Source organism: Tsukamurella sp. 1534 (assembly GCF_000312385.1).
Lineage (GTDB): Bacteria > Actinomycetota > Actinomycetes > Mycobacteriales > Mycobacteriaceae > Tsukamurella.
The window spans coordinates 288,207-480,882 of record NZ_HE997627.1 but is presented as its reverse complement, the minus strand read 5'-3'; the positions used below and the strand labels follow the sequence as shown (position 1 = coordinate 480,882).

Genomic DNA, 192,676 nt, shown 5'->3' with positions numbered 1-192,676 from the left:
AGTCCCGGCCCACCGGCCCCGTCGGTCCCGGAGCCCCCGTCGGCCCCGGAGCGCCCGGCGCACCCGGTGCACCGGTCGGCCCGGGGGGACCGCAGCAGGCTCCGCCGCCGCAGGGACGCCCCGGCCAGGCCCCGCGTCCGGCCGCGCCGGTCCCGATGCAGTCGGGCGGCGCACCGATCGTGCTGCGCTTCGACGACGGTCACTCGCTGGACGTCCGCGGTGACGGCATCATCGGCCGCGAGCCGGTGATCCCGCCGAACCTGGATTCGTCCAAGGTCACCAAGCATGTGCTGGTGGACGACACCGCGTCGGTGTCGAAGACCCACCTGCTGTTCGGCATCACCCGCGGTGAGCTGTGGGTGGAGGACGTCGGCTCGACCAACGGTTCCGCGATCGCCTTCCAGGACTCGTGGACCGAGCTCACCAAGGGAGTCAGGTACGCCGTGGAGAAGGGCAGCGTCGTGCACATGGGTCAGCGGAGCTTCAAGGTGTTCGGCGGATGACGGTCGAATCCCAGGGGGAGGGGTCTGCCCGCTCCGACGTGGTCTACGGCGTGCAGGGCGGCGTCTGGATGAAATGGGTCGCGATCAGCAACCCGGGCCGCGTGCGGACCACCAACGAGGACGGTGCGCTCACCGGCCCCGGCATGTTCCTCCTCGCGGACGGCATGGGCGGCCACGACGCCGGTGAGGTGGCCTCCGCCGCCGCCCTGGAGGCGCTCGCCGAGGTGTTCGGGCCCGAGCCCGAGGACGCCCAGGTGGTCATGGAGCAGGTCGTGGACCGGTTGCGCCAGGCGCACGCCGCGATCGAGGCCATCGACTCGGAGACCGGGAAGCGTGCCGGCACCACCGTGACCGGCGTCCTCCTCACCACCTACGACGGCGTGCCGCACTGGCTCGTGGTCAACATCGGCGACTCCCGCACCTACCGCCTGGCCGAGGGGTACTTCGAGCAACTCACCGTGGACCACTCGCAGGTGCAGGAGCTCATCAACGGCGGCTTCCTGAGCCCCGAGCAGGCCCGCGTCGACCCGCGGCGCAACGTGATCACCCGGGCCCTCGGCGCCGGGATGGAGCCCGACGCCGACTTCTGGATCGTGCCCGCCCAGCCCCACGAACGGCTGCTGGTGTGCTCGGACGGTCTCAACGGCGAGCTCACCGACGACGAGATCTCGGCGATCCTCGACAGCGACGCCGCCATCGACGAGTGCGCGGACCACCTCGTGGAATCCGCGCTCAACGCGGGTGGACGGGACAACGTGACCGTGATCGTGGTCGACGCGACGACGGAGAATTTCGCCGACAACTGGTGAGCGGTTCCACCTGAGTAAGCTCTGCAGATCGTGGCTGACATCGAAGCGCTGCTGAGTCTCGAACAGATCGACCGTGACATCTTCCGGGGCATCCACGCCCCGTCGGTCCTCGCCCGCACGTTCGGCGGGCAGGTCGCGGGACAGGCACTCCGGTCGGCGATCTCGACGGTGCCCGACGAGATGCAGGTGCACTCGCTGCACGGCTACTTCCTGCGCCCCGGCAACCCGGACGCCGACACCGTGTTTCTCGTCGACCGGATCCGGGACGGACGCTCCTTCTGCACCCGCCGCGTCAACGGCGTGCAGGACGGCGAGGCCATCTTCACCATGTCCGCCTCGTTCCAGCTGCCCGGCCAGGAGGGCATCGAGCACGCCGACGAGATGCCCGCCGCTCCCGATCCGGAGTCGGTGCCGAGCCCCCGCGAGGACCCGAACGCGTCCGCCGAGGGCCGGGGCCTCATCCAGGAGTGGAGCAACTGGGACATCCGCATCGTCGACCAGGGGCGGACGAACCCGTACCAGGGCCGCTCGGTGCACCAGCAGGTGTGGTTCAAGCACATCGGCCGGCTGCCCGACGATCAGAACATCCACACCAGCGCCCTCGCGTACATGAGCGATATGACGCTGCTGAGCTCCGCGCGGGTCGCGCACCCCGGAGCGGACACCCAGGTGGCGTCGCTGGACCACGCGATGTGGTTCCTGCGGCCGTTCCGCGCCGACGAGTGGCTGCTCTACGACCAGACGTCGCCGTCCGCGGGCGGCGGGCGCGCCCTCACCGCCGGCCGCATCTACGCGCAGGACGGTGCGCTCGTGGCCGTCGTGATCCAGGAGGGGCTCCACCGCTTCCGCCACTGACGGCGCCCCCTAAGCTGTGCAGACGTGACTGTGCGGATCGGGGTACTGGCTCTCCAGGGTGACGTGCGCGAGCACCGTCGGGCGCTCGAGGCGGTGGGCGCGGACACGGCTCCGGTGCGCACCGGAGCCGATCTCGCCGCGGTGGACGGCATCGTGATCCCCGGCGGCGAGTCCACGACCATGAGTCGGTTGCTCGGCGTCTTCGACCTGTTCGAGCCCCTGCGCGACGCCCTCGCGGCGGGCCTCCCGGCGTACGGATCGTGCGCCGGGATGATCATGCTGGCCTCCGAGGTGCTCGATACCCGGCCAGATGCCCGCTGCCTCGGGACGATCGATATGACGGTGCGCCGCAACGCATTCGGGCGGCAGGTGGACTCCTTCGAGACCGACCTCGAGATGGCCGGGATCGACGGTGCGCCCGTGCGCGCGGTGTTCATCCGCGCGCCCTGGGTGGAGCGGGTCGGCGAGGGGGTGGAAGTGCTGGCCAGGGTCCCCGACGACGCCGGCGAGTCGGCGGGTACGGTTGTTGCCGTGCAGCAGGGTGTGACCTTGGCCACATCCTTCCATCCGGAGGTGACGGGGGATCTGCGGATCCATCGCCGGTTCGTCGAGATGGTGCGGCGCGACATGTGATCGTTGTCCTGATGAAGGGGGAGTGCCGCCGTGAGCTACATGCCGGTGACCGATTCGATGTTCCTCATGGCGGAGTCGCGCGAGCACCCGATGCACGTGGGCGGCCTGCAGCTGTTCACCCCTCCCGACGGTGCCGGGCCCGATCACGTGCGGTCGGTGGTCGAGACGATGCGGGATCACGCCGAGGTCAGTGAGAAGTTCGGGCGACGGCCCGCGGATCCGGTGGGCATCCTCGGCAACACCTGGTGGTCGTCGGTCGATTCGCTCGACCTCGAGTACCACGTGCGGCATTCGGCGCTGCCGCGCCCGGGCCGGATCCGCGAGCTGTTCCAGCAGGTGTCGCTGTGGCACGAGACGCTGCTCGACAGGCACCGCCCCATGTGGGAGGTGCACGTCGTCGAGGGGCTCGAGGACGGCCGCTACGCGGTGTTCTCGAAGGTGCACCACTCCCTGGTCGACGGGGTCTCCGCGTTGCGCTACATGACGCTGGCGCTGTCGAACGACCCGAACGACGAGGGCGGCCGCGTGGTCTGGCAGCCGGGGCTCCGGCGGAAGAAGTCCGCGCCCGCGGCGGAGCCCGCGCCGTCGTCGGGCGGGGGCCTGCTCCCGTTCAACCCGCTCAGCACGGCCAAGCAGATCGGCGGCCTCACGGGTGAGGTGCTGGGCATGCTGCCCGCCTCCCTCAAGGTGGCGGGCACCAGCTTCCGCGACCACGACTACCAGGCGCCGTTCCAGGCGCCGCACACCATCTTCAACGTGCCGATCGGCGGCGCCCGGCGGTTCGTCGCGCAGTCGTACTCCCTGGACCGGATCGACGCGGTGCGCGCGAAGGCCGGTGCCACGGTGAACGACATCGTGCTCGCGATGTGCGGCGGCGCGCTGCGGTCGTACCTCGCCGAGCTGGGGGAGCTGCCGGACCGCTCGCTCACCGCGATGGTGCCGGTGTCCCTGCACAAGGACGGCGAGGAGTCGAACTCGAACGCCGTGGGCGCGGTCATCGCGACCCTGGGCACCGACCTCGTGGACCCGGTGGATCGTGTCGAGGTGATCAGGGGTTCGGTGCGCGCCGCCCGCAAGGTGATGGGGGAGCTGTCGCCGCTGCAGGTGCTGGCGCTGAGCGCCGCGAACATCGCCGGCCTGGCCCCGGGCATGCTGCCCGGGTACACCCCGCTCCGCCGGCCGCCGTTCAACCTGGTGATCTCCAACGTGCCGGGCCCGCGGGAGGCCATGTACTGGAACGGCGCCCACCTCGACGGCATCTACCCGGCGTCGATCGCGTGGGAGGGGCAGGCGGTCAACATCACGATCTGCACGAACAACCGGAACCTGGAGTTCGGGATCGTCGCGTGCCGCACCTCGGTGCCGCACGTGCAGCGCCTCATCCACCACCTCGAAGACGCGCTCACCGAGTTGGAGAAGGCGTTCACGTAAACTCGCAGGGTTGAGACAGCGCACCCGAGGAGAATCGAGGGATCGATGAGCGGCCATTCCAAATGGGCCACCACCAAGCACAAGAAGGCGGCGATCGACGCCAAGCGCGGCAAGCTCTTCGCCAAGCTGATCAAGAACATCGAGGTGGCGGCCCGCACCGGTGGCGGTGACCCCGACGGCAACCCCACGCTGTACGACGCGATCCAGAAGGCCAAGAAGAACTCGGTCCCCAACGACAACATCGAGCGCGCCCGCAAGCGCGGCGGCGGTGAAGAGGGCGGCGGCGCCGACTGGCAGACCATCATGTACGAGGGCTACGGCCCCAACGGGGTGGCCGTGCTCATCGAGTGCCTCACCGACAACCGCAACCGCGCCGCGGGCGAGGTCCGGGTCGCGATGACCCGCAACGGCGGCAACATGGCCGACCCGGGTTCGGTGTCGTACCTGTTCACCCGCAAGGGCATCGTGACGCTCGACAAGAACGGCCAGTCCGAGGACGACGTCCTCATGGCCGTGCTCGACGCGGGCGCCGAGGAAATCTCGGACCTCGGCGAGCAGTTCGAGATCGTCTCGGAGCCCACCGACCTGATCGCGGTCCGCACCTCGCTGCAGGAGGCCGGGATCGACTACGACTCGGCGGAGTCGGGTTTCCGTGCGTCGGTGGAGGTCCCGGTGGACGCCGACGGCGCGCGCAAGGTGTTCAAGCTCATCGACGCGCTCGAGGACAGCGACGACGTGCAGAACGTGTACTCGAACGTGGACGTCTCCGACGAGGTGCTCGCCGAGCTCGACGCGGACTGATCCGCCGGCCCGCGTGCCGGATCCTTAGCGTCCTGGATCGCCCCTGACTGTTCGGTAACGATGCGTCAGGATATTCTCAGGTAGTGATTCGGACTCGAACCTCGCTCCGCCGGGCTCCCGTCCTCGTGTTGGTGGCTGCGCTGCTGCTCGGCGCGGGCGGGGCCGCGGTCTGGGAGTCGGGCCGCGCGGAGACCGTGCACGGCGCCACGACGCTCGGCGTGTCGTTCGGCGCCCTGGGCCGCGACGAGGCGGAGAGCCGGCTCCAGGAGGCCGCGCACCGCGCCGACGCCGCGAAGGTCACCCTCCGCACCGGCAAGGGCAGCGTCGCGCTGTCCCCGGCGCAGCTGGGCCTGAAGCTGGACGTGCCGGGCACCGTCGACCGCGCGATCGCCGAGCGTTCCCCGTGGCGCGACCTCACGGGATACTTCCGCGACCGGCCCGTGCACGGCGCCGCCGAGTTGGACCGGAAGGTGTTCGACGGTTCGCTGGCCAAGGCCGGTGACGCCCTCACCTCCGAGGCGGGCGACGGTGCCGTCGTCTACAAGAACGGCAGGCCGGTGGCGGTGGCGCCGCGGCCTGGCGACAAGATCGACCTGCAGAAGGCCGCCGACGCCGTGCTCGCCGCGTGGCCCGAGTCCACCGACATCACGGTGCCCACCGAGAACGTGACGCCCACCGTCTCGCCCGAGACGGTGCAGCAGGTGCTGGCGGGCCCGGCCGCGCAGGCCGTGTCCTCCGACGTGATCCTCCGTCGCGACGGCGACGCGCAGGCGTCGGCCGGCACCGTCGGGCGGATGTCCGCGACCGATATCGGGCGGGTCCTGTCGTTCCGGCCCGACGGCAAGGGACAGCTGGTGCCGGCCGTCGACCGGAACGTCGCCAAGCAGGTGCTCGAGACGCGCCTCGAGGACGCCGTCGCCGAGCCCAAGGACGCGGGATTCCAGCTGACCGGGGGCACACCCACGATCACCGAGGCCGTGCCGGGCCGCGAGGTGGTCTGGGACCCGACCCTCGATGCGGTGTCCCGCGCCGTCACCGCGGAGGCCGCCGACCGGACGGCCAGGGCGGAGTTCAAGACGGTCCAGCCGAAGGTCACCACCGCACGGGCGAAGGAGCTCGGCGTGAAGGAGGTGGTCAGCGAGTTCACGACCGGCGGCTTCAGCGACGCCTCGGGGGTGAACATCCGGCGGGTGGCCCAGCAGGTGAACGGCGCCGTGGTGCTGCCGGGGGAGACGTTCTCGCTCAACGGCTACACCGGCCCGCGCGGTACCTCGCAGGGCTACGTGGAGTCGGGGATCATCAACAACGGCCGGCCGGACAAGGCTGTGGGCGGCGGCATCTCGCAGTTCGCCACCACCCTCTACAACGCCTCCTACTTCGCGGGCCTGGAGGACGCCGGCCACACCGAGCACAGCTACTACATCTCGCGCTACCCGGAGGCCCGTGAGGCCACGGTGTACGAGGGCGCCATCGACCTGCAGTTCCGCAACGACACCCCGTACGGGATCGTCATCGAGTCGTCGGGGAGCTCGTCGTCGGTGACGGTGCGCATGTGGAGCACCAAGAACCGTGAGGTCCAGTCGATCACGGGTGACCGCTCGTCGCCGACGCAGCCGTCCACGACGCGCCTGCCCAAGGGGCCGCACTGCGTGGCCAGCACCGGCACCCCGGGGTTCACCACGAGCAACACCCGGGTGGTCACGGACGTGAAGTCCGGCTCGGTGGTGTCCCGGCACACCCGCACCGTGAAGTACGACCCGGTTCCGACGGTCATCTGCGAGTAGGGGGCGCGTCGCGTCTCGGTCCCGCGCATCGTGCGGGGTATGCTCTCGAACAAAGGTTTGAGTGTTCGACGGTGCCGGAGGTGTGCGATGCGGGTGATGGGGGTGGACCCCGGTCTCACGCGCTGCGGCCTGTCCGTGGTGGAGACCGGTTCGGGGCGCAGGGTCACCGCGCTCGACGTGGACGTGGTCCGCACCCCGAGCACGATGCCCCTGCCGGAGCGGCTGCTCGCCGTGTGGACCGCCGCGGAGTACTGGATGGACACGCACGAGCCGGACGTGATCGCCGTGGAGCGGGTCTTCGCGCAGCACAACGTGTCCACGGCGATGGGCACCGCGCAGGCGGGTGGCGTGGTCGCGCTCGCGGCGGCGCGGCGGGGGATCGACGTGCACTTCCACACCCCGTCGGAGGTGAAGGCCGCCGTCACCGGGAACGGCAACGCCGGCAAGGCGCAGGTGACCGCGATGATCACCCGGATCCTGGGGCTGCAGAAGGCGCCCGAGCCGGCGGACGCGGCGGACGCGCTGGCGCTCGCGGTGTGCCACAGCTGGCGCGCGCCCATGATCTCGCGCATGGCCGAGGCGGAACGCCGTGCGGCGGAACAGAAGAAGATCTACGAGCAGAAGCTCGCCGCACAGCGGCGGGCGCAGCAGAAGGCAACGGGAGGGGTGCGATGATCGCGTCGCTGCGCGGCGAGGTACGGCACATCGGGCTGGACCACGTGGTGGTCGAGTGCGCGGGCGTCGGCTACCGGGTGCTCGTGGCGCCGGCCACCGCCGGATCGCTCACCCGCGGCACCGAGGCGTCGCTGCTGACGTCGATGGTGGTGCGTGAGGACTCGATGACGCTGTACGGCTTCACCGACGGCGAGGTGCAGGAGCTGTTCCACCTGCTGCAGACGGTGCAGGGCATCGGACCGCGGCTGGCGATGGCGGCGATCGCGGTGCTCGATCCCGGGCAGATGCAGTCGGCGATCGCGAACGGGGACATCAAGACGCTGTGCTTGATCCCGGGGATCGGTAAGCGCGTCGCCGAGCGGATCCACGTGGAGCTCAAGGACAAGGTGTCCGCGGTCTCCTCCGAGGCGGCCGGCGGCGCCACCGCGGCGGCCGCCCCCGCGGGCGGGGTCTCCGGGCAGCTGCTGGAGGCGCTCGAGGGTCTGGGCTTCACGCCCCGGCAGGCGGAGCCCGCGGTGGCGGCCGCGATCGAGGCGGGGCCGGACAAATCCGTCGGCGAGCTTCTCCGCGACGCCCTGAAGTCGTTGGGCCGGAGCTGATCTGATGGACTACGACGACGAGGTGGGCAGCGAGTTCGAGGACGACGTCTCCGGCATCATGGGGCCCTCCGCGCTCGACGGGGACGATTCGGACTCCCTGCGGCCCCGCTCGCTCGACGAGTTCATCGGCCAGCCGAAGGTCCGCGAGCAGCTGCAGCTGGTGCTGCACGGCGCGAAGATGCGCGGCGGCACACCGGATCACATCCTGCTGTCCGGTCCACCCGGCCTGGGCAAGACGAGCCTCGCGATGATCATCGCGGCCGAGCTCGGTTCGGCGCTGCGGGTCACGTCCGGGCCGGCGCTCGAGCGCGCGGGGGACCTGGCCGCGATGCTGTCGAACCTCGTCGAGGGCGACGTGCTGTTCATCGACGAGATCCACCGCATGGCGCGGCCCGCGGAGGAGATGCTCTACCTCGCCATGGAGGACTTCCGCGTGGACGTGGTGGTGGGCAAGGGGCCCGGCGCCACCTCGATCCCGCTCGACGTGGCGCCGTTCACCCTGGTCGGCGCCACCACCCGATCCGGTGCGCTCACCGGCCCGCTGCGCGACCGCTTCGGCTTCACGGCGCACATGGACTTCTACGAGACCGGCGATCTGGTCCAGGTCATCGAGCGCAGCGCGAAGATCCTCGGCATCGAGATCGTGCGCGAGGCCGCCGCGGAGATCGGCAGCCGCTCGCGGGGCACTCCGCGGATCGCGAACCGCCTGCTGCGCCGCGTCCGGGACTTCGCGGACGTGCGCGCCGACGGCGTCGTCACCGTCGACGTGGCCCGCGGCGCGCTCAAGGTGTACGACGTGGACGAGCTCGGCCTCGACCGGCTCGACCGCGCCGTCCTGGGGGCGCTCATCCGCAGCTTCGGCGGCGGGCCCGTCGGCGTCTCCACCCTGGCCGTGGCCGTGGGGGAGGAGCCCGGCACCGTCGAGGAGGTGTGCGAGCCGTTCCTGGTGCGCGCCGGGATGCTGGCGCGCACGCCGCGCGGCCGGGTCGCGACCGTCGCGGCGTGGCACCACCTAGGGCTCACCCCGCCCGCGGGGACGCTGGCCTCCGGCATCGAGGTCCGCGGGGACTTCGAGTCCGGCGACGAGCGCCTGTTCTGACCGTCACGCCTTCGGGGAGGTCAGGTCGTACACGGTCACCCCGTCGACGGTGCGCGCCGTGTACGTCCGCTCCACCCAGGACGTGATCTCCGCGGACGTGCCCGAGCTGCGCCCGAATCCGCCGCCCGATCCCGCCAGGAAGTAGTGCACCTTCCCGTCCTCCACGTACTGCTGGAACCGGGCGAGCGTGGGCGACGGGTCGGTCCCGTTGAAGCCGCCGAGCGGCATCACCGGGCGCATCGTGGCCAGCTGGTAGCCGGACGCGCTGTTCGCGCCGACCGTCGCCGCCACCCAGGTGTACTCGTCGGCGTCCTGCAGCAGCATCGCGGTGAGCTCCGCGCCGGGCTTGCCGCCGTTGAGAAGGCCGGGCCCGCCGCGCATCTCGCGTCCTCCGGAGCCTCCCGGTGCGCCGGGGAAGCCCACACCCGCCGGCATCTCCATCCCGCGCGGCCCGTCGTGCCCGCCAGGGCCGTGGCCGAACCCGTGGCCGCTCGACGGGCCGGCCGACACGATCGAGCCCTGCCGCGGCGAGGCGATGGTCTCCGCCGAGAAGGCGATCGGACCGGCGAGCCCGGCGACGATCGCGGCGAGCGCGATCGTGGCGCCGAGGGCACGGGTCCGGGGTACCGCCGGCACCAGGGTCGCGAGCAGGCCCAGCACGCCCACCGTCGCCGCGGCGGCGATGAGCCAGCGCAGCCAGGGATTCCACGCGGGCGTCTGCGCGAGCACGTACCAGGCGGTCGCGCCCGTCGCGGCCACGGCGAGCGCACCGGTGGCGCGCACCGCCGCGCGGTGACGCTCGGCCCATCCGGAGGCGATCCCCATTGCGACGAGCGCCGCGATCGGTGGCGCGAGCGCCACCGTGTAGTACGAGTGGAAGATCCCGGCCATGAGGCTGAACGTGACGCCCGTGACGAGCAGCCAACCGCCCCAGGCGATCGCGGCGGCCCGCACGGCATCGGTGCGCGGCGCGCGTCCACGGAGCACCAGGACGAGGACGAGCGCGATGAGCGCCGCCGGGAGCAGCCACGCGATCTGCCCGGCCTGCTCGGGCTGGAACATGCGCAGGATGCTCGGATCGCCCCACATGCCGCCGCCCTTACCGCCCGGCATCTCGAATCCGGCAGGCATCTCCATGCCGCCGGGTAGGTACGACGAGGCGTCGCCCCGCCCCGGCACGACGCTGCCGGTCTCGTTGCCGTCGAGGCGCCCGAGGCCGTTGTAACCGAGCGTCAGCTCGAGGATCGAGTTCTCCTGGGAGCCGCCGATCCACGGGCGCGACGAGGCGGGCCACAGTTCCACCGCGAGCAGCCACCATCCCGCGGCCAGCACCATCGCCGCGCCCGCGGCGAACAACTGGCCGATGCGCCTGCCGATCCGCGGCGGCCCGGCGACCAGGTAGGTGAGCGCGAGTCCCGGCACCACGAGCACGACCGCGAGCTGCTTGGTGAGGAACCCGAGGCCCACGAACGCGCCGCCCGCCACCAGCCAGCGCCAGCGGCCGTCCTCCACGGCGCGCAGCATCGCCCAGGTGGCCGCGATCATGAGCAGCACGAGCAGCGCGTCGGGGTTGTTGAACCGGAACATCAGCGCCGCGACCGGCGTGGTGGCCAGCGCGACGCCGGCGAGAAGCCCGGCGAGGGGGCCGAACCGGCGGCGGACCGTCGCGAAGAGCAGCGCCACCGAGGCCACCCCGAGGAGCGCCTGCGGCACGAGCATCGCCCACGCGTTCACCCCGAAGATCCGGGTGGACACCTCCATCACCCACAGCGAGGCCGGTGGCTTGTCCACCGTGATGGAGTTCGCCGCGTCGGAGCTGCCGAAGAACATCGCCTTCCACGACACCGTGCCCGCCTGGACGGCCGCGGAGTAGAACGAGTTGGCCCATTCCGCGCGGCCGAGAGCCCAGATGTACGCGACCGCCGTCCCCGCGAGGAGGAGGGCGAGCGCGATGCGTTCCTGCAGGCGGGTCATCGGGAGCCTCCCGCGTGCCGGAAGATGGCGCGCAGGCCCACGAACCGGGTCACCGTGGCGACGAGGTTCGCGACGACGAGCACCGCGAGCTGCGCGCCGCGCCCGGCGTCCGGCGCCACCCGGGCCAGCACGGTGAGGCTGCCCGCCGTGAGCGACCACGTGAGTAGGAACACGACGAGTCCCTGCAGGTGGTGGCGCGCCGCGCCGGTGCGGCCGCGCACGCCGAACGTGAAGGCCCGGTTGGCGGCGATGTTGCCCACCGCGGTCAGCAGCAGCGCGATGAAGTTCGCGGGCTGCGCGCCGAACACGGGGTGCAGCGCGAGGTACAGCAGGACGTAGGCGACGGTGCTGGCCACGCCGATCGCGCCGAACCGCACCAGCTGGCCCACCATCCCGTGCGGGACGCCGCTGATGGGCGGTTCGTCGCGGCCGAGCGCACGCCGCACGTCGTCGAGGGGGAGCCGGCCGGTGGCCAGCGCCCGGGCCACCCGGGCGACGCCGCGCAGGTCCTTGGCGACGGTGTCGGCGATGTCCACGCGGCTGTCCGGGTCGTCCGTCCAGTCGACGGGCACCTCGTGGATGCGGAGGCCCGCGCGTTCGGCGAGCACCAAGAGCTCGGTGTCGAAGAACCATTCGCCGTCCTCGACCAGGGGCAGCAGCTGGCGCGCGACGTCGGTGCGGATCGCCTTGAAGCCGCACTGGGCGTCGGAGAAGCGCACCCTGAGGGCCGTGTGCAGCAGCAGGTTGTAGCCGCGGGAGATGAACTCCCGCTTGGGTCCCCGCACCACCCGGGCGCCGCGCCCGAGCCGGGTCCCGATCGCCAGGTCGCTGTGGCCCGACAGGAGGGGAGCGACGAGCGGGTACAGCGCGTTGAGGTCGGTGGAGAGGTCCACGTCCATGTAGACGAGGACGGCGGCGTCGGAATCGGCCCACACCCGGCGCAGCGCGCGGCCGCGGCCCTTGGCGTCGAGGTGCACGACCCGGACGCCGGGGAGCGCTCCGGCGAGGGACGCGGCCACGGCATGGGTCTCGTCGGTGCTGGCGTTGTCGGCGATCGTGATCCGCGCGGAGATCCGGAGCGTCTCGGTCAGGTGGTGGCGCAGCGTCTGCACGCAGTACGCGATCGTGTGCGCCTCGTTGTACACGGGGATCACGATGTCGAGGAGGGGTGCAGCGGTTGTCGCCGCGCGTCCCCCCTCGGGAGCGGTCTCAGTTGTCATGGCTGAGAGCCTCATCCGGCTCGCTGCGACCGGACTGCGGTCAGTCTGTGCGGTTTCTGGGAGGCGTGGTCACCGCGCCGCCGCGCGCCACTCGCGCGGCGTCGCACCGAATCGGGACTTGAACCAGCGCGAGAAGTTCGACGGGGTCGAGAACGCGAGGAGCTCCGCGATCTCCGCGAACGAATACCGCCGGCCCGCCACCAGGTGCTGCGCGAGTGCGGCGCGCGCGTCGTCGACGACCCGTGTGAACGTCGTCCCCTCCGCCGCCAGGCGGCGATGCACGGTACGCCGGTCGACCCCGAGGCTGCGGGCCACCTGCTCGGCCGAGCACCTGCCGGTGGGGAGGAGCATGTCGACCAGCTGCCGGATCCGGTCCCCGGCGCGCGGGGCCGCGGACCCGCCGGAGTCGTCGAGGAATCGCCGGGCGTAGGCCCGCAGCTGCGGGTCCGCGGTGGCCGTCTCCCGGTCCAGGTCCTTCTCGTGCAGCCGGATCCCGGTGAATCCGGCGTCGTAGTGCAGTGTGCCGCCGAACATCCGGCGGGCGGTGCCGGGGTGGCGGGGCGGCGGGTGCCCGAATGAGACGGACAGGGGCGCCCAGTCCCGGCCGAGCAACTCGCGCAGCAACGAATGCACCACGCCGACCGCGAGATCGACGGCCTGCGCATCCGGCGCGGGGTGGCCCAGGTCCACCTCCACGCGGACCGTCGCCACCCCGTCGTCGACGGTGAGCCGCGTGTGCAGGGCCTCGTTGTACATGCGCTCGTGCGCGATGAGCATCCGCAGGGCGCTCCGCACATCGGGTTCCTCGCGGAGGGCGAGGCTGAGCGGGCCCAGGTGGGAGAGCCGACGCAGTTCGGCGAGGCGCACACCCAGGTCGTCGCGACCCGTGACCTGTGCGGTGCGCTCCAACAGTGCGTTGACCGCGTCGGCGGGTACCCATCGGTCCTGCACGGTGATCCCGGCGGGGTCGAGTCCGGCCTCGCGGAGGAGGGCCCGGGGGTCCGCGCCGAGCGATCGGGTGAGGTCCGCGTAGTTGGCGAGGGACGCATAGCGCGCGAGCGGCGGCCCGCCCCGCCCCGCTATGACCACCATCACTACTCCGTCCCGATATGAATGGTTTTCCGTCCCGCTCGGAACAGTTTAAGCCGGTACCGGCCCCTACTGTCGTCCGCATCACATTCTCCGAGCCGTTCAGCGAGAGGAACCCACATGGCGAACGCGATCCGCTTCCACGAGACCGGAGGCCCCGACGTACTGCGATGGGAGACCGTGGACGTCGGAGAGCCCGGCGCCGGCGAGGTCCGGGTGCGGCACCACGCCGTAGGGCTCAACTTCGCGGACAACTACTACCGCACCGGCCTGTACCCCGTGCCCCTCCCGAACGGCATGGGCGTGGAGGCCGCGGGTGTGGTGCAGGAGATCGGGCCGGGGGTCGAGGGATTCGTGCCCGGTGACCGCGTCACCTACACCTACACGGGCAGCCCGCTGGGCGCCTACAGCACCGAGTTCGTGCTCCCGGCGCGGCATCTCATCCACCTGCCCGATGCGGTCGGCTTCGAGACCGCCGCCGCGTGCACGATGCGCGGCCTCACCGCCGCCTACCTCATGCGGCGCATCCACGACTACCGCCCGGGCGATACGATCCTGCTGCACGCCGCGGCCGGCGGCGTCGGGCTGATCGTCGCGCAGTGGGCGAAGCTGCTGGGGCTCACCGTGATCGGCACGGTATCCACCGAGGCGAAGGCCGACGCCGCCCGCGCCCACGGCGTCGACCACGTCGTCTTCTACCGGCGCGAGGACGTCGCCGCCCGCGTGCGGGAGATCACCTCCGGCGCCGGTGTTCCCGTGGTGCTCGACAGCATCGGCGCGGCGACCGTCCAGGCCTCTCTCGACTCCCTCGCCCGACGGGGCCTGCTGGTCTGCTTCGGCACGTCGTCCGGCCCGATCCCGCCGATCGACCCGATGCAGCTCGCGATCAAGGGCTCGCTGTTCGTCACGCGCCCGGCTCTCGCCGATTACATCGCCGACCCGCTCGAGCGGGCCGACCTCGCCGGGGAGCTGTTCGGGCACATCGCCGCCGGCCGGATCCGGGTCGATGTCAACCGCACCTATCCGCTCGCCGAGGCGGCGCGAGCCCACACCGACCTCGAGTCCGGAGCCCTCGTCGGCTCCAACATCCTGATCCCGTAGACCCGAAGGCACCGCCATGACCCTCACCGCACGGCGCATCCGCGCCGATCGCCTCACCGCCCACATCGGCGCGGAGCTCACCGGAGTCGACCTCGCCGAGGTCGCCCACGACGACGCCCTGTTCGCCGAGCTCCGCGCGCTGCTTCTCGAGCACAAGGTGTTGTTCGTCCGCGATCAGCCGATCAGTCGCGCCGACCACGTCGCCCTGGCCCGCCGGTTCGGTGACCTCGAGGACCATCCGGTACTCGGCAGTGACCCGGACCATCCGGGCCTGGTGCGCATCTACAAGGATCTCGACAGCGACCGCGAGGCCTACGAGAACGCCTTCCACTGCGACGCCACCTGGCGGGAATGCCCTCCTCTCGGATCCGTGCTGCGTTGCGTCGAGGGGCCCGAGGTGGGCGGTGACACCATCTGGGTCGACATGGGCGCCGCATACGAGGCCCTGCCCGAGGGCGTGAAAGCGCGGATCGAGGGCCTGCGGGCGCGGCACTCCATCGAGGCGAGTTTCGGTGCGCGGCTGCCGATCGAGCAGCGCCACGCGCTCCGCGCGAAGTTCCCGGACGCGGAACACCCGGTCGTGCGCACGCACCCCGAGACCGGCGAGAAGGTCCTGTTCGTCAACGCCTTCGCCACGCACCTGACCAACTTCCACACCGACGCCAACATCCGATTCGGCTTCGACTACGCGCCCGGCGCGGGCGAGCTCCTGCAGTACCTGCAGCGCCAGGCCGCCGTCCCCGAGTTCCAGGTCCGCTGGCGCTGGACGCCCGACAGCTTCGCCATCTGGGACAACCGCTGCACCCAGCACTACGCCGTGCAGGACTACTGGCCGGCCGTCCGCCGGATGGAACGCGCCGGGATCGTCGGCGATCGCCCCTACTGACCCCCGAAACCGACAGCCCCACAACCACTCACGAGGAGAAACCATCATGCATTTCCACGACGACGCCCTGTTCCCCGAGGTGCAGGAGAAGCAGGTCATCACGGTCGCCCCGTACGGTCCCGAATGGGAGCTCGACGACTTCCGCGAGGATCTGCCGCTCACGATGGAGCAGCACGTCCAGCAGGCCGTCGACTGCTACGAGGCCGGCGCCACCGTCCTGCACATCCACGTCCGCGAGGAGGACGGCCATGGCTCCAAGCGGCTCTCCAAGTTCAACGAGCTGCTCTCCGGGCTGCGCGAGGCCGTGCCGGACATGATCCTGCAGGTCGGCGGTTCCATCTCGTTCGCCCCCGAGGGCGACGGCGCCGACGCCAAGTGGCTCTCCGACGACACCCGGCACATGCTGGCCGAGCTCGACCCCAAGCCCGACCAGGTGACCATCGCCATCAACACGAGCCAGATGAACATCATGGAGTTGATGACCGACGACGACATCGCCGGCACCTCCATGCAGCGGCCCGAGCTCTACGACACCTACCGCGAGATGACGGTGCCCGCCGGCCCCGAATGGGTCGAGGAGCACCTGCGCCGCCTGACCGCCAACGGGATCCAGCCCCACTTCCAGCTCTCCTCGATCCCACAGCTCGAGACCGTCGAGCGACTGATCCGGCGCGGTAAGTACATGGGCCCGCTGAACCTGACCTGGGTGGGCATCGGCGGCGGCTTCGACGGCCCCAATCCGTACAACATCATGAACTTCATCAACCGCGTCCCCGACGGCGCGATCCTCACCCTGGAAACGCTCATGCGTTCCGTGCTTCCGGTCAACACCATGGCCATCGCCATGGGCCTGCACACCCGCTGCGGCAACGAGGACACGATCTGGGGCCGGCCGGGCGAGAAGATCACGTCCGTCGATCAGGTCAAGCAGCTGGTGCGGATCAGCAACGAACTCGGCCGGGACATCGCCACCGGCAAGGAGGCCCGGGACATCTACCGCATCGGCGAGCAGTACGGCTCCGTCGACGAGACGCTGGCGAAACTGGGGTACGCGCCCAACCGGCAGGCCGGCCGGCTCGGTTTCACCCAGCACGCGTGACGGGCGGACGACGATGGCTCTCATGACGACCCGGCAGGGGGACGCGGAAGACGCGGGCGAGGCGGCGCCCGCGGCCTCAGCCCGGCCGCGCAGGAAGTTGTACGCGTGGCTGGTGTTCGCGCTCGCCTTCGCGCTCCTGTTGTCCGACTACATGTCCCGACAGGTGCTGGCCGCCGTCTTCGTGCCGCTCGGCCAGGAACTGCACCTCGACAAGGCTCAACAGGGATCCCTGATCTCTGTGGTGGCCCTCATGGTGGGCGTCCTCACGCTGCCGGTCTCGATCCTGGCCGACCGGTGGGGCAGGGTGCGCAGCCTCGTGCTCATGGCGGTGCTGTGGTCTGTCGCCACCCTGGCCTGCGCGTTCGCGCAGAACTACGAGCAACTGCTCGCGGCGCGGTTCGTGGTGGGGGTGGGGGAGGCCGCTTACGGCAGCGTGGGGATAGCCCTGGTGCTCAGCCTGTTCGCGCCGCGGGTGCACGCCGCCCTCTCCGCGTCCTTCATGGCGGGCGGATCGTTCGGGACCATGGTCGGCACCGGGCTCGGTGGCCTCATCGCGGTCCACTTCGGCTGGCGGTGGTCGCTCGGCGCGATGGCCGTGCTCGGCCTGCTGCTGGTCGCGGTGTTCAAGCTCGTCGTCACCGAGGCGCGCGTCGCCCGCAACCAGGTGGACGGACCGGGCGCGGCGCCGTCGTGGGAGCGGGCCGAACCCCGGCGCGCCGCCCGCGCCCCGTTGTCGAGCCTCTTCACCAATCCGCCGGTGCTGTGCGCGTACCTGGGGAGCGGACTGCAGATGTTCATGGCCGCGGTGATGCTCACCTGGCTCCCGACGTACTTCAAGGAGGCCTACCACCTGCCGGTGGACCGGGCCGGCGGTTCGGCCGCGCTGTTCGTGCTCCTGGTGGGATCGGGAATGATCGTGTGCGGCTTCGCCGCCGATCGGTGCAGCATCGGCGACGGCACCCGGAAGTGGACGGCGGGCATCGTGTACTGCGTCGTCGCGTTCGTCGCCCTGATGGTGGCGTTCCGGCTCCCCACCGGCACCGCGCAGCTGGTGCTCATGGGTGTGGGCGCCTTCTTCGCGGCGGGTAGTTCGGGCACCGCCGCGGCGATGGTCGCCTCGCTCACGCACCGCACCGTCCAGGCCTCCGCGATGGGGACGCTCACGTTGGCGAACAACCTGCTCGGCCTCGCGCTGGCGCCCATCCTCATCGGTGCGCTCGCCGACGGTCTCGGCCTCGTCGGGGCCCTCGGCCTCGCGCCCCTCGTGTACGTCCCCGCGGTGCTATTCATGGTCCTCGGCAAACGGCTGCACCCCCACGGCCTGGCCCGCCTGCGGGCACTGACTGAGGGGGCGCGATGATCGCGCCGGTCCCGGTGATCGTGCCGGGCCTGCGCGGGCCGGCACCGTCGCACTGGCAGGAGCTGTACGCAGCTCGGACGGAACGCGCTGCGACGGTGCCCTTCCCGGACGAGGGGAGGTGGCACGACATCGCGGAACGGGTACGGCTGCTCGGACGGACGGTGTCGTCCGTCGACGGCCCGGTGGTCCTGGTGGCGCACAGCGCCGGAGCGCTGGTCGTCGCGCACTGGGCGGGTGTCCTGGCCGACGGTGACCCCGCGCTCGCCCGCGTGACCGGCGCCCTGCTCGCGACGCCGCCCGACTTCGGGGTGAACTGGCCCGCGCCGCATCCGCGTCCGGCGGAACTGGCGGCGGCCGGGTGGGAGCCGATCCCCCGGCGCGCGCTGCCGTTCCCGTCGATCGTCGCCGCGAGCCGCAGCGATCCGCTCGCCCGCTACCGCACCACAGCCGGCCTTGCGGAACGCTGGGGCAGCAGGCTGCTGGATCTCGGGGACGCCGGTCACCTGAATCCCGCTGCGGGATACGGGGAGTGGGACCTCGTCGATCAGGCGGTGGCGGAGCTCGCGCGGCGGGAACGCGAGGGGATCACCTCACCGTGACGACGCCCAATGCGATGAGGAGGGCGACCTTGATCACCTCGAGGCCGATGTAACCGAAGTGCAGGTTGTTCCGCGGCATCTCTTCGCTGACTTCGCCGCCGAGCACGCGGCGGTCCATGATCCGCCGCAGTGCGATGCACCCGAGGAGATCGGCGGCCGCGAGCGCGAACAGCACCACGGCCGCGGTGTCGCGGGCGCCCACCGCGAGGGCGACCGCGATCCCGGCCGCGAGCAGCGCCTCGCAGGCGTTGAGGGCCCGGAACACCAGCCGCCCGATGCCCACACCGAGCGGGATCGTGACGCCCGGAGCGCGGAACTTCACCGGCGCCTCGAGGAACGAGATCGCGAGGATCATCCCGAGCCAGGTGAAGGCGAATGCGGCGGCGACGGCGTTCATGGCGTGATTCTAACCCCGAAATACTACTGGCGGTAGTAGATGATTCCGGGTCGCGGTCGTACGGTTGAGGGGGAGTGCCGAGCCGAGGAGGCGTCGTGACGATATACACGAAGCGGATCTACGAGGAGGCCGCCGCCGAGGACGGCTACCGCGTGCTGGTGGACCGGCTGTGGCCGCGCGGGGTCTCGAAGGAGCGCGCCCACCTCGACCTCTGGGACAAGCAGGTCGCGCCCAGTCCCGGGCTCCGCGAATGGTTCGGCCACGATCCGGCGAAGTTCGACGAGTTCCGCGACCGGTACACGGAGGAGCTCACGCACAATCCGGCGGCGGAGGAGCTCGAGCGGATCGTCGCGCAGAAGGGGGTGGTCACCCTCCTCTACGCGGCCCGCGACCCCGCGTGCCAGCACGCCTCGGTCCTCGCGGACTACCTGCGCGAACACCAGGATGTCAGTGGAAGGCAATAGCCTGTCCGCGAACACCGGAGACCGGCACGGCAGGCGAGGGGGACGGCGATGACGCACACGCTGAACGCGGATCGGACGGAACGGGCCCGGCACGTCATCGAGGCCCTCGCGGGGCCCGGGGCGGCGCTCCGGGAGGACCAGGAGACCGCGGTCGCGGCGCTCCTCGAACCCGCCGCCCGGGTGCTCGTCGTCCAGGCCACCGGGTGGGGCAAATCCGCGGTGTACTGGGTCGCCACGGCGCTCCGCCGCGCGGAGGGGGCCGGGCCGGCGCTGATCGTCTCCCCGCTGCTGTCGCTCATGCGGGACCAGGTCGGTGCCGCCGAGCGGGCCGGCCTGCGCGCCGCGACGCTCAACTCGTCGAACTTCGAGGAGTGGGGCGCCATCGAACAGCGGCTGGCCGCGGGGGAGGTGGACGTGCTGCTCGTGTCGCCGGAGCGGCTGGCGAACCCGTCCTTCGGGCGGCGCGTGCTCTCCGCGCTCGAGGGCTCCCTCGGCCTGCTCGTGATCGACGAGGCGCACGCGGTCTCCGACTGGGGCCACGACTTCCGCCCCGACTACCGCCGCGTGTCGGACGTGCTCACCCGGTTGCATCCGCAGACGCCCGTGCTCGCCACCACGGCCACCGCCAACGCCCGCGTCACCGAGGACGTGGCCGCCCAGCTCGGCAGCGCCACCCTCGTGCTCCGGGGACCGCTGGCGCGCCGGTCCCTGCAGCTCAACGTCCTCCCCGCGCTCGCGCCACTGACCCGGTACGCGTGGGTCGCCCGGCACCTCCCGGACCTGCCGGGCTCCGGCATCGTCTACGCCCTGACGGTGGCCGACGCCGAGCGGCTGGTGGACGGAATCCGCGCGGTGCACGGCGCCGATTACCCGGTGGCCGCCTACACCGGCAAGCTCGACGCGTCCGCCCGGGAGCGACTGGAGGACGCGTTGCGCGCCAACGAGATCAAGGCACTCGTCGCCACCTCGGCGCTCGGGATGGGCTTCGACAAACCGGACCTGGGCTTCGTGGTGCACGTCGGATCGCCGCCGTCGCCCGTCTCCTACTACCAGCAGGTCGGCCGTGCCGGGCGCGCCATCGACCACGCCGTCGTCGCGCTGCTGCCGTCGGAGTCCGACGCCGGCGTCTGGGACTACTTCGCCACGGCGACCATCCCGGATCCGCAACAGATGGAGCGTGTGCTCACGGCGCTCGCGGAGGACGAGACCGGCGCCGGACTCTCGGCCATCGCACTGGAGGCGAGCACCGGGATCCGTCGTACCCGGATCGACCTGATGCTCAAACAACTCGCCGTGGACGGCGCCGTCGAGCGGGTGGAGGGCGGCTACCGGGCGACGGGGGAGTCGTGGCACTACGACGGCGCCCACTACGACGGGATCATCGCCACCCGGCGCCGCGAGGCCGACATCATGCGCGCCTACACCCGCGGCGAACGCTGCCTCATGCAATTGCTCACCGAATCGCTCGACGATCCGGAGGCGGCGCCCTGCGGCAAGTGCTCCGTGTGTCTCGGACACGTCCCGGACGGACTGGGGGACCCCGTGTCGCCGGATACGGCGCGCACCGTGGCAGGGGTGCTGCGCGCGCAGAGCCAGGTCCTCGACCCGCGGAAGATGTGGCCCGGCGGCGTCGCCGGCCGCAAGGGGCGCATCCAGCCGGATCTCGCCGCCGAGCCCGGCCGGGTGCTCGTGTTCGCCGACGCCCCCGAGTGGGCCGGGACCCTCGACGCGGCGCGCACGGGCGACGCGGCGGCCCTCGCCGACCTCGGGGACGCGGCCGTCGCCACCCTGTCGCGGTGGCGGGACACCTGGCGGGCCCGGCCCGAGGTCGTGGCCTCGCTCCAGCTCACCGACAGGCCCCTGCCCGTGGAGCCGGTCGCCGACCGGATCGCAGAGGTGGGCAGGCTCGGCCGCGTCGCGCTGCCGGTTCCGCGGGGCCCGGCGCCGGGCCGGGACGCGTCGGGTGCGCAGGAGGCCGCGCACTGGCTGGACGTCGTCGCGGTCGACGACGCGTCGGCGGACGCCGTCCGCGGCCGTTCCGTGCTCCTCGTCGTGGACTCCACATCCACGGGGTGGGCGGTGACGGTCGCGGCGGCGCGCTTGCGCGAGGCCGGCGCGGCCGTGGTCCTGCCGCTCGTGGTGCACCGTCCGGCCTGATCGGCGCGAGATATGGAACACTGGAACATCGAGTGCTGCTCGCGACCCGGGCGGCTGCCGCTGCGGAGCGTCCGCGGCCCCACCCCGTGAGGAGACACACGATGGAACTCTTGCTGCCCGCGATGCTGGTCATGATGCTGGCCTTCCTCTTCTTCAGCTTCCGTAAGCAGAAGAAGCAGATGAACGAGACCGCGCAGATGCAGGCCGGCCTCGCCGTGGGCACCAAGGTCATGACCAGCACCGGCCTCTACGCCACCGTCGTCGGCGCGGGCGAGGACACCCTCGACCTGGAGATCGCCCCGGGCGTCACCACCACGTGGGTCCGCCGCGCAATCGCCAAGGAGCTCACCCCGGAGGAGCTCGGTGCCCCGTCGATCGAGTCGATCGACGACGAGACCGACGCGGCGGCCGCCGAGGGCGACGCCGACAAGCGTCCCGAGGACCGCTGACCGCCCGTTCTTGAGTAAGGGTCCGGCCGCACCGGCCGGACGTGCCCCCACGCCGAGGAGTCGTTAGTACCAGTGGCAAGGAACTCTCAGAGCATCGACGTGCCCGCGTCGCGGATGCTCATCGCCTTCGGCGTGCTCTTGGCCGTCGTCGCCGGCCTGGTGTTCTTCACCGGCGACAGGAAGCCCGAACCGAAACTGGGCATCGACCTGCAGGGCGGGACCTCCGTCACCCTGCAGGCCGTCACGCCCGACGGTAAGGAGCCGGACAAGGAGAAGATGGAGCAGGCGCGCGACATCATCAACGAGCGCGTCAACGGCCTCGGCGTCTCCGGCTCCGAGGTGCAGATCAACGGCAGCAACCTGATCATCACCGTGCCGGGCACGGACGGCGATCAGGCCCGCACCCTCGGCCAGACGGCCCAGCTCAAGGTTCGCCCGGTACTGGGCGCGATCCCCGCGCCGCAGGTCAACACGCCGGCGCCGGACATGACGGACCCCGAGGCCGCGAAGAAGGCGATCGACGAGGCGAAGGCCACCCGGCAGTCGACCGACCCCGCCGTGCAGAAGAAGGCGGCGGAGAGCCTGAACTGCAACGCCCCGTCGGACCCGATCGCCGGCAACGACGACGCCGACCGCCCGCTGGTTACCTGCGACCGGCCGGACTCCAGCACCGCGGCGCAGGGCCAGCGCATGGTCTACACACTGGGCCCCGCGATCATCGACGGCCAGTCGATCAAGAACGCGTCCTCGGGTATCCCGCAGAACCAGGCGCAGTACGTGGTGACCCTGGAGTTCACCGGCGAGGCCTCCAAGACGTGGGCCGACTTCACCACGAACAACCGCGGCAAGCAGGCCGCGTTCGTGCTCGACTCCCGCGTGATCACCGCGCCGAACATCAACGAGCCGATCACCGGCGGGCAGACGCAGATCTCGGGCAGCTTCGATTCGAACTCGGCGGGCGAGCTCGCCAGCGTGCTCAAGTACGGCTCGCTGCCGCTGTCCTTCAAGCCCGGCACCGCGCAGACCGTCAGTGCGACGCTCGGCTTCGAATCGCTCAAGGCGGGCCTCATCGCCGGCGCGATCGGCCTGGCCCTGGTACTGCTCTACGCCCTCGCGTACTACCGCGCCCTCGGCGTGCTCGTCGCCCTGTCGCTGGGCCTGTCGGTCCTGCTGCTGGTGGGGCTGCTGGTGCTGCTCGGCCGGTGGATCGGCTACTCGCTGGACCTGTCCGGCATCGCGGGCATCATCATCGGCATCGGGATGACGGCGGACTCCTTCGTCGTGTACTTCGAGCGCATCAAGGACGAGATACGCGAGGGCCGAAGTTTCCGGTCCGCCGTGCCCCGCGGCTGGGCCAGCGCCCGCCGCACCATCTGGACCGGTAACGCGGTCTCGCTGCTCTCGGCCGGCGTGCTCTACTTCCTGGCCGTGGGCGACGTGAAGGGCTTCGCCTTCACCCTGGGCCTGTCGACGATCCTCGACGTGGTGATCGTGTTCATGGTCACCCACCCGCTGGTGGATCTCGCGTCCCGGACGCAGTTCTTCGCCAAGCCGTCGATGAACGGCCTCGGCGCCGTGGCCGCGATCGGCCGCGAGCGCCGCCGGGCCACCGCTACCACCGGGGAGGCGTGAGCATGACCGACACGGTCACCGAGAACGAGAAGAAGGCCGGCTTCTTCACCAAGCTCTACACCGGCACCGGCGCGTTCGACATCGTCGGGCAGCGGAACAAGTACTACATCGCGACCGGCGTCATCATCGTCATCGCGATCCTGGGCATCCTCATCCCCGGGTTCAAGTTCAGCATCGACTTCGAGGGCGGCACCCAGGTGTCGTTCCCGGTCGGCGCAGCGCAGGCGGACACCGCGAAGGCCCGCGACACCGTGCGCACGGCGACGGGCGTCGAGCCGTCGGCGGTGCAGACCGCCGGCTCGGGAGGCGCTGCCACGTACCAGATCGCGACGTCCGAGCTGGACGATCAGCAGATCACCAAGGCACGTGCAGCGCTGTTCGAGGAGTTCCAGCCGCCGGGGCGCGACGGGCAGCCGTCGGCGAACAGCATCAGCTTCTCCGCGGTGAGCTCCACCTGGGGCGCGCAGATCACCCAGCGCGGCCTCCTCGCGCTCGTGGTGTTCCTGGTGCTCGTCACCGTCTACATCGCGGCCCGGTTCCGGGAATGGGACATGGCGCTCGCCGCGCTCGCGTCGCTCTTCTTCGACGTGATCGTCACTGCGGGCTTCTACGCCTGGTCCGGGTTCGAGGTGAGCCCCGCGACGGTGATCGGCCTGCTCACGATCCTCGGCTTCTCGCTGTACGACACCGTGGTGGTGTTCGACAAGGTGGACGAGAACGTCCGCGGCGTCCTGCACACCACGCGCCGCACGTACGGCGAACAGGCGAACCTCGCGATCAACCAGACACTGATGCGCTCGATCAACACCACCGTGATCTCGGCGCTGCCGATCATCTCGCTCATGGTGGTGGCCGCGTGGATGCTCGGCGTCGGCACGCTGATGGACCTGGGCCTGATCCAGCTCGTCGGCGTCGTGGTCGGTACCTACTCGTCGGTCTTCTTCGCCGCGCCGCTGCTGGTGACGCTCAAGGAGCGCCGTCCGCAGTACCGGGACCACACCGCCAAGGTGCTCAAGCGCCGCGCCCGCGCCCTCGCCGAGGAGGCGGGCACCGTCGAGGCGCCGGCCGCGGCGGAGACGCAGCCCCGGCTGTCCCGGCCGCAGACCAAGCGGTCGCGCCGGCGTGACTGACGCGGGCACCGCGGTCGAGGCGGCGCGCGCCGCCGTCGCCGCGCACACTCGCCACGTCCCCGACTTCCCGCAGCCAGGCGTCGTCTTCGCGGACCTCACGCCGGTGTTCGCCGACGGTGCCGGCCTCGCCGCCGTCATCGAGGGCCTCGCGGAGGCCGGACGGGACGCCGCCGGCGCTCCCGCCGTCGACCTCGTCGCGGGGATCGACGCCCGCGGTTTCCTCCTGGGGTCCGGGGTCGCGCTCGCGCTGGGCGTCGGCACCCTGGCGGTGCGCAAGGCGGGGAAGCTGCCGCCGCCCGTACTCCGCGAGGAGTACACGCTGGAGTACGGCACCGCGGCCCTGGAGATCCCCGCCGAGGGGATCGCGCTCGCGGGCCGGCGGGTACTGATCGTGGACGACGTGCTGGCCACCGGCGGCACCGTCTCGGGGGCCGCCGCCCTGCTGCGCAGCGCGGGCGCCGAGGTGCACCGCGTGTCCGTGGTACTCGAGCTCGAGGCCCTGGGCGGACGCCCGCGTCTCGCGGATTTGGCCGGGGGCCCCGTCGCGGTGTCGACTATCTCGGTAGGCTGAATCTCTACTCCAGCCACGTAGACAGCACGGGGAGGCATCATGTCGCTGCAGTCACCGGGCCCCGACTCGGCGCGCACCCCCACCGCCCAGGCCGCGCCGCCCTCGCCGTCCACGCCGCCCGGGGAGGTGACCGGCTCCACCACGCGGCGCGTGCGGGCCCGCCTGGCCCGGCGGATGACCGGCACCCGCAACCACGTGCGGCCGGTGCTCGAGCCGCTCGTCGCCCTGCACCGCGAGGTGTACCCCAAGGCCGACGTGGCGCTCATCGAGCGCGCCTACGACGTCGCCGAGCTGCGGCACGCCGACCAGATGCGCAAGTCGGGCGATCCCTACATCACGCACCCGCTGGCCGTCGCGACGATCCTCGCCGAGCTCGGCATGGACACCACGACGCTGGTGGCGGCGCTGTTGCACGACACGGTCGAGGACACCGGCTACAGCCTGGAGCAGCTCACCGCCGAATTCGGCTCCGAGGTCGCCCACCTCGTGGACGGCGTCACCAAGCTGGACAAGGTGGCGCTCGGCAGCGCCGCCGAGGCCGAGACCATCCGCAAGATGATCATCGCCATGGCCCGCGATCCGCGCGTGCTGGTGATCAAGGTGGCCGACCGGCTGCACAACATGCGCACCATGCGGTTCCTGCCGCCGGAGAAGCAGGCCCGCAAGGCCCGCGAGACCCTCGAGGTGATCGCCCCGCTCGCGCACCGCCTGGGCATGGCGACGGTGAAGTGGGAGCTCGAGGACCTCGCGTTCGCGATCCTCCACCCCAAGAAGTACGACGAGATCGTGCGCCTGGTGGCCGACCGCGCACCGTCGCGCGACACCTACCTGGCCAGCGTGCGCGCCCAGATCAACGAGGCCCTCACGGCGTCCCGGATCGTCGCCGACGTGCAGGGCCGGCCCAAGCACTACTGGTCGATCTACCAGAAGATGATCGTCAAGGGCCGCGACTTCGACGACATCCACGACCTGGTCGGCGTCCGCATCCTCTGCGACGAGGTGCGCGACTGCTACGCCGCCGTCGGCGTCGTGCACTCGCTGTGGCAGCCCATGGCGGGCCGCTTCAAGGACTACATCGCGCAGCCCCGCTACGGCGTCTACCAGTCGCTGCACACCACGGTCATCGGGCCGGAGGGCAAGCCGCTGGAGGTGCAGATCCGCACCCGCGACATGCACCGCACCGCCGAGTTCGGCATCGCCGCGCACTGGCGGTACAAGGAGACCAAGGGGCGCAACGGCAAGGGCGGGAACGACTCCGCCGAAGTCGACGACATGGCGTGGATGCGCCAGCTGCTCGACTGGCAGCGGGAGGCCGCGGACCCCGGGGAGTTCCTCGAGTCCCTCCGCTACGACCTGGCGGTCAAGGAGATCTTCGTCTTCACCCCCAAGGGCGACGTGATCACCCTCCCGGCCGGTTCCACACCGGTGGACTTCGCCTACGCCGTCCACACCGAGGTGGGGCACCGCTGCATCGGCGCCCGCGTCAACGGCCGGCTCGTGGCGCTCGAACGCAAGCTGGAGAACGGCGAGGTCGTGGAGGTCTTCACCTCCAAGGCCGAGAACGCCGGACCGTCGCGGGATTGGCAGACCTTCGTGGTCTCGCCGCGCGCCAAGGCCAAGATCCGGCAGTGGTTCGCCAAGGAGCGCCGCGAGGAGGCACTGGAGTCCGGCCGCGACGCCATCGCCAAGGAGGTCCGCCGGTCGGGGCTGCCGCTGCAGCGGCTCACCAACGCGGAGTCGATGGCCGGCATCGCCAAGGAGCTGCGCTACGCCGACGTCTCCGCGTTGTACACCGCCGTCGGCGAGCACCAGGTGTCCGCCCACACCGTGGTCCAGCGGATGCTCGAACAGCTCGGCGGCATCGAGGAGGCCACGGAGGAGCTCGCCGAGCGCAGCACCCCGTCCACGATCTCCGGCCCGACGGCCCCGTCGACCGACGTGGGCGTGCTGGTCACCGGCCAGCCGGGTGTGCTCGCGAAGCTCGCCAAGTGCTGCACCCCGGTCCCCGGCGACGAGATCGTGGGCTTCGTGACCCGCGGCGGAGGCGTCAGCGTGCACCGCGAGGACTGCACCAACGTGGCCGAGCTCCGCAAGGAGCCCGAGCGCTTCCTCGACGTGAAGTGGGCTCCGTCCCCGTCGTCGGTGTTCCTCGTCGCGATCCAGGTGGAGGCGCTCGACCGGCACCGGTTGCTGTCCGATGTGACCAAGGTGCTCGCGGACGAGAAGGTGAACATCCTGTCGGCGTCGGTGACCACCTCGCGGGACCGGGTTGCGGTGTCCCGCTTCACCTTCGAGATGGGCGACCCCAAGCACCTCGGGCACGTGCTCAACGTGGTGCGCAACGTGGAGGGCGTCTACGACGTGTACCGCGTGACCTCCGCGCAGTAGCGCGCGGGACGACACTCGACCGCGACACCCGACCGCGACACCACGGACACGAGAAGGGCCCCGCCGGAGCGGGGCCCTTCGTCGTGGGGTGAGCAGCTACGCCAGCGTCATCGACGTGATGTTCACCGGCTGCGTCGGCTTACCGTCCTCCGCCGGCTGGCCCGGCTTGGGCTTCGTGGCGTTGGGGTTGGGCACCCAGGTGATGCCCTTCTTGGCGATCTCCTGAACCACCTTGGTGCCGGCGTCGTCCATCTTCCCGATCACCGAGAAGTTCGCCGGCAGGGTGGTGTCCTGGTAGACGAGGAAGAACTGGCTACCGCCGGTGTTGAAGCGGCCCGGCTGGCCCGACTGCGGGTTCGGCTGCTGGTTCGAGTTCGCCACGGCGATCGTGCCGGCGGGGTAGATCACCGACGGGGTCTGGCCGGGCTGCGTGGGCGCGTCGTCGCCCTTGAGGAAGGTGGGCGTCTCGTCCGGCGACTGCCAGCCCGGCCCGCCGACGCCCGTGCCGGTGGGATCGCCGCACTGCAGCACGTAGAGCCCCTTGGACGTCTTGCCGTCGCCCTTGTTCGCGGTCTCGCGGTGGCACGGGGTGTTGTCGAAGTACTTGGCCTGGATCAGCGTCTCGAAGGTCTCGACGTTGCAGGGCGCCTTGGACCGGTCGAGCTCGTAGCCGATCGAGCCCTGGTTCGTGGTGATCGTCCCGGACATCGTGCCGGTGGTCGGCAGGTCCTTGCCGTCCGGCTTACCGACGGTCTTGTTGAGCGCCTCCAGCTTGTCGATCTCGGGACGCTTCTGTGCCAGAAGCGCGGCGGCCTTCTCGGCCTCGTCCAACTGCTCGTTGGCCGCCGTGATCTGGTCCTTCATCGCCTCCTTCTGGTCCGGAGGCAGGGCGGCGATGCGGTCCTCGATCTGCTTGCGGTTGTCCGCGATCGTCTTCGGCTGGCTGTCGATGCTCTTGCGGGCATCCGCCACCGGGTTGGCGTCCGCGTAGTCGCACGTCGTGTGCGTCTCCTTGAAGCGGTCCTCCGCGCCGACGCGCAGCGGCCCGCGCGGCCCCTGGGGCAGCCAGATGTAGCAACCGGCGGCGACCAGCGCGATCACGACGGCGCCGGCGATGGCGCCCGCCTTGATCTTGCGCCTGCGCGCATCGGACTCCCGCCGCTCGTTCTGCTTCGCGAGTTTCTCGCGAGCGGCTTGGCGACGCTCCTCATTGCTCGGCACGGTGTGACGACCTCCTCAATACCGACATCCGGCGGGCACGACTCGCCGCAAGTCTGCCAGCTAAACCTGATAGACGCCGTCACCGGGTCTGGTGACACAATGGTCCGATGCTCATCACCGGATTCCCAGCAGGCGTCTTCCAGACCAACTGCTACGTCCTCGCCGACGGCCCCGGGGCCGACGCCGTGGTCGTCGACCCCGGTCAGGACGCCGTCGAACCGCTCAAGGCGCTGCTCGCCGAGCACCGCCTCAACCCCGTCGCGGTGCTGCTCACGCACGGCCACCTCGATCACACCTGGACCGCGCAGCCGATCGCCGACGAGTTCGGCATCCCGGTGCACATCCACCCCGACGACCGCCCGATGCTGGCGGACCCGGCCGTGGGCATCGGCGCCGCGCTGGGCGCGATGATCGGCGACCAGGTGTTCGTGGAACCGCAGAAGGTCGTCGAGCTCGCCGACGGTGAACCCGTGACCCTCGCCGGGATCACCTTCGGCGTGGAGCTCACCCCCGGGCACACGCGGGGCTCGGTCGTGTTCACGACCGAGGTCGCGCAGGCCGACGACGCCGGCGAGCCGGTGGACGCCGAGCCGGTGCTCGTGGCGCTCGGCGGTGACGTGCTGTTCCAGGGCTCGATCGGGCGCACCGATCTGCCCGGCGGCAGCCACGATCAGTTGCTCGATTCGATCGCGGAGAAGTTGCTGCCGCTCCCGGACGACACCGTCGTCCTCCCGGGCCACGGCCCGGCCACCACCATCGGCAGGGAGCGGGCGACGAACCCGTTCCTGCAGGGGCTCACGGGTACCGACACACCCGCGGAGCGGAAAGGACGATACGGACTGTGAGCGCCGGTAGCTTCCAGGCTCCCAAGGGCATCCCGGATTACATCCCGGTCCCGTCGGGGGAGAAGAACAGCTCCGCCGATTTCCTCGCGGTGCGCTCCGCGCTGCTGCGCGCGACCGCCGAGGCCGGGTACGGCTACGTCGAGTTGCCGATCTTCGAGGACACCGCGCTGTTCGCACGCGGCGTCGGCGAGTCGACCGACGTCGTGGCCAAGGAGATGTACACCTTCGCCGACCGCGGCGACCGCTCGGTCACGCTGCGCCCCGAGGGCACGGCGGGGGTCGTGCGCGCCGTGCTGCAGCACGGACTCGATCGCGGCCAGCTGCCGGTGAAGGCCGCGTACGCCGGGCCGTTCTTCCGCTACGAGCGTCCCCAGGAGGGCCGCTACCGCCAGTTGCAGCAGGTGGGGATCGAGGCGATCGGCGTGGACGACCCGGCGCTCGACGCCGAGGTGATCGCCGTCGCGGACCGGGCGTACCGCAGTGTCGGCCTCGACGGCTTCAGGCTCGAGGTGTCCAGCCTGGGCGACGAGAGCTGCCGCCCGCAGTACCGGGAGAAGCTGCAGCAGTTCCTCTTCGGGCTCGACCTGGACGAGGAGACCCGCCGCCGTGCGGAGATCAACCCGCTGCGGGTGCTCGACGACAAGCGCCCCGAGGTGCGCGCCATGACGGCCGACGCGCCGTTGATGATCGACAACCTCACCCCGGAGCCGAAGGAGCACTTCGAGAAGGTTCTCGCCCACCTCGACGCGCTCGGCGTGCCGTACGTCGTGAACCCGCGGCTGGTGCGCGGCCTCGACTACTACACCAAGACCTGCTTCGAGTTCGTCCACGACGGTCTCGGCGCGCAGTCCGGCATCGGCGGCGGCGGCCGCTACGACGGCCTCGTCGAACAGCTGGGCGGCCGCGAGGGCGTCACGGGCGTCGGCTTCGGGCTGGGCGTGGACCGCACCCTGCTGGCGCTGGCCGCCGAGGGCAAGCGCGCGCCGTCGGCGCCCCGGGTCGTCGCCTACGGCGTCCCGCTGGGCGACGCGGCGCGCGACACGATGGTCCCGCTTCTCGGGCGGCTGCGCGCCGCGGGCGTACCGTCGGACATGGCCTACGGGTATCGCGCGATGAAAGGCGCGATGAAGGGCGCCGACCGTTCCGGCGCCCGGTTCGCCCTCATTCTGGGTGAATCGGAGCTGGAACAGGGCGTCGTCATGGTGAAGGATCTGGCGAAGGGCGAGCAGCGGGCGGTGTCGATCGATACGGTGGCCGACGTGATCGCCGCAGAGTACGACGGAGCGCGGAGCGCCGTCGTGGGAAGCGCGGGGTAAAGGTTTGTCGTCCAGTCCTGCCGAGCCCGGCGCCCGCGATCCGCGGGAGCTGAGCGCGGAGGACGCCGTCGACATCGACCTCATCCCGCCGGGCATGACCCTGCCCAAGGTGCGGCGCGCTCTGCTCGCCGGACTGGTCGTGAGCATCATGGTCGCGGTGGCCGTCGCCGTCGTCGCCGGTCCCGTGTGGGGCACGGTCCTCCTGCTGGCCGGCGCGGCCCCCGGTGTCGGCGGGTACCTCGGGGTGGCGCGGCGCAGCGTGATCCTCGACCACCGCGTGGTCACCCGGCGCACCCTGCGCACGCAGCGTGTGAATCTCATGGATGCCGACGAGGTGGACCTCGTGGCCGAGGTGGCCCGGCTCGCCCAGGTCTCGCTGCGCATCGTCCACGGCAGGACGACGGTGCGCGTCCCGGTCGCGCTGTACGGCGCGCCGCAGCGCGGCCGCGTCCGCGGCCGGGAACTGCCGATCCTGGCCATGCGGCGGCTCGCCGAGGCGCTGGACAAGAACCCGCTGCCCGAGGTGCGCGACATCGGCCGGGTCATGTCGGAACAGTCGCGCGCCCAGGCCACGTCGATGCCCAAGCGGGATCGGCCGCTGTACCGGGCGGCGGGTATCGCGCGCGAGGTGGGCGGCCGCGAGGAGCTGGTGTTCACGGAGGACGAGGTGGACGAGATCAGCCGCCCGCTCTGGTAGGCGCGCCGTTCGAACGCTTGACTGAAGTCGAACAAAGTGTTCGACTGGTGTCGTGCGATGGGATGGTCAGCTTCTGAACGACGGTGCGCCGGTGTCGACTTCCGGCGTCCGGGCGCTGCCGGGCATGGAAGGTGTCGGCCGAGCGGTCACGACCCCGGAGTTCGAGGGGATCACCTTCCACGAGGTGCTGTGCAAGAGCGCGCTGAACAGGCTGCCGGAGTCCTCGGCGATGCCGTTCTCGTGGACGATCAACCCCTACCGGGGCTGCACCCACGCGTGCACCTACTGCTTCGCCCGGTCCAGTCACGAGTACCTCGAATTCGACGCCGGGGGAGACTTCGACACCCAGATCGTGGTGAAGACGAACCTGGTCTCGGTGCTGAAGAAGGAGCTGCGGCGCGCGTCGTGGCGCGGGGACCCCGTCGCGCTGGGAACGAACACGGACCCGTATCAGCGGGCCGAGGGGCGCTACCGCCTCATGCCGGGCGTGATCGGGGCGCTCGCGGGGGCGGGCTCACCCATCTCGATCCTCACCAAGGGCACCCTGCTGCGCCGCGACCTGCCGCTGCTCGCGACCGCGGCCACCACTGTCCCCGTGCAGCTCTCGGTGTCGCTGGCCCTGCTCGACACCGACCTCCAGGCGTCCCTCGAGCCGGGGGCGCCGAAACCGTCGGCACGGTTGGAACTGATCCGGTCGATCGCGGAGGCGGGATTCGACTGCCACGTCATGGTGGCGCCCGTGGTGCCCTATCTGACCGACGATGCGGCGTCCCTGCGGGGTCTGTTCGCGGCGATCGCCGAGGCGGGTGCGGCCACGGCGTCGGTGCAGGCGCTCAACCTCACCGGACGGTACCGCGGCTGGTACCTGTCCTGGCTGGCCGAGCACCATCCGGCGCTGGTGCGCCGGTACCGGCAGCTCTACGGCAGCACGGGGCGGGTGTCGGCGGAGTACCGGAACCACCTGCGGTCCCGCGTCGCACCGCTGCTCGAGGAGCACGGGCTCACGCGGCTGGAGGACCCGTACGCGGAGCCCCCGCCGCGCCCCGCCCGGCGCGTCGACGGGGCCGTGGCACCGGATCTCCAGGCCGCCCTGTTCTGACGGAGCCCCGGCCCGACGCTCCCCAGCATATCAGTAATGGTTACCATTATCGTTATGACTGCAGCCGCACCTCTCCCCGTCACCGTCCTCTCCGGCTTCCTCGGCGCCGGAAAGACGACGCTCCTCAACCACCTGCTGACCAACCGCGAAGGCCTGCGGGTGGCGGTGATCGTCAACGACATGAGCGAGGTCAACGTCGACGCCGCACTCGTCGACCTGGGCGGGTTCGACCGCACCGAGGAGAAGCTCGTCGAGCTCAGCAACGGCTGCATCTGCTGCACGCTCCGCGAGGACCTCGTGGACGCCGTCGGCGCCATCGCTCGCCGGAGCACGCCCGATGGGCGGCCCCGGTTCGACCACCTCGTGATCGAGTCCACGGGCATCTCGGAGCCCATGCCCGTGGCCGCCGCGTTCGACTGGCGGTTCGAGGACGGTACGCGCCTCGGTGATCTGGCGGCGTTGGACACCATGGTCACCGTGGTGGACGCGAGCACCTTCCTCGGCGAGGTCGCCCGCGGGAACACCCTCGCGCAGCGCGGGCTCGGCGCCGCCGAGGGGGACGCCCGGTCCGTGGCCGACCTGCTCGTGGATCAGGTGGAGTTCGCCGACGTGGTCCTGCTGAGCAAGCTCGACCTGGTCTCCGCGGCCGCGGGCGGCGCGGTGGAGGCTGCCGTGCGCCGGCTCAACCCGCGGGCCCGCGTGACGCCGATGTCCCACGGCCGGGTGCCGCTCGCGGAGGTGGTCGGCACGGGCCTGTTCGACCACGAGGCCGCGACCTCGGTCGCGGGCTGGGACGACGAGGTGATCGGCGGCCACACGCCCGAGACGGAGGAGTACGGCATCTCGTCGTTCCCGTACCGCGCGGACCGGCCGTTCCATCCGCAGCGGCTGCTCGAGGCGCTCGACGAGGTTCGGGCGATCCTGCGCAGCAAGGGATTCTGCTGGATCGCCAGCCGACCCGAGTTCGTCGCGGTGTGGTCGCAGGCCGGCCCGAACCTCACCATCGAACCCGCGGCCTACTGGGCGCAGGTGCAGGGCGAGCCGCAGCAGGAGCTGGTGTTCATCGGCGTGCGGCTGGACGCGGACCGCCTGCGCGCGCTGCTCGACGGTGCGCTACTGACCGACCACGAGGTGGCCGAGGGGCCGGCGGCGTGGCGCGGGTACCCGGACCGGTTGCCCGCCTGGAACGTTCCGGACCACACCCACTGAGTGCGGCGACCGCCTCAGTCGGCGGCGAACGCGGCCTCCGCGGCGGGCCGGGCGGCGTCCCCGACCGGCGGGACGAGGGCCAGCCGGGTGCGGCGCTCCAGCAGGTCCTCTGCGTCGACGGCGCCTTCGGCGAGCGCCCCGAACACCAGCTCGGCGCCCGTGACCTCCGTCCCGTCGGCCACAGGAACGGCGAGTTCCGGGTTCCGGCGGGCGATCTCGGCGATGACGGCGGCCTCGGTGCCGTAGGCGCGTACCAGCCGCGCCGGGGCGGGCACGGTGCGCAGCGTCGCCGGATCGGCCGCGCCCACGAGCCGCACCGTCCGGGTCACGGACGGGCCGGTGAGCAGGCTCGAGGCCTTCGCGGCGGCGTCGACGGCGTCCTCGGCCATCCTCCGGTACGTGGTGAGCTTGCCGCCCACCACCGTGACCAGGCCGTCTTCGCGGGTCAGCACGGCGTGCTTGCGTGAGACGTCCGCGGTGGTGCCCCCGCCGGAATCCAGCAGGGGCCGGAGCCCGGCGAACGATCCCGCGATGTCGGCGCGGGTGAGGGGGGCGTCCAGGGCCAGGTTCACGGTGTCGAGCAGGAAGTCGATCTCCTGTTCCGACGGGGTGGGCACGTCGGGGATCTCGCCGCCGGCCTCCTCGTCGGTGAGCCCCACGTACACGCGCCCGTCGGGCTGGGGGAGCGCGAAGACGTAGCGGCCGAAGGTGTCCGGCACGGGCACCGTGAGCCCGGCGGTGAGCCCGTGGAAACTCTCCTGCCGGAACACCAGGTGGGTGCCCCGGCTGGGGCGCAGTGTCACGGCGGGGTCGACGGTGCCCGACCAGACGCCGGTCGCGTTGACGACGGCCTTGGCGCGCACGGTGATCGAATGCCCGGTCAGTTCGTCGGTGAGGGTGGCGGCGGTACCCGTCACCTGCGACGCGGAGCACCGGGTGAGGATCGTGGCGCCGTGCGCGGCCGCCGTCCGGGCGATGCCCACGGTGAGGCGGGCGTCGTCGGTGAGCTGGCCGTCCCAGTTCAGCAGGCCCCCGCGAAGGCCGTCTCGGCGGACCGTGGGCGCCATGGCGATCGTGTCGGCCGCGGAGATGCGGCCGGAGCGCCGCAGTACCGACGACGGTGTCCCCGCGGCCCGGCGCAACGCGTCGCCCGCGAGGAACCCGGCGCGGGTGAGGGCGGCGTCCCGTCGGGACACGCCGGACGTGAGGGGCACCACCTGGGCGAGCGGACGCGTCAGGTGCGGCGCGATGACCCGCAGGAGCGCGTTCCGCTCCACGGCGCTCTCGTAGGCGATGCCGACGGCGCCGGACGCGAGGTAGCGGAGGCCGCCGTGCACCAGCTTCGACGACCACCGGCTGGTGCCGAACGCCAGGTCGTGCTTCTCCGCGAGCAGCACCGTCAGGCCGCGGGTCGCGGTGTCGAGCGCCACGCCCGCACCGGTGACGCCCCCGCCGATCACCAGGACGTCCACCGACGGATCCGCGCCGAGCGCCTCCAGGTCGGCCGAGCGGCGTGCGGCGCTCAGTCGTGAAGCGGCGGAGACGGATTCGAGGGCGTCGGAAACGGGGGTCACGGGCGCAGGTACCTCTCCAGGAGATCGAACAGCTGGGTGTCGAGCAGGTCGGGGGATTCGGAGAACACCGGGCCGGTCAGGGCGGAGGACCACGCCGCCTGCAGGACCACTGCGGCGAGCTCGCGCGGTGCGCCGTCGCGCACACTGCCGTCCTCCTGGCCGGTGCGGATCCCGGCCTCGATCGCGTCCAACTGGGCGCGGGAGGTGCGTCCCGTGCGATGCAGGAGGTAGGGCATCAGGAATTCGGGATCGAGCTCGACGATGCGGCGCAGCAGAGGGTGCGACCGGGCGGCGGAGGTCATGTGGACGACGGTGCGCGCCAGGGACTCCCGGACGGTATCGCCGTCGACGGTCCGCACACTGCCGAGCGCGTCGGCGAACTCGCGGGTGGTGACGGCCGCGGCGAGGGCCTGCACGTTGGGGTAGCGGCGGTACAGCGTGGCGCGCGAGACCTGGGCCGTGCGCGCCACATCGGCCATCGTCGTGCGGCGGATGCCGATGGTGGCCATGAGATCGCGCGCGGCGTCGAGGATGCGGTCGTCGTCGATGGCGTTGGCCGGGACGCGGGCACCGAGCGCACTGTTGAGATCCTGCGACACCATGTGTACAAATGTATCATGACTTCGTCTGAGGTGGAGATTCCCGTCGTGGCCTTCGAGCCCGGGCGCTGGGGCGACCCGGCCGCGCCGATGCACCTGTCCGATTCGGTCCGCGGGGCGCTCACCATGCTCGGTATCGACGGTACCGAGCCCCCTCGGGCCGCACCGTCGATCGCGCCGGGCCGCGCGGACGCGGACGCGCTCGCAGCGCTGCGAGCGACGGGCGCCGGCGTCGCGGACGACGACGAGGCCCGGCGCCGGCACCTGCGCGGGTACTCGACGCCCGATCTGCTCAAGTTCCGGGCGGGCGACGGCACGGACGCGCCCGACGTGGTCGTCACGCCGGACGCCGCGGACCAGGTGGCGGCCGTACTCGCCGTGTGCGTGGAGCGGGGCCTCACGCTGAGCCCCTTCGCGGGGGGCACCTCCGTGACCGGCGGGCTCGCGCCCGAGCGGGCCCGGCCCGTCGTCGCGCTCGACCTGCGCGGCCTGACCGGCCTGCTCGACCTCGACGAGACCTCGCAGGTGGCGACCTTCGCCGCCGGCACCCGGCTTCCCGAGGCCGAGCGGCTGTTGGGGGAGCGCGGTTTCGAGCTCGGCCACTTCCCCCAGTCCTACGAGGGCGCGACCATCGGCGGCTGCGCGGTCACCCGGTCCGCCGGGCAGTCCTCGATCGGCTACGGCCGGTTCGACGAGATGGTGGTCGGGCTGTCGATCGCCACCCCGCTGGGGGCCGCCGAGATCGGTACGGCCCCCAAGTCGGCGGCGGGCCCCGACCTGCGCCAGCTGTTCCTCGGCTCCGAGGGTGCCCTGGGCGTGGTCACGGCGGTCCGCGTCCGCGTGCATCCGGTGCCCGCCGTGCGCCGGTTCTACGGCTGGCGGTTCCCGGACTTCGCCGCCGGCGCGGCCGCGATGCGGGTGCTCGCGCAGGGGTCGGTGCGCCCCACGGTGCTGCGGCTGTCCGACGAGGCCGAGACCGGCCTCAACCTGGCGAATCCCGGCGCCGCCGGGCAGGCCGCCGTGGGCGGGTGCCTGATGATCGCCGGGTTCGAGGGCGACGAGGTGGACGTGGACTGCCGCGACGGCTACGTTTCGGCCCGGCTGGTGGAGCTCGGCGGGGCCTTCCTCGGTGAGGAGCCCGGCGAGGCGTGGCGCGCCGGCCGGTTCCGCGGTCCGTACCTGCGCGACCCGTTGTTGGACGTGGGCGCTCTCGTCGAGACCCTCGAGACCGTCACCTTCTGGTCCAACCTCGAGCGCCTCAAGGCCGATGTCACCGCCGCGATCACCGGTGCCCTCGGCGATCAGGGGACGCCCGCGGTCGTGATGTGCCACATCTCGCACGTGTACCCGACCGGGGCGTCGCTGTACTTCACCGTGATCTCCAAGGCGCTGGACGACCCGCTGGCCCAGTGGGGACGCGCCAAGGAGGCCGCGAACGCCGCGATCCGGGCCGCGGGCGCGTCGATCACGCACCACCACGCCGTCGGGACCGATCACCGGTCGACCTATCTCCAGGAGATCGGTGACGTCCAGCTCACCGCCCTGCGCGCCGTGAAGGACGCCCTCGACCCGCAGGGCGTGCTCAATCCCGGGATCCTGCTCCCGTGACGGCCCGCCCGGACGTGGTGGCCGTCCTCAACCCGATCTCGGGCGGCGGCGTCGCGCGCACGCAATGGGACGCCGTGGCCGCCGAGCTCGCGCGGTTCGACGTGGCGAGCGAGGCCGTGGAGTCCGGCTCCGCCGCCGACGCATCGCGCCTCGCAGCCGACGCGGCCGCCTCGGGAGCGCTCACCGTGGCGGTCGGCGGCGACGGGCAGATCCGGGACGTGGCAGCCGGTGTGCTCACGGTGCCGGGCGCCCCGCTCGGCATCGCGGCCGCAGGGCGCGGCAACGATTTCGTGCGGCACCTCGGCATCCCCACCGACGCGGCCGCCATCGCGGCGATGCTCGCCGACGGGCGGCGGCGCGATGTGGACGTCCTCACCGTCGGCGACCGGATCGCCGTCGGCAACGTGTACGTGGGGCTCGACTCCGTGGCCACCGAGCTGATCAACCGGCTCCGGTGGATGGGCCCGCTCGCGTACCGCGTGGCCCCCGTGCTCGCCGCCCTGCGGTGGAAGCCGGCCGAATTCACCATCACCGTGGACGGCTCCGCCATCACCATGCCCGCGCACATCGTGGTTGTCGCGAACTCGGGCGACTACGGCAGCGGACTGAACATGGTGCCCTCCGCGTCGGTCGACAGCGGCCGTATCGACGTGCTCGCGGTGGACGGCGGTGGTTCGATGCTCAAGCTGGTCTCGGCGATGGGGGAGGCGAAGACCGGCAGCCACGTGTCCCGTCCCGAGGTCGTCACCTTCTCCGGTCGCGAGGTCACACTCAGCGCCGACCGCGCCATCCCGGTGCACGCCGACGGCGACTACGTCCAGGAATTGCCCGTGACCGTCGGGATCAGGCGGGCCGTGCTCCCCGTCGTGGTCCCGCACTAGAAGGGCGGCGGTTCGGGTTCGGTGTTCGGGACGAACTCGACGCCCTGCTCCTCGGCCTCCTTACGTTGCCGTTCCAGCTCTTTCCGGAGTCGTTCCTCGGCGCGCTTCGTGGCTTTCTCGAGTCGGATGCGGCGGTTGCGGGTGCGTTCGTCGCGGCGGGCCTGGGCGCGGTGTTCGGCGTGGGTGTCGAAGGTCTGCGGCTGTTCGGGTTCCCCGTTCGGGGTGCGGGCGGGGGTGTCCCAGATGAGTTTCCCGAGCCCGGGGAGGAGCTCCTGGGCGGCGCCGGGTGGGGTGAGCCAGATACCGCCGGCAGGGTGGTGCCATTCGACGGTGCCGTCGTCGAGGATGTCGGAGAGCCATCCGGTTTCGGTTTTGATGCGGTGGTGGAATCCGCAGAGCGGTACCAGGTTCCCGGGGCCGTGTTTCCCGGCGACCGTTGTGGGTCCGCCGCGGGCTGGATTCTTGTGGTCGTATTCGGCGACGTGGTCGGCTTGGCAGCGGGTCGACGGCACACTGCAGCCGGGGAACACGCACGTCGGGTAGGTCAGCCGCATGATCAGCAGTTGGTACTGCGTCGGCGTGTACCCGGACGCCCCGGCGAGATGAACTTCACCGGTCTCCGGATTCCGTTTGCCGAGGGCCCGGATGGTGGTGTCGCAGTCGGCGGTCAGATCGTTCGCCTGCTCCGCGGTGACCGGCCCGGAGATCCCGAGTTCGTCGCACACCACGTACGCCCCACCCGACGAGTCCGAGGATGCCGGCTCAGGAGGCAGACCGGGGCCGGTCGATCCGCGAGATTCATGCACCGCGGGAGAGTCGGAAGGAGATGTCGCGGGAGATGCACCCGAGTCGCCGGAGACGATGCCCCCGGGTGTTTCGGATACGTCGCCCTCGCTGTCTGCGTTGTCCGCGTCGTTCGTGACTTCCGCATCGCTCGTGGTGTCTTCGGCGGCGGGTGGTTCGTCGAACAGGGTGATCACGTCGTCGACCGCAGCGGTGGCGGTGGCGGGCTGGGGTTCGGCTGCGGCGGGTTCCGGTGGGCGGAGGTCGGATTCGTTGAGGACGATCAACGCCAGCGCCCTCATCTCGGGGGCGATCGCCGCCACACGAGGTTTGCGGTCCTTGAACCGGCAGGCATCGTCGGAACACTGGCAGCCGAGAGTCTCGTAGCCCTCGATCAACGCCGCATGCGCGGCGACCTGCCGCTCACCCAGCGTGCGCGGATCCTTCCGGCAGGTGGTCTTGAGCATGTCCGCGAGCAGGGCGGCGAAGCGGATCCCGTCGGCCTTCGGGATGACGGCTTCGACATCGACGGTCCCGTCCGCCCGCGCATGCATGTCGATCCCGAACCGCGGCTTCTTCTCCGGAACCTGCGGCACGGCATCGATGTCGATCCGCACCAGAACCTGCTTCGCCGCCTCCTCCACCGCCGACGCGGTCACCGCGACATCGGGGTCCGCGAGGATTCCCGACAACCACAACGCCATCCGCACATCGAATTCGTGGAGCACGCGATCGTCGATGATCGCCGACGCGTACCGCAGCACGGCGTACAGCTGCTGGTTCGTCACGATCCCGGTGGCGCAGACCGCGAACACACGGGGCAACCGCTCCCGCAGATCCAGACCGCGATGCACGGCCGCGGACGCGCCACCCCGCCCGACCTGCAACACCGCGCCGACCTCGGCGACCAGTTCGTCCCAGTCCCCGACGAACCGGCGGTCGGACTCGGCCCGGCACTGTCGGGCATCGTCACGGACCGCGAACAATTGGGAGAGCACTGCGTTCTTCCTCGCGTCCAACCGGTTCGCCTCCACGAGCACCGAGCGCAGGTCGGCCAGCAGGGCGGCCGCATCCAGGCCGGCGACGTCCTCGAACTCGGGCGGCAGCGGTCGGCGGACCGCTCTCCTGTGTTCGAATGCATCGTCTGCCTGGCTCATACTTTCGAGTCTACTCCGATTGCGGCGGTATTGCTACCTCAAACGCGACCCCGAATTTCCCTCCCCTCCACTACGTTCCGTCCCCCATGGAACGTTCAGAGCCGGTCCGGTCCGCGGCTCAGGATGCGGCGTCGCGGCGGGAGGGCTCCTCCGGCGGCCGCACGAGCACCAGGGCGATCACCGACAGCACCGCGAGGGCGGTGACGTACACCGCGAACGCGTCGTCGCCGAGGTGCACGTGGAACCACGCGCGGAGATACGGGGCGGTGCCGCCGAGGACGGCCGCCACGATCGAGTAGGTGACGCCGATCGCCGTCGTGCGGGACCCGGGCGGCACCAGCCGCGCGATGTACACGGGCTCCACGGAGAGGATCGCGCCGATCGGTATGAGCATCGCGGCCATGCAGAGATACAGGTTCACCGGACCGCCGCTGAGTGCCCTGCTCACCGGCAGGCTGCCGACCGCGACGACGATCGCCCCCGCGAGCATCACCCTGCGGTGTCCCACCCGGTCGGCGACCTCGCCCCACAGCGGGATCAACACCGCCCCGGTCGCGTACGCGGCCACCGCCGCCCACAACGCCTCGGATCGGGACATGCCACCGAACGTGATCGCGAACGCCGACGCGGAGTTGCCCCACGCGTAGATCGCGACCGTCGACCCGGCCACCAGTGCCGAGATCGCGAGCAGCGCCCGACGGTGCGCCACGAGCGCGCGCAGGTGGTCCCGGAGTGGCAGCGGCCGTGCGGGCTCCGCCGCCGCGGGCTCGCGCAGGTACGCGCGCAGCCCGACCGCGGCGAGCCCGAGGAGCCCGCCGAGGAGGAACGGGACGCGCCAGCCCCAGGACCGGAGATCGTCCGGGGGGAGCAGCGTGGCCATCGCGGCCCCGAGCGTCATGCCGCCGATCACCCCGGCGTTGCCCGACGTGTAGATCAGGCTCGACCACCGGCCCAGATGCCGCGGCGGCGCGTTCTCCGCGATGTACACCTGCAGGCTCGGCAGCTCGCCGCCCTGGCCGAAGCCCTGGACCACGCGCAACGCCAACAGCAGAACTCCTGCCAGGTGGCCCACCTGCTCGTGCCCCGGGAGGAACGCCACGCCCAGGCAGCCGCCCGCCACGCAGGCGATCGTCAGCGCCAGCGCGATGGTCCGCCCGCGACGGTCCGCGATCATCCCGAACACGAGCCCGCCCAGCGGCCGCGCGATGTACCCGGCCGCGAACACCGCGAGCCCCGCGAGCAGGGAATCCGCTCCGGCGCCGCCGAACACGTACGTCGCGAAGAAGGGCAGCATGGCGCTGTAGACGCCCCAGTCGAACCACTCCAGGGCGTTGCCGGCGCCGAGCGCGGCGACCCGCCGCCACCCGGTGAGCGTGGGGCCCCGACGGTCCGCCGCGGGAAACCCGGCTTCGACGGTCACGCGACACCGCCCAGGTGCGCGCGCAGCGTGCGGCCCGCGTAGTCCGTGCGGAACCGCCCCGCGGCGCGCAACAGCGGGAGCACCCGCTCGTACACGGCGTCCACGGAACCGCCTGCCCCGATGACGAAGCCGTCGGCGGCGCCCGCGTCCGCCCAGTCCAGCAGCGTCGCCGCGATGGCTTCGGCGCTGCCGGTGAGTGTGAGGAACCCGGATCCGGCACCGTACACGCGCAGCAGCTCCCGCAGCGTGGTCCCCGGCTCGGCGGCCAGGTCCCACAAGCCCTCGGCGGTGCCGGTGATCGCCGCCGATTGCGTGTCCACCGAGGCGCGCGCGGCGAGGACCGCGGCGGGGAGCGGCGCGTCGGGGTCCAGGCCCGCGAGAGGTACGCCGAGCACCGACGCCAGCCCGGCCCGGAGCCCCGGCGGTTCCACGGAGGACACCTCCTGGTCGACGAACAGCCGCACACCCGGGAGGTAGCGCACCGCGTCCGGGTCCCGGCCCTGTGCGGCGGCCAGGGCGCGTAGCCGATCCCGGGAGCGGATCGCCCCGGCGCGGCTGGGGTTGATGCCGAAGACGGCGTCGGCGTAGCGCGCCGCGAACGTCAGTCCGGACGCGGAGGAACCGGCCTGGAACAGCACGGGGCGGCCCTGCGCGTCGGAGGGCACGTCGAGCCACCCGTCGATCGCCACGTGCCGGCCCGAGAACCGCACGTCGTCGATCGCCGCCGTGTTCACGAATCCCGTACCGGCACCGAGGTAACCGTCCCGCCATGACGACCACAGCGCGAGCACGGCGTCGGTGACCTCGGCCGCCCGTTCGTAGCGCTCGTCCTTGTCCGGGAGGGATTCCAGCCCGTAGTTCCCGGCGCCCTGGATCGACGTGACGATGTTCCACCCGGCTCGGCCCCCGCTGATGTTGTCCAGCGACGCGATCTGCCGCGCGATGCCGTACGGTTCGGCGAACGTGGTCGACGCGGTCGCCACGAGCCCGATCCGCGACGTCCTCGCCGCGATCGCCGAGAGCGCGGTGAGGGGCTCGAACGGGATCAACGGACGGGACCCGAACTGCGCCCGCGGCTTTCCCAGGAAGTCGGCGTAGAACAGCCCGTCCACCCTGGCGTCCTCCGCTCGCTCCGCGAAGTCGAGGAAGTCGCCGATCCCGGCGACGGGCGCCCCGCCGCGCCGGGCGCGGTCGGCGAGTTCCGGGAGCTGCGCTCCGACCGCCTCCACGATGAGGTGCAGGCCGGTCACGGGGCGTCGCCGTCGACGGGGCCGGTGCACAGCCAGGTGCGCACCGGCATCGCGGTGACCCGCCCGGTGGCGTCGAGCCGGCGCTGCGCGGCGGTGGCCACGGCGTCGCGCTGCGCGTCGTGCCCGGGGAACAGCGCCTGGTAGTAGTCACCGAAGGTGGCGTCCACGTAGTCGGCGAACGCTCGGCCGTCCGCGGGCGCCGTGACGGCCTCGTGCGCGGTGGCCGACACGACGTGGAAGCTTCTGCGCAGCAGCGAATCCAGTTCGTCGGCGGGGAGCGTCCGGGCGGACACCCCGACGATGCCCGCGGCGCCGAACGCCGCCGCGGCGCGATCCGCGGGAAGGCCCGCCGCCTCGGCGATCACCGCGTCGGTGCCGCCGAGCCCGGAGGCCTCGGACTCCGGGTGGTACGTCGTGAGCACCGCGACCCCCGCGGGATCGAGCGCCGCGGCGATCCGGGGGACCACCTCAGGTTCGTGCGGGTGCAGCCAGTGCAGTACCGCGGTCATGGTGATCACGTCGGCGCCGTGCGCCTCGGCCGGGAGCGGCTCGCGCAGGTCGTGCACCGCGAAATCCAGGCGCGCACCGTCGGACTCGTCCTGCAGGCCCGCGATGCGGGGCCGCGACGCGTCGAGCCCGAGCACCCGGGCGCGCGGCGCCGCCCGAGCCAGGTGGCGCGCGAGAGTGCCGGTGCCGCAACCGAGATCGACGACGGTGCGCGCCGACGCCAGCCGGTCGCCGAGTAGGTCCGCCACGCGCAGCGCGTCAGGTACCTGCCGGAGCTCGCTGTGTTCCGCGTATCGAGCCATCCGCTCGTCCCGCTCGACCCCGTCGAGCGCGCGCGTCACGGACGCCCCCGAACGGCGGACACCGCGGTGACCCCGAGGGCGAGGGCGCCGCCCGCGATCGCGGCGGCGACGGCGGCGGCCGGCAGCGCGGCGCCGACCACGACCACCCCGATCGCCGTGCCCGCGTGCATGAAGCTCGTGTTCCAGGCGCTGGCCGCCGCCCGCCGGTCGCCCGCGGCGAGCGCGAGCGACGTCTGCTGCTCGGTCACGAAACCACCGCTCCCGACGAACCACACGAACAGCGCGACGAGCGCGGGAACCGCGGATCCGGTGAGCGCGAAGACCACCACGCCGGCCGCGACCACCACGATCCACAGACCGATCCGCGCCGCTGCGGGGAGCCCGGTGCGGGTGAGCCGCCCACCGATCAGCGAACCGGCCACGCTGCCCAGGCCCACCAGGACGCCGACCAGCCCGAGCGTCGCCGTGTCCCAGCCGAGCCGCTCGTGCAGCAGCTGTCCCACGTACGCGTACGTGCCCAGGCTGAAGAATTGGACCACCAGCGTGACCACCAGGATCGGCGCGATCGCGGGGGCGAGGGCCACCCGCAGGCCGTCGCGCACCGACGGCGGGGTCGCGGCCGGTGCGGTCCGGGGCACGGCCCGGGCGAGGACGCCCACGGCGACGGCGGTGCCGGCCGCGAGCGCCACGAAGCTCCACCGCCAGTCGGCGGCCGCCGCGATGCCGGCGCCCACGGGGATGCCGATCACCTGTCCGGACGAGAAGAACGCCATGCCGCGGCCCATGAACCGGCCGATCGATTCCGGGTCGGGCGCGCTGTCCGCGAGGTACGCCCAGATGCTCGGCCCGGCGAGCGCCGCGCCCAGACCTCCGACGGCGCGGGCGGCGATGAGCACGGCGACGTGCGGCGCGGCCGCGCACGCGAGGTTCGCCACCAGGAACAGGGCCGCGCCGGCGAGCAGCGGTGTGCGCCTGCCGATCCGGTCCGACAGCGATCCCAGCAACGGCGACGCAACCGCGTACACCAGCACGTAGGCGGTGGTGGCGTTCGCGGCGGCCGCGACGTTCGTGGACAGGGCGTCGGTGATCGCGGGCAGCAGCGGCGACAGCAGGAAGGTCTCCGCGCCGATGAGGAACAGCAGCAGGAACGCGCCCGCGACCCGCGGCCGCACGGCCGTGGGCGCCGCGGTGGCCGTCACGAGAAGCTCCATTCGCACCCGCGGCCCGCCTCGGACTCGACGAGCTCGAACCGCGCCTCCAGGTTCTGGTGCCGGGCGTTCGCCGTCACCGAGCGGGTGCAGAACTCGCACGGCGCCTTCAGCGTGATCGGGGTGCCCGCGGCCCGGCGCTGCTCGCGGTAGGACCAGATGCCGCACCGGGACACCGAGACCCCGCCGGCGCGGGAGGAGACGTCCGAGTCGTACAGGTCGAGCTGGGCGTGCAGGCGGGCGGGGAACTCCTCGTGCGGCGCGACCATCTCGGTGAGCTTGCGGTGCACGCGTGCGCTGTGCTCGGTCCAGTCCGACATCGTCTCGTAGGACAGGCGCTCGATGACGAACTTCTCCATCAGTGCCTGGGAGGTGAAGAACAGCCGCCGCGCCGCCTCGGGATCCGGATCGCCGCAGAGCTTGTCGATGTCGCGGTCGATGTCCGCGGCGATCGCGAGCCACGTCGCGAGCAGTTTCACGTCGGCGTGCTCGGTGAGGAGTGCCGACAGCCCCAGCTGCCCCTCCAGGACACGGACAAGCCAGAGTCGAGTCGTCGCTCTCCTGTGCATGTTCTGGAAACTAAGTAATCAGCCGGGTCCAGCCCACGGTTGCACGCACCATGATCGATGGTTTGACGGTGCCCGCGTCCTGCGTTATCGCAACAGTGTCACCGCAGGGCCGTGCGCAGCGTGTCCAGCCCCATGCCGCCCAGCGCGAGGGCATCCCGGTGGAAGTCGCGCACCGTCGAACCCGGGTGTCCCGCCAGGTACTCGTCCCGGGCCCGCTCCCACACCCGCTGGCCCACGGAGTACGACGGCGCCTGGCCCGGCCAGCCCAGGTAGCGGTGGTACTCGAAGCGCAGCTGCTCGTCGGACATCGCCACGTGCGAGCGCAGGAACGCCCACCCCTTGTCGTACGTCCAGTCGCCGCCGCCCACCTCCGCCGGCGCCGCGAACCCGCAGTGCACGCCGATGTCGAGGACCACCCGCGCGGCGCGCAGCCGCTGCGAATCGAGCATGCCCATGAGGTCGCCGTCGTCGTCGAGGAAGCCCAGGTCGCGCATGAGCCGCTCGGCGTACAGTGCCCAGCCCTCGCCGTGGCCGGACGTGAACGAGTACAGCTTGCGCCAGCGGTTGAGCGGCGCGATCACCGCCTGCCCGATCTGCAGGTGATGCCCGGGCACGCCCTCGTGATACACCGTGGTCTTCTCCTGCCAGGTGTGGAACTCGGTGACGCCCTGGGGAACCGACCACCACATGGCTCCCGGCCGGCTCAGGTCCGCCGACGGCCCGGTGTAGTAGATCCCGCCGCTGCTACTGGGGGCGATCCGGCAGTCGAGGTGGTGCAGCTGCTCGGGGATGTCGAAGTGTGTGCCCGCGAGCGCCCGCACCGACTCGTCGGAGGTGCGTTGCATCCACTCGCGCAGCGCGTCGGTGCCGTGCAGCACGTACCGCGGCTCGGTGTCGAGCTTCGCGAGGGTCTCCGCCACCGTCGCGCCGGGGTACAGCCGCCCGGCCACCTCCCGCTGCTCGGCGACGATGGACGCGAGGAGCTCCTGCCCCCAGGCGTACGTCTCCTCCAGGTCGACCGCCGAGCCCAGGAACGCGCGGGAGTACACGGGGTACGCCTCGCGGCCCACCCCGAGCCCGCCCGGCGCGCCCACCGGGACCGCGACCGGGGCGACCTCGTTCTCCAGGACCTCGGCGAACCTGGCGAACGCGGCCCGCACGCCGTCGGCCAGGCCCGAGCGCACCGGATCGTCCGCCGACGGTGCGGCCCCCGCCATCCGCTCGACGTTCGCGGCCACCTGATCGCCCGCGAGGCGGGCCTGGGCGAGGCACTCCCGCACCTGCAGCTCCGGGAACGGGTGGCCGCCGTCCGCGAGCCGGGACCGCAGCCCCGAGATCGCCGAGTCAACCGACGTGGGCACCGCGGCGAGGCGGGCCGAGAGCACGGCGTCCGCGTCCGGCGTGCCGGCCGGCATCAGGTCGAACACGTCGCGGATCGCCTGCAGGGGAGAGGCGATCACGTTGAGCTCGCCCACGTCCCGTCCCGCGGCGGCGAGGTCGAGGTGCACCCCGAGGCGCTCCCGCAGCGACGCCGCGGTCACCCGGTCCGCGTCGTTCTCCGCGACGAGCCGGTCGAGCTCGGCCAGGGTCTCGCGGGCCAGCGCGGCCCGCGCCTCCACGCCGCCGGGGGAGAAGTCGGTGAGCCGGTCGTCGAAGTCCGTGATCCCGACCGCCGTGGCCTCCACGGGATCGGTCTCCGCGAGGCGGAGGGCGAACCGGTCGGCCAGTGCGTCGATGGGCGTCCCTGCGGGTGTGGTGTCAGCCATGTGTCGAGGCTATGGCAGGACCGCGCCCGGCACCCCTCAGATGGACCCCGAGAACGTGTCGCACCGGCGGATGTCGCCCGTCTTGTAGCCCGTGGAGAACCACTTGACGCGCTGCGCGGACGTGCCGTGCGAGAACGACTCCGGGTTCACGTTGCGGCCCGCGTTCTTCTGGATCGTGTCGTCGCCGATGGCCTGCGCGGTGGTGATCGCGTCGGAGATCTGCTGCTGGGTCAGCGGCTCCAGCATGGCGTCCTGGCCCTTGTCCGCCTTCGAGGCCCACACGCCGGCGTAGCAGTCGGCCTGCAGCTCCACGCGCACCGAGCCGCCCTGCGCGCCGCTGCCCTGCTGCGACTTGGTGATGTCGCCCAGCAGGTTCTGCACGTGGTGACCCCACTCGTGCGCCACGATGTACTCCTGCGAGAACGGGGCGTTGGTGCCGCCCATCCGCTCGATCACCCGGTCCATGAAGTCGATCTGGAAGACCGCCACCTGGTCCGCGGGGCAGTAGAACGGGCCGGTGTCCGCGCCCGCGACGCCGCAGCGGGTGTTGATCGACGTGGCGCCCACGGGCATGATCTTCGTCCCGCCCCGCGGCGGCTGGTAACCGCGCAGCAGCTGCGGCCACACCTTGTTCAAGGAGTTGGTGGTCGCGACGATCCGGCAGGTGGTGTCCGTGTTCGCCAGCTGGATGGTGCAGCTCTTGATCTTCTTGTCCATCTCCTGATCGGCCTGCGAGATGCCCGCGTTCCCGCCCTGGCCACCCGGGGCCACGGGCTGCTCGGAGCCGCCGCCGGTGAGGTCCACGCCGAAGAACAGGCCGAGGACCACCAGGACGACGGTGCCCAGGCCACCGCCGCCGATCATCACGCCGCGGCCGATGCCGCCGCCACCGCCACCGGCGCTCACACCACTGGTATCGAGCGGTCCGTTATCCCGAAACGTCATGCGCACAGCTTTCCACGACAGCGGTGAGAGGGTGCACCTTCTCGCCCCGTAGCATGTCCATGGCTCATTGAATCACCATCGGAAGGACCATCGAACGTGCTGCGCACCCACCTTGCTGGATCACTGCGGGCGGAGGATGCCGGCACCGTCGTCACCCTCGCGGGCTGGGTCGCGCGCCGGCGTGACCACGGCGGCGTCATCTTCATCGACCTGCGGGACAGCTCGGGAGTGGCCCAGGTGGTGTTCCGCGAATCGGACGTCGCCGAGCAGGCCCACCGTCTGCGCTCCGAGTACTGCGTCCTGGTGACCGGCACCGTCGAGAAGCGGCCCGAGGGCAGCGAGAACCCGAACCTCCCGTCGGGCGACATCGAGGTCAACGTCACCGAGCTGACCGTGCTCAACGAGTCCGCGCCGCTGCCCTTCCAGCTCGACGAGGAGCCGGGCGAGGAGGCGCGCCTGAAGTACCGCTACCTGGACCTGCGCCGCGAGGATCCCGCGGCCGCCATCAGGCTGCGCAGCCAGGCGAACGCCGTGGCGCGCAACGTGCTCGCGCTGCACGACTTCGTCGAGATCGAGACCCCGACGCTCACCCGGTCCACCCCCGAGGGCGCCCGCGACTTCCTGGTGCCCGCGCGCCTGCGCCCCGGGACCTTCTACGCGCTGCCGCAGAGCCCGCAGCTGTTCAAGCAGCTGCTCATGGTGGCAGGCATGGAGCGGTACTACCAGATCGCCCGCTGCTACCGCGACGAGGACTTCCGCGCCGACCGGCAGCCCGAGTTCACCCAGCTCGACATCGAGATGAGCTTCGTGGACCAGGAGGACGTGATCGCCCTCGGCGAGCAGATCGTCAAGGCGCTCTGGTCGCTCATCGGCCACGAGATCCCCACTCCGATCCCGCGCCTGACCTACGCGGAGGCCATGCGCCGCTTCGGTTCCGACAAGCCGGACCTGCGCTTCGGGCTCGAGCTGGTCGAGTGCACCGAGTACTTCAAGGACACGCCGTTCCGGGTGTTCCAGTCGCAGTACGTGGGTGCCGTCGTCATGCCCGGCGGCGCGTCGCAGCCGCGCCGCCAGCTCGACGCCTGGCAGGAGTGGGCCAAGCAGCGCGGCGCCCGCGGCCTCGCCTACGTGCTCATCGGCGAGGACGGCGAGCTGGCCGGCCCCGTCGCCAAGAACCTGTCCGACGACGAGCGCGCCGGGCTCGCCGCCCACGTCGGCGCCCAGCCGGGCGACTGCGTGTTCTTCGCCGCCGGCGCCACCAAGCAGATGCGGGCCCTGCTCGGCGCCGCCCGCGGCGAGATCGCCGACAAGCTGGGCCTCATCAAGGAGGGCGACTGGGCCTTCACCTGGGTCGTCGACGCGCCCCTGTTCGAGCCCGCCGACGATGCGACCGCGTCGGGCGACGTGGCCGTGGGCGACGGCGCCTGGACGGCCGTCCACCACGCCTTCACCAGCCCGAAGCCGGAGTCGATGGACACCTTCGACACGGACCCCGGCGGCGCGCTCGCCTACGCCTACGACATCGTCTGCAACGGCAACGAGATCGGCGGCGGCTCCATCCGCATCCACCGCCAGGACGTGCAGGAGCGGGTCTTCGCCGTCATGGGCATCGACGAGGAGCAGGCCCGGGAGAAGTTCGGGTTCCTCCTGGACGCCTTCTCCTACGGCGCACCGCCGCACGGCGGCATCGCCTTCGGCTGGGACCGCGTCGTCTCGCTGCTCGCCGGCGCGGCCTCGATCCGCGAGGTCATCGCGTTCCCCAAGTCGGGCGGCGGCGTCGACCCGCTGACCGAGGCGCCCGCTCCCATCACGGTCCAGCAGCGCCGCGAGTCCGGCATGGACGCCAAGCCGAAGAAGCCGGAGCCGGAGCAGGCCAAGCCCGCGCAGGCGGCGGAGCAGGCCGGGGCCGGGCAGGCGCCGGAGTAGCGACGGAGCTGTGACGCTCGAAGGTCTCCGCGAGCTCGACGGCGACGCCCTGCGCCGCCTGTCGGGCCGCGTCGACGGACTCATCGACGACGAGGGCATCACCTACAACGCCCTCGACGCGATCCCGCCGCAACACCTCGACCCCGTCGAACCGGGGCCGTGGCGCCTCGATCCGTTGCCGGTGCTGTTCGGCACCGAGGAGTGGGAGGCCCTCGCCAAGGGGGTGGCGCAGCGGTCCCAGCTGCTCGACGCGGTGCTCAAGGATTTCTACGGCGAGCAGCGCATCGTCGGCACCGGCCTGGTGCCGCCCGAGGTTCTGTTCGCGCACCCGGGGTACATCCGCCGCGCGGTGGGTGTCCCGTCGCCCGGCCCGCGGTCGCTGTTCCTGCACGCCGCGGACGTCGGCCGCCCGGCCGGTGCCGGGGCCGACGGCTCGGGGCCGTACGCCGTGTACGCAGACCGCACCCAGGCGCCGTCGGGCGTCGGCTACGCGCTCGCCGACCGCCGCGTCACCTCGCGTGCGCTGCCGAGGGAGTTCCGCGCCGAGATGCCCCGCCCGGTGTCCTCCTTCGCCGCCGCCCTGCGGGTGCAACTCCTCGAATCGGCGCCGCCCGGCGCCCAGGACCCCACCGTGGTGGTGCTCAGCCCCGGCTCGTTCTCCGAGACCGCGTTCGACCAGGCCTACCTCGCTTCCGTGCTCGGCTTCCCGCTGGTCGAGGCGTCCGACCTCACCGTGCGCGACGGGGGCCTGTACATGCGGGCCCTCGGCCGGATGAAGCGGGTCGACGTGGTGCTGCGGCGCGTGGATTCGGAGTTCTCCGACCCGCTCGACCTGCGCACGGACTCCCGCCTCGGCGTGGTCGGGCTCGTCGAGATGATGACCCGCGGGGCAGTCACCGTGGTCAACACCCTCGGCTCCGGCGTCCTCGAGAACCCCGCCCTGCACGCCTACCTCCCCGAGCTCTGCCGTGCCCTGCTCGACGAGGACCTGCTGCTCGACTCGACGCCCACGCTGCACGCCGCGACGCCCGCCGGCCGGGCGGCGCTCGACGGTCCGCTCGACGACGCCCTGGTGATCGATTTCGCGACGGGCGAGCAGGTGGTGGGCGGCCGGCTCACCGCCGCGCAGGCCGAGACGCTGCGGGCGCGCATCGCCGCCGATCCCACGGTGTGGTGCGTCAAGACACTGGTGCCGTTCGCCACCGAGCCCGCCCTGGACCGCGGCGTCGAGGTCGTGGACCGCGGCTTCGGGCTCCGGGTGTTCTCCCTGGGCCAGGAGGCGGGGTACTCGGTGCTCAGCGGCGGCCTGGGGCAGGTGCTGCTGGACGGCGACGAGGGGGCCCGGATGCACTCCTCCCGCGCCCGCGACGTGTGGGTCCCGGCGGGGGAGGAGGCCCGCGCCGTACGGGTCACCACCCAGTCGCCTCGGGTCACCGCGATCGCCGCGAGCGGACCCGTCGCCACCCCGCGCGTGCTGTCCGACCAGTTCTGGATCGGCCGCTACGCCGAACGCGCCGAGGCGATGGTGCGCCTGCTCACGGTGGCGCACGACCGCAACCAGGAGTTCCGGCACCGTCCCTGGCAGCCCGGCGCGGCGGCCCTGCAGCCGCTGCTCGACGCGGTGGTCGAGGTGTCCGTCACCGAGGAGCTGGGGCGGATCGTCGTGGAGGGGGCGGAGCAGTCCGACGTGGTCTCCTGCCTGCGGCGACGCACCCTGGACCCCGACGTGCCCGGCACCGTCGCGCATTCGGGGATCCGGCTGCGGGCCTGCCTGCGAGCGGTGCGCGATCAGATGTCGACCGACACGTGGCTCGTGCTCAGCGGCGCGGAGCGCTCCCTCGGGCGGCTGGCCGCGGTCCGCGGCGACGAGGGCGACCAGCTGGACCAGACGCTCGGCGAGGTGCTGGTGTCGCTGCTGGCGTTCTCCGGCCTCGCGCGCGAGTCCCACGTCGAGGACCCGGGCTGGCTGATGATGGACGCCGGCCGGCGGATCGAGCGGGCGCTGCAGCTGTGCGCGCTGACCGCGTCGGTCGTGGTTCCCGAGGCGGAACCCGAGGTCGAGGCGGGCATGCTCGACGCGTACCTGGTGGCGGGGGAGTCCGCGGTCACCTACCGGCGGCGGCACCGGGCGGTGCTGCGGGTGGGCGCCGCGGTGGACCTGATGTTCTTCGACGCGACCAACCCGCGCTCGCTCACCTTCCAGCTCGACGCCCTGGCGCACGACCTGCAGCGGCAGCCCGACGAGCTGCGCAGCGCCGCCGCCGAGCGGGTGGTCACGGACCTGCAGGCGCGGCTGCGGCGGTTCGACACCGCCGACGCAGAGACCGTGACGGACGGCCGCCGCGCCGAGCTCTCCGGTCTCCTCGACGCCGTGACCGACGGTCTCCGGGAGGTGTCCGACGTGCTCGAACGGACCCGGTTCGCGCTCCCGGCGGAGGCCCGGCCGATCTGGGTGGGGGTGCCGGCATGGGCCTGAGCTTCTCCCGCCGGACCGCCGATTCGGCCACGCGGCGGTACCGGGTGGTGCACGAGACCACCTACGGCTACGACGCGGAGGTCACCTCCAGCTACGGGCGCTGCTACCTCACCCCGCGCGAGCTGCCGGAGCAGCGCGTCGCCGAACACGAGATCGTGATCGGCCCCGAGCCCGGTGACCGCTCCGAGGGCCGCGACGCGTACGGCAACACCGACACGTACTTCCACGTCACCACCCCGCACACGGAGCTCACGGTGCGCGGTGAGTCCCTCGTGGAGGTCGACCCGCTCGCCGCGTCGATCACCGACGAGGGGCCCGCGCTCGCCCCCTGGGAACTGGCCCGGCCCGTCGGCGAGGCGGGGGCGCTGGCCGCCCAGTACCGGCTCGACCAGCGGCCGCCCGAGATCGACGACGCCGTTCGCGCCTACGCGGATGCGATCTTCACCCCGGGGAAGCCGCTGGTGGAGGCCGTGGAGGAGCTCACCACGGGGATCTACACGGACTTCGAGTACAAGTCCGGCGCCACCAACGTGTCCACCCGCGTCGCCACCGTCATGGAACGCCGCGAGGGCGTGTGCCAGGACTTCGCCCGGGTCGCGATCGCGTGCCTGCGGTCCAAGGGGCTCGCGGCGCGCTACGTCTCCGGCTACCTGGCCACCGAACCGCCGCCCGGCCAGGACCGCGTCGTCGGTGCCGGCGCGACGCACGCGTGGGCGGCCGTGTGGCTCCCCGGCGACGTCTGGCTGCCGTTCGACCCCACCAACAACAAGTTCGTCGACGAGCGGCACGTGACCGTCGCCTGGGGGCGCGATTACGAAGACGTCCCACCTCTGCGCGGGGTCATCTACACGGAATCGTCCGGGTCGAAGATCCATGTCTCCGTGGACGTCGCACCCCTGGTCTCCTGAGGTAGGTTGGAAGCGATGGTTGCCGCGCTGGGTTTCGAATCGACGCAGGCGGCCCTCACCGCGGTCGAGGGGCTCCTCGCACGCCGGGTGGGGGCGCCGGTGGACCTCGGCGAACCCGAGGATCTGGGCGGTTCGGGCCGCACGCTCGTGCTGCGGGCGCGGGTCCTGCACAACAACCCGCTGCTGCCGCGGACCGTCGTGATCAAGCAGCTGCGCGCCGCCGATCACATCGACGCCGACCACGCCGAGGCCTTCGCCCGCGAGGGCGCCGCGTACAAGTTCGCGACGGCCCTGCCGGTGGAGTCCCGGCCCGGCCCGCAGCTGCTCGCCTCCGATGCCGAGGCCAAGGTCCTGGTCCTGCAGGACCTGGGCGACGGCGAGACGATGACCGAGCTGCTGGGACGCACCGGCTCGTCGCAGGTGCCCACCGTGTTGTCCGCGTGGGCGCAGGCCCTCGGGCGGATGCACTCGGGCACCTACGGCCGCGAGATCGACCTCTCCACCCTGGCCCGTCGCGAGCACACCGACTCCCGCAACGACCCCGTCGCGGGGGAGTTCGAGCGGGCCGCCACCCTCGTGCCGCAGGCCCTGGGCGGCGTCGACCAGGCGGCCAGGGACGCACTCGACGCCGCGGTCGCGCTGTTCACCGGCGGCGCGTTCCGCGCGTTCAGCCCCTCGGACGTCGGGCCCGAGAACACCCACGTCGTGGGCGGCGCGGTCCGCTTCCTCGACTACGAGTGGGCGGGGTTCCGCGACGGCGCGCTCGACGTGGCGTACGCCCTGCTCACCTACCCGGACTGCACGCCCGACGGGCACTCGCCCGATCTCGACGTCGCCATCGTGGAGGCGTGGCGTTCCGAGGTCGTCCGCCTCTGGCCGCGCCTCGCCGACGACGTGGCGCTGCGCCGGCACCTGTCCACCGCCAAGCTCGCCTGGCTGACCCTCGCCACCTTCTGGGCCCTCGGCCTCGACTCCGCGAGCCGGATCGACCCGGGGCACCTGGAGAACCTGTCCGCGTGGTCCGGGGAGGAGCTCGCCCGGCGCTGGGAACGGCTCGCCGCCGCCGACCCCCGGATCGCCGACTTCGCCGGAACCGCCGCCGCGGAGGTCCGCACGCAGTGACCGACTCCCTGTTCGGCGACGACGGGGACCTCGGCACGCCCGGAACGGCCCGCGATCCGCAGTCCCAGGGGGCGGTGGATTTCGTCCCCACCCACACCGGGACCCCGCTGGCCGTGCGGATGCGGCCGCAGACCCTCGACGAGGTGCTCGGCCAGGAGCACCTGCTGGGTTCCGGAACCCCGCTGCGCCGCCTCATCGACGGTGCCGGGGCCGCCAGCGTGATCCTGTACGGTCCGCCCGGCACGGGCAAGACGACGATCGCGTCGCTCATCTCCGGGGCCACCGAGCGCCGGTTCGAGGCGCTGTCGGCGCTCTCCGCCGGGGTCAAGGACGTGCGCGCGGTGATCGAGATGGCGCGCCGGCGGCTGCTCGTCGGGGAGCAGACGGTGCTGTTCATCGACGAGGTGCACCGCTTCTCCAAGGCCCAGCAGGACGCGCTGCTGGCCGCGGTCGAGAACCGGGTGGTGCTGCTCGTGGCCGCGACCACCGAGAACCCGAGCTTCTCCGTGGTGTCGCCGCTGCTGTCCCGGTCGCTGATCCTGCAGCTGCGGCCGCTGGAACCGGAACACGTCTCCGAACTCATCGACCGCGCCCTCGCGGACCCGCGGGGCTACGACGGTGCGCTCACCATCTCCGACGAGGCCCGGGAGCACGTCGTGCGACTCGCGGGCGGCGACGCGCGGCGTTCCCTCACCGCGCTGGAGGCGGCTGCGGACGTGACCGCCGGGGCGGGGGAGGGCGAGATCACGCTCGAGTCGGTCGAGTCCTCGATCGACACCGCGGCGGTCCGCTACGACCGCGCCGGCGATCAGCACTACGACGTGATCAGCGCCTTCATCAAGTCGATCCGCGGCTCCGATGTGGACGCCGCGCTGCACTACCTGGCGCGGATGATCTCCGCGGGCGAGGATCCGCGGTTCATCGCCCGGCGACTGGTGGTGCACGCCTCGGAGGACATCGGGATGGCCGATCCGCAGGCACTGCTCGTGGCCACCGCGGCGGCCCAGGCGGTGCAGCTCATCGGCATGCCCGAGGCGCGATTGGCGTTGGCGCAGGCCACGATCCACCTCGCCTCGGCCCCCAAATCGGACGGCGTGGTCGCCGCGATCGGGTCGGCGATGGCCGACGTCGCGGCCGGGAAGTCCGGCGCCGTCCCGCCGCACCTGCGCGACGGTCACTACGCGGGGGCCGAGAAGCTCGGCAACGCCCAGGGCTACGTCTACCCGCACGGCGTGCCGGGCGGCGTCGCGGCGCAGCAGTACCCGCCGGACGACCTCGTGGGGGTCGACTACTACGAGCCCACCGACCACGGGTTCGAGCGCGAGATCGGGCCGCGGGTGTCCCGGCTGCGCGGCATCATCCGGCGCGGCCGCGCCTGAGCGCGCACCCGGTGCACGACTGCGACCGAACGCGTTCGCGAGCCGGGGGTACTCCTCGGTAAGGTTGATCAGTCGCCACATAATCGAGGACGCGAAGGATCGCTGTGCAGACCCATGAGATTCGGAAGCGGTTCACGGACCACTTCGTCAACGCCGGACACACCCAGGTGCCGAGCGCTTCGCTGGTCCTGAACGACCCGAATCTGCTGTTCGTGAACGCCGGCATGGTGCCGTTCGTGCCCTTCTTCCTGGGCCAGCAGACGCCGCCGTACGACCGTGCCACCTCGATCCAGAAGTGCGTGCGCACCCTCGACATCGAGGAGGTGGGCATCACCACCCGCCACAACACGTTCTTCCAGATGGCCGGGAACTTCAGCTTCGGCGACTACTTCAAGCGCGACGCGATCCGGTTCGCCTGGAGCCTGCTCACGAACCCCGTCGACGAGGGCGGATTCGGGATGGACCCCGAACGCCTGTGGTCGACGGTCTACCTCGACGACGACGAGGCCCGCGATCTCTGGCTCGAGGTGGGCCAGGTGCCCGAGCGGATCCAGCGCCGCGGGGTCAAGGACAACTACTGGTCCATGGGCGTCCCCGGCCCCGCCGGCCCGTGCTCGGAGATCTTCTACGACCGCGGACCCGAGTTCGGCGTGGAGGGCGGCCCGGAGGCCGACGAGGACCGCTACATCGAGATCTGGAACCTCGTCTTCATGCAGAACCGTCGCGGCGAGGGCGGCGGCAAGGAGGACTACGAGATCCTCGGCGAGCTGCCGAAGAAGAACATCGACACCGGCATGGGCGTCGAGCGCGTCGCGTTCATCCTGCAGGGCGTCGACAACGTGTACGACACGGATCTGCTGCGCCCCGTCATCGACCGCGCGCAGGAGCTCACCGGCCGGAAGTACAACGACGGGGACCCGGAGCACGACCGGTTGTTCCGCGTGATCGCCGACCACACCCGCACCGCGGTCATGCTCATCGAGGACGGCGTGAACCCCGGCAACGACGGCCGCGGCTACGTGCTGCGCCGGCTGCTGCGCCGCATCGTCCGTTCGGCCCGCCTGCTCGGCGCCACCGGCGAGACGATGGGCGCCTTCGTCGACACCGTCATCGCCACGATGACACCGTCGTACCCGTCGCTGGCCGACGACGCGCAGCGCATCCGCACCGTCGCCACCGGCGAGGAGGCCGCGTTCCTCAAGACCCTGGAGCAGGGCACCACCCTGTTCGGCAACGCGGTCGACTCCACGAAATCGGCCGGGAGGACCGTGCTCTCGGGCGATGACGCCTTCACGCTGCACGACACCTACGGCTTCCCGATCGACCTCACGCTGGAGATGGCCTCGGAGGCCGGGCTCACCGTCGACGAGGGCGGCTTCCGCGCACTCATGGCCGAGCAGCGCCAGCGCGCCAAGGAGGACGCCACCGCGAAGAAGTCCGGGCACGCGGACCTCTCGGTGTTCCGTGAGTTCCTCGACCGCGGGCCCACCGAGTTCACCGGATTCGACGAGCTGTCGTCCGATGCGCAGGTCCTCGGCCTCATCCGCGACGGTGTGCGGGTGCCCGCCGCGCAGCAGGGCGACGATGTGGAGATCGTGCTCGACCGCAGCCCGCTGTACGCGGAGGCGGGCGGGCAGCTCGCCGACATCGGCACCATCACCACCGCCGCCGGCGCCCAGATCGTGGTCACCGACGTGCAGCGCGTCGCGAAGACCGTGTGGCGGCACCAGGGCACCGTCGCCGCGGGAGAGGTGAACGAGGGCGACCGGGTGACGGTCGCTGTCGACGCCACCCACCGGCACGGCAGTACCCAGGGCCATTCCGGCACCCACCTGGTGCACGCCGCGCTGCGGCAGGTGTTGGGCCCCAACGCCGTTCAGGCCGGCTCGCTCAACCGGCCCGGCTACCTGCGGTTCGACTTCCGCTGGTCCGGCGGCCTCACCGAGCAGCAGCGCGCCGATATCGAGCAGGTCACCAACGAGGCGGTGCAGGCCGACTACGGCGTGCACACCGAGGTGACCGATCTGGAGTCCGCGAAGAAGCGCGGCGCCATGGCCCTGTTCGGCGAGAACTACGGCGATCGGGTGCGCCTCGTGGAGATCGGCGGGCCGTTCTCGCTGGAGCTGTGCGGCGGCACCCACGTCGCGAGCTCGGGCCTCGTCGGCCCGGTCACGCTGCTCGGGGAGAGCTCCGTCGGTTCCGGCGTGCGCCGCGTGGAGGCCTACGTGGGCCTGGACTCGCAGCAGTACCTGGCCAAGGAGCATGCGCTGGTCTCGGCGCTGTCGTCCTCGCTCAAGGTCCCGTCCGAGGAGGTGCCGGCCCGCGTCGAATCGCTGGTGACTCGCCTCAAGGACGCGGAGAAGGAGCTGGAGAAGCTGCGTGCGCAGGCCGCGCTGTCGGCGCTGTCGGAGCTCGCCTCGTCGCCCGAGCGGGCCGGCGCCGTGCGGCTGGTCGCCGCGCGCGCCCCGGCGGGCGTCACGGCGGGCGAGCTGCGCGGCCTGGTCACCCAGCTCAAGGGCCGCCTCGGCGGCGACGCCGCGGTGATCGCCCTGTTCGCGGTCGACGGTGAGAAGGTGCCGTTCGTGGTGGCCGTCAACGACGCCGCCCAGGACCTCGGGGTCAAGGCGGGCGACGTGGTGAAGGCCGCGGCCCCGGCGATCGGCGGCCGCGGCGGCGGCAAGGGGGACATGGCCCAGGGCGCCGGCTCGGACGCCTCGGGGATCGACGCGGCGCTGGCCGCGGTGCGGTCCGAGGTCGCCCGAGTGGCGGGCGCCTAGTCGATGGCGAGCGGACCCGGCTGGGAACGCGGCCGGCGCCTCGGCCTCGACGTGGGCAAGGCCCGGATCGGAGTCGCGATCTCCGATCCGGACGGTCTGCTCGCGACGCCGGTCGAGACGGTCCGCGCCGCCTCGAACGGCTCCGACCTGCGGCGCATCGCGCAGATCGTGACCGATTACGAGCCGGTCGAGATCGTCGTGGGGATGCCGCGCACGCTGCGGGGCGAGCACGGCGCGTCCGCGCGGATGGCGGAGGAGTTCGCGGCGCGGCTCGCCGGGGTGCTGGATACCACGACCGCAAACCCGCCGCAGGTATCTTTCTCAGATGAGCGCTTCACCACGGTGACCGCGCAGCGCGCGCTTCGGGACAACGGGGTGCGGGCGAAGCAGCAGCGAGCGGTGATCGACCAGGCCGCCGCCGTCGCCATCCTGCAGGGGTGGCTGGACGAGCGGCGACCGAGGATCGATCCCGAGGAGGTCGGTGAGTGAACGACGGGTGGAGAACCGAACGTGCTGAGCCCGTGCCCGTCGGCCGGGCCGGCGGCCGGTCGGAGCGCCGCCGGGCGGCCCGGCAGGCGCGGATCCGTCGGCGCCGCCGCGTGGCGCTGCTGTCGGTGGTGCTGATCTTCCTGGTCGTCGCGGGCGGTGTGCTGTGGTCGGTGCGCGGTTCGCTGTTCGGTAAGGACGCTCCCGAGGACTACCCGTCGGGGCAGGCCGGCCCCGAGGTCGTCGTGCACATCACGGGCCAGAACAACTCGGACTTCGGTCGCAGCCTCGTGGAGGCGGGCGTCGTGAAGTCCACCGGCGCCTTCAATCGGGCGGCGGGGAACGAGCCGATCTCCGCCGGCTACTACGAGCTGCGCAAGCAGCTGTCGGCGAGCGAGGCCGTGGACATGATCGTCGACCCGGCCCGGTCGCACCGCGTCGGCATGCTGGGGGTCGCGCCCGGCGCCCAGCTGGACGACAAGCGCAACCGGGACAACAAGGTCGCGCCCGGCATCCTCAGCGGCCTGTCCGCCGCGACCGCGCACACCGAGGGCGGCGCGAAGAAGAAGATCTCCAAGGAGGAGTTCATCCGCGTCGCGGCCACGGCGAGCCCCACGGAGCTGGGCGTCCCGTCGTGGGCCACCCGCGCGGTGAACGCGCTGCGCGGCGACCACCGGCGCCTCGAGGGCCTGATCGCTCCGGGCGTGTGGGAGGAGGTCGACCCGTTCGGCACTCCGCAGTCGATCCTCAAAGCCCTGATCACGGCGTCCACCGAGCGCTACGAGGCGCAGGGGCTGCTCAACGCCAGCACCACCTCGGCGGCGAAGCTGGACCCGTATCAGGTGCTGGTGTCCTCGTCGATCGTGGAGCGCGAGGTGAACCAGGCCGACGACTACCCGAAGGTCGCGCGGGTCATCCTCAACCGCCTCGCGAAGAACCAGAAACTGGAGATGGACTCCACGGTCAACTACACCGAGGCCATCACGAGCATCGACGTGGCGGGCGAGAAGCTGCTCAAGAAGACCGAGTGGAACACCTACGCCAAGACCGGCCTGCCGGCCACGCCCATCGGCGCCGTCGGGAACCCGGCGCTGCTCGCCACCGAGAACCCGACGCCCGGGCCGTGGCTCTACTTCGTGACCGTCGACGACAAGGGCACCACCCTGTTCACCGACGACTTCGCGCAGCACGAGCGCAACCGGCAGAAGGCGTGCGACGCCAAGTTCCTCTCCGTCGGGTGCGGCGGGTGACGAGCCCCGCCCGACGGGCCGCCGTGCTCGGCAAGCCCATCGACCACTCGCTGTCGCCGGTGCTGCACGGCGCCGCGTTCGCGGCGCTCGGCCTGGACTGGACGTACGACCGGGTCGAGTGCGATGCGGAGTCCCTTCCGGGGTTGGTCGGTGGGTTCGGCCCGGAGTGGGTCGGGGTGTCGGTGACGATGCCGGGCAAGTTCGCGGCCCTCGATTTCGCCGATGAGCGCACCGATCGCGCGGTCCGCGTCGGCTCCGCGAACACGCTGGTGCGCGCCGACGGCGGTTGGCTCGCCGACTGCACCGACGTCGACGGGGCTGCGGGCCTCCTCGACGAGTGCGGTGCGACGGGGGAGTCGGCGGTCGTGGTCGGCGCGGGCGGCACGGCACGTCCGGTGTTCGCCGCGCTGGCGGACCGCGGCTTCCTTCGGGTGACGGTGCTGTCCCGCTCGGAGGAGCGCGCCCGGGGCGCGCTGGAGTGTGCCGAGTCGTTCGGGCTGGCCGCCTCGTGGGCGGCGCTCGCGGCGGCCGGGGTGCCCGAGGCGGGCGTCGTCGTCTCCACGCTGCCGGGGTCGGCGCAGCCCGAGGACTTCCCGCTCATGGACGCGCTGAGCTCCGCGGCACCGGCCGTCGCCGACGTGGCCTACGACCCGTGGCCCACGCTCCTGGTCGCGGCCGCCGAATCCAAGGGCGCCCGCACCGCGGGCGGCCTGACGATGCTGCTGCACCAGGCCTTCCGGCAGGCCGAGCTGTTCACCGGGCGGCCCGCCCCGCGCGCCGCGATGGCGGAGGCACTCGACGCGGCGCGGGCGGCGCGATGACCGACTTCCGCTACCGGTTCCGGCCGCGCTACTACGAAATCGACCGCCAGGGCGTCATGTTCAACATGTGGTACCTGGGCTACGTGGACACGGCGGTGACGGAGTTCTACGCCGACCGCGGGATGAGCTACGAGGGGTGGCTCGCCGCCGGCTTCGATTCGCAGGTGGTGCACGTGGAGTTGGACTACGCCGCGGGCCTCACCGACGCGGAGGACGCCGAGCTGGTGATCACCCCGGGCCGGATCGGCACCAAGAGCTACACCCTGGAATTCGCGTTCCTCGTCGGGCTGGGCGAGGCGGAGCCGACACGGGCGGTGGCGGGCCGCATCGTGTACGCGGTGATCGCGGCCGACGGTTCCGGCTCCATCCCGGTGCCGGATCGCCTGAGAGCGGTGCTCGAGGCCTGATCCGCTTCGCGAATCTTCGCCGGAGAGGTGACTCGCGGCCATAGTGGCCGCGGACGCCCTCTGCCGTGCATTTTCGCGGGGTTCCGCTGCGCGGACCCCCGCCTCCGGGGAATGCTGACCGGGTGGAGTGGGGGCTCTTCGGGGGATTCCTGGCGTGGTGCGCCGCGCTGTGCTGGTTCGACGTGCGACAGCGGCGCCTGCCGAACGTGCTCACCCTGCCCGGGGCTGCGGTCGCGCTCCTGGCCTGCTGCCTGTTCGCCGCCGACGGTGACTGGTCCGCTCCGGGCGGCGCGGCGGTCTGGACCGCGATCAACGCGCTCGGCTTCCTGGGCCGCGGGATGGGGGCGGGCGATGTGAAGCTCGCGCCCACGCTCGGCGCCGCGGTCGGATGGTCCTGCGGCGCGGCGGCCGTCCTGCCCGCGGTGCTCGGAGCCCAGGTGATCACCCTGGCGTGGGCCGCCGTCGCCCGAGACCGCACCGTGCCACACGGCCCCGCGATGTGCCTCGCCGCGGTCCTCGTCGCGACGCTCGGGTGATCTACGGCAGAGGGCGGTCCGACGGCACCACCAGGTAGCTGGGCCTCGTCGGGTCGATCAGCACGTGCTGCGGTTTGTACTGGCTCAGCGCGGCGACCGGCCCGAGCGGCGCGGCCTTGGTCAGGTTCAGGGCGAACACGTCCACGCGCAGCCGGTGCCCCGGCCTGAGGATCGCCGATGTGGCGTGCGACGCGATGTCGAGCTCCACGACCTGCCCCGGCTTCACCGTCTGCCGCTTCGCGATGTCCATGGCGTAGGTCGGGGCGGCGTAGTCGCCGGCCGCCGTCTTGATGCTCCGCGCCTCGTCGATCTGCCGGACCGAGGTGGTGAGCTGGCCGGAGCTGATCACCTCGGAGCGGCCGTCGGGCGAGACGTCGGTGATCATGATGTTCCAGTACGCGTCCTGCGCGTCCTGGGTCGTGGTGAGGTGCAGGTTGATCGGGCCCGAGACCACGGTGTTCTTCGCGACCGGCTTCGACGAGAAGGTCAGGCCGTTCATCTCCGCGACCCGGTTGTCCGCGGTGCAGCCCTGGAACACGAGCGCTCCGATCATCGCCTGGCCCGTGTCGTTGGAACACAGGGTGGACAGGCCGGGGCCCACGGTGCGCCGCGCGGGGATCTTCGGCGGCGCGGTCTGGAGGCTGTTGTCGCTCAACGATCCCGGGGCCGACCCCGAGGTGAGGCCGGAGAGGTACATGCGCTGGTACTGCTGGCCGGGCTCGGGGAACGTGTCGCCCTGCCACCAGCCGCCGCCCTTGCGGTGCAGCGTGACCGGGGCGTAGTTGTCGATGCCGTTGTCGACGTCCTTGAGCCACTTGTCGAACCACGCCTTCTGCAGCACGTCGACGCGGGTCGGCTGGTCCACGCCGCCCATGTCGTGCGAGGCCGTGCCGTGGAAGCCGTCGCTCATGATGAGCTTCTTCTTGCTGGTCGGCAAGCTGCTCAGTTCGGTCGGCAGTCGCCACTCCGAGTTGGTGAAGATGTCGTGCCAGGCGCCGATGGCGAAGGTCGGGGTGGTGACCTTCTCGAGCGGTGTCACCATCGCCCGGCGCAGGTCCGCGCTCGCGGTGAGCAGCTCCTGCGCCTTCGGTGTCGCCTGCTCGGGGTTCGGGACCAGGAGCGCGGACAGGAGGTCGGGGATGTAGGTGATCGGGTTCTGGATGCGGTCCTGCAGCCACCTCCAGTCGAAGGTGCCGTTGAGCAGCGAGCGCAGGTCGGGGATCATCTTGAGCGTGTTGACGGCGGTGAGCCAGGGGAGCGCGAAGCCCAGCGCGACACCGCCGCCCGGGGCCAGCGCGTCGTTCATGATGTCCGCGCCGGGGACCACCGGGAACAGCGCCTGCAGGCCCTTCGGGTTCTTGGACGCGGCCTGCAGCTGGTTGATGCCCGAGTAGGACATGCCGTTCATGCCGATCCGGCCGTTGGTCCACGGCTGCGTGCGCACCCAGTCCAGGGCCTCGATCGTGTCGTCCTGTTCGCGCGGCCCGAAGAGCTGCCACACGCCCTGCGAGTTGCCGGTGCCCCGCACATCGAGGACCACCTGGGTGTAGCCGTTCTGGACGAGCTTGGGGTCCACGCCGAAGGAGTTCGCGACGCCGCTGTTGAGCATGTCGCGCAGGTCGTTGACACCGGCGATGGGGGTCCCGGCGAAATTGAACAGGTTGAGGAACCGGATCATCGCGTCGGTGAGTACCGGGACGTTGAGGGCCAGCATCGCGATCGTGGTGAGGAGCTTCGTGTACGGCGTCACGTTCAGGAGGGTGGGCGTCTTCGCCGTGATCGCGTTCCCGGCGGCGTCGGCCGGCCGGTAGATGTTCGCGCGCAGCACGGTCCCGTCGGACATCGTGATCGGCACGTCCCATTCGGTGCTCATACGCGGGTACTTCGTGGGTGCCTCGTGCGAGGCGATCCACTCGGGGTTGATCATGCCGGCCACCCCGGATCCCGGCTTCCAGGGCTCGGCGCTCGTCTCCGGCGCGCGGAGTGCGGGTGCGGCGGTGGCGATCAGGCACGCCGCGACGAGGACGCCCAGGGGCTTGAGTAGAGCCGACTTCATCCGCGTGGTTCCTCCGGCCTTCCCTCTGTGGGATCGCATACACCGTGGACGGTAGCGTATCGAGTCGCGTAAGAGAACGTTCACTCACTTGATTCCCATTCTGTGGGATTGCACAGTCCGGCCGTAGCGCCGTGGCGGTGTGCGCCTCGCGGTTGGAAGCACGCTGAGCGCAAGGGGTTACACCCGCGGGCCGGCCGCATACCGTCGTTCCCGTGACCGCGTCGACCACTCGTCCTGTCCTCGGGATCGCCCTGGAGCCCTTCGGCTGGCATCCCGCAGCGTTCGCCGAAGTGGGAGCGGATCCACTGGAGGCCACCTCCGCGGAGCATTGGGTTGGGCTGGCCCGCTCCGCGGAGGCGGCCGCCGCCGACTTCGCGACCTTCGAGGACTCGTTCACCCTCACCGCCCGCGACCGGCTCACCGGACGCTTCGACGCCACCCTCCTCGCCGCGCGCGTGGCACCGTCGACCGCCCGGATCGGCCTGGTTCCCACCGTGACCGCCACGCATACCGAGCCTTTTCACGCCTCGAAGGCCGTGGCCACCCTCGACCACGTGAGCGGCGGCCGGGCCGGCGTCCTGCCCGCCACCACGGGGCGCGGCGAGGACGCGGCGCTGTTCGGCCGCAAGGAGCCGCAGGATCGCCGCAGCCGGAACCGCGAGGCGCACGAGTACATCACCGTGCTCCGCGACCTCTGGGACAGCTGGGAGGACGATGCCGTGATCAAGGACGCCGCCACCGGGCGGTACATCGACCGGGAACGCCTGCACTACATCGACTTCGAGGGGGAGCACTTCTCCGTCAAGGGGCCGTCGATCACCCCGCGGCCGCCGCAGGGGCGGCCCGTGATCGTGGTGCGCGTCGCCGACGCCGAGAGCGAAACCCTCGCGCACGCCGCCGATGTCGCGATCCTGGCCTCGGGAACCGACGAGGAGTTGGGTGCGACCGCCGTGCGGCTCCGCGCGGCGGGTGTTCCGCGGGTACTCGCCGACGTCACCGTCCACCTCGCCGATTCGGAGCGAACGGCCCTGCGGCGCATCGACAAGCTCGATCGACGAGAACCGTACGTCGACGACGCGCGGGTCTATGCGGGCACGGGGGAGGGGCTCGTGGACCTGATCGCCGGCTGGCGGTCGGTCGGGCTCGACGGTGCGCGGCTGCGTCCCGGCGTCAACGCCGTGGACCTTCCGCGGCTGCGCGACGCGTTCGCGCCACTGCTCCCGGGGGCCGCCGGCACGGGCACGTTCCGCGAGATCCTCGGCCTGGAGCGGCCGGTCAGCCGATTCGCCGTGAAGGGCGCGTGATGACGCGGCTGGACATCCTCGACCTCGCCCCGATCCCCGAGGGCGGCACGCCCGCGGAGGCGCTGCGCAACACGCTCGACCTGGCGCGCCGCGCCGAGGACTGGGGCTATCACCGCTACTGGGTCGCGGAGCACCACTTCGCGCACGTCGCGAGCGCGGCCCCGGCCGTGCTCATCGCGGAGATCCTCGCCGCGACGAACCGGATCCGCGTCGGCTCCGCCGCCGTGCTCATCGGATTCACGACGGCCCCCGCGGTCGCGGATGCGTTCGGCGTGATCGCCGCCCTGCACCCGGGACGCGTGGACATCGGGCTCGGGCGCACCGGGCAGCGCCTGCGGACCCCGACGCCGGGCGCGCCCGCACCGGCTCCCGCCATCGTCGCGGGGTACGAGACGCTGTACCACCCGGGGGCCGAGCCGCCGGGGTTCTCGGAGCAGGTCGGTGATGTGCTCGCCCTGCTCGACGGGGCCTACGAGGCGGGCGGACAGGTTCTGCGATCGCCGGTGGCCGAAGCCGCCGCGGGCAGCCCGGTGTGGATCTTCGGCAGCAGCGCGGGGGAGAGCGCACGGCTCGCCGGGGCGCTGGGCCTGCCGTTCGTCGCCAACTACCACGTCAGTCCGGCCACCACGGTCGAGGCGGCCGGTGCGTACCGGGAGGCGTTCCGGCCCTCCGCGTCCCTGGCCGCGCCGTACGTGGTGGTGAGCGCCGACGTCGTCGTCGCGGATTCCGCCGCGGAGGCGAGGCGCCTGGCCGCCGGGTTCCCGGCGTGGGTGCACTCGATCCGCTTCGGCGGCGGCGCGGCGCCGTACCCGCGCTCGAGCGACGAGCTCTCCGAGGAGCAGCGCCGCGCAGTGGCCGACCGGACTGAGACGCAGTTCGTCGGCGACCCGGGCACCGTCGCCGAGGGGCTCGCCGCGCTCGTGGAACGGACAGCAGCAGACGAGGTGGTGGTGACCTCGGTGACCCACGACCACGCCGCGCGCCTGCGCAGTCACGAGCTCCTCGCCAAGGAATGGGGACTGCTGTGACCGGGATACCGGTGCGGGAAGGCGCACAGCGCAAGCCGATCCACCTCGCGGCGCACTTTCCGGGCGTCAACCACAACACCGTGTGGTCCGACCCCGCCGCGCGCAGCCAGGTGGAGTTCGACTCGTTCACCTACCTCGCCAGGGCCGCGGAACGCGCCCGGTTCGACTTCTTCTTCCTCGCCGAGGGGCTGCGGCTGCGCGAGCACCTGGGCAGGATCCACGATCTCGACGTGGTGGGCCGCCCGGACACGTTCACGGTGCTCGCCGGTCTCGCCGCGGTGACGGACCGACTGGGCCTGGCCGGCACCATCAACACCACCTTCAACGAACCGTTCGACGTGGCACGGCAGTTCGCGACCCTCGACCACCTGAGCGACGGCCGAGCGGCGTGGAACATGGTGACCAGCTCGGACGCCTTCACCGGCGCCAACTTCCGGCGGGGAGGCTTCCTGGACCACGCCGACCGGTACCAGCGCGCCGACGAGTTCGTCACCGTGGCCCGGGAGTTCTGGGACGGCTGGGGCCGCGGGGACGTGGTCCACCGCGGCCCCGGGTTCGACGTGCGCGGCGCGGCGCCGCTGCCGCGGAGCCCGCAAGGGCACCCGGTCCTGCTGCAGGCGGGCGATTCCGGCGAGGGCCGGGACTTCGCCGCCGGCCGGGCCGACGCGATCTTCACCCGCCACGGCACCCTGGAATCGGGCCGCGCCTTCTACGTCGACGTCAAGGCGCGAGCGGCCGGGCGAGGCCGGAATCCCGAGCATCTCAAGGTGTTCCCCGGTGCCGCCGCGGTCGTCGGCGACACCCCGGAGGAGGCCGCCGATCTGGCTCGGCACATCCGCCGACGCCAAGTGGGCCCGCAGACTGCGCTCAACTTCCTCGAACAGGTGTGGGGCCGCAGTTTGCAGGGCTTCGACCCCGACGGCCCCCTTCCCGACGTGGAGCCGGTGTTCGACACCCGGGTGGTGCAGGGCCGGGTCCAGCACGCCGATCCGCGCGCGGTGGTGGCCACCTACCGCGAGCGCGCCGAGGCGCGGGGACTCTCGATCCGCGAGCTGGTGATCGAACTCAACACCCGGCCGCAGTTCGTGGGAACGCCGGAGCAGGTGGCGGACGAGATCGACACCTTCATCCAGGCCGACGCCGCCGACGGCTTCATCCTGGTGCCGCATCTCACGCCCACGGGCCTGGATGCGGTGTTCGACCGCGTGGTCCCGATCCTCCAGGAGCGCGGCGCATTCCGCGCGGAGTACGAGGGCGACACCTTGCGGGAGCACCTGGGGCTCCCGGTCCCGCGCCTCGAGGACGCCGCCCGTCGCACCGGTTAGTTCCGGTTCACCCGAATCGGAGGGCGCGGAGGGCCCGCACCCACTACCGTTCGGTCATGGGCTCGAACGAGATGAACACGGGCATGCGGCCCGACCTGTCCGGCGTCGATCCGCTCGCCGCGAACCTCACCCACCGGGTGTGCGTCGGTGACCTCCCGACGAGGGCGGCACACCAGTACGGCGACCGCGCCGCGGTGGTGGACGGCGACACCGTGCTCTCCTTCGCCGACCTCGAGGCCCGCGCGAACGGCGTGGCGAGGGGCCTGCGCGAGCGCGGACTGCGGCGCGGCGACGCCGTTGCGCTGCAATTGCAGAACCGCTGGGAGTTCGTGGTCTCCTTCTTCGCTCTCGCGAAACTCGGCGTGGTGGCGATGCCGCTGAACCTGGCCCTCTCGCCGGACGATGTGGCGTACCAACTGGCCGACAGCGGCGTGCGCGCCGTCATCACCGAGGAGGCGTTCGTACCGGGGCTCGGGGCGGCGCTCGGGGCCGCCGACGGCGCGCGGGTCGAGTCCGTGTTCGTCGCCGGCGAGGCACCGTCGACCGTGCACGACGTGCCCGCCGCGCCGTTCGCCGCCCTCGCGCACGCGGACACCTCCACGGTGGAGGTGATCGTCGAGGACCGCGACGTGCTGCACTGCCTGTACACCTCCGGCACCACCTCCCGGCCCAAGGGCGTGGTCACCAGTCACGTCGCGGTGCAGGTCGGCGTGCTCACCACGGCCATGACCATCGGCCTGCGCCCCGACGTCACGCCGCCCGTGCAGCCGATCGTCCTACCGCTGTTCCACGTGACCGCCCTCGACGTGCTGCTGCTGCCGACCCTGCTCGCCGGCGGCACCGCCGTGCTGCTGCGCGGCTTCGACCCCGCCGCCGTGGTCGCGACCTTCGCTGAGCACCGGGTCACCCACATCGCCCTGCTGCCGATGATGTGGGCCGCGATCCTGGGCCAGCCCCGGCTCGCCGACGTCGACACCACGTCGCTCGTCACGGGGTTCTACGCGATGGCCCCGATGCCGGAGGAGCTGCTCACCCGGCTGCGGCGGGCGTTCCCGTCGGCCGCGATCATCCTGGGCTCGGGGCAGACCGAGACGACGCCGCTGTCGGAGATGCAGTGGCCCGGCCACCAGGGCGTCAAGGACGACTCCTGGGGGCCGGCGGTCGCGACCACCGACATCGCGATCATGGGCCCCGACGGTGCGCTGCTCGCTCCCGGCGAGGTCGGCGAGATCGTCTACCGCACACCGCAGCTGATGGAGGGCTACTGGAACAACCCCGCCGCGAACGCGGAGGCGTTCGCGCACGGCTGGTTCCACGGCGGCGACATCGGATACCTCGACGACGACGGCGTCGTGTGGTTCACCGACCGGTCCAAGGACATCATCAAGTCCGGCGGCGAGAACGTGTCCTCGGTGGAGGTGGAGCGGGTGCTCCTCGGCCACGACGACGTCGCCGAGGTCGCGGTCGTGGGTACCCCGCACGAGCGGTGGGGCGAGGCCGTGACGGCGTTCGTGGTCACGCCGCCGTCCGCCGACCCGGACGCCGACCGCCTCATCGCCTACGCCCGCGAGCTGCTGGCCGGTTTCAAGGCGCCCAAGGAGATCGTGTTCGTGGACCAGCTGCCCAAGACCGCGACGGGCAAGATCCAGAAGCACCTGGTGCGCACCCTGCGCGAGACGATGACCTAGGCGGAGCGGGGCCGGGCGGCCTCGCGGAGCCTCGGGACGAGGGAGACCGCGTCGGTGAGGATCTGCTCGTAGTCGCGGACGTCGAACTCGTACGGCAGCTCCAGCCGCAGCTCGGTGACGCCGGCCAGCGCCGCATCGGTCGCGAGCCGCTCGGCGATCTCCGCGGTGGACCCCACCAGATCCTCCGCGAACAGGGTGCGCCGGTCTCCGTGCGCGGAGAGCGTCCGCTCGTGGCGCGACCGCGCGTACGCCCGGTACCGCTGCGCGGTGGCCCGGTCCGCACCGTCGGTCGGCACGATCACCCGCCCGACCGCGACCCGTCGTCCCGCGCCTCCCGCGGAACGGAACTCGTCGATCAGCCGCTGCTGCACGACCGCGAAATCGTCGGAGTCGATTCCCGCCCCGGACACGATGTTCCCGGTCAGCAGATGCAGGCCGTTCGCCCCCGACCACCGCGCCGAGGACAGGCTGGTACCTCCGTACCAGGCTCTCTCGGCCAGGCCCGGGGCGTGCGGCTGCAACCGGGGTCGCTGCACGTTCCCGGGCGACTCGATACGGGTGTCGGGGGCGCCCAGGTACGCGCCGCGCAGGTGGTCGACGGTGCGCGCCACCCGCTCGTAGCCCAGGTCGTACTCCGACGGGTCACCGTCGAACACCACGCCCGCCAGGAGGTCCGCGTGCGGCATGCCCGTGGAGAACCCGGCCTGCACCCGCCCGTGGGAGAGCGCGTCGGCGAGCGAGAGGTCCTCCGCGAGCCGGAAGGGGTTCTCGTAGCCGATGGGGATGACGGCGGTCCCGAGCTCGATCCGCGAGGTGCGCTGCGATGCCGCTCCGAGGATGACGGCGGCCGACGAGATGCCGTGCTCCAGGTGGCGCTGCCGCACCCATGCGCCCCGATATCCGAGGTCCTCGCCGAAGCCGATGAGACGCAGCGTGTCCTCGAGTCCCGCGGAGGGATCGTCGTCCCGGTAGTTGCCCGGCGTGAGGAAGGCGAGCGATTCGATCGGCATCAGAAGCCGGCCTGTGGGTTCACCTCGGAGCGGGGCACCGCCGAGGACGGCACCTGCCACTTCTCGAAGAGCCTGCGGTATTCGCCGCGTTCGATGAGGGCGTTGACCGCCCGGCTGATCGCGGGCGCGAGCGGTGAACCCTTCGCCGTCACGAAACCCACCAGCGTTGTGGAGTACTCGCCGAGGAACCTCGTGCCCGGGACCTTCGACGCGAGGTAGCGCAGCGAGAGGGTGGGGCCGAAGTAGGCGTCGGAGCGGTTGTTCTGCAGGCTGAGGATGATCGCGCCCTGCTCGTCGAGGTACTGGACGGTGTACGCGGGCTTGCCCTTCGAGGTGCACTGCGCGGTGCCCTTCTCCAGGATCTGCTGGAAGGTGGTGCCGGACCCGGTGACGATCCGCTTGCCGCACAGGTCCTCCAGCGTCCTCACCTCGGTGAGCCCCGACCGCTCCGAGCCGACGAAGGCCTGCCCGTCTGTCAGGTACGTGGCGAAGTCCACCACCTCCAGACGCGGCTTGGTCACGCCGAAGTTGCTCTGCCCCACCTGGTACCGACCGTTCTGCACCCCGGGGATGATCGTGGAGAACGTGCCGATCTCCGGCTTCCAGGTGATCCCGAGCGCCTTGCCGACGGCGTTGCGCAGGTCCACGTCGAGCCCCACCTGGGTACCCTCGGGCACCTCGCCGATGTGCGGCAGGTTGTTCACGCCGGGAAAGCGGGTGGTGCCCAGGGTGAGCTCCGTGGTCCCGGGCGGCAGCAGGGCCCGCGCCGCGGGGTCCACCGCGACGGACGAGACCACGTCCTCCGTGGGGATCGGGTAGGTGGAGCTCTCCGTGACGGGGTTCGACGGTCCGCCGCACGCCCCGAGCAGCGTCACGGAGGCGAGGACGGACAGGGCGAGCAGGGCGCGGCTGCGCATGGTTTCTCCTTGCGGGGGACGGTTGTCAGCGCACGGCCGCGAGGAATTCGCGGGTGCGGGCATGCCGGGCGTCGGCGAAGATCTCACCGGGCGGACCCGTTTCGATGATCCGGCCGTCGTCCATGAAGATCACGGTGTCCGCCACGTCGCGGGCGAAACCGATCTCGTGGGTGACCACGACGAGCGTCATACCGGATTCGGCCAGGTCGCGGATCACCGCGAGCACCTCGCCGACGAGCTCGGGGTCGAGGGCGGACGTCGGCTCGTCGAACAGGATCACGTCGGGGCGCAGGGCGAGCGTCCTCGCGATCGCGACGCGCTGCTGCTGACCGCCCGAGAGCTGCGACGGGTAGGAGTCCTCCCGGCCCGCGAGCCCGACGCGGGCGAGCAGCTCCCGGGCGCGGGCCGCCGCCTCCGGGGCGGGCACCCCGGCTGCGACGGGCCCTTCGGTGAGGTTCTGCAGCACGGTGAAGTGCGGGAAGAGGTTGAACTGCTGGAACACCATGCCGATCCGGCCGCGCTGTCGTGCCACGTCCCGCGGGTGCAGCTCCCGCAGTACGGTGGCGCCGTGCCGGGTGCCGGCCTCGCGGTACCCGATGAGCTCTCCGTGCACGCGCACGTAGCCCGAGTCGGGGCGTTCGAGGTGGTTGATGCAGCGGAGCAGCGTCGATTTCCCGGAACCCGACGGGCCGAGCACGATCGCCACCTCTCCGGGGGCCACGTCGAGGTCGACACCGCGCAGCACCTCCCGGCCGGCGAACGACTTGGTCAGCCCGCGGATCTCGACGGCGCTCACCGCGCCGGCCCGGGCGAGCGGGGGCGCAGCCGGGCGGCGTCCCGGAGGATCTCGGCGAACGGGCGCGCCCCCGCGCGGCCCCGGGCGTACCGCCGCTCCACGAAGTACTGACCCACGGCCAGGACGGAGGTGATCACGATGTACCAGACGGTGGCCACCAGCAGCAGCGGCATCACCTGGAAGTTCTGGTTGTAGATCAGTTGCACCGAGTAGAGCAGGTCGGTCACCGCGATGACGCTGACCAGCGACGTCGATTTCAGTAGTCCGATCAGCAGGTTCCCCGATGCGGGAATGATGGCCGGCATGGCCTGGGGGAGCACGATCCGCCGGAAGATGCGGCGCGGGTTCAGGCCCAGCGAGCGCGCGGCCTCGGTCTGTCCGTGATCCACCGACACCAGGCCGCCGCGCACGATCTCCGCGGAGAACGCGGCGACGTCGATGGTGAGCGCGATGAACGCCGCCGCGAGTGGCCCGATGAGGTGCGTGGTGTCGACGGAGACGAACTCGGGTCCGAACGGGATTCCCAGGGACAGGCGGGGATAGAGCGACGCGAGCTGGAACCAGAAGAGCAGCAGCACCAGCGGCGGCACCGAGCGCACGATCCACACGAAGCCGAAGGAGACGGACTGCAGCAGCGGGCCGCCCCACAGCCGCATCGCGGCCAACCCGATGCCCAGCACGAAGCCCGCGGCGAAGGTCACCGCCGTGAGCCAGAGTGTCAGCCAGAGGCCGCGCAGGACCGATTCCTGCGTGAAATAGTGTGCGACGGTGGGCCACTGGAAGCGCTGGTTGGTCAGCAACGTGTGGGCGAGCATCGCGCCGAGGACGGCGACCGCCGCCGCTGCGGCCCAGCGGCCCGGCCGGCGGCGGCCCACCAGGCGCACCTGCGACGGTGCCGCGTCGAGCGCGGCCCCGGGCGGGGAGAGTGTCGATATCGCCATGGGCCACGACGCTAAGCGGCCGGGCGCGGCGCCGGAAGGTTAAGAATCGGCCTGACGAGATGCCGCGAGCCCGGTGTCGAAGGCGTAGCGGACGGCGTGCGCGCGGTCGCTGAGGTGGGCCTTGGCGAACAGGTTGTTGATGTGCGTCTTCACCGTGGACTCGCTCACGAACAGCCGGGATGCGATGTCGCGGTTGGTGAGCCCGTCCGCGATGAGCCGCAGCACCTCCGTCTCGCGCGGCGTAAGACCGGGATCCGGACCCGCCGGGACGGCGGCGCCGGGGCGCGCCGCAGTACCCGTGGCGGACGCGACGAGCCGCCGCTGCACCTGCGGGTCCAGCACCGACTGGCCCGCCGCGGCCGCCCTGATCGCAGCGGCGATCTCCGTGCGGCCGGCGTTCTTGGTCAGGTAGCCCCTGGCCCCCGCCTGCAGGCCGCGCAGGATCGACTCCTCGTCGTCGTAGGTGGTGAGCAGCACGACCGCGGTCTCCGGCGTGTCCTCGAGGACCCGCGCGGTGGCGCCCACCCCGTCGCAGACGGGCATCCGCAGGTCGGTGAGCAGGACGTCGGGGCGGTGCTCGCGCACCAGCGCGGCGGCCTCCGCCCCGTCGGCCGCTGCCCCCACCACGGCGATCCCGTCCGCGAGCTCGAGCATCGCGGCGAGCGCGTCGCGCACCGCCGCCTGGTCGTCGGCGACCACCACCGTCACGTCGGTCATGTCCGTGTCTCCTCGGTCGGAACCGTCAGTGTCACGGCCCAGCCCCCGTCGGGGGCCGGACCCGCGCGCAACGCGCCGTGGGCCTCGGCCGCCCGCTCGCGCATGCCGATCAGGCCCATCCCGGAGCCGGGGGAGGGCGACGCCACCCGGCCCGGCCCGTTCGCGACGGTGAGCACGGCACCGTCGGGCCCGGAACGGAGTGCGGCGCGGATCGGCGCGCCCGGGGCGTGCCGCCGGGCGTTGGTGAAGGCCTCCTGCGCCACCCGGAGCACCGCCAGCGTCGCCGCCTCGCCGAGCCGCACGGGCTCGGCGTCCACCGTCTCGCGCGGCCCCTCCCCGAGGGCGGCCAGGGCGGCCGGCAGGTCGACGGTGTCGCCGCGCAGGGCGTGCACGGCGTCCCGGGCTTCGGTGACGCCGCCCGCGATGGCGCCGCGCGCCCTCTGCACCGCGGCCCGGGCGTCCTCGGTGCGGCCCGCCTCCAGCAGCGCGTCGGCGAGCTCCAGCTGCATGCCGGCACCCGAAAGGGTGTGCGCCAGAACGTCGTGCAGCTCCCGCGCGATCCGCGCCCGCTCGGCGAGGGCGCTGCTGCGGGCCTCCGAGGCGGCCGTACGCGCGGACTGCTCCACGAGCTGCTCCAGCGTCCGGGTGCGCTCGCGCCGCGCGCGGCCCGCGATACCGGCCCACACGGTGGCGGTGGCGCTCACGCCGATCCACAACGTCGCGGGATCCCGTGGCCCGGTGAGCAGGTCCACGGCCGCCACGCTGCCGCCGAGCAGCACGGCGAGCGGGACCGAGAGGCGCGGCGGGTAGGTGCCGCCCACGTAGGCGGCGAAGAGGTACAGCAGGATGCCGAGTCCGGGGTTGGGCTGCAGCCCGAACAGGCCGCCCGTCGCCAGGGCGAGCGGAATCTCGGAGCCCAGGAGGAGGGGGAGCGGTATCCGGCCGGGCGGGACCGCGCGTACCAGGAGGCCGGCGCAGACGATGCCGAACAGGATCGCGGTCCACGGGGCGGGGCCGCCGAAGTCGAGCGTCACCGCCGCGAGCACCGCGCCGGCAACCGCGATGACGACGCCGAAGGGCCCGCGGTCGTCGTGGGGCGCGTCGCCATCGGGCACGTCGTCATCATGGCACGCGGTCATGCGCATGGCTACAGACCTCCGGGGTTAGGGTCGGGCATGCGCATCGCGACGGCACTGATCGGCCTGGCGGCGTTCGCGGCCGTGATGTGGTTCGCGTTCCTCGGGTGGGATCAGGAGTACTCCGTCGTGAACGGCGCGGTGCAAGGACCGTACCGGCCGTGGCAGGTGGTCGGGTGCGGCGCGGCGATCACGGCGGCCGCGACGGCGGCGCTGCTGTACCTCCGGCGGGCGTGGACGCTCGCGGTGATCCCGGCCGTCGCCGTGGCCGGGTTCGCGGTGCCGTGGGCGGCGTGGGCGTCGGCTGACGATTCCGGGCTGTGGGTGGTCGGCCTGGTGCTGCTCCTCGGCGGCGGGATCGCGGGGCTGACCCTGTGGCTCGGCCTCGTCTTCGCGGCGGCGGAGACGGCGCGCAACCGGCGCGCCCGGCGGGCGGGTTGACGCCGGTTTCGGCGCAGGTGGGAAACTGGACGGCATGTCTACGCCGTCGATGTCCAGCGCCGCCGCCGACCTGACGGACCGCGCCATCATCGAGGCGCGGTCGCGCCTGGCCGGTGTGGTGTCGCAGAGCCCGCTGCAGCCCGCGGACCGGTTGTCCGCCCTCACCGGCGCCCACGTGTACCTCAAGCGCGAGGACCTGCAGGTGGTCCGCTCGTACAAGATCCGCGGCGCGTACAACCTGATGGCGCAGCTCAGCGACGCGGAGAAGGCCGCCGGTGTGGTGGCCGCGTCCGCCGGCAACCACGCGCAGGGCGTGGCTTTCGCCTGCCGCAAGATGGAGGTGCACGGCCGCATCTACGTGCCCACCAACACGCCCAAGCAGAAGCGGGACCGGATCCGCGCGCACGGCGGGCGGTTCGTGGAACTCATCGCCGTGGGGGAGACCTACGACGCGGCGGCCGCCGCCGCACAGGAGGACGTGGCCTCCACCGGCGCCACCTGGGTGCACGCCTTCGACGACGCCCGCACCACATCGGGCCAGGGCACGATCGGCGTCGAACTCGTCGAGCAACTGGGCGGGAAGGTGCCCGACGTGACCGTGATGCCCGTCGGCGGCGCCGGCTGCTTCGCGGGCGTCACGCGCTATCTCCGGTCGCAGTCCGCCGACGCCACCATCGTGGGGGCCGAGCCCGCCGGCGCACCGTCGCTGGCGCGGGCGCTGGAGCAGGGCGGCCCAGTCGAGCTGCCGAGCATCGACCCGTTCGTCGACGGTGCCGCCGTCCGGAAGATCGGCTCCATCGGCTACGAGGTCGCGGCGTCCGAGGGCGCGCAGGTGTGGCCCGGCCACGAGATCCGGGACGTGCCACGCGGCGCGCTGGGCATCGTCGAGGTCGACGAGGGCGCCGTGTGCACCGCGATGCTGGACCTGTACCAGAACGAGGGCGTCATCGCCGAGCCCGCGGGCGCGCTGTCCGTGGCGGCGCTGGCGCAGCTGCGGTTCGAGCCCGGTTCCACGGTGGTGTGCCTGCTGTCCGGCGGCAACAACGACGTGTCGCGGTACAACGAGGTGATCGAGCGGTCGCTGGTGCACCAGGGACTCAAGCACTACTTCTTGGTCGCGTTCCCGCAGGAGCCCGGCGCGCTGCGCCGCTTCCTCGACGAGGTGCTGGGCCCGGACGACGACATCACGCTGTTCGAATACGTCAAGCGCAACAACCGCGACACCGGCGAGGCGCTGGTCGGCGTCGAGCTCGGCCACGCGGGCGACCTGGACGCGCTCCTGGTGCGGATGAACGACTCCCGCCTGCACTGCGAGCGCCTCGAGCCCGGTTCCCCGGCCTACCGCTACCTGACCTGATCACGCGGACCGCAGCGGCGCGGCCGCGACACGGTGCGCGGTGACCCGCCGCCGCAGGAACAGGCTCTGCGCGAGCAGCGTGACGCCCACGAACAGCATCGTGGTCACCCCGGCGAAGCCGCGGCCGGTGTGGTCGCCCAGGGCCGCCGGCACGGCCACGTCGATCGCGACGTGCAGGCCGATCGCCACGACCCACAGCCCCATCGTCGCCGCGGTGCCCTGCCGCAGGTAGCGGCCGTCGGGTCCGGGGAACACCCGAGTGGTGAGCGCCCGCGGGTAGGCGAGCGCGACGGCCACGATCAGCCCGAGCGCGGCGGCCACCGCGTGGCCCGCTCCCACCGGCCCGCCCGCGGAGACGTACTGCACCGTCTGGACCAGCCCGACGACGCAGAGGACGACCGCGATGCGGACGGTGTTCTCCTTGAGCGGGCGGGCCTGCATCTGGCGGTACACGATCCAGCCCAGGGCGACGACGGTGACGAGTGCGGTGGTTGCTGTGGTCATGGGGAGAACTCTGCGCCCGCGGGGCCGTCGGCGGATCGACCCGCGGGTGGAGATCCGGGTGGAGACGTACCCTGGGCGCGTGCAGATCAGCGATCGCCTCGAGCCCGCCGTCGTCGAATTCCTCTCGTCCGGAACGCGAACCGGCCACCTGTCCTATCTCGCGGGGGACGGACGCCCGCTGGTCACGCCCGTGTGGTTCGTGGTGGACGACGGTGCGCTCGTGTTCGCGACGGGCCGGGACACCTCGAAGGCACGGATGCTGCGCCGCGATCCGCGGGTGAGCATCGGCGTCGACCTGCAGGAGCCGCCGTACGCGTTCGCGCAGGTGCAGGGCGTCGCCGAGTTCGTCGACGATCCCGATTACTTGCTGAAGGTCTGCACCGCGTGCGGCGTCCGCTACATGGGTGCGGATCGCGGCGAGGAATTCGGCCGCCGCAACGCGGTCCCCGAGGAGACGGTGGTGCGGCTGCGGCCCACCCGCGTGTTGTTCGACGGCGACGTCACGGCCTGAGCCTCCACCCGTGACGCTCAGCCCAGCCCGTCGACCGCGGCCTTGATGATCGCGAGGCTGCGCGTGCGCTCCTCGACGCCGGGCAGCATGCCGGACACCATGAGCTCCTGCGGCCGCGTGCGCGCCAGGAGCTCCTCCAGCTCGCGGCGCACGGTCTCCTCCGAGCCCACGATCCACGCCGACGTGGACGGCGCGATGAGCTGTTCCTGTTCCGGCGTCAGCGGATTCGCGGCCGCGTCGTCGAAGCTCGGGAGGCGGCGGGGATTGCCGGTGCGGGCGGCGAGCATGCCCACCTTCCCGGGGCCGGCGAGGCGTTGCGCCTCCTCGTCGGTGTCCGCGGCGATCACCGTCACGGTGAGGATCGCGTAGGGCGCGTCGATCTCGCCCGGCTGGAAGTTCTCCCGGTACTCCGCGAGGGCGGGCAGCGTGGCCTGCGGGGCGAAGTGACGGGCGAACGCGAACGGAACCCCCAGCATCCCCGCCAGTTTCGCGCTGAACGTGGACGACCCCAGCAGCCAGATCCCCACCTGCGAGCCCAGCCCGGGCACCGCGGTGATCGCGGCGTACGGGTGCTCGACGGGGAAGTCGTCGTGGAGGAACGCGCGCAGGTGGGCGAGGGCCTGCGGGAAGTCCTCGACCGATTCGCTCACGCGGCCCCCGCGCAGAGCGTGCGCCGTCACCTGATCCGTGCCGGGAGCCCGCCCGATGCCGAGGTCGATCCGGCCCGGGTACAGCGCGTCGAGGGTGCCGAACTGCTCGGCCACGACGAGGGGCTGATGATTGGGCAGCATGACGCCGCCGGAGCCCACGTGGATCCGCTCGGTCGCCGCGGCGATCTGCCCGATGAGCACGGCCGGGGCCGAGCTGGCGATGCCGGGCATCGAGTGGTGTTCGGCGACCCAGATGCGTTCGTACCCCAGGCGATCCGCCTCCTGGGCGACGGCGATCGTGCCGCGCAGCGCCTCGCCGTAGGTGGCGCCCTCCACGACGGGGGCGAGCTCGAGGACGGACAGGCGCGGGCGGGGGAAGGATGCTTCGGTCACTGGAAGAACAACCGAGGGCGGCCGGGAAATCATCCCGTGCCGCCCTCGGTGGCGTGATCCGGCGCGATCAGACCAGGTCGCGCAGCAGCTCGACCTGCTTGAGCCGGCCCGCGGCGTCCTCCGCGATCGGCGCGACGTTGAGCACGGTGGCCCCGGCCTCCTTGAACGCCGCGATCCGCTCCGCGACGAAGCCCTTGGGGCCGATCAGCGAGACGTTGCGGGCCAACTCGTCCGGCACGGCCTCGGTGGCGGCGGCCTTGTCGCCGGCCAGGTACAGCTCCTGGATCCGGTCCGCCGCCTCGCCGTAGCCGTAGTTGGTGGCGAGCGTGTGGTAGAAGTTCTTGCCCTTGGCGCCCATGCCGCCGATGTACAGCGCGAGGTGCGGCTTCACGAAGCCCAGCAGGTGGTCCACGTCGTCGCCGATGGCGAGCGCGGGGCCCGCGAACACCTCGAGCTCGCCGAGCGCGGGGTCGCGCTTCGCCTTGCCCTCGGCGAGCGCGTCGCCCCACACGTCCTTGGCCTTCTCCGGCAGGAAGAAGATCGGCTGCCAGCCCTCGGCGAGTTCCGCGGCGAGCGCCACGTTCTTCTGGCCGAGCGCGGCCAGCAGCACCGGGATGTTCTCGCGCACGGGGTGATTGATCAGCTTGAGCGGCTTGCCCAGGCCCGTGCCCTTATCGGCGGGCAGCGGCATCTGGTAGTACTTGCCCTGGTACTCGAGGCGCTCGCGCCGCCACACCTTGCGGCAGATCTCGATGATCTCCCGGGTGCGGCCGATCGGCGCGTCGTACTTCACGCCGTGGAAGCCCTCGATCACCTGCGGGCCCGACGCGCCGAGCCCGAGGATGAACCGCCCGTCGGACACGTTGTCCAGGCCGGCGGCCGTCATCGCGGTGAGCGTGGGCGTGCGGGTGTAGATCTGCAGGATGCCGGAGGCGAGCTGGATCTTCTCCGTCTTCGCGGCCAGGTAGCCGAGTGCGCTCACCGCGTCGAAGGAGTAGGCCTCGGGCACGAACACGATGTCGGTGCCGGCCTTCTCCAGGTTGAGGACCTCGTCGGCCGTGGCTTTGAAACCGTCCGTGTAGTTGATGCCGAGCCCGATGCGCATACGTGACGCCTCTCCGTGTGGTTCCGGTAACCGTTAACGCACCTTAACCCTTTGCCGGAGCACCACGAACGAGTGCCCGGGCAGGGTGCACGAGTCCGCGGCGATCGCGGGCTCGTCCCAGGACAGGACCGGTTCGCCGGCGAACGGCGCGGCCACGGGGGAGGGGGAGAAGTTCACCACCAGCGTGAGGTCGCCGCGGTGCACGGCGAACCACGTGGCCTCGCCCGGGTGCGTGCACCGCACCGCCCGCAGGTCGTCCTCGGCGAGGGCTGGGTCGCCGCGGAGGGCGATGAGCGCGCGGTACGTCGCGAGCAGCCGGGCGTGCGGCCGGGAGGCCGGCTCGGACCAGTCCAGGCGGGATTCCGAGAAGGTGTCGAAGGACTGCGGATCGGGCACGTCGCCGGGCGGCCAGCCGTGCTCGGCGAACTCGGCGCGGCGGCCCTCCGCGGTGGCGCGGGCCAGTTCCGGCTCGGGGTGGCTGGAGAAGAACCGGAACGGCGTGCGGGCGCCCCACTCCTCGCCCATGAACAGCATCGGCGTGAACGCGGAGAACAGGACCAGCGCCGCCTTCACCGCGAGCTGCCCGCCCGTGAGGTATTCGGCCGGCCGGTCGCCCCGGGCGCGGTTGCCCACCTGGTCGTGCGTGCACGTGTAGGCGAGGAGGCGCGACGGCGGCACCACGTCGGGGTCGACCGGCGCGCCGTGCACGCGCCCGCGGAACGAGCTGTACGTGCCGGCGTGGAAGAAGCCGCGGGTCAGCACCGTCTCCAGGCACTCCGGGCTGCCGAAATCCGCGTAGTAGCCGTGCCTCTCGCCCGAGACGATCGTGTGGACGGCGTGGTGCACGTCGTCGTCCCACTGCGCGGTGAGTCCCGTGCCGCCGAGGTCGGCCGGCGTCACCAGGTTCGGCTCGTTGAGATCGGATTCCGCGATGAGCGCCAGCGGCCGGCCCAGCTCCTCCGACAGCAGGCGAATCCGTTCGGCCGCCTCCGCGAGCAGATGCGGCTCCGACGGATCCACCAGCGCGTGCACCGCGTCCAGCCTCAGGCCGTCCACGCCGTACCTGCGGGGCCACCACGCGATGTTGTCCAGCACCAGCGCCCGCACCTCGGGGTTCGTCAGGTCGGGTGTCGTGCCCCACGTGTTCGCGCCGGTCTCGTACGGGCCGAACCGGCCCAGGTAGTTGCCCGACGGGCCGAGGTGGTTGTGCACCACGTCGACCAGCACGCCCAGGCCCAGGCGGTGCGCCTCGTCCACGAACCGCTCCAGCCCCGACGGTCCGCCGTACGGCTCGTGCACGGCGAACCACCCGACGCCGTCGTAGCCCCAGCCGTGGGTGCCGTTGAACGCGTTGAGCGGCATGAGCTGCACGAAACCCACGCCCAGGTCCACGAGGTGCGGCAGCCGCCGCGCCGCCGCGTCGAGCGTGCCCTCGGGGGTGAAGGTGCCCACGTGCAGCTCGTAGACCACCGATCCCCGCAGTTCGCGGCCCGGCCACGGCCGCGGCTCGCGGGCGGGAAGGAGGCCGGACGGCCCGTGCACCCCGTCGGGCTGGCGCGGCGACCGCGGATCGGGCAACACGGTCTCGTCGTCGTCGAGGAGGAAGCCGTACCGGGCCCGATCAGAGGCGGGGACACCGGCTTCCCACCATCCGCCGCCGCGCGGCGACATCGAGTGCACCGCGCCGTCGAGCCAGAGCCGGACGCGGCGCGGGTGCGGCGCCCAGACCTCGAAGGACTGCGGAGCGACGGGGAGGGGCATCGCTGAAGAACACTAGCGTCAGTGCAGGTTCTCCCACTCCCCGGTGCGCGCGCGGTGCATCTCCAACGCGGCCAGGGCCGCGTCCGCCGTGGTGTGGCGGCCGCCCTCGATGAGCCCCATCGTGGGGAAGTCCTGGCGGTGCAGCGTGCGGTAGTTCCACACGTCGCGCACCGGCTGCGGGCATATGTGCGTGGTGAGCGAGACCGACGCTGGGACGCCGAGGCACGCGTCCGCGTCCTCTGCGACGAACTCCGCGTACGTGCGTTCGCCGAGGCGGACGAACAGGCTGGTACCCATCGGCACCTCGCTGAGCACGGAGGCCTCTCCCGCCAGGACCAGCCGGTCGTAGACGGCGGCGTTGAGCTCCCAGGCGGAGGTCATGCCCGCGCACTGGATGAGCAGGTGCGCCACCTCCTCCGGGTCGGTGAGCAGGCCGAGTATCGAGTGACGGCCCTCGCGTTTGACCCGCACCTCGATCGCGCCGCCGGCCCCCGGCAGCGCCTGGGCGGTGAACCGCGAGGTGGAGACCACCACGTGCAGCCGGCCGGTGGGGTGCAGAACCGCGGAGAGGCCGTGTTCGCGCAGCGACTCGGCGACCCGCGCCAGCGACGAGGCGCGGATCCGGTTGCCGCTGACGCCGGCGCGCGCGGTGGCGGTCTGGGCGAGTGCCGTGCTGAGCGGCCGCGGGGTTTCGCTGTTCATGTCCGTGAGTGTGCGCGACCCCACTGACAAGTTTTCTATTCGAGGGCGAGGAGCGCGACAGGATGTTCGACGAAGAGGTCCGCGACCGCGGTCGGACCGGAGTGCACCGCCCCGGTGAGGCGGTCCGCCCAGATGCCCGGCCCCAGGTCCACGAACGTGTCGCGCCAGCCGCCGGTCCGCTCCAGGAGGAGCGACCACCGCGTCGCGAGCGCGGCCACGTCGGGCGCCGCCCCCGGCGCGCCCCGCCGGAACCCCAGCAGGTGCCCGGCGGCCGCCCCGGTGGCGGTGACGGCCTCGTAGCCGCCGCCCACGAAACCGGCCGGGCGCTCGCGCCGCAGCCCGAGCGCCGCTCGGACCACCTGGTTCTTCGGCGAATCGGACGTGGCCAGGCGGTCCCAGTCGACCGGCCGGCGGTTGTCCGGATCCACCAGCGAGTCCTCCCAGTCCTCGGTTCCCTGGTAGACGTCGGGGACGCCGGGGCCCGCCAGCTGCAGCAGCTTCTGCGTCAGCGCGTCGTTCCGCCCGTGCGGCGCGAGCCGCCGAACGACGTCGTCGACGTCGCGCGCCGCCGGGCCGTGGAGCAGCGCGTCGACGAAGGCGTGCCCCGCCGCCTCGAAGGCGCCGTCGGGCGCGGTCCAGGACGTGCCGATCCCGGCCTCCCGCATGGCCTTCTCGGCGTACGCGTGCAGGCGCCGGCGAAGGGCGGTGGTCACCGGGCCGCCCTCGGGCCACACGCCGAACACGGTCTGCGCCAGGAACAGTCCCGTCACCGGATCGGGCGGTGGCGGGGCCGCGGTGAACCAGCGGTCCACCGCGGCCGACCATTCGCCGGGGCACTGGCTGAGCACGCCGATCCGTGCCCGCACGTCCTCGCCGCGCTTCGTGTCGTGGGTGGAGAGCGTCGTCATGGCCGCCGGCCATTCCGCGGCGCGGCGCGCCAGGGCGGGGTGCGGATCGCTCGGGCCGAAGTCCGACGGTGCGCCGCCCACCTCCTGCAGGGAGATCAGGCGCGCCGTCCGGTAGAAGAGGGTGTCCTCCACCGATTTCGCGGCCATCGCGCCGGTGACCTGAGCGAACCGGACGTCGCTCTCGCCGCGGCGTTCCCGCGCCCGCGCCACCGCCTCGACGCCCGGGCGGGTCGCCTCCGCCGCGAGCGCCTCCCGGCGGAACCGCGCGGCGGCGTCCGCCAGCACCGGATAGTCGTCGCGGTAGTACGGGACGCCCGAGATCCAGTGCAGCGCACCGGAGGCGATCTCCTCCAGCGGCAGGTACGACCCCGTCTCCCGGCGGATCGCCCGCGCCAGCCGCGCCAGCTCGGGCCGCAGGTCACGCGCGCCGAGCCCCTCCCGGATCCGCAGCACCTGCTCGTCGAAACTCGCGCCGTCGTCGCCCGTGAGCCGGGCGTGCAGCTCGGCCAGCGGGACCGCGCCCGCCGGGTCGACGAGGGCGTGACCCAGTTCGCGGAGCGCGTCGTACCCGGTGGTCCCGGCGACGGGCAGCGCCGGCTCCAGGGGCTCGCCGGGCTCCAGGATCTTCTCCACCACGATCCACGCTTCCGGGCCGGTCAGCCGCCGCAGCGCACGCAGATAGCCGGCCGGGTCCGCGAGTCCGTCCGGGTGATCCACCCGCAACCCGTCGGCGATCCCGTCGGTGAACCACGTCCCGATCTCCGCGTGCGTCGCGGCGAACACGTCGGGATCCTCCATCCGGACGGCCGCCAGGTCGTCGACCGTGAAGAACCGCCGGTACGTGCGCACCGGCGCGTCCCAGGGCACCAGGCGGTACGGCTGGGCGTAGTGCACGTGCTCGGCGTCCCCGCCGGTGTCGCGGCCCACGGGGAACACCCGGTCGTGGTACCGCAGAAGGGGTTCGGGCCCGGACCGGTCGACGGTGAGCGCGGCCACGTCGTCGCCGGAGGCCAGGACGGGGATCGCGATCGTGCCGCCGGCGCCGTTGTCGGCGGCCCAGTCGATGTCGAAGAAGTGCGCGAACTCCGAGCGCCGGCCGTGCGTGAGCACGTCCCACCACCAGTGGTTCTGTTCCGGCCGGGCCACGCCCAGGTGATTCGGGACGATGTCGATGATGAGGCCGAGCCCCTCCGCGTGCGCGGCGTCCGCGAGCCGCTCCAGCCCCCTGCGGCCGCCGAGCTCGGCGCGCACCGACGCCGGGTCGGTCACGTCGTAGCCGTGGGTCGAGCCGGCGACCGCCTCGAGGACGGGGGAGAGGTAGAGGTGCGTGACGCCGAGGCCCGCCAGATAGGGCACCCGGCGCGCGGCGTCGTCGAAGGTGAACCCCGGGCCCAGCTGCAGCCGGTAGGTCGCGCCCACCGGTCTCCTCGCCGGACCGAACCCGTTCGCGCCTTGCACCCGGCCAGACTAGCCGGGCTACCCTGCCCGACGTGACCCCCGACGACATCGCAGCCCTGGACGCCCGCACCCTCTGGCACCCGTACAGCGCGGTCGGGGGCGGCGTCGGCGGCGCGGGCCGCGTGGTCACCTCGGCGCGCGGCGTCCGCCTGACTCTCGGGGACGGCACCGAGGCGATCGACGGGATGAGCTCGTGGTGGGCGGCCGTGCACGGCTACCGGCACCCGGTCCTCGACGCGGCCGCCAAGGCACAGATCGACACCATGTCGCACGTGATGTTCGGCGGGCTCACCCACGAGAGCGCCGCGCGCCTCGGCGAGCTGCTGGTGCGGATCACCCCCGAGGGGCTGGACCGGGTGTTCCTCGCGGACAGCGGCTCCGTCTCCATCGAGGTGGCCGTGAAGACGGCGCTGCAGTACTGGCGCGCCAAGGGCGTGCCCGGCCGCAACCGGCTGCTCACCTGGCGCGGCGGCTACCACGGCGACACCTTCACCCCGATGAGCGTGTGCGACCCGGAGGGCGGCATGCACACGCTGTGGACCGACGTGCTCGCCGACCAGGTGTTCGCGCCCGCGCCGCCCGCCGAGTACGACGAGGCCTACGTCGCCGAACTCGACCGGCTGGTCGGGGAGCACGCCCACGAGCTCGCCGCGGTCATCGTCGAGCCCGTCGTCCAGGGCGCGGGCGGGATGCGGTTCCACTCGCCGCGGTACGTCGCCGCGCTGCGCGAGATCACCCGCCGGCACGGCGTGCTGCTCATCGCCGACGAGATCGCCACCGGCTTCGGCCGCACCGGCACCCTGTTCGCGTGCGACGCGGCGGGGATCACGCCCGACGTGCTCTGCGTGGGCAAGGCGCTCACCGGCGGCTACGTGACCCTCGCCGCGATGCTCTGCACCGACGAGGTCGCGCTCACCATCTCCCGCTCCGAGCAGGGCGCGCTCATGCACGGGCCCACGTTCATGGGCAACCCACTGGCCTGTGCGATCGCGGTCGCGAGCATCGAGCTGCTGCTCTCACGCGACTGGCGGGCCGAGGTCGAGGCGATCGGCGCGGGCCTGCGCGCGGGCCTGGAGCCGCTGCGTGGCCTGCCCGGCGTGGTCGACGTCCGCTTGCTCGGGGCCATCGGCGTGGTGCAGCTCGACCGGCCGGTGGACATGGACCGGGCCACCGCGGCCACCCTCGCCGAGGGGGTCTGGCTGCGGCCCTTCCGCGACCTCGTCTACACGATGCCGCCGTTCATCAGCACCCCCGACGACGTGGCGGCGATCGGGCGGGGCGTGTCGGCGGCGGTGCGCGCGGCGCTACAGTGAGGACATGAACGGTGTTCAAGCGACGGGCCGGACCGGAGTGCGGGCGAGCGCCCTCGACTGGCTCGACGGGTACGCCGCGGACCGCGCCGAGGCGGGCCTGCGCCGCACGCTGACGGCGCGCCGGCCGCACGAGCCGGGCATCGACCTGGCCTCGAACGACTACCTGGGCCTGAGCCGCCATGCGCGCGTGCTCGCGGCCGCAGCCGAGGCCCTGCGGACGTGGGGCGCCGGTTCCACCGGGTCGCGCCTCGTCACCGGCACCACCGAGCTGCACGAGTCCTTCGAACGCGGGCTCGCCGAGTTCCTGGGCACGGAGGCCGCGCTGTGCTTCTCCTCGGGCTACCTGGCCAACCTCGGGGCGGTCACGGCGCTCGCGGGGCGCGGCGCGCTCATCGTCTCCGACGGCGGCTCGCACGCCTCGCTGGTCGACGCCTGCCGGCTGTCCCGCGCCCGCGTCGTGGTGGTGCCGCGCGGCGACGTGGCCGCGGTGCGAGAAGTACTCGAGACCCGCACCGAGGACCGCGCTCTGGTGCTCACCGACTCCGTGTACAGCGCCGACGGGATGCTCGCCCCGGTCGCCGAGCTGTACGCCGCCGCGCGGGAACATCGCGCCGTGCTGTTGGTCGACGAGGCGCACGGCCTCGGCGTGCGCGGTGCCGGCGGCCGTGGCCTCGTGCACGAGCTCGGCCTGGCCGGGGCGCAGGACCTCGTGGTCACCGCGACCCTGTCCAAGGCGCTCGGCTCGCAGGGCGGGGTGGTGCTCGGCGCCGAGCGGGTGCGCGCGCACCTCGTGGACTCCGCGCGTCCGTTCATCTTCGACACCGGCCTCGCGCCCACCGCCGTCGCCGCCGCGGGCGCCGCCCTCGCCGAACTCCGCGAGCGTCCCGGCCTCGCGGAACGTGTGCTCGACAACGCGCACGCCGTGGCCACCGGTGTCGGGGCCCTTCACCCGACGTCCGCCGTCGTCTCGGTGATCCTGGGCGATCCCGAGCGCGCCGTCGCCGCCCGCGACGCGTGCGCCGACCGGGGCGTGCGGGTCGGCTGCTTCCGGCCCCCGTCGGTGCCCGAGGGCACCTCCCGCCTGCGCATCACCGTGAGGGCGGACCTCGGTGGCGACGATCTCGCGCGGGCCGTCGAGGTGATCCGCGGGGCGGTCGCGTGACCCTCTGCGTCACCGGCACGTCGACCGGCGTCGGCAAGACCGTCGCGACGGCGGCCCTCGCCGCGGCGCTCCTGGAGTCGGGGCCGGTCACCGTGGTCAAACCCGCCCAGACCGGCTTCGCCGACGGCGCCGACCGCGATGAGGACGGGCAGCTCTCCGACGCCGCGGAGGTGGCGCGCCTGGTGCCCGGCGCGGCGACCGTCGAACACCGCAGGTACCCCGAGCCGCTCGCGCCGCTCACCGCCGCGCGCCGCGCGGGGGTCGCCGCTCTCGGCCGGCGCGAGGCCGCGGACGTGGTGCGCGCCGCCGCCGGTGCCGTCCTCGTGGAGGGCGCCGGCGGCGTCCTGGTGCGGCTCGGGCTCGACCACGATCGAACACCGTTCACGGTCCTCGACCTGGCGGCCGATCTCGGCGCCGAGGTGCTCGTCGTGGCCGACCCCGCCCTCGGCACCCTCAACCACACCGAGCTCACGGTCCGCGCCATCGCGGCCGCCGGGCTCGTGTGCGCGGGGATCGTGCTGTCCCGCTGGCCCGAGCGGCCCGGCCTCGCCGAGCGCTGCAACCTCGTCGACCTGCCCGAACTGACCGGGGTGGCCGTCGTGGGGCGGATCCCCGACGGTGCGGCCGCATTGGCACCCGCGGCGTTCGCGGCCGAGGCCCCGTCCTGGTTCGACGGGGCCTGGCTCAGCGCGCGATCCAGGCGCTGAGCAGGTCGATCCGCTGCCATCCGCCGGGCACGTCGAGCGGTGCCCCGCCGGGCGCTGCGGTGCGGGCCAGCGTGTCCCGCAGCTTCTCGTCGCTCCATCCCGGGTGTGCGGCGCGCAGCAGTGCGATCGCGCCCGCGGGCACCCGGGCGGGCGTGTCTCCACCGACCCGCGGCAGGTCCCACGACAGGTCGCGCCGGTAGGCGGCCCGCGCGGCGCCGGTCTCGACGGTGCCCTGCCCGCAGGCCCGGCCGTCGACCGTGCCGAGCGCGGCGCGCAGTTCCCGCGCGGCCTCCGCGACACGCGCGGCGAACCCCGCGTCGCCCAGTGCCTCCGCGACGGCGGCCTGGGCCAGGATCCGCCCGCCGATCACGTCGAGCGGGTAGTGCACGCCCAGCACGACGCGGTGCCGCCCGTACTCGGCGCCGCGGGCGAGGATCTGCGGGCCGAGCTCGGGCAGGAGCTGCGCGAGCACGATCGCCTCGGCGTAGCCCCACGCCGTGTGCCCGGACGGGTAGGAGCCGGAACCGCGGACGGACGCGTACAGATCGCCGCGGGCGTTGTCGTACCGGCGGATCCGGTCGGGTGCCACCTCGAACGGGCGGGGGTTGTGGAAGTGCTTCTTCGCGGCCGAGGTGCTCACGTAGCCGTTGACGAGCGCGCCGCGGCCGAGCAGGAGGGCGGTCGTCTTCGGCAGCCGGCCGGCCTTCTGGGCGGACTTGAACGCCGGGTAGAGCCGGCTGCCGAGCGCGGTGAAGATCGCGTCGCTGTCGATGTCGTAGTTGTCGGCGATCGCGGCCCTCTGCTCGGACGCCGTGGCCGCGTTGTTCACGTCGACCGTGGTCTCCAGGTTCGCGTCGAGCACCGTCCGCGGCAGGTCCGAGAACGCCGCGAGCTCCGCGATGTGGGTCTTCGCGGACACCGCGGGCGCGGTCGGGACGGAGGCGGACGGCGCCGTCCCGGTGGAGCCGGTTCCGGCGAATGTGGAGGTGGGAGCCGCATCGGCCGGGGTCGCGGCGAGGACCGTCGGGGTGGCGAGCGCGGTGGCGGCCAGGACGGCGGCGAGGAGCTGCCGGATCGAGCGCAGGGGAGTACGCGGTGTCATGAGCACCACCCTCGCCCGGGCGTGGGGCGCGCGGAAGGGAACGAACCCTGACGACTCGATGAACGTTTGGTTGGCGAAAGAGTTTCCCTGAACGCTGTTCATGAATTGAACGCTGTACAGTGCTCGTGACGGCACGCTCCGGCGTGCCCCGAAGAACTCAGCCGACGAGGGAGAACGAATGACCGGGGTCCTGGCCGACATCGTCGAGATCGCGCGCGAGCAGGTGCTCGAGCGCGGCGAAGGCCTGAATCAGGAGCAGGTCCTGGCCGTGCTCCAGCTGCCGGACGACAAGCTGGACGAGGTGCTGCAGCTCGCCCACGACGTGCGCATGAAGTGGTGCGGGCCCGAGGTCGAGGTCGAGGGCATCATCAGCCTGAAGACCGGCGGCTGCCCCGAGGACTGCCACTTCTGCAGCCAGTCGGGCCTGTTCGAGTCCCCCGTGCGCTCCGCGTGGATCGACATCCCGTCGCTCGTGGAGGCGGCGAAGCAGACCGCGAAGACCGGCGCCACCGAGTTCTGCATCGTCGCGGCCGTCCGCGGCCCCGACAAGCGCCTGATGAGCCAGGTGGCGGCCGGCATCGAGGCCATCCGCAACGAGGTCGACATCCAGATCGCGTGCAGCCTCGGCATGCTCACCCAGGAGCAGGTGGACGAGCTCAAGGCCATGGGCGTGCACCGCTACAACCACAACCTCGAGACGTCGAGGTCGCACTTCCCGAACGTGGTCACCACGCACTCCTGGGAGGAGCGCTGGGACACCCTGCGGATGGTGCGCGAGGCCGGTATGGAGGTGTGCTGCGGCGGAATCCTCGGCATGGGGGAGACGCTCGAGCAGCGCGCCGAGTTCGCCGCGAACCTCGCCGAGCTGGAGCCCGACGAGGTGCCGCTCAACTTCCTCAACCCGCGCCCGGGGACCCCGTTCGGCGACCTGGACGTGCTGCCCGCGACCGAGGCGCTCCGGGCCGTCGCCGCGTTCCGCCTGGCGCTGCCGCGCACCATCCTGCGGTTCGCCGGCGGCCGCGAGATCACCCTGGGCGATCTCGGCGCGCAGAAGGGCATCGTGGGCGGTATCAACGCCGTCATCGTGGGCAACTACCTCACCACCCTCGGCCGCCCCGCCGAGACGGATCTGGATCTGCTGCAGGAGCTGAAGATGCCGATCAAGGCCCTGAACGAGACGCTGTGACGGTGACCGCGCCGGAGCCGCAGTTCTGCGCGTACACCGGGAAGCCGCTCACCGAGGGCGTGCCGGTGTTCGCGGCCGCGCTGCTGGGGCTGGAGCCCCCGCGCTACTGCGTGTACTGCGCGCGCCGGATGATCGTGCAGGTCAGCCCCGACGGGTGGACCGCTCGCTGCTCCCGGCACGGCGAGATCGACTCGAAGAGCCACGAGCGCTGAGCGGGCGGTCGGCTCCCAGCCACGGTCGCTAGGCTGCACGCGATGAACACATCGGTCACGCGCCCGCCGTCCGCCCTCGTGGTCCCGGCCGTCGTCGCCGCGGTGCTCGGCGCCGCCGCCGGGCTGCTCTGGGGTCTGACGGTGCCCGGCGTGCGGGGCCTGGTCACACCGGAGGGCGACGTCCTGTTCCGCGATGGGCAGTTGGACAACTTCTTCGTGGCCACCACGGCGTTCGCAGGAATCTCGCTGGCCGGCGGACTGCTCACCGCGGGCTTCGTGTTCCGCGGCCGGCTCCGCGACCCGTCGGGCGTCGGCGTCACGCTGGTCGCGGCGACGATCGGGGTGGTGCTGGCGGTTCTCCTCGGGCAGGCCGTGGTCAACGCACGGTTCACCGGGCCGGCGGCCGCGGGGCTCGACTTCACCGCCGCCCCGGCCATCCGGCTCGACGGTGCGAACCTCATCGCCCCCGCCAACCACCCGGGCGGTGTGGTCGGGGAGCTCTCCGCGTGGGTGCTCGTCCTGGTCTGGCCCGGGGCCGCGGCGTTCTGGTGCACCGCGGTGTCCCTGTTCGGGAGGCTGCCCGACGAGGCATGATCGAGGCATGGGAGCGGTACCGGATTTCCGCGTGGTGCGCGGCGACATCACCGAGCTGCCCGCCGACGTGATCGTCAACGCCGCCAACCGCGCGATGCGCGGGGGCGGCGGCGTGGACGGCGCGATCCACCGCGCCGGTGGGCCCGAGATCCTGGAGGACTGCATCCGCCGGTTCCCCGACGGCCTGCCCACGGGCGGCGTCGGCTGGACCACGGCGGGCCGTCTCCCTGCGCGGTACGTGATCCACGCCGTGGGGCCGAACCGCGGTGCGGGCGAGACCGATCCGGACCTCCTGAGGTCCTGCTACTCCGGCGCCGCGACGATGGCCACGGAGCTCGGCGCCCGGACCATGAACGTCCCCCTGATCAGCGCCGGCGTCTACCGCTGGCCGGTCGACGACGCGATCCGCATCGCGGTCGAGACCACCCGGGCCACGCCGGGAGGCCTCGACACCGTCACGCTGGTGGCGTTCGGCGACGCGGTCCTGGAGCGGGCGCGCGCCCTGTACCCGGACCTGGTGGTGGGCGGTCAGCCGCCCGTGTGACCACGGAGCAGGTCGGCGAAGTCGGTGACGGGACCCAGGTCGGTCGCCTTCCCGGAGCGCTTCGGGGCGCCCAGGTCCGACGGTCCGCCGAACCCGGCCACCGCACCGTCGGACGTGACGAGCGCGGCGGCGAGTTCCCCTCCCGCCCGGGTGATGCGCGCGGCCAGCTCGGTGGAGCCGAAGTCCTCGGTCGCGGCGAACACGCCGGTGACGAGCGTCTGCGCCCGCAGGTAGCCGAACAGCGGCCGCAGCGCGTGGTCCAGCACCAGCGAGTGCCGGGGCGTGCCCGCCGTCGCGCCGATGAGCACCGGGACCCCCGTGAGGGCGTCCGGGTCGAGCGCGTCGAAGAACATCTTGAACAGCCCGCTGTACGAGGCGGTGAACACCGGCGTCACGGCGATCACGCCGTCCGCGGCGGCGACCGCGTCCTTCGCGGCGGTGAGCGCCGGGGTGGGTACCCCGGTCGTCATCACGGTGGCGAGGTCGCGGGCCAGCTCGCGGACCTCGATGACGGTGACGTCGAGCGCCTCGCCGCGGGCCGAGACGCCCGCGGACGTGGCGTCCGCGAGCTGATCGGCCAGCAGGCGGGTCGACGACGGCTCGGACACCCCGGCCGCGATCGCGACGAGTGTGCGTGCCACGTCAGGCCTCCTTCGCGGTGGCGAGGGCCTCGCTCGGCAGTACCAGGCGGTGCGGCGATGCGGGCCCGGCGGCGACGAGCGACTCGTGCGTGGGCGGGTCCGACGGGACGTGGTCGGGGCGCCGCAGCTCGAACTCCTTGCGCAGCACCGGGACCACCTGCGTGCCCAGGATCTCGACCTGCTCGAGCACCTGCTCCAGCGGGAGGCCGGCGTGGTCCAGCAGGAACAGCTGGCGCTGGTAGTCGCCCGCGTAGTCCGCGAAGCCCAGTGTCTTCTCGATCACCTGCTCGGGCGTGCCGACGGTCAGCGGCGTCATCTGCTCGAAGTCCTCGAGCGACGGGCCGTGGCCGTAGACGGGCGCCTCGTCGAAGTAGGGGCGGAAGCGGCGCTTGGCCTCGGCCTCGGTCTCGGCCATGAACACCTGGCCGCCGAGTCCGACGATCGCCTGGTCCGCGGCGCCGTGGCCGTAGTGCTCGAACCGCTGCCGGTACAGGCGGACCATCTGCTGGGTGTGCTCGTGATTCCAGAAGATGTTGTTGTGGAAGAACCCGTCGCCGTAGAACGCGGCCTGCTCGGCGATCTCCGGGGAGCGGATCGAGCCGTGCCACACGAACGGCGGGGTGTCGTCCAGCGGGGCGGGCGTCGAGGTGTAGCTCTGCAGCGGTGTGCGGAACCGCCCCTCCCAGTCGACCACCGGCTCGCGCCACAGCCGGCGCAGCAGGTGGTAGTTCTCGATCGCCAGCGGCACGCCCTGCCGGATGTCCTTGCCGAACCACGGGTAAACGGGGCCGGTGTTTCCGCGGCCCAGCGTGAGGTCCACGCGCCCCTCGGCGAGGTGCTGCAGCATCGCGTAGTCCTCGGCGATCTTCACCGGGTCGTTGGTGGTGATCAGCGTGGTGGCGGTGCTCAGCTTCAGGGTGTTCGTCCTGGCGGCGATCCACCCCAGCAGGGTGGTCGGCGAGCTCGGGACGAACGGCGGGTTGTGATGCTCGCCCGTGGCGAACACGTCGAGGCCGACCTCCTCGGCCTTGAGCGCGAGCGCGGTCATCGCCTCGATCCGCTCGTGTTCGGTCGGCGCGCGGCCGGTCGTGGGGTCGGGGGTGACGTCGCCCACCGTGAAGACTCCGAACTGCATGACCTTGCTCCCATCCCGGTCCGTCCGGACCGTCACCCACTGTAACGGACCGTGGTCCGATTATGTTCCGGCGGGGAGTGTCAGCGGCGTTCCAGCACGTCCGCGGTGGTGAGCACGGTGACCGTGCGCCCGGGCTCGGTGAGCACGGTGAGGAATCCGGGGTCGGCCTTGAGGACGTATCCGTGGACGGTGCCCGCCCTCGTGACCACGTCCTCCAGCGGCACCCACGGCGTGGTCACCACGGCGGCGAGCACGAGCAGGCCGATCCCGGCGAGCGCGGCGGCGCGCCGGAAGACGAACTCGGTGAATCGGTGCAGCCCGCCGTGCTTCCAGAACACCCGCATCCCCACCAGCAGCAGCCCGACGACCACGGCGCCGACCGGGACCCACCAGTACCGATAGGTGGCCGACAGCGCCGCCGCCGCGGCGATGAGGAGCGCCAGCATCAGTCCGGTGTCGACGACGCCGGTGCGCGTTCCGCCCAGCGGCCACAGAAGCCGCAGTACCGCGAGGGGGAGCAGCAGGACCACCAGGCCGCCGGTGAACGCCGCGTCGGCCATCAGGGTGCCGAAGAACATGGTCAGCGCGCTGTCCAGGTCGGTCACCGACATGATCTGCGTCGCGGTGTTCCAGTTCCAGTCGGAGACCGCGAGGAGCCGGAGCAGGAGGAACAGCACGGCGGCGCCGGCGCCGATGCCGAGCCCCCGCGCCACCTCGCCGGTCTCCGCCTCGGCGATCCGCTCGGGCTCGTCGGACGGCGTACCGGGGCCCGGTGCGGGAACGGCGTCGGTCATGCGCTCACCGTAGCCCGCGGGCGGGTCCCCGGCCGGGCGCTCGGGCCCGGATCTTTTCGGACCGCAATTTCCGCCCTCGGCCGTACGCCGCCCGTCCTACGCTGGCGGAAAGTGGATCCCGGACCGAGGTGTGCACCGTGACATCGACGCTGACCGACCTGCAACTCCTGACCGAGCTCGAACCGGTCGTGGAGGACAACATCAACCGCCACCTCTCGGTGGCGAAGGACTGGAGCCCGCACGACTACGTGCCGTGGGACGACGGCCGGAACTTCGCGGCTCTCGGCGGCGAGGACTGGGAGGTCGGGCAGTCGCCGCTGTCCGAGGTGGCGCGCGTCGCCATGATCACCAACCTGCTCACCGAGGACAACCTCCCCTCGTACCACCGCACGATCGCCGACAACTTCTCCCTCGACGGCGCCTGGGGCACCTGGGTGGGCCGGTGGACCGCCGAGGAGAACCGGCACAGCATCGCCCTCCGTGATTACCTGCTGGTCACGCGGTCGGTCGACCCGGTCAAGCTCGAGCGCGACCGGATGACGCACCTCGAACTGGGTGTCGCGGCCCCGGACGGCTACGGCGGCGTCCTCGATCAGGTGGTCTACGTGACGATCCAGGAGCTCGCCACCCGGGTCAGCCACCGGCAGACGGCCCGGGTCTGCGCCGAGCCCATCGCGGACGCGTTGCTCAAACGCGTCGCGACGGACGAGAACCTGCACATGATCTTCTACCGGAACATCACGGCGGCGGCGCTCGACGTGTCGCCCGATCAGGTCATGCAGTCGATCCTGCGGGTCACCACCCACTTCGTCATGCCCGGCGAGGGGAAGCCGGACTTCCGCCGCAACGGTGTGCTCATGGTCAAACACGGCATCTACGATCTCCGTCAGCACCTCGACGACGTGCTGCTGCCGATCTTCAAGATCTGGCGGGTCTTCGAGCGCGACGACCTGTCCGCCGAGGGGGAGCGCTGCCGCGAGGAGCTCGGACTGTTCCTGGAGAAGCTCCGCGCCGACGTGGTGCGGTTCGAGGAGAGTCGCGCCCGCGCCGTCGAGCGCGAGCGCGCCCGGGCGGCGCGGCGCAGCGCCTGACCGGCGATCAACCCGGCGGGCGCAGCGTGGCGAACTCGTCGGAGATCCGCAGGTAGCTGTCGGTGAACCGGTACAGGGCCGGCGGCCGGCCGCGTCCGGCCCGCCCCGTCCCGCCGGTCGCCGTGATGAGCGAGCGGCGGGACAGGATGCGCAGCAGGTTGGTGGCGTCCACGGGATAGCCGAGGACGGCCACGTAGATGTCGCGGAGCTCGGAGACGGGGAACTCGTGGGGCGCCAGCGCGAATCCGATGTTGGAGTAGGAGAGCCGCGCGGCGACCCGGGCGCGGGCGCGGTTCACCATCACCGCGTGGTCGAACGCCATGGGCGGCAACGCGTCCAGCGGGTGCCAGGTGGTGTCTCCGGGGAGGGTCGGGTCCACGTCGGTCCGCACCAGGCCGAGGAACGTGGACGCCAGGGTGCGCTGTGCGGCGCTCGTCGCCGGAACCCGGAGCGGGTCGGAGAACTCCGCGAACTGCTCGAGGTGGGCCACGTCGGTGACGTCCACCTTCTCGGCGAGGTGCCGCCGCACCGACGTGGGCAGGTCCTCGTCGGGGCTGAGCAGTCCGCCGGGCAGGGACCAGGCGCCGGCCTGGGGCTCCATGGCGCGCTGCCAGAGCAGCACCCACAGCCTTCCGTCGCGTACGCGGAACACTGTGGCCAGCACTTCGTGCGCCATCGCCTGCTGCGGGGATGCGGTGCTACCATCGGGCATAGTTTTCGATCCTAAGTCGAAAACAACGCGGCCACCAGGCCGGGTTCTCCGAGAAGAAGAATGGAGGCAGCGCGATGACCACAGCCGCATCCGCCGCCCGCACCTACAGCTCGCCGTTGCTCGAGGGCCTCACCGACCACGGCGTGTACGCCGGCGTCGAGTCCGGCCCGGAGTGGGCCGCCGAGGTGAAGCGCCTCGCGAAGGCCCGCAACGCGACCATTCTGGCCCACAACTACGAGCTGCCCGCGATCCAGGACGTCGCGGATTTCGTCGGCGACTCGCTGGCCCTGTCGCGGATCGCCGCCGACGTGCCCACCGACACCATCGTCTTCTGCGGCGTGCACTTCATGGCCGAGACCGCGAAGATCCTCAGCCCGGAGAAGACGGTGCTCATCCCGGACCAGCGCGCCGGCTGTTCCCTGGCCGATTCGATCAAGGCCGTGGAGCTCGAGGAGTGGAAGGCCGAACACCCCGGCGCCGTCGTCGTCTCGTACGTCAACACCACCGCCGAGGTGAAGGCCCTCACCGACATCTGCTGCACCAGCAGCAACGCCGTCGAGGTGGTGCAGTCGATCCCCGAGGACACCGAGATCCTGTTCCTGCCGGACCAGTTCCTCGGCGCGCACGTCAAGCGCGTCACCGGCCGGCAGAACATGCACATCTGGGCCGGCGAGTGCCACGTGCACGCCGGGATCAACGGCGACGAGCTCGCCGCGCAGGCCACGGCCCACCCGGACGCCGACCTGTACGTCCACCCCGAGTGCGGCTGCGCGACCTCGGCGCTGTACCTGGCTGGCGAGGGCGCGGTCCCGGACGACCGGGTGAAGATCCTCTCCACCGGCGGCATGCTGGACGCCGCGCGCGAGACCGGCGCCACGGAGGTGCTCGTCGCCACCGAGGTGGGAATGCTGCATCAGCTCCGCCGCGCCGCCCCGGGCGTCGACTTCCGCGCCGTGAACGATCGCGCGTCGTGCAAGTACATGAAGATGATCACCCCGGCCGCGCTGCTGCGCTGCCTGGTGGAGGGGCATGACGAGGTGTTCGTCGACCCCGACATGGCCGCGGCCGGACGGTCCGCGGTGACCCGGATGATCGGCATCGGGCAGCCCGGCGGCGGGGAATGACCGCCCGCCGCGCCGATCTCGTCGTGGTCGGCGCCGGGGTCGCCGGGCTGACCGCCGCGGTCGCCGCGGCCGACGCGGGTCTCACGGTGACGGTGCTCTACAAGCCGTCGCCCGCAGGCGCCCCGTCGACCTCCACGGCCTACGCCCAGGGCGGTATCGCGGTCGTCGATCCCACGGATCCGGACGACTCCGTCGACCGGCACGTCGCGGACACCGTGGCCGCCGGCGGTCCGCTGGTCGACGTGGTCGCCACCCGGTCGATCCTCGCCGACGGCCCGGCCGCCGTGGACCGGCTCATCTCGTGGGGCGCCGTGTTCGACGCCGGCGCATCCGGCGCGCTCACGCGGACCAGGGAGGGCGGTCACGGCCTCTCGCGGATCATCCACGCGGGCGGCGACGCGACCGGCGCCGAGGTGCAGCGCGCCCTCACCGCTGCGGCCCGGGATCGCCCGGCGCTCACGGCGCTGCCCGGTCGGGCGGTGGCCCTCCTGGCCGAGGGCGACCGCGTGGCCGGCGTGCGCACGGAGGCCGGCGACGTGTTCGGGGACACGGTGCTCCTCGCCACCGGCGGGACGGGACACCTGTTCGCGAGCACGACCAACCCGCTCGGCGCCACGGGCGACGGCATCGCGCTCGCCGCCGCCGCGGGCGCCGACGTCCGGGAACTGGAGTACGTGCAGTTCCATCCGACCATGCTCTACACCGCGGGGGCGCGCGGCCGGCGCCCGCTGATCTCCGAGGCGGTCCGCGGCGAGGGCGCCAGCCTGGTGGACGCCGAGGGAAACGCGGTCATGGCGGGCGTGCATCCCCAGGGCGATCTGGCGCCCCGTGACGTGGTCGCCCGCGCGGTCACCGACGCGATGGAGCGCACCGGTGCGCCGTGCGTGTACCTCGACGCCCGCGGGATCGCGGATGTGGCACGCCGATTCCCGACGGTGACCGCGGCGGTCCGCGAGGCCGGCCTCGACCCGCAGACGGACCTGATCCCGGTGCTGCCGGGCGCGCACTACCTGTGCGGCGGCGTGGTCACGGACCTGCACGGCGCCACGGCGGTTCCGGGCTTGTACGCCGCGGGGGAGGTGGCGAGGACGGGCCTGCACGGCGCGAACCGGCTGGCCTCCAACAGTCTTCTGGAGGCCCTCGTGATGGGCCTGCGGGTCGCCGATGCGGCGAAGGGCGCGGTGGGGCATCCGGTTCCGTCCGGCGCGCGCGCGATCGCGCCGCCGGAGGCCCGCGCGGGCCGGGAGGCGTTGCAGGACGCCATGACCCGATTCTGCGGCGTGCGGCGCACCGCGGACGGTCTCGCGGAACTCGGTGCCCTCCTGGCCGATCCGGCGTTCGTGCGCGACGCCCCCGCGTTATCGTCGCGGGACAGGGAGGACGCGGCCCTCACCGCGGTGGCGCGGGCGATGGCGGCGCAGGCGCTGGCCCGGGTGGAGTCCGAGACGGAGGTGGTGGCATGACCGAGCTGACCCTGGAGCCCGACCGGGCCGAGGTGGTGCGGCTCATCCGCACGGCGCTCGACGAGGACCTCCGGTACGGCCCGGATGTCACCAGCCGGGCCACGGTGCCCGACGGTGCCGCCGCCGTGGCCCGGATCATCAGCAGGGAACACGGTGTGCTGGCGGGAATCCCGGTGGCCGAGTGGGTGCTCGACGAGGTGGTGGGCCCCGGCCGCTACCGGGTACCCGCCAAGATCGCCGACGGCACGACGATCGCCCCCGGCGACGTGGCGATGGTGATCGAGGCGCCCACGGCGGACCTGCTCACCGCCGAACGCACGATGCTCAACGTGATCACCCACCTGTCCGGGATCGCCACCGCCACCGCGGCCTGGGTCGCGGAGGTCGAGGGCACCGACGCCCGGATCCGCGACAGCCGCAAGACGTTGCCGGGCCTACGGGCGCTGCAGAAGTACGCGGTGCGGGCCGGCGGGGGAGTCAATCACCGCATGGGCCTGGGCGATGCCGCGCTGATCAAGGACAACCACGTGGTGGCCGCGGGATCGGTGACCGCGGCCGTCGAGGCCGTCCGCCGCCGCTCGCCCGGGGTCCCCCTCGAGGTGGAGGTCGACACGCTCGAACAGCTCGAGGAGGCGCTCGCGCTCGGCGTCGATCTGGTTCTCCTGGACAACATGCCGCTGTGGATGACCCAGGCCGCGGTGCAGCGCCGCAAGAAGCTCGGGCCCAGGACGCGGCTGGAGTCCTCCGGCGGGCTCGCCCTGGACGTGGCCCGGGACTACGCCAGGACGGGCGTCGACTACCTCGCCGTGGGCGCCCTCACGCACTCGGTGAAGGCGCTCGACCTCGGCCTCGACATGTGAACAGCGCCGCGGCGGGCGACCACGCGCCCGCGGACGTGCCCGCCGCGAGGACGACTGCGGCGAGCGCGACCATCACCGGATACTGCACCACCAGCTGATCGGCCAGCCAGTACGAGCACAGGAGGAGCGCGGCGGCCAGCGCGGTGGCGCGCGGCAGGACGCCCAGTAGTGCCCCGGCCCCCAGTGCGGCCTCGGTGAGTGGGACGAGGACGCCGAACGCCCCGGGCGCCGCGCCCATCACCTCGGTGGCGAACCACCGGAACGGCCCCGGCACCCGCGGGTTCGCGGTCGCGCTCTGCGCCACCAGCAGAATGTCGGAGCGGCCGAACCCGGCGTGGTACTTCAGGTACGCCTCGTGGATCCAGAGCGCGCCCAGCGCGGTGCGTGCGACCGCCGCCACCGCCCGCGTCGCGGCGGGTCCCGTCATTGCGAGACCTGCGCGGCGCCGAACACCGCGAGCGCCTTATCGCAGTGCACCACGAGGTACCGGTAGGACGACGGCTCGATCCCCGCGGGCACGGTGAACGACTGCGACGCTCGGTCGAAGGCGACCGCCCCGAGCCGCACGCCGCCCTTCACGTCGGCCTCCGTGGTGCCGTTCGCGAGGTACAGGTGCAGGTCGGGCCCCTCGTCGGAGGAGAAGCCGGACAACTGCACCATCGATCCGTCGATCTTCGCCGAGCCCGCCACCTTCTTGCCGTTCCGCCCCTCGAACATCCCCTCCGCGGCGGTCATCGCCGCGGACGGCGCCATGGACGGCGTCATGCCCATGGCGGGGGTCGACGCGGACGACATGGACGTGCCGCCCGCCATGGACGAGGGCGCGGCCGTCCCGCCGTCCTGGGAGCCGCACGCGGTGAGGGCGAGGCCCAGGGCCGCCGCGGCGAGGGTTCCGGTGATACGGGTGCTGCGCATGGTCGAATCTCCTTCTGCGACTGGACCGGTCGCGGTCGCGCCGGCTCGGCTTCGAGTGAAGCAGCGGGCACCGGCGGGGAGGAAGGAGAGTGTCAGTGCGGTAAGGCACATTTCAGTTCCGTAAGGGTCGTCCGGTCCCGCGGGCCGGCGGCATAGTCTCGACGCATGAAGGACGGCGCACGGGTCATGGTCGTGGAGGACGATCCCGCGGTGCGGACCGTCGTGGGCGATCACCTGCGGCTGGCCGGATGCCGGGTCGCGCAGCACCGCGACGGCGCCGAGGCCTGGGAGGCGTTCCGCCGCGATCCGCCGGATCTCCTGGTCCTCGACCGGATGCTCCCCGGGCTGAGCGGGGACGAGATCTGCCGGCGCGTGCGGGCGGTCTCGCCGGTGCCGATCATCATGCTCACCGCGCTCGACGGTGTGGACAACCGGATCGACGGCCTGGAGAACGGGGCCGACGACTACCTCGCCAAGCCGTTCTCCCTGCGCGAGCTGCAGCTGCGGGTGAACGCGCAGCTGCGGCGCAGCGGGCCCCGCGGGGGCGACCTCACCATCGACGCGGGGCCCTTCCGGATCGACGCGGCGCACCGCCGCGCGTGGATCCGCGGCCGCGAGATCTCCCTCACCACACGCGAATACGAGCTGCTGCTGTACCTGGTGCAGCACCCCGACGCGGTGGTCAGCCGGGACGAGATCCTGCGCGAGGTGTGGCGGTGGGGCTTCGGGGACCCGTCCACCGTCACGGTGCACGTTCGACGCCTCCGCGAGAAGATCGAGGACGACCCGCGGAATCCGGTGTTCCTGCGCACGGAATGGGGCGCGGGGTACCGGTTCGGCTGGGAGGACGTGTGCTGACCGGCGCGGCGCTCCTGCAGATCGCCGCCATCGCGCTCGGGGTCACCGTCGCCGTCACAGCGCTGACGCTCCTGCTGCTGCGCGCGCTCCCGCGGGCCGGGATCGCCGCACGCACGGCGGTCGCGATCGGCGGCGCGTTGGTGGCGGTGGTGGCGTCCACGGTGGTGATCGCGGTCCAGATGTACCTGTCCCGGCACGATTTCACGGTGCTGCTGTGGGTGATCGGCGCTTCCGCCCTGTGCAGTGTGGTCGCGACACCGCTCGTGATCGGCCGCGCGGTCGGTGCCTCGCTCACGAGCCTGCGGACAGCGACCCGGCGGGTCGGCGACGGCGACGTGGTCGAGCCGAGCCGCACCGGCATGGCCGAGCTCGACGCCCTCTCGGTCGAACTCGCGGAGACGTCCCGGCGGCTCGAGGAGTCCCGGGCACGGGTGGCCGAGCTCGATGCGGCGCGGCGGCAGTTCTTCGCCTGGATCTCGCACGACCTGCGCACCCCGCTCGCGGGGGTCCGCGCGATGGCCGAGGCCCTCGACGACGGCACCGCGCCGGACCGCGCCGAGTACGTGCGCACCCTGCGCGGCAAGGCCGAGACCCTCGACGGCATGGTCTCCGACCTGTTCGAGCTGTCGAAGCTGCAGACCGGCACCTTCCGGATCCGGCCCGAACCGGTGGAGCTGCTGGACCTGGTGAGTGACGCGGTCGCGGACTGCCGGCACGCGGCCGCGCGGCGCGGCATCACCATCGACCAGGACGGCATCGACGGCCGGCTGGTGTTCGTGGACCCGCGCGAGCTGACCCGCGTGGTGGGGAACCTTCTCGGCAACAGCCTGCGGTACGCGCCTCCGAACAGCACCGTCCTGGTCCGGGCGGACGGCCTCGCCGACGGGCGCTTGGTGCTCAGCGTGCTCGACCAGGGGCCGGGCGTGGCCGCGGAGGACCTGGGCCGGATGTTCGAGGTGGGGTGGCGCGCGGACGCGGCGCGCTCGGAGTCCGACGGTGCGCCGGGCGCGGGCCTGGGGCTCGCGATCGTGCGCGGCATCGTCGAGGCCCACGGCGGCTCCGTCGCTGCGCACAGCTCCGACGAGGGTTTCCGGCTGGACGTGACGCTGCCCGCGGCGGAGGGCTGATCGCACCCGGCTACTTAGAAGAGCGCACAATGGAACCCATGATCGTCAACGCATACGGAGCCGTGTCCGCCACCGAACCGCTGCAGCCGATGACCGTCGAGCGGCGTGACCCCGGCCCGCACGACGTGCAGATCGCGGTGCGCTACGCGGGCATCTGCCACAGCGACATCCACACGGTTCGCAGCGAGTGGGGGCCCGCCCGGTACCCCGTGGTCCCGGGCCACGAGATCGCCGGCGAGGTGACCGCGGTCGGCAGCGACGTCACCGGGTTCGCCGTCGGCGACCGCGTGGGTGTCGGCTGCTTCGTGGACTCCTGTCGCGAATGCGCCGCCTGCCTGCGCGGCGAGGAGCAGTACTGCGAACGCGGCATGGTCGGCACCTACAACGCCAAGGGCCGCGACGGCGAGCCCACTCAGGGCGGCTACGCCACGTCCATCGTGGTGGACGAGAATTACGTGCTCCGGGTTCCGGAGAGCATCGACTACGCCGCCGCGGCGCCGCTGCTGTGCGCCGGCATCACCCTGTTCAGCCCGCTGCGGCACTGGAACGTGGGGCCCGGCACCAGGGTCGCGATCATCGGGCTCGGCGGGCTCGGCCACATGGGCGTCAAGCTCGCCGCCGCGATGGGCGCCGAGGTCACCGTGCTCAGCCAGTCGCTGAAGAAGATGGAGGACGGCCTGCGGCTGGGCGCGCAGCACTACTACGCGACCTCCGACCCGGACACCTTCAAGGCGCTCCGCAACAGCTTCGACGTCATCATCAACACCGTCTCGGCGAACCTCGACATGCACAAGTACTTCGGGATGCTGGCCGTGGACGGCACGCTCGTCGAGGTCGGGCTGCCCGAGCACCCGGTGCCCGTCAACGTCTTCGACCTCACCCGCAACCGGCGCAGCTTCGCCGGATCGATGATCGGCGGCATCGCGCAGACCCAGGAGATGCTGGACTTCTGCGCGGAGCACGGCATCGGCGCCGAGATCGAGCTGATCTCGGCCGATCAGATCAACGAGGCGTACGAACGCGTCATCGCCTCGGACGTGCGGTACCGCTTCGTCATCGACACCGCGACCCTGTGACGCCGTCGGTGGCGCAGGGACTCAGGAGTCCGGGCGCCACCGCTTGGCGTACTCGTCCACGTACTCCTGCCCGGTGAGGGCCTGGATCTCCTGCATGAGGCGGTCGGTGACCGAGCGTTCGAGCGCGTGCCGCTCGCCGGGATCCGACGGGACGTCGTACTCGATCGGCTCGATGGGCTTGGCGAACTTCACCTGCACCCGCTCGGCGTGCCAGCTGAAGGGGCCGGGAGGGCACACCTTGTCGGTGCCGACCACGCCGACGGGGATGATCGGCACGTTCGCCTCGAAGGCGATCCGGACCAGTCCGGTGCGGCCGCGGTAGAGGCGGCCGTCGGGGGAGCGGGTGCCCTCGGGGTACATGCCCACGAGCCGGCCCTCGGCGAGCAGGTCCTTGGCGGTCTTCAGGGCAGCGGTCGCGGCGTCGCCGCCCTGCCGGTCGACCGGAACCTGGCCCGTCTGGGTGTAGAAGAACTTCTGCAGCATCCCCGAGATCCCGGGCGCGGTGAAGTAGTCGCTCTTGGCCAGATAGGAGATGCGGCGCGGCACGGCCAGCGGCACGAACAGCCAGTCGGCGATCGACAGGTGGTTGCCGGCGAGCAGCGCCGGGCCCTCCACCGGGACGTTCTCCAGACCGTCCACGCTCGGCCGGTTCACGACGGTGATCGCCGGGCCCACCGAGACGTGCTTGATCAACCAGTACAGAAGTCCCTGATCCCCATGCCTGCTCTCCGCCATGGCAGAAAACTTACCGGACCGTAAGTTGCCCCGCCGCCGTTGCCCTGGGCGGAAACCGGCTGGCGCCGAAACATAGAATGGCCCCATGCCTGATCTGCAGCTGAGCCGCCTGGACCTGCGGGGGCGCCGCCCGTCGCTCACCGAGCTGCGCGCCGCCCTGCCCCGCGGCGGGGTCGACGTGGACGCCGTGGTGCCGCAGGTGCGGCCCATCGTCGACGCGGTCGCCGAGCGCGGTGCCGAGGCCGCCCTCGACTTCGGGGAGAAGTTCGACGGGGTGCGGCCCGCGACCGTCCGGGTGCCGGGCGACGAGTTGCGGCGCGCCCTCGCGGAGCTGGATCCGGCGATCCGCGAGGCGCTCGAGACCGCCATCGGCCGGGTGCGCGCCGTCCACGAGGATCAGCGCCGCACCGACACCGTCACCGAGGTGGTGCCCGGCGGCACCGTGACCGAGCGCTGGATCCCCGTGGACCGGGTGGGCCTCTACGTGCCCGGCGGCAACGCCGTGTACCCGTCGTCGGTCGTCATGAACGTGGTCCCGGCACAGATCGCCGGCGTCGGCTCGCTCGTGGTGCTGTCGCCGGCGCAGAAGGACTTCGGTGGGCTGCCGCACCCGACGATCCTCGCCGCGTGCGCCCTGCTCGGCGTCGAGGAGGTGTGGGCCACCGGCGGCGCGCAGGGCGTCGCGCTCGCCGCACACGGGGGGACCGACACAGACGGTGCCGAGCTCGCCCCCGTGGACCTCATCACCGGTCCGGGGAACATCTTCGTGACCGCCGCGAAGCGGCTGTGCCGGGGGCTCGTGGGCATCGACGCCGAGGCGGGGCCCACCGAGATCGCGATCCTCGCGGACGGGACCGCCGACCCGGTGCACGTGGCCGCCGACCTGATCAGCCAGGCGGAGCACGACGTGATGGCGGCCTCGGTGCTGGTCACCCCGTCGGCGGAGCTCGCCGACCGGGTGGACGAGGCCCTGACGGCGCAGCTCGCGGTCACCCGTCACCGCGAGCGGGTCGACACCGCGCTGCGCGGCCGGCAGTCGGGCACGGTCCTCGTGGACGACGTCGATGCCGGACTGGCGGTGGTGAACGCCTACGCCGCGGAGCACCTGGAGATCCAGACGGCCGAGGCACGGTCGGTCGCCGGCCGGGTCCGCGCCGCCGGCGCCGTCTTCGTGGGTCCGTACGCCCCGGTGAGCCTCGGCGACTACGCCGCGGGCAGCAACCACGTTCTGCCGACCGCCGGGTGCGCCCGGCACAGCTCCGGGCTGTCGGTGCAGACGTTCCTGCGCGGCGTGCACGTCGTCGAGTACGACGAGGCCGCCCTCAAGGACATCGCCGGCACGGTCATCACCCTCGCGGACTCGGAGGACCTGCCGGCGCACGGCGAGGCCGTGCGCCTGCGGTTCGAGTCGCTGAACGGAGGCAGGGCGTGACGCCGCTGCCGGGGGAGTCCGTCGCGCTGGACCAGCTCCCGATCCGGGACACGCTGCGGGGCAAGGAGCCCTACGGCGCACCGCAGCTGCCGGTGGCGGCCGCCATGAACACCAACGAGAACCCGCACCCGCCGAGCCCCGCGCTCGTCGCCGACATCGCCGCCGCCGTCGCGGAGGCCGCGGCCACCATGAACCGCTACCCGGACCGCGATCTGGCCGCGTTGCGGAACCGGTTGGCCGAGTACGTGACCGAGCGGACCGGCACCGTCGTCGGGCCGCAGAACCTCTGGGCGGCCAACGGGTCCAACGAGATCCTGCAGCAGGTGCTGCAGGTGTTCGGCGGGCCGGGGCGCACGGCGATGGGGTTCGTGCCCAGCTACTCGATGCACCCGATCATCGCGGACGGCACGGACACGCACTGGATCCCGGGCAAGCGCACCGCGGACTTCGCGCTCGACGTCGACTACGCGGTGGGCGCGATCGACGAGCTGCGGCCCGACGTGCTGTTCCTGACCAACCCCAACAACCCGACCGGCCACCTCATCCCCGAGGAGGAGCTGATCCGCCTGATCGAGGCGGCGCCGGGCATGGTCGTCGTCGACGAGGCGTACGGCGAGTTCAGTTCCGGGCCCTCAGCGGTCCGGTTACTGGACCGGTTCGGCGACAAGCTCATCGTGAGCCGCACCATGAGCAAGGCGTTCGCGTTCGCCGGCGGCCGGGTGGGCTACCTGGTCGCGGCGCCCGCGATCGTGGGCGCGCTGCAGCTGGTGCGCCTCCCGTACCACCTCTCGGTGTTCACGCAGGCCGCCGCGATCGCCGCGATCGACCACCGTGCGGAGACGCTGGCGTCGGTGGCGCACCTGTCCGAGGAACGGGACCGGATCGCGGCGCGACTGGCGGCCCTGGGCTATACGGTGATCGAATCGCACGCCAACTTCATCCTCTTCGGCGGCTTCGCCGACGAGGCGGCGGCGTGGCGCACCTACCTCGAAGGGGGAGTCCTGGTGCGCGACATGCACATCCCCGGCCACCTCCGTGTGACGGTGGGGCTGGACCACGAGAACGACGCCTTCCTCGCGATCAGCGAGAAGCTGGCACCGAAGAATGGAGCACGATCATGACCGATCGCACCGCCCGCGTGGAGCGCACCACGAAGGAGTCGTCGATCGTCGTCGAGCTGAACCTGGACGGTTCCGGGAAGACCGACGTGGACACCGGCGTGCCGTTCTTCGATCACATGCTCACCGCCTTCGGCCAGCACGGCAGCTTCGACCTGACCGTGCACGCGAAGGGCGATGTGGAGATCGAGGCGCACCACACGGTGGAGGACACGTCGATCGTGCTGGGGCAGGCGCTCGCGCAGGCGCTCGGGGACAAGAAGGGGATCCGCCGGTTCGGCGATTCCTACATCCCCATGGACGAGGCTCTCGTGCACGCCGCGGTGGACGTCTCCGGCCGGCCGTACTGCGTGCACTCCGGCGAGCCGGACCACATGCTGCACGCCGTGATCGGCGGCTACCCGGGCGTCCCGTACTCGACGGTGATCAACCGGCACGTGTTCGAATCCCTCGCGATGAACGCGCGGATCGCGCTGCATGTGCGCGTGCTGTCGGGCCGCGACCAGCACCACATCACCGAGGCGGAGTTCAAGGCGGCCGCCCGCGCCCTGCGCGCGGCGGTGGAGCCCGACCCCCGGGTCTCCGGCGTCCCGTCGACCAAGGGCAGCCTGTAGCGCGCCGCGGGTGATCCGGCGGCGCGCCGGGGTCAGGCCTCGCCGCGCCGGAGGAGGCGGCCGTGCGGGGCGGCGAAGTCCACCTTGCGCCCGCGCAGCCAGGTTCCCGTGACGGAGCCGGACACGGTGCGCCCGTCGTAGGGCGTGATCGGGTTCTTGTGGTGCAGCCGGTGCACGTCGATCACCTGCTCGGCCTCGGGCTCGAAGATCGCGAAGTCGGCGTCGGCGCCGGGCGCTATGCGCCCCTTGGTCGTCATCCCGACCAGGTCCGCGGGCTTCGCGGACATCCAGTCGAGCACCCGCTCGAGGGCGATGCCCCGGCTCCGGGCCTCCGTCCAGATCAGCAGGAGCCCGAGCTGCAGGGAGGCGACGCCGCCCCAGGCGACCCCGAAGTCGCCGTTCTCCACGTCCTTGAGGTCGACGGTCGACGGGGAGTGGTCGGAGACGATGCAGTCGATGGTCCCGTCCAGCAGGCCCTGCCACAGGAGCTCGCGGTTCCCGGCCTCGCGGATCGGCGGGCAGCACTTGAAGGCGGTACCGCCGTCGGGGATCTCCTCGGCCAACAGGGTGAGGTAATGCGGGCAGGTCTCGACCGTGAGCCGCACGCCCTCGGCGCGCGCCGCGGCGATCGCCGGCAGCGCATCCGAGGAGGACAGGTGCAGGACGTGTGCGCGGGCACCGGTGGCCCGCGCGCGGTCGATGACGTCCGCGATGGCCTTGTTCTCCGCGCCGCGGGGCCGCGAGGCGAGGAATCCCCGGTAGTCGGCTCCCGTGGGCTCGGGGGCCCGGTCGATCGAGCACGCGTCCTCGGCGTGCACGATCATGAGCGAGTCGAAGCCGGCGAGTTCCGCCATGTCCTCGCCCATCTCGTCGGCGGTGAGCGCGGGGAACTCGTCGACGCCCGAGTGCAGCAGGAAGCACTTGAACCCGAACACCCCGTCATCGTGCAGGCCGCGCAACGCGCCCTTGTTACCGGGGACGGCGCCGCCCCAGAAGCCGACGTCGATGTGGGCTTTCGGTTCCGCCGCGGCGCGCTTGATCCGCAGCGCCTCGCGGTCGACGGTGGGCGGAATCGAGTTGAGCGGCATGTCCACGAGCGTGGTCACGCCGCCGGCGGCGGCCGCCTTGGTCGCGGACTCGAAGCCCTCCCACTCGGTGCGCCCGGGCTCGTTGACGTGGACGTGGGTGTCCACGAGCCCGGGGATCATCACCTGATCGCCGGTGAGCTCGACGACCTCGCCGCCCTGCAGGCCGGCGCCGAGGGGTTCGATCGCCTCGATGCGGCCGTCCCGGATGCCCACCTCGTGGGCCCCGATGCCGGCGGTGGTGGCGACGCGGCTCCCCCGCACGACGAGGTCGTACTGGGCGGTGTCCGTACCCATGCAGTGCTCCTTCGCTGGAAATTCCGACATGTGGAATCTCATCCCGATGCCTGGGACAGGTTATGTGTGACCTGCGCCACTCGTCAAGGAGAGGTTCCGTGCGTTGACATCGTATTCCGTATTGCGATAGCAGCCTTGACATAGGCCGCCGGATAGGCCTTACTTATGGAACAGTTTTGGAACAGCGATTCCATAGGGCGGAAGATTTCCGGCCGAGGATGGGTCCAGGAGCTGGAAACGGAGCCCAGATATGACCGACGACCCCCGCCCCGTGGGCGCTACCACGGAAGCCGCCCCGATCCGTCTCGGCGGCGCCCCCGACGTCGACGCCCTGAACCGGCTCAGCGCCGGGCTCTACAACCAGGACCTGGCGCCCACCCGGCGCAGGGGGCGCACCTGGGGCGGTTACAACATCTTCACCCTCTGGGCGAACGACGTCCACAGCCTGGGCAACTACGCGTTCGCGATCGGCCTGTTCGCGCTGGGGCTCGGCGGCTGGCAGATCCTGCTGGCGCTGGGACTCGGCGGCGTGTTCCTCTTCCTCCTGCTGAACCTCTCGGGCTTCATGGGGGAGAAGACCGGCGTGCCGTTTCCGGTGATGAGCCGCATCTCGTTCGGGATCCGGGGCGCGCAGATCCCGGCGCTGGTCCGCGGGGTCGTCGCGATCGCCTGGTTCGGCATCCAGACGTACCTGGCGTCGGTGGTGCTGCGGATCATGATCGTCGCGCTGGCGCCCGGGGCGGCCTCGCTGGACGCGAACCGGTTCCTCGGGCTCTCGACACTCGGCTGGATCTCCTTCCTGGTGCTCTGGGCGGTGCAGCTGGTGATCGTCAGCTACGGAATGGAGATGATCCGCAAGTACGAGGCCTTCGCCGGGCCGGTCATCCTGGTCACGATGGCGGCGCTCGCGTTCTGGATGCTCGGCCGGGCCGACTGGTCGATCGCCTGGAGCACGCCGGACACGAAGAGCGGCGTGGACATGTGGCTGCAGATCGTGGGCGGCGCGAGCCTGTGGGTGGCCATCTACGGCACCTTCGTGCTCAACTTCTGCGACTTCACCCGCAACGCCACCTCGAAGCGGTCCATCGTGCGCGGCAACTTCTTCGGCATCCCGCTCAACATGCTCCTGTTCGGCGCGATCGTGATCACGCTGGCCGGGGCGCAGTTCACGATCGACGGCCGGGTGATCGAATCGCCCGCCGACATCGTCAAGACGGTGCCGAACACGCTGCTGCTGGTCCTCGCCTGCCTCGCGCTGCTCGTGCTCACCGTGGCGGTGAACCTCATGGCGAACTTCGTGGCCCCCATCTACGCGCTGAACAACCTGTTCCCGAAGCACCTGAACTTCCGTCGCGCGGGCCTGATCTCGGGTGTCATCGGCCTGGTCATCCTGCCCTGGAACCTGTACAACTCGCCCGCCGTGATCACGTACTTCCTCGGCGGACTGGGCGCGGTGCTCGGGCCCCTGTTCGGCATCGTCATGGCCGACTACTGGCTCATCCGGAAGTCGCGGGTCAACGTGCCCGACCTGTACTGCGACCTCCCGGACGCCCCGTACTACTACCGCAACGGGGTCAATCCGCGCGCCGTGATCGCGCTCGTCCCCACCGCCGGCGCCGCACTGCTGATGGCGTTCGTCCCCGTCTTCCACGTGGTCTCGAACTACTCGTGGTTCATCGGCGCGGGTCTCGGTGCCGTGGCCTACCTCCTGGTGGCCGACCGCAAGGGCCCGTTCGTCGACGTCTCCGGCGAGCCCATCGCCGTCCCCAGCAAGCACTAGGAGGGAAGCCGTGCGCATCCTCGTCGCCAACGTCAATACCACCGGGTCCATGACCGCCGCGATCGCGGAGTCGGCGCGGTCCGCCGCGTCGCCCGGCACCGAGATCGTCGGAATCACCCCGCGGTTCGGGGCCGACTCCTGCGAGGGCAACTTCGAGTCCTACCTCGCGGCGATCGCCGTCATGGACGCGATCACCCGCTACGAGGGGCACTACGACGCCGTCATCCAGGCGGGGTACGGCGAGCACGGGCGGGAGGGGCTGCAGGAGCTGCTCGACGTTCCCGTGGTCGACATCACCGAGGCCGCGGCGTCGACCGCGATGTACCTGGGGCACAAGTACTCCGTGGTGACCACGCTCGATCGCACCGTCCCCCTCATCGAGGATCGATTGAAGCTCGCGGGCCTCGACTCCCGTTGCGCCTCCGTGCGGGCGTCGGGACTCGGTGTGCTGGAACTCGAATCGGATCCGGAACGGGCCGTGGAGGCGATCGTCGCGCAGTCCCGCGCGGCCGTGGAACAGGACCGCGCCGAGGTGATCTGCCTGGGCTGCGGCGGCATGGCCGAACTCGAGGAACGGGTGTCGGCCGCCACCGGCGTGCCGATCGTCGACGGCGTCCGCGCGGCCGTGACGATCGCCGAGGGCCTGGTCCGGATGGGACTGACCACCTCGAAGGTCCGCACCTACGCCCCGCCACGACCGAAGGCCGTGACCGGCTGGCCGATCGCGGACTGACCTCCGCACCCGAACCCGACGAAGGGATCGCCATGACCACGACCGAGGCCCCGAAGAAGAAGCCCTGGTACCGATCCTTGTTCGTGCAGGTGCTCATCGGCATCGCCGCGGGCATCAGCACCGGCATCTTCTTCCCCGACTTCTCCCATCATCTCGCGCCGCTCGGACAGGGCTTCATCAAGCTCATCAAGATGCTGGTGTCGCCGCTGATCTTCCTGGTGGTCGTCACCGGCATCGCCAAGGTCGGCAGTATGGCGGCCCTGGGCAAGATCGGGGCCAAGGCGCTGCTGTGGTTCACGGTCTGCACCACGTTCGCGCTCGGTCTGGGCCTGCTCGTGGGCAACGTCGTGAAGCCGGGAGCGGGCCTGAACATCGACCCCGCGACCCTCGACGCCGGGGCCATCGAGGAGCAGACCCACGGCGAGAAGCTCCCGGGCGGCGTCGATTTCGTCATGAACATCATCCCGACCTCGGTGGTCGACGCCTTCGCCAAGAACAATCTGCTGCAGGTCCTGCTGTTCGCGGTGCTGTTCGGTGTCGCCCTCGCCGCGATCAGCGAGAAGGTGCAGCCGGTCCTCCTCGAGGTGCTCGACCAGGCGATGCACGTGATCTTCCGCATCGTCAGCTACATCATGTACCTGGCGCCCCTCGGTGCGTTCGGCGCGATGGCCTTCACGGTCGGCAACTACGGCGCGGATTCGCTCGCGTCGTTCGGCATGCTGGTGCTCGCCTGCTACGGCGCCGCGATCGTCTTCATCCTCATCCTCGCGGTCGCGGTGCGCCTGATCACCGGCGTCAGCACCTGGAAGTTCCTCGCGTACTGCCGCGAGGAGTTCATGCTGGCCCTCGGCACCGGATCGTCCGAGGCCGTGATGCCGTCCATCATCAAGAAGCTCGACGGTGCCGGTTGCGACCGTTCGGTGGTGGGCCTGGTGATTCCCACGGGATACTCCTTCAACCTGGACGGGGCGGCGATCTACCTCTCGCTGTCGATGATGTTCCTGGCGCAGGCCGTCGGCGTGGACCTCGGTGTGGGACAACAGGTCGCGATCATGGGGATCCTGATCCTCAGCTCCAAGGGCATGGCCGGCGTGCCCGGCTCGGCGTTCGTGGCGCTGTCCGCCACGGCGGCCGCGGTGGGCGCCTTCCCCGTGGCCGCGGTCGCGCTGCTGCTGGGCGCGGACCGGCTGATGGACTCGATGCGGGTGGCCACCAACCTGCTCGGCAACTGCCTCGCGACGTTCGTCATCGCCCGCTGGGAGGGGCTGCTCGACACCGAGAAGATGAAGGCGGTCCTGGACGGGACTCTCGTCGTGGACGACCCCGACGACGCGCGCACCCACCCCGGGCCCGGCTCCGCGGCATTCCCACCCCGTGCCCCGGGTGAGCCGCGCCGGGAGAAGGACACCGCCGATTCCACGGAACCCGAAGGAGCAGAGAATGTCTGAGCCCGGACCGGCCGCACCCGCAGGCGGCGCCACCGTCGCGCTCCTGGGGAGTTGGGGCTACTACGGCCTGCTCGACGACGCGCGAGCGCACCAGGTCGAGACACCGTACGGCGCACCGTCGGACGATGTGGTCGTCGGTACCGCGCACGGCCGCCGCATCGCCTACCTGACCCGTTCCGGACGCGACCGCACGATCCCGCCGCACCGGATCAACCACCGCGCCAACATCTGGGCGCTGCACCACCTCGGTGTCCGGCACGTCCTGGCCGCGACGCCGGCCGGCGCCTTCGACCCCGCCGTCGGCGTCGGCACCGTCGTGGTCCCGGACCAGCTGGTGGACCGCACCGGCCGCGCCGACGACACGTTCCACGACGACGAGGACGTGCGAGTGGCGTTCGCGGAGCCCTTCTCCCGGGACACCCGCGCCGCGGCGATCGACGCCCTGCGGGAGAACCGCTGGGTCGTGGCGGACGGGGGAGTGGTGGTCGCCATCCGCGGGCCGCGGTTCTCCACGGCGGCCGAATCCCGGTGGTATGCGGCGCAGGGGTGGGATCTGGTGTCCGCCACCCCGTATCCGGAATCCGTGCTCGCCCGCGAACTCGGCATGGGGTACGCCTGCGTGGCGCTCGTGACCGACCACGACGTGATCGCCGACAGTCCCTGGCCCGTCAGCCAGGACCGGGTGCGATCGGGGCTGGACGCGAACACCCTCCGCCTGCGGGAGGCGCTGGTCCGCGCCGCCGCGGCGCTGTCCTGACACCGCGGACGACGATGCCGCCGCCCGGGAACCCCGGGCGGCGGCATCGTGGCCGGCGGATCGGCTACAGCGCGATCTGGCGGTTGACGTCCTTGTACAGCAGGTAGCGGAAGTTCGACGGTCCGCCCGCGTAGCAGGCCTGGGGGCAGAACGCGCGGAGCGAGAGGTAGTCGCCCGCCTGCACCTCCACCCAGTCGCCGTTGAGGTGGTAGACGGCCTTGCCCTCGAGCATGAGCAGGCCGTGCTCCATCACGTGGGTCTCGGCGAACGGGATGGACGCGCCGGGCTCGAACGTGACCACGTTGCAGTGCATGTCGTACGCGAGGTCCTCGGGGTCCAGCATGCGGGTGGTGCGCCACCTGCCGTCCGTGCCGGGCATCGCGCCGGGTTCGATGTCCTGCTCGTTGCCGGCGACCGCCTTCGGGGTGTGGCCGGCCAGCGGCTCGTAGCGCTTGCGGATCCACACGAACACCGCGTTGCCCTCGGCGTCGTTGCGGGCGGTCCAGGTCGATCCCGCGGGGGCGTAGGCGAACCCGCCCTCGGTGAGGACGTGCTCGTCGTCCCCCAGCGTCACCGTCAGCGTGCCCTGGGTGACGAACACGAAGCCCTCGACCTCGGCCTGGGGTTCCGGGTGATCGGATGCGCCGCCGGGAGCGACCTCGACGATGAGCTGCGCGAAGGTGGTCGCCCCGCCGGCCACGGGGCGGTTGATGATCCAGGCCCGGGTGTTCGTCCACTCGGGGAGGACCGACGTCACGATGTCGCTCATCACGCCGCGGGGGATCACGGTGTACGCCTCGGTGACGACGGCCCGGTCGGTGAGCAGGTCGGTCTGCGGCGGCAGGCCGCCCTGCGGGGCGTAGTACGTGGCGTCAGCCATGGTTCTCCTCCTGGAGTGGGGTGGGTCGGTTGAGCGCGATCGCGCTCAGGGCTTCGGGGGTGACTCCGGCGGACGTCCGCACCTCGTCGGCGGTGACGGCGCCGCAGGTGAGGCCGCGGCGGATGAACGAGGCCAGCGCACGCGCGGTGGCGGGCTCGTCGAGGATGCCCGACTCGACCTCGTTGACGTAGTTGTGGAGCCGGACCGCGGCCGCGTCGAATCCGGCCCGGTAGAAGGCGTAGGTCGCGAGGTAGCGGGTGATGAGCTGCGCCGGATGCAGGTCCCAGCCCTGGTAGACGCCCCGCTCGAGGTGCCGGCGTACCAGGCGCGCGTGCAGGTGCCATGCGTCCATCACCCGGGTGGGCGAGCCCACGGGCAGGATGTTCGTGGAGCCGTCGGACAGGTGGACGCCCGTGCCGGCGACGGCCAGCTGCATGACGTTCTTCGCGTGGTCGGCCGCGGGGTGCTCCATCGACTGGTACTGCGCCGCGATGCCGAGCGACGCCGAGTAGTCGTAGGTGCCGTAGTGCAGGGACGACACGCGGCCGTCCCCGGCGTGGATCAGGCGCGCGACCGGCGCGCTGCCGTCGGCGCCGAGGATCACCTGCGGGGTCTCGACCTGCACCTCGAACCGCAGCCGGCGCTCGTCGAGCCCGAGCGCCTGCTCCAGCGACCGGCAGGCCTCGACCATCGCCTCGACCTGGGAGACGGTCGTGACCTTGGGCAGAGTGAGGGTGAGCCCGTCGGGCAGGGGGCCGTGTTCCAGCAGGCCGGTGAGGAAGAGGTCGAGGGTGCGCAGGCCGCGGGAGCGGGTCGCCGCCTCCAGGCACTTGAAGCGGATGCCGATGAACGGCGCCGCGCCACCGGACCGCACCGCCTCCGATACGGCGGAGGCCGCACGGGCCGCGTCCGCGTCCTCGGCCTCGTCGCCGCGGTCGCCGTAGCCGTCCTCGAAGTCGAGCCGGATGTCCTCGATGGGCTCGGTCGTGATCTTGCGCCGCACCAGTTCCGCGAGCGCGTCGGCGTCCTGGAGGCCGACGGCCTCGGCCACGTGGGTGACGCCGTCGGCGGCCTCCGCTGCGGCGTGCAGGGCGGCCGCGCCCCATTCGTGGCTCGTCGCGGGGGTGAACCGGTCCGCGGGGAGGTAGACCGTGTGCACCGGCTGGCGCCGCCCGTCGTCGCCCGGGTACCGCCGCGCGAGCTCGGAATCGGTGGGGGCGAGCAGGCGGTCGATGTCCGCCAGGGCGTCGTCCGGGAGCGAGCGACGGGTCACGGGCAGCCTCCTGTCAATAAGTGGAAAAGTAATTCCGCATTATGGAGTTTAGTGGTCGATAGCCCGGTGCACAAGGGCTTCGGGATGCCGGGCCGGCGGTCAGGCGACGACGATGTCGCCGTCGATCCACACCCGGGCGACATCGGCCGGGGTACCGATCGAGAAGATCTTCGCCAGTGCGTTCTCCGCGGACGCAGCGTGCCGCAGGCAGACGTCCAGCGGCTGAGCGGCGGAGGGCTGCACCAGGATCGCGTCGAACCGACGGCCCGCCGAGAGATCGCCCACGTCGTCGAGGCCGAGAGCCGTGGCGCCGGCACGGGTGGCGAGGTGCAGCAGGTGCGCCGGCGTCAGCGGCACCCCGTCCTCTTTGAGGAGCTGCTGCATGAAGTAAGCCTGCAGCCCCTCCTTGAAGAGCGAGAATCCGCTGCCCGCACCGACATCCGTACCGAGCGCGACGCGCACTCCGTGGTCGAGGTGGCGACGGAGCGGAAAGGAACCGCTGGCGAGCGCGGAGTTGGACGTGGGGCAGTGCGCGATGGAGGCGCCCACCTCGCCGAGCAGGTGGAGTTCCTCGTCGCGGGGGTGCGCGTTGTGTGCGAGGACCGACCGGCGGTGGATGAGTCCGTGCTTGGCGTAGGTGTCGGTGTAGTTCGCGGCGCCGGGGAAGAGGTCGGCGACCGCGGCGATCTCGGCCGGGTTCTCGTTGACGTGCGAGGTGAACCAGAGGCCGGGGACGTCGGAGAGGAGATCGGCACAGGAGGCGAGCATGTCCGAAGTGGTGGAGTACGAGAAGCGGGGCGTCACCGCGTACCTCAGGCGGCCGTGGCCGTGCCACCGCTCGGCGAGCGCCCTGCCCTCCCGGTACGACCGTTCGGGTGTGCTCAGCAGCGGTTCGGGGAGGTTGTGATCGCTGACCACGAGGCCCGCTGTGACCCGCGTGCCCACGCGGTCCGCCTCCGTGAACAGGGCGTCGACGGCGTCCGGGTAGTGCGAGCCGAACACCAGCGCGGTGGTCGTGCCCGCGGACGTGAGTCCGGTGAGGAACTCCCGTGCGACGGCGCGGGCGTACTCCGGCTCGGCGAGCCGCTGCTCCTCGGGCAGGGCGCACTGATCGAGCCAGTCGAGGAGCGGCATCCCGAGGCCTCCGATGGCCCGGACCTGGGGGTAGTGCACGTGCGTGTCGATCAGGCCGGGGAGGAGGACGCCCGCGCGGAGATCCGTCACGGATTCGCCGGGGTGGCGCGCGGCGACGTCCGCGAACGCACCGCGTTCGGCGATGACGCCGCCCTGGACGAGCAGTCCCGCGTCGTCGTCCGCGCGGAGGGTCCCACCGGCGAAGGGGTCGTCGGGGGTGTCGAGGACACGGCAGCGGTAGATGGTCATGATTCGGAATCCTTGGGGCGTGGGGTGATTCGGGTCAGCACGTCCGCGGCGACACTCACCGCGATGGTCGCGGGGTGCTTGCCGGAGAGGGTGCTGAGGCCGATGGGGCATTGGATGGTGTCGATGAGGCTCGCGGGATGTCCCGAATCGGAGAGCATCCCGCGGAAACGGGCCCACTTGGCCGACGAGCCGATGAGACCGATGCGACCGAGACCCGGTGTGCGCAAGGCCTGATCGCACAGGCTGAAGTCCTCGGCGTGGTCGTGCGTCATGATGAGGACCTCGGTGCCCGCCGGCAGCTCGCCGAGCACCTCCTCCGGGAGCATCGAGTGCCGGCGGTGCACCGTCGCGGCCCCGGACTCGATGGAGTCGGCGGCCTCGAGGTGCTCGGGCCGCGAGTCGGTCAGGTGGAGCTCGATGTCCTGCCGGGAGAGGATCCGCGCGAGCTCGAGGCCCACGTGGCCGAGCCCGAAGATCGCGACGGCCGGGACCACCGGCAGGGGTTCGAAGAGGATCACGACTTCGCCTCCGCAGCACTGCCGGCCGTACTCCGACCGGACCTTGTCGTTGAGTCGCACCGTCGCGGTGTCCGGTGCCGTCGAGTGGTCGCGGAGCATCGCCCGCGCCCGGTGGATCGCCGTCTGTTCGAGGTTGCCGCCGCCGATGGTTCCGTACGTCGCGTCGTCGGCCACGACCATCTTGGCGCCGGCCTCGCGCGGGGCGTGGCCGCGGACCCCGATCTGGGTGATCAGGACCGCGGGCCGGCGCTCCCGCCGGAGGCGGGCGCAGTCGCCCAGCCAGGTCATGGCGGTCTCAGCCGAGCCCGACGGGGGTCGCGGGCGCGGCCGGAACCGGTTTCCCGGGGTGGTGTCCGTTGGTCCGGGACGCCGCCGCGCGGGCGGATTCGATCGCCCAGTACACCGCCTCGGGTGTCGCGGGGGACGCGAGTTCGAGGCCGGTGCCCGGTGGACCGAACGCGGCGGCGGCCTGCCGGAGTGCCTCGCGCACCGAGAAGGCGAGCATCAGCGGGGGTTCGCCGACGGCCTTGGAGCCGTACACGGCGCCGTCCTCGTGGGCCTTGTCGAGCAGGGACACCCGGAAGTCGGGCGGCATCTCGGAGAAGCTCGGCAGCTTGTAGGTGCTGGCGGACTGGGTGAGCAGCCTGCCGCGGCCGGGCCGGTCGCTGGTGTCCCAGCGCAGATCCTCCAGGGTCAGCCACCCGGCGCCCTGGACGAAGCCGCCCTCGATCTGGCCGATGTCGATGAGCGGGGACAGGGAGTCGCCCACGTCGTGCACGATGTCCACGCGCAGCAGCCGGTACGCGCCGGTGAACCCGTCTACCTCGACCTCGCTGGCGGCGACGCCGTAGGCGAAGTACTTGAACGGCTCTCCCTGCATCGCCTTGGCGTCCCAGTGCAGCCCCTCGGTGCGGTAGTACCCGGAGGCGGACAGCTGGACGCGCTGGAAGTACGCGGCGTGGACCAGTTCGCTCCACGTGAGCGTAAGCGCGTTCGCCCCGAGGCCGGTGACCACTCCGTCGGAGAACCGGACGTCCGCCGGGTTGACCCCGAGCCGGGACGCCGCCACCCCGGCGAGCCGCTCCCGGATCTGCTCGCACGCGTTCTTCACCGCGCCGCCGTTGAGATCGGCCCCGGAGCTGGCCGCGGTAGCGGAGGTGTTGGGCACCTTGTCCGTCCGGGTGGGCGCGAGCCGGACCCGGGACAGCGGTACGCCCAGGGTGGTCGCCGCGACCTGCAGCATCTTGGTGTGCAGGCCCTGCCCCATCTCCGTGCCGCCGTGGTTGATCAGGACCGAGCCGTCCTTGTACACGAGGACGAGGGCACCGGCCTGGTTGAACGCCGTGAGGTTGAACGAGATGCCGAACTTGACGGGAGTCATCGCGAGTGCACGTTTGGTGTGCGGATGACGCGCGTTGAACTCGGCGATCGCCGCCTCGCGGGCGGCGACGTCGCCCGAGTCGATCACCTGCTGCCACGCCGTGCGGGCGCGGTCGGCGTGCCGCACGGGCTGTCCGTAGGGGGTGGTCTGCCCGTCGCCGTACAGGTTTCGGCGGCGCATCTCCCGTGCCGAGATCCCCAGCAACGGGGCGCAGCGGCCGATGACGTCCTCGATGACCAGCATCCCCTGGGGGCCACCGAAACCGCGGAAGGCGGTCTGCGAGGTCTTGTGGCACTTCGCGATCCGGCCGTGGGTCACGATGTTCGGGATCCAGTACGCGTTGTCGATGTGGCACAGCGCCCGCGCGAGCACGGGTTCCGACAGGTCCAGGCTCCACCCGCCGTCCGCGGTGAGCGTGGCCTCGAGGGCGGTGAACCTGCCCTGATCATCGAAGCCGGCGCGCCACGAGGCGCGGAAGCCGTGGCGTTTGCCGGACATCGTCATGTCCTGGGTGCGGTTGAGCCGCAGCCGCACCGGGCGCCCCGTGAGGGTGGCGCCGAGCGCGGCGATCGCCGCGAATCCGTGTGGCTGCATCTCCTTGCCGCCGAAGGCGCCACCCATGCGCAGGCACTGCACGGTGACGTGGCTGCTGGGCACCCCGAGGACGTGGGCGACGATGTCCTGCGTCTCCGACGGGTGCTGGGTGCTGGACTGCACGAACACCTGGCCCGCCTCGTCGATCCGCGCGAGGGAGGCGTGGGTCTCCAGGTAGAAGTGCTCCTGGCCGGCGAACTCGAACTCGCCGCTGAACTCCGACGCGGCCGCCGCGAATCCCGCGCCGACGTCGCCGCGCCGCACCGTGGGCCGCGCGCCGTGGAAGCTCTCGGCCTCGATCGCCTCGACGAGGGTGATGAGCGACGGGAGGGGCTCCAGTTCCACGCGCACCGCCGCCGCTCCCAGGCGGGCGGCCTCGATCGTCTCCGCGAGCACCCAGCAGATCGCGTGCCCGTGGAACATGACCTCGTCCTCGGGGAACAGCGGTTCGTCGTGTTTGACGCCCGCGTCGTTGACGCCGGGGACGTCCGCGGCCGTCAGCACCCGGACCACGCCCCGGACGGCGAGCGCGGGGGCGGTGTCGAGCGAGACGATCCTGGCGTGGGCGGTGTCCGATTGCACGGGATACGCGTGCAGGGCGTCGCGGGTCTGCGGGATGAGGTCGTCCGTGTAGAGGGCCTGCCCGGTGACGTGCAGCGCCGCGCTCTCATGCGGGACGTCGAGGCCGACGACGGCGTTCGCGGGGCGTTCCGACAGGTGGCTCATGACATCTCCTCTCCGGCGTGCGCGGCGGCCGGATTCTCGGCGAGCAGCTTCTCCAGGGATCGGCCGAGCATCGCCGACCGGTATCGGCTCGACGCGCGGTGGTCGTCCATCGGGGTGCCCTCGCCGCGGAGGACGTCCGCCGCGTCGCGGACGGTCTCGGGCGTCCACGGGCGGCCGATCAGGGCCTGTTCCGTGGCGGTGGCGCGGATCGGGGTGGCGGCGACGCCGCCGAGGCCGATCGCGGCCCGGGAGACGACGCCGTCGTCGATGGTCAGCGCGAAGGCCACTGCGACGCTGGAGATGTCGTCGAACCGGCGCTTGGCGATCTTGTGGAACGCGGTGACCGGGGCGAGGGGGAGCGGGAGCCGGACGGCCCGGATCAGCTCGTCGGGCCGCCGCACCGACTGTCGGTATCCGGTGAAGTACTCCGTGACCGGCACGGTCCGCTCGCCGCTCTGCGAGGAGAGCACGAGCCGGGCGTCGAGCGCGAGCAGCGCGGGCGGGGTGTCGCCGATGGGGGACCCGGTGCCGAGGTTGCCGCCCAGGGTGGCGGCGTTGCGGATGAGGCGCGAGGCGAACTGGGGGAACACCTGCGCGAGCAGGGAGACGCGCCCGTCCAGCCCTCGCTCGACCTCGGACAGGGTGAGGGCGGCGCCGATCTCGACGGCCTCGGCGTCCCAGCGCAGTTCCCGCAGCTCCGGGAGCTGGTCGATCGCGATCACGAGTGGGGCGCGGCGGCCCTTGAGGTTGACGTCGACGCCCCAGTCCGTGGATCCGGCGACCAGGGCCGCGGAATCCTCTTCCGCGAGAAGGCGGAGGGCGTCGTCGAGCCCGGCCGGGCGGAGGAACCGGGCGCCCCCGGACGCGAGGTCGGTGGGTTCGGGTGTCGGGGCCGCGGCCGCACGCCGGGCGGCGAGCGGATCGTCGGCGGCCGGTGCGGGGAGGCCGTAGGCGGCGTCGCGGATCGGGCGGTATCCGGTGCACCGGCAGAGGTTGCCGGAGAGCGCGTGGAGGTCGAACCCGTTGGGCCCGTGCTCCTCGTCGCCGGGGTGGCCCTCCGCGGCCTCACAGCGTCCGGGGCGGTAGAACTCGGCGGCCATACTGCAGATGAATCCCGGTGTGCAGTAGCCGCATTGAGATCCGCCACGGAGCGCCATGGCGTCCTGGACCGGATGCAGATCGTCGGGAGAGCCGAGGCCCTCCGCCGTGACCACCTCCTGGCCGGCCAGCGCGGCCGCCGGTGTGAGGCAGGCGTTGATCGCCGTCCACCGAGTGCGGTCCGCGGGATCGCCGGCCGCACCGGGACGGGCGACGAGGATCGAGCACGCGCCGCATTCGCCCTCGGCGCAGCCCTCCTTGGCGCCGGTCAGGCCCTGGGCGCGTAGCCAATCCAGGGCGTTCGAGTGGAGTGGGCCCGAGAACGAGCGAGATTCGCCGTTGACACTCACGTGGCATCCGGTCAGCGTGTCCGTCACCGCTGCATCCCTACTGAACTCCGTACGGGGTTCGGTCAGGCATGGTTCGTGGCTGAACTGGATCGCTGGTTATCCATGCGAACAGGATCCAGGTGTTGATTCTATGCCCGGGAGTGGGCGTGGGCAAGGCTATTTCGGAATATTTGTTCCGTGATACGGACTTGTTCCGGTCGTGTTACTCAGCCCGCGGCGCCGATGAGCGCGGTTATGGGGCCGCGGACGAAGTAGAGCACGAAACCGATCGACACCACCCACAGCAGCCAGTGCGTCTTCCCGGCCCGCCCTCCGAGCACGCTGAGCAGGGCCCACGTGATGAACCCGACGCCGATGCCGTTGGCGATCGAGTAGGTCAGCGGCATCGTGACGATGGTGAGGAACACCGGCAGGGCGACGGTGAAGTGCGTGAAGTCGATCTCGCGGATCTGCGCGACCATCATCGAACCGACGACCACGAGGGCGGCCGCGCCCACCTCCATCGGGATGACGCCGATCAACGGTGCGAAGAACATCGAACCCAGGAAGAGCACGCCGGTCGTGCACGCCGCCAACCCCGTTCGTGCGCCCTCGGCGATTCCCGCGGCGGAGTCGACGAAGACGGTGTTCGACGATCCGGAGGCGGATCCGCCGGCCACCGCGCCCAGGCCCTCCACGACGAACGCGGAGCGGATCCGCGGGAAGGTGCCGTCCGGATTGCTGATGCCGGCACTGCGCGCCAGCCCCGTCATCGAGCCCATGGCGTCGAAGAAGTTGGTGAACACCAGGGTGAACACGAGCATGGTCGCGGCCAGGGTGCCGACCCGCTCGAAGGCTCCGAACAGGTCGAACTGGCCGATCAGGCTGAAGTCGGGGAGCGCGACGATGCGGCTCGGCACCTCCGGGGCGCTGAGGTTCCAGCCCTGCGGGTCCGGGGTGTGCGGATCGCCGACCGTGCCGAGCTTCGCGAAGTGCTGGACGACGACGGCACCCACCGTGGCCACGATCATCCCGATCAGGATGGCGCCGGGAATGCGCCGGGCGACGAGCACCGCGATGAGCAGCAACGTGAAGATGAAGATCGCGGTGGGGATCGTGTCGATCGAGCCGTCGTGGCCGAGCTGTACGGGCGGGCCCGCAGGCGTGCGCGTGACGAAACCCGAGTTGACGAAGCCGATGAACGCGATGAACAGGCCGATGCCCACGGTGATCGCGGTCTTGAGCTCGGCGGGAACCGCCTGGAAGATCGCGGTCCGGATACCCGTCGCACCGAGCACGACGATGATCACGCCGTTGATGACGACGAGTCCCATCGCCTCGGCCCAGGTCACCTCCTGCACGACTGCGACCGCCAGGAAGGAGTTCATGCCCAAACCGGCGGCCAGGGCGAACGGCAGTCTGGCGACGACACCGAACAGGATCGTGATCACCCCGGCGGTCAGGCCCGTGACGGCGGTGACCTGCACGAATCCCAGCGTTCCCTTGGCCACGTCGGCCGAGCTGCTGAGGATCAGGGGGTTGAGCACCACGATGTAGGCCATCGCGACGAAGGTCACGAGCCCGCCGCGGAGCTCACGGGCGACGCTGGAACCGCGCCGGGTGATGTCGAAGAACGAGTCCAGGGCGGAGGTCTTCGGCGGTTCGACGCCCTCCGGTGCGGTGTCCTGTTGCGAACGTGTGGTCATTGTCGGTCCTCTCGTCCGGCGGGGGAGTTCGTCCGCCAGCGCGCCTGCCGGTGTGTGAATACGCGGAAGGGGAGGATCGGCGGCCGCTACCGGAGCAGTCCGCTGGAAACGATCTCCGTGGCTGAAAGTCGCTGTGCATTCCACTATTTGGAAGCTCGATTCCGCGTGTTGATGAGTGAAGCACGCACCCCGGGGGCTGTCAAGGATGTCCTGCGCCTTCTTCGAAGAGCGTTTCCCGAGGCCGACGGGGGTGCTGTCCGCCGCCGCGGACCTGTCGGAACGTGCCGCGACGGACTCGCTTCCGTGGTCGCGTAACACCGCGCGCCCGGCGCGCGGCACAGCGGTTCGCGCGTCGGTCCGCATCATGGAATTCAGATCGCGTTCGCTTTCGGCGTGCAATAGTGGAACTGGTAGTGGAACCAGTCATCGACCGTCGAACCGAGGAGCTATCGTGGCGAAGACGACGTCGGGTGTGCAGTCGGTCGAGCGGGCCTTCGAGCTGCTCGAACTGATCGGCCGCGCGGGCGGGGAGTGTTCGCTGAGCGAACTGTCCGCCGGCACGCCCCTCCCGCCGCCCACCATCCACCGCCTGCTGCGCACCCTGGTGGGCATCGGGTACGTGCGGCAACTACCGAACCGCCGCTACTCATTGGGGCCCCGCCTGATCCGTCTCGGTGAGGTGGCGAACCGGCAACTGGGCGCCGTCGCCGCCCCGGTGCTCGAATCGCTCGTCGACGAGCTCGCGGAGACCGCCAGCCTGGCCGTGCTCGACGGCGACATGGTGATCTACACGGGGCAGGTGCTCTCGCCGCACAACATGCGCACCAACAACGAGGCGGGCCGCCGGGTGAACCTGCACAACTCCGGTGTCGGCAAGGCCGTGCTCGCGGAACTGGACGACGCCCGGATCGTGAAACTCGTTTCCCAGGCGGGGATCCCGGCGCCGACGCCCAACAGTGTCAACACCCTGTCGGGCGTCTTCGCCGAAGTCGAGCGGGTGCGTTCCCAGGGGTACGCCGTGGACGAACAGGAACAGGAGATCGGCGTGCGGTGCATCGCGATGGCGGTGCCCGGCGCCCCCACCCCGATGGCCATCGGCATCTCCGGTCCGGTGTCCCGGGTCGGGGACGACTTCGCCGAGCGCGCCGTGCCCGCGCTGCAGCGCGCAACGGGCATCATCTCCGACGCGCTGATCGGTGCCCGCGAGATCTGATCGGATCGTCCTGATTCCAACGGGAATCGCGCACACCCGCCCGTCGTTGTGCCGGGCATGACCGAGACAGTGGTGGCGAAGGCGTTCGGAGGGCCCGAGGTCCTCGAGGTGATCGACGAGCGGCTCCCCGAGCCGGGCCCCGGGGAAGTGGTGGTCGAGTTCCGGGCGATCGGGGTGAATCCCGTCGAGTACAAGCAGTACGGCGGATTCTTCGGGGCCGACGACGCGGATCTGCCGCTGCACCTCGGGTCCGAGGGGGCGGGGGTGATCACCGCCGTGGGCACCGACGCGATCGGACCGCGCGGCCCCCTCGCGGTGGGCGACGAGGTGGTCGTCTACCGGGGAACCGGCACCTACGCCGCGGCCGCCGTCGAGCCGGCGAGGGCCGTGCTGCCGAAGCCCGGCGCGCTGGGCTGGGAGGAGGCCGGAGGGCTCCTGCTCACCGGCGCCACCGCCTGGGACGCCGTGACCACGACCCGTGTGGCGGAGCGGGACACGGTGCTGGTGCACGGCGCCGTCGGTGGTGTCGGACTGCTCGCCGTGCAACTCGCGAAGCTCCGGGGCGCCACCGTGATCGGCACGGCCCGCGAGGCGAACCACGAGTATCTGCGCGAGCTCGGCGCGATCCCCGTGCCCTACGGCGACGGGCTGCTGGAGCGGGTGCGGGCCCTGGCGCCGGACGGTGTCGACGTGGCGATCGACACCGTCGGCACCGACGAGGCCGTCGACGTGTCCCTCGCACTGGTCGGCGACCGCTCCCGGATCGTCACCATCGCGGCCTTCGCCCGCGCCGGCGGCGACGGGTTCACCGCGATCGGCGGGGGCGATCCCGACAGCGCGCGTGTCCGCGACGAGGCCCGCGGCCCGCTGCTCGATCTCGCCGCCGAGGGCCGGATCACCAACGTGGTCGCGCGCACCTATCCGCTCGCCCGGGCGGCGCAGGCGCACCGGGACCTGCAGGCGCCGCACCCGATCGGGAAGTTCATCCTGGTCCCGTGAGTGCACGCCGCGGCGACGGGCCAGGCGGTGCCCGCGAGGAGCGCCGATTAGGCTGGTGACCATGAAGAAGGTGACGATCCTCGACTACGGTTCCGGCAACATCCGGTCCGCGCATCGCGCGATGGAGCGCGCCGGGGCCGAGGTCACCGTCACCGCCGACCCCAGGACGGCGGTCGCCGCGGACGGCCTGCTGGTTCCCGGGGTCGGCGCCTACGCGGCGTGCATGGCGGGACTGAAGGCGGTGCACGGGGACAGGATCATCGGCGAGCGGCTCGCCGGCGGCCGCCCCGTCATGGGCATTTGCGTCGGTATGCAGATCCTGTTCGAGAAGGGCATCGAGTTCGGCGTCGAGACCGAGGGCTGCGGCGAGTGGCCGGGCACCGTCGAACGCCTGCAGGCCCCGGTCGTGCCGCACATGGGGTGGAACACCGTCGAGGCCGCGGAGGGCTCGGCCCTGTTCGCGGGGATCGACGCCGACACGCGCTTCTACTTCGTGCACTCGTACGCCGCGCAGAAGTGGGAACTGGACGTCGGCGGCCGCATCGCCGCTCCGAAGGTCACCTGGGCCGAGCACGGCGGCCGGTTCATCGCCGCCGTGGAGAACGGTCCGCTGTGGGCCACGCAGTTCCACCCGGAGAAGAGTGGCGACGCGGGCGCCGTGCTGCTGCGGAACTGGGTGGAGTCGCTGTGACCGGCAAGCGGGAGCTCTCGATCGGGCGGCTGGCCCTGTTCGCGCTCGGCGCCGCCGTCCTGGTGCTCGGCGCGGCGGCCCTCCTGGTGAACGTACTCAGGCCCGGCCCCGCCGTCGGCCTCCTCATCGTGGCCGTCGGGCTCGTCGGCGCGGTCGCCGCGATGGGCGTGGTGTCCAAGCGCATGGTGGCGAAGGCCACGCGCGGCGAGGACGAGCGAAATGCGGATGACGCGACCCACTAGGCTGGTCGCGTGAGTCTGGTACTTCTTCCCGCAGTCGATGTCGCCGACGGCCGGGCCGTCCGCCTGGTCCAGGGGGAGGCCGGCAGCGAGACCGCCTACGGTTCACCCCGCGACGCCGCCCTCGCCTGGCAGAACGACGGCGCGGAATGGGTGCACCTGGTGGATCTCGACGCCGCCTTCGGCAAGGGCAGCAACCGTGAACTCCTCGCCGGTGTGATCGGCGAGCTCGATGTGAAAGTCGAACTGTCGGGCGGCATCCGGGATGACGACTCCCTCGCCGCCGCCCTCGCCACCGGCTGCGCGCGGGTGAACCTGGGCACCGCGGCGATCGAGGATCCGCAGTGGTGCGCGAAGGCCATCGCCGAGCACGGCGACAAGATCGCCGTCGGCCTGGACGTGAAGCAGATCGACGGGCGGTGGCGGCTCCGCGGCCGCGGCTGGGTCACCGACGGGGGAGACCTCTGGGAGGTGCTCGATCGCCTGAACGGGGACGGCTGCAGCCGCTACGTGGTCACCGACGTGTCCAAGGACGGTACGCTGACCGGCCCGAACCTGGATCTCCTCGCCGCGGTCGCCGACGCCACGGAGTCGCCCGTGGTCGCGTCGGGAGGGATCTCGGCTCTGGAGGACCTCACGGCGATCTCCACCCTCGTCGATCGCGGTGTCGATTCGGCGATCGTCGGCAAGGCGCTGTACGCCGGGCGGTTCACCCTCCCCGAGGCGCTGGCGGCGGTGTCGCGCTAGTGGCCGCGTTCCCGGCCGGTTTCACCGGCGATCCGGACGCCCTGCTGGCGGCGGCGGGCAGGGCACTCGACGAGGCCGCCCCGCGGTTCGTCGAGGGGCTCGGCGCGCCCGCGTCGGTGGACAAGGGGCCGGCGGATTTCGCGACGGACCTCGACCTCGAACTGGAGCGCCGGATCGCCGGTGCCGTCGCCGACGCCACGGGGGTCGCGGTGCACGGCGAGGAGTACGGCGGGCCCGCGGTCGACGAGGGCACCGTCTGGGTCCTCGATCCGATCGACGGCACCTTCAACTACTCCGCCGGGTACCCGGCGACGGGCACCCTCCTGGGCCTGGTGCACGACGGCCGTCCGGTCGCGGGGCTCGCGTGGTTCCCGCTGGTCGGCGACGCCTTCGCCGGCCACGTCGAGGGGCCGGTGCGGAACCGGGGCGAGGCGCTCCCGCCCTTGCGGGAGGGTTCGCTGGTCGATTCGATGATCGCGGTCGGCAGTTTCAGCCGCGGAAGTCGCGGCCGGTTCCCCGGCGACTACCGGTTCGAGATCCTCGGCGAGGTGTCCCGCCGGGTGGCCCGGGTCCGGCAGTTCGGATCGACCGGGGTCGATCTCGCGTACACGGCGTCCGGGGCGCTCGGCGGCGCCGTCGTGTTCGGGCACCACCCCTGGGACAATGCGGCGGGGGCGGCGCTCGTGCTCGCCGCGGGCGGCGTGGTCACCGACCTCGCGGGCGGTGAATGGCACGTGGGCTCGGACTCGGCGCTGGCCGCCGCGCCCGGCGTGTACGACGAGCTCCTGGACATCGTGCGATCCGTGGGCGCGCCGGACGACTACCGCCCCGCGCAGGGGAAGCGTTGAGGCCGTGAACATCTCGAGGAGGCAGAACCGATGACGGTGGCGGTGCGCGTGATCCCGTGCCTGGACGTGGACGACGGACGCGTGGTCAAGGGCGTCAACTTCCAGAACCTCCGCGACGCGGGTGATCCCGTGGAGCTCGCGGCGGTCTACGACGCGCAGGGCGCCGACGAGCTGACCTTCCTCGACGTCACCGCGTCGAGCTCCGGGCGCGGAACCATGCTCGACGTGGTGCGCGGCACCGCCGAGCAGGTGTTCATCCCGCTCACCGTGGGCGGCGGCGTCCGGTCCGTGGAGGACGTGGACATCCTGCTGCGCGCGGGCGCCGACAAGGTCTCGGTGAACACCGCCGCGATCGCCCGGCCCGAGTTGCTCGAGGAGCTCTCCACCCGGTTCGGCAGCCAGTGCATCGTGCTGTCGGTGGACGCGCGCACGGTGCCCGAGGGCGACGAGCCCACCCCCTCGGGCTGGGAGGTCACCACCCACGGCGGCCGCCGCGGCACCGGCATCGACGCGATCGAATGGGCCAGGCGGGGTGCGGAACTCGGCGTCGGCGAGATCCTGCTCAACTCCATGGACGCCGACGGGACGAAGGCCGGATTCGACCTCGCGATGATCACCGCCGCCCGCGCCGCGGTCCACATCCCCGTCATCGCCTCGGGCGGCGCCGGCGCGGTCGAACACTTCGCGCCGGCCGTCGAAGCGGGCGCCGACGCGGTCCTGGCCGCGAGCGTGTTCCACTTCGGGGAAATGACCATCGGTCAGGTCAAAGACGAGATGGCGACCCACGACCTGGTGGTGCGGCGATGAGCGGCGCGGAACTGGCCCCGGAAATCGCCGCCCGGCTCAAGCGCAACGCCGACGGGCTCGTCGCCGCGATCGCTCAGGAGGACGGGACCCGCGACGTGCTCATGCAGGCCTGGATGAACGACGAGGCCCTCGCGCTCACGCTGGCCACCCGCAAGGGCACCTACTACTCCCGTTCCCGCGGACGGCTGTGGGTCAAGGGGGAGACGTCGGGTCACACCCAGGAGGTGCTCGACGTGCGCCTCGACTGCGACGGCGACACCGTGCTCCTCACGGTGCGGCAGACCGGCCCGGCGTGCCACACCGGCACGCACACGTGTTTCGACGGGGACCTGCTGCTCGGCCGCGGCTGATCGCGCCCGCCCTCAGGGCGTGAGCGTGCGGAGGAACGCGAGGGTCTCCTCGACGTGCGCCACCGCGCGCAGTTCGCCGACCACGATGTGCAGCACCGTCCCGTCACCGTCGATGAGGAACGTCTGCCGGCGCACCGGCGCCACCGCGAACTTGCCGCGCTTCACGTCGTACTCCGCGCAGACAGCGCCGTCGGCGTCGGTGAGCAGCGGGAAGCCCGGCGTCATGACGTCGGCGAAGGCCTGCGTCCGCACCAGCGGGTCCATGCTGATGCCGATCCGTGCGGTGTCGCGGGCGTCGAACTCCGTGCCCGCGTCGCGGAACCTCCCCACCTCGGCGACGCACACGGGAAGGCCCGCCGTGAGGTAGAAGAACACCGCCGCGCGGCCGTCGCCGCGGAGCTCGGACAGGGTGCGGACCGTGCCGGTCTGGTCGGGGAGTGCGAAGTCGGGCGCCTGCAGGCCGATGCGCATACCGGTGAATCTACCGGCACGGGGATAATGGCTCGCGATGAGTAATCAACCCGCCCCGAACCTGCAGCCCGACGGCGCGACGACGAGCCTGGACGAGTTCCTCGCGCTCGCCGACCGGCACCGCGTGGTCCCGGTGATCCGCACGGTGCTCGCCGACGCGGAGACCCCGCTGTCCGCGTACCGCAAGCTCGCGGGCGGCAGGCCCGGAACCTTCCTGCTGGAGTCCGCCGCCGCGGGCCAGTCCTGGAGCCGCTGGTCGTTCGTGGGCGCCCCCGCGCCGTCGGCGCTCACCGTCGTCGACGGCGAGGCGACCTGGATCGGGAAGGCGCCCATGGGCGCACCGTCGGGCGGCGACCCGATCGCCGCGCTCGGCGAGGTGCTGCGGCTGCTCGGCTCGGAGCCCATCGAGGGACTGCCGCCGCTCAACGGCGGGATGGTCGGATACTTGGCGTACGACGCCGTGCGGCGCCTGGAACGGTTGCCGGACACCACCGTCGACGATCTGCACCTGCCGGAGATGGTGTGGCTGCTGGCCACGGACCTCGCGGCGATCGACCATCACGAGGGCACCATCACGCTCATCGCGAACGCCGTCAACTGGGACGGCGCGAGCGAACGTGCGCGGGAGGCCTACGAGGACGCGGTCGCGCGGCTCGACGCGATGGAGGCCGCGCTCGCCGCCCCGCTCGATTCCTCGGTGGCCTCGTTCACCCGGCCCGAGCCCGAGTACTCCGCGCAACGCACCGTCGAGGAGTACTCCCGGATCGTGGAGAAGCTGGTCGGCGACATCGAGGCCGGCGAGGCCTTCCAGGTGGTGCCCAGCCAGCGGTTCTCCATGCCGTCCGACGCCGATCCCATCGACGTCTACCGCGTGCTCCGCGCCTCCAACCCCAGCCCGTACATGTACCTGCTGCAGGTGCCCGCGCCCGACGGCTCGCTGGCCTTCTCCATCGTGGGCTCGAGCCCCGAGGCGCTGGTCACCGTGACCGACGGTGTGGCCACCACCCACCCGATCGCGGGCACCCGGTGGCGGGGCGCGTCCGCCGAGGAGGACCTGCTCCTGGAGAAGGACCTGCAGGCCGACGAGAAGGAGAACAGCGAGCACCTGATGCTCGTCGACCTGGGCCGCAACGATCTCGGCCGGGTCTGCTCGCCGGGCACCGTGCGGGTCACCGACTACCGCCGGATCGAGCGGTACAGCCACGTCATGCACCTGGTGTCGACGGTGTCCGGTGACCTCGCGCCCGGCAGGCAGGCGCTCGACGCGGTCGCCGCGTGCTTCCCCGCCGGCACCCTGACCGGGGCGCCGAAGGTGCGCGCCATGGAACTGATCGACGAGGCCGAACAGACCCGGCGCGGCCTGTACGGCGGCATCGTGGGCTATCTCGACTTCGCGGGCGACGCGGACACCGCGATCGCCATCCGCACCGCGGTGCTCAAGGACGGCGCCGCGTACGTCCAGGCCGGCGGCGGCGTCGTCGCCGATTCGGTGGGCGAGTACGAGTACAACGAGTCCCGGAACAAGGCGCTCGCGGCGCTCAAGGCGGTGGCCGCCGCGAACACGCTGCGTGCCGTGACGGAGGAGGGAACGCGATGAAGGGCAAGCGGAACCTCGCGATCGCGGCGGTCCTGATGGCCGCCGCCGCGGGACTGACGTGGATCGCGGGCCGGATGACCTGGATGCAGGTGAACGTCGCCGACGGGCTGACCCAGGAACGGCCGATGACGATCGCGGGCCACCAGTGGGCGCCCGCGCTCACCCTGCTGCCGCTGGTCTACCTGGCCGCCATCGCGGCGGCGCTGGCGCTGAAGAACTGGGCCCGCGGCGTGGTGGCGGTGATCGTCGCGGCGGCGGCGATCGGCACGGCCTTCCCGGCGGTGCAGGTGCTCACGCAGGAGCCCGACGTGGCGTACATCGAGCGGGTGCTCGACCTCGCCGCGAAGGATTACGTCAACGTCGCGGGCGAGGAGTCCGGCGGGCCGCTCGTCGCGATCCTCGCCGCGGTCGTCGCGGTGGCGGCGGCGACGCTGCTGCTGCGGGGCCTGCGCGGGGGCGGGATGGGGTCGAAGTACGCCTCCCCGGCGGCCCGCCGAGCGGAGCTCGAGCGACGCGTGTTCGACGACGCCGCCGCAGCTCAGACGTCCGAGCGGGACCTCTGGGACGCCCTCGACGCCGACGAGGATCCGACCGAGGGGGCCAAGGCGGAGCGCCCCGACCGCGAGGGCTAACCTTGGAACACGCTCAGAACCACCGAAAGGCCGGCCCCGTGACTTCCCCCACTGTGCTCGACTCGATCATCGAGGGTGTGCGCGCGGACGTCGCCGCCCGGGAGGCGGTCCTGGATCTGGCCACGGTGAAGGCGGCGGCCAAGGCCGCGCGGCCCGCGATCGACGCCGCTGCCGCTCTGCGGGAGCCGGGCATCGCGGTGATCGCGGAGGTCAAGCGCGCGAGCCCCTCGAAGGGCGATCTCGCGGGGATCGGGGACCCGGCCGCCCTGGCCGCCGAGTACGAGGCCGGGGGAGCCCGCGTGATCAGCGTGCTCACCGAGCAGCGGCGGTTCAAGGGCTCGCTCGCGGATCTCGACGCGGTCCGTGCGAAGGTCCGGATCCCGGTGCTGCGCAAGGACTTCATCGTGTCGCCGTACCAGATCCACGAGGCCCGCGCGCACGGTGCCGATCTGGTGCTGCTGATCGTCGCCGCACTGGAGCAGTCGGTGCTCGTCTCGCTGCTGGACCGGGTGGAGTCCCTGGGGATGACCGCCCTCGTCGAGGTGCACACCGAGGCGGAGGCGGACCGGGCCCTGGAGGCCGGCGCCACCGTGATCGGCGTGAACGCCCGCAACCTCAAGACGCTCGAGGTGGACCGGGACTGCTTCTCCCGGATCGCGCCGGGGCTGCCGTCGTCGGTGATCCGGGTGGCCGAATCCGGCGTCCGGGACAGCCACGACCTCTTGACCTACGCGGGCCAGGGCGCCGACGCCGTGCTCGTGGGCGAGGGCCTGGTGACGGCCGGCGACCCGCGTTCCGCTGTCGCCGACCTGGTCACCGCCGGCTCGCACCCGAGCTGCCCGCGCCCCGCGCGCTGATTCACGCCTTGGCGTTGCGCCGCTCGAGCTCCCGCAGCGCGATCTGCACCGCACCCCGCACCGGGTCCACGGTGAGGACGCGCATGTCGGTGATGGATCGCAGGCCGAGGTGGTGCCGCACCCGCCGCTGCAGTGCCGGCTGGTGCACCGCGAGGCCGCCGGCCAGGACCACCGGCCCCGTCGAGCCGATCCGGTCCGCCACCGACAGCGCGATGCCCGTCAACGCGATCGCGGCCTGATCCACGATCTCCGTGCTGACCGGATCGCCCGACTGCGCGAGCTCGAACACCACGCGCGCCCGGCCGGCCCAGTAGCGGCGCTCGGACTGCGCGTAGAAGTGGTCCAGTAGTTCGTCGGTCGACTGCAGGCCGCAGTCCGCGGCCAGCTGCTGGCCGAGGTGGTCCGACGACTCCTCGCGATCCAGGCGGATCAGGGTGCGGCGCACCGCCTCCCTGGCCACCCAGTAGCCGCTGCCCTCGTCGCCGAGCAGGTACCCCCAGCCGCCGGCGCGGGCGTGCCTCTCGCCGGCGCGGCCCCACGCTACGGCGCCCGTGCCGGAGATGACGGCGATGCCGTCGCGTACGCCCGCCGCGGCGAGGATGAGCTGACTGTCGTGCACCACGCGGACCCGCGCGCCCGGGATCCGGTCGGCCAGCAGCCGGGTGAGGGTGGCCGCGCCGGCGGGCGTCTCCACGCCCGCGGCGCCGGCGCAGACCGCCCCCACGTCGTCGACGCCGAGCCGCGCGAGCGCGATGTCGAGCTGGCGACCGGCCTCCGCGGGCCCGACCGATGCGATGTTCGCGCTGCCCGCGAGGGCCTCGGCCACGACCACGCCGTTCTCGGCGCGCACCGCCTGCGTCTTGGAGCCTCCGATGTCGAGGCCGATCACCGCGTGGTTCACTGCGCGACCACTCCGACCTGCTCGCCGGCCCCGCCCGCGGCGGGCCACTTGCCGCCGTTCTGCCAGTAGTGCTGGATGTCCTCGAGCTTGCGGCCCTTGGTCTCCGGGGCGAACTTGAGCACGAACACGAAGGCGAGCACGGTCATGACGCCGAAGAAGGCGAAGGTGCCGGTGCCGCCGATGCCGTTGAGCATGGTCAGCGTGATCTGGGCGACCACCGCGTTCGCCACCAGGTCGGAGGTGAGCATGGCCGACGAGCCGTAGGCGCGCAGCCGGGCGGGGAAGGCCTCGCCCGCGTACACCCACACCAGGGAGCCGAAGCCGAACGAGAAGCCGATCGTCACCAGCACCAGTCCGGCGAAGCCCACGATCCCGGCCGCCTCGCTGCTCTTGAAGTCGCCGTCGGCCATCTGGTACGCGAGGATCATCACCGCGAACGCGAGCACCATGGTCGCGATGCCGCCGAGCAGGATGGGGCGGCGGCCGAACCGGTCGATGGTGAAGATCGAGATGATCACCGCGAGCAGGCCGAAGAGCTGCACGAACGCGGGCAGCATGTACTTGCCGAAGTTCCCGTCCTGGCCCATCGAGGCGAAGATGTCGGGGCTGTAGTTGATGATCGCGTTGATGCCGGTGATCTGGATGAAGAAGCCGAGCACGACCACGAAGAAGGTGGCGCGCAGGTACGGGGCGCGGAACAGCTGGCCGAGCTTCCCGCCGGATTCGTCGGACAGCTGGGCGCGCATCTCGTCCATCTCCGACTCGATCTCGGCGGCCGAGGCGGTGGGTTCGACGGAGGTGAGGGCGGCGCGTGCCTCCTGCTCGCGGCCGCGGGTCATGTACCAGCGCGCGGTGTCCGGCAGCCGCAGCAGGACCAGGCCGACCGCGATGGCCGGCACGGCCGCGAGCCCGAGCATCCACTTCCAGGCGTGGTTCGTATCGGCCAGGAGGTAGCCGAGCACGTAACCCAGGATGATGCCGAAGATGGTGGCGAACTGGTACGCCACCAGCATCGCCCCGCGCCGTTTCGCCGGGGCGGATTCGGCGACGAACACCGGGACCACCACCACGGAGACGCCGACCGTGAGGCCCAGTAGGAAGCGGGCGGCGAGCAGCAGCGGCACCGTGGGCGCGAAGGCGCCGAACAGGGCGAACAGCGTGTAGCCGGTAGCCACGGAGACCATCGCCTTCTTCCGCCCGACCTTGTTGGCGAACCAGCCGCCCACGAGCGCGCCCAGGATCTCGCCGACGATGACGACGGTGACGAGGGCCTGGGTCATGGTGTCGCCGAGGTGGAAGTCGGCGCGGATGAAGTCCTTCGCCGCGGCGATGTTCGACGTGTCGTACCCGTAGATCACGCCGAGGCTCGCGGCGGCCACGCCGACGAGGACGGCACTCGACTTCACAGCCGGTGTAGTGCTCATGATTCTCCTTGGGGGTCCTGCCGGAAGTGGTCTATACCAATTCCGGTGGACTAAGAGTGGCATAGACCACTTCTACGGTCAAGGGGTAATGTGGAACACATGGTGGACACCCTGGAAGACCGGTCCCGCACGCAGCCGCCCCGCTACTTCCGCGCCAAGCTGGAGCTTCAGAAGAGGATCGCGGCGCTGGGCCACGGCGACACCCTGCCCGCCGAACGGAGGCTGGCCGACGAACTCGGTGTCTCGCGCACCACCCTGCGCAAAGCGCTCGCGGAGCTCTCCGCCGAGGGAGTGCTGCGGCGCGAGCACGGCAGCGGCACCTACGTCGCGCCGCCCAAGGTGGTGCGCGTGCGGCAACTGACGTCGCTCAGCGAGGACTTCGGCGTCGACGGGAAATCGGTCACCTCGCGGGTCATCGCGGTCGAGCACGTCACCGCGGACTCGGAGACCCAGGCCGCGCTCGAGCTCCCGCGCGGCGCGCGGGTGTACCGGGTGACCCGGCTGCGCATCGTGGACGACGAACCGCTCGCGATCGAGGTCGCCCACCTGCGGGGCCCGCTGCGCGGGTTGGCGGGCCGGCTGCACGCCGACGCCTCGCTCTACGAGGCCCTGCGCGTGCACTACGACCGCGAGATCGCGGCCGTCGAGGACACGGTCGAGACCGCCCTCGCCGCCCCGCACGAGGCGGACATGCTCGACGTACCGATCGGCCACCCCCTGCTGATGGTGCACCGGCTCGGCCGCGATCCGGAGGGGACGGCCCTCGAGTGGACCCGTAGCGTCTACCGCGGCGACCGGTTCAAGTTCGTCGCCCGCGCCACCACCGGACGCTGACCCGCCGGCGCGCGGCGGGTGAGGAGGAAACGGATGCCCCGCGACGGTTGGATACCGGCCGCCTTCATCCGCGGCGGCACCAGCAAGGGCCTCTTCTTCGAGGAACGGGAGCTTCCCGGCGACCCGCGGTGCCGCGACGCGTTCCTGCTGTCGGCGATGGGATCGCCGGACCCGTACGGTCGCCAACTCGACGGGATGGGCGGCGGCCTGTCGTCGCTGTCGAAAGCGGTGATCGTCGCCCCGTCGGGGCGCGCCGGGGTCGACGTCGACTACACGTTCGCGCAGATCGCGATCGACCGGCCGATCGTCGACTACTCGTCCAACTGCGGCAACCTCGCCTCGGCTGTGGGCCCGTTCGCCGTCGATCAGGGCGTCGTGGAACGGCCGGACGGCGCGGCGACAGTCCGGATGTACAACACCAACACCGGTAAGACGATCGACGCGCACTTCGAGGTCGCCGACGGGACGGCGCGGGTGGACGGCGACCTCGCGATCCCGGGCGTCGGCGGGGCCGGAGCCCCGGTGCGGCTCGACTTCCTCGACCCGGGCGGTTCGCGCACGGGCCGCCTGCTGCCCTCGGGTGCCGAGGCCGAGCGGATCGACACCCGCCACGGGCCGATCGAGGCATCGCTCGTCGACGCCGGCAACCCGGTGGTGTTCGTGACCGCCGAGGCCGCGGGTATCCGCGGTGACGAGACCGTCGCCGAGCTCGAGTCCCTGCCCGGGGTGTTGTCCCGCCTGGAGGAGGTGCGGTGCCGCGCCGCGGTGGTCATGGGCCTGTGCGCGACGCCCGACGGTGCGCCGTTCGCCGCGCCGAAGGTGGCGGTGGTGGCGCCGCCGTCTGCGTACTCCACTCTGGACGGGACGCCCGTCGGCGCGGACGCCTACGACCTGAGCGTCCGCACCATCTCCTCGGGGCAGGTGCACCGCGCGATCCCCGTGACCACCGCCCTGTGCGCCGCCGTCGCCGACGCGCTTCCGGGGACAGTGGTCGCGCGGACCGCGCGGGATCGGGACGGGGCGCTCCGGATCGGGAGCCCCTCAGGGGTTTTCGCGACGGAGGCCGAGGTCGATGACGACGGTCGCGCGGTCCGCGCGTCGCTGTACCGGACGTGCCGCCGACTGATGCAGGGCAGCGTGCCGCTCCGCCCTGAATCCCCGTTGACCGGGTGAGGAATACTTGGGGGCGTGAGCTTGCCTAACGCCAGCAGTGGACTGTCCGAACGATCGGCCTTCGAGCCCGACGGGGGCGGGCACTGGGGCGTGTGGGGCGGCCGCCACGTGCCGGAGGCGCTCATGGCGGTCATCGACGAGGTGACAGCGGAGTTCGAGAAGGTGCGCAGCGACCGCGGATTCCTCGACGAGCTGGACCGGCTGCAGCGCCAGTACACGGGCCGCCCGTCGCCGCTGTACCCGTGCCTGCGGCTCAACGAGCACGCGGGCGGCGCGAGCGTCTACCTCAAGCGGGAGGACCTCAACCACACCGGCAGTCACAAGATCAACAACGTGCTCGGCCAGGTGCTGCTCGCCAAGCGCATGGGCAAGACGCGGGTGATCGCGGAGACCGGCGCCGGCCAGCACGGCGTCGCCACCGCCACCGCGTGCGCCCTGCTCGGCATCGACTGTGTGATCTTCATGGGCAAGGTGGACACCGACCGGCAGGCGCTCAACGTCGCCCGGATGCGGCTGCTCGGCGCCGAGGTGATCGCCGTGGCCTCCGGGTCCGCGACGCTCAAGGACGCCATCAACGAGGCGCTGCGCGACTGGGTCAGCAACGCTGACACCACGTACTACTGCTTCGGCACCGCCGCCGGCCCGCACCCGTTCCCGCTCATGGTGCGCGACCTGCAGCGGGTCGTCGGCATGGAGGCCCGCGAGCAGATCCTCGAGGCCGAGGGCCGCCTGCCCGACGCCGTGGTCGCCTGCGTCGGCGGCGGGTCCAACGCGATCGGCGTCTTCCATCCCTTCATCGGCGACGCGGGTGTGCGGCTCGTGGGCTGCGAGGCCGCGGGCGACGGCGTGGAGACCGGCCGCCACGCCGCGACGTTCACGGGCGGCACGCCCGGCGCCTTCCAGGGTGCGTACTCCTATCTGCTGCAGGACGACGACGGCCAGACCATCGAGTCCCACTCGATCTCCGCCGGCCTGGACTACCCGGGCGTGGGGCCGGAGCACGCGCAGCTCAAGGAGTCCGGCCGCGCGGAGTACATCCCGGTGACCGACGCCGAGGCGATGGACGCGTTCGCGCTGCTGTGCCGCACCGAGGGCATCATCCCCGCGATCGAGTCCGCGCACGCCGTCGCGGGAGCGCTCCGGGTGGGCCGCGAGCTGGGACCGGATGCGGTGATCGTGGCGAACCTGTCCGGGCGCGGCGACAAGGACGTGGATACGGCGGGGAAGTGGTTCGGGCTGCTCGACGGCCACGGCGACGTGGTCGGCCAGAAGGTGGTCGGCGAGGACCTCAACACCGAGACCCGCAACAGCGAAGGGAACGTGAAGTGAGCGCACTGGCACCCGTCTTCGAACAGTGCCGGGCGGAGGACCGCGCCGCGCTGGTCACCTACCTCCCCGCCGGCTACCCGTCGAAGCAGGCCGGCATCGACACCGTCGTGGCGATGGTGGAGTCGGGCGCCGACATCGTCGAGATCGGTGTCGCCTACAGCGATCCCGTGATGGACGGGCCGGTGATCCAACGCGCCGCGGACGACGCGTTGCGCGGGGGTATCCGGGTGCGCGACGTGTTCTCCTACGCCGAGGCGGTGGCGAACGCGGGCGGCGCTCCGGTCGTGATGGCCTACTGGAACCCGGTGCTCAAGTACGGCGTGGAGGCGTTCGCGCGCGATCTCGCCGCGGCCGGCGGCCGGGGCATGATCACGCCCAACCTCATCCCGGACGAGGCGGACGAGTGGATCGACGCGGCCGACCGGCACGGGCTCGACAAGATCTTCCTCGTCGCGCCCTCCTCGACGCCGGAGCGCCTCGCCATGACGGCGAACGCCTCGTCGGGATTCCTCTACGCGGCGTCGACGATGGGCGTCACCGGCGCCCGGGACGCGGTGGACAACGTGGCACCGGAACTGGTGGCCAGGGTGCGCGACGTGTCCGACATCCCCGTCGGCGTGGGGCTGGGCGTCCGGTCGCGGGAGCAGGCCGCGGAGATCGCCGGGTACGCCGACGCCGTCATCGTCGGCTCCGCTCTGGTCAGTGCGGCGGGCGACTCGCTGGACGCGGTGCGTTCCCTGACCGCCGAGCTGGCCGCCGGTGTCCGACGGGGCGCGTAACGGTGCCGTCGCCGCGCGCCGCGCTTGGCGGCGCCTGACCGACCGGGGGGCGTGGCGCGACGCCGGTGCCGAGGAGTACTCCTTCGCCACCGAGTCCCTCCGATCGCTGCGGGCCGGCCGGTTCCTCAAGTACGCGATCGGCTCCCTCGCGATCCTGCTGCTCCCGATCGCTGTGATCATGCAGTTCAACGCGCTGGGCCCGCAGGGTGTCCCTGCGCGGGTGGTGCAGTTCGTGGCGTCGGTGTGGGGCTTCGTCCTCGGCGTCGAATGGATCGCGGGGCCGTGGCCCACGGTGCGCCGAGCCCGGTGGTTCCTCGTCCTGTCCGACATCCTCATGACGGCGTCCATCGCCGCGGGGGCGAGCCCGACCGGCCGCGTCGCCGGGACCGTGCTCCTCGCCATGCCGGGTATGTTCGCCGCCTTCTTCCTCGGCTGGCGGATCCTTCTGGTGCACTGCTCCTTCGCGTTCGTCGTCATCACCGCGCTCACCGCGTACGCGGTGACGGTCGAGGACCGTAGCCTGGGCGAGTTGTTCGTGTTCGCCACGCCCGCTCTGATCACCGTCGTCGGCCTGCCCGTGATGATCCAGGTGGTCGTCGAGACGGGCCGGCGGGGTGTCGAATGGATCTCCCGCGAGTGGTACGTCGACAGCCTCACCGGCGTCTACAACCGCCGCGGCATGGTGCTCGGGATGCGCAGGGTGATGGCCCGGAAGGCCGGCCCGGGCTCCGTCGTCGTCTCGGCGATCCTCGATCTCGACGCCTTCAAGCGGTTCAACGACGAGTTCGGCCACGCGGCGGGGGACACCCTGCTCACCGAGGTCGCGCGCCGGCTGAACACGGTGCCCGAGGTACTCGTCGCGCGCAACGGCGGCGACGAGTTCGAGGTCTTCGCGGTCCGTCCTGGGCGCGAGGAGGCGCGCCGTACCGTCGACCGCTTGTGCGCACTGATGGCGCCCCGCGGCGCCGGTGCCGACGCGCGCATCGCCGGCAGCCTCGGCATCGTGATCGCCCGAGGCGCGGGGGTGGACGACCACGCCGACTGGGTCATGAACGCCGACGGCGCGCTGTACGCGGCGAAACGCAGCGCGATCGCCTCCGTCGTGCTCCGGGAAGCCGCTTTCCGCGAGTAAAATCCCCGCTCGTGGGCGAACGGGGCGATGAACGGGCGGGCTTCCCGTCGGACGCGCGAATCGGCCGCCGACGTCCGATGACGCCCGGCCGGCTCGCGAGGATCGTGGTGCGGGCGCTCACCGACTGGGGCGCGTGGCGGCGCGCCGGCCGCCACGAGTTCGCGTTCATGTGGCGCGGCATCTCGATGTTTCCCGGTGGCAGGATCGCCATGCACGTGGTGGTCGGCAGCCTCGCGATCCTCATGCTCCCCGTCGGCCTGCCGATGGTCTGGCACCCCTTGGGGCCGCCCGGGCCGCTGCGGACGGGCCTGTACGTCGCCGCGATCGTGGCGGCGGTGTTCCTCGGCGTGTGGTGGGCGGTCAAGCGCGATCACACGTTCCGGGAGGCGGTGACCTTCATCGTCCTGTCGGATCTGTTGATCGTGCTCGGGACCGTCGTCCTCGGCGCTCCCGCGTCCAGGATCTGCGGGACCATCTACCTGGGCATGATCGCCATGCTGGTGGCGTTCCTCCTGGGGTGGCGGGCCCTGGTCCTGCAGGCGTTGTTCGCCTTCGCCGTGATCACCGCGTACGTCGCGGTCTCCGTCGTTCAGGACGGGGTCACGGTGCTCGACCTCTACGTGTACGTCGCACCCGCGGTCACCATGGAGGTCGGGCTTCCGATCATCGTGCAGGTGCTCGTGGAGTTCGGGCGCATGGGCATGGGGAAGGTCTTCACCGAGCGGAACCGGGACCCGCTCACGGGGCTCTACAACCGGCAGGGTCTGCGCGCCGCCCAGCAGGACCTGCTGCGCAGGCAGCGGACGGGCCTGTGCGTCGTGGCGATCGTGGACCTGGACTCGTTCAAGGCGTTCAACGACGCCTACGGGCATCTCGCGGGGGACGACAAGCTCGCCGAGACCGCCCGCAGACTCCGCGCGGGAGTCGACGGTGCGCTCATCGCCCGGCTGGGTGGAGACGAATTCATCGTCGTCGCGTTCCGCAGTTCCCGGTACGGCGCGGACACCGTGATCCGCGCCCTGCGCCGCCTCGTCACGGGCTCCGAGGACGAGCCGCCGGAGGTGACCGGAAGCGTGGGCGCGGTCATCCTCGAGGAGCCGACCCGGCCGGCCGTGGAAGCGGCGGTCGCCGATGCGGACGCCGCGCTGTACGAGGCCAAGCGCGATCGTCGCGTGCACATCGTGGTCCGGGAGGCGAGCTCGCACGCCGTGCGGTGAGTCGCGACTGTTGCAGTAGCACACCACGATTCGGTTGCAAGTGCACACTGTGGGTTGCGACGTGGCTGGGACTTTCGCCCGGTAGGGTTCCGGACCGTGAATATCGAATTCGACGGCGGCAGGTGAGTCGCGCCCTCGGCGGCGCCCGCCGGAAGCCGACGGTGTCGGCCGTGCTCCGCGCGATCGCCCGCAGGCTCGGGGATCGGCCGGCCTGGCGCGAGGCCGGACTGGCGGAGTACGCGGCGGCGACCTCGTGGCTGCGGGTGCAGGGCGGCGGACTGGCCCTGCGCGCCGCCGTCGGCGGCCTGGCGCTGCTCATGGTCCCGCTCTGCATCGGAGTCCTGTTCTCGTCGGCCCGGCCCCAGTCGCCCGCCGCGATGGCGGTGTTCGTCGCCACCTCCAGTGCCAGTGCCGTGCTCGGCGTCTGGTGGCTCGCGCTGCGGAAGCCGGCCGCGCGGGACGCCATCCGGTTCGTGGCGGTGGCCGATGTGTGCCTGTTCGCCGGATGCCTCGCCCAGGCGGGCCCCGCCAGGATCAGTGGGACGACCTACCTCGGCATGCTCGCGATGATGACCGCGTTCCTGCTCGGATGGCGGATCCTCCTGCTGCACTGCGTGTTCTCCGTCGTGGCGGTCGCCGGGGCGACGGTCGCGACGATGGCGCTCGACGGGTACTCGCTGGGCGATCTGTACACGACCCTCGCGCCGGCGCTCGCGATCGTGTTCGCCCTGCCGATGCTGGTGCAGTTCGTGGTGGAATCCGGCCGGCGCGGGATCGGGCAGATCGTCGCCGAGGGCAACCGGGACGCGCTCACCGGCCTCTACAACCGGCTCGGGATGCAGTCGACCCTGCGCGGGGTCGTCGAGCGCGAGGAGGGGCCCACCGCGGTGGCGGTGCTGGACCTCGACGGGTTCAAGCTCTTCAACGACACACACGGACACCTCGCGGGCGATCAACGGTTGGTCGGGGTCGGCGCGCTGCTGCGCTCCGGGCTGCCGCGGTCCGTCGTCGCGCGGATGGGCGGCGACGAGTTCGTCGTGGTCGCGGTGCGGGAGTCGGTGCCCGAGGCGCACGCGGTCGTCGCCCTGCTCGAGCGGCTGGTCGGCGTCCGCGCCGTGCGCTCGCCGATCGACGCCAGTGTCGGCGCCGTCGTCCTCCCGCGACTGCGTGCCTCGGATCTCGCGCAGGCCGTGGCCCAGGCCGATGCGGCGCTGTACGAGGCGAAACGCGATCCCGCCCGGCGGCTGGTCCTCCGCACGCCCGCGCCGCTGCCGGCGGTGAAACCCGTCACCACCGGCGAAACGGAGATGAGAAGCGGACCGTCGGACCGGTAAGCTGGACCGTTGTGATCACTGCAACCGACCTGGAAGTGCGCGCCGGGGTCCGCACCCTGTTGACCGCCCCCGGGGATCAGTTGCGGGTGCAGGCGGGGGACCGGATCGGCCTCGTCGGCCGCAACGGTGCCGGGAAGACCACCACGATGCGCATCCTCGCCGGAGAGGGCGAGCCGTACGCCGGGCGCATCATCTCCTCCGGCGACGTGGGGTACCTGCCCCAGGACCCCCGCGAGGGCGACCTGGACGTGCTGGCCAAGGACCGCGTGCTCTCCGCGCGCGGGCTCGACCGGATCGTCGCGCAGATGCAGAAGCAGCAGGTGCGCATGGCCGAGCTGGTCGGCGACGAGCTGGACACCGCCGTCCGCAAGTACGGCAACCTCGAGGAGCGGTTCTCCTCGCTCGGCGGTTACGCCGCCGAATCCGAGGCCGCCCGGATCTGCAACAGTCTGGCCCTGCCCGACCGGGTCCTGGAGCAGCCGCTGCGCACGCTGTCCGGCGGCCAGCGGCGCCGCGTGGAGTTGGCGCGCATCCTGTTCGCCGCATCCGACGGTTCGGGCGGCAAGTCCGACACCACCCTGCTGCTCGACGAGCCCACCAACCACCTCGACGCCGACTCGATCGGCTGGCTCCGCGGCTTCCTGCAGAACCACGACGGCGGCCTCATCGTGATCAGCCACGACGTGGACCTGCTCAACGACGTGGTGAACCGGGTGTGGTTCCTCGACGCCGTGCGCGGCGAGGCGGACGTCTACAACATGGGCTGGAAGAAGTACCTCGACGCCCGCGCCACCGACGAACAGCGGCGCCGGCGCGAGCGCGCCAACGCCGAGAAGAAGGCCGGGGCGCTGCGGGTGCAGGCCGCGAAGATGGGGGCCAAGGCCACCAAGGCCGTGGCCGCGCAGAACATGCTGCGCCGCGCCGAGCGCATGATGAGCGAGCTCGACGAGGTGCGGGTGGAGGACAAGACCGCGCGGATCAAGTTCCCCGCGCCCGCACCGTGCAGCAAGACGCCCCTCATGGTCAAGAACCTCACCAAGACCTACGGCTCGCTGGAGATCTTCACCGGCGTCGACTTCGCGATCGACAAGGGCTCGCGCGTGGTGGTGCTCGGCCTCAACGGCGCGGGCAAGACCACCCTGCTCAAGCTGCTCGCGGGTGTCGAGACCCCCGATGTGGGCGGGTTCGAACCGGGCCGCGGGCTGAAGATCGGCTATTTCGCGCAGGAGCACGACACCCTGGACGACGAGGCCTCGGTGTGGGACAACATCCGGCACGCCTCGCCGGATGCGGGGGAGCAGGACCTGCGCGGCCTCCTCGGCGCGTTCATGTTCACCGGGCCGCAGCTGGAGCAGCCCGCGGGCACCCTGTCCGGCGGCGAGAAGACCCGTCTGGCGCTGGCCGGGTTGGTGTCCTCCGCGGCCAACGTCCTGCTGCTCGACGAGCCCACCAACAACCTGGACCCGATCAGCCGCGAGCAGGTGCTCGAGGCCCTGCGCTCCTACGAGGGGGCCGTGGTGCTGGTGACGCACGACCCGGGCGCCGCGGAGGCGTTGAACCCGGAGCGGGTGATCCTGCTGCCCGACGGCACCGAGGACCACTGGAACGAGGAGTACCAGGAGCTCATCGAGCTGGCCTGATCCCGCCCGGATCAGGGCAGGATGGAGTCCACGTAGCCGCCGTCCACCCGAACGGCGCCGCCCGTGGTGGCGGACGCGAGCGGCGAGCTGAGGTACACCACCATGTTGGCGATCTCCTCGGGCTCGATGAGCCGCTGGATCAGCGACTGCGGCCGGTGCCGGCGCATGAATTCGCGCTGCGCCTCCTCCCACGGCAGGTCGCGGTCCACCAGCTGGTACACGAAGTCCTCGACGCCGCCGGTGTGCGTGGGGCCCGCGATCACCGAGTTCACCGTGACGCCGGTGCCTGCCGCGGCCTTCGCGAAGCCGCGCGAGACGCCGAGCAGGGCCGTCTTCGAGACCCCGTAGTGGATCATCTCCGCGGGGATGACGATCGCGGAATCGCTGGCCACGTTGAGGATCCGGCCCCAGCCCTGGTCCGTCATCGCGGGCAGCACCAGGCGGGTGAGGCGCACCGCGGCGAGCACGTTCACCTCGAAGTATCGCCGCCACTCGTCGTCGGTGATCTCCAGCGGATCCTCCGCCCCGAACACGCCGAGGTTGTTCACCAGCACGTCCACGCGGCCGAGCTCGGAGATCGCGTGCTCGGCCTCCACCTCGACCGTGACATCGGCGACCACGGGAACCGCTTCGGCCTGTGGAACCCGTTCGCGTACGGCGGCGATCGCGGCGTCGACCCGGTCGGCGGACCTGCCGTTGATCCCGACCCGGGCGCCTGCGCGCGCCAGCCCGACGGCGATGGCGAGCCCGATCCCCTGCGTGGATCCGGTGACGAGAGCGGTACGGCCGGTGAGATCGATGCGCATGGCTCGACCCTAACCGCCGATCCGTCAGGCGCGCTCCGCGTAGACGACATCGTTGTTCTCGTACCCGAGCGGCGGCCCGACGAACTTCCCGCCGCAGGTGACCAGGATCAGCGTCTCGGGGCCGTCGAGCCGGTTGAGGTCGTCCACGGGCAGCCGGCCCTTGTCGATGGAGAGCGTCCGCGTGACCCGGTAGCGCACCGCCGCGCCGTCCTTGCCGGTCAGGGTCACGGCATCGCCCTGCGCCAGGCCGCTGAAGCGCTTGGCGAAACCGTCGCCCTGGCGGGCGTCGTCGACGTGCCCCGTGACGACGACCGATCCCTTGCCGGATCCGGGGAGGGACGAATCCACCCACCAGCCCACGCGATCGACGGCCTGCGGCGGGTACAACGCCCCCTGCGCGTCCGTCGCGACGGCGTCCACCGGCGCGTCCGCCCCGCTGGTACTCACCCGCACCGGGGTGGTCGCCTCGGTGGCGACGGCGCTCACCGGAGGGCGCAGGTCGCTCTGGGCGCTCGGATTCGACGGTGCCGGCGTCGCCGTCCCGTCCACGCCGCCGCACCCGCCCAGGAGCAGCAGCGCGGCGGCGACCGCGGCGGACCGTCGGGCGGCGATCACGACGCCCTCAGGGTGGGGCCGGACGGGATCGACGAGATCGGAACGCGCACTTCGGGGTTGCGCACCACCGGACCGGCGTCGATCTTGACGTTGGTGACCCGCACCTCGAACCGCGGCGTGAGGTGCACCTGGAACGCGGTGCCGGAGCCGTCGCGGATGTACCCGGCGGGCGCCACTGTCTCGATGGCCCGGTAGCAGCCCGAGGGGAGCGCGAAGGCCGCGATTCCGTCGGCGCCGGTGGTCACCGACCGCACCACGTCGCCCGATTCACAGCGGGCGATGGCGAACCGCGCGCCGCCAAGCGGGGCGCCGGTCAGCCGGTCGGTCTTCACCAGGGCGCCCTCGGTCTCCACCTCACCGGGCGGGATGGTGACGCCGCAGCGGAACCGGAACCGCAAGTGGTTCACGCCGTTCCCGACCACCCGGGCGTAGGCGTGCGGGCCCAGCAGAACGCACGACGCGGGCCACGCGGTGGGGACCACGGTGATGCAGCGGCCCGGGAACGCGCCGCCCCCGTTGCCGTTTGAGTCGGTGCGGGCGCCGCCGAGCGGGCGGCCCGTCTCGCATTCGGAGACGGCGTATTCGGAGGCGACGCCCCGGCCGTCCTGATCGCGGGCGGCGAGATCGATCCGGACGGCGCCGTGCGGCGGGGGAGGCGTCGTGGTGGGCGGCGGAACGATGCCGCCGCGCTCCATCGTGAACCGGAACTCGACGCGCCCCGAATCGCTGACGCGCGTCATGGCGCTGGGCCCGGTCACGCGCCAGTTGGTGGGGACCCGATCGATCTTGGCCTGGACGCACGGTCCGGTCACCGTGGTGGCACCGCCGTCGCCGAGGGTGGCGCCGGGGCCGCCGCTGCACCCGCGCACGTACGCGGTCGCTCCCGGGACGCCGGCGCCGGTGGGGTCGACGATCCGCACCGCACCCACGGTGAGCCGGCCGGGAGGCCCCTGCGGAGTCGACGTCGTCGGCTTCGTCGTCGGGAGCGTGATCGTGGGCTTCGGCTGTGTGGTGGGAGTGTTCGGCCGCGTCGTCGGTTCCTGCGTCTGCGTGGGCGCGGGTTTCGTGGTCGGTGCGGTGGTGGGCCGCGCGGTGGTCGGCGGCGGCGTCGTGGTGGTCGTCGTCGCGGGCGACGGCTTCGGCTCCGCGGGCTCGGCGGACGCCACGGACGGCAGCAGCCCGATCAGCGGCACCAGCGCGACCGGCACGAGCAGCGCCCTGCGGATTCGATTGTCTCGGCTCGCGTTTCGCATCGGGTCCTCCTCGGTCGTGCCCGGCGATCACAGTGATGCCAGACATGAGGAAGATCGGACCGCGTCCCGGGATCCGTTAGCCGCGTTACTCGATCGTTATTGCCGGCGGACCGGCGCGGCACCGGGAAGAGCCTGCCGCGCACCGTCGAACCGCCAGGTCAGCGAGGGCGCGTCGGCGCCGCGGCATCGCCCGCCGACGCCCGTTGCGATACCCCAACCCGTGCACCGGACACCGCGACGGCCGGAGCGTCAGCGCGACGTGGCGAGCTCGCCGAACGTGGCGTACCGGGCGTCCGACCGCGCCCCGTCGGACCCGACCTGCTTGTCCACCAGGATGACCTGCCCGATGAACGGCTCCACGATGCCCACCATGCGGATCGGGGCCGCGATGAGGAGCTGGAACCCGAACTGCTCGAACGCCCGCAGCGACTGGGCCGAGAAGCGCTCGTCGGACTTGCTGAAGGCCTCGTCGAGCATGAGCGGAGCGAAGGCGGGCTCGTTGGAGCCGTCGACACCGTGGCTGCCGAGCGCGAAGCTCAGCGCCGCGGCGAGGCAGAACGCCACCAGCTTCTCCTGCTCGCCACCGGAGTTCGTGGCGGTGTTGCGGTACGTCACCACCGCGGGCGCGTCCGGTGCGGCGCCCACCGCGTTCTCCCGCCCGTAGAACGAGTAGCCGGTCCGCACGTCGAGCACGTTCTCGGTCCAGCGGCGCGAATCGGGATCGTCGCCCGTGAGCCGCAGCACCAGTCCGCGGATGCGCTTGAACTGCGCGGCCATCGCCTCGGGCTCCGCCCGCTTGGCGGCGGGCGCATCCCGCACCATCTCGTCGACCAGCTTGGCGAACTCGGTGGCCTCGGGGGTGGGCCGGGCGGCGTAGGCGATCTGCAGGTAGGTGCCCTCGTTGAACTCGACCCGGCGCAGGCCGGCGTTGACGTCCGCGATGCCCCGGGTGATCGCGCGATGGGTGTCGTCGACCTCCTTGAACAGGTTCGACACCGAATGGCTGACGTCGGTGGTGATGAGCCGGCGGAACTTCTCGGTGGCCGCCGCGAGCCCGTGCGCCACGAGGTTCTCGTGCACCGCGACGAAGTCGGTCGCCGACGCGACGTCGGCCGACAGCTCGGTCGACGAATCCGGCCACTCCCGCAGGAACTGCTCCGCGCACCGCACGATCCGCGACTCCGCCGCATCCCGCTCGGCCGTCGCCGCGGCCTGCTGCCGCTCCAGTTCGGCCCGTAGATCCGCACGCACCTCGCCGTAGGTGTCCAGGGTGAGGCGGCGGTCGCCGTCGGTGAGCAGGTGCCAGAGGGCCGTGTCGAGGAACTCGCGGTCCTCGTCGGTGAGCGTCGGCGTGCTCTCACCCTCGATCCGCTCGAACTCCGCGAGCAGATCGTCGAACTCCGTGCCCGCACGGTTCATGGTCTCGGTGAGCGCGCCGATCCGGGTCTGCGACTCGGCCAACTCGCCGTACGCGTTGTCCGCCTGCATCTCCAGCTCGCTGAGGTCCGCGTTGCCGGAACGCGCATCGGCGATCCGGTCCGCGAGCTCCTCGGCTTCCGCGCGGGCGGCCCAGTGATCCAGCTCGGCCCAGGAGGCGTATCCGAGAACCCCGGTCGCGCCGTCCGCGACGGCCTTGAACTCGGCGAGCTCGTCGCGCAGCGTGGCGGAGGCCTCGGATGCCTTGGCGTGCACCGCCGCCAGCTCGTCGCGGCGGCGCTGCAGAGCCTCGCGCTTGCTGCCGGTGTTGGTGCCGAGCACCCACTGCGAGCGGTCGGAGACGGACCGCCGGTCGTCCTTGCGGAATCGGCCGCCGGCGTTCTTCACCAGCCCTTCCGGCGTCACGGCCTGCTCGTGCTCCTCCAACTCGGCGGGGGAGTCCACACAGGCGTGCCGTGCGGCCCGCGCGACGGCCCCGACGAGCCAGCGTCCCGCCTCGGTCGCATCGTCCACCGTGAGCTTGGCGGCGAGCGTCCCGGGTTCCGCGGCCGGGCCGCCGGAACCGTCGACCACCTGGTACGTGAGGACGCCCTGCACCCGGTTCGCGTTGACGTGATCGGCCACCGCGCGCTGGTGCCGAGCCGGCACCAGGAGGGTGGTGGCGAGCGGGCGCAGCACGCGTTCGGCGGCGCCCGCCCACCTGTCCTGTTCCGCCGGCCGCACGTCGATGAGCTCCGCGGCGTACGGCAACTCGTCGGCGGGGATGCCGGTGGCACGCGCGATCACGTCGCGCTGGTCGAGCAGCGCGGGCGGCAGCAGCGACGCGCGCCGGTCCAGGACGGACAGCTCGTCGTCGATCGCCTCGACGGCGCGCCGGGCGTCGGACTCGTCGGTGTAGGCGCCGTGCACACGGCCGGCGAGCGCTTCGGCGGCCTCGGTGGCCCGGTCCCGGATGCCGGGCACCTGCTCGCGCAGCGCGGCGAACTCCTCGGCCGATTCCGGCGCGCGTTCACCCAGCTTCTCCACCGCGGCCGCGAACCGCTCGTAGGCCCGCTGGCGGGCCTGGGTCTGCAGCTCGCGGGACTGCAGCTCCGCCTCCAGCACGCCCACCTCGCCCTGCTCCTGGCGGAGCCGGTGCAGCAGTTCGTTGTAGCGCTGTTTGCGCTCCTCGGCCCTGTCCTCCCATCGGGCGATCTGCGCGTCCATGCCCGCGCGCTCGCCCTCGATCCTGTCCATCTGCTCCTGCAGCAGCCGCAGGCGGTGGCCGCGGAGGTACGACCGCACGGGCACGCCCAGCAGGTCCGCGGCGCGGGTGGTCCCGACGGTGGCGGTGCGGTACTTCTCGTAGGCCTCCGGCATCGGCCGCAGAACCTTCTCCTGCGCCTCCGCGCGCGCCGCGGCCCGGTACGCCTCGTCGAGCTGGGTGAAGTTCTCCACCAGTCGCTCGGCGCGGGCGTAGGTCTGCGGCCGGTCCAGCATGTAGGTGCGGATGAACGCGTCGAGGTCGCCGACGTTCTTCATGGCCTTCGCCTTGCCCAGCAGGGCGAGCGCGGCGCTGGAGGTGCCGATGCCCACGCGGCGGCGCAGCGCCTCCTGGTAGGCGGCCTGGGTGTCGAAGGACTCCACGCCCGGGTTCCGCGACCGCCAGCCGCGGGTGTCGAATCCCGCTGTGGCCCAGGCCTGCAGGTCGAGCAGGTCGAACGGGCCCGAGTGCAGCTGGTACCAGGACTTCAGCGAACTGCCGTCGGTGCCCGAGCCCGGGAACCACTTCACGGCGACGGCGGTGGTGACGTTCCCGGCGCCGTTGTCGTAGGTCGCGGCGACCGCGGACCACGTCGCCGAATCGCCGCGCAGGTACTGCACTTTGGACTGCTGGTGCTCGTCGTCGTTGACCGACCAGGCGCCGCGCACGTAGTCCGCCATCGACCGGGCCGCCCGCTTCGCGCCCTTCGCGGACATGTCCGCCGACGCGTTGAACGACTGATCGTAGGTCGGCAGCAGCACCACCGAGTGCGCGTCCATCAGTGACGACTTGCCGGAACCCGAAGGGCCGGTGAGTATCACGCCCCGCTCGTCGATGGGGAAGTCCTTGTAGCCGTCGAAGGTGCCCCAGTTGACCACCTGCAGGCGGGTCAGTCGGTACTGGCCCAGGTGCTTGCGCGTCACGCGTCGCCCTCCTCGGTGTCCACGGGCTCGTCGTCCGCGGCGTCCGTCTCGACGGTGGCGGCGGCCTCGCCCAGATCGTGGTCCGCGTTGGCCAGGTCCCGGTACGCGGCGGTGTACAGGTCCACCTGCTCGGGGGTGAGCAGGGAGGCGATCACCGAGTGCACGGCGTACCGCTCGCCGGTGCCCACCCGCCGGATCAGGCGCCGCGTCTCCAGCTGGTTGATCGCGGCGTCGGCCTTCTTCACGAAGCCCGCCTCGTCGGTGTCGCGAGCGGGCCGGAAGGAGAGCAGGTGGTCGATCATCTCCTGGCGTTCCACCACGGCCGTCTCATCCGGGCTCGACAGGTACTTCAGCCGCAGGAACAGCGCGAGTACCGACGCCGCGAGGGAGAGGCTCTGCGCGCGCAGCAGGTTGCGCTGCCGCGGATCGTTCTCGCCGACCTGCCGGGTGAAGGCGTGCTTGGTCTCCCGGTTGATCTCCAGCAGCAGGTTCAGCTCGGACAGGCGGCTGCGGAGCAGCGTCTCCTCGGCCTCGATCACGGCCCAGTTCTTCGATCGCGACGAGACGTGCGGGGCGGCGATCAGCTCCTGCAGCGCGTAGCAGACCGAGTTCGGCAGCTGAGAGCTGTCGCCGTCGAAGCGCGGGGCGGTGTCGGCGCCGCGGAGCGAGCGCACGGCCTCCTCGTCGCCGATGGAGAAGTCGGCGAGGTCGATCTCGGGGAGCCCGGCGGTCTCGATCTCGAAGGATTCGTCGGTCATGTCAGGCCTCCTGCTCGAACAGGGTGGTGGGCTCGGGCGCGGCCGAAGCGGGGGTCAGGGGCGGGAGCGCGGCCGCGAACTCCACGTGCGGCACGGTGAGCTCGCGCGGGCCGCGCGCGGTGTGCGCGACGACGGTGACCGGCCGGTCGGCGTCGACGGTGCCGTACCGGGCGCCCAGCGACCACACGCCGACCACGTCGCCCGCGCGGGGCCGGTCGATCCCCGCGAGGACGGCGGCGAGGTCGGCACCGTCGGACCCGGAGACCGCGTCGTTCACGGCGGACGCGAGCACCTCCCAGTCGATGGCCTCGCGCCCCACCAGCCGCGCCGGGTCGATCGTGAACTCGCCCGAGGTCTCGCGCACCTCGGGCGGCAGGGTGACGACGCCGTCGTGGAACTTCAGGGCGCCCACCGAACTGGTGTCGACGGCGGTCATCGGGACGGCGAGGCCGGTGTCGCGGCTCGCGGGGACCGCGTCGAACGCCTCGACGGCGGCGCGCTGCGCCTCCGTGATCCGGGCGCGCAGCGACTGGTACTGCAGGAAGTCGCCGTCCTTGACGAAGGTGTTGATGCGCCGGTACACCTGCCCGCGGATCTCGTCGACCCGCTGCACCTGCATCCACATCCGGTCGAGGAAGCCGGTGAGGGAGTCCCGGAGGTCATCGGGGAGCTCCACCGCGTCGACCACCGCGGCCACCGACTCCTCGAGCCTGCGGCGCAGCCGGTGGTCGGAGAGCAGCGTGTAGAACGCGTCGAACGCCTTGCCCTCCGGGGTGTTCGCGAGCTCGTCGTGCCCGTCGAACAGTCGCTGCAGCGTGCGCGCGTAGGCCTCTGCCTCCGAACCGCCCGCCGCGTCCAGCCCGTGCGTGAGCAGGGCGCGGGTGTGCTCGCGCAGCTTCTCGCCGTAGCCCAGGATATCCGCCGGCATGCGCTCGGCGAGCGAGCTCACGATCTTCAGGTCGTCGACCACCTTGCCCTGGTCGTACTCCGGCACCAGGCCCGCACGGAGCGCCTCGCGGCGGCGGGTGAGCTCCGCGATCTGCTCGTCCAGGGCCCGCAGGTGATCGTCCGGGTCGGAGCTGACGGTGACCGCGACCGCCGCCAGGCGCGCCGTGACCAGCTCCAGGGCGGTCTCGGTGGCCACGTTGCGGTCCAGCGACACCGCCTGGACCTGGCCGAGCGCGGTCGTTGCGCCGCGGGTCAGCTGGCACACCTCGCGGTCCTCGTCGTCCAGCGTGCGGGAGACGAACCCGTTCTTGACCCAGGTGTCGAGGACGTCGGTTCCGTCGGGCACCGGGCGCGCCCGGTCCGTGAAGTGGGCCTGCAGGGATTGCAGGTCGACGGAAAGGGCGTCCGCGAGCTCCTCCGCGTCGACGGGGCCCGTCCCCAGGCGCGCGGCCATGAGTGCCAGGTAGGCGACGGCGTTGGGGGAGCGGAGCAGCCGCAGCGCCACGTCGTTGTCGGCGTTGTCCGTGAACGCGGCGTACAGCTCGGCGGCCGATTGCGCCATCGTGTACCTCCCGTTCGTGACCGACGGCCCAGTGTAGCGATGGGGCTTCATCCGCACGTGAGGCGCCGTTCACCCCCGCTGCCTACGGTGACGCCATGTCTCTGCGCCGCCTCCTCGTTCCCGTGCTGTGCGCTGCGACGGCCCTGGGTACAGCGGCCGTGCCGGCCGCCGCCGTGCCGCGGACCGTCGACCTGCAGGCGCACCGGGGAGGGCTCGGCCTGCAGACCGAGTCGACGCTGGACGGCTTCGCCGCCGCCATGCGGCTCGGCGTCACCACCCTCGAACTCGACACCCAGGTCACCCGGGACCGGCGCGTGGTGATCACGCACGACCGGAAGGTGGACGCGAAGAAGTGCGCCGACACCGCGCCCGCGACGCCCGGCGATCCGCAGTACCCCTACGTGGGCGAGTTCGTCCGCGACCTGACCTACGCCCAGATCCGCACCATGAACTGCGGCTACGAGAAGGTGACCGCGACGCAGCGCCTGGTGGAGGGCGCACGGATCCCGGAGTTGCGTGAGCTCTTCGACCTCGTCCGGTCGCGGCGCTCGCCCGTGCGGATGAACATCGAGACCAAGGTCGAGGCGGGATCGCCCGAGCAGACCGCGCCCCGCGGCGAGTTCGTGCGCGCGGTGGCGGGGGAGATCACCCGGTCGGGCCTGGCCCGGCAGGTCACGATCCAGAGCTTCGACTGGAACGCGCTGCGCGAGATCGGCCCGCTGCTGCCGGGGGTGGGGCTGATCGCGCTCACGAACGGCGAGCAGTTCTTACAGACGGGGAAGCCCGGCGCGTCGCCCTGGCTCGGCCTCGACGTCGATGCCCACCGCGGCGACTGGGTGCGTGCCGCGAAGGAGACGATCCCCGGGCTCACGGCCGTCTCGCCCGTGCAGGGCGACCCTCAGGAGGGCGGTGTCGGCGACCCCGGATTCGTCCGCTTCACCACGCCGGCGGTGATCCGGCGCGCGCACGACCAGGGGCTGAAGGTCATCCCGTGGACCGTCAACGACCCCGCGACCATGCGGGCGTTGCTGCGCGACGGGGTGGACGGGCTGATCACCGACTACCCGGACCGTGCCCGCGCGGTCTTCAGCGAGCTGGGGATCGCGCTGCCCGCTGCGTCGTAGGGCGAGAACCAGGGCGAGAACCAGGGCGAGAGCCGGGACTTCCGGTGGGTTTCTGCGACGACACGCCGGTGACGGACCGCAGGAATGCACCGAAGATCCGGGATGCCCGCGAACGGCCGATGATCACAATAACAACAGTCACGTGTACACCACGCACCTCATTGGTGTAGTTTTCCACCGAACGACTCATTTGTCACGGAGGACAACATGCGTGTCTCTGGTTATATCCGTTCCATCGCGTCACTGACGGTCGCCGTCGCGGCGGCGGCCACCCTCGCGACCGGGGCGGCGGGCGCGGCACCGTCGACCGCGTCGCTGACGGACACGGCCTTCGAACGCCAGGCGGCCGGCGACACCGCAGGCGCCCAGGCGGCGATCAACCAGATGCCGACGGACCAGGCGCAGAAGGTCGTGGCCGTGATGCAGAACGTCAACCAGGCGCTCACGTTCCCCCTGACCGATCAGGTGCCCAGCGGGATCGCCCCCGGCAGCGCCATCGTCATCCTCGGCTTCGGTCTGGAGGACAACGGCGGGCTGCGGCCGATCCTCGTGGAACGCCTCACCAAGGGGCTCGCCGTCGCGCAGGCGTACCCGGCCCTTCCGGTGGTGGTGACGGGAGGCGCCCCCAAGGCGGGCAAGACCGAGGCCGCGGCGATGAAGGAATGGCTGCTGGCGCAGGGGCTCCCGGGGACGCGCATATACACCGAGGACCGTGCCGGTTCCACGCAGGCGAACGCCATCAACACCGCGGGGCTCATGCGCCAGAACGGATTCGGTAACGGTGCCGTCCTGGTGACCTCCTCGGACCACACCCGGCGGTCCGTGGCCGACTTCCTCGTCGCCGGCATCACCCTGCAGGCCGTGGTGGCCTCGGACGCCAAGGCGCAGTCCGCCCCGATGTCCACCAGTGGCGTGCAGGGGGTCTACCGCGACGCCCGCGGGGTCGCGCACATCTGACCCCGGAACCCTGGAACTCCGTCCCGCCGTGTGCAAGGTTTGAGGCATGACCGAGTACACGGCGCCCGTCGGCGCCCCCGTCTGGATCGATCTGATGAGTTCCGACGTCGACGCCGCCGTACGGTTCTACGGCGCGGTGTTCGGCTGGGAGGCCGAGCCGCCCGACGAGGAGCACGGTGGATACCGCAACTTCCGGGTGAACGGGAACCGCGTGGCCGGCGTGATGGCGCCGCCCGACGGTGGCGGTGGCCCCGGCGACGTCTGGTCGATGTACCTGCGCTGCACGGACGCCAAGGCCTCGCTCGCGGCCGCGACCGCGGCGGGCGCCTCCGTCGTGGTGCCGGTCGTCCCCGTCGGCGACCTCGGCCGCTTCGCCTTCGTCATCGACCCGGTGGGCGCCGCGGTGGGACTCTGGGAGCCTGGCGCGCACCCCGGTTTCGTCGAGCGCGGCGTGCCCGGGACCCCCTACTGGTTCGACTGCATGAGCCGCAGCTACGACGCGTCGAAGGCGTTCTACCGCAGCGTGTTCGGGTGGGAGCTGGAGGAGATCGGCAGCGGCGGCAAGCCCGGCTCGTTCGGCCCGGACCGGTACAGCCAGGTGCTCGTGGGCGCGGACGGGGCGAAGGACGGGGTGGCGGGGATCATGGACGCCGCACCGCTCTTCGACTCGGGCGTGTTCGGCGACGGGACCCCGTCGTTCTGGCAGGTGTACATCACCGTGGAGGACACCGACGCGGCGGCCGAACGGATCACCGCGGCCGGCGGGCAGATCATCCGGCCGGCCGAATCGACGCCGTGGGGGACGATGGGCTCCGCGACCGACCCGGGCGGCGCGGTGTTCCTGTTCGCGACTCCGCCGGACGGGAGATAGCGCTCAGGCGTTGTCGCGCCGGACCGAGGCCTCCACGAGATCGAGGACGGCCTCCAGGCCCTCGGTGGAGCGGCCGGACGCCAGGTGCGTGACCAGTCCGTCCAGGACCAGGTCCAGGTACGCCAGCATGACCGACGTGGGGAGGTCGTCGCGCAGCCGGCCGCGCTCCTTCTGCTGCTCCAGGCGCCGCAGCGTGGCAGCCGTCAGCTCGGCGCTGCGCTCGGACCACTGGCCCCGGAACTCGGTGTCGTTCTTGAGGCGTCGCGCGATCTCCAGCCGCGTGCCGAGCCAGTCGAACCGCTCCGGGTGGGCGAGCATGTCCCGCATCACCTGCACCAGGCCCTGCGTGGCCGCGATATCGGCCATGCGCTCCGCGTCCTCCCGCGCGAGTGCGAGGAACAACGCGTCCTTGTCCCGGAAGTGGTGGAAGATCGCGCCGCGCGAGAGGCCCGTCGCCGCCTCCAGGCGGCGCACCGTCGCACCGTCGTAACCGAACTCAGCGAAACACGTCCGCGCACCGTCGAGGATCTGACGCCGGCGGGCGGCGAGGTGATCGTCGCTGACCTTGGGCAAGGGGGACTCCTGATTACGGGGCGGCGGGCCCGGCCGCTGGGGCCGGACCCGCCGTCACTGGTCGAACTCTGCGATCAGCTCTTGACCATGTTCCGCAGCACGAACTGGAGGATGCCGCCGTTGCGGTAGTAGTCCGCCTCGCCGGGGGTGTCGATGCGGACGTCCGCGTCGAACTCCACCTTCGTGCCGTCCGTCTTCGTGGCGGTCACGTGCACCGTCTTCGGTGTCACGCCGTTGTTCAGCTCCGTGATGCCCGCGATGTCGAAGGTCTCGGTGCCGTCCAGGCCCAGGGACTTCCAGGACTCGCCCTGGGGGAACTGCAGCGGGACCACGCCCATGCCGATCAGGTTCGACCGGTGGATGCGCTCGAAGGACTCGACGATGACGGCCTTGACGCCCAGGAGGCTGGTGCCCTTGGCCGCCCAGTCGCGCGAGCTGCCCGAGCCGTACTCCTTACCGCCCAGGACGACCAGCGGGGTGCCGGCGGCCTGGTAGTTCATGCACGCGTCGTAGATGAACGACTGCGGGCCGCCCTCCTGCGTGAAGTCGCGGGTGTAGCCGCCCTGCGTGCCCTCGAGCCCGATGGTGTCGAGCACGCGGTTCTGCAGGCGGATGTTCGCGAACGTGCCGCGGATCATCACCTCGTGGTTGCCGCGACGGCTGCCCAGCGAGTTGTAGTCCTTGCGCGCCACGCCGTGCGAGTCCAGGTACTGCGCCGCCGGAGTGCCCGGCTTGATCGGGCCGGCAGGGCTGATGTGGTCGGTGGTGACCGAATCGCCCAGCAGGGCCATGACACGCGCGCCCGTGATGTCGGAGACCGGCTCCGGCTCCATGGTCATGCCGTCGAAGTACGGCGCCTTGCGGACGTACGTCGAGTCCTCGTCCCACGCGAACGTGTCGCCCTCGGGGGTCGACAGGTTCTGCCAGCGGTGATCGCCGGCGAAGATCGTCGAGTACGACTTCCGGAACATGTCCTGGCTGATGGCGTTCTTGATGGTGTCGTCGATCTCCTGCGCCGACGGCCAGATGTCCTTGAGGAACACGTCGTTGCCGTCGTGGTCCTTGCCCAGGGAATCGGTCTCGAAGTCGAAGTCCATCGTGCCCGCGAGGCCGTAGGCGATGACCAGCGGCGGCGACGCCAGGTAGTTCATCTTCACGTCGGGGGAGATGCGCCCCTCGAAGTTGCGGTTGCCCGAGAGCACCGCCACCACGGTGAGGTCCTCGTCGTTGACGGCCTTGCTGATCTCGTCGGGCAGCGGGCCGGTGTTGCCGATGCACGTGGTGCAGCCGTAGCCGCCCAGGTAGTAGCCGAGCTTCTCGAGGTACGGCCACAGGCCGGCCTTCTCGTAGTAGTCGGTGACGACCTGCGAGCCCGGCGCCATGTTGGTCTTGACCCACGGCTTGGTGGTCAGGCCCTTCTCGACGGCGTTGCGGGCGAGCAGCGCGGCGCCGAGCATGACCGACGGGTTCGACGTGTTGGTGCAGGACGTGATGCCCGCGACCGCGACGGCGCCGTGATCGAGCACGAACGTGCCGCGCTCGCCGGTCACGGTGACCGGCTTCGACGGACGGCCCTCGGCCCCGTTGGCCGCGGACTGGACGTTGACGGCACCGTCGTCGGCGAACGACAGGGCGGCCGGGTCCGAAGCCGGGAAGGACTCCTCGACGGCCTCGTCGAGCTGCGTGTGCGAAGCGGGGTGCTGCTCCTCCACGTAGTTGTGGATGTCCTTGCGGAAGGCCACCTTCGACTCCGACAGGAGGATGCGGTCCTGCGGGCGCTTCGGGCCGGCGATCGACGGCACGACGGTGCCGAGGTCCAGCTCGAGGTACTCGGAGTACGCGGGCTCGTTGTCGCCGTCGTGCCACATGCCCTGCTCCTTGGCGTACGCCTCGACCAGCGCGAGCTGCTGGTCGGTGCGGCCGGTGAGGCGCAGGTAGTTGATGGTCTCCTCGTCGATCGGGAAGATCGCAGCGGTGGAACCGAACTCGGGGCTCATGTTGCCCAGGGTGGCGCGGTTGGCGAGCGGCACTTCGGCGACGCCCTTGCCGTAGAACTCGACGAACTTGCCGACGACGCCGTGCTGACGCAGCATGTCGGTCACGGTGAGCACCACGTCGGTGGCCGTGACGCCCGGCTTGATCTCACCGGTGAGCTTGAAGCCGACGACGCGCGGGATGAGCATGGAGACCGGCTGGCCCAGCATGGCCGCCTCGGCCTCGATGCCGCCGACGCCCCAGCCCAGCACGCCCAGGCCGTTCTCCATCGTGGTGTGCGAATCGGTGCCGACGCAGGTGTCGGGGTAGGCCTGGCCGTTGCGGGTCATGACGACCGGCGCCAGATACTCGATGTTCACCTGGTGCACGATGCCCATGCCCGGGGGCACGACCTTGAAGTCGTCGAACGCGCCCTGGCCCCAGCGCAGGAACTGGTAGCGCTCGCCGTTGCGCTGGTACTCCAGGTCGACGTTGCGCTCCAGGGCGTCCGCGGTGCCGAAGACGTCGAGGATCACCGAGTGGTCGATGACCATGTCGGCGGGGGAGAGCGGGTTGACCTTGTTCGGGTCGCCGCCCAGGGCGGTGACGGCCTCGCGCATGGTGGCGAGGTCCACGATGCAGGGCACGCCGGTGAAGTCCTGCATGATCACGCGGGCCGGAGTGAACTGGATCTCCACGCTCGGCTCGGCCGAGGGATCCCAATTCGCCAGGGCGGCGATGTGATCCCGGGTGATGTTCGCGCCGTCTTCGGTCCGCAGCAGGTTCTCTGCGAGGACCTTGAGGGCGTAGGGCAGCTTCTCGGTGCCGGGCACGGCGCTGAGGCGGAAGATCTCGTACGACTGATCGCCTACCTCGAGCGTGCCGCGCGACGAGAAGGTATCGATGCTCGTGCTCACGTCAGCTCCACTCAACGTTGATGTGGTGTGCACCGACGGGCTGTGTCGGTGACTGATCTCAATAATACAGTACGCTTGTCCTGTGAGCGTCCAGGGGGCTGACACTCGGCGGACGCTGCTCATTCTGCCTCCTCGGCGGCCGGCGCGTGGGCGTGTCGTACTGTGAGTTCATGGGGCCTCTGCCGATCATCACCGAAGTGCCGGACGACGTGGATCTCGCGGCGCTGGAGTCGGATCTGAAGGACGACGGCGTCGCCGTCCTCAATCCCGCGCACGCCGGCGCCAAGGACGATCTGGCCGGGGTGGTCCAGGACGCGCAGGCCAAGGGCATCGAGAACTTCAAGGTGATCGTGCTGGCGCACGACTACGACCCCGACACCTCGCTGCGGGACCTCGGCAACCAGGTCGCCAAGGACATGGGGGAGAAGACCACCATCCTCACCATGTCCCCCTCGCAGGTGGCGGGCTACTCGAACGGGCAGCTGAGCCGGTACCAGATCGAGAAGGGGCAGGACGGCTACACCGGCAAGCTCGCCCTGCACGATCCGCCCAAGGCGGCGCAGGACTTCGTCGACGTGGCGCACGACGCGACGTTCCCGTGGGCCGCGCTCACCATCGCGCTCGTACTGATCGTCGCGGCGCTCGCCGGCGTCGCCCGGGTCCTCGTTTGCAAGCAGAGCCGCGCGGTCGACGCGGCCCGTCGGGCAGCGGGGCTACGGAGCGACGCGGCCCCGTCGGCGGTCGAAGAGAACGGCGCAATCGGCGCCGGTTCGAAGGAATAGCGCACATTCATTCGAAATCCCATGGATGTTATTTCCTGGGTGGTGTCTGATTCCCTGATTCGGTGAATTGAACCGTCTGCGCAGGTCAGTGGTAAATACCGCTACTCACATCTATGTAATTTGTGAATGCTGTTTTCTATTGTTGTAAAAGTGCCGTACGGTACGTCTGTAGCCAATGTTGTGCGTGTGGCAAACGCGCGTACAGCGTCGGGCGTAACGCAGTCAGAGTGAGGGAGACACCTTGAGGCGTACGGCACACTCGGCCACCACTGTCGCCGTCCGGTCGCTGTTCGCGGCCGTGACGACGGGGTCCCTGGTCGTGGGAACGATCGCCGCCACCGGAGCCGCAACGGCCGAACCGGGCGGCGACCCCGCCAACCCGGCGAACGTCGTCGCCGCCCTCGTCGACAAGGTGGCGCAGGCGGAGCAGCGGATCGCGGACCTGGAGGGCGACGTCGCGGGCAAGCGGCAGTCCGTCAACAAGGCGGCCGTCGACCTCGTGTCCGCGCAGAACGCCGCCAAGGCGGCGACCGGCGCGATCAAGGTCTCCGAGAACCAGGTGAACCAGTCGAACGCGAAGATCAAGGCCGCGCAGGACAAGTTCGACCAGGTCGTGCGCGCCGCCTACCAGCAGGGCAACAGCGCGGGCGCGCTGGTGAACACCCTGGGCGGCGGGGATCCCAACTCCACCGTCGACCGGGCCACCACGCTGCGCATCGTCGCCGATAAGCAGCGCGCCGCGCTCGGCGACCTCAAGGCCGCCAAGGCCCGCGCGGAGGCGTCGCAGTCCGCCGCCCGCGCCGCCAAGGTGCAGGCCGACGCGGCGACCGCCTCCGCCGCCGATCGCAAGCAGCAGGCCGAGGACTCCATCGCCGCGACCTACATGGCGCTGCAGTCCCAGCAGCAGGAGCAGACCAAGCTCACCGCGCAGCGTGAGCTCGCGCAGAGGGCCCTCGACGAGGCCAAGCGGGCACAGGACCGTGCCGCGCAGCAGAAGATCTACGCGCAGTACGTCGTCGACGAGCAGCAGACGCAGCAGGTGACCGCCCCGGCGGCCCAGGCCCCCGCGGCCCAGGCGCCTGCGGCCCAGGCCCCGGCCGCGCAGGCTCCGGCGGCGCAGGCTCCGGCCGCGGGGAACGTCGATGCCGCGGATCCGTTGTCGGCCGCCCGCGGGTTCGCGCAGAACCTGGTGAACCAGGCCGGGTCGATGTTCGGTTTCAACGCCCAGCCGGCCGCCGCGCAGGGCCCCGCGCCCGCACCCGCCGCGCAGGCCGCCGCCGGTGCGTCGCAGGCGGTGCAGAACGCCGCCGGGATGTCCGGGGCGCAGGCCATCGAGGCGGTCGTCGCGCGCGGCATGTCCGTGATCGGCGTCCAGTACGCCTGGGGCGGCGGCACCGCCTGGGGCGCCACCAAGGGCGTCAAGGACGGCGGCGTCGCGGACAGCTTCGGCGACTTCAACAAGATCGGCTTCGACTGCTCGGGGCTGATGGCGTACGCCTACGCCGCGATCGGGATCGCGCTGCCCAAGTACTCGGGCCACCAGTACACGACGGGCACCAAGGTGCCGGTCAGCCAGCTCAAGCGCGGCGACATGGTGTTCCGCGGACCCGGTGGCAGCCAGCACGTCGCGATGTACCTCGGGAACAACCAGATCCTCGAGGCCCCGCAGTCGGGCGGCGCCGTGCGCATCGCGCCGTTCGACGCCTCGACCTTCCTCTCGCAGGCGGTCCGCGTCATCAACAGCTGACCGACGACGATTGCGTACCCTCGGGGAAGGGTCCGGGGTACGGGCCGCATCGCACCGGCCGGACAGGGCCGGACCGTAGAGGCCCGCGCGGACTGAAAGCAGTGGTCCGGACGGGCCGGGGGACGAGAGACGAAGGGGACCCACGTGACGCACACCCACGGGTTGGACACCGCCACGAGCGACGAGGTCAAGCTGCTCGAACGGGCCGTGTACGAGGTCAAGCGCGTGATCGTGGGCCAGGACCAGCTCGTCGAGCGGATCCTGGTCGGCATGCTCGCCAAGGGCCACGTGCTGCTGGAGGGCGTACCGGGCGTCGCGAAGACGCTCGCCGTGGAGACCTTCGCGACAGTGGTCGGGGGCTCCTTCTCGCGCATCCAGTTCACCCCCGACCTGGTGCCCTCCGACCTCGTCGGCACCCGCATCTACCGGCAGGGCAAAGAGCAGTTCGACACCGAGATCGGCCCGGTCTCCGCGAACTTCCTGCTGGCGGACGAGATCAACCGCGCGCCCGCCAAGGTGCAGTCGGCGCTGCTCGAGGTGATGGCGGAGCGCAAGGTCTCCATCGGCGGCCAGACGTACCCGATGCCCGACCCGTTCCTCGTGCTCGCTACCCAGAACCCGATCGAGAACGAGGGCGTCTACCCGCTGCCCGAGGCGCAGCGCGACCGCTTCCTGTTCAAGGTCGTCGTCGGCTATCCCTCCGTGGAGGAGGAGCGGGAGATCGTGTACCGCATGGGCACGACCCCGCCCACGGCGTCGCAGGTCCTCGACCCCGCCACCGTGCAGCGCCTGCAGCGCGCCGCGAGCGAGGTCTTCGTGCACCACGCGCTGGTCGACTACGTGGTCCGCGTCATCGCGGCCACCCGCACGCCGCGTGAGTTCGGGCTCGACGACGTGGCCTCCTGGATCACCTACGGAGCCTCGCCCCGGGCGACCCTCGGCATCGTCGCCGCGGCGCGGGCCCTGGCTCTGCTCCGCGGCCGCGACTACGTGGTCCCGCAGGACGTCGTCGAGATCATCCCCGACGTGCTGCGGCACCGGCTCGTGATGTCCTACGACGCGCTCGCCGACGAGGTGACGCCGGACCAGGCGATCAACCGGGTGCTGCAGACGATCGCGCTGCCGCAGGTGGTGGGCCAGTCCGTGCCGCAGCAGCAGGCCGGCCCGCCGCAGGCCCCGCAGCAGCCGCAGCCGCCGGTGCCCCCGCAGGCCCCGCCGGTGCAGCAGCTCTCGCACGCGCAGCGCCCGCAGCAGGGCTGAGGATGCCCGCAACCCCGCTCCCGAGCTTCGCCGGCGGCGAGGTCGACGAGGCCCGCATGCAGGCGTCGCTCAAGACGCTCGAGCTGCTCGTGCGCCGCCGGCTCGACGGTGTGCTCAAGGGCGACCACCAGGGGCTGCTGCCCGGACCCGGCTCCGAACCGGGCGAGTCGCGGCCGTACAACCCCGGCGACGACGTCCGGCTCATGGATTGGTCCGTCACCGCGCGCACCACGCACCCGCACGTGCGGCAGATGATCGCCGACCGGGAACTGCAGACGTGGGTCGTGGTCGACCTCTCCGCGTCGATGGACTTCGGCTCCGTCGGCGGTACGAAGCGCGACCTCGCGATCGCGGCGTCCGCCGCCGTGGCCCACCTGGTCTCCGGCGCCGCGAACCGGATCGGCTGCCTGGTCACCAACGGCGAGACCATCCTGCGCGTGCCCCCGCGCGCCGGACGCGCCCAGAAGCAGCTCGTCCTGCGGACGATCGCCACCGCGCCCCGCGCCCCCGAGGGCACCCGGGGCGACCTGCGCGAGGCCCTCGACCTGCTCCGGCGGCCCGAACAACCCCGCGGGCTCGTCGTCGTGATCAGCGACTTCCTCGGCGACGTCGACTACGTCCGCGAGCTCCGCGGCCTCGGCGGGCGCCACGAGATCCTCGCCGTCGAGGTGCTGGACCCGCGGGACCTGGAGCTGCCGGATATCGGCGAGATCGCGCTGCGCGACGCGGAGACCGGCGCCGTCCGCGAGCTCACCGTGACCCCCGAGCTGCAGGCGCGCTTCGCGGACGCGGCCGAGGAGCACCGGCAGCAGGTGGCCCGCACCCTCCGCGGCGTCGGTGCGCCGATCCTGCAGCTGCGCACCGACCGCGACTGGCTCGCCGACATCGTGCGGTTCACCGCCGCACGTCGACGTGGATTGGCTGGTGCTTCCTAGATGGGCGGACTGACCTCGCTCGCGACGCCGGTCTGGCTGCTCGGCGTCCTCGTCGTCCTCGGCCTCGTGGCGGCCTACGTCTACACCGAGCGCAAGCGGCGCAAGCGGACCCTCAAGTTCGCGAACATGTCGGTGCTGGACTCGGTCGCGCCGCCCGGCCGCAACCGGTGGCGGCACGTGCCGATCGCGCTCATGTGCATAGGCCTGGTACTGCTCATGGTCGCGCTGTCCGGCCCGCAGGCCATGCGCAAGGTGCCGCGCAGCCGCGCCACCGTCGTGCTCGTGATCGACACGTCCCTGTCGATGCAGGCGACCGACGTCGAACCCGATCGGCTGACCGCCGCGAAGGAGGCCGCGAAGAAGTTCGTGACGGAGCTGCCGCAGGGCATGAACCTGGGCATCGTGTCGTACGCCGGCACCGCGCAGCTACTGGTGTCCCCGACTCCGGACCGGTCCCTCGCGACGAACGCGATCGAGCACCTGGAGCTGGCGCAGCGCACGGCGACCGGCGAGGGCATCTACGCGGGTATCCAGTCGATCAAGAACATCCGGGACGTGCTGGGCGGCAAGGACAACGCGCCGCCGGCGCGGATCATCCTGGAGTCCGACGGCAAGCAGACGGTGCCCACGAGCCTCGACGATCCCCGCGGCGGATTCACCGCGGCGCGCAAGGCGAAGGAGGAGGGGATCCCCATCTCCACCATCTCGTTCGGTACGGAGACCGGCACCGTCGACATCAGCGGGCAGAACATCCCGGTCCCGGTCGACGACGCGTCGCTCCGGCAGATCGCCGAACTCTCGGGCGGCAAGTTCTTCGCCGCCTCCTCGCTCAACGACCTCAACGAGGCGTACGGCGAGCTGCGCGACGAGATCGGTTGGGAGATGCAGAAGGGCGACAACTCGCGCGTCTGGGTGCTGTGGGGCACGCTGCTCATCGTCGTGGGCGCGGGGGCGGCGATCGGGTTGAACCGGCGCCTGCCCTGATAAGTTGGCTGCCATGTCGAACGCAGAATTCGTACCCCGCTCCGTTCTCGTCACGGGCGGCAACCGTGGCATCGGCCTCGCGATCGCGCAGCGCCTGGCCGCCGACGGCCACAAGGTGGCCGTCACCCACCGCGGCTCCGGCGCCCCCGAGGGTCTGTTCGGCGTGCAGTGCGACGTGACCGACAACGACTCGGTCGAGGCCGCGTTCACGACCGTCGCCGAGCACCAGGGTCCCGTCGAGGTCGTCGTCGCCAACGCCGGCGTCACCGAGGACACGCTGCTCATGCGCATGAGCGTGGAGAGCTTCGAGAAGGTCATCAACGCGAACCTCACCGGTGCCTTCCGCGTCACCAAGGCGGCCACCCGCGACATGCTCAAGAAGCGCTGGGGCCGGTTCATCTACCTCGGCTCCGTGGTGGGCCTCATGGGCACGCCCGGCCAGGCCAACTACGCGTCCTCCAAGGCCGGCGTCATCGGCCTCGCCCGCTCGGTGACCCGCGAGGTGGGCGCCCGCAACATCACCGCCAACGTGATCGCGCCGGGCCTCATCGACACCGACATGACGGCCGAGCTCCCCAAGGAGTACGTCGAGACGGCCGTGAAGCAGGCCATCCCCGCCAAGCGCATGGGCAAGCCCGAGGACGTCGCCGCGGTGGTGTCGTTCCTCGCGTCGGACGACTCCTCGTACGTCACCGGCAACGTCATCAACGTCGACGGCGGCCTGGGCATGGGCCACTAGGCCGCCCGACACCGTCGAATCACCCTCAGCCGCACCGAAACACCCGAAGGAGGCACGTCCGTGACCGGACTGCTCGAAGGCAAGACCATCCTCATCACCGGCATCATCACCGACGCCTCCATCGCGTTCTCCGCGGCGAAGGTGGCCCAGGAGCAGGGCGCCAAGGTGATCATCACCGGCATCCCCGAGCGGCTGCGGCTCATCGACCGCATCGCCAAGCGCCTCCCGCAGGAGGTGCCGCCGGCGATCCCGCTCGACGTGACCGACGAGGAGTACCTCGGCGTCCTCGCCGACAAGATCCGCGAGGTCGCCCCCGAGGGCGTCGACGGTGTGCTGCACTCGATCGCGTTCGCGCCCCGCACCCTGATGGGCCCCGACGCGCTGCCGTTCCTCGAGGGCCCGGGCCCCGACGTGGCGAAGTCCTTCGAGATCTCCGCGTGGAGCTACGCCTCGCTGGCCCGCGCCGTGCTGCCCGTCATGAACGAGGGCGGCTCCATCGTGGGCATGGACTTCGACCCCCGCACCGCGCTGCCCGACTACAACTGGATGGGCGTGCAGAAGGCGGCGCTGGAGTCGGTGAACCGCTACGTCGCGCGCGAGGTCGGCTACGCCAAGAAGATCCGGTCGAACCTCGTGGCCGCCGGCCCGATCAAGACGCTGGCCGCCAAGGCCATCTCGGGCACCGCGACGGACGACGCGAAGAAGCTCAACATGCTCAACACCTACTGGGACGGCGCCTCGCCGATCGGCTGGAACGTCGACGACCCGGAGGTCGTGGGCAAGAGCGTGTGCGCGCTGCTGTCCGACTGGCTGCCCGGCACCACCGGCTCGATCGTCTACGTGGACGGCGGCGCCAGCCACAACACCTGGTTCCCGGAGGAAATGATCAACGCGCAGTCGTGATCTACGACGCGCTTCTCGTGCTCTCGTTCGGAGGGCCCGAGCACCCCGATCACGTGCGGCCGTTCCTCGAGAACGTCACCCGGGGTCGGGGCGTACCGCCGGAGCGGCTCGACGCCGTCGAACAGCACTACCTGCGCTTCGGCGGCGTCTCGCCGATCAACGCCCAGAACCGGGAGCTGATCGGCGCCGTCGAGGACGAGTTCGCGCGCCGCGGCCGCGCGCTGCCGGTCTATTTCGGGAACCGCAACTGGCACCCGATGATCGAGGACACGGTGCAGCGGATGGCCGACGACGGCGTCCGGAACGCCCTCGTGTTCGCCACGTCGGCGTGGGGCGGCTACTCCGGTTGCCGGCAGTACGACGAGGACATCGCCCGCGGCCGCGCGGCCGTCGAGGGCGCGCCGCGGCTCACCAAGCTGCCGCAGTTCTCCGATCACGAGCTGTTCCTGGAGTGCTTCGCCGACGCGGCGCAGGCCGCACTGGCGACGGTGCCCGCGGGATCGCGACTCGTCTTCACGGCGCACTCGATCCCCACCGCCGCCGACGACGCCGCCGGCCCCCCGGGAACGGCGAACCTGTACTCGCGCCAGGTGCGCGACGCGGCGGCGAACGTGGCCGCCCGGCTCGGGGTCGACTTCGACGTGGTGTGGCAGTCCAGGTCGGGACCGCCGCAGGTGCCGTGGCTCGAACCCGATGTGTGCGACCACATCCGGTCGCTCTGGGAGCAGCGGGTGCCCGGCGTCGCCGTGGTACCCGTCGGTTTCGTGTCCGATCACCTCGAGGTGATCTGGGATCTGGACACCGAGGCCCGGGACCTCGCGGGGGAGCTGGGCATGCCCTTCGCCCGCGCCGCCACCTGCGGCCGTGACCCGCGGTTCGCGCAGATGGTCGCGGACCTGGTGGACGACGCGTTCGCCGGGACGTCGGCCGGGCTCGGCGTCAGCACGGACGGGGCCGCCTGTGTCGAGGGCTGCTGTCCCGCGGTCCGCCGTCCCGTTCGCTCCTGAAACCGGCGCCGAACGCGGTCGCGGCGCAGCATTTCCATCCTGATGCCGTTGCGCGCCGGTTTCAGAACGCGCGCAGTTCCTCGCGGCACACCGCGTTGACCGCGGCCACGCGGGCGGCGCGGACGGTGCGCCACAGGTCGCGGTACGCGGCGTCCCCGCCCTGCGCCGAGGCCAGGGTGAGGCCCGCGTACGGGTTCTCGGTGCCCGCCACCAACAGGATCGCCTCCACCATCCCCGCGCTGTCGAGCACGCGGTGCGCGCGCTCGGACGCGGTGCGCGGCAGCCGGTGCGAGCCCAGGTGGCGGGTCAGTTCCATCACGGTGGAGCGCGGGTCGGCGGCCGCGTCCGGCGCGGGCGGCAGGCTGGCCAGCGCCGACGGTGCCTGCTTCACCGCGTCCCGGAGTTCGTGCTCGGCCGCGCCCAGCGGCGCCGGGTCCGGATCCACCAACGCCGGCTCGTGCCAGAATGCCTGCCACCGCATCACGTCGCCCGCCTCGGGCGTCGGCACCAGGGCGATGGATCGCACGGCCCCGTCGAACACGACGACCTCGCCGCGGGCCATCGCGGCCTCCTCGAGGTCCGTCCCCGCGGGCAGCCCGCGGGCGTCGCCCGGGGCGGGCAACAGCAACCGGACGGTGTGCGGTTCGAGCGCGCGCAGTTCGGCGAGGAGATCGGGCAGGTCGCCGTCGACCACGGATTGCACGGGCGCCCACTCGCCGAGGGCGGCGAGCAGTTCGTCCGTGCCGGCGGATCCCGCGAGCCACGCGGCGGACCACACGGCGAAGCCCTGCGCGGGCCCGGCGGTGGCGCGGCGCGCCAATGTTGCGACTTCGGTCATGACCCGACCAGGATACGCGGCCCCGCCCACGACATTTCTGAAACAGGTTCTAGGTGGGACCGTGGCGATCTAGCCTGAGCGCCATGACCGACTCGCACGACTTCGCCGAACAGGCCCGCCCCGCGTCGTCGCAGCTGGGCCCCGACGAGGTCCGCGCCCAGCTGCAGGACTGGCTCGCCGCGCGCGCGCCGGGGGCGCGGCTGACCGACCTGCAGCACCCCGAGGGCAACGGCATGTCGAGCGAGACCCTGCTCGCCGAGGCCCGGATCGACGGGGAGCCGCGCCGGCTCGTGATCCGCGTGGCCCCGCGGCCCGAATCCGATCCCGTGTTCCCGAGCTACGACCTGCCCGCGCAGTTCGCCGTGATGCGGCACGCCGCCGCGCACGGAGTCCCCGCGCCGGCCTGTCTGTGGGTGGAACAGGATGCGGGCGTCCTCGGCGCGCCGTTCCTCGTGATGGACCGCGTGGACGGCGACGTACCGCCCGACCTCATGCCCTACACGTTCGGCGCGTGGCGGCCCGACGCCACCGACGCCGACCGCCGGGCGCTCGCCGACGCCTCCGTGGACGCGATCGCCGCGATCCACGCGGTCCCCGTCCCCGACGACCTGCCGGTGCCGCGCCCCGAACCGGGGGAGACCGCGCTCGCCGCGCACCTGCGCCGGCTGCGCGCGTTCTACGACTGGGCCGCGACCGGGCACCGCCGAGCGCCGATCCTGGACCGGGCACTGGGCTGGGCGCAGCAGCACCTCCCCGCGCACGACGATCAGCTGCTCAGCTGGGGCGATGCCCGGATCGGCAACCTCATCTACCACGGGGCGGCGCCCGTGGCCGTGCTCGACTGGGAGATGGCCACCGTCGGGCCGGCCGAGCTCGACCTGGGCTGGTTCGTGTACCTGCACCGCTTCTTCCAGGACCTCGCCGAAACGGCCGGACAGCCGGGCCTCCCCGATTTCCTGCGCCGCGCCGACGTCGAGCGCCGGTACGCGCGGGCGACCGGCCGCACGCCGCGGGACATGGAGTTCTACACCGCGTACGCGGCCGTCGTGCACGGCGTGATCATGTACCGGATCCAGACCCGCGCCGTCGATTTCGGCGCCTCCGCGGAGCCGGAGAACCCCGACGACATGATCCTGCACCGCGCCTCGATCGAGAAGATGCTCGACGGGACCTACTGGGAGGCCGTGCGATGACGCTCTCCAGCTTCGACGACTACCCGATCCACCAGGTGGCCGAGGTGATCCGGCACCCCGCCACGTCGGACCGGAACTTCTACGACCGCTACTACTTCAACGCGCACAACGGAACCGGCGACGATCCGTTCCTCGTCCTCGGGCTCGGGGTGTACCCCAACCTGGGCGTCGCCGACTGCTTCGCCGTGGTGCGGCACGGCGACGATCAGATCGTGTTCCGCGCCTCCAAGGCGCTCGGCGCGGATCGGGCCGACCTGCGGGTGGGGCCGCTGCGGATCGAGGTGCTCGAAGGGCTGCGGCGGCTGCGTGTGGTGCTCGAACCCGGCGAGGAGTACGACCTGGCCTTCGATCTCACGTTCACCGGCACCGGTCCGGCGCACCTCGAGCCCCGGCACTTCCACCGCCAGATCGAGCGCGTCACCTTCGACACCCAGCGCTTCGTCCAGGTGGGCACGTGGGCCGGGAGCCTCACGGTGGACGGCCGCACGTACGACGCCGCCACCTGGCGCGGCAACCGAGACCGGTCGTGGGGCGTGCGTCCGGTCGGCGAGGCGGAGCCGCCCGGACGCCGGGTCGCCGAGGCGGGCAACTTCTTCTGGATCTACTCGGTGATGACACTGCCCGAGGCCGGCATCTGCGTGGTGCTCCAGGAGGACGTCCGCGGGCGCCCGATCGTCGAGGACGCCACGTGGATCCCGCACGACGGCACCGAACCCCGGTGGCTGGGGCACGTGGCCCACGACATCACGTTCGTCCCGGGCACCCGGCAGGCGTCCTCGGCCCGGCTCACGTTCACCGGGGCCGACGGTGCGCGCACCACCGTCGACGTGGAGATCCTGGCCGCCAACCACTTCGGGTTCGGCACCGGGTACGGGCTGGATCAGGATTGGCGGCACGGCATGTGGCAGGGCGACCTCGCGGTGCAGGGACGCCGCTTCCGTGTGTCCGAGCTGGACGTGAACCTCACCATGCTGGTGCCCGTCGAATACCTCGCGCGGTTCACGGTGACCGGGGCGGACGGCGCCCGGGTCGAGGGCGAGGGGCTGTTCGAGTTCGGCGCCATCGGCCCGCACGAGCGGTACGGGTTCACCCAGTACGTCGACCCGGCGCCGTAGGTCCACGGATCCGGGGCGTTCCTCGGCTACCGTGGATCGCCGTGGCGAACAGCTATGGAGACATCTACGCCGGGCACGCGAGCAAGCGGGCCCGCACCGTGCCCGAGGTGCCGGCCGACCCGGGCCTCGTCGCCGAGGACGCGGCGACCGGGTTCTGCGGCGCCGTCGTCGGATTCGACAAGAGCTACGACGGCCTGTTCGTGAAGCTCGAGGACGCCCGCGGCACGGTGCGCCTCTTCGCGATGCGTAAGGCGGCCTTCCTCATCGACGGCGCGCCCGTCACGCTCGTCCGCCCGAAGGCGACCGCACCGTCGGGCCCCGCTCGCAGCGCGTCGGGCTCGACCCGCGTCGACGGCGTGAAGGCGCGCGTCGCCCTGCCGAGCCGGATCTGGGTGGAGGGCATCCACGACGCCGCGCTCGTGGAACGCGTCTGGGGGCACGACCTGCGCGTCGAGGGCGTGGTCGTGGAACAGCTCGAGGGCCTCGACCACCTGGGAGCCCGGCTCGCCGAGTTCCGGCCCGGGCCCGGCCGCAAGGTGGGCGTGCTCGCCGACCACCTCGTGGAGGGCTCGAAGGAGTCGCGGATGACCCAGGCGCTGGGGAAGTACGTCATGGTCACCGGCCACCCCTTCATCGACATCTGGGCGGCCGTCAAACCCGCGTCCGTCGGCATCGCGGCCTGGCCCGACGTGCCGCGCGGCGAGGACTGGAAGACGGGGACCTGCGCGCGGCTCGGGTGGGGCACGCCGCAGGACGGCTGGCGCCGGGTCCAGGGCGCCGTCACCTCGTTCCGCGATCTCGACTCGTCGCTGATCGGCGCGGTCGAGCGGCTCGTGGATTTCGTCACCGAACCGGACGACTGAGCGTCCCGCCCACCCGGGGTCGCTAGGATTCGTAGGTGGCCTCGAAGACACCGGCGAAACCGGATACCCGCGCGCAGATCCTGCACGCGGCGCTGGACTGGGTCGACGAGGCGGGGCTGACGCGGATCTCGATGGGGGCCCTGGCCAAGCGGGCGCGGCTCGCCCGCGCGACGCTCTACCAGCACTTCACCGGCAAGGAAGCGCTGATCGAAGCGGTCGTCTCCAGCGAGCTCGACAAGTTCTACGCCCGCATCCACGACTACGCCGAGGGCATCGCCGACAACGACGAACGGCTGGTCAGGGGCTTCGGCTTCGCGTACGCGTACCTGCGCGAGCACCGGGCGCTGCAGAGGGTCCTCGCGGTCAGTCCGGCGATGCTGCTCCCGTACATCCACGGGGAGTCGCGGCAGATCCAGCAGGGCCGGAACTTCGTCGTGAAGGAGATCCGGATCGGCGAATTCCGCGAGGACGCCGACGTGGACGCCTTCGCGGACTTCTTCGTACGTCAGCTGCATTCTCTGCTGCTCACCCCGCTACCGCCGGTGGAGGGGCTCGAGGATCCACCGGATCACCGCGGGCCGACCGCGGCGAACCTGGAGGCGGGCCGGCGGTACGCGGAGATGTTCGTCCTGCCGGCACGGGCGCAGTTCGTGCGCTGACAGGCCAGCAACCTGCGGCGATAGACAGAATACTGGACACTGTCTGGTAGCGGTGTTACGTTCGCCACATGACCGATACGACCCTGCCCGAACGCACCCGGGATGACGTCGCCGAACGGCTGCTCGGCGGATCCGTGAAGCGCTCGTACGCCCCCGTCGTGGACATCGACTGGGACGCTCCGATCGAGCCGGACAAGTACTTCCTGCCGCCGCACATGTGCACCCTGTACGGCACCGACATCTGGAACGGCATGACCCGCGAGCAGCAGATCGAGCTCTCCAAGCAGGAGATGGTGAATCTGCTGTCGATGGGCATCTGGTTCGAGAATCTGCTCAACCGCCTGCTGCTGCGCGACCTCCTGTCCAAGGACCCCACGTCGCGCGACGCCTTCTACTCGCTCACCGAGATGGGCGACGAGTGCCGCCACATGGTGATGTTCGGCAAGGTCATCGACCGCGTCGGCGAACGCCCGTTCCGGCTGCGCGGATGGCAGCTCGGCGTCGTGAAATACGTCCTCGCGCCGGTGATCCGCGGGCAGGCCGTGTGGATCGCCGCGCTCGTGGGCGAGGAGATCTTCGACGCCCAGCAGCGGCAGATCAAGGACGATCCGGAGCTGCAGCCGATCGTCGCGCGGCTCATGCAGATCCACGTCACGGAGGAGGCCCGGCACATCGGCTACGCCCGCGACGGGGCGCGCCGCGGCGAGGCCGATCGCAGCCGGCTGCAGACGCTGCTCGTCGGGAACCTGCACGCCGGCGCGGCCTTCGGCTTCCGGATGCTGTTCGCGAACCCGCGTATGTACGCCCGCGTCGGCCTCGACGCCAAGCAGGCGTACCGGGCCGCCGTGGCCAACCCGCACCACAAGAAGGCCAAGCAGGACGGCTTCCGCGACCTCGGGCGGTTCCTCGAATCCGTCGGCCTCATGGGCCGATTCGCCCGCTGGTCCTGGACCCGCGCGGGGTTCCTCCCGTGACGGAGCACCTGCGGGTGGCCGTCGTCGGCGATCGCGTCTCCGGGATCGACGGCGCCGTCGTCGCGCCCGCGGACATCACCGGCCTCCGGTTCCGGCCCGACCGCGATGCCTGGACGCTCACCACGGCGGCGGGGGAGACCGACTACGACCTGGTCGTGCTCGCCGGCGCGACCGCCACCGTCGACGTACCCGCCCTCGACCCGCGGGTGGTGCCACCGGAACTCGTCGGCCCGGCGGACGCGGAGCGCGCCTACCTCGGCATGCTGATCGACGGGGTGCCGAACCTGGTGCTGCTCAGCGAGGAGCCGAAGCCCCGTGCGCTGCAACTGAAGACACTCGAGGCATGGACGGGGTGGATGTACACCGAGGCGGCCACGCGGCTCCTCTCCCGCCCGCCGGTGACCGCGCGGTGGATCGCCAGGGGCCGCAAACGCCCCGCGAAGCCGGACCGGGACGCCGTCGACCTGTCGAACGACCACATCCGCGACGAGGGAGTGTACGCGGGGGCGGCGGTGCTGCGGTCCGGTGACTACGAGGCCGTCTCGCCGGTTCGCCTGTCCGGTCACCTCGAGCCCCTCGACGGGAACTACCACTGGTACGGCACCGTCGACGATCTCGAGGTCGGCGCCGCGCTCAAGAAGATGCCGCGCGGCAGCGTGACCGTCTCCGTCGCGGGCGGCGAGGACGTGCCGGCGAAGGTGACCGATAAGACCGTGTGGGGCACCTACCGCCTGGTGGGCGTCGGCGCTCCGCCGTTCCCGCTCTGACTCACCCCTCACCACCGATGGCCGGCCCGGCCGCGATCCGGCGGATCTCGTCGACGATCAACTCCGGGTCGGTCATCGGCACGTAGTGGCCGGAGTTCTCAGCGAGCACGTGGCGCCCGGCGGGCGAAGCCGCCGCGCGCTCGGCGTGCGCGGCGTTGGCCGCCGCCCGCAGTGCCGGAGTCATCCCGTCGGCGGCCCGCGCGCCCGAGATCGCCGTCACGGCGATCTCGCCCAGGGCGGGCGGATCCCCGCGCCACGCCCGCAGTTCGGAGAGGAAGGTCCGCGCCTGCCGCGCCTGGGTGCGGATCACGCCGGGGGTGAAGGCCTCCCGTGCCGCGTCCTCGCGGACGTCCGCGGGCGCGTCGGCGAACTGCCCGGCGAACAGGCGCCCGAGGAGGCCCACTCGGGCCAGTGCCCCCATGATGGCGATCGACGCGATCTCCATGGCCTTGAAGGCGCGCCCGAACAGCGCGTCCGCGGCCTCGTCGGTGGCGTCCACGAGCACCAGGCCTGCGATCCGGTGCGGGCGACGCGCCGCCGCCAGGCGCACGATGGGCCCGCCCGCGCTGTGCCCGACGAGAACGAACCGGGCGTCGTCGGCCAGGCCGTCGAGCAGGTCGTTGAGATCGTCCGCCATCCGGTCCAGCGTGCGCCCCACGGGATCCGGTGCGCTGCGCCCCAGTCCGGATCGGTCGTAGGCCACCGCGGTGGCGAACTCCGCGACGCCCGGCTGCACCGCGGCCCACGTCGACCTGCTGGCGGCCGCGCCGGCCTCGAAGACCACGATCGGCGACCCGGGCGGACCGTCGAGCCTCGCGGCGTGCAGGCCGCGGCCGTCCCGGGTGGTCACGTACAGGCTCCGCCCCTGGGTGTGCGTCCCGCTCGTCATGCTTGCAAGGCTAACCTAACTCGCCCCCTCCGGGGAACCCGCCACGAGCCGGCGGACCTCGTCGACGACGAGCCCGGGATCGGTGATCGGCACCTGGTGGCCGGAGTTCTCCGCGAGCACGTGCCGGCCGGCCGGCGACGCCGCGGCCCGCCGCGCGTGGGCCTCATTGACCCGCCCGCGGACCGCCTTCCCCATGCCGCCGCCCTTCACTCCCGAGATCACGGTGACGGGGACCCGGCCGAGCTCCGGCGCGGCGCCCCGCCACGATTCGAGCTCGGGGTAGAAGGTCTTCAGCTCCTGCTCCATGGTCTCGACGGCGCGCGGGGTGGTGGCCTCGCGGGCGAGGTCGGCCTTGACGTCGGCGGGTGCGGACCGGAACAGGAGGGCGCCCAGCAGGCGGAGGATTCCCGTCCGCGCGAGCGCCCGCATCAGCGCGGTGGAGATCGCCACGCGCCGCGCGGTGTTTCCGCGGAACATGTCGTCGGCGCCCTCCTCCGACGGGTCCACCAGCACCAACCCGGCGATGCGGTGCGGCCGCCGGGATGCCGCGAGCCGGGCGATCACACCGCCCAGGCTGTGGCCCACCAGCACGAAACGCATGTCGTCGCCCGTCGTCAGTCCGTCGAGGAGATCGTCGAGGTCGTCCGCCATGCGCACGAACGTGCGGTCCGCGGGGTCGGGCTCGCTCCGGCCGAGCCCGGACCTGTCGTACGCCACGGCGGTCGCGAAGGCGCCCACCGCGGGTTGTACTGCGCCCCACGTGGACCGGCTCCCGCCGGCACCGGCCTCGAAGACCACGACCGGGGCGTCCGGCGGACCGTCGAGAACCGCCGCGTGCAGCCGCCGTCCGTCGCGAGTGGTGACGTACGAGCTGCGCCCCTGGGTGTGCGTCATCCGTCCAGGCTAGCGACGCGCGACGCGGGGCTCGTCGGGGATGTCCGTTTCTGGCAGGATCGAGGTATGACAGCGGCGCTGTGGCTCATCGGGGCGGTGGTGCTGGCCGTGGCGGAGGTCGCGGCCGGCGAGTTCACCCTGCTCATGCTGGGCGGCGGGGCGCTCATCACGGCCGGGGCAACGGGGATCTTCGGGCTCCCCACCTGGGGACAGGGCCTCGTGTTCGCCGTCTCCTCCGTCCTGCTGCTGGTGCTCGCGCGCCCGCCGCTGCGGCGGTACGTGGAGAAGCGGCGCGGCGACGCGCCCTCCTACCTGGAGAGCCTCCCGGGCAGCACGGTCACGGTGCTGCAGGCCGTCTCCGGTTCGGGCGGCCGCGTTCTGGTCGGGGGTGAGGAGTGGTCCGCGCGGACGCCGTACGACGGTGCGCCGATCCCCGTGGGCGCCGAGGTCACCATCGTCGAGATCGACGGCGCGGTCGCGGTCGTCGTGGACAGCTGAGCGAAGGGAAACTGTGATGGACGGAATCGGAGTCGGACTGGTAGTGCTACTGGTCCTCATCCTCGCGGCCGTGGTCGTGCTGGTGAAGTCGTTGGTGCTGGTGCCGCAGGCACAGGCCGCGGTGATCGAGCGGCTCGGCCGCTACACGCGCACGGTGTCCGGGCAGCTGGCCGTGCTGATCCCGTTCATCGACAAGGTGCGGGCGAGGGTGGACCTCCGCGAGCAGGTGGTCTCGTTCCCGCCCCAGCCGGTGATCACCCAGGACAACCTGACGGTGAACATCGACACCGTCGTCTACTTCCAGGTGACCCGCCCCGAGGCCGCGGTCTACGAGATCAACAACTACGTGGTGGGCGTCGAGCAGATCACCACCACCACGCTGCGGAACGTGGTGGGCGGCATGACCCTCGAGGAGACGCTCACCTCCCGCGAGATCATCAACGGCCAGCTGCGCGGCGTGCTCGACGAGGCGACCTCCCGGTGGGGCCTGCGGGTGGCGCGTGTCGAGCTGAAGTCGATCTTCCCGCCCCCGTCGATCCAGGAGTCGATGGAGAAGCAGATGAAGGCGGACCGCGAGAAGCGCGCCACCATCCTGTCCGCCGAGGGGCATCGCGAGGCCGCCATCAAATCCGCCGAGGGCGACAAGGCCAGCCGGATCCTGCTCGCCGAGGGCGAGCGGCAGGCCGCGATCCTCGCGGCCGAGGCCGACCGGCAGTCCGAGATCCTGCGCGCCGAGGGCCGCCGCGCCGCGTCGTACCTCGAGGCGCAGGGCGAGGCGAAGGCCATCGAGACCACCTTCTCGGCGATCAAATCCGGCCGTCCGACGCCGGAGCTGCTGGCCTACCAGTACCTGCAGACGCTGCCCGAGATGGCGCAGGGCGACGCGAACAAGGTGTGGGTGGTGCCCAGCGATTTCAACGCGGCGCTGCAGGGATTCATGCGCAACCTGGGCACCCAGGGCGGCGACGGCGTGTTCCGGTTCGAGCCGACCGACGAGGGCGATGTGCCGGCGGGGCCGGACCTCGACACCGAGGGCTGGTTCGACACGCCCGAGCCGGTCGCGCCGGTCGTCGTCACCGAGGACGTGGCACCGGACGCCCCGCTGCGCACCAGGGCCGTCCCGGAGCCCGCACCGGAGAGCGCCGTCGACCTCACCTCCGAGTCCGCCGACGCCACCGCGCAGTTGCCCGTGACGCCGGAACAGCGCTCGCCCTACGAGGTGCAGCAGCCGGGGTTCCCGCCGCAGCAGCGGGCTCACCCGCCGCAGTCCTGAGTCAGCGGCCGATCGCGACGGCCACACCCGCGCACGCGCAGGCCCACAGCACGGACACGAACGTGCCGATGATGAACTGCTCCGCCGCGGCGGGGTTGCGCAGCTCGGGATAGCGCGCCAGGCCCTTCGCCGCCACGATCACCGCGAGGCCGGCCGAGAAATTGGCGAGGATGCACACGGCGATCGCCGCGCGCTCGAGCACGCCGATCGCGAGACCGCCGCGCAGGGGCGACGGGTCCTCGCCGTCCTCGGTCGGGGCGGGCACCGCGTCCGCCCCGGCGAGCCGGAACGCCGCCGTGACCAGGACGCTGCCGCCCGCCATCGCGGCGGTCACGGCCGCCACGCGCACCGCCGCGAGCCCGAAGCCCTGTGCCGCGGGAGCAGCGAGGGCAACGGCCGCGGCCGCGCAGACGAGGACGACGGGCACCGCCGCCATCGCGACGCCCGCCCGCCCGGAGGAGCCGCGGCGCGCGACGAGAGCCCCGGCGAGCCCCGCAGCCACGAGCAGCAACGTCGCCACAGCGGTCACGACGACGCCCCGTCCACGGCGGCGAGCAGCTCGACGGCCAGCGCGCGGCCCGCCGGCTCCACCGCCCAGCCGGCCGCGGACGCGCGCTGCGACGCCGCCTGCCGCGAGACGCCGAGCACCTTCGCGGCTTCCGTGATGGTCTGACCCGACCTGAGCAATGCGGCCACCTCCGTTCCCTCCTTCGACCTGCGGCCCACGATAAGGCCGAGCACCGACAGGATCGCCTCGGCGCGTCCCGCGCCCGCGGCGTCGGAACCCCGTACCCGGACGGGGACGGCGGCGTTCTTCGCGGCCTCGACGGCCTCCCGCGCCGCCTCGAACGCCCTGCCGCGCCCCGCGCGGGTCTCGGCGGGCAGCGGCTCCTCGACGGTGCCGACCCCGAGTCCGACGCTCCAGTGCCCGTCGGCGAGGAGGGCGAGCGCACCGTCGACCGCGGCCTCCGGATTCGTCGTCACGGCCTGCAGCTCGTCGCCGGCGGTACGGTCCGGCGGCCGGGTCCATCCGAAGGAGGCGAGCGCCGCGCGGGCGTCGTCCACCCGGTCCGTGTCCGAGCGGCTTCCCTGCTGGTCGGCGGTGAGTACGATCATCAGGCAAGGCTATAGCCTTGCCTTACGGTTCCGCAAGGGTTTGGGCTTGCTCAACCCAGGCCTGTGGTCAGCGCCTGGATCGCCAGGCTCGACCCGGTGACCGCCACCCAGAGCAGCCCGCCGAACAGCAGGGGCGTCCAGCCCGTGCGGCGCAGGGCCCCCAGGTCCGTGGACAGTCCGATCGCGGCGAGGGCCCAGGTGATGAGCAGCGTGGAGGTCACCGCGAGGGCGGACCGCGCACCGTCGGGCAGCGGCGCGAGGGAGTTGACGCCGGCCAGCGCCACGAACCCCACCAGGAACCACGGGATCAAGCGGAGGGCGCTCGGCCGGGCCGCCCCCTCCGCGCCCGCCCGCCGCCGCGCGACGACGGCGGCTAGGATCAGCACCACCGGCACGATCATGAGCGCCCTGGTCAGCTTCACCACGACGGCGGTCCGCGCCGCCTCCGGGCCGAACGTGACCGCCGCGGCGACCACCGAGGAGGTGTCGTTCACCGCGGTCCCGGCGAACACCCCGAACGCGTGCTGCCCCATGCCGAGGACGTGCCCGAGCCACGGGAAGGTGAGCACCGCCGCGACGTTGAACACGAACACCGTGGACAGCGCGTAGGCCACGGTGGCGGGCTTCGGCCGGAGCACGGGGGTCACCGCCGCGATCGCGGACGCCCCGCAGATCGCCGTGCCCACGCCGAGCAACGTCCGGAGCGTCGGCTCGATCCCGAGCACGCGGCCCAGCACCGCGGCCGCGACGAGGCACACCGCGATCGTCCCGACCATGACCGGCACCGACGACTTCCCGACGGCCCACGCCTGCCCCAGGGACAGCTGCGCGCCGAGCAGCACGACCGCGACCTGCAGCGCCACACCGCCGGTGAGCGCGAATCCGGACGACGTCCCGGGCCACCGCCGCGCCGGCCGAAGCGCCGTCGCGAGCACCGCTCCCAGGAGCACCGCCGCCACCGGGGCGCCGAGCACGGGGAGCGCCCGGCCCGCGAGTGTCGCCACCGCGGCCACCGCCAGCGCCAGCGCGGCACCCGGAAGGGCGCGCCGCAGCCGAGGGACGCGCGACCGGTGCGAGACGGGGGCTCCGACGGTGGCTGTGCTCATGTCCACCACGATCGCGCGCCCGGCGTGACCGCGGTAGCCACAGCATCGCTATCTACCCATAGACTGACTCTATGGAGACGCCGTCGGTGGAATCGCTGCGCCTGCTGGTCGCCGTCGCGGACCTGGGGTCCATCTCGGCCGCGGCCAGGGCCTGCGAGATCTCGCAGCCCAGCGCGAGCTCGCGCCTGCGCCACCTCGAACGGCAACTCCGTCTCGAACTGCTCGACCGGCGCACTCGCGGCGCCGAGTTGACCCCCGAGGGCGCGGCGGTCATCGAGTGGGCGCGCAGCGTCGTCGCCGCGATGGCGGCGCTCGAGACGGGCGCGGAAGCGCTCCGGGCCGATCACACTGTGCGGATCGCGTGCAGCCAGACCATCGCCGAGTACCTCATGCCCGCGTGGCTCGCGCGCCTGCGCGAGCACACCGACGAGCCCGTGCACCTCACCGTCGGGAACACGGCGGCCGTCATCGCCGAGGTACGCGGCCACGTGGCGGACGTCGGCTTCGTCGAGGGGCCCCGGGTGCCCGACGACCTCGCGTCCCGCACGGTCCGCACCGACCGCATGGTGCTCGTCGTGGCGCCGGGGCACCCGCTGACCCGTCGGCGGGATGGCCGGCCGGTCACCGCGGCCGAGCTGACCGAACTCGAACTCGTGACGCGGGAACCGGGCGCCGGCACCCGCGACGCCTTCGAATCCGCCCTGGCGGCGGCCGGGCAGCGCCCCGCCGCCGACTGCGTGGCGCTCGGGACCAACGCCGCCGTGAAGGTGATGGTGGCCGCCGGCGCGCACGCCGCGGTGCTCAGCGAGCTGGCGGTGGCGGCGGAGCTGCGCGAGGGGCGGCTGGTGGAGATCGCCACCACCGGAATCGATCTGCACCGGCGCCTGCGCGCGGTGCGGCGCAAGGACGCCGCACCGCGCGAGGTGGTCTCCACGCTGCTCGCCGTCGCTAGCGGTCGCGCCGCCGGAGGAACGAGAGCAACCCGAGGATGACCACCGTGACGAGCACCAACAGCAGTGTGTTCGCCGCGGCGCCGAAGATGTCGCCGCGATCGGACTGCGTGAACACCGTGACCGGCAGCGTGCGCCAGGACGCGGGGTAGACCATGATCGTGGCGCCCAGCTCACCCATGCACAGCGCCACCGACAGGCCCGCCGCCGCGGCGATGGCCGGCAGCAGCAGCGGGAGCCGCACGGTGAGCAGCAGCCGCAGCGGCGACGCGCCGAGTGAGCCGCCCACCTTGTCCAGCATCGGATCCAGCTGCGACGCCGCCGCGGACACCATCGAGTAGGCGAAGGCGAACACCAGGATCGCCTGCACCAGGATCACGATCGACGGTGTGCCGCTGAGGATGAGCGGCGGAGCCGAGAACGCCACCAGCACACCGAGGCCCACCACGACGGACGGCACCGCCACCGGGAGGTGGAAGAACGCGTCCGCCGCGCCGCGCAGCCGCGGCGGAAGTCCCGGCACCGCGAGCGCGGCCCACGTGCCGGCGGCCACGGCGAGTGCGGACGCGAGGATCGCCGTCTGCACCGAGACCCCGATGCTGGCGGCGTTGTCCGCCGTGAACGTCGCCGCGACGTGGTCGGTGGTGAGCGCGGACGGCAGCACCGACGTCCACCCGGCGCTGAACGCGGTGATCACGGTGACCAGGATCGGCGTCACCACCAGGCCCAGCAACACGACCGCGAACAGCAGCCAGACGGCCGTGCGGGCGACGGGGTTTCGCACCAACATCAGCGTGCTCCCTTCCGGACGAGCAGGCGGTACAGCACGTACACGCCCACCGAGATGACGAGCTGCACCGTGGCGAGGACCGCGGCCGAGGCGAAGTCCTGCCCCACGATGGAACGGGTGTAGATGAGCATCGGCAGCGTGATGACGTCCTTGGCGCCGGTGAACAGGACGATGCCGAACTCGTTGAGCGTCAACAGGAACGTCAGCGAGCCCGCCGCCGCGAGCGCGGGCAGGGCGGACGGGAGGATGACGCGGCCGACGATCCGCAGCGGGCCCGCCCCGAGGGACGACGCGACGTTGACCTGATCCGCGGGGAACTGGCGCAACGATGCGAGCACGGGGCGCACCACGAACGGCGTGTAGAACGCGATCTCCGCGAGCACGACTCCCCACAGGCTGGACGTGAACGAGCCCGTGGACATCCCCAGTGGCCCGAGGACGGCGTTCGCCACCCCCACCGGGCCGAGCAGCACGCCGAGCGCGAGCGGGATGAGGAAGCTGGGGAAGGAGACGACGGCCTCGATCAGGCGGACCACGCCACCCGAGCCCGGGAACGGGACGAACGCCAACACCAACGCGAGGAACGTGCCCGCGACGAGACAACCCGCCGTCGACAGCGCCGCCACCTGCACGGTGGTGCCGAGCGCCGAGAGCACGGCGTCGTCGGTGAGCGTGGACTCCCACGTCGCCAGGCCCGCCGGGCGCTCGGCCTTGTCGGTGAACGTCCGGGACACGATGCCCACCAGGGGGTATCCGACGGCGACCAGGATGAACGCGACCGGGGGCAGCACCCACACCCAGCGGGGCACGGCCGGGCGGCCGACGGCGGGCGCGGCGGTGGCGGTCACAGCGGGACCACCATCACGTCGGCGGGATCCGCCTCCACCCACAGCCGTTCGGCCTTGAGCGGCGCGTCGACGAGGACCGGTACGTCCACCCCGAGTTTCTGCCCCGTGGCGAGCACCCTCGCCGTCACGTGCCGGACGGCGCCGCGCCACTGTTCCTGCTCGACGGTCACCTCCACCCCGTTCGACGGTGCGGTACGCACGAACCGCCACGCCCAGGGGCGGACCGCGAAGCCGACGCGGCCGTCCCCGCCGGGCGCGGATCGGGCGGTGCGGAGCGCGGTGTCGCCGTACGAACCGCGGAGGCCCGCGCCGTCGGGGTGGACGTCCGTCATCTCCAGCACGTCCGCGCCGCCGAGGAACGTCGCCGTGAACTCGGTGGGCGGGCGGTGGAAGAGATCCTCCGCGCGGCCGAGGGATTCGAGCCGCGCGTCCCGCATGATCGCGATGCGGTCGGCGAGGGCCAGCGCCTCGCTCTGGTCGTGAGTCACGTAGACCATCGCCACATCGGGCAGCTCGGAGCGCAGCCGCTGGAGCTCGCCGAGCATGTCCTTGCGCATGCCCGCGTCCAGTGCGGACAGCGGCTCGTCGAGCAGCACCACGTCGGGGCGGGTCGCCAGCGCGCGGGCGATGGCGACCCGCTGCTGCTGACCACCCGACAGTTGCTTGGGCAGCCGATCCGCGTACTCCTCCATGCCCACCATGCGCAGCACCTCGTCGACACGCGGGCGGATCGAGGAGCGTTCCGCCCGCCGGGATTTCAGGCCGAACGCGACGTTGCCGCGCACGGACATGTGCGGGAACAGCGCGTAGCTCTGCACCACGATGCCGATGCCGCGCTCGGCCGGGGACAGGCGCGTCACATCGCGTCCGTCGATCGTGACTGTGCCCGAGGACACCTGCTCGAAGCCCGCGATCGCCTTGAGCGCGGTCGACTTCCCCGAGCCGGACGGGCCGAGCAGCGCTACCGTCTCGCCGCGGGCCACCTCGAAGGTGCAGTCCCGCAGGGCGACCGTGTCGCCGTAGCGGACCGCGACGGCGTCCAGGCCGACGGCGACCCGGCGGCGGACGGTGCGGTCCACTGCGTCGTCGTCGAGTCCCTTGGGTGCGTTCACGATCCGCTCCGCGCCCCGCTCCGCGCGGCTCACTGGCCCGTCGCCTTCTCGTAGTCCTTGATGTCGCCGTCCAGGTCGCGGAGCACGTCGTCCCAATTCGGGTACCAGAGCTCCACGCCGTCGAGCGCCTTCCGGAACGCGTCCGCCTCGGGGCCGGACGCGGTGACGTCGGTGCGCACGGGCGAACCCCACGCCTTCGCGGGGATGTTCTGCTGCACCTCCTTCGACAGCAGGTGCTCCATCAGCTTCTTGCCGTTGGCGGCCTGCGGGGCCTTGTCGGCGAGGCCCATGTAGTACGGCAGCGGCAGCGTGGTGCGCTTGCCGTTCCACTCCGGGTAGAACACCTCGTACGCCACCTTGTCGGCGGCGATCGCGGCGAGTGCCATCTGCACGTCCGAATTGGCCACGGTCAGTTCGCCCTTCGAGGTCTTCGGGCCGAGCTTGCCCGTGGACGTGGAGGGGCCGACGTTGTTGGCCTGCAGGTCCGTCAAGTACTTCAGGGCGGCCTCCTTGCCCATGACGTGCTGCAGGAGCAGCAGCAGCGCGGTCCCGTCGCCGGCCTTGCCGGGCGTGGAGTACTGGACCTTCTGCTTGAACCCGGGGCCGGTGAAGTCGTTCCAGGCGGTGGGCTTCGGCTGGGCGGCCGTGTTGCGGATCATGGCGAAGTAGTTGTTGACCACGGCCACGTAGCTGCCGTCGGCGGATTTCAGCTCGGGCGGCACCGCGCCGAGGTCGAGGCCCGACTGCGCCAGGGAGCCCTGCTGCTGCGCCTGCTGGATGAACGGCGGCAGGGTGACCAGCACGTCGACCTGCGGATTCGCCTTCTCCTTCTGGGCGCGCGAGACCACCTCGCCCGAGCCGGCCTCGACGAGGGAGACCTTGATGCCGGTGTGCGCGGTGAAGTCGGCGAATTCGGCCTTGTACCAGTCGCCGAGGCCGTCGGCGCTGTAGACGGTCACTGTGTCGGGGGCACCGGAGCCGCCGCCGGTGCCGCCGCAGGCGGAGACGGCGAACACGGAGGCCGCGGCGAGGACGGCGGTGAGGGTTCGGGAGAGGCGCATGGGGGAGTAGCCCTTCGTATTCGGGGAGAGCGCGGATGGTGAGTCGGGACGGATGGCGGACGGGTCAGTGCGGGAAGTGGCGCCGGGCGAGGCCGTGCGCGATGGTCATTCCGACGCCGGAGGTGACGATGCGGACGCTCACGCGGTCCTCCGGTTCGGCGACGAGGTACGGGCGGTGCGGGCTGGAGGCGTAGACGCCCTGCCACCGCTCGACGAGGGTGAGCGCGGGCAACCCCATGACGCGGGCCGCCTCGGCGCTGAGCAGGTCGGTGGTCGCCTCGTCGAGGAAGGGGTCGACCGTGGGTTCGGTGTGGTGCGAATCGCCGATGAGCAGCGTGCCGTCGGGGCGTTGGGTGAACATGACGTTCGCGTCGATGCCGAGCAGATCCGGACGCTCGGTCTCCATCCGGGCGCGCAGCGCCGCCGCGGCGCGGGTCTCGGCGAACGCCGGGTACCGCAGCAGCGACGTGGCGGTGAGCACGGCGGGCACGACCTCGCGGCCCGGATCGGCGGCGCGCGCCATCTGCAGGGAACACCGCCGCACCTCGTGCTCGTCCGCGACGGCCGGGTACAGGTGGTCGAGGTCGTGCCCGACGCACACGATCACGTGGTCGGCGGCGATCCGCCCGCGGCTGGTGTGCGCGTGCGTCCCGTCGAATCCGAGGTAGGCGGTGCCGAACCGCACGTCGGCTCCGTGCTGGTCGTGCAGCCACGCCGCGAGGCGCCCGACGGTGATCCGGGGATCCACCCGGAGGTCGGCGAGCAGAGCCGCGCCACCGACCACGTCGTCGCTCCCGCCACCGGGCAGGTCCGCCCGCACCCGGTCCGCCGGCCGCAGTTCGACGTCATCCGGCCGGAGGCCGGCCAGTTCTTCGAGTACGGCCATCTCGGTGGCGTGCCGGGCGACGGCGAGGCCGCCCGTCGGGCGGGCACCGAGGCCCGCGGCCGCGTCCAGGTCGAGCCATCGTTCGCGGGCCACGAGGGCCAGCTCGGCCAGGTCGCCGGACTGCCCGGTCACGCAGGCGTGGCCGAAGTTGCGGATCGACGCGCCCACGGCGCGCCGGTCCCGCTCGATGACGGTGACGCGGTGCCCGCGTCGCAGGGCCTCCGCCGCGTGCGCGAGGCCGACGATGCCGGCGCCGACGACGAGTACCTCGGTCGCGGCGCCCTCAGGGATGTCCATGGCTCACAGCGTGGCCCCGGCTCGGACCGCTGGCAAGGGCTCGAGCAAGTCTGTCTATACAAGTTGGTCCGGTGTACACACACGTAGAGCCCGTGTTCATCCGGCGTTCACTCGGAGGTCCCGCACGTGGTCCAACCACTTGTATACTCAACAACGTGGTCGCAGCAGAGCCTCTCCATCAACGACTGGCCGCCGAGTTCCGCGCGCGCATCTCCTCCGGGAGGTGGCCCGAGGGCCGGCAGGCCCCGAGCGAGGCGGCGCTGTGCGAGGAGTTCGGCACCTCCCGCGGGCCCGTGCGCCAGGCGCTCGCGACGCTGCGCGCCGAGGGGCTCATCGTCGGCGGCCAGGGTCGATCGCCCGTCGTGCGGCGCAACGTTCCCGCGCACACCGCCAGCGCACTCGGATCCTTCACCGCGTGGGCGCGCGAGCACGGCAGTGAGCCCGGCCAGCGCACCACGCTGCAGGCGCGGGTGCCCGCCACCGCGGAGATCGCCGAGCTCCTGCAGGTCGCGCCCGGCGAGCCCGTCCTCGAACTCCGGCGCGTCCGTACCCTCGACGGGGAACCCGCTCTGCGCGAACACATGTACTTCGTGTGGAGCGTGGGACGCACGCTCATGGAGTTCGACCCGGACTCGGGCTCGGTCAACCGTTTCCTGCTCGACAACGGTGCCGATCTCTTCGCCTCGACCCATCAACTGGACGCCGTGGCCGCGACGGTCGAGGACGCGGAACAGCTCGGCCTGGAACCCGGGGCCCCGCTCCTGCGGGTCCGGCGCATCACCACCGACGCCGCCGGCGACGTCGTCGAGTACGCCGAGGACCGCTACGTCCCGGGCGTGACCACCGTGACCGTCGAGAACCGCCTCTTCGCCGCGCCCACCGGGGCGCAGGCGCCCATCCCGATCAGGAGAAACGCATGAAAGCACCGATCGAACTCGTCGCGCTCGACATGGCCGGCACCACCATCGACGACGGGGGCGCGGTCTACGAGGCGCTGCGCGGCGCCGTGGAGGACGCGGGCGCCGCCGTCGCCCAGGACGACCTGCAGGTGTGGATGGGGACCGACAAGGTGGAGGCCATCACCAACCTGTTGCGCCTGGGAGGGCTCGAACCGACCGGCGAACGGGTGACCGCCGGGTTCGCGCGGTTCCGGGAACGCCTGCAGGAGGCCTACATCCAGGCGCCCCCGACGCCGATCGCCGGCGTTCCCGAGGCGCTGGCCGAGCTGCGGCGCCGCGGCGTCAAGGTCGCGCTCACCACCGGGTTCGACGATGCGGTCGCCCACCCTCTGCTCGCGGCGATCGGCTGGGACGTGGGCGGCGTGGTGGACGCCGTGGTCACGACCTCCGACGTGGCGGCCGGCCGCCCGGCGCCGTACATGATCCACCGCGCCATGGAACGCACCGGCGTCCGCGACGTGCGCCGCGTCCTCGCGGCCGGCGACACGGCCGTCGACGTGGAGGCGGCGAACAACGCCGGCGCGGTGTCGGTGGGCGTCCTGACGGGGAAGGCCGCACCGGACGTGCTCGCCGAGGCGGGCGCAGCCCACGTGCTCGGCGGCGTCGTCGACCTCCCCGCCCTCCTCCTTCCGCAACGCTGAAGGCTTGCAGACCTCTCGGTCAAGCTTCAGGTCTTGCGGGTAGCCGCGCGTCGAGGAGCAGCCCCGCGACGCCGACGGCCATGAGCGCTCCGCTGATCACGACCAACCACGGCGAGGACGCGCCCGTGAGAGCGTCCCCGAGCAGCACCACCGCGATGGTGCCCGGGGCGAGGCCCGCCACCGTCGCCACCAGGTACGGCCAGAACCGGACCGGCGAGAGGGCGGACGCGTAGTTCAGCAGCGAGAACGGCACCGCGGCGATGAGCCGCAGCGATCCCACCGCGAGCCAACCCCGCGCGCGGAGGCGCGCCGCGATCGGCGCGTACACGCGGTGCTCGCGGACCCGGGCGATGACCACCGACGGGTGCCGGCGGTCTATCTCCCGCACCCCGAGGAAGGCGATGCTCGCGGCGATCGTGGACGCGACCATGCACACCCCGATCCCGACGACGGGGCCGAACAGGAACCCGGCCGACACGGTGAACATCGTGCGGGGGATCGGGAACACCGTGATCACGATGTGTGCGAGCAGGAACAGCACGAGGAACCATGAACCGGTCGAATCCGCCCAGGCCCGGATGGTGGACGCGGCCGGATGCGGCAGCAGCATGCCGACGATGACGATCGCGAGGATCACGCCGCAGCCGACCACCGCGCGGACCACCATTCCGCGGTCGCCGGGCCGGAGGCGAGATTCGTTGGCACCCACGTCGAGCCAAGATACGCGGCGATGAACGGATCGGCGTGACCCTACTGGGGCGTACCAGAACGAATCGGTTAACGTGGATTCTCGGGTGCCGCTGTGAGCGGCGGTGCCTCGCGGCCCGTGCGTGCGCTGGGCCACAGGTGAGGAGGTCTAGTGGCGGACAACCCCTACGACGCGTGGCGCGATTCGGTCGGTGCCGTGCTCGCCAAGTCCCGAGGCGGAACGCCGCCCGAGGATCCGATCGCGGCGTTGACCACGCCCACGGAGGACGACGGCGTCCAGATCGCGCCGCTCTACAGCGGGCGGGACGAGCTGCCCCAGGCGCCCCTGCCAGGGTCCTACCCGTACACCCGCGGCGGGAACCCCACGCCCGACGTCCGTCTGGGCTGGAAGGTCGCGGAGCGCTTCGGCCCCGGCGAGGACGCCGCGGACGTGCTGGGCGCTCTCGAATCCGGCGCGAGCGCGCTCTGGATCGAGCGGCCCGATCCGGCCCCGCTGCTCCAGGGCGTCTACCCCGACATGGCCCCGATCCTGCTCACCGCCGGCGGACGCGCCGCGGATGCCGCCACCCAGGTGTACGCCGCTCTCGACGCGGCGGCCGAGAGCGACCAGTACCGCGCCGACCTGGTGCGCGTCAGCCTCGGCGCGGCGCCCCTGACCTCCCAGGTCGTGGGCCGTGCCGACGTCGCGCCCGACGAGGCCGCCGACCTGGCCCGCGCCGCGGACACCCGCCCCGAGGACGTGCGCGCGATCGTCGTCGACGGTGCCGACCTGCACAACGCGGGCGCCACCTGCGCGCAGGAGCTGGGCCTCGCGGCGGCCGCGGGCCTCGACCACGTCCGCGCGCTCGTCGCGTCCGGTCTGGCCACCGACGCAGCCCTGCGGCAGCTCACGATCCGGCTCGCCGCCACCGACGACCAGTTCCTCACCCTCGCCAAGATCCGCGCCTGGCGCGCGGTGTGGGCACGGGTGGCCAAGCAGCTCGGCCACCCCGAGGCCGGCAACGCCCCGGTGCACGCGGTGACCTCGCTCGCCGCGACCACACAGCGCGATCCGTGGGTCAACATGCTGCGCACCACCGTCGCCGCGTTCGGCGCCGGCCTCGGCGGCGCGGACTACGTGACCACTCTCCAATTCGACGCCGCGCTGCCGGGCGGCGTCGAGGGCTACTCGCCGGCGTTCGCGCGGCGCATCGCCCGCAACACCCAGCTGTTGCTGCTCGAGGAGTCGAACCTCGGCCGCGTGGTGGACCCGGGTGCCGGATCCTGGCACGTGGAGTCCCTCACCGACGACCTGGCCCGCAACGCCTGGACGGTACTGCAGGCCACCGAACGGGACGGCGGGTTCGCCCGGGGCGTCGCCGACGAGACGATCGCCGCGACGATCGGGGAGTCCGCGGACCGCCGCGACGACGCCGTCTCGCGCCGCGCCACCAAGCTCACCGGCGTCAACGAGTTCCCGAACCTCGCGGAACCGCCCATCGCCCCGTCGCCCGCCCGGAACGGTGCCGTCGTGCGGTCGCACGCCGCGCCGTTCGAGGCGCTCCGCGCCCGCTCCGACGGCTTCCTCCGCGACCACGGCGTGCGGCCGCGGATCCGGATGGTCACCATCGGCACCGTCGCGCAGTACAACGCCAGGTCGACGTTCCTCACCAACCTGCTCGCCTCCGGCGGCATCGAGACCGTCCTGGACGCCGAGGAGCAGAAGGCGGGGACCGCCACCGTCGACGGTTCGCCGGGCGCCCGGATCACGGTCCTGGCCGGATCCGACACCGGTTACGCCGAGGAGGGCGAGGCCCTCGCCCGGTCACTGCGCGACGAGGGCGACCTGGTGCTGCTCGCGGGGAAGCCGGGGACCGTCGACGACGGCATGATCGACTTCTACCTGCACGCGAAGATCGACGCGGCCGCCGTGCTCGACGACCTGCTGACGCGATTGGGGGCGTGATGACTGACACCACGATCGGGAGCTTCGCCGACGTGCCGTTCGAGGACGTGCCCGCGGCGGCACCATCGGGCGACGAGGTCGGCGCGTTCGTCGACGCGGCGGCGGAGGCCCACGCCTACACGCCGGATCAGCTGACCTGGACCACACCGGAGGGCATCGACGTCAAGCCGGTGTACACCCGTGCCGACCGTGACGCCGTCGCGGACGCCGGATACCCGGTGGACTCGCTGCCGGGCGCGGCGCCGTTCATCCGCGGCCCGTACCCCACGATGTACGTCAACCAGCCGTGGACCGTGCGCCAGTACGCGGGGTTCTCCACCGCGGCCGAGTCCAACGCCTTCTACCGCCGCAACCTGGCCGCCGGCCAGAAGGGCCTCTCGGTGGCCTTCGACCTGGCGACCCACCGCGGCTACGACTCCGACCATCCACGCGTCCAGGGCGACGTGGGAATGGCGGGCGTCGCCATCGATTCGATCCTGGACATGCGGCAGCTGTTCGACGGCATCGACCTGTCCGCCGTCTCCGTGTCGATGACGATGAACGGCGCCGTGCTCCCGATCCTCGCGCTCTACGTGGTCGCCGCGGAGGAGCAGGGCGTGGGGCCGGAGAAGCTGGCCGGCACCATCCAGAACGACATCCTCAAAGAGTTCATGGTGCGGAACACCTACATCTATCCGCCCCAGCCCTCGATGCGGATCATCTCCGACATCTTCGCGTTCACCTCGCAGAAGATGCCGAAGTTCAACTCGATCTCCATCTCCGGCTACCACATCCAGGAGGCCGGGGCCACAGCCGATCTGGAGCTCGCGTACACGCTGGCCGACGGTGTCGAGTACATCAAGGCCGGCATCGACGCGGGCCTCGACGTGGACAAGTTCGCGCCCCGCCTGTCCTTCTTCTGGGGCATCGGCATGAACTTCTTCATGGAGGTCGCCAAGCTGCGGGCCGCGCGCCTGCTGTGGAGCGAGCTGGTGGCCGAGTTCGACGCGAAGAACGCGAAATCCCTTTCTCTGCGCACGCATTCGCAGACATCGGGATGGTCGCTCACGGCGCAGGACGTGTTCAACAACGTGGCCCGCACGTGCGTGGAGGCCATGGCCGCCACCCAGGGGCACACCCAGTCGCTGCACACGAACGCCCTCGACGAGGCGATCGCGCTGCCCACCGACTTCTCCGCCCGGATCGCCCGCAACACCCAGCTGCTGCTGCAGCAGGAGTCGGGCACCACGCGGCCGATCGATCCCTGGGGCGGCTCCTACTACCTGGAGACGCTCACCCACGAGCTGGCGGAGCGGGCGCGCGCCCACATCCGCGAGGTCGCGGAGCACGGCGGCATGGCCAAGGCCATCTCCGAGGGCATCCCGAAGCTGCGCATCGAGGAGGCCGCCGCCCGCACCCAGGCCCGCATCGACTCCGGCCGTCAACCGGTGATCGGCGTGAACAAGTACCAGGTGCCCGAGGACGCGGAGATCGAGCTGCTCAAGGTCGAGAACTCGCGCGTGCGCGCCGAGCAGCTGGCCAAGCTCGAGTCCCTGCGCGCGGAGCGCGACGACGCCGCGGTGACGGCCGCGCTGGAGAACCTGTCCCGCGCGGCGGCGTCCGCCGAGGGCGGGCTGGAGAACAACCTCCTGGCACTCGCCATCGACGCGGCCCGCGCGAAGGCCACCGTCGGCGAGATCTCCGACGCGCTGGAGAAGGTGTACGGGCGGCACCAGGCCGAGATCCGTACTCTCAGTGGCGTGTACCGCGAGGAGGCCGGCGCGGCCGGCAGCATCGTCACCGCCACCGAGCTGGTGGAGAAG

Annotated in this window: 178 protein-coding genes (1 of these 178 running past the window's edge); 111 read left to right on the top strand and 67 right to left on the bottom strand. The window is 71.9% G+C overall.

Features of this window, described 5'->3' with window-relative positions:
- The 10 genes from BN39_RS22320 to ruvB all read left to right on the top strand — a co-directional run.
- The coding region (locus BN39_RS22320; RefSeq protein WP_019203176.1) for an FHA domain-containing protein at positions 1 to 503 on the top strand (503 nt) is incomplete at its 5' end.
- Positions 500 to 1,312 (top strand): PP2C family serine/threonine-protein phosphatase, encoded by an 813-nt coding sequence (locus tag BN39_RS14635; RefSeq protein ID WP_051159023.1) that lies wholly within the window; start codon positions 500 to 502, stop codon positions 1,310 to 1,312. The genes BN39_RS22320 and BN39_RS14635, both read left to right, overlap by 4 nt.
- Before the next feature lie 30 nt (positions 1,313 to 1,342).
- A complete protein-coding gene (locus BN39_RS14630; protein ID WP_019203174.1) occupies positions 1,343 to 2,167 on the top strand; it encodes an acyl-CoA thioesterase II in 825 nt (274 codons plus the stop codon).
- 24 nt (positions 2,168 to 2,191) lie between these two features.
- Positions 2,192 to 2,800 (top strand): pyridoxal 5'-phosphate synthase glutaminase subunit PdxT, encoded by a 609-nt coding sequence (pdxT, locus tag BN39_RS14625; RefSeq protein WP_040768034.1) that lies wholly within the window; start codon positions 2,192 to 2,194, stop codon positions 2,798 to 2,800.
- A gap of 39 nt (positions 2,801 to 2,839) precedes the next feature.
- Positions 2,840 to 4,231, top strand: a complete 1,392-nt coding sequence (locus BN39_RS14620) for a wax ester/triacylglycerol synthase family O-acyltransferase (protein WP_019203172.1) — start codon at positions 2,840 to 2,842, stop codon at positions 4,229 to 4,231.
- A gap of 45 nt (positions 4,232 to 4,276) precedes the next feature.
- Entirely contained in the window at positions 4,277 to 5,032 is a 756-nt protein-coding gene (locus BN39_RS14615) for a YebC/PmpR family DNA-binding transcriptional regulator (protein ID WP_019203171.1), read from the top strand.
- 83 nt (positions 5,033 to 5,115) lie between these two features.
- Complete coding sequence (locus BN39_RS14610; RefSeq protein ID WP_040768032.1) at positions 5,116 to 6,816, top strand: VanW family protein; 1,701 nt, start codon at positions 5,116 to 5,118, stop codon at positions 6,814 to 6,816.
- 87 nt (positions 6,817 to 6,903) lie between these two features.
- On the top strand, positions 6,904 to 7,491 hold the full coding sequence (ruvC, locus tag BN39_RS14605) for a crossover junction endodeoxyribonuclease RuvC (protein WP_019203169.1): 588 nt from the start codon (positions 6,904 to 6,906) through the stop codon (positions 7,489 to 7,491).
- Positions 7,488 to 8,090, top strand: coding sequence for a Holliday junction branch migration protein RuvA (gene ruvA, locus BN39_RS14600; protein WP_019203168.1), 603 nt, complete (start codon positions 7,488 to 7,490; stop codon positions 8,088 to 8,090). The genes ruvC and ruvA overlap by 4 nt, the downstream gene beginning before the upstream one ends.
- A 4-nt stretch (positions 8,091 to 8,094) precedes the next feature.
- Positions 8,095 to 9,189 carry a Holliday junction branch migration DNA helicase RuvB gene (ruvB, locus tag BN39_RS14595; protein ID WP_019203167.1) on the top strand — a complete coding sequence of 365 codons (1,095 nt, stop codon included), beginning with the start codon at positions 8,095 to 8,097 and terminating at the stop codon, positions 9,187 to 9,189.
- 3 nt (positions 9,190 to 9,192) lie between these two features.
- Here ruvB and BN39_RS14590 read toward each other — a convergent pair whose 3' ends face one another.
- The 3 genes from BN39_RS14590 to BN39_RS14580 form a co-directional block, all read right to left on the bottom strand.
- The gene (locus BN39_RS14590; RefSeq protein ID WP_019203166.1) at positions 9,193 to 11,163 is read right to left on the bottom strand and encodes a glycosyltransferase family 39 protein; all 1,971 of its coding nucleotides are present in this window, start codon (positions 11,161 to 11,163) and stop codon (positions 9,193 to 9,195) included.
- Complete coding sequence (locus tag BN39_RS14585; RefSeq protein WP_040768030.1) at positions 11,160 to 12,383, bottom strand: bifunctional glycosyltransferase family 2/GtrA family protein; 1,224 nt, start codon at positions 12,381 to 12,383, stop codon at positions 11,160 to 11,162. Before BN39_RS14585 ends, BN39_RS14590 begins: the two co-directional genes overlap by 4 nt.
- Before the next feature lie 69 nt (positions 12,384 to 12,452).
- On the bottom strand, positions 12,453 to 13,475 hold the full coding sequence (locus BN39_RS14580) for an AraC family transcriptional regulator (RefSeq protein ID WP_019203164.1): 1,023 nt from the start codon (positions 13,473 to 13,475) through the stop codon (positions 12,453 to 12,455).
- Positions 13,476 to 13,592: 117 nt separating this feature from the next.
- On the opposite strand from BN39_RS14580, the gene BN39_RS14575 reads away from it, so the two are divergent.
- The 5 genes from BN39_RS14575 to BN39_RS14555 are packed head-to-tail and all read left to right on the top strand — an operon-like array spanning position 13,593 to position 18,517.
- Positions 13,593 to 14,573, top strand: a complete 981-nt coding sequence (locus BN39_RS14575) for a quinone oxidoreductase (protein WP_019203163.1) — start codon at positions 13,593 to 13,595, stop codon at positions 14,571 to 14,573.
- Between the two features lie 16 nt (positions 14,574 to 14,589).
- A complete protein-coding gene (locus BN39_RS14570) occupies positions 14,590 to 15,459 on the top strand; it encodes a TauD/TfdA family dioxygenase (protein WP_019203162.1) in 870 nt (289 codons plus the stop codon).
- A gap of 46 nt (positions 15,460 to 15,505) precedes the next feature.
- On the top strand, positions 15,506 to 16,558 hold the full coding sequence (locus tag BN39_RS14565; RefSeq protein ID WP_019203161.1) for a 3-keto-5-aminohexanoate cleavage protein: 1,053 nt from the start codon (positions 15,506 to 15,508) through the stop codon (positions 16,556 to 16,558).
- A gap of 13 nt (positions 16,559 to 16,571) precedes the next feature.
- On the top strand, positions 16,572 to 17,918 hold the full coding sequence (locus tag BN39_RS14560) for an MFS transporter (RefSeq protein ID WP_371190635.1): 1,347 nt from the start codon (positions 16,572 to 16,574) through the stop codon (positions 17,916 to 17,918).
- Positions 17,915 to 18,517 (top strand): alpha/beta hydrolase, encoded by a 603-nt coding sequence (locus BN39_RS14555; RefSeq protein WP_019203159.1) that lies wholly within the window; start codon positions 17,915 to 17,917, stop codon positions 18,515 to 18,517. The genes BN39_RS14560 and BN39_RS14555 overlap by 4 nt, the downstream gene beginning before the upstream one ends.
- Here the strand turns inward: BN39_RS14555 and BN39_RS14550 are convergent.
- Entirely contained in the window at positions 18,504 to 18,914 is a 411-nt protein-coding gene (locus tag BN39_RS14550) for a hypothetical protein (RefSeq protein ID WP_019203158.1), read from the bottom strand. The genes BN39_RS14555 and BN39_RS14550 overlap by 14 nt on opposite strands.
- A gap of 95 nt (positions 18,915 to 19,009) precedes the next feature.
- Between BN39_RS14550 and BN39_RS14545 the strand changes: the two genes are divergently transcribed.
- The 7 genes from BN39_RS14545 to BN39_RS14515 all read left to right on the top strand — a co-directional run bounded on the left by BN39_RS14545 (position 19,010) and on the right by BN39_RS14515 (position 27,705).
- Complete coding sequence (locus BN39_RS14545) at positions 19,010 to 19,378, top strand: DUF488 domain-containing protein (protein WP_019203157.1); 369 nt, start codon at positions 19,010 to 19,012, stop codon at positions 19,376 to 19,378.
- A gap of 48 nt (positions 19,379 to 19,426) precedes the next feature.
- Complete coding sequence (locus BN39_RS14540; RefSeq protein ID WP_019203156.1) at positions 19,427 to 21,535, top strand: DEAD/DEAH box helicase; 2,109 nt, start codon at positions 19,427 to 19,429, stop codon at positions 21,533 to 21,535.
- A 101-nt stretch (positions 21,536 to 21,636) separates the two neighbouring features.
- Positions 21,637 to 21,984 carry a preprotein translocase subunit YajC gene (gene yajC / locus BN39_RS14535; RefSeq protein ID WP_019203155.1) on the top strand — a complete coding sequence of 116 codons (348 nt, stop codon included), beginning with the start codon at positions 21,637 to 21,639 and terminating at the stop codon, positions 21,982 to 21,984.
- A 114-nt stretch (positions 21,985 to 22,098) separates the two neighbouring features.
- Positions 22,099 to 23,616: a protein translocase subunit SecD gene (secD, locus tag BN39_RS14530; RefSeq protein ID WP_019203154.1), complete on the top strand. Its 1,518-nt coding sequence runs from the start codon at positions 22,099 to 22,101 to the stop codon at positions 23,614 to 23,616.
- Positions 23,617 to 23,618: 2 nt separating this feature from the next.
- Entirely contained in the window at positions 23,619 to 24,746 is a 1,128-nt protein-coding gene (gene secF / locus BN39_RS14525) for a protein translocase subunit SecF (protein ID WP_019203153.1), read from the top strand.
- Entirely contained in the window at positions 24,739 to 25,317 is a 579-nt protein-coding gene (locus BN39_RS14520) for an adenine phosphoribosyltransferase (RefSeq protein WP_019203152.1), read from the top strand. Before secF ends, BN39_RS14520 begins: the two co-directional genes overlap by 8 nt.
- 39 nt (positions 25,318 to 25,356) lie before the next feature.
- Entirely contained in the window at positions 25,357 to 27,705 is a 2,349-nt protein-coding gene (locus tag BN39_RS14515) for a bifunctional (p)ppGpp synthetase/guanosine-3',5'-bis(diphosphate) 3'-pyrophosphohydrolase (protein ID WP_019203151.1), read from the top strand.
- A 96-nt stretch (positions 27,706 to 27,801) separates the two neighbouring features.
- Here BN39_RS14515 and BN39_RS14510 read toward each other — a convergent pair whose 3' ends face one another.
- Entirely contained in the window at positions 27,802 to 28,926 is a 1,125-nt protein-coding gene (locus tag BN39_RS14510; RefSeq protein WP_019203150.1) for a peptidylprolyl isomerase, read from the bottom strand.
- Between the two features lie 107 nt (positions 28,927 to 29,033).
- Between BN39_RS14510 and BN39_RS14505 the strand changes: the two genes are divergently transcribed.
- The 5 genes from BN39_RS14505 to BN39_RS14485 are packed head-to-tail and all read left to right on the top strand — an operon-like array spanning position 29,034 to position 34,092.
- Entirely contained in the window at positions 29,034 to 29,771 is a 738-nt protein-coding gene (locus tag BN39_RS14505) for an MBL fold metallo-hydrolase (RefSeq protein ID WP_019203149.1), read from the top strand.
- Positions 29,768 to 31,087 carry a histidine--tRNA ligase gene (gene hisS, locus BN39_RS14500; protein WP_019203148.1) on the top strand — a complete coding sequence of 440 codons (1,320 nt, stop codon included), beginning with the start codon at positions 29,768 to 29,770 and terminating at the stop codon, positions 31,085 to 31,087. The genes BN39_RS14505 and hisS overlap by 4 nt, the downstream gene beginning before the upstream one ends.
- Before the next feature lie 4 nt (positions 31,088 to 31,091).
- Positions 31,092 to 31,784, top strand: a complete 693-nt coding sequence (locus tag BN39_RS14495) for a hypothetical protein (protein ID WP_019203147.1) — start codon at positions 31,092 to 31,094, stop codon at positions 31,782 to 31,784.
- 52 nt (positions 31,785 to 31,836) lie between these two features.
- The gene (locus BN39_RS14490; RefSeq protein ID WP_040768024.1) at positions 31,837 to 32,883 is read left to right on the top strand and encodes an Rv2578c family radical SAM protein; all 1,047 of its coding nucleotides are present in this window, start codon (positions 31,837 to 31,839) and stop codon (positions 32,881 to 32,883) included.
- A 54-nt stretch (positions 32,884 to 32,937) separates the two neighbouring features.
- Complete coding sequence (locus BN39_RS14485; RefSeq protein ID WP_019203145.1) at positions 32,938 to 34,092, top strand: GTP-binding protein; 1,155 nt, start codon at positions 32,938 to 32,940, stop codon at positions 34,090 to 34,092.
- A 14-nt stretch (positions 34,093 to 34,106) separates the two neighbouring features.
- Here BN39_RS14485 and BN39_RS14480 read toward each other — a convergent pair whose 3' ends face one another.
- Both BN39_RS14480 and BN39_RS14475 read right to left on the bottom strand, forming a co-directional pair.
- Complete coding sequence (locus tag BN39_RS14480; RefSeq protein ID WP_020693897.1) at positions 34,107 to 35,666, bottom strand: glycerol-3-phosphate dehydrogenase/oxidase; 1,560 nt, start codon at positions 35,664 to 35,666, stop codon at positions 34,107 to 34,109.
- Positions 35,663 to 36,268 (bottom strand): TetR/AcrR family transcriptional regulator, encoded by a 606-nt coding sequence (locus BN39_RS14475; protein WP_019203141.1) that lies wholly within the window; start codon positions 36,266 to 36,268, stop codon positions 35,663 to 35,665. Before BN39_RS14475 ends, BN39_RS14480 begins: the two co-directional genes overlap by 4 nt.
- Positions 36,269 to 36,283: 15 nt before the next feature.
- Between BN39_RS14475 and BN39_RS14470 the strand changes: the two genes are divergently transcribed.
- Positions 36,284 to 37,873 carry an FAD-binding oxidoreductase gene (locus tag BN39_RS14470; RefSeq protein ID WP_040768021.1) on the top strand — a complete coding sequence of 530 codons (1,590 nt, stop codon included), beginning with the start codon at positions 36,284 to 36,286 and terminating at the stop codon, positions 37,871 to 37,873.
- Positions 37,870 to 38,754 carry a diacylglycerol kinase family protein gene (locus tag BN39_RS14465; protein WP_019203139.1) on the top strand — a complete coding sequence of 295 codons (885 nt, stop codon included), beginning with the start codon at positions 37,870 to 37,872 and terminating at the stop codon, positions 38,752 to 38,754. Before BN39_RS14470 ends, BN39_RS14465 begins: the two co-directional genes overlap by 4 nt.
- Here BN39_RS14465 and BN39_RS14460 read toward each other — a convergent pair.
- From BN39_RS14460 to BN39_RS14425, 8 genes are all read right to left on the bottom strand, one after another.
- Complete coding sequence (locus tag BN39_RS14460) at positions 38,751 to 40,694, bottom strand: HNH endonuclease signature motif containing protein (protein WP_019203138.1); 1,944 nt, start codon at positions 40,692 to 40,694, stop codon at positions 38,751 to 38,753. The genes BN39_RS14465 and BN39_RS14460 overlap by 4 nt on opposite strands.
- A gap of 118 nt (positions 40,695 to 40,812) precedes the next feature.
- On the bottom strand, positions 40,813 to 42,114 hold the full coding sequence (locus tag BN39_RS14455) for an MFS transporter (RefSeq protein WP_019203137.1): 1,302 nt from the start codon (positions 42,112 to 42,114) through the stop codon (positions 40,813 to 40,815).
- Positions 42,111 to 43,364, bottom strand: a complete 1,254-nt coding sequence (locus BN39_RS14450) for an NtaA/DmoA family FMN-dependent monooxygenase (RefSeq protein WP_019203136.1) — start codon at positions 43,362 to 43,364, stop codon at positions 42,111 to 42,113. The genes BN39_RS14455 and BN39_RS14450 overlap by 4 nt, the downstream gene beginning before the upstream one ends.
- Complete coding sequence (locus BN39_RS22315; protein ID WP_019203135.1) at positions 43,361 to 44,212, bottom strand: trans-aconitate 2-methyltransferase; 852 nt, start codon at positions 44,210 to 44,212, stop codon at positions 43,361 to 43,363. The genes BN39_RS14450 and BN39_RS22315 overlap by 4 nt, the downstream gene beginning before the upstream one ends.
- A complete protein-coding gene (locus tag BN39_RS14440; RefSeq protein WP_019203134.1) occupies positions 44,209 to 45,372 on the bottom strand; it encodes an MFS transporter in 1,164 nt (387 codons plus the stop codon). The genes BN39_RS22315 and BN39_RS14440 overlap by 4 nt, the downstream gene beginning before the upstream one ends.
- Entirely contained in the window at positions 45,369 to 45,950 is a 582-nt protein-coding gene (locus BN39_RS14435; protein ID WP_148281504.1) for a hypothetical protein, read from the bottom strand. Before BN39_RS14435 ends, BN39_RS14440 begins: the two co-directional genes overlap by 4 nt.
- Before the next feature lie 98 nt (positions 45,951 to 46,048).
- The gene (locus BN39_RS14430; RefSeq protein WP_019203132.1) at positions 46,049 to 47,716 is read right to left on the bottom strand and encodes a DUF885 domain-containing protein; all 1,668 of its coding nucleotides are present in this window, start codon (positions 47,714 to 47,716) and stop codon (positions 46,049 to 46,051) included.
- Between the two features lie 36 nt (positions 47,717 to 47,752).
- Positions 47,753 to 48,661 (bottom strand): neutral zinc metallopeptidase, encoded by a 909-nt coding sequence (locus BN39_RS14425; RefSeq protein ID WP_040768017.1) that lies wholly within the window; start codon positions 48,659 to 48,661, stop codon positions 47,753 to 47,755.
- A gap of 96 nt (positions 48,662 to 48,757) precedes the next feature.
- On the opposite strand from BN39_RS14425, the gene aspS reads away from it, so the two are divergent.
- The 11 genes from aspS (at position 48,758) to BN39_RS14370 (ending at position 62,749) form a co-directional block, all read left to right on the top strand.
- A complete protein-coding gene (gene aspS / locus BN39_RS14420) occupies positions 48,758 to 50,587 on the top strand; it encodes an aspartate--tRNA ligase (protein WP_019203130.1) in 1,830 nt (609 codons plus the stop codon).
- Between the two features lie 10 nt (positions 50,588 to 50,597).
- Positions 50,598 to 53,063, top strand: a complete 2,466-nt coding sequence (locus tag BN39_RS14415; RefSeq protein ID WP_019203129.1) for a circularly permuted type 2 ATP-grasp protein — start codon at positions 50,598 to 50,600, stop codon at positions 53,061 to 53,063.
- Positions 53,054 to 53,971 carry a transglutaminase family protein gene (locus BN39_RS14410; RefSeq protein WP_019203128.1) on the top strand — a complete coding sequence of 306 codons (918 nt, stop codon included), beginning with the start codon at positions 53,054 to 53,056 and terminating at the stop codon, positions 53,969 to 53,971. The genes BN39_RS14415 and BN39_RS14410 overlap by 10 nt, the downstream gene beginning before the upstream one ends.
- Positions 53,972 to 53,986: 15 nt before the next feature.
- On the top strand, positions 53,987 to 55,093 hold the full coding sequence (locus BN39_RS14405; RefSeq protein ID WP_019203127.1) for a hypothetical protein: 1,107 nt from the start codon (positions 53,987 to 53,989) through the stop codon (positions 55,091 to 55,093).
- The gene (locus BN39_RS14400) at positions 55,090 to 56,472 is read left to right on the top strand and encodes an AAA family ATPase (protein WP_019203126.1); all 1,383 of its coding nucleotides are present in this window, start codon (positions 55,090 to 55,092) and stop codon (positions 56,470 to 56,472) included. The genes BN39_RS14405 and BN39_RS14400 overlap by 4 nt, the downstream gene beginning before the upstream one ends.
- A 104-nt stretch (positions 56,473 to 56,576) precedes the next feature.
- Positions 56,577 to 59,249, top strand: coding sequence for an alanine--tRNA ligase (gene alaS, locus BN39_RS14395; RefSeq protein ID WP_019203125.1), 2,673 nt, complete (start codon positions 56,577 to 56,579; stop codon positions 59,247 to 59,249).
- A 3-nt stretch (positions 59,250 to 59,252) separates the two neighbouring features.
- Positions 59,253 to 59,738, top strand: a complete 486-nt coding sequence (ruvX, locus tag BN39_RS14390; RefSeq protein WP_019203124.1) for a Holliday junction resolvase RuvX — start codon at positions 59,253 to 59,255, stop codon at positions 59,736 to 59,738.
- Between the two features lie 32 nt (positions 59,739 to 59,770).
- Positions 59,771 to 60,985 (top strand): endolytic transglycosylase MltG, encoded by a 1,215-nt coding sequence (gene mltG, locus BN39_RS14385; RefSeq protein WP_019203123.1) that lies wholly within the window; start codon positions 59,771 to 59,773, stop codon positions 60,983 to 60,985.
- Positions 60,982 to 61,806 carry a shikimate dehydrogenase gene (locus tag BN39_RS14380; protein WP_237741699.1) on the top strand — a complete coding sequence of 275 codons (825 nt, stop codon included), beginning with the start codon at positions 60,982 to 60,984 and terminating at the stop codon, positions 61,804 to 61,806. Before mltG ends, BN39_RS14380 begins: the two co-directional genes overlap by 4 nt.
- Entirely contained in the window at positions 61,803 to 62,213 is a 411-nt protein-coding gene (locus BN39_RS14375; protein ID WP_019203121.1) for a thioesterase family protein, read from the top strand. The genes BN39_RS14380 and BN39_RS14375 overlap by 4 nt, the downstream gene beginning before the upstream one ends.
- Positions 62,214 to 62,335: 122 nt before the next feature.
- Positions 62,336 to 62,749 (top strand): A24 family peptidase, encoded by a 414-nt coding sequence (locus tag BN39_RS14370; protein ID WP_019203120.1) that lies wholly within the window; start codon positions 62,336 to 62,338, stop codon positions 62,747 to 62,749.
- A 1-nt stretch (position 62,750) separates the two neighbouring features.
- Here BN39_RS14370 and BN39_RS14365 read toward each other — a convergent pair whose 3' ends face one another.
- The gene (locus BN39_RS14365) at positions 62,751 to 64,805 is read right to left on the bottom strand and encodes a CocE/NonD family hydrolase (RefSeq protein WP_019203119.1); all 2,055 of its coding nucleotides are present in this window, start codon (positions 64,803 to 64,805) and stop codon (positions 62,751 to 62,753) included.
- A gap of 212 nt (positions 64,806 to 65,017) precedes the next feature.
- Between BN39_RS14365 and BN39_RS14360 the strand changes: the two genes are divergently transcribed.
- Genes BN39_RS14360 through BN39_RS14345 form a run of 4 tightly spaced genes read left to right on the top strand, consistent with a single transcriptional unit; the run spans position 65,018 to position 70,150 of the window.
- Positions 65,018 to 66,109, top strand: coding sequence for an LLM class flavin-dependent oxidoreductase (locus BN39_RS14360; protein WP_019203118.1), 1,092 nt, complete (start codon positions 65,018 to 65,020; stop codon positions 66,107 to 66,109).
- On the top strand, positions 66,109 to 67,137 hold the full coding sequence (locus BN39_RS14355; protein ID WP_019203117.1) for an MsnO8 family LLM class oxidoreductase: 1,029 nt from the start codon (positions 66,109 to 66,111) through the stop codon (positions 67,135 to 67,137). Before BN39_RS14360 ends, BN39_RS14355 begins: the two co-directional genes overlap by 1 nt.
- Positions 67,122 to 68,462 carry an NtaA/DmoA family FMN-dependent monooxygenase gene (locus tag BN39_RS14350; protein WP_040768012.1) on the top strand — a complete coding sequence of 447 codons (1,341 nt, stop codon included), beginning with the start codon at positions 67,122 to 67,124 and terminating at the stop codon, positions 68,460 to 68,462. The genes BN39_RS14355 and BN39_RS14350 overlap by 16 nt, the downstream gene beginning before the upstream one ends.
- Positions 68,463 to 68,518: 56 nt before the next feature.
- Positions 68,519 to 70,150: a class I adenylate-forming enzyme family protein gene (locus BN39_RS14345; RefSeq protein ID WP_019203115.1), complete on the top strand. Its 1,632-nt coding sequence runs from the start codon at positions 68,519 to 68,521 to the stop codon at positions 70,148 to 70,150.
- On the opposite strand, the gene BN39_RS14340 is transcribed toward BN39_RS14345, so the two are convergent.
- The 6 genes from BN39_RS14340 to BN39_RS14315 are packed head-to-tail and all read right to left on the bottom strand — an operon-like array spanning position 70,147 to position 75,646.
- The gene (locus BN39_RS14340; RefSeq protein WP_019203114.1) at positions 70,147 to 71,160 is read right to left on the bottom strand and encodes an LLM class flavin-dependent oxidoreductase; all 1,014 of its coding nucleotides are present in this window, start codon (positions 71,158 to 71,160) and stop codon (positions 70,147 to 70,149) included. The two genes, BN39_RS14345 and BN39_RS14340, sit on opposite strands and share 4 nt — an antisense overlap.
- The gene (locus tag BN39_RS14335; RefSeq protein ID WP_019203113.1) at positions 71,160 to 72,077 is read right to left on the bottom strand and encodes an ABC transporter substrate-binding protein; all 918 of its coding nucleotides are present in this window, start codon (positions 72,075 to 72,077) and stop codon (positions 71,160 to 71,162) included. Before BN39_RS14335 ends, BN39_RS14340 begins: the two co-directional genes overlap by 1 nt.
- Positions 72,078 to 72,102: 25 nt before the next feature.
- A complete protein-coding gene (locus BN39_RS14330; protein ID WP_019203112.1) occupies positions 72,103 to 72,873 on the bottom strand; it encodes an amino acid ABC transporter ATP-binding protein in 771 nt (256 codons plus the stop codon).
- Positions 72,870 to 73,814 (bottom strand): amino acid ABC transporter permease, encoded by a 945-nt coding sequence (locus BN39_RS14325; RefSeq protein ID WP_019203111.1) that lies wholly within the window; start codon positions 73,812 to 73,814, stop codon positions 72,870 to 72,872. Before BN39_RS14325 ends, BN39_RS14330 begins: the two co-directional genes overlap by 4 nt.
- A 39-nt stretch (positions 73,815 to 73,853) precedes the next feature.
- Positions 73,854 to 74,531, bottom strand: a complete 678-nt coding sequence (locus tag BN39_RS14320; RefSeq protein WP_019203110.1) for a response regulator transcription factor — start codon at positions 74,529 to 74,531, stop codon at positions 73,854 to 73,856.
- A complete protein-coding gene (locus tag BN39_RS14315; RefSeq protein ID WP_019203109.1) occupies positions 74,528 to 75,646 on the bottom strand; it encodes a sensor histidine kinase in 1,119 nt (372 codons plus the stop codon). Before BN39_RS14315 ends, BN39_RS14320 begins: the two co-directional genes overlap by 4 nt.
- Positions 75,647 to 75,706: 60 nt before the next feature.
- On the opposite strand from BN39_RS14315, the gene BN39_RS14310 reads away from it, so the two are divergent.
- Positions 75,707 to 76,108, top strand: coding sequence for a hypothetical protein (locus BN39_RS14310; protein WP_019203108.1), 402 nt, complete (start codon positions 75,707 to 75,709; stop codon positions 76,106 to 76,108).
- Positions 76,109 to 76,142: 34 nt separating this feature from the next.
- Complete coding sequence (gene ilvA, locus BN39_RS14305) at positions 76,143 to 77,465, top strand: threonine ammonia-lyase IlvA (RefSeq protein WP_040768010.1); 1,323 nt, start codon at positions 76,143 to 76,145, stop codon at positions 77,463 to 77,465.
- Here ilvA and BN39_RS14300 read toward each other — a convergent pair whose 3' ends face one another.
- On the bottom strand, positions 77,466 to 77,969 hold the full coding sequence (locus BN39_RS14300) for a hypothetical protein (protein ID WP_019203106.1): 504 nt from the start codon (positions 77,967 to 77,969) through the stop codon (positions 77,466 to 77,468).
- An 85-nt stretch (positions 77,970 to 78,054) separates the two neighbouring features.
- Here BN39_RS14300 and BN39_RS14295 point away from each other — a divergent pair, with 85 nt between their 5' ends.
- Positions 78,055 to 78,480 (top strand): TIGR03618 family F420-dependent PPOX class oxidoreductase, encoded by a 426-nt coding sequence (locus tag BN39_RS14295; RefSeq protein WP_040768377.1) that lies wholly within the window; start codon positions 78,055 to 78,057, stop codon positions 78,478 to 78,480.
- Positions 78,481 to 78,497: 17 nt separating this feature from the next.
- Here the strand turns inward: BN39_RS14295 and BN39_RS14290 are convergent, their stop codons facing one another.
- The 5 genes from BN39_RS14290 to treY form a co-directional block, all read right to left on the bottom strand.
- Positions 78,498 to 79,523 carry an LLM class flavin-dependent oxidoreductase gene (locus BN39_RS14290; RefSeq protein ID WP_019203104.1) on the bottom strand — a complete coding sequence of 342 codons (1,026 nt, stop codon included), beginning with the start codon at positions 79,521 to 79,523 and terminating at the stop codon, positions 78,498 to 78,500.
- Positions 79,524 to 79,590: 67 nt separating this feature from the next.
- Positions 79,591 to 80,628 carry an LLM class F420-dependent oxidoreductase gene (locus BN39_RS14285; protein WP_019203103.1) on the bottom strand — a complete coding sequence of 346 codons (1,038 nt, stop codon included), beginning with the start codon at positions 80,626 to 80,628 and terminating at the stop codon, positions 79,591 to 79,593.
- Positions 80,629 to 80,661: 33 nt separating this feature from the next.
- Positions 80,662 to 82,389 (bottom strand): malto-oligosyltrehalose trehalohydrolase, encoded by a 1,728-nt coding sequence (gene treZ, locus BN39_RS14280; RefSeq protein WP_019203102.1) that lies wholly within the window; start codon positions 82,387 to 82,389, stop codon positions 80,662 to 80,664.
- Positions 82,390 to 82,407: 18 nt separating this feature from the next.
- A complete protein-coding gene (locus tag BN39_RS14275) occupies positions 82,408 to 83,091 on the bottom strand; it encodes a hypothetical protein (protein WP_148281502.1) in 684 nt (227 codons plus the stop codon).
- Positions 83,092 to 83,126: 35 nt separating this feature from the next.
- Positions 83,127 to 85,418 carry a malto-oligosyltrehalose synthase gene (gene treY / locus BN39_RS14270; protein ID WP_019203100.1) on the bottom strand — a complete coding sequence of 764 codons (2,292 nt, stop codon included), beginning with the start codon at positions 85,416 to 85,418 and terminating at the stop codon, positions 83,127 to 83,129.
- A gap of 71 nt (positions 85,419 to 85,489) precedes the next feature.
- On the opposite strand from treY, the gene BN39_RS14265 reads away from it, so the two are divergent.
- From BN39_RS14265 to bioD, 3 genes are read left to right on the top strand one after another with little or no spacing between them, the layout of a single operon-like run.
- A complete protein-coding gene (locus BN39_RS14265) occupies positions 85,490 to 86,770 on the top strand; it encodes an adenosylmethionine--8-amino-7-oxononanoate transaminase (protein WP_019203099.1) in 1,281 nt (426 codons plus the stop codon).
- 4 nt (positions 86,771 to 86,774) lie between these two features.
- The gene (locus BN39_RS14260) at positions 86,775 to 87,932 is read left to right on the top strand and encodes an 8-amino-7-oxononanoate synthase (RefSeq protein ID WP_081586103.1); all 1,158 of its coding nucleotides are present in this window, start codon (positions 86,775 to 86,777) and stop codon (positions 87,930 to 87,932) included.
- Positions 87,929 to 88,639 carry a dethiobiotin synthase gene (gene bioD / locus BN39_RS14255; RefSeq protein WP_019203097.1) on the top strand — a complete coding sequence of 237 codons (711 nt, stop codon included), beginning with the start codon at positions 87,929 to 87,931 and terminating at the stop codon, positions 88,637 to 88,639. The genes BN39_RS14260 and bioD overlap by 4 nt, the downstream gene beginning before the upstream one ends.
- Here bioD and BN39_RS14250 read toward each other — a convergent pair.
- On the bottom strand, positions 88,617 to 89,741 hold the full coding sequence (locus BN39_RS14250) for a phosphatase PAP2 family protein (RefSeq protein ID WP_040768374.1): 1,125 nt from the start codon (positions 89,739 to 89,741) through the stop codon (positions 88,617 to 88,619). The two genes, bioD and BN39_RS14250, sit on opposite strands and share 23 nt — an antisense overlap.
- Before the next feature lie 178 nt (positions 89,742 to 89,919).
- Here BN39_RS14250 and bioB point away from each other — a divergent pair, with 178 nt between their 5' ends.
- Genes bioB through BN39_RS14230 form a run of 4 tightly spaced genes read left to right on the top strand, consistent with a single transcriptional unit; the run spans position 89,920 to position 92,277 of the window.
- A complete protein-coding gene (bioB, locus tag BN39_RS14245; RefSeq protein WP_019203095.1) occupies positions 89,920 to 90,927 on the top strand; it encodes a biotin synthase BioB in 1,008 nt (335 codons plus the stop codon).
- A complete protein-coding gene (locus tag BN39_RS14240) occupies positions 90,924 to 91,139 on the top strand; it encodes a hypothetical protein (protein WP_019203094.1) in 216 nt (71 codons plus the stop codon). The genes bioB and BN39_RS14240 overlap by 4 nt, the downstream gene beginning before the upstream one ends.
- 42 nt (positions 91,140 to 91,181) lie before the next feature.
- On the top strand, positions 91,182 to 91,733 hold the full coding sequence (locus BN39_RS14235) for a DUF2567 domain-containing protein (RefSeq protein ID WP_019203093.1): 552 nt from the start codon (positions 91,182 to 91,184) through the stop codon (positions 91,731 to 91,733).
- A gap of 7 nt (positions 91,734 to 91,740) precedes the next feature.
- Entirely contained in the window at positions 91,741 to 92,277 is a 537-nt protein-coding gene (locus BN39_RS14230) for a macro domain-containing protein (RefSeq protein ID WP_019203092.1), read from the top strand.
- Here the strand turns inward: BN39_RS14230 and BN39_RS14225 are convergent.
- From BN39_RS14225 to BN39_RS14215, 3 genes are all read right to left on the bottom strand, one after another.
- Complete coding sequence (locus BN39_RS14225; RefSeq protein WP_019203091.1) at positions 92,262 to 92,918, bottom strand: CE1759 family FMN reductase; 657 nt, start codon at positions 92,916 to 92,918, stop codon at positions 92,262 to 92,264. The two genes, BN39_RS14230 and BN39_RS14225, sit on opposite strands and share 16 nt — an antisense overlap.
- Position 92,919: 1 nt before the next feature.
- The gene (locus tag BN39_RS14220; protein ID WP_019203090.1) at positions 92,920 to 94,053 is read right to left on the bottom strand and encodes an LLM class flavin-dependent oxidoreductase; all 1,134 of its coding nucleotides are present in this window, start codon (positions 94,051 to 94,053) and stop codon (positions 92,920 to 92,922) included.
- 80 nt (positions 94,054 to 94,133) lie between these two features.
- Positions 94,134 to 94,847, bottom strand: a complete 714-nt coding sequence (locus BN39_RS14215) for a hypothetical protein (RefSeq protein ID WP_019203089.1) — start codon at positions 94,845 to 94,847, stop codon at positions 94,134 to 94,136.
- A 137-nt stretch (positions 94,848 to 94,984) separates the two neighbouring features.
- Between BN39_RS14215 and BN39_RS14210 the strand changes: the two genes are divergently transcribed.
- Positions 94,985 to 95,938 carry an acyl-ACP desaturase gene (locus tag BN39_RS14210; protein WP_040768367.1) on the top strand — a complete coding sequence of 318 codons (954 nt, stop codon included), beginning with the start codon at positions 94,985 to 94,987 and terminating at the stop codon, positions 95,936 to 95,938.
- Between the two features lie 7 nt (positions 95,939 to 95,945).
- Here the strand turns inward: BN39_RS14210 and BN39_RS14205 are convergent, their stop codons facing one another.
- On the bottom strand, positions 95,946 to 96,650 hold the full coding sequence (locus BN39_RS14205) for an NUDIX hydrolase (RefSeq protein ID WP_040768005.1): 705 nt from the start codon (positions 96,648 to 96,650) through the stop codon (positions 95,946 to 95,948).
- Positions 96,651 to 96,724: 74 nt separating this feature from the next.
- Between BN39_RS14205 and nadA the strand changes: the two genes are divergently transcribed.
- Genes nadA through nadC form a run of 3 tightly spaced genes read left to right on the top strand, consistent with a single transcriptional unit; the run spans position 96,725 to position 100,097 of the window.
- On the top strand, positions 96,725 to 97,774 hold the full coding sequence (nadA, locus tag BN39_RS14200; RefSeq protein WP_019203086.1) for a quinolinate synthase NadA: 1,050 nt from the start codon (positions 96,725 to 96,727) through the stop codon (positions 97,772 to 97,774).
- Complete coding sequence (gene nadB / locus BN39_RS14195) at positions 97,771 to 99,237, top strand: L-aspartate oxidase (RefSeq protein ID WP_019203085.1); 1,467 nt, start codon at positions 97,771 to 97,773, stop codon at positions 99,235 to 99,237. Before nadA ends, nadB begins: the two co-directional genes overlap by 4 nt.
- A complete protein-coding gene (nadC, locus tag BN39_RS14190) occupies positions 99,234 to 100,097 on the top strand; it encodes a carboxylating nicotinate-nucleotide diphosphorylase (RefSeq protein ID WP_019203084.1) in 864 nt (287 codons plus the stop codon). The genes nadB and nadC overlap by 4 nt, the downstream gene beginning before the upstream one ends.
- On the opposite strand, the gene BN39_RS14185 is transcribed toward nadC, so the two are convergent.
- Positions 100,054 to 100,524 (bottom strand): hypothetical protein, encoded by a 471-nt coding sequence (locus BN39_RS14185; RefSeq protein WP_051159022.1) that lies wholly within the window; start codon positions 100,522 to 100,524, stop codon positions 100,054 to 100,056. The two genes, nadC and BN39_RS14185, sit on opposite strands and share 44 nt — an antisense overlap.
- Positions 100,521 to 101,012 carry a DM13 domain-containing protein gene (locus BN39_RS14180; protein ID WP_019203082.1) on the bottom strand — a complete coding sequence of 164 codons (492 nt, stop codon included), beginning with the start codon at positions 101,010 to 101,012 and terminating at the stop codon, positions 100,521 to 100,523. Before BN39_RS14180 ends, BN39_RS14185 begins: the two co-directional genes overlap by 4 nt.
- A 165-nt stretch (positions 101,013 to 101,177) precedes the next feature.
- Here BN39_RS14180 and BN39_RS14175 point away from each other — a divergent pair, with 165 nt between their 5' ends.
- Genes BN39_RS14175 through BN39_RS14165 form a run of 3 tightly spaced genes read left to right on the top strand, consistent with a single transcriptional unit; the run spans position 101,178 to position 104,073 of the window.
- Positions 101,178 to 101,870, top strand: coding sequence for a response regulator transcription factor (locus BN39_RS14175; protein WP_019203081.1), 693 nt, complete (start codon positions 101,178 to 101,180; stop codon positions 101,868 to 101,870).
- Positions 101,864 to 102,997, top strand: a complete 1,134-nt coding sequence (locus BN39_RS14170) for a sensor histidine kinase KdpD (RefSeq protein WP_019203080.1) — start codon at positions 101,864 to 101,866, stop codon at positions 102,995 to 102,997. Before BN39_RS14175 ends, BN39_RS14170 begins: the two co-directional genes overlap by 7 nt.
- 29 nt (positions 102,998 to 103,026) lie before the next feature.
- On the top strand, positions 103,027 to 104,073 hold the full coding sequence (locus BN39_RS14165; protein ID WP_081586102.1) for an NAD(P)-dependent alcohol dehydrogenase: 1,047 nt from the start codon (positions 103,027 to 103,029) through the stop codon (positions 104,071 to 104,073).
- A 21-nt stretch (positions 104,074 to 104,094) separates the two neighbouring features.
- Here BN39_RS14165 and BN39_RS14160 read toward each other — a convergent pair whose 3' ends face one another.
- Positions 104,095 to 104,808 carry a 1-acyl-sn-glycerol-3-phosphate acyltransferase gene (locus BN39_RS14160; RefSeq protein WP_040768002.1) on the bottom strand — a complete coding sequence of 238 codons (714 nt, stop codon included), beginning with the start codon at positions 104,806 to 104,808 and terminating at the stop codon, positions 104,095 to 104,097.
- Between the two features lie 85 nt (positions 104,809 to 104,893).
- On the opposite strand from BN39_RS14160, the gene hisD reads away from it, so the two are divergent.
- The 3 genes from hisD to hisB are packed head-to-tail and all read left to right on the top strand — an operon-like array spanning position 104,894 to position 107,972.
- The gene (gene hisD, locus BN39_RS14155; RefSeq protein WP_019203077.1) at positions 104,894 to 106,240 is read left to right on the top strand and encodes a histidinol dehydrogenase; all 1,347 of its coding nucleotides are present in this window, start codon (positions 104,894 to 104,896) and stop codon (positions 106,238 to 106,240) included.
- Positions 106,237 to 107,361 carry a histidinol-phosphate transaminase gene (locus BN39_RS14150; protein WP_019203076.1) on the top strand — a complete coding sequence of 375 codons (1,125 nt, stop codon included), beginning with the start codon at positions 106,237 to 106,239 and terminating at the stop codon, positions 107,359 to 107,361. Before hisD ends, BN39_RS14150 begins: the two co-directional genes overlap by 4 nt.
- Positions 107,358 to 107,972: an imidazoleglycerol-phosphate dehydratase HisB gene (hisB, locus tag BN39_RS14145; protein WP_019203075.1), complete on the top strand. Its 615-nt coding sequence runs from the start codon at positions 107,358 to 107,360 to the stop codon at positions 107,970 to 107,972. Before BN39_RS14150 ends, hisB begins: the two co-directional genes overlap by 4 nt.
- A 32-nt stretch (positions 107,973 to 108,004) precedes the next feature.
- On the opposite strand, the gene allB is transcribed toward hisB, so the two are convergent.
- The gene (gene allB, locus BN39_RS14140; protein ID WP_019203074.1) at positions 108,005 to 109,354 is read right to left on the bottom strand and encodes an allantoinase AllB; all 1,350 of its coding nucleotides are present in this window, start codon (positions 109,352 to 109,354) and stop codon (positions 108,005 to 108,007) included.
- 250 nt (positions 109,355 to 109,604) lie between these two features.
- Here allB and BN39_RS14135 point away from each other — a divergent pair, with 250 nt between their 5' ends.
- Genes BN39_RS14135 through BN39_RS14120 form a run of 4 tightly spaced genes read left to right on the top strand, consistent with a single transcriptional unit; the run spans position 109,605 to position 114,072 of the window.
- Positions 109,605 to 111,134, top strand: coding sequence for an NCS1 family nucleobase:cation symporter-1 (locus tag BN39_RS14135; RefSeq protein WP_019203073.1), 1,530 nt, complete (start codon positions 109,605 to 109,607; stop codon positions 111,132 to 111,134).
- A gap of 10 nt (positions 111,135 to 111,144) precedes the next feature.
- Complete coding sequence (locus BN39_RS14130; RefSeq protein WP_019203072.1) at positions 111,145 to 111,867, top strand: aspartate/glutamate racemase family protein; 723 nt, start codon at positions 111,145 to 111,147, stop codon at positions 111,865 to 111,867.
- A 32-nt stretch (positions 111,868 to 111,899) separates the two neighbouring features.
- Positions 111,900 to 113,315 (top strand): C4-dicarboxylate transporter DctA, encoded by a 1,416-nt coding sequence (gene dctA, locus BN39_RS14125; protein ID WP_019203071.1) that lies wholly within the window; start codon positions 111,900 to 111,902, stop codon positions 113,313 to 113,315.
- Positions 113,308 to 114,072, top strand: a complete 765-nt coding sequence (locus tag BN39_RS14120; protein WP_019203070.1) for an MTAP family purine nucleoside phosphorylase — start codon at positions 113,308 to 113,310, stop codon at positions 114,070 to 114,072. The genes dctA and BN39_RS14120 overlap by 8 nt, the downstream gene beginning before the upstream one ends.
- Positions 114,073 to 114,136: 64 nt before the next feature.
- Here BN39_RS14120 and BN39_RS14115 read toward each other — a convergent pair whose 3' ends face one another.
- From BN39_RS14115 to BN39_RS14085, 7 genes are all read right to left on the bottom strand, one after another.
- Positions 114,137 to 114,952 carry a bifunctional allantoicase/(S)-ureidoglycine aminohydrolase gene (locus tag BN39_RS14115; protein WP_019203069.1) on the bottom strand — a complete coding sequence of 272 codons (816 nt, stop codon included), beginning with the start codon at positions 114,950 to 114,952 and terminating at the stop codon, positions 114,137 to 114,139.
- Complete coding sequence (locus BN39_RS14110; RefSeq protein WP_019203068.1) at positions 114,945 to 116,225, bottom strand: aldolase/citrate lyase family protein; 1,281 nt, start codon at positions 116,223 to 116,225, stop codon at positions 114,945 to 114,947. Before BN39_RS14110 ends, BN39_RS14115 begins: the two co-directional genes overlap by 8 nt.
- A gap of 99 nt (positions 116,226 to 116,324) precedes the next feature.
- Positions 116,325 to 117,608 carry a guanine deaminase gene (gene guaD / locus BN39_RS14105; protein WP_019203067.1) on the bottom strand — a complete coding sequence of 428 codons (1,284 nt, stop codon included), beginning with the start codon at positions 117,606 to 117,608 and terminating at the stop codon, positions 116,325 to 116,327.
- On the bottom strand, positions 117,605 to 118,414 hold the full coding sequence (xdhC, locus tag BN39_RS14100; RefSeq protein ID WP_019203066.1) for a xanthine dehydrogenase accessory protein XdhC: 810 nt from the start codon (positions 118,412 to 118,414) through the stop codon (positions 117,605 to 117,607). Before xdhC ends, guaD begins: the two co-directional genes overlap by 4 nt.
- Positions 118,415 to 118,421: 7 nt before the next feature.
- A complete protein-coding gene (gene xdhB / locus BN39_RS14095) occupies positions 118,422 to 120,827 on the bottom strand; it encodes a xanthine dehydrogenase molybdopterin binding subunit (RefSeq protein WP_019203065.1) in 2,406 nt (801 codons plus the stop codon).
- Positions 120,824 to 122,302 carry a xanthine dehydrogenase small subunit gene (locus BN39_RS14090; protein WP_019203064.1) on the bottom strand — a complete coding sequence of 493 codons (1,479 nt, stop codon included), beginning with the start codon at positions 122,300 to 122,302 and terminating at the stop codon, positions 120,824 to 120,826. Before BN39_RS14090 ends, xdhB begins: the two co-directional genes overlap by 4 nt.
- A 179-nt stretch (positions 122,303 to 122,481) precedes the next feature.
- Positions 122,482 to 123,960: an NCS2 family permease gene (locus BN39_RS14085; RefSeq protein ID WP_019203063.1), complete on the bottom strand. Its 1,479-nt coding sequence runs from the start codon at positions 123,958 to 123,960 to the stop codon at positions 122,482 to 122,484.
- Positions 123,961 to 124,408: 448 nt separating this feature from the next.
- On the opposite strand from BN39_RS14085, the gene BN39_RS14080 reads away from it, so the two are divergent.
- The 8 genes from BN39_RS14080 to hisI all read left to right on the top strand — a co-directional run bounded on the left by BN39_RS14080 (position 124,409) and on the right by hisI (position 129,854).
- Positions 124,409 to 125,173 carry an IclR family transcriptional regulator gene (locus tag BN39_RS14080; RefSeq protein ID WP_371190637.1) on the top strand — a complete coding sequence of 255 codons (765 nt, stop codon included), beginning with the start codon at positions 124,409 to 124,411 and terminating at the stop codon, positions 125,171 to 125,173.
- Positions 125,174 to 125,230: 57 nt separating this feature from the next.
- Positions 125,231 to 126,172, top strand: a complete 942-nt coding sequence (locus BN39_RS14075; protein WP_019203061.1) for an NADP-dependent oxidoreductase — start codon at positions 125,231 to 125,233, stop codon at positions 126,170 to 126,172.
- A 61-nt stretch (positions 126,173 to 126,233) separates the two neighbouring features.
- Positions 126,234 to 126,863 carry an imidazole glycerol phosphate synthase subunit HisH gene (hisH, locus tag BN39_RS14070; protein ID WP_040768000.1) on the top strand — a complete coding sequence of 210 codons (630 nt, stop codon included), beginning with the start codon at positions 126,234 to 126,236 and terminating at the stop codon, positions 126,861 to 126,863.
- Entirely contained in the window at positions 126,860 to 127,105 is a 246-nt protein-coding gene (locus BN39_RS14065; RefSeq protein ID WP_019203059.1) for a hypothetical protein, read from the top strand. The genes hisH and BN39_RS14065 overlap by 4 nt, the downstream gene beginning before the upstream one ends.
- 9 nt (positions 127,106 to 127,114) lie before the next feature.
- Entirely contained in the window at positions 127,115 to 127,849 is a 735-nt protein-coding gene (priA, locus tag BN39_RS14060; protein WP_019203058.1) for a bifunctional 1-(5-phosphoribosyl)-5-((5-phosphoribosylamino)methylideneamino)imidazole-4-carboxamide isomerase/phosphoribosylanthranilate isomerase PriA, read from the top strand.
- The gene (locus tag BN39_RS14055) at positions 127,849 to 128,697 is read left to right on the top strand and encodes an inositol monophosphatase (RefSeq protein ID WP_019203057.1); all 849 of its coding nucleotides are present in this window, start codon (positions 127,849 to 127,851) and stop codon (positions 128,695 to 128,697) included. Before priA ends, BN39_RS14055 begins: the two co-directional genes overlap by 1 nt.
- Positions 128,698 to 128,727: 30 nt before the next feature.
- Positions 128,728 to 129,504: an imidazole glycerol phosphate synthase subunit HisF gene (gene hisF / locus BN39_RS14050; RefSeq protein WP_019203056.1), complete on the top strand. Its 777-nt coding sequence runs from the start codon at positions 128,728 to 128,730 to the stop codon at positions 129,502 to 129,504.
- A complete protein-coding gene (gene hisI / locus BN39_RS14045; protein ID WP_019203055.1) occupies positions 129,501 to 129,854 on the top strand; it encodes a phosphoribosyl-AMP cyclohydrolase in 354 nt (117 codons plus the stop codon). The genes hisF and hisI overlap by 4 nt, the downstream gene beginning before the upstream one ends.
- A gap of 12 nt (positions 129,855 to 129,866) precedes the next feature.
- Here the strand turns inward: hisI and BN39_RS14040 are convergent, their stop codons facing one another.
- Positions 129,867 to 130,325, bottom strand: coding sequence for a peroxiredoxin (locus BN39_RS14040; RefSeq protein ID WP_019203054.1), 459 nt, complete (start codon positions 130,323 to 130,325; stop codon positions 129,867 to 129,869).
- Between the two features lie 37 nt (positions 130,326 to 130,362).
- Here BN39_RS14040 and BN39_RS14035 point away from each other — a divergent pair, with 37 nt between their 5' ends.
- From BN39_RS14035 to trpC, 3 genes are read left to right on the top strand one after another with little or no spacing between them, the layout of a single operon-like run.
- A complete protein-coding gene (locus BN39_RS14035) occupies positions 130,363 to 131,922 on the top strand; it encodes an anthranilate synthase component I (RefSeq protein ID WP_019203053.1) in 1,560 nt (519 codons plus the stop codon).
- Positions 131,919 to 132,554, top strand: coding sequence for a TIGR02234 family membrane protein (locus tag BN39_RS14030; RefSeq protein ID WP_019203052.1), 636 nt, complete (start codon positions 131,919 to 131,921; stop codon positions 132,552 to 132,554). Before BN39_RS14035 ends, BN39_RS14030 begins: the two co-directional genes overlap by 4 nt.
- 38 nt (positions 132,555 to 132,592) lie before the next feature.
- Positions 132,593 to 133,411, top strand: a complete 819-nt coding sequence (gene trpC, locus BN39_RS14025; RefSeq protein WP_040767998.1) for an indole-3-glycerol phosphate synthase TrpC — start codon at positions 132,593 to 132,595, stop codon at positions 133,409 to 133,411.
- 1 nt (position 133,412) lies between these two features.
- Here trpC and BN39_RS14020 read toward each other — a convergent pair whose 3' ends face one another.
- Together BN39_RS14020 and BN39_RS14015 are read right to left on the bottom strand one after the other, a co-directional pair.
- A complete protein-coding gene (locus tag BN39_RS14020) occupies positions 133,413 to 134,312 on the bottom strand; it encodes an N-acetylglucosamine kinase (protein WP_019203050.1) in 900 nt (299 codons plus the stop codon).
- Positions 134,309 to 135,736 carry a sugar porter family MFS transporter gene (locus tag BN39_RS14015; RefSeq protein ID WP_051159020.1) on the bottom strand — a complete coding sequence of 476 codons (1,428 nt, stop codon included), beginning with the start codon at positions 135,734 to 135,736 and terminating at the stop codon, positions 134,309 to 134,311. Before BN39_RS14015 ends, BN39_RS14020 begins: the two co-directional genes overlap by 4 nt.
- Positions 135,737 to 135,835: 99 nt before the next feature.
- On the opposite strand from BN39_RS14015, the gene BN39_RS14010 reads away from it, so the two are divergent.
- The 8 genes from BN39_RS14010 to BN39_RS13975 all read left to right on the top strand — a co-directional run bounded on the left by BN39_RS14010 (position 135,836) and on the right by BN39_RS13975 (position 145,174).
- Complete coding sequence (locus BN39_RS14010; protein WP_019203048.1) at positions 135,836 to 136,570, top strand: GntR family transcriptional regulator; 735 nt, start codon at positions 135,836 to 135,838, stop codon at positions 136,568 to 136,570.
- Between the two features lie 33 nt (positions 136,571 to 136,603).
- A complete protein-coding gene (locus tag BN39_RS14005) occupies positions 136,604 to 137,743 on the top strand; it encodes a 2-methylaconitate cis-trans isomerase PrpF family protein (protein ID WP_019203047.1) in 1,140 nt (379 codons plus the stop codon).
- A 3-nt stretch (positions 137,744 to 137,746) separates the two neighbouring features.
- The gene (trpB, locus tag BN39_RS14000) at positions 137,747 to 139,072 is read left to right on the top strand and encodes a tryptophan synthase subunit beta (RefSeq protein ID WP_040767995.1); all 1,326 of its coding nucleotides are present in this window, start codon (positions 137,747 to 137,749) and stop codon (positions 139,070 to 139,072) included.
- On the top strand, positions 139,069 to 139,851 hold the full coding sequence (trpA, locus tag BN39_RS13995; RefSeq protein WP_019203045.1) for a tryptophan synthase subunit alpha: 783 nt from the start codon (positions 139,069 to 139,071) through the stop codon (positions 139,849 to 139,851). Before trpB ends, trpA begins: the two co-directional genes overlap by 4 nt.
- A complete protein-coding gene (locus BN39_RS13990) occupies positions 139,832 to 140,983 on the top strand; it encodes a diguanylate cyclase (protein ID WP_019203044.1) in 1,152 nt (383 codons plus the stop codon). Before trpA ends, BN39_RS13990 begins: the two co-directional genes overlap by 20 nt.
- A gap of 11 nt (positions 140,984 to 140,994) precedes the next feature.
- A complete protein-coding gene (locus BN39_RS13985) occupies positions 140,995 to 142,200 on the top strand; it encodes a diguanylate cyclase domain-containing protein (RefSeq protein WP_148281501.1) in 1,206 nt (401 codons plus the stop codon).
- A 122-nt stretch (positions 142,201 to 142,322) separates the two neighbouring features.
- On the top strand, positions 142,323 to 143,534 hold the full coding sequence (locus BN39_RS22310; RefSeq protein ID WP_019203042.1) for a diguanylate cyclase: 1,212 nt from the start codon (positions 142,323 to 142,325) through the stop codon (positions 143,532 to 143,534).
- 11 nt (positions 143,535 to 143,545) lie between these two features.
- The gene (locus BN39_RS13975) at positions 143,546 to 145,174 is read left to right on the top strand and encodes an ABC-F family ATP-binding cassette domain-containing protein (RefSeq protein ID WP_019203041.1); all 1,629 of its coding nucleotides are present in this window, start codon (positions 143,546 to 143,548) and stop codon (positions 145,172 to 145,174) included.
- A gap of 11 nt (positions 145,175 to 145,185) precedes the next feature.
- On the opposite strand, the gene BN39_RS13970 is transcribed toward BN39_RS13975, so the two are convergent.
- The 6 genes from BN39_RS13970 to BN39_RS13945 form a co-directional block, all read right to left on the bottom strand.
- Entirely contained in the window at positions 145,186 to 145,980 is a 795-nt protein-coding gene (locus BN39_RS13970) for an SDR family NAD(P)-dependent oxidoreductase (RefSeq protein WP_019203040.1), read from the bottom strand.
- A gap of 24 nt (positions 145,981 to 146,004) precedes the next feature.
- Positions 146,005 to 146,595: a class F sortase gene (locus BN39_RS13965; protein ID WP_019203039.1), complete on the bottom strand. Its 591-nt coding sequence runs from the start codon at positions 146,593 to 146,595 to the stop codon at positions 146,005 to 146,007.
- Positions 146,592 to 147,848, bottom strand: a complete 1,257-nt coding sequence (locus BN39_RS22305; protein ID WP_148281500.1) for a prealbumin-like fold domain-containing protein — start codon at positions 147,846 to 147,848, stop codon at positions 146,592 to 146,594. The genes BN39_RS13965 and BN39_RS22305 overlap by 4 nt, the downstream gene beginning before the upstream one ends.
- A 249-nt stretch (positions 147,849 to 148,097) precedes the next feature.
- A complete protein-coding gene (locus BN39_RS13955) occupies positions 148,098 to 151,451 on the bottom strand; it encodes an ATP-binding protein (protein ID WP_019203037.1) in 3,354 nt (1,117 codons plus the stop codon).
- Entirely contained in the window at positions 151,448 to 152,209 is a 762-nt protein-coding gene (locus BN39_RS13950) for a DUF4194 domain-containing protein (RefSeq protein ID WP_019203036.1), read from the bottom strand. The genes BN39_RS13955 and BN39_RS13950 overlap by 4 nt, the downstream gene beginning before the upstream one ends.
- Before the next feature lies 1 nt (position 152,210).
- A complete protein-coding gene (locus BN39_RS13945) occupies positions 152,211 to 153,719 on the bottom strand; it encodes a DUF3375 domain-containing protein (RefSeq protein ID WP_019203035.1) in 1,509 nt (502 codons plus the stop codon).
- Between the two features lie 95 nt (positions 153,720 to 153,814).
- Between BN39_RS13945 and BN39_RS13940 the strand changes: the two genes are divergently transcribed.
- The 3 genes from BN39_RS13940 to BN39_RS13930 all read left to right on the top strand — a co-directional run bounded on the left by BN39_RS13940 (position 153,815) and on the right by BN39_RS13930 (position 156,671).
- Entirely contained in the window at positions 153,815 to 154,843 is a 1,029-nt protein-coding gene (locus BN39_RS13940; protein ID WP_019203034.1) for a glycerophosphodiester phosphodiesterase family protein, read from the top strand.
- A gap of 207 nt (positions 154,844 to 155,050) precedes the next feature.
- Positions 155,051 to 155,800 (top strand): YdcF family protein, encoded by a 750-nt coding sequence (locus tag BN39_RS13935; protein ID WP_019203033.1) that lies wholly within the window; start codon positions 155,051 to 155,053, stop codon positions 155,798 to 155,800.
- Between the two features lie 46 nt (positions 155,801 to 155,846).
- The gene (locus BN39_RS13930) at positions 155,847 to 156,671 is read left to right on the top strand and encodes a VOC family protein (RefSeq protein WP_019203032.1); all 825 of its coding nucleotides are present in this window, start codon (positions 155,847 to 155,849) and stop codon (positions 156,669 to 156,671) included.
- A 3-nt stretch (positions 156,672 to 156,674) separates the two neighbouring features.
- Here the strand turns inward: BN39_RS13930 and BN39_RS13925 are convergent, their stop codons facing one another.
- Together BN39_RS13925 and acnA are read right to left on the bottom strand one after the other, a co-directional pair.
- A complete protein-coding gene (locus BN39_RS13925; protein WP_019203031.1) occupies positions 156,675 to 157,244 on the bottom strand; it encodes a TetR/AcrR family transcriptional regulator in 570 nt (189 codons plus the stop codon).
- A 74-nt stretch (positions 157,245 to 157,318) separates the two neighbouring features.
- On the bottom strand, positions 157,319 to 160,135 hold the full coding sequence (acnA, locus tag BN39_RS13920) for an aconitate hydratase AcnA (RefSeq protein ID WP_019203030.1): 2,817 nt from the start codon (positions 160,133 to 160,135) through the stop codon (positions 157,319 to 157,321).
- A 170-nt stretch (positions 160,136 to 160,305) separates the two neighbouring features.
- Between acnA and BN39_RS13915 the strand changes: the two genes are divergently transcribed.
- The 8 genes from BN39_RS13915 (at position 160,306) to BN39_RS13880 (ending at position 168,492) form a co-directional block, all read left to right on the top strand.
- Positions 160,306 to 160,917 (top strand): DUF6676 family protein, encoded by a 612-nt coding sequence (locus BN39_RS13915; protein WP_148281499.1) that lies wholly within the window; start codon positions 160,306 to 160,308, stop codon positions 160,915 to 160,917.
- A gap of 241 nt (positions 160,918 to 161,158) precedes the next feature.
- Entirely contained in the window at positions 161,159 to 162,664 is a 1,506-nt protein-coding gene (locus BN39_RS13910) for an NlpC/P60 family protein (RefSeq protein WP_148281498.1), read from the top strand.
- A 144-nt stretch (positions 162,665 to 162,808) separates the two neighbouring features.
- Positions 162,809 to 163,924, top strand: a complete 1,116-nt coding sequence (locus BN39_RS13905) for a MoxR family ATPase (protein WP_019203027.1) — start codon at positions 162,809 to 162,811, stop codon at positions 163,922 to 163,924.
- Positions 163,925 to 163,926: 2 nt separating this feature from the next.
- Positions 163,927 to 164,859 (top strand): DUF58 domain-containing protein, encoded by a 933-nt coding sequence (locus BN39_RS13900; protein ID WP_019203026.1) that lies wholly within the window; start codon positions 163,927 to 163,929, stop codon positions 164,857 to 164,859.
- Positions 164,860 to 165,843 carry a VWA domain-containing protein gene (locus BN39_RS13895; RefSeq protein ID WP_019203025.1) on the top strand — a complete coding sequence of 328 codons (984 nt, stop codon included), beginning with the start codon at positions 164,860 to 164,862 and terminating at the stop codon, positions 165,841 to 165,843. It begins immediately after the preceding gene.
- A gap of 13 nt (positions 165,844 to 165,856) precedes the next feature.
- On the top strand, positions 165,857 to 166,582 hold the full coding sequence (gene fabG1 / locus BN39_RS13890; protein WP_019203024.1) for a 3-oxoacyl-ACP reductase FabG1: 726 nt from the start codon (positions 165,857 to 165,859) through the stop codon (positions 166,580 to 166,582).
- Positions 166,583 to 166,642: 60 nt separating this feature from the next.
- Complete coding sequence (gene inhA, locus BN39_RS13885; RefSeq protein WP_019203023.1) at positions 166,643 to 167,485, top strand: NADH-dependent enoyl-ACP reductase InhA; 843 nt, start codon at positions 166,643 to 166,645, stop codon at positions 167,483 to 167,485.
- Positions 167,482 to 168,492 carry a ferrochelatase gene (locus BN39_RS13880; protein ID WP_019203022.1) on the top strand — a complete coding sequence of 337 codons (1,011 nt, stop codon included), beginning with the start codon at positions 167,482 to 167,484 and terminating at the stop codon, positions 168,490 to 168,492. The genes inhA and BN39_RS13880 overlap by 4 nt, the downstream gene beginning before the upstream one ends.
- Before the next feature lie 61 nt (positions 168,493 to 168,553).
- Here the strand turns inward: BN39_RS13880 and BN39_RS13875 are convergent, their stop codons facing one another.
- Positions 168,554 to 169,330, bottom strand: a complete 777-nt coding sequence (locus tag BN39_RS13875; RefSeq protein WP_148281497.1) for a hypothetical protein — start codon at positions 169,328 to 169,330, stop codon at positions 168,554 to 168,556.
- Between the two features lie 83 nt (positions 169,331 to 169,413).
- Between BN39_RS13875 and BN39_RS13870 the strand changes: the two genes are divergently transcribed.
- The 6 genes from BN39_RS13870 (at position 169,414) to BN39_RS22300 (ending at position 174,901) form a co-directional block, all read left to right on the top strand.
- Complete coding sequence (locus BN39_RS13870; RefSeq protein WP_019203020.1) at positions 169,414 to 170,523, top strand: phosphotransferase family protein; 1,110 nt, start codon at positions 169,414 to 169,416, stop codon at positions 170,521 to 170,523.
- Positions 170,520 to 171,638, top strand: a complete 1,119-nt coding sequence (locus tag BN39_RS13865) for a hypothetical protein (protein ID WP_019203019.1) — start codon at positions 170,520 to 170,522, stop codon at positions 171,636 to 171,638. Before BN39_RS13870 ends, BN39_RS13865 begins: the two co-directional genes overlap by 4 nt.
- Positions 171,639 to 171,679: 41 nt before the next feature.
- Positions 171,680 to 172,501, top strand: coding sequence for a DUF3097 family protein (locus tag BN39_RS13860; protein WP_019203018.1), 822 nt, complete (start codon positions 171,680 to 171,682; stop codon positions 172,499 to 172,501).
- A 35-nt stretch (positions 172,502 to 172,536) separates the two neighbouring features.
- A complete protein-coding gene (locus BN39_RS13855; RefSeq protein ID WP_019203017.1) occupies positions 172,537 to 173,160 on the top strand; it encodes a TetR/AcrR family transcriptional regulator in 624 nt (207 codons plus the stop codon).
- 68 nt (positions 173,161 to 173,228) lie between these two features.
- Entirely contained in the window at positions 173,229 to 174,134 is a 906-nt protein-coding gene (locus BN39_RS13850) for a diiron oxygenase (RefSeq protein ID WP_019203016.1), read from the top strand.
- Entirely contained in the window at positions 174,131 to 174,901 is a 771-nt protein-coding gene (locus tag BN39_RS22300; protein WP_019203015.1) for a DUF4873 domain-containing protein, read from the top strand. Before BN39_RS13850 ends, BN39_RS22300 begins: the two co-directional genes overlap by 4 nt.
- Position 174,902: 1 nt before the next feature.
- On the opposite strand, the gene BN39_RS13840 is transcribed toward BN39_RS22300, so the two are convergent.
- Together BN39_RS13840 and BN39_RS13835 are read right to left on the bottom strand one after the other, a co-directional pair.
- Positions 174,903 to 175,790, bottom strand: a complete 888-nt coding sequence (locus tag BN39_RS13840; RefSeq protein ID WP_019203014.1) for an alpha/beta fold hydrolase — start codon at positions 175,788 to 175,790, stop codon at positions 174,903 to 174,905.
- A 15-nt stretch (positions 175,791 to 175,805) separates the two neighbouring features.
- Complete coding sequence (locus tag BN39_RS13835) at positions 175,806 to 176,684, bottom strand: alpha/beta fold hydrolase (protein WP_019203013.1); 879 nt, start codon at positions 176,682 to 176,684, stop codon at positions 175,806 to 175,808.
- Between the two features lie 66 nt (positions 176,685 to 176,750).
- On the opposite strand from BN39_RS13835, the gene BN39_RS13830 reads away from it, so the two are divergent.
- Positions 176,751 to 177,182: an NfeD family protein gene (locus BN39_RS13830; RefSeq protein ID WP_019203012.1), complete on the top strand. Its 432-nt coding sequence runs from the start codon at positions 176,751 to 176,753 to the stop codon at positions 177,180 to 177,182.
- A gap of 16 nt (positions 177,183 to 177,198) precedes the next feature.
- A complete protein-coding gene (locus tag BN39_RS13825) occupies positions 177,199 to 178,455 on the top strand; it encodes an SPFH domain-containing protein (RefSeq protein ID WP_019203011.1) in 1,257 nt (418 codons plus the stop codon).
- Position 178,456: 1 nt separating this feature from the next.
- Here BN39_RS13825 and BN39_RS13820 read toward each other — a convergent pair whose 3' ends face one another.
- From BN39_RS13820 to BN39_RS13810, 3 genes are read right to left on the bottom strand one after another with little or no spacing between them, the layout of a single operon-like run.
- The gene (locus tag BN39_RS13820; protein ID WP_019203010.1) at positions 178,457 to 178,984 is read right to left on the bottom strand and encodes a hypothetical protein; all 528 of its coding nucleotides are present in this window, start codon (positions 178,982 to 178,984) and stop codon (positions 178,457 to 178,459) included.
- Complete coding sequence (locus BN39_RS13815; protein WP_019203009.1) at positions 178,981 to 179,571, bottom strand: hypothetical protein; 591 nt, start codon at positions 179,569 to 179,571, stop codon at positions 178,981 to 178,983. Before BN39_RS13815 ends, BN39_RS13820 begins: the two co-directional genes overlap by 4 nt.
- A gap of 50 nt (positions 179,572 to 179,621) precedes the next feature.
- The gene (locus BN39_RS13810; RefSeq protein WP_019203008.1) at positions 179,622 to 180,677 is read right to left on the bottom strand and encodes a YeiH family protein; all 1,056 of its coding nucleotides are present in this window, start codon (positions 180,675 to 180,677) and stop codon (positions 179,622 to 179,624) included.
- Positions 180,678 to 180,748: 71 nt separating this feature from the next.
- On the opposite strand from BN39_RS13810, the gene BN39_RS13805 reads away from it, so the two are divergent.
- Positions 180,749 to 181,669 (top strand): LysR family transcriptional regulator, encoded by a 921-nt coding sequence (locus BN39_RS13805; protein WP_019203007.1) that lies wholly within the window; start codon positions 180,749 to 180,751, stop codon positions 181,667 to 181,669.
- On the opposite strand, the gene BN39_RS13800 is transcribed toward BN39_RS13805, so the two are convergent.
- The 5 genes from BN39_RS13800 to BN39_RS13780 form a co-directional block, all read right to left on the bottom strand.
- Positions 181,626 to 182,417 carry an ABC transporter permease subunit gene (locus BN39_RS13800; RefSeq protein WP_019203006.1) on the bottom strand — a complete coding sequence of 264 codons (792 nt, stop codon included), beginning with the start codon at positions 182,415 to 182,417 and terminating at the stop codon, positions 181,626 to 181,628. The two genes, BN39_RS13805 and BN39_RS13800, sit on opposite strands and share 44 nt — an antisense overlap.
- Positions 182,417 to 183,265 (bottom strand): 2-aminoethylphosphonate ABC transporter permease subunit, encoded by an 849-nt coding sequence (locus BN39_RS13795; protein ID WP_019203005.1) that lies wholly within the window; start codon positions 183,263 to 183,265, stop codon positions 182,417 to 182,419. Before BN39_RS13795 ends, BN39_RS13800 begins: the two co-directional genes overlap by 1 nt.
- Positions 183,262 to 184,377, bottom strand: a complete 1,116-nt coding sequence (locus tag BN39_RS13790; protein WP_237741697.1) for an ABC transporter ATP-binding protein — start codon at positions 184,375 to 184,377, stop codon at positions 183,262 to 183,264. Before BN39_RS13790 ends, BN39_RS13795 begins: the two co-directional genes overlap by 4 nt.
- A 29-nt stretch (positions 184,378 to 184,406) precedes the next feature.
- Positions 184,407 to 185,438, bottom strand: coding sequence for a 2-aminoethylphosphonate ABC transporter substrate-binding protein (locus BN39_RS13785; RefSeq protein WP_019203003.1), 1,032 nt, complete (start codon positions 185,436 to 185,438; stop codon positions 184,407 to 184,409).
- A 64-nt stretch (positions 185,439 to 185,502) separates the two neighbouring features.
- A complete protein-coding gene (locus BN39_RS13780) occupies positions 185,503 to 186,621 on the bottom strand; it encodes a TIGR03364 family FAD-dependent oxidoreductase (protein ID WP_019203002.1) in 1,119 nt (372 codons plus the stop codon).
- Positions 186,622 to 186,776: 155 nt separating this feature from the next.
- Here BN39_RS13780 and BN39_RS13775 point away from each other — a divergent pair, with 155 nt between their 5' ends.
- Both BN39_RS13775 and BN39_RS13770 read left to right on the top strand, forming a co-directional pair.
- Complete coding sequence (locus tag BN39_RS13775) at positions 186,777 to 187,541, top strand: GntR family transcriptional regulator (RefSeq protein WP_019203001.1); 765 nt, start codon at positions 186,777 to 186,779, stop codon at positions 187,539 to 187,541.
- Positions 187,538 to 188,221 (top strand): phosphonatase-like hydrolase, encoded by a 684-nt coding sequence (locus tag BN39_RS13770; RefSeq protein ID WP_019203000.1) that lies wholly within the window; start codon positions 187,538 to 187,540, stop codon positions 188,219 to 188,221. Before BN39_RS13775 ends, BN39_RS13770 begins: the two co-directional genes overlap by 4 nt.
- A gap of 19 nt (positions 188,222 to 188,240) precedes the next feature.
- Here the strand turns inward: BN39_RS13770 and BN39_RS13765 are convergent, their stop codons facing one another.
- Positions 188,241 to 188,930, bottom strand: a complete 690-nt coding sequence (locus tag BN39_RS13765; RefSeq protein ID WP_237741696.1) for a TVP38/TMEM64 family protein — start codon at positions 188,928 to 188,930, stop codon at positions 188,241 to 188,243.
- A gap of 150 nt (positions 188,931 to 189,080) precedes the next feature.
- Here BN39_RS13765 and BN39_RS13760 point away from each other — a divergent pair, with 150 nt between their 5' ends.
- Together BN39_RS13760 and scpA are read left to right on the top strand one after the other, a co-directional pair.
- Positions 189,081 to 190,874 (top strand): methylmalonyl-CoA mutase family protein, encoded by a 1,794-nt coding sequence (locus BN39_RS13760; protein WP_019202998.1) that lies wholly within the window; start codon positions 189,081 to 189,083, stop codon positions 190,872 to 190,874.
- Positions 190,874 to 192,676, top strand: partial view of a methylmalonyl-CoA mutase gene (gene scpA / locus BN39_RS13755; protein WP_019202997.1) — the 5' portion only. 426 nt of this gene lie beyond the right edge of the window; the window shows 1,803 of its 2,229 coding nt (coding positions 1-1,803); it begins with the start codon at positions 190,874 to 190,876; its stop codon lies beyond the right edge, outside the window. The genes BN39_RS13760 and scpA overlap by 1 nt, the downstream gene beginning before the upstream one ends.

What these genes read in the sequence shown, in the direction of transcription:
- BN39_RS14235 (WP_019203093.1), top strand. Translation starts at nt 91,182, where the DNA reads ATGAACACATCGGTCACGCGCCCGCCGTCCGCCCTCGTGGTCCCGGCC.
- BN39_RS14485 (WP_019203145.1), top strand. Translation starts at nt 32,938, where the DNA reads ATGACTGCAGCCGCACCTCTCCCCGTCACCGTCCTCTCCGGCTTCCTC.
- BN39_RS14560 (WP_371190635.1), top strand. Translation starts at nt 16,572, where the DNA reads ATGGCTCTCATGACGACCCGGCAGGGGGACGCGGAAGACGCGGGCGAG.
- allB (WP_019203074.1), bottom strand. Translation starts at nt 109,354, where the DNA reads ATGGGTACGGACACCGCCCAGTACGACCTCGTCGTGCGGGGGAGCCGC.
- BN39_RS14185 (WP_051159022.1), bottom strand. Translation starts at nt 100,524, where the DNA reads ATGACGGGACCCGCCGCGACGCGGGCGGTGGCGGCGGTCGCACGCACC.
- BN39_RS14410 (WP_019203128.1), top strand. Translation starts at nt 53,054, where the DNA reads ATGGGCCTGAGCTTCTCCCGCCGGACCGCCGATTCGGCCACGCGGCGG.
- BN39_RS14540 (WP_019203156.1), top strand. Translation starts at nt 19,427, where the DNA reads ATGACGCACACGCTGAACGCGGATCGGACGGAACGGGCCCGGCACGTC.
- BN39_RS14175 (WP_019203081.1), top strand. Translation starts at nt 101,178, where the DNA reads ATGAAGGACGGCGCACGGGTCATGGTCGTGGAGGACGATCCCGCGGTG.
- BN39_RS14135 (WP_019203073.1), top strand. Translation starts at nt 109,605, where the DNA reads ATGACCGACGACCCCCGCCCCGTGGGCGCTACCACGGAAGCCGCCCCG.
- BN39_RS14015 (WP_051159020.1), bottom strand. Translation starts at nt 135,736, where the DNA reads ATGAGCACTACACCGGCTGTGAAGTCGAGTGCCGTCCTCGTCGGCGTG.
- secF (WP_019203153.1), top strand. Translation starts at nt 23,619, where the DNA reads ATGACCGACACGGTCACCGAGAACGAGAAGAAGGCCGGCTTCTTCACC.
- BN39_RS14085 (WP_019203063.1), bottom strand. Translation starts at nt 123,960, where the DNA reads ATGACCACACGTTCGCAACAGGACACCGCACCGGAGGGCGTCGAACCG.
- BN39_RS14250 (WP_040768374.1), bottom strand. Translation starts at nt 89,741, where the DNA reads ATGACACCGCGTACTCCCCTGCGCTCGATCCGGCAGCTCCTCGCCGCC.
- BN39_RS14425 (WP_040768017.1), bottom strand. Translation starts at nt 48,661, where the DNA reads ATGACGTTTCGGGATAACGGACCGCTCGATACCAGTGGTGTGAGCGCC.
- nadB (WP_019203085.1), top strand. Translation starts at nt 97,771, where the DNA reads ATGACCGCCCGCCGCGCCGATCTCGTCGTGGTCGGCGCCGGGGTCGCC.
- BN39_RS13810 (WP_019203008.1), bottom strand. Translation starts at nt 180,677, where the DNA reads ATGAGCACAGCCACCGTCGGAGCCCCCGTCTCGCACCGGTCGCGCGTC.
- BN39_RS14230 (WP_019203092.1), top strand. Translation starts at nt 91,741, where the DNA reads ATGGGAGCGGTACCGGATTTCCGCGTGGTGCGCGGCGACATCACCGAG.
- bioB (WP_019203095.1), top strand. Translation starts at nt 89,920, where the DNA reads ATGACCGGGGTCCTGGCCGACATCGTCGAGATCGCGCGCGAGCAGGTG.
- BN39_RS22305 (WP_148281500.1), bottom strand. Translation starts at nt 147,848, where the DNA reads ATGCGAAACGCGAGCCGAGACAATCGAATCCGCAGGGCGCTGCTCGTG.
- BN39_RS14635 (WP_051159023.1), top strand. Translation starts at nt 500, where the DNA reads ATGACGGTCGAATCCCAGGGGGAGGGGTCTGCCCGCTCCGACGTGGTC.
- BN39_RS14300 (WP_019203106.1), bottom strand. Translation starts at nt 77,969, where the DNA reads ATGACCACAGCAACCACCGCACTCGTCACCGTCGTCGCCCTGGGCTGG.
- fabG1 (WP_019203024.1), top strand. Translation starts at nt 165,857, where the DNA reads ATGTCGAACGCAGAATTCGTACCCCGCTCCGTTCTCGTCACGGGCGGC.
- BN39_RS14335 (WP_019203113.1), bottom strand. Translation starts at nt 72,077, where the DNA reads ATGCGCAGCCGCGCCCTGCTCGCCCTGTCCGTCCTCGCCTCCGTGACG.
- BN39_RS14505 (WP_019203149.1), top strand. Translation starts at nt 29,034, where the DNA reads ATGCTCATCACCGGATTCCCAGCAGGCGTCTTCCAGACCAACTGCTAC.
- BN39_RS13780 (WP_019203002.1), bottom strand. Translation starts at nt 186,621, where the DNA reads ATGGACATCCCTGAGGGCGCCGCGACCGAGGTACTCGTCGTCGGCGCC.
- BN39_RS14565 (WP_019203161.1), top strand. Translation starts at nt 15,506, where the DNA reads ATGCATTTCCACGACGACGCCCTGTTCCCCGAGGTGCAGGAGAAGCAG.
- BN39_RS14165 (WP_081586102.1), top strand. Translation starts at nt 103,027, where the DNA reads ATGGAACCCATGATCGTCAACGCATACGGAGCCGTGTCCGCCACCGAA.
- BN39_RS13950 (WP_019203036.1), bottom strand. Translation starts at nt 152,209, where the DNA reads ATGACCGACGAATCCTTCGAGATCGAGACCGCCGGGCTCCCCGAGATC.
- BN39_RS14120 (WP_019203070.1), top strand. Translation starts at nt 113,308, where the DNA reads ATGTCTGAGCCCGGACCGGCCGCACCCGCAGGCGGCGCCACCGTCGCG.
- xdhC (WP_019203066.1), bottom strand. Translation starts at nt 118,414, where the DNA reads ATGACCTGGCTGGGCGACTGCGCCCGCCTCCGGCGGGAGCGCCGGCCC.
- guaD (WP_019203067.1), bottom strand. Translation starts at nt 117,608, where the DNA reads ATGACCATCTACCGCTGCCGTGTCCTCGACACCCCCGACGACCCCTTC.
- BN39_RS14570 (WP_019203162.1), top strand. Translation starts at nt 14,590, where the DNA reads ATGACCCTCACCGCACGGCGCATCCGCGCCGATCGCCTCACCGCCCAC.
- dctA (WP_019203071.1), top strand. Translation starts at nt 111,900, where the DNA reads ATGACCACGACCGAGGCCCCGAAGAAGAAGCCCTGGTACCGATCCTTG.
- BN39_RS13945 (WP_019203035.1), bottom strand. Translation starts at nt 153,719, where the DNA reads ATGGCGCAATCGGCCGCCGAGCTGTACGCCGCGTTCACGGACAACGCC.
- BN39_RS14375 (WP_019203121.1), top strand. Translation starts at nt 61,803, where the DNA reads ATGACCGACTTCCGCTACCGGTTCCGGCCGCGCTACTACGAAATCGAC.
- BN39_RS14365 (WP_019203119.1), bottom strand. Translation starts at nt 64,805, where the DNA reads ATGAAGTCGGCTCTACTCAAGCCCCTGGGCGTCCTCGTCGCGGCGTGC.
- BN39_RS14615 (WP_019203171.1), top strand. Translation starts at nt 4,277, where the DNA reads ATGAGCGGCCATTCCAAATGGGCCACCACCAAGCACAAGAAGGCGGCG.
- BN39_RS14575 (WP_019203163.1), top strand. Translation starts at nt 13,593, where the DNA reads ATGGCGAACGCGATCCGCTTCCACGAGACCGGAGGCCCCGACGTACTG.
- BN39_RS13770 (WP_019203000.1), top strand. Translation starts at nt 187,538, where the DNA reads ATGAAAGCACCGATCGAACTCGTCGCGCTCGACATGGCCGGCACCACC.
- nadA (WP_019203086.1), top strand. Translation starts at nt 96,725, where the DNA reads ATGACCACAGCCGCATCCGCCGCCCGCACCTACAGCTCGCCGTTGCTC.
- BN39_RS13895 (WP_019203025.1), top strand. Translation starts at nt 164,860, where the DNA reads ATGGGCGGACTGACCTCGCTCGCGACGCCGGTCTGGCTGCTCGGCGTC.
- BN39_RS14590 (WP_019203166.1), bottom strand. Translation starts at nt 11,163, where the DNA reads ATGACCCGCCTGCAGGAACGCATCGCGCTCGCCCTCCTCCTCGCGGGG.
- BN39_RS14035 (WP_019203053.1), top strand. Translation starts at nt 130,363, where the DNA reads ATGAGTAATCAACCCGCCCCGAACCTGCAGCCCGACGGCGCGACGACG.
- hisD (WP_019203077.1), top strand. Translation starts at nt 104,894, where the DNA reads ATGCCTGATCTGCAGCTGAGCCGCCTGGACCTGCGGGGGCGCCGCCCG.
- BN39_RS14515 (WP_019203151.1), top strand. Translation starts at nt 25,357, where the DNA reads ATGTCGCTGCAGTCACCGGGCCCCGACTCGGCGCGCACCCCCACCGCC.
- ruvC (WP_019203169.1), top strand. Translation starts at nt 6,904, where the DNA reads ATGCGGGTGATGGGGGTGGACCCCGGTCTCACGCGCTGCGGCCTGTCC.
- BN39_RS13805 (WP_019203007.1), top strand. Translation starts at nt 180,749, where the DNA reads ATGGAGACGCCGTCGGTGGAATCGCTGCGCCTGCTGGTCGCCGTCGCG.
- ruvX (WP_019203124.1), top strand. Translation starts at nt 59,253, where the DNA reads ATGGCGAGCGGACCCGGCTGGGAACGCGGCCGGCGCCTCGGCCTCGAC.
- BN39_RS14285 (WP_019203103.1), bottom strand. Translation starts at nt 80,628, where the DNA reads ATGCGCATCGGGCTCGGCATCAACTACACGGACGGTTTCAAAGCCACG.
- BN39_RS14075 (WP_019203061.1), top strand. Translation starts at nt 125,231, where the DNA reads ATGACCGAGACAGTGGTGGCGAAGGCGTTCGGAGGGCCCGAGGTCCTC.
- BN39_RS14040 (WP_019203054.1), bottom strand. Translation starts at nt 130,325, where the DNA reads ATGCGCATCGGCCTGCAGGCGCCCGACTTCGCACTCCCCGACCAGACC.
- BN39_RS14405 (WP_019203127.1), top strand. Translation starts at nt 53,987, where the DNA reads ATGGTTGCCGCGCTGGGTTTCGAATCGACGCAGGCGGCCCTCACCGCG.
- BN39_RS13935 (WP_019203033.1), top strand. Translation starts at nt 155,051, where the DNA reads ATGCGTGTCTCTGGTTATATCCGTTCCATCGCGTCACTGACGGTCGCC.
- BN39_RS14340 (WP_019203114.1), bottom strand. Translation starts at nt 71,160, where the DNA reads ATGCCGATCGAATCGCTCGCCTTCCTCACGCCGGGCAACTACCGGGAC.
- BN39_RS13870 (WP_019203020.1), top strand. Translation starts at nt 169,414, where the DNA reads ATGACCGACTCGCACGACTTCGCCGAACAGGCCCGCCCCGCGTCGTCG.
- BN39_RS13970 (WP_019203040.1), bottom strand. Translation starts at nt 145,980, where the DNA reads ATGCGCATCGATCTCACCGGCCGTACCGCTCTCGTCACCGGATCCACG.
- nadC (WP_019203084.1), top strand. Translation starts at nt 99,234, where the DNA reads ATGACCGAGCTGACCCTGGAGCCCGACCGGGCCGAGGTGGTGCGGCTC.
- BN39_RS14555 (WP_019203159.1), top strand. Translation starts at nt 17,915, where the DNA reads ATGATCGCGCCGGTCCCGGTGATCGTGCCGGGCCTGCGCGGGCCGGCA.
- secD (WP_019203154.1), top strand. Translation starts at nt 22,099, where the DNA reads ATGCTCATCGCCTTCGGCGTGCTCTTGGCCGTCGTCGCCGGCCTGGTG.
- BN39_RS14435 (WP_148281504.1), bottom strand. Translation starts at nt 45,950, where the DNA reads ATGCACAGGAGAGCGACGACTCGACTCTGGCTTGTCCGTGTCCTGGAG.
- BN39_RS14320 (WP_019203110.1), bottom strand. Translation starts at nt 74,531, where the DNA reads ATGACCGACGTGACGGTGGTGGTCGCCGACGACCAGGCGGCGGTGCGC.
- treZ (WP_019203102.1), bottom strand. Translation starts at nt 82,389, where the DNA reads ATGCCCCTCCCCGTCGCTCCGCAGTCCTTCGAGGTCTGGGCGCCGCAC.
- BN39_RS13800 (WP_019203006.1), bottom strand. Translation starts at nt 182,417, where the DNA reads ATGTTGGTGCGAAACCCCGTCGCCCGCACGGCCGTCTGGCTGCTGTTC.
- hisI (WP_019203055.1), top strand. Translation starts at nt 129,501, where the DNA reads ATGAGCGGCGCGGAACTGGCCCCGGAAATCGCCGCCCGGCTCAAGCGC.
- BN39_RS14275 (WP_148281502.1), bottom strand. Translation starts at nt 83,091, where the DNA reads ATGAACAGCGAAACCCCGCGGCCGCTCAGCACGGCACTCGCCCAGACC.
- BN39_RS13815 (WP_019203009.1), bottom strand. Translation starts at nt 179,571, where the DNA reads ATGATCGTACTCACCGCCGACCAGCAGGGAAGCCGCTCGGACACGGAC.
- xdhB (WP_019203065.1), bottom strand. Translation starts at nt 120,827, where the DNA reads ATGAGCCACCTGTCGGAACGCCCCGCGAACGCCGTCGTCGGCCTCGAC.
- BN39_RS13825 (WP_019203011.1), top strand. Translation starts at nt 177,199, where the DNA reads ATGGACGGAATCGGAGTCGGACTGGTAGTGCTACTGGTCCTCATCCTC.
- BN39_RS13875 (WP_148281497.1), bottom strand. Translation starts at nt 169,330, where the DNA reads ATGACCGAAGTCGCAACATTGGCGCGCCGCGCCACCGCCGGGCCCGCG.
- BN39_RS13915 (WP_148281499.1), top strand. Translation starts at nt 160,306, where the DNA reads ATGGGGCCTCTGCCGATCATCACCGAAGTGCCGGACGACGTGGATCTC.
- BN39_RS14585 (WP_040768030.1), bottom strand. Translation starts at nt 12,383, where the DNA reads ATGACAACTGAGACCGCTCCCGAGGGGGGACGCGCGGCGACAACCGCT.
- BN39_RS14430 (WP_019203132.1), bottom strand. Translation starts at nt 47,716, where the DNA reads ATGGCTGACACCACACCCGCAGGGACGCCCATCGACGCACTGGCCGAC.
- hisF (WP_019203056.1), top strand. Translation starts at nt 128,728, where the DNA reads ATGACGGTGGCGGTGCGCGTGATCCCGTGCCTGGACGTGGACGACGGA.
- BN39_RS14115 (WP_019203069.1), bottom strand. Translation starts at nt 114,952, where the DNA reads ATGGCTGACGCCACGTACTACGCCCCGCAGGGCGGCCTGCCGCCGCAG.
- BN39_RS14350 (WP_040768012.1), top strand. Translation starts at nt 67,122, where the DNA reads ATGGGGACTGCTGTGACCGGGATACCGGTGCGGGAAGGCGCACAGCGC.
- yajC (WP_019203155.1), top strand. Translation starts at nt 21,637, where the DNA reads ATGGAACTCTTGCTGCCCGCGATGCTGGTCATGATGCTGGCCTTCCTC.
- ilvA (WP_040768010.1), top strand. Translation starts at nt 76,143, where the DNA reads ATGTCTACGCCGTCGATGTCCAGCGCCGCCGCCGACCTGACGGACCGC.
- BN39_RS13835 (WP_019203013.1), bottom strand. Translation starts at nt 176,684, where the DNA reads ATGACGCACACCCAGGGGCGCAGCTCGTACGTCACCACTCGCGACGGA.
- BN39_RS14345 (WP_019203115.1), top strand. Translation starts at nt 68,519, where the DNA reads ATGGGCTCGAACGAGATGAACACGGGCATGCGGCCCGACCTGTCCGGC.
- BN39_RS14260 (WP_081586103.1), top strand. Translation starts at nt 86,775, where the DNA reads ATGAACGGTGTTCAAGCGACGGGCCGGACCGGAGTGCGGGCGAGCGCC.
- BN39_RS14310 (WP_019203108.1), top strand. Translation starts at nt 75,707, where the DNA reads ATGCGCATCGCGACGGCACTGATCGGCCTGGCGGCGTTCGCGGCCGTG.
- ruvA (WP_019203168.1), top strand. Translation starts at nt 7,488, where the DNA reads ATGATCGCGTCGCTGCGCGGCGAGGTACGGCACATCGGGCTGGACCAC.
- BN39_RS13850 (WP_019203016.1), top strand. Translation starts at nt 173,229, where the DNA reads ATGACCGATACGACCCTGCCCGAACGCACCCGGGATGACGTCGCCGAA.
- BN39_RS14620 (WP_019203172.1), top strand. Translation starts at nt 2,840, where the DNA reads ATGCCGGTGACCGATTCGATGTTCCTCATGGCGGAGTCGCGCGAGCAC.
- BN39_RS14220 (WP_019203090.1), bottom strand. Translation starts at nt 94,053, where the DNA reads ATGCAGTTCGGAGTCTTCACGGTGGGCGACGTCACCCCCGACCCCACG.
- BN39_RS13900 (WP_019203026.1), top strand. Translation starts at nt 163,927, where the DNA reads ATGCCCGCAACCCCGCTCCCGAGCTTCGCCGGCGGCGAGGTCGACGAG.
- BN39_RS14030 (WP_019203052.1), top strand. Translation starts at nt 131,919, where the DNA reads ATGAAGGGCAAGCGGAACCTCGCGATCGCGGCGGTCCTGATGGCCGCC.
- BN39_RS14475 (WP_019203141.1), bottom strand. Translation starts at nt 36,268, where the DNA reads ATGGTGTCGCAGGATCTCAACAGTGCGCTCGGTGCCCGCGTCCCGGCC.
- BN39_RS13840 (WP_019203014.1), bottom strand. Translation starts at nt 175,790, where the DNA reads ATGACGAGCGGGACGCACACCCAGGGGCGGAGCCTGTACGTGACCACC.
- BN39_RS14355 (WP_019203117.1), top strand. Translation starts at nt 66,109, where the DNA reads ATGACGCGGCTGGACATCCTCGACCTCGCCCCGATCCCCGAGGGCGGC.
- BN39_RS14180 (WP_019203082.1), bottom strand. Translation starts at nt 101,012, where the DNA reads ATGCGCAGCACCCGTATCACCGGAACCCTCGCCGCGGCGGCCCTGGGC.
- BN39_RS14460 (WP_019203138.1), bottom strand. Translation starts at nt 40,694, where the DNA reads ATGAGCCAGGCAGACGATGCATTCGAACACAGGAGAGCGGTCCGCCGA.
- BN39_RS14160 (WP_040768002.1), bottom strand. Translation starts at nt 104,808, where the DNA reads ATGGCGGAGAGCAGGCATGGGGATCAGGGACTTCTGTACTGGTTGATC.
- BN39_RS13865 (WP_019203019.1), top strand. Translation starts at nt 170,520, where the DNA reads ATGACGCTCTCCAGCTTCGACGACTACCCGATCCACCAGGTGGCCGAG.
- BN39_RS13785 (WP_019203003.1), bottom strand. Translation starts at nt 185,438, where the DNA reads ATGCGCCTCTCCCGAACCCTCACCGCCGTCCTCGCCGCGGCCTCCGTG.
- BN39_RS14550 (WP_019203158.1), bottom strand. Translation starts at nt 18,914, where the DNA reads ATGAACGCCGTCGCCGCCGCATTCGCCTTCACCTGGCTCGGGATGATC.
- BN39_RS13930 (WP_019203032.1), top strand. Translation starts at nt 155,847, where the DNA reads ATGACCGAGTACACGGCGCCCGTCGGCGCCCCCGTCTGGATCGATCTG.
- BN39_RS14470 (WP_040768021.1), top strand. Translation starts at nt 36,284, where the DNA reads ATGACTTCGTCTGAGGTGGAGATTCCCGTCGTGGCCTTCGAGCCCGGG.
- BN39_RS14005 (WP_019203047.1), top strand. Translation starts at nt 136,604, where the DNA reads ATGCCCCGCGACGGTTGGATACCGGCCGCCTTCATCCGCGGCGGCACC.
- hisH (WP_040768000.1), top strand. Translation starts at nt 126,234, where the DNA reads ATGAAGAAGGTGACGATCCTCGACTACGGTTCCGGCAACATCCGGTCC.
- BN39_RS14325 (WP_019203111.1), bottom strand. Translation starts at nt 73,814, where the DNA reads ATGGCGATATCGACACTCTCCCCGCCCGGGGCCGCGCTCGACGCGGCA.
- BN39_RS13940 (WP_019203034.1), top strand. Translation starts at nt 153,815, where the DNA reads ATGTCTCTGCGCCGCCTCCTCGTTCCCGTGCTGTGCGCTGCGACGGCC.
- BN39_RS14010 (WP_019203048.1), top strand. Translation starts at nt 135,836, where the DNA reads ATGGTGGACACCCTGGAAGACCGGTCCCGCACGCAGCCGCCCCGCTAC.
- BN39_RS14205 (WP_040768005.1), bottom strand. Translation starts at nt 96,650, where the DNA reads ATGCCCGATGGTAGCACCGCATCCCCGCAGCAGGCGATGGCGCACGAA.
- hisB (WP_019203075.1), top strand. Translation starts at nt 107,358, where the DNA reads ATGACCGATCGCACCGCCCGCGTGGAGCGCACCACGAAGGAGTCGTCG.
- ruvB (WP_019203167.1), top strand. Translation starts at nt 8,095, where the DNA reads ATGGACTACGACGACGAGGTGGGCAGCGAGTTCGAGGACGACGTCTCC.
- BN39_RS14580 (WP_019203164.1), bottom strand. Translation starts at nt 13,475, where the DNA reads ATGGTGGTCATAGCGGGGCGGGGCGGGCCGCCGCTCGCGCGCTATGCG.
- BN39_RS13830 (WP_019203012.1), top strand. Translation starts at nt 176,751, where the DNA reads ATGACAGCGGCGCTGTGGCTCATCGGGGCGGTGGTGCTGGCCGTGGCG.
- BN39_RS14215 (WP_019203089.1), bottom strand. Translation starts at nt 94,847, where the DNA reads ATGACCGACGCCGTTCCCGCACCGGGCCCCGGTACGCCGTCCGACGAG.